The sequence below is a fragment of the Mycoplasma sp. 3398 genome (assembly GCF_053851555.1).
Window position 1 is genome coordinate 1 of record NZ_JBSQAW010000001.1, and the last position, 230686, is coordinate 230686.

Below are 230686 nucleotides of genomic sequence, written 5' to 3' on the forward strand. Positions count from 1 at the left end.
TTTATATCAAGTTAATCGTTCCTCTAATTCGGATTTCCTTTCATTTATATGATCTAAATCTTGCATTAATGATTCATATTCTTTTCGAACTTCTTCCAATTCCTTTTCTTTTTCAGCAAATTGCTCGTGTACTTTTTCATGCTTAGGTCTGAGAACAAATTTTATATAACGACTAAACTCTGCTGCCGTTTCCTTAGCGGCAATGTGCTCATTAACTGCCTTTATAAGTTGTTCATTCATGTTTTTTAATTTTTCGCTAGCTATAACTAATTGTTTATCAGATTCTTGCTTTGCTAGTTCATTTTTTGTTATGGCTTCCTGTTTTAAGAATATATCGTTTTCTTTTTGTTTAATTCTTTTCTTTATTTGTTCTAAATCAGATGCCACATTTAATCTATTTTGAGTATTTTGATCTAATAACTTCTTAGATTTTTCAAGTTGTAGTGAGGTATTTGCAAGTTTTATATCTAAATTACTAATTTCATTCTTAAATTGTTTAATAGTTTGATTAAGACTAAAATCTCTGCTAGATAATTCACCTATTTCTTGATTAGTTAAATCAAGATTTTTAATTAAATCTTTTTGTTTAATTTTAGTGTTATTTAATGTATGCTGTGCTTTTATTAGTATTTTCTTTGCAACTTCAATCTCTTGTTCCTTTTGTTTAATAATCGAAATCCTATTATTTAATAAATTTTGATTTTTATTAACTAGTGAAACATAAGTTAATGTTGCTCCGGCAGTAACTACCAGCCCTGATGCAATCGCAAGGTATATTCCTAATTTATTTTTTTTAGTTCTTCTCATAAAAATAACTCCTCAATGAATAAAAAATGGATTATATTTCACCACATATTAAATTAAACTAGATAAATTTTAGTCAAGATTTTAAACCATAAGTTTATTTACGGGTGGATCTTATATGATAATTATATATAGTACGCAAAAAAATGACTTTTGATATGTACCCTCTTTACTGGACAAATAAAAACCAGTAAGGAGGGTTATTTTTATGCGCTATGATTATGAATTTAAAAGAAAGTGTGTCGAAATGTATCGACAAGGTATATCCCCAGACACGCCTGATGGTGTTTCAAAAAAATTATTTAGAAACACAGTTCGAAAATGGGTCAGAATCGAAGATGCACGTGGACCTGAAGCATTAAAGCACAAATTACAAAATAAAGCTTGGTCTTCAGAAGAAAAGCATGAGTTAGTATCTCGAGTGCTTGCAGGAAATTCGATTAGTTCTGTTGCGATTAATGCAGGAATAACTGAAGGAATTCTATATCAATGGGTTCGCAAATATGAAATTTATGGATATAATGGTCTTATCGATAAAAAGAAAGGGCATAAATCAAGGAATCCAGATATGAAAAAGATTAATTATAACAATCGCATAAAACTTGAAGAATCCGAATACGAAGAATTAATTCGTTTAAGAGCAGAAAATGAATATATCAAGGCAGAAAACGAAGTAATAAAAAAGAGATCGCCTTGAGAGAAGAAATGAAAGCTGCACTACTCAAGGCGAAAAATCAGCACTCATCAAAGAACTCCGTGAAAAAGGATATCAATTAAAACATCTTCTTAAAGCTACCCAAATGGCAAAATCAACTTATTACTTTGAGATAAATAAGGTAGATGTTGTAGAATTAAGAAACGAAGAATTATTAAATGAAATCAAAGATATCTTTAATGAACATAAAGGAAGATATGGGGTAAGGCGTATTCACCAGGAACTTTTAAAAAGAGGTTATCAGGTTAATCATAAAAGAGTTCAACGTCTTATGCATAAAGCATCTCTATTAGGAAAGCGACCAAAAGAGAAGTATCATTCTTACATGGGAGAAGTTGGAAAGATTGTTGATAATGCAATAGACAGAGACTTTCGTACAACTGCGCCTTTGCAGAAATGGACTACAGATGTATCACAATTTAACTTCTCATGGGGTAAATGTTACTTGTCCCCTATATTAGATATGCATACAAATGAAGTTGTGTCATATAACTTAGCATTACATCCAAACTTAGAACAGGTGAAGAGAATGTTGGACAATGCATTTGATAAGTTTTCAAATGTAGAAGGCTTAATATTTCACTCTGATCAAGGGTGACAGTATCAACATGCTTATTATAGAAACAGATTAAAAGAAAAAGAGATTATTCAATCAATGTCTAGAAAGGGAAACTGTTATGACAATTGTATTATGGAGACTTTCTTTGGCAGAATGAAAAATGAGATGTATTATGGTTTTGAAAAAGACTTTGAATCATTCCAATCTTTTTCAAAAGCTGTAGATGAATATATGGATTATTATAACAATAAAAGAATTCAGGCAAAAACAAAATGGATGCCTCCTGTAAAATACAGGAAAACATCCATTTGTGTTGCCTAGTTAATAAATATGTGTCCAGGATTCTGGGTACATATCATTTTTTGATAATTTAAGCTTATTTTTTAGCTTGTTTTCTTTCTTTCGGAGTTAATATCATTTCGAAATTCACAATAGAGTTATTTTTACTTCTTCTTTTTTCAATTAACAATAATATGACCTTATGAACAAAATAAATAGGAATAATAATTAATGGAAGGCCAAGCCCATAAGCAAGCAATGTCGGTGATGATGAAATATCCTCATATCCCTTAAATGCTATTGTTATTTTTTGAACAAGGGCAACAAGCAATAAAAATGACAATGAGAAGATAACAGATGCATAAACCTTTCAATAATATAATGGATTTGAAAGAATTATTGGTTTTTTAGACATTAAATTAACGGAGTTAAAAGCTGACGTAATACCAAGAATTAAAAAGGCAATAGTTGAAGCGGCACTAATTATTTGATCAGGCCCAAGACCTTGATTATAAGCCCATAAAGCACCCAAATAATAGCCAATCATTGATATAATACCTATTAAGATACCCTGCCATAAAATATTTATACCCATTTTATTAGCAAATATTGACTCATATTTTGAAAGAGGACGTCGATTCATATAATCCTCTTTTGTATCTTGTAGTCCTAAAGCGATGGCCGGAAAACCATGGGTAAATAAGTTAATTCATAAAAGTTGTGTTGCTGATAAAATATATATTTCTTTATTCTTCAAAACATCTCAATTATGAAATACAGCCTTAAATATCAACAATCCAAGAAAAACTAATATAATTTCAGCAACAGAAGTAATTAGCAAATTCTGAATTACATTTTTTATTTTTTGATATATTGAACGACCGTTTTTTACTGCTGAAACAATTGTCGTAAAATTATCATCAGCTAGTATCATATTGGCCGCTTGCTTTGAGGCTTCTGTACCAGTAATGCCCATCGCACAGCCAATATCAGATGCCTTTAAGGCAGGAGCATCATTGACTCCATCGCCGGTCATTGCTACAACTTGATTTCTTTTTTGTCAAGCATTTACAATTCTAAGTTTATCTTCTGGCTTAACGCGAGCATAAACTGAGTATTTTTCAATATTTTGGCTTAATTCTTGATCGCTAATTTTATCTAACTCTATGCCAGTTATCGCTAGATCGCCTTCATTAAAAATATTTAATTTTTTAGCAATTGAAATAGCTGTATTTATATTATCACCAGTAATCATTACTGGTTTAATACCGGCTTGTCGACAAATTGAAATTGCGTCTCTTGCTTCTTCTCTAGGAGGATCAATCATAGCAACTAAACCTTCAAAATTTAAATTATTCTCTAGAAAATCAAGTTGATCACTATTATTCTTAGCTAGCAATTCCTCTAAAGTTGATTTAGTTATTTCTTTAGATGCAACCGCCAATACTCGGTATGACTCATTTGACCATTGATTATTAATATGAAAAATGCTATTTTTTTCATAAATAGTTGTTAATGTTCTATTAACTAAAACATCAGGTGCACCTTTAACGATAACTATATATTTATCGCCAATCTTATTGATAGTAGTCATCAATTTACGATCAGAATCAAATGGTCAAACATGAATACGTTTGTATTGTGATTCAAGTTTAGCCTTGGTCATAAATTTTGAATGCTTATATAATTCATATAAAAACGATGACTCTGTAGGATCGCCAACAACCTTAAATTCTCCATTATCTAGTGATAAATTTGCCTCCGAACAAAGTGAACCGTACTCAATAATTTTTAGATATTTTTCATTCATCGATGCATCACTGAGTTTTTTATTATCTGAACTAAAAATGTCAACAATTGTCATTTTATTTTGAGTTAAGGTACCTGTTTTATCAGAACAAATAACTGCACAGCTGCCAAGAGATTCAACTGCCATCAAATCCTTGACAATTGCTTGTTTCTTAGCCATTCTTTGAACTCCTATTGCCAAAATAATTGAAGTAAATGCAATTAAACCTTCAGGAATGGCGGCGACGGCTAGTGAAACTCCGTTAACAATAACTGTACTTCAAAAGGTCATTTCCTTATACAAAGAAGGGCTTGAGACAGCAAACAAAATTTGTGCTAGCATGCTACATAAAAATAATCCAAGTCCTACATATCCAAATATTTTTCCTAATTTGTTAATTTTAATTTGTAGTGGACTCATAGCCTCTTTTTGATTACTTACAAGTGATGAAATTTTACCAAGCTCGGTTTGTTGTCCAATAGCACTAACGACATAATAACCAGTTCCGCTAGCAATAATTGAAGATGAATATAACATAAATTTACGATCAGCTAAAGGTAAATCTAAATTCCTCTTGAAATTATAATCTTTTATTGCCGGTTCACTTTCACCCGTCAGTGAGGATTCAATTGACGATAAATTCGAAGAAAATAATAAATAACCATCAGCAGGCACCACATCGCCAGCTTCTAGCAATATAACATCTCCAATCGTAACATCTTTTGAATCTATTGAAATTAATATACCATCACGGATAACTTTGGCCTGCAAGGGATTTAATTTACTTAATGCATCAACAGCCTTTGCACTTTTTATTTCCTGAATTGCGCCAACAAGAGAATTTGTTAGGACTACAAATAATATAATTGATGGTTCAATAAATTCAACAACTAATTCTGTATTAAAGTTTCATTGCCTATTAGATGCGCTAATAATTGCAAAAATGTATGATAACAATGCAGCAAACAACAAAATAATTACAAGGATATCTTTAAATTGAGTTAAATATGTAAAAAAAGGATTTATTTTCTTTGTTTTTTTTAATTCATTTAAACCAAATGTTTTCTGGCGATGAGCAGCTTCAGCTGAAGTTAACCCTTCTTTTATCCTAGTATCTAACATATCATCATTAATTTCTGGGTATTTTTCGATCTTTTCTTTTTTCATAAGTTACCTTTTTATTTTACAAAACAGTGAAAATAATTTTATTGATATATTTTTAAAATTTTACATTATTTTTATAGTTTTTAGGGGGAGTAAAAAAAATAATGAATCCGTTTTAATAAAATACAAAAATATAAAAACCAGCACTTTAAAATAAGTGCTAGTTTTTATTTTTTTGGAATTAACGAGCTGTTTCAAATGTATTAATAACTAAATTATTTAATTCATTTGCTTCTTTAGCTAATTCTAATCTGCATGGGCAGTAATATTCTGCTTCACATTCACAGTATTGACCAGCAAGAATTTTTGATAATTTTTCTCTTCTTCATAGAGCTAATTGTTTTTCAATAGGTGTTGAAGCAAAGAAAATTACCATATATAGAACAAATAACGCTGATGTTGCACCATATCCAACTAAGTCAGAAACAAAGTTTGCCTTATCAGTTCCTTGAGCTGTGAAGTATTTAGCAAGTGTCAATCCAAGTGAAACAAATGGATCTAACATGTAGAATACTAATGTTGTTATAACCATAACAACAGCAATAATACCTGCTCATACTGTGTGTTTGTTCTTTTGAACAGCAATAAAGTTTTTCTTTCTGTTTTCAAGAGCACCAACAACTGCTAATGCAATAAACATAAATGCAAATACAGCCATTCAGTTAGCCATTAAGTCTGAGAATGACAATAATGTACCAATGTCGTATCCGTATCCTGTTCCATAACCAGTGATGTCGATATATGCATACGATCCAATTGCTGTAAATACAACCATAAATGGTAGAGATAATAATAAACAGAATAGAGTTCCAACGATTGGCATTTTACTGTTTTTCATATATCTGTATACTGAAGCAGGAACATAGATTTCCCCTTCTTTAATTAAGTCTTCTACGAAACGAGTTGCTCATAATGAGAATCCATTTAGAATACCTATAACACCAATAGCAATAAATACATTAATTAGACCAAATGCTCAACCATGACCTTTTCCTGCTAATAAATCACCAAAGTCATAGAAACCACCTGACTTAGCACCAAGTGACATAGCTGCAGCAATAACAATGTAAATACCAGTCATTGATAATAGACCAATAACTAAAGCTGCAGGAGTTTTTTCAGGATTCTTCATTTCTGATTGAATACCAGCAGAAACATAGAAACCATCAAATGCAAAGAAGATACCTGCAATTGATCCAAATATACCTAGAACTGGAGTTAATTTTAAGAAGTTTGTAGAATCTTTGTTAAATAATGTTTCCTTAGTAATAGGGGTTCAGATATCTGCATTTCCTTCTTTTACACGTAATCCTAGGAAGATAAATCCAACAATTACGATAGCTACTAATGGGATAAACTTAACTGATGTTATTATTAAGTTTTGAATGTTTCCAGCACGACCACTTAAACCAGCTGAAAATAGCATTCATATTGTTAATACTAGTCCAATAACGAAGTAAATTCATGGAGCAGCATGTGATCCACCAAAGTTTGGAGTTAATCCAAATCCAGAAGCTGCGTCTTGGAATTGAAGTATTACATAATAAGGCATAAAGAAGTATGTAAATGGTAGATATAAGTAAGTCATAAAGAACTTATTAGCCTTATATATGGCTAGCGTGTTAAACGCCTTAGATCAACCAATCATACCTAAGTTGTCATTACGACCTGACGCTACTTCAACTAGAGCAAGAGCTAAAGTAACAACAGCAAAACCGGCAATTAATCATGTCGCTAATGATAGAGCGATATTTCCGGCAGAGTGTTCTAGAACTGCTTTAGATCTTAAGAAGATACCAACACCAATCGAACCACCAAGTACGACCATGATTGCTGCAAAGAAACTTATTTTTTTCTTTGTGTCAGAAGTAACAACCATTTGTTCTTCGGCCATCATATATTTCCTTTCATATAAATTAAAAAATAAATAAAATTCGAACTTTAGATACACCAACATTTATATGTCTCTATGTCCCACAAAAGATGTATCCAAATTAATATTATATTGTTTTTTAAAAAATGTTAAAATAATTCACGATAGCAAGGTCTTTTTAATAGAAGAGCTTAATACATTGATTCTATAAAATTAATATTAAGAGGGTATAATGAATAAAATAATTTTTGTAATTGATATGCTAAACGGTTTTTGTAACAAAGGAAAAATGGCAAGCATTCATATCAACAATCTAATCCCAAAGATTGAAAAGTATTTATTTAAAAATAAAAATAAAAAAATGTTATTTGTTTGCGACTCACACAAGGAAAATGACGTAGAAATGCAATCATACCCTTTACATTGTTTAGAAGAAACATGAGAAGCTGAAATAGTAGACGAACTAAAACCATATGTAACCAATGTTATTAAAAAAAACTCAACCAACGCTTTTTTTGCCTTTGTTAAATCAGGTTTAATTGACTTAATTTATAAATATGATGTATTTGAAATCCTAGGATGTTGCACTGATATTTGCATATTGCAATTTGCCCTTACCTTGAAAACATATCTTAATTTTAAGGGTTTAGATAAGGAAATTATCATTTATAAAGAACTTGTTGATACATTTGAAAATGAAAATCATAGTAGAAAAACATATCATGATTTTGCACTTGAATTAATGAAAAACAGTGGTATAAAAATTAAATAAAGTAGGCCTTTGAGATGCCTACTTTTTTGGATATTTCATTTTTAAAATAATATGGCGGGCAATAAGGGATTTGAACCCTTGCGAGCTATTAACTCCTAACAATTTTCGAGACTGTCCCCTTCGGCCGCTTGGGTAATTGCCCTTTTTTAACAATATAAATTATAAACAAAAATCTATTTAAGCATTTTATTTTAATTTTATCTTTATATACCTCTTACCAAACATATTACTTTCATAACTTGCTTACCTAAAAAAATTCTAATATTATTATCAAAAGTGCCCGAATTCTTAGCTGCGCAAATAATTTAAATTAGATTAGTATTGATACTAACCGCCAAATATTTTTTTATAGCAATGAAGAATTATATTAATTATGCTAATTTACGAAATTGTTTTTGGTTTCTTATGTTGGTTCTCTTCAGTCACATTTCTTAATCAATTAACCTTAGCTGCTACAATTTCAAATATCCCTCATCTAACGAAATCAATTGAAAAATATAGAAAATATGACAATTCGAGACTCAAGGAGCTTGTATGATTATTTCGTAGCGGTATAATGATTACAAATGTTAGGATTATTAATCACATAAATGATAATCAATGCGCAGATAACATAGTTAATGAACCTACAATATTCCTTCCGCCAGCTCCTGGCAATGCAGCGGCTGTATAGAACCAACACCAAATAGGATTAATAAATAAAAATGTTAATGATGTAAGCAAAAATATTCTAGTAAATGTTGATGCGACCTGAGCTTTCATTAGACTTATTCATTCCAAAACAACGGGCAATCTAAGAAATTCAATAATCTCCCTATTGCCGAAATCTGATTGTCCATTTCTAACATCTTTAAGCATTTGAGTTACCTTATTAATTATTTGCGGATCAATTACTCCAGATTTTAGTTGAACATCAAACACTGATTGTATTAACTTTGGGTCACTTGATCTTAAATAAAACTCAATATTATGAGAAATAGATTCCTGAGTCCCTTTTGATGTAGCAGGTGAATAGGCAATACCAAAAATAACGCCTAACATAATCAATGACATACAAAAACCTGAAATAGTATGAAAACCCCTTAGAGCATAACCGTGTTTTTTTGCTTCTTCAAAATTATTTCTGCCTAGGTTACCAGCGACAAAATATGAAACATTAGATGAACAGGCAGAGGTAATAGCCGATGTTATTGATGAGAGACTCTCAACTAAACCTAAAATTGTAACTGCGTTAATTCCCATTCACTTTTCCCCGATTCCGGAACCGTTTGCCAAATCATCCGGAAAGGCTCTAGCCCAAATGATCACTCTAATAGGTAGAATAACCATTGCAACAATTGTTATTAACATAGCAGGTATGCGTTTTAATATTTGCTTTGCAATCGGCCTAGTTATATAGTGAATTTTGAAAATGTTAATAAATATTGGTCTATCCTTATAGTAAGTTAATAAGGAATCTGACAACAAACATACCAATCCACTAACAATAGAACCAAAAGCCGCATAATAAGCATAACCCTTAAATGCATACAATAAAATAGAATTTATTGTAGCATTTGTAGCAAGAGTTAGACATGCTGAAATAAAAGCTAGATTTGAATGACCAGTTTCATTGAGTTGCATATTCGTGTTAAAGTTAAAGGATGTCAAAACTCACGAAATTGCAATAAGCATTAAATACATTCTTGCTTCATTTAGAGCTGCACCCTTAATCTTGGCACCGCCAATAAGATGTATCAATGCAGTCGGCTGACTTCAAGAAGCCACAGCAAGCAAAATACTTATAAATAAATACATCCATATTCTAAGGTTCATAATTTGTTTAACCTTATCAAAGTCTTTTCTACCATAATATTGGCCAACAAACATACCTGCAATACCTTGTATAGCAAAAAATATTGTATATATAATTCCAGTGTAAGTATTAGCATAAGTTAAGGCATCAATTCCCGAAGGAATGTGACTTACCATAAAGTTATCTAAAAAACCATTTAAGCAAAACAAAATTTCACCAATAATTATTGGCCATGTTTTTGAAAAATAGAGCTTTAAATCATGCTTAGATTGAGGCAGCAATCTTCTCAAATAATGCTTTTTTTCTTTCTTTAAAACATTAGATGACATAATTACTCCTTTCTAAAATATTTAAAATTTAAATTAAAGAATTCAAATCTTCTCCTTAATTTCTTTTAGTGTCAAATTATCATCAAAATCAATATTTTTTATTAACTTTAAAAAATCTTTTTTATATAAATATCTTTTTATTAACAAATCTGTTCTTTCTGGGTCAGAAGCTAAAAATATCATTTTATTAACATCATCACCTGAATAATGTCTAAGTTCCTTAATAACTAAATTTTTATTAAGATTGAGCATATATTTCTTTCTTTTATCATTGGCTCTTAAATGTGAAACTGAATTAACATACAACCAAAAGCCTACAAAAGCAGCAATTGCACCGTTTCGACCTGCGGTTCGTTTTTTTAATGATATAACGTCAGACTGATTAATGGCCTTCTTTATATTAGGGAAATATTCCTTACTAAATTTTGGCCCTGTGAGTTTAGATAAAGATAAAACAGGACACGAGGGATCTAATAATGGATTAACCAAATTTTTTGGAAACAATTTTATTAATATTTGCTTTTCTAATGTTGGATTATGTCCTATAAATGTAATTTCATTAATATCAATTTTTGAATTAATATCGTATATATGTTTTATTATATTTTGCTTCAATGTTGATCAAATGCCTTTTATTGATTTAATTTTTAAAAAATCAATAATAAATGTTCTTGTTTCGAATTTTCCATTTTGATTTAAGCACCCACTGTATAAGCAAAGGGAGTATTAACTGGAATTGCTAATAATCTGGCAAAAGGATTTGATATCGCTTCAAAATCAATATATACATATTTACTATTCATAATTAGAATTATAGCACTTTTATCAGAATCGAAGGTTCTAAGAAACATTTGACAATATTTTTGATTTAAAATTAAGTATATTTTTTAAAAATGTTTTTATAAAAAATACAATTACTTCCAAATTTTAATTTTTGTAACTACTTATTTTATAAGTAAATTTGTAATATAATATTATGGCTATGGAATTAAAAAAATATATTAGAACAGTTGAAAACTTTCCTGAACCAGGTGTTAAATTTAAGGATATATCTCTTCTTTTGGCTAACGGTAATGCCCTAAATTACACAATTAATACTATGTCAGAATTAGCTAAAGATGCAGACATTATCGTCGGACCAGACGCTAGAGGATTCCTTTTTGGCACTCCTGTAGCCGCTAAATTATCTAAACCTTTTATTATGGTAAGAAAAAAGGGGAAACTGCCTGGCGAAGTTATTAGTTGTGCTTATGGTTTAGAGTATGGGCGCTCAATCCTTGAAATTCAAAAGGGATTAGTAAAACCCGGACAAAAAGCAGTTATTATTGACGATGTTCTAGCTACCGGAGGAACCTTAGAAGCAATAACAAAATTGTTAAAAGATCAAGGAGTTGAAATCCTAAAAATTATTGTGCTAATGGAACTTGACGGTTTTAATGCAAGAAAAAGATTAAACTGTGAAATTGATAGCTTAATTTTTATAGATAAAGATAATAATAAGTAAGTTCTGCTAGAACTTATTTTTTGTATAATTTAATTTTATCGAGGAGGTATTAATGAAAAAATATAGTAAATATGAAGAAATTGAGTCAGAATATCGCTTTGACCTGGAAGATATTTTAGGCAATAAAACATATCAGCAACTTTTTGATGAATATTTTGCCTTGTTTGAGAAACAAATAGAAATAAAAGATTCAAAATATGATAATTTTGATAATTTTGTTGCTTCAATAAAACTAAATGAGGAATTCATTTTGTTGAGTAATAAAATTGAAAATTATCTATCGAATAAATTGAATATAAACATTATTGATCCTAAAATCAATGAGATGATAGCAACTTTTGAAGCAACAAATGCCAAATACGCAAAAAGATTGGGCTCAGAAATTAATCGTATTGATCGGCATAAACAAAAAATTAAGGAATGGCTAAATAAACCAGAATTAAAGGAAGTAAAAAAAGATCTTGAGGCAATATTGCTTGAACTAGATCATAAATTGGATGATAAGATTGAAACATATTTAAACGATACAATCTCTGGTCATCCAGATGTAACTGAATTGTTTGGTGTTTTAACCGATAGTGAAATTACATTTGGCTATGCACACGATAGACATGGCAAAAAACATGAAATTACAAGAGCAAGCATGCAATCATTTAGAAAACACGCAGATGAACGAGTAAGAAAAGAAAGCTATTTTAATTATTTGAATGGTTATTTAAAACATAAACAAATTTTAGCTAAAATGTTATATCAATATATCAAGGAGTTATCGGTTAATGCCCTACATCGAAAATATCCTTCAACGCTTGATTCAATTTTAATGAATGACCATGTTGACAAAAAATTGCTTGAAATTATTTATGAAAGCGTAATTTCAAATATAGATATATTTAAAAAATATCATAATGCGCATGCTAAATTCTTTGAAGCTAAATTCAATAAAAAAATGGAATTATGAGATACTTCGCTTGATTTGATAAAAATCAAGAATTCATATTCAATTAAGGATGGCCAAAAAATATTAAAAGACATAACCTCAGTAATGCCATATGAATACCCAAAAATAGTTGATAGAGCCATCAAAGAAAGATGAATAGATTATATAAATGTTCCCTCAAAAAGATCGGGAGCATATTCAATTGGTTCAACGCATGGAATTAATAAGCTTTATATTTTAATGAACTGAGATAATACATTCAACTCTGTGAACACCTTATGCCATGAAATGGGACACTCAATGCATTCATATTTTTCAAATAAAAACCAAAGTGTATATCGAAGTCAATACACTGTATTCATAGCCGAAATAGCTTCAATATTTAATGAGTTATTACTAAATGATTATTTAATTTCAAAAGCAAAAACAGATGAAGAAAAATTCTTTTTACTTAATGAAAGCATTAATGACTTTGTCGTCACAGTATTAAGACAGACACATTGGTCTAATTTTGAATATGAGTTATATAATCGCATTGATAATAATGAACCTCTTAATTCATATGAAGCTATTGAAAAAATTTATGTTGATGTATCAAAAAAATATCAAATAAGTGAAAATGAAGTAAAAATTGGCAATCCAATAAATATTCATAGCGTTATGGTGCCGCATTTCTTTTCATATTTTTATGTTTATAAATATGCACTCGGTTACATTGTGGCAAACTTCTTCTTTCAAAAATATAAAGTCGAAGGAAAAAGCGCATTGGAAAATTATGTTAACAACTTTCTATCAGCAGGCGATAAAGATTGGCCGGTTAATGTCTTAAGGGACGCTGGTGTCGATGTATATTCAAAAGAAATTTATAATATGGCTTTTGAAATTCTTGATGACAAGGTTAATGAGTATATAAAATTAGGAAACAAAATTTTTACAAAAAATAAATAAATAAAAAACTCACAATTAATTTTGTGAGTTTTAGTTTTTAAAATAAATATTTATTTTTATTTTGAATCATCAACATAGACAATTGTGAATCTAAGCGGTTCGCCGCCAAATTCTTCATCGAATAAAGTTTTTATATAAGCCTTATCGGCGCTTGTCTTGTATAATCTCAAGGCTCTTACATATTTTGCAAGATCAAATTTCTTTAAAATAGCTTCATTTTGAAACAAAGCCGGATAAATATGAGAATATGTAAAAATTGAAACTTCTGAATTTCCGTCAGATTTTTTAGTAATCGATAATTCAAGAATAATACCTTGCTTAGTTAATAAATAAACATCATAGGAATCTTTATTATTTTGTGAACTTTCTTCAATAACATATTGAAGCATTTCATTTGTTTTAGGACGATTAAATGACCCTAGATCCAAACTGTTTTTTTGAAGTTCTTTACTTAAAATATCAGTAATACCTTTAAATTGATTAAAAGCTTCATAAAGAGCAAACGTAAATCGATCAAGATTAAACAAAAACCATAATCAATTATCTTTAAAAAGTTTAGCTAATTCAGGGCGATATTTTTCCAAAGCAATGACCTTATTCTTTGAATTAAAATTATCATTTGATTTAAAAAATGCAATAACATTATTGGCATAAAGCAAATAATCTTTAATCTCGGTTAAATAGTTATCATTTATCCTTTTTTGTTTTTGTATATAGGCATTTTTATCAGCGTTGTTTTTAAAGGCTAAATCAAGAAGTGAATTAACATATTCATATTTCAAAAAAACATCTCATTTTTTCTCTTTTTCATCATTAACAGCTATTGAGGATAATTTAGATTTGTTATTTTGCTGACTCGTATTTTGGCATGATATAACAGCAATTGGTGCAAATAATGTAGCAAGGGCTAGACCAGAAAGAATTATTTTTTTTCGCTTCATAATATTATATGTCCTTCAATATTAATAAACCAAGTGCTGGAAAATTATAGTTCTTAACAACAACATTCTCAAAAGCATCAAATCCACGTTTGTTATGATGAATAATCGCATTGTGAACAGCATCTGAAACTAACTTAATTGATATCTTCGAAGATATTGATTTAGGAAAATAAATCATTCTATCAAAAGTCAAAAAACTTTTATCACTTTTATTTTTAGAAATCAAAATTCTTAATAAGAACTTGTTTTTCTTAAGATAAAAAATATCATCTTTGGATTCAGGCGATTCATCTCCTTCTCTCAATTGATCCCAGTTGTTATCAATAAAATTTGCATCATTTGGTTCAAATTTTTCTGCGTGGTTTTTTAAAGCTGCGATAAATTCATCGCTATGCTTAACTTGACCAAAATCCGGAAATTTTCATCAATCCAAAAAAGTTCATGTAAATCTTTTAATGTTTTTTATAACAAATAGTCAATTTTTAGAATAAAAATCCCTTAAATTTTTAATGTTTTCCTCATTATTTTCATCGGTAAACTTTTTGGTTATTTTTTTTGCCTCATCAAAAAGCTTCTTCTCATCTTTTTGAGACTCAAGAAAATTTGTTTTTGCTACTTCATCGCCTTTAAATCTTAGGTCTATTAACTGCTTTATCAATAAGTTGGTTCTCTCTTCATCAGGATTTTCAATATTAGGAATATATTCAAAACCTTTAGGAATATTATTTCTTAATTGAGTGCTTGGCTCATTATTAATACATGAAACTAGCCCATATGATAAAGGTAAGACTGAAATAAATGAAGTAGATAAAATAATCTTATTAATTTTTTTCATCGATAAACCTCATAGTAAATTTAAATATTTTAAGTTCTTCTTTATTTATTTCATTTAAAACATCAGCTAGATCATCATTATATTGATATATAGCGTGAAATTCAATATATTTTTCATCAATGTATGGCTTAATAAAAGTTTTTTCATCAAATGGCTCATTTTCTAGTTCGGCATCTTCTTTTGCTGATTCTAAATTCGATTTGAAAGTTTTAACACGCTTCTCAAAAATTTTTTCTTCTAGTTGTTTTAGTTGATCTTCAATATTCATTTCATTTTTAAAAATAAGAATATCTGGAACTATCAAAAGTGTAGGGATTCCCTTATCTATAAATTTCCAAATCTTAATTACCTTGTTATTATCAAATAAAAGATAAACAATTTCCTTGTCTGTGAAGACATTATATTTTTTAAGTTCAGGTATATCCTTAAAAGGCATTTTAATCAATTTTTTAGGTATATTATCTTGCACGCTAATAGAAAGAGAATTAAATTTTTTTCTAACCTCATTAAAGTATTCTTGTTCTTTGGCAAAAGTTTTATATCTATCGCCATAAGGATTAAAAATGTACTTAAATTTAGATAAATTATTCAACGTTCAATATCAATCATTTGATAATGTATTTTTAATAACCTGCATTGAAGTTAACGCCAAAGGACGATAATCTTGGTTTTTATGAACGCTATTTTGAATAAATACAGGATCATAAACAAAAGCATATTTTAATTCGTTAAATTTAGAATCCGATTTATTTTCTTGTTGAAAAATGTAAATATTTTTTTCATTAAGATTATTTTTAGCAAAGAAATCAAGCAATAAACTAATTGATTCATTTCTATAATATTCTTTTCTTTGTTTTTTAGGAAAATCGATAGAAGTATCTTTAATATTATTTATGTTAGCACAGCTAATAGCACAAAGCGGTAATATCGGCAAAACCAAGCTAGTTAGATATAACTTTTTCATAAAATAGTTTTTCTAATGGTTCTTTTTTAATTCCGGTATATAAGATATTGCCATTATGTATTAGGGTTACAGAGTTAACATATTTATCGATTTCAGCCAAAACATGGGAACTAATTAAAATTGTAATTTTTTCATTTTCATTAATATCTTTTAACAATGAAAAAAGTTCAAATCTAGCTGTCGGGTCCAAATTAGCTGCTGGTTCATCGAGAATTAATAGTTTGGGCTTATGCAATAGTGCTTGAATTAATAAAATCTTCTTTTTTTGTCCAGAAGAAAATGTATAAGGTCTTTCATACAATAACTGTTCTATATTAAAAAATTTAAGGTAGTTTTTAATTTCATTAATAGCATCAGTTTTTTTGATATTCGATAGTATTGAAAGATTGTAAAGATAATCAAAAACGGTTAATTCTTTCGGAAATTCAGCAACTTCTGGAACATATCCAATAATTGAACGTGCTTCTGCTTTTTTAATATTAATATTATTTATTAAAATATCACCCTCATAATTTGCATATGCACCAATAATTGTTTTTATTGTTGTTGTTTTACCGGCACCGTTTTCTCCGATAAAGGCATGAAATGCACCATGCTTTATAGCAAAATTAATTGATTTAATTCCGCGATCAGTTTTTGGAAAGATTTTTTTTAGATTAATGATTTCTAGAATATTTTCCATAATTACTTGTAATCCTTTCTCTTGTATAAAGCAAAAACTGAAGCAAATAATACACCAATCAAAATTGCTCATAAAATAAAGTAAACATTTTTATTAACAATTTGTTTTTCACGATTTATAGCAAACACTTTGTCCGCAGATTGGAAAAGATAGTTTGTAGGACTTGTTGTTAACTCGTATCTAATTAAAACTTTTTCATTCTTAACAAAAAGTCTCTTTTCAAACCCTGCATATCCTCCGATGTAATAATTGAAACCAGCTATTTTTAATTCAATTTGATTATCGCCATATGCACTTGAACTTTTTGGATTTTTTATAACTGCTTCAAAAATTTTATTATTTTGGTAATTAAAATATATATAGTTTAGTAATGCAACGCCTAAATATATTTTTCTCTCTATTTCTGATTGCAATTTCTTTTCTTTAACAGCGTTTTCGTTGAATACTGTAACATTTGAATTCAAATATTGATTAATTGGACTTTCTAAATTATTTATAAAAGTAGAAATACCTTTTGTTAATTCATTATGCAAATCAATAACATTTTCAGATGTTTTATTCTTTATAAAATCATCAACAAATCTTTTAGCTATATTGTTAAAAATTTTATCATTTAATGCTTCATAAACATATTGTCATTTTAATCTCCCTACAATATTGTTTTCGGCAGAAAATTGTGAGTTATCCTCAGGGAATGAAATATTAACGCTAGATGCTCCCTCTCTCGCATAAATAATATCAGTATTAATAGTATTAGGTATAACTGAATTAGATTTTAACAACCCTGGAACAATATACTTTTCAATATTACCTTCTTTGGATGTAACCGTAAATTTAGGCAATTTAGGATTTTCATCTAACTTATATTTATACAAAATGCTATCTAGATTGTTATAATAAATATAATTATCTTGATTTGAGTATTTAGTTTTGCTAATTGACTCAAAAACATTTTGGTTTTTAGTATTAAAAATATCTAGTAATTGATACGGAATAGATAATCATGAATAAAATTGCCACTCACTCGATGAATTATTAGCAAGTTTCATTACCTCTCTAAGATATGAGACTTGCTCGTTTGAAAATTGCTTATTTTGAGATCCGTTGGGAATAATTAACAACTCATCCTTATTATTGTTTATAAAATATGGTTCAACATTTGCTTCATTGCCAGAAAAGTGATATGGATATTTCTTATTAATAAAGTAAGCGGCGTTATTAACATTTGTTGTTGCGTTAGCTGACAATAAAGAACCACCAAGAGCTAATGGAATAAAAAACACCAAAGGCAATGTAATAGCAATTTTTTGGCTTAGCTTATATCCTATTAGCGCTGTAATTAAAGCAATCATTAAGTAAGATGCTAAGGAGATAACAAAAAATAATAGCGAATATAAAAACAGATTTGCTCCTGAATATAATGCGTATGTTGACAATAATGAAGAAATAAAAAGAACTGTTGATCATAATAAACCGAAGTATATTAATGATAATAATTTACCTAAAACCAACCCTTTTCTTGAGATCGGTTTAGCAATGCTAACAAGCTCTAATCCTTCCTGTTCGAAATCTTTAAAAATATTTAGCGCCTTAATAGATGCAAATAATACAGTTACTATAAGAACAGAAAAAATATAAAGATATGAAGCAAGCGTCAAATATTTTTCGCTAATCACAAATTTAAATACAAAACCAACTATAAATGAAAAAATTAAAGTTATAGCAGGAATGATAATCGAACTTTTCTTCTTAAAAACAGTATTAAATGCAAATTTCGAATATTTAAATGCTGAAGTTTTCATTTTTTAGACCTTTCAAATTTATAATATATAATTATATATTAAATTAGTAATAATACATATTTTTTATAATTATAATTATATTTTTAATGCAATTTTTTAAATAAAAATGTAATTAAAAAACCACTGATAAGTGGTTTTTAATATATTATAAATTAGTTCATTTCAGTATTATTCTCATCTGTTTGTGGGGTCGTATTTTGTTGTTGTTGCTGTTGTTGCTTCTTTATGAACTCCATAGCTTGAGACATTTTTTGTTCAAAATCATTTATTTTCTTTTCTAATTCATCATAATTTTTATCATTCAATTCTTTTTGGATATCTTCCTTAACCTTTTTAATTTCAGAAAGTTGTGATTCCTCTATTTTTTTAGCTTCTTCTGATTCAAGAGTTTTGTCAATTTGATGAATTAATTGTTCTGCTCTAACAGTCAATTCAATTTCGCGACGTTTTTTCTGATCAGCTTCTCTATTAAGTTCGGCTTCTTGCACCATTTTTTCAACATCTTCCTTCGATAATGAAGATGTATTTTGAATAGTAATGCTTTGTTCTTGATTTGTCTTTTTATCTTTGGCTGTAACCTTGGTAATACCATTAACATCAATTGAAAAACTTACTTCAATTTGTGGTACTCCTCTTGGTGCAGGGCTTATTCCGTTAAGATCAAATCTTCCCAAAAATTTATTATCTTGTGCCATTTGTCTTTCACCTTGTGTAACAACAATCGATACAGAGGTTTGATTATCTGCGGCAGTTGAAAAGATTTGACTTCTTGTTACAGGAATAGTAGTATTTCTTGGGATTAAGGGTGCGACAATATCTCCCTCAACAACAATACCTAGGGTCAACGGAGTAACATCAAGCAATAGAACATCTTGAATATCGCCAGCAAGAACTGCACCCTGAATAGCGGCGCCAACACTAACTACCTCATCAGGATTAATTGAATTATTTGGTTTTTTGCCAGTAATATCAGAAACTATTTTTTGAACAGCTGGCATTCTTGTTGAACCACCAACCAATAAAACTTCGGTAATATCATTTCAATTTAATTTTGCTTCATTTAATGCATCAAGCAATGGCTTTTTAGTTTTTTCTAATAAGTCCGAAGTCATTGCCTCAAATTCTGATCTTTTTAGCTCTAATTCAACATTAATTGGACCATTTTCATTCATAGCTAAAAATGGAAGTGAAATGTTTGCAACCAATGATTCTGAAAGTGAAATTTTTGCTCTTTCTGCTTCTTCTTTCAATCTAGCCATTGCCATCTTATCATTTCTAGCATCATATTTATACTTATTGCTTATTTCTTTAATTAGTCAATCAACAATTTTGTGGTCTCAATCGTCACCACCTAAATGATTATCGCCAGAGGTTGATAACACTTCAAATGTTCCATTTTCCATTTCAAGAATAGAAACGTCAAAAGTACCGCCCCCAAGGTCAAATACTAATATTTTGTGATTTTCATCTTTTGACTTATCTAACCCAAATGCTAATGCTGCTGCAGTTGGTTCATTGATAATTCTAACAACATCTAGGCCTGCAATAATACCGGCATTTTTAGTTGCTTCACGTTGCGCATTATCAAAATACGCTGGAACTGTAATAACTGCTTTTTTAACTGCGCTCCCAATTTTCTTTTGCGCATACTCTTTCATATATGAAAGAATTAAGGCACTAATTTCCTCAGGTTTATAATCTTTTTGATTTGCTTTAACAGTTTTTGAACCACCCATTAATCTTTTAATTGAGGCAATACTATCTGGATTTGTCTCTAATTGTCTTTTTGCACTCTCACCAATTATTGTTTCGCCGTTTTTAAAGGCAACAACAGATGGGGTAGTTCTCTTACCATTTGGATTTTCTAAAACCTTAGGAGTTCCGTTTTCAACAATCGAAACCACAGAGTTAGTTGTACCAAGGTCAATTCCTAAAATAACTTCTTTTGTCATATTCTTTATCTCCTTTTTTTAAATTTAAGATTAAGATTTTTACATATTTAAATCATCTTTCAATAATTTATAAAATAATTGTACCATATTTTTTAGCACTTTAATAAAATGAGTGCTAATTTTTATTTTTATTATTAAATTTCATTGATTTGCGAATTATTGCTAATTGATTTGTTATCTCTAAAAACCTTGGATATATAAAAAATGAGGTTTTAATTTTCACCTCATTTTTTATATATTTCTTTTTGCTCCTCACTGAAGCAATGGCCTCTAACATCAGATTCATATTTTGCACACCTTGAAACAATATATGAAAATGCTTTATCAAAATTTTGAAAGCTTAGTTGTCTTATTTTTTCTATTCCTTCTCATCTACGACCTTGACTTATCTTATCAGCAACATAAAGAATCTTATCAAGCAACGATAATTCTATATCTAATGAAGTATGCTTTTTAATTGCTGAGAGAACTTCCGAATTATTATATTTATAAACATCTCTTAACCAAAAAAAAGCTGTGGTTTGATGCAATTTATATGGCTCCAAATTTGTTCGACTAAATCCGTATTTTTCCAAAAAATCATATGCATCTTGTTCATTCCAATTCTTGGTTATATCATGAGCATAACCCGCTTGGTAAGCATTTTTTATTTTATAATTATTTAATTTTGCAAGCTTTATAGCAAATTCTGCCGTCCATTTTAAGTGAAAATATCTAAATTGCTTTTCTTTATCTTTAATATCAAAGATTAGATTTTTAGCAATTTCCTCAAAATATAAAAAATTTTCACCGATGTATTTTTGTACTCTGTCTTCTACTTGCGAAAAATCACCTTTTCTATATTTTGTTGAAGAAAAATTATAAATAGTATTGTTCAAAATTCTTACATTAAATTTCTTCGCATTAACTTTTGAAAACTTATTACCGCGGTTAAATGCACAAATTTTTACTTTATTAGCAATCTCATCAATTTTTTTTCATTTATTTAACATGGGTACATTATCAGTGCCAATAAATAAATAAAGTTCATCATTAGGGAATTTGCTTCTAAAATAATTTATTGTATCAATTGTGTATGAATTACCTTTTCTATTGGTTTCAAACTCAGACAAAAACATTTTATCTTCCAAGACCATATTGATCATATTAATGCGATGGTTATTAGCAACATACTCACTACTATTCTTAAAGGGGTTTTTATTAGTGGGCACAAAATATAACCTATCTAATGAAAGCTCATTTATTGCGAATTTTGCTAAGCTAATATGGCCTTTATGAATTGGATTAAAACTACCACCATATATTCCTATTTTCATTTAATCCTCCAAACTAATTCTCTTGTTTTTTGTCTTCGAATTCTTTCTTAGAAATTTTATATTGTCTGTATTGATATTTTTTTCCATGCTATATTGATATAAAGTTTTTAATAAATTATTACCATTTATAAAATTTTGTTCATTAATTATTTTTTCAACCATATTTTTTGAATCGCTAGAAAGTATATCAAATGAAGAATCAGAATTAAAAATTGTCCTTAAATTACCAATACTTACCCCCAAACCACGAAGTGGCTCTTCATCTCACAAAGAATCAAAAATCAATTCAACATTTTTTCATATCAAATCAAAGTTGCTAGTTCAAGTTGAAATGCTTTTGTTTTTTGAAATCCATATCTTATTTTGACGTCTTAGCATAACAGAAACTTGTTTAGCCTCTAAATTTGCGTCACTCGCTCTAAGACATACATTTTGAGTAATTTTCTTTAATTCATTAAGCAAAAAAAGTCTATCACTAGAGTCGTCAGTAATAAATGTTTTGCTATTACTTATACTTTTAGCATCGCTATAAAATATATGATCAATCCCTGTATTAATTCCCTTTAAATTTTCAACAAGTTTAAAATAATTTTTGCCAAAAACGCTTCTTAAAAAAATATCATTATCACAATTTACTAAATCTGCTCAAGTCTTAATGTTATAACTAATTATTTTTTTCGAATTAGCTTTACCAATACCAAAAATTTTTTCAACACCTAAATCATAAAAATGTTTTTTAATATCTTCCTTTTTTGTTTCCAAAATACCAAATGGTTTTGCCTTGTTTGTAGACATTTTTGCTAAAAATTTTGTATAAGAAATACCTATTGAGCAGGGAATGTCAAATACATTAAGGATATCATTTTGTATTTTTCTAGCAAAATCTATCGCATTGCCATTCTTTTTAATATTATTAGTAACATCTAAGTAACATTCATCAATTGAATAAACTTCCAACATATTAGAGTAGTTTGTTTTTATAAAATTAAAAATTTTTTTAGACATTAAAGAATAAAGTTGATAATGAGGTGAAATAACAATTAAATCCTTAATCTTATCTCTTACTTTAAAAAGGGGATCTCCACTTTTAAAGCCTTGTTTTTTTACTTCATAAGACATAGCAGAAATGATTGCTCTCTTTGAATTCAAAGCAATTACCACTGGTTTGTTTTTTAAATTTTCATTCTTTGATCTCTCGCAACTTACAAAGAATGCATCCATATCAATATGAAATATAACCTTAGCCATTTAATCCCTTTTTAAAAGCGCGATAAACTATTGAGGCACATTCTAAGCGATTAAGATGAACCTTAACATTTTCAAATACCAACAATTTACCTAAATCAATATTTATATCTATTTGTTCTTCTCTGTTAATTAATTTAAAGTACTCTTCCAGAATACATAAAATTTCGCTCTTATCTTTATTTAAAACTTGATCAATCATCAATTCCACACTTGAAATAAAGATAGCACATCCGGTTGCATAATACTTTGCATCAATTAATTTATCATTTTCAAATAGTAAATTTAGCTCTATATCATCAACGCAAACTCTTGAATGTTCTTTTATACCATTTCCTCTTGGAATAGATAAACTGTGCTTTGGTTCAGAATAAGAATTAAATATTATTTGTTGTTTTTCTTGGGTACTAAATGATTTCAATAAAATTACCCCCATTTTTTAATTCCTTAATTAATTTATCAATATCCCCTTTATTGTTATACATTGCTAACGATATTCTTACATATGAACTACAATATTTGTTTGTATCTTTAAATTTATAAGCGCAAAAAGCACCAGATCTCACATAAATATTTCTGTTCCCTAGATATGATGCGACATCCTGGGCCGGAACGCCTCTAATATTAAACAAAATTATCGTATCGCCTTTTTTAGAATCAATTAAAACATTAGGCAAAGTTTGCAATTTCTCATAGGCATATATCGCAATTTCTTTCTCATATTTAAATAATTCTGTAACATTAAAACTTTTAAAAAACTCAATTGCCTTTCCTAATTGGATAATGCCAGCAAAATTTGGTGTGCCAGGTTCTCACTTAGAAGATGAATTTCTCATTACTCAATTATTTGATTCTAAAATATTTTGCACCTGACCACCACCCCATTTTGAAGGTCTAAGATTTTTTAAAATATTATTTTTTATAGCTAATATTCCAGTCCCAGTTGGACCATATAATTTATTGCCAGAAAATGCAATAACATCGCAATAGCGAAAATCAACATTACTATGTACAATAGCTTGGGCTGCATCGTTTATTAAAATAATGTTATTTTCTCTACAAAGTGAGTATATTTTCTCAATATCAAGATTTATTTGAAAATTATTTGTTAATTGAGGTAAAACAATAATTCGTGTATTTTTATTAATAGATTTTATAATGTCCTCACCGTCAAAACAATATCTAAATCTTATATTTTTAATACTAAAATTTTCAAGAAAGGGAACAATTGCAGAAGAATGGTTAAAATAAGTAAATAATATTTCACCACTCTCTACAACCTTTGAAAGCATCTGCGCCACCAAATTTAAACTTTCAGTTGTACCCGAAGTAAAAATTATCTCTTCAGGATCAGCATTAATAAACATAGCAACATCACGTCTAATTCTTTGTAGATCACTGTTTAATTTTATTCCTAGTTTCGAATCAGCAGTACGAGTTGAAATTGAATACTTTTCATAAAATTCCATCCCTTTTTTTATCACTACACTAGGCTTAAATGTTAAGGCAGCGTTATCTAAATAGATAATATTAGGATTATTTTTAAACATAGGAAAAATTTTTTCTCTTTGTTCATTAGTCATTTTTTTTCTCCTGTTTAACAAAAAAAGAAAGATATTCAATATTTTTTGACTTCTCCCCACGGATTGGGCTCTCAATAATAGGCTTTAGTAATATAAAATTATTTTCCCTAGCCATATTAATCACTTTATTAATTATATATTCATGATGTTGTTTAGGAACATATCCACCAGGTTCAACATATTTGCTGCTTGCTTCAAATTGAGGTTTAATTAAAGCAACTAATAAAACACCATTACCAAAGGTCCTATTGCAAACCTCAAAAACATATTTTAAACTTATGAAAGAAACATCGCAAGTCACTAAGTTTATATCCTCACCGAATAAATTATTATTTATTACCTTAAGGTTTGTCTTTTCATATACAACGACCTTATCATTTATTCTTAAAGAAAAAGCTAATTGGTTTGTGCCTGAATCAAGAGCATAAACCTTTCTTGCTTTGTTTTCTAATAATACTTGAACAAATCCACCTGTTGAAGAGCCAATATCTAAACAAACTTTATCCTCCACGTTAATACCATATTCCTTAATTGCTTCTTTCAATTTGTATGCCCCACGTGAAACATAATTATCCTTTTTTTGTTTAATGGTAATAACACAATCATCACTAAATCTTAATGTTGGGTAAAAAACTTTTTCATTATTTACAATTATCCTTCCTTGCATTGCTAAAGAATCGATGGTTTTTTCATCCAATAAAAATTTTTCCTTTATTAACTGTTTCAAGGTTTTTTTCATATTATTTATTAATTATTTGTTTAGAAATTTTATCGAGAATTTTATTAACAAATTTATAATCATTGCCAGGTGAAAAAAGCTTAGTAATATTAACCAATTCATATATCACTACGCTACTATCATTGTAAGTTAGTTCATAAACACCAAATATTAATATTGCTCTAATTAATGGGCTAATTCGCTCCCACTCCCATGTTTCTAGTATAAACTTCTCAATAATTTTTTTTAAGGTTTCATATTTTGACTCTATTATTTGCAACGCTTGTATTTCACAAGGATTTATTTCATTTAGAGGATTATTAACAATAACGCTCGTATCTAAATGCACACTAAATAGTTCTGATTGATAAAGATAAAAAATGATGTTTTTCCGATAATTATACTTTTTAACTAGAAAATTGCCTTTCATGCTTATTTGTTTTTTTTCTTTCATTACTTCTCCAAGAAATTTATTAATTTAATCATTTTTTTATCTTTATTTTTAGTTAGCGTAAAAACTACACCATTAAACTGACACTTATTGTTTGATACTTTAAATGGCAATCTTGCGTCATATCTCATTTTTTGATAAACTTCTTCAAAATTAGAACCAATAGCGCAATCCCTTGGGCCACACATTCCGGCGTCAGTTAAATAATATGTTCCATGTGGGAGAATTTTAGCATCATTTGTTTGAATATGTGTATGGGTACCGATAAGTGCATCAGCCTTTCCATCAACATACAAACCAAAAACAGATTTCTCTGATGTTGTTTCAGCATGAAAATCAACTATATAATAATCAGCTTTATATAAGCTGTATACCTCATCAAACTTATCAAAAAAGTTATTTGCAACCTCTTGTTTCCAAGGTTGCAATAGGGGGTTAAAAGTTATCCCCATAAATGATATAACAGCAATTTTATTCCCTTTAACATCAAATAGTCTAACACCTGAACCTGGATAGCCTTGATCTATGTTAACAGGTCTAATTAAGTCATTATTATCAATTATATCCATTATTTCATGTTTAGCTCAAACGTGGTTACCCAATGTAAAGGCATTAACCCCCGCATTTTTTAATTGAAAGTAATGTTCAGGAATAAAGCCCTTTCTACCAGAAACATTTTCAGATTGTGCTATTACAAAGTCTATATTCTCGTCTTTAATAATTTTGTCTAAATTCTTTATAACAAAATCAATACCTGGGTTTCCAAATATATCACCAAGAAATAAAATGTTTATATTCTCTTTTTTCATAGTTTTAAATTATATATAATTTAACGTTTTTTAGGTTAAACAAGTCTTTATAAGTAAACACATTGTTAATAAACATTAGACATTGTTTAATTTTTCAATGACCTGATTATAAATTTCACTATAGAGTTCATTATTTGTTTGTAACAATAGCGATAAATTAATTTGACCTTGGGCAATATTTTGGCCATTATAGTTATATCATGAACCTTTACGAGAAATAATCATAAATTCCTCTGCTAATTGAATAATCTCATTAACCCTTGATACACCTTTTGAAAATACAATTTCAATTTGTGCACTTTTGTATGGTGGGGCTAATTTATTCTTAACAACCTTACATTTAATTTGATTCCCCGTTATATCACCGTTGCTAGTTATATTTTGTGACTTTCTTACCTCAAGCCTAATCGAGGAATAGAACTTAAGCGCCTTACCGCCAGTTGTAGTTTCTGGATTGCCAAACAACACTCCAATTTTTTCCCTTATTTGATTAAGAAATATAATCGTTGTTTTATTTTTAGATAATGTACCGGTAATTTTTCTTAATGCTTTCGACATTAATCGAGCTTGAGCACCAATTGTTTGGTCTCGCATTTCGCCATTTAGTTCAACTTCCGGAACTAATGCAGCCACTGAATCAATAACAATCAAATCGACTGCACCGGTTTTGGCTAATCTGTCAGCTATTTCTAATGCCTCTTCACCAGAATTTGGTTGAGCTAGAATTAAATTTTTAATATCGACGCCAAGGTTTTTAGCATATATTGGGTCAATAGAATGTTCAGCATCAATAAAAGCAGCAATACCGCCATTCTTATGAATTTCGGCAATTGCATGTAATGCTAATGTAGTTTTTCCACTGCTTTCAGGACCAAATATCTCAACAATTCTGCCTCTTGGTCATCCACCAATTCCGAGAATATTATCAATGTTTAAAGAACCGGAACTAAAAGTTTCTGGAATTATGTTAGGTTCTTCTCCTAATAACATAATTGATTCCTTACCAAATTCTTTTTCAATTTCCTTCAAAATTTGATCAATATTAACAACCTTTTTTGTGTTTGTTTCATTCATATTTTTGCCTCCACTAATATTTTGCAATACTCGCTTTTAAAGTAGGGTATTTTAGGAAAAAATAGCGAAAACAGATGAAAAAAATATAAATTTGAATTATTTAGAAACAGCAAAAACTTGCTCAAGTTTTTTAATTGCTCAATCCTCAATTAAAAAGGAAAATGTAACATTTTTAGTATCATTATTTTTATAAAAAGTATCAATAATTTTGTATGAATAAATGCCATTTATTGACTTAATTTTTTCAATGATTTCTTCAACAGTTTCGTGTTTATTTAGTTCAAAAGTAATATCCCTTGTTTTTATAGGTTCATGTCGATAATTAATAAAAGTATTAGAATCATTTAATAATTTATCAAGCATTATTTCTGCAAAAATATAATCTGAGTTAATAATTTGGGGATGAATTTTAGCTATATATCCAATCATTTCTGACCCTAGATAAATAACACATGATGCGTTGGGATGAAAAATTGTGCTATGTGTTTTTTTAAACTCTAATTGTTTATTAGTCAATGACATAACATCTTGTTTAATTTCAGCAAATGATTTAATATTTGAACAAAGACCCAAAATATTCATTTTGCGCCCGATCATTCCGATATCAAAATAAGACCCTTTTTTAAAACCTTGTTTCTCATTATGAATAGCAACCTCATTCAAACTATGAATAAATGATAGACGAACCTGCGAGTGATCATAATTTTTTGCATCCACTGCATTCAAAATTTCTCTGATATTAAAAGGATCGAAAATGTTGTCCTCAGGTTTTATTAGTGTATATGTTCTAACATTTGAATAATTTTTATTTGCTAATGTTCTATAGTATTCATAAACGTTGTTAATATCATAATTTAATCTTGTTATTTTAGGTTGTTTTAGTGGAAAATTATCATAACCATAAAATCTAAAGACCTCCTCAACGAAATCTTGCAAAGTATTTAAATCATAGCGATAAGTTGGAAAAACAACAACTGATTCATCATTTTTAAATTTAAAATCAAGTTTAGATATTTTTTTCATTACATCATTAAACTTTTTAGTTTTATTAATTGAAAACCCTGCGCATTTATTCAAATATGATTTATCTATTAAGATGCTCTTCTTGTGGGTTTTGGAAACATTGATTTGATGCGAGTAATCAGTTAAATATTGAGCTAAAAAATTATAAGCCAAAATCAAAGAGCCATCCGATATCTCACGGCTTGCACGCATTGATGAATTTGTATTTAATTTGATTTGCTTAGCATTTTTTCTAACACTCATAATATTAAACGAAGCAAGTTCAAATATAACCTTTTGAGATTCTTTCTTAAATTGATATTGTTCTAAACCTATAGTAGCAGCAATAGATATAGGCGTTTCATTATTAAATACACAAAGTGCATTTTTTAATTCAACTTCTTTATTACCTAAAATATTTAGCTTACCGCTATAATAATCAACATTAAACACATTTGATTGCAGGTCTTCTTTATTATAAATATGACATGGGACGCCGGCAAATAAAAGCACTAAGTTGGTAAGGTCTACAGCATTATTAAATGTTTTAATGTTATGTCTTCATAATAGCATTTGTTCTTGTAATGAACATCTTAAATTACTATTAGACGCTTCAATCAATGAAAAAGAATGAGTATCATTTAACTTTTTGACCTCAAATGAAGAAATCAAGTTAGGGTTTGCCTTTTTTGGTCATTTTATCTCGGTATCAAAAAATGCCGCTAATTCTCTAGCCATAACAAGATAACATTGCGCATCAGCACGGTTAGAAAGAATTGAAACTTCAATCATATAATCATCTAAATCAAAATAGGTTATTGGGTCGATATTTAAATCTATTTTATCTAATTGAAATATTTGATTGCCAAATTCCTCTGGAATTACATTCGAATTAAAACCTAATTCATCCAAACTCACAAACATACCTTCCGAAGTAATGCCTTTCATTTTTCTTGGAGCAAAGATAATTTCTTTACTTCTCGAACCAGGAACAAAAGAAAGAACATACTGACCTTTTTTCATATTGGTTGCAGTTGTTTGAATAATAGCTTTATGTCCGTCACTATATTCAACCTCGCACACTGTTAAACGGTCGGCTTGAGGATTCTTGTATGTATTTGTAACATGACATATTTTTATACCTTCAACATCACTGAATTTATAATATTGTTCCACTTCAAAACCAATTGAATTTATTGCTTCAACAACATCCTCGATAGTATGAGTTTGTAAATTAGCTAGTCTACATAATGTTTTAAATGAAAAAATCATATTCTTAACTCCTTAAACCTCTATTTAAATTGATTTAAAAATCTTTTATCATTGGTATATAACTCTCGAATGTCTTCAATACCATATTTAATCATTGTAATTCTCTCAATTCCAATGCCAGCTGCAAACCCGTTCATCATATTAGTATAACCAGCAGATTTTAAAACTTTATCATTTAACATGCCTGCCCCCAAAACCTCAATTCATCTATTTTTGAAAAAAATATCAACCTCAACACTAGGTTCTGTAAATGGAAAATATGATGGACGAAGCCTAATTTTTATGTCTTCCTCAAGTACATAAGAAAGCATTTCTTTCAATGTATACATTAATGACGCAAAGGAAACATTACCCACGCTCACTAAATCAAGTTGTGTAAATTGGTGAGTATGTGTTTTATCTTCTTCATCATTTCTATAAACCTTACCAATGGCAAACTGTGAAAATTCCTTATTAGCAAATTTCTCAAGTGCACGAGCGCTTATTCCTGTATTATGTGTTCTTAAAAGCTCATTATTATTTAAATATAAGGAATCCTGCATTTCTCGCGCTGGGTGTGATGCAGGAATGTTTAAATTCTCGAAATTATATCTATCATTTTCAATTTCAGAATAACTTAGCTCAATATAACCATTAAATAAAAGCCACTCTCTAAATTTTTGAGAAACAAGATTAACGGGATGAATTGAACCTTCGTTTTCAACAGGAGTGGCATAATCCACAAAATCTTTTTCTAGTTGTTTTTGGATTTCTAAATTATTAAGTTTATCCTTTGCTATATCAAAAAAGTCTTCTGCTTGTTTTTTTAATTCTTGAATTTTTTTACCTATTTCTGGTTTTAATTCCTTAGAAGCTGTTTTTAATTGCTCCATTAATTGTTTTAATTCAGGAGAATTATTAAATTGATTTTTAATATTTTTTAAGTCTTCTAAATTATTGATTTTATCCAAATTAAACATTATTGTTCTCCTTTTTTTTAACTATTTCTCAGTATTGTTTAACTTTCTTTTCTCAACCTTGGCCTTGATATTCATATGTCTTTAAATTTATCAATTCATTAGGCAGATATTGTTGCTGGACTCAATGATAAGGATAATCATGAGGATACTTATATTTCTCTTTTTTAAAACTTTCAGACAAATTAAATTCCTTAAGATAGTAAGGAGGCTGATAAATTAAATTACGTTCCAATATTTTTTTAGTTTGTTGTATAGCAAGATATCCTGAGTTTGATTTGGGACTCAAAGAAATATTAAGAATCGCAAAACCAATCGGCAAATAACCTTCTGGTAATCCTAATCGCTCGAAACTTTCGATTGCTGCTAGCGTTTGTGGGCCGACCATTGGATTTGCTAACCCAACATCTTCATAAGCAGCGCATAACATTCGACGAAATAAATCGCTAGTGTCTCCAGTTTTTAAAATTAATAGCCCTCAATACAAAGCAGCATCAGGATCGGAACCTCGCAATGACTTATGAAAAGCACTTAGCAAATCATAATGATTATCGGCATTATTATCACTTGCAAAATTTATTGAGGGGACCAACTCTTTAATTTTTCCCAATGTAATATTATCACTTGTGCTAAGTTTACTTATAAGATCAACAATATTTATGGCTCCTCGAAAATCGCCGTTAGCCTGTGTGGCAATAAAATCTTGTATTTCAACATTTTTTAATCAGTCGAATTGCATTTGTATAGATATCTGTTGTAGTCTTTTTTTAATATCTTGTTGCGTTGGAAAATCCATTTCAATAATATGAGTTCTTGAACGCAATGCTGGTTGTATTTTAAAATAAGGATTCTCAGTAGTTGTGGCATAAATGGTAATAAAACCGTCTTCTAAGTAAGGCAACAAAATATCTTGTTTATCTTTATTCAATCTATGCAGCTCATCAATTATTAAAATGTCGTTATTTTTGATTTTTTTAAGTAAATCATCCTTCTTATCAATAGCAGCATTAAAAAAATCATAATTAACATTCATTTGATTAGCAAGAATTGAAGCTATTGTAGTTTTGCCACAACCTGGTTTACCATAAAAAATGAATGAAGAAAGGTCTTTATTTTTGATTATAGAATTGAAAAGGTTTCTTTTAATTTTTGAACAAACAAAATCATCTAAATTATTAGGGCGCAACTGATTAGATAGGTTTAATTTCATATTACTAATTATAATTGAAATTAAAAAACTATAAGAATATTCTATGATGGTGTTTTAAAAGCAACTCTCATTCAATTTAGCCATTAAAAAAGCGCACACTTTCGTGTGCACTTATTTATAAAATAAATTTATTTTGTTTCCTGTGTTGTAGTATCAACCACTGGTTTTGGGGTTGCTTCCTTCTTAACAAATTCTTTTTTAACTGGACCAATATAAGGCAAAATAGCAACTAATCTTGCTCTTTTGATTGCCAATGCTACCGCTCTTTGGTGTTTAGCACATGTTCCAGTTATTCTTGAAGATATAATTCTTCCTTGTAGATTTACTAATTTTGATAATAGTTCTTCATTTTTATAATCAACATAAGCAACAGGTAATTTATTTGAACAAAATTGACATGGACGTTTACGAACGAATAATTTCTTACGAACAATTCTCGCCATTTTTTTCTCCTTTATTTAAAAGTCTCAACTCAAACCATCTATGGCATCATCAACATCACTTGTATGTTCCGTAGATGCTTGTTCACTAGTTGGAACCTTGTTATTTTCTTCATTGGAAATGCTAAACTCTTTAAAATTATTTTTTCTTCTAGCCTCAGTAACTTCTCGCGATTCAAGAGATTGTATTTTATCAGCACTAACAACATAATTATTAATTAATTGACCATTTTGATCAGTTGTTCTTGTTGATTGGAAAGTTCCCTCAACTAGCATCAACGACCCTTTATCTAAAAATTTGTTAATAAATGATGCATTGCTTCTTCACGCTACGCATGGAATAAAATCCGCAACAGGTTCAGAGTTAGGCGTCGAATATGTTCTAGTTACAACGATTGTAAACCTTGAATATTCAACGCTTGAAGCAGTAATCCCCTTATATGGCTTTGAAGCTAGTCTTCCGACTAAAATAACTTTGTTCATAACTTTTGCCTCCAATAAAATAAAATTAACTATTTAGCCACTGGTTGTTGTTTTTTAATGTATGGTCTTCTTTGTTCATTTCTTCTATCATTTGATGTTGCTTCTTTGTTTTCATTTTTATCAAATGATCTTCTATTTTCAAAATTTCTTTTTGTAAATCTTCTTTGTTTTCTTGGCTTCAATCCTTTTTCTGAATTTAAATTAATAATTAATGATCTAATAATTGACTTATCAATATTAAATTTTCTTGTTAATTCTTTTATTAATTCAGGTTGTGCACTTGTTAAAATCAAGAAATATGTTGCACGTGTTAATTTGTTAATTGGATACGCTAATTCAGTTCTCTCTAATCTTTCGAATTTTGTGTTTTTTTCATCTAATACTGAGAATATTAAATCCTTAACACTTTCTTCTGTTGATGTAGGGTTAACTAGAATCATAATTTCATATTTTGACATTATAGTTCTCCTTTTGGACTTTTGGGCCTTTATATTTTGGCCAAGGAGTCTCACCCTTTTGTTAATAATTTTTTAAAATTAAAATATTTTAACCTAATTATTTTACTAGAAAATATAGGGATTTTTTCAATATATAAATTTTATGGTTAAGTTACACAAAACACAGTTATTTTTCTAGTTCTTCAAGAATTTTCTTTGTTGTTTTAAATTGAAACTTTGCGACGTTATATAACTCAGAAATCCCAAATTTCTTCACAAAACTAACTCCTTGTTTAATAACCAAATCGCTTGCTCCAAGTATAAAATCAAAGCCATCATAATTAGCTTTTTGAGCTTCCATCTTTTTAAGAAGAATATATCTTGCTAAAATGGAAGCGCAAGCCACGGATAAAAATTTATCCTCAGCTTTTGTTTCTTGTACCAAACTAATTCTCTCAAAAATATTCTTCTTGATAAGATTCTTATTATAAAGGTTTGCTATATGCTCATTGAACTTATTCAATGTTGTATATTGGTCAATAACAACTTTTTTATTATTTTTTACAATATTCTGCAATCTATCAATTGAATTAATATGAATAAGAGTTTTAACTGCATTATTATTAATTCCAAACTTAATCAAGTTATTATAACCCTTCTGACTCATTGTTGTATCCTTAAACAAAACAACATTATTTTTAATAATGTATTCAGCAATCCCCATTATCTTAGAATCACTAAGTTTTTTACTATCCTTAACGCCAAGATTTTTAATTAATTGAATATTTTCTTCCGGAATAAAACAAGCAACTGAAACAATAGGAGCAAAATAATCGCCTACTCCTGTTTCATCAACGCCAATATAATCAGAATCTTTTGTCATCATATTATTTTTCGTCTTTATTATAAAAATTATCGGCTTTTACAGTTTTTAAATTCTTCTTTGATTCATTTTTTAGGTTCTTAGCCATTTCAATATATTTATCTGGATTATCTAAGAATTCATCAATAAAGTATCCAACAGCTCCTTCTTTATTTGTTTGAGGCATCACAACTGTCGAAACCTTCTTAATTGCTTGCTCAGCGTTCGCAGGGCAAACTCCCACATTACCGATTTCATACATGCTCAGATCGTTATATGAATCTCCCATTACAATGGTATCGTCAATATCAATGTTGTAATATCTCATCATTAAAGAAATAACCTTACCTTTATCAACTCCAATAGATGTAATATCAAAAACAGGGCTTAATCCTTCACCTTTTGATCAAGATGAAAATTCGCCAAGATCTCCATATCTTCTTTTTAAATATGTTAATAAATCAAGAACATCAGTTGTAGGTTGACAATCAAAAACTATTCCTGTTGGTTTTAAGGGTAATTTTTCCAAATTTATTGATTCGCGGAATTTTGTAGCTTGATTAAAACCAAAGACCTTCTCTAGGTTCGGATCTCTATGCATTAATTGAACTCAGTCCGGCCCTTCAATAGCATAATTTGAAATTTCTTTTTTAACTTTTTGATCACCTAAAATGTATAAAACCTCATTCAAATCAAGATATGTTATTGTTGGTATAAAGAATGGATCTGCAGGATTATGTATATGAGCTCCATTATAATTACCCACAATAGCGTTTAATCCAAGTTTTTGATAAACCGGCATTGTGCTTCTTCATGGTCTACCAGTTATGATAGATACAATATGTCCTTCCTTAATAGCTCTCTTGATTGCTTCTTCTGTTTTAGGGTGAATAGTTCCAGCACCAGAATCTGCTAACAATGTACCATCAAGATCAAGAGCAAATAAAAATCTTCTATTATTTGATTCTTTATTAAAAGCCATTTTTTTCCTTTCTTCAAAATTTAAATATTTATTTTCTTTAAAAATAAGGTAGAAAATAGAAAATGAGACACATAGTCTCTCTTTCTATTTCTTTGTTCCAAAAATACGGTCACCAGCATCTCCTAAACCAGGAAGAATATAGTTATTTTCATTTAATTCTTCATCTTTTGAAGCTAAATAAATATCTACATCAGGATGCTCAATATTAACCTTGTTAATCCCTTGTTCAACACCAACCAAACATATAAGTTTAATGTTTATAAAACCTTGTTTTTTTAATCTACTAATAGCATCGCAAGCCGATGAACCTGTTGCCAACATTGGGTCAACAATAATTACATAGCTATCTTTCTCAACATTAGGAATTTTAAAAAAATACTCAACTACTTGTGTGGTTTCCTCGATACGATACATTCCAATATGACCAACTCGAGCTTGTGGTACTAAATCTAATATACCATTAACCATACCAAGACCAGCACGCAATATAGGAATAATAACAATCTCCTTATCCAATTGCTCGCCATGAAAAATTGAACCTGTTGGTGTTTTGACCTCTAACGGCTTAGTTTGATAATCTCTTAACATTTCATAAACCATTAAAGATGCTATTTCATTAAGATTTTGCCTAAACTCATTATGAGTGGTGTTTTCGTCTCTCATCTTTGTCAACTTAGCATTGATAAGAGGGTGTTGAAAAATTTTTACCATATTTTGTCCTTACTTATTTGTTAAATTTTTAACTAGTAATTTGAACTATTATCTACTTTACCTTCGATAATTGTAACTGATTTTGAGGTACCTAGTCTATTAGCGCCTAATTCAACCATTTTTAATGCATCATCCTGTGATTTGATTCCACCAGATGCTTTAATTAATAAATTATCCTTAGCGACTTCCTTCATAATTTTAATATCTTCAAAACTTGCTCCTCTATATGAAAAACCAGTTGACGTTTTAATAAAATCAGCACCTGATTGTAATACTATTTCAGTTGCTTTAGCAATTTCTTCATTTGTTAGTAGTGCTGTTTCAATAATTACTTTTAAAACTTTATTACCACAAACTTCTTTAATTGCTTTAATTTCATTAAGAACATATTCATATTGTTTGTCTTTAAAACGCCCAACATTCATAACCATATCAATTTCATCTGCGCCGTGTTCAAGAGCGATTTTTGTTTCAAAAACTTTAACACTTGCAACGTTATATCCTAATGGGAAACCAATAACTGTGCAAATTAAGACATCAGTATTTTTTAATTGTTCTTTTGCGTATTTAACATAAGAAGGCGCTATACAAACAGATTTAAAGTCATATTTTTTAGCCTCTTCTATTAATTTATCTATATCTTTTGTTGTTCCTGCTTGACCAAGGAAGGTATGATCAATTAACTTATTTAGCATTTTTTTTCTCCTATTTTTTGTTTTTTAATTACATTAATTTAGTTAGAACTTCTTTGGTTTCAAAAGGTTTTGAACCAAACTCAATTTTATCTATTAAATCATTAGATAGCTTTTCATCGATTGGTTTAGATGAATATAAAGTAAATAAAACATCACCTTTTTTAACAAAATCATTTGTTGTTTTATTTAAATAAACACCAGCATCAAAATCAATATTATCCTCTTTTTTGCTTCTTCCAGCGCCAAGTTTCATGGCCACTAATCCAAATTCAATAGCTGAATTAATTTTTAGATATCCTTCATTTTGTGAAATGATTTCAAACTTATATGTTGGATTAAATCAATTAGATTCATAAACTTCATCAACATTTCCGTTTTGCGCTTTAATTCATTCATTGAATTTTTGCAATGCTTTACCATTAGCGATAACTTCTTTAATCATTGCTCTGGCATGTTGCTCATCTTTAGCATTATTTGAAATAGTAAGCAATGTAGCACCCGATGAATATATAATTTCGGTAAAATCTTTAGGACCCATACCTTTTAAAGTATCCACTGCTTCGAGAATTTCAATTTTATTACCAATAGCACGGCCAAGAGGTTTCTCCATATTTGTAATTTCAACTGCAATCTTTTTGTTTAATTTTTTACCTATTTCAATCATTAATTTACCAAGTTTTTCAGCTTGATCAATATTTTTCATAAATGCCCCATTACCACATTTAACATCTAAAAGTATACAATTTGAACCTGTTGCTAGCTTTTTAGACATAATTGATGAAGCAATTAAGGGTATGGATTCCACAGTGCCTGTAACATCGCGTAGTGCATAAATCTTTTTATCTGCTGGAACTAGTTTCTCGTTTTGTCCCACTACTGCAATGTGATGTTTTTCAACAACAGTCTTAAATTGATTGTCCGTTAGAGATATCGTATATCCGGAAATTGATTCAAGTTTATCCAATGTTCCGCCAGTGTGTCCTAGGCCACGGCCAGACATTTTAGCAACTGTAAGACCAAGCGCCGCTAGTATTGGACATAACACAATACTTACCTTATCTCCAACTCCGCCCGTTGAGTGCTTGTCAACAATAGTTGTATTTAAATATGACCAATCAATTGTGTCACCCGAATTTATCATTGCATTAGTTAGATACGATGTTTCTGTTTCATTTAATGAATTTAAACGAATTGCCATAAGAAGGGCTGAAGCTTGGTAGTCAGGAATATTTCCATTAACATAGTTTTCAACAAAGAATTCTAATTCTTCCTTTGTTAATTCTTCTCTATTAGCCTTCTTATTTATGATATCAATTATTCTCATTATTGAAAATCCTTAGCAAGTGCAAGAGCAATTTTCATCATTCCATTAAATGAATTTTGTCTTTCTTCACTAGTTGTAAATTCATTTGTAACTAGATTATCAGAAATTGTTAACAATGTTGCAGCTTTTTTGTTTAATCTTTCAGCAACAGTAAATAAACCATATGCTTCCATTTCTGCACAAACCGCACCACCAGATGTTTCAATTCTTTCGCTAATAGTTTTTTCTGTATAAAATGCATCTTCACTTAAGATTCTTTCAAAATGAACATCCATTCCCAACTTTTTAGCATAATCTAAGATCAATTCATTCAAGTCATGACTTGGTATTGCGATATTATTTTTATCTCCTTTAATAATTGAACTTCTAAAAGCTGTACTTTCGCTATATGCAGATGATGCAAGAACGATTTCATAATTTTTTAATTCTGCTTTAAACGATCCTGCTGAACCAATTCTAACGATTGCTTCAACACCATATTCTTTAAATAGTTCATATGCATAAATTCCGATTGATGGAACACCCATCCCGGAAGCGCACACAGAAACTTTGTTTCCTTGATAAAAACCAGTATACATTAAGACATTTCTTACATTAGAAACTAATTCAACATTTTCTAAGTAATTATCAGCTATATACTTAGCTCTCAAGGGATCACCAGGCATTAAAACTAACTTTGCAAACGCATTTTCTTTAGCATTTATATGAGGTGTCATAAAATCTCCTTTTTTCTTATTTTTTTCTTATATATTTCCATATTTTTAATTACATTAAAAATTTTATTACAAAATTAGTTTTTAATTATCTTTATGATATATAAAAGTCCTAACAAATTTGATTATTATCATTTATAAGTGTAGCCCCCTCATTAATTAAATCAATATTTTGATCTTCACTTAAATGATCTCTAAAGAGTAAGCATTGCACATCTTTACCTTGGTCAAGAAACTCATTAATTGTTCCGTTATATTTTTTTTCCAATGAAGAAAGCAAAATTATCTTTTGACATAAACAAGCGTTAATTCTTTGTCTACTATAAAATGCATTTTTAGTTATGTGATATTCACTAGGATATTCGGATATAATTAAACAGTTATCATTTAAAAATTCTTTTAAATTTAAATTGTTTTTAGCATATTCAATTCCACATGGAAGCAATATAATAACCTTAAAATTACGCTTCAAAAATGTTTTTAGGATTTTTTGCTCTAATCCAGTCCAATATAAATTAATAAACACGCTATCATTGTCATTTTTGTATTTTTCTATATATTCAATTATATTTTTTGTTTCATATGATCCTGTTAAGTAGATGCATTGTTGCCTATTGCTTTGTTTTAAGATATTAAGATTTCCTTCATAAAATAACACAAATGGTGGCTTAGTTATATTTAAAAGTTGTTTAGGGTATTCATCATCTAAAATAGTTATAAATTTTTTATTTTTCTCATGAATTTTAAATTTAAATGTATCAAATTCTTCTTCTTTAATTTCTTCCTTATTTTTTATTGCCTTATAAACATCGTTTCAATCACCTTTGTATTTAAATATAAAATATAATAGTATTTCGTTCATTCGTCCTCCACATATAAACATAATATGCTAAGAAGATGATTTCTTCAATCAAATTGGGAAAAAACAGAGAAAATAAAAAGACACAAAAATGCCTTTTTTATAAAAAGATGAAATTCCATATGCTATATAAAATACATCTCCAATTTTTATCTAAAATTTCGCTAATAACACAACAAAAAGTATACTTAAATGACGTTATAATATTTATCTTTGCCTATTCTAGTGTATTTCAAATCATTTTTGTAGTTTCTATTCTAATGTTGTTTTAATAAATAATTTTTATGAATTACGCTTGCAAAATAGTAAATTTTAAAGAACGATAAAATTACAAATAATGATGATGATAGAAATAGAAATGCTTCTAATACTTCTAGATTTTCATAATAAATTATCGAAATGGCTTTGTGCTTTGGATTTAAGAATTCAGTCGGTTTATTGCTTTTTAGTTTTCATAAAAGAACATCAATTGCATTGAGTAAGGTTGCATCTAGTATAACTGATATCGATAATAAAATTATGTTAATTGCAAATAATATATTAATTATTATAGTGTTCGTTTTAGATATAGTTTTTATTTTTGATTTAAAACATATATATAAGATAACGGAAAATGTGATTAATATTATCCCTAAAACTAAAATTGTGGCTCTAAATCCACTATATCAAAATATTGCTACTGCTTCCTCATGTTTAATGACTTGAGGATAAGATTGCCGGGCTTCATAATCCAAAAAATACTGCGTATATAGAAGTGTTATAATAAAAAATAAAACTACAAATATTGTATAAATGGTTAGTATTGCTATTCATTTTGATTTAGAATTGTTTTTATTTTCCATTATTTATATTCTGTATATCTTCTTTCTAATGATGAAGCAAAACCAAATATTACAAATATAATGTAAGCAATAACCAAAATAGTTACAATAGCAATAATTATTTTCTTCTTTTTACTCATTATTTAATATACCCCTTTTCTTTTAGTAAAAAATTCATTTCATTCCCATCATATTTAACTCCATTATAATTAAACATTTTTTCTAATTTATCTCTTTTCTTATTATTTATTACAAAATTATAATCTCCAGCAACATGATTTTTTGATATTATCATTTGCGAATAATTTTTGTCTCATCCATAGTTACACAAAAATCTTCCATCCTCATATGCACCATACGCAACAATTACATGCCCACTTTTTCATAATTTCTTATCGCCGTCATCTTGAGATACCCCTGTATAAAATCCCGCCAAGGCAGTTGGCCTCTTATAATCTACAATTGTTGACCAGGGTTGGCCAAAGATATAGTCACCTCAATATGAATAATTAATTTTAGAGTTATATCATTTGTTATTTAATATTGATTCTGCAATATATTTTGCCTGTCATCAATAATTAACACCGCCACCAAACCATGTTTTTTGATATAAATATTTCAAAAAATTACTATCTAATTGAGGAATTAGAGCATAATTTAAATTAGTCTTTAAATCATTGTATGAATTAAATGAACCATTCGGAATCCTTAAAAAAGTTTTTCTTTCTCAACTGTTATAATATCCTGAAGATTCAAATAATTCATTATATAAAATTAACATATTAATAGCTACATAACCGCAAATTCCACCATTAGATTTTTTTAAATATTGTTCACTTTTGGTGTAATATGAAGGAAACTTCTTATAATATTGAAATTCATCATTATCGTTTGGAATAAATGAATTTTCTTCACTATTTAAGCCATAATTATTATAATCAGCTACCTTAAATCACCACGAATTAGCAACCTCATGGTCAGCATAAATAAGTCCGTTTTTTTCCTTATTAATTTTATATTTTTTAAATTCTTTTTCCGTTTTAGCATTTTTTACTTCAATATAATTGCTTTTTTTAAAGTGGATATATTCCGAAGAAATAAGATTGTTAGGATCTCTTTCTCTTTCATGAGGTAATATTTTTTCCTTAGGTTCTATAATAATAGTTTCATTAAAACCACCGTTTCCAAGATATTCTAATTGTCTGGCTTCTCTTAGATAAAAATTATCGAATTTCAAATCTGGATTTACTTCATAAATTTTCTTGGTTTTATTGCTAATAACAGAATAACCTTTATCATTAAATCAATACATTTTACCAGTTAAAAAATTGGGGATACGGTTACTCACGACATCAAACTCTCTAACTATTTTAGTATTTTGTCTACCCGTAAGCTTTATGTAATCGTACAAAACATAAAAACGTTGTTTCTCTTCATCACTCTGAAATTGATCATTAGAAATTTTAGCCGATATGACAAATAGAGGCATTATAGTTAGTATAGGTAATAATAATTTCATTCTTTTCATAATTGTTCCTTTTTAACATCCATATATATTTAATTTTATTCCAAAATATAATGTAGATACCCAATTCACCAAATAATGAAAATTAGTGACTTATTTTTTGTTAAAAAAAGATAAAAGGCTTTAGTTTTCGCTTTTTCTCTATAAATTTATTTTTTATATAGTTCTTAAAATTAGACTAAATTTATTAACGCCTAAATGCTGCGCATAAAAAAAATAAAAAGGCACAAAATGCCTTTTTGCACGATAAACCGCTTTTTGTTCTGTAAATTAACAGCGCCAACTATTTATCTAAACATATTAAAATAATATGCTTCCCGATCTTTATTCATTTATATTAATCAGGTTCCCCTACCAAAATTTGGGTTTCTAACTCATGGAGTTTACATCGTTGCACCTTAACTAAATAAGCTCGTCTCTGTTGCACTAGTCGTCAATTATTTAAATAACTGCCTAGGCTTATTTGGCCTAGCATGATCACTACTTGCATCGCAGCAAGTGCTAGAGCGGATTTTCCTCTACATAAAATAATTATGCAGCAGTTGGCTGTGCATAATTATTTTACTCTATTTTTATTTTTTTAGCTAAATCCTAATAGAAATCTTCGGGATTAATTTTATCAAGTCCAGACCATGATGAATTCGAACGCTTATTATTTAATTTCATGAATTTACCATAACCGCCTTCTTTTAAAGTTAGTAAGATATATTCTTTTTTAGAAATCTCATATGCTTGTCCGCCCTCGCTAATCTTATATTTAAATCTAGTTAAATTACCCTTTTCTTTATCATTATAACCAGAACTAGTAATTAAATAAGTAATTGATTCAGGACCATAATTACTATCATCAAAGTAAGTTCATGACTTGACAAATCAAAAACCAGATTCACTTACTGCATAATTAGTAAATTGACGACGATCAATATCTTTTGTAAAATAGCTTTGCATACCTGAAAATTTAGAGCTTAAAAACGGAATGGCCGAAATGTTAGTTCCTTCCTGAATCTCTCATAATAACGAACGAACACCTGTATATAAATTAATTTTTCTTCGACTCACATCACGTTGAGCAATATCTGTTTCACGCCCAAATGTTTCAAAAAGAATATAATCAATCGCTACCTTAAAACGATATAACGCCTGCCATTCAGGTGTCTTAGATCTGACTTTAAAACTACTATCTTGAGTTTTTTGATTCTTATAATATTCAATACTTAACATTTTAAAGATTTCATTAATCAATGACAGTGCATCAAGGTCAGGAGAAATATTATCTGGATCATTATTTTGAATGTTACTCGTTGAAGTCGAATTGCTTAATTGTCCAATACTTACAAAATCAAGTAGAGTATTAATATTGGTACGCTTTGTTGGATCGGGATTCATATTAATGTTTCGCAAACCATTATATAAAACCGAATCCTTTAAATTACTTTTTCCAAATAATAGATTTATAAGCTTAATCAAGCGAGCACCATTAATAGCCTTAGTTTCACCAACAAAAGAAGCAATAATCTTAAGATCATTAAATGAAAATCCGGCCTTAATTTTTTCAATGGCATCAAGAAGTCATTTGACTGGTTCAAATATTGAGAAATTTTTACTATAGCCAACAATGTGATCGATAGTTCTCTTAACAACTTTTCGTTTATAAAAATCAGTTTTGATTAATTCTTTAAAAATAGCGCTAATTAATTCTTTGATAAATGAAATATCTTCGGCTGTAACATTTTCCAATTTTAAATAATTTAATACATGACCAATAACAATCTTCATTAAATCATCGTCTTCAACAACTGCTTCTAGTACTTTTGTTACATTATCTTTTAATTTTTGCGAAACTTTTTCTAATGTTTTAGTTACTATTTCACCAATATTTGCTGCTTGGACTTTTGGTTTTGTTAGAAAATCAGATATAACATCGCTAATTAACGTTTTTAAAATTGGTTTGTCTACAAATTTATCAACTATAGTTTGCAATTCGGACTTAGGTATTAAATCCTGTTTTATTTCTTGCCATTTTATCTTTTTAATTTGGTCTTTAAAGATTGTATGAACAACCTCGATTATTGCTTCCTTGCCAACAGTTTCGCTAGAATCAAGTGAACCATTCAAGCCAGTTAATACATTGAATATTGTGCCTTCAATATTCTTTAAAAACTCTTTTTGTTCATCAGAAATAACTGGATTTAGCACATTTTGAGTGTTATTAGATATTGTATGTTGGTTGTTTATTTGATTAGTCAATTTTGGTATATTTCTTTCCAAATAATGATATAAAGAACTAAATTCTTTAACTAACTGTTCTTTTGATATGTTATTTCCAATAAGTGATTTAAACATATCCTCTATATTTTGGGATGTAAATAAAACCTTTCAATCGATTTTCTTTAACCCTGAAATTATTTTTGATATCAATATATTTTGATCAAAATGGCCCTTTGGGTCAATAATATCAATGTCAACAAGACTCTCAAAAAGCTTACTTATTATGTCTGATACAATATTTTTATTACCTAGATTTTTAATAATTCTGGTACCCAAGTTAGCAATATTTTCAAACTCGTCGCTAGTTGAATCAAATTTTAATTCTAAATGAATTGCATTCAACACAAATTTAACTAAACTATTAATATACGCTTCATCAGAAGTGGCATTAGAAACAATTTTTTTAATAAAGTCACTGATCGAAGACTTATTTAGGTTCAAAAGTTTCTTAATTAATTCATTTATATTATGAATATTCTCTAATGATTTTGGGTCTAAGGAAATTAGTGTATTAATAAAGTTAGTTATAAGGTCCTTAGTATCGTCCTTATCAAAGATAAATTCAATAATCTTTTCTTTTGTTTTGTTAGCAAAATCTCGAGCGTTTGAGTCAACTTTTAAAATAAGATTTGTTAAAAAGTCTAATTTAGTTTTTACATACTCTTTTATTTTTGGAGATTTACGTATCTTTTGAACTAGACTAGGAATTTCTTTTTTGATAGACTCGCGATCAGAGGCATTTAAAATTGAAAATCCAACTTTAATTAATCTAAAAATATCATTTATATTTATCTTAATTCCCTCTTTTTTATTGAACTCAACAATTGTTTTATTCTTTGATTTTTCTTGCAAAGTAACAGATGGAGTAGCAAAAAGTAACTCTAGCTTATCAAAATTATTTATAACTAAAAGAATAATATTAGCTAAGTCATGCGAGTCTAATCCTGATAAGAATTGGTCTAACTTATCTATGTTTATTTTATTAAATATGCTAATAAGGTCGAACGCACTATTAAAGTTATATTTCTCAAAATTGAATTGATATTGGTTAATATTTTTAACTAATAATTTAATGGCAGATTTAGTTATAGCATTGCTTATATTAAGATCTGGGAGGAAATTAATTGCCTTGTTAAATATTGCTTTTAGCGATTCTTTTTGGCCGTTTTTAAATTCAATGCCATTAAGTTTTTCGGCAACAAATTCAACTAAGAAATTAGCAATTGATTGCTTTAATTGTTCGCTTTCTTTTGATAATAAAATATCATTTAGAATTAAGTCTACCTTTTTAATTATCCAATCCTCGTTAACTATGAAGAAATTCTTAAATCAGCCTTCAAAAGAATCTACATTCTTTAGGACATCCTCAAGCAATAATTTTTCAATAATTTCATTGATATTTTGTGAAACAAGATCATTATATTTTAGATTAATAAGATCTTTCGTGTCTTTAATTATTGAAGTGAGAGCTCCTTTTGAATGTTCTCCTAAATTTAAATTAGATAAATTTATATTATCAAACATATTATTAATCAATTGTTTAGGATTAATATTTTTTAAAATAAATTCTAAAAACTCTTTTTTGCCTAACAATACTTTTAAAGTTTCTACAAGTTTTTTTTCACCTAGTGCTTTCTTGTCTTGTTTTATAATTAAAATATCAAAAATTTGTTCTATATTTTCCTTATTAAAACTAAATGTTTGTTTAAGGGCATCACTCAATTTTTTTTGGAAATCAATATAACTTGATGTATCTGTTAATTCGCTGAGTTTTTCTTCCAAATTCTTCTTTAATTTATGGATTAAAGGACTGTTTGGAATAGATTTTAATAATGATTTTAGGTAATTAAGAACTATTAGATCTTCATTGGCGCTAAATTTTATGTTTGCTTGTTGTTTTACTAAACTAATTAGATATCTGGCAATCACATCCAGCAATTCCTCGTCACCCAATATACGGTCTAAATTGGTTTTAATGAAATTTAATAAATTATTTGTTTTAACATTTTTAAATAATTTAATCGCAAGTTTATTTGCATCTAAAACTATTGGTTTGTCATCGGCAAATAAACTATTTAAAATCAAAACTAAACCTTGTTTATTTTCTTCGTTTAATAAAAGGCTATATGACTTGTTAATAATTAGACTAGCTAATAGTGAATAATCTCCTTTATTATTTAATATTTCCTTAATAACTGTCTGATTGCCATTTTTAAGAGTTTTAGATAGTAAATCAGATAAGAATTTCTTAAAACCTTCGTTTTCTTTTAGATCGTAGATAGCATCAACTAAATAAGGTATTAATTCCTTCTTATTTTCAGAAGAAAGTTTGTTCAATATCTTTTGAACTATACCTAAAATTTTTTCAACATTAATGTTTGGAATAGTTTTTTTAGTTGGCTCTTGCAATGAAGATGCTGTAGATTCATCATTTGTTGGCTTCTCGTTCAAAGCAAAAAGATGCACAGCATTCAGAAGAAGAGTTTTTAATAATGTTTTTAGCTCATCTTTTGATATCTTGTTAATAAAGAAATCCTCAGATGCTTCAACAATTTTTATAATATCTAAATCATCAATAAAGTCAACAATTTTTGCTCAGTCATATTTATTAAAATCAATACCAAATTTCTTGATATTTGAAGTCATTGTATTTAATAAGCTTTCGACCAATGGCCCAAATATTTTTTTATCCTTAACAAAGGCAATTGCTTTTTTGACTATCGATTTGATGTTTCCTTGTTCATTAACACTTAATTTTTTGTAATTAATTTGAGTAGAAATTAAATAAACAACTATATCAACAGTTTTTTGCTCGCTTTGTTGATTAACCAAAATAACATTGTTTATTATGTCTAAAATAAATTCCTTCAAAAATTCCTTATTTTCATTAATTAATAAGAAAAATAATTCATTTAAATTTTTTACATTTTTAATTTTTTCATTTGAAACTGAATTTTTAATTAATTCCTTAATTTTTGGATTTATCTTGTCATCTCATCTTTTAATTATTAATGCCAATACATTATTTAATAACCCTTTAACATCATCTCTAACATTTTGGGGCAGCTTTGCAAAATCAATCTTTTTAGGGATATCCGCAACAATTTTTTTAAGATTTAGCTTGTCAAGAATAAAATCAACATTATTTTCATTTTTTAAAAATATTGATAAAACATTAATAAATTTGTTAAATCCATCTTTTTCTTTTGTATTCTTTAGGCTTAAAAAATCAAGAAACATTTGTATTGCACCGGGGTTTGTTGATTCAATCAAAAGATTGCTTAATTCTTCTTTTAGATATAAACCCAGCTTATCAAAAGTATCAACTTTTGATATATCAATTTTTTTAGTTATCTTCTTAAAATTATCAATAAAGTGTTTAAATAAGTTTGAATCCTTAATGTTTCTTAAAATGCTTTGTATATAAGTTTCGATCAGTTCTTTTTCAACATTGGTTAGTTTTACATTTAACGATGAATTAATGTATGAGGTAAGAACATTCACTAATAATTTAGTATTTTCCTTACTCGATATTTGTTGCAATAAAGTCTCTACTAATGTTATCAATCCATTTTCTTGTACTCTTTTTAAGGTTGAAACAACAAAAGCAAATAGTGAACTTTTGTCATATAGCTTACCATTATCAACAATGTCATTTACCAAAAATTTTAGCTTATCAATAATTATCTTATTATTAACTGATTTATATAATGAAGAATAACTAGACTTTACAAACTCTTCTATATTATTAAATTCGGGATTTGCTGATAGTATTTGTTTCTCATAACCTTGTTTTTTAATGAAATTAATTAATGGATGTATAACAACATAGTCCCCAAGTCTATCTAAAATTTGGTTAAATAAGCTACCCTTTGCAGTGATATCGTCAATCAATAATGAAAATAAGTCTTTTATATAGTTCTTACCTGTTATATTCAAAATGTTATCAGAATTATTTGCAATATTTCTAAGCAATGTAAGCATAGCTTCTCTTGTTTGATCATCAAGCAGGTTACTTATATTATTTGAATTTATTATGTTTTCCGCTTGCACTAATCCAACTCCGAGATATTTTATTCCATTATAGTATTTATTAAGATCAATGTTAGGCTTTCTAGGAACATTGCTAATTAAAGCAAAAAAGACACGATTATTTTTATTGGCATCCTTTGTATTAAATAGCAACCCCTTCACAAATGCTTTAATAAATGAATGTGTATCTAACAACTTATTATCTTTGTATGAATCGAGTGTAGTTTCTACAAAAAGATCAAGAAGTTCATATGAATACTTAAAATCCTTTAGATTTTCCACTGTTGTTTGAATGAAATATTTAATGTCATCAAGTCTTTCTTGCGGCACTCTATAAACATTTTTTAAGGAGGTTGCAATCTTATCAATAATCTTTTTTAGAGATCCCTTATCTTTGGTTAATCAATCAACAATTGCTTGAAATAGAGAAATAATTTCTTTCTTAGAGTCCCTCAAAATATCATTTATGAAACCATCAAAATTAGTATTAGCAAAATATAATTCGCTTTTGCTTAATAAATTATCCACTGCCTTATTAACAAGATTATCAAATTTTACAACTATATTTTTATCCATTGTTTTCTTATCTCATAATGGCAATAGCTCTTGTGGAAATAGTTGCTTAATAGATTTGTTTGAAAATAATATTTTAATTAATGACGCTAAATTTTGTCTAATAAAAACCTTATTTTCAATTTTAGATAAATAGTTAGAATTTAATACTGATTTTAAGATTAAGTATATACTGTTTTTATCTTGAAATTCTTGCGTAAGAATTTTCCTAATTTCAGATGTTAAAGTATTTTGAGGAGATTTTTTTGCCAATAATTGTGAAACCTTGATATTTGCCTTATTAAGAAAGTGTTGAACATAAACTGAATCAAACAGCTGTTCAAATAATGAAACTATTAAATTATTTTTACGCTTAGATATCAATGAATTTATTAATTCATTAAATCATGTTTTTGCCTCTTTATCATTAATGCCAATAATTGAAAGAACGTTATCAATAAAAGTTTTAAGTTGTTCATTATTTAGCATTTTTATTTTACTACTAAATTCAGCCAAAACAGTTTGAGCAAAAACATTGCTTGATTCAGAAGCAATAAGACTACTATTTTTTGAATTTTTTTCAAATGGATACGGTTTCTTAAATGTATCTACATTATTTCCAACTACTCCAAAAATTAATGATTTAATTGTTGTTGCTTTTTTTATAAATGAAATTGCTTTATTGTGATTTGAAAATTCATTGTTGTTGAATAATGAATTATATTCTGTAATATTTGTAGACATTTTTGCAAATATGTCCTGGGCAAGTTTTTTATAACCGTTGACACTTGGAAAGATACTTAAATAATCAGTCGAAAATTGTTCAGCATTTTCATAAATGCTATTTTCAGATGAAAAACTATAATAGTTTAAACTCTCACTGTCGGCGATATTGCTAATTGTTTTATTCAATAAATCTGTTGTTGTTTTCAAAACGTTATTTTGAAAATTACCTTGAATATTGATAGTATGAATTAAGGGCGCACTATATCCAATTAGATTGATATTTATATTAGGATTTATTTGTTTTATTTCCCTAACTATCTCTGTATAATTTTTTGACAATTGTGCAATTCTTGCTGAAATAATTTTATTATAGCCTACAATAAATTGATTTTCTTCTTTTTTATCTTTAAATTGTCTTAATACTAATGACAAAATTTCATCTTTCTTAAAGATATCATTAAATCCTAATGAAATGGTTATAAAATTTGATTCTTTAATATTACTAATAACCTTTTTACTATTCAAATTAGCATTATACAAACCTAATTTTTTATTTAGATTTATTACCTCATTAAATTCATTTAAATTACTAGTATTGGTTGGTTTTAATAAATGCAATCAAGCATCAGTAGTAGAATAAGATAAACCCAGATTTTCATATCTATTTAATATTGTTTCATCATCATTAATTAGCGAGATTGAATTAGCTAAATATGAGGCATATGAAATTCCGTATACTTCATTATCTTCTTTGCTAAAAAAGTTATTACTATGAGCATTAAAACTATTATTATTTCCAGCCGCATAATCATCACCGATGGCAACATAATTTATTTTTCCGCTAACTGGTTTTTGAATATTTTTCTTTTGAATTTTAGGTTTTGCTTGATCTGGTGCTTTTTTATTATCACAAGAAATAGAAGTAATTGGGATTACTAATCCAAGTGATAAACCAACAGTTATTTTAGTAACTTTTTTAATCATTTCTTTCGTTTTCATGAGAAACCTCCTAACCAATCGATACATCTTCATAGATATATTGATAGTATTCTGGTGCTTTTCTTCCTCGACCAAATATTTTGATAGTCTGAGGAATACCAAATTGCCCAATTATCATGATAAAAATAAGACTTAATTTGCCAGCAATATGCAAGTTGTGTGAATTTGAAGATAATCCTGTTGTCAAACCAGTATTACCAAAAGCTGAGCATGCTTCAAATGTTGCAAAAATAATTGGATAATTAACATCACCAATTTGTTTAGTTTGAGTCGGAAGAGTTGAATAACTAACAATTGATACAATAAATATCAAGACAATAGATAGAGTAAAAACATTTACTGCTTTAATAAGAGTTTCCTTACCAATTTGTCTCTTAAAGGCGTTAATTCTACTGCGGCCAGTCATCATTGTAACTATGCTTAGAAAAATAACTGCTATTGTTGTATTCCGAATACCACCTGCAGTTGAAACTGGTGAAAAGCCGATAAACATAAGGATGCTATGTAATAAAACGGTTGAGTGTGTAAAATTATAGTAATTTACAGTCGAAAAACCAGCAGATCTAGTTGAACTAACTTGAAAGTATATAGCAAATAGTTTGTCGCCCACAGTTCCATATTCCTTTTGATATCAAAAAGTAGTTTCTGATTTAGAACTATATTCCAATATAACACTTATGCTAAAACCTAATACAGTAGTAATTAGATAAGTTATTATTGTAAATTTAGTGAATAAATTAAATCTATGATGTGGTTGGTCTAACTTGACTGATTGAATTTTTTTTCATATATCATAGATCACCGGGAAGCCTATTCCGCCAATCAAAAAGGTTATTATTGTCACTATTTGAAAAGCATAATCATTATAAAAAGGTTGTAAACTCTTATTTCCAAACAAGTCAAATCCCGCATTATTTATTGAGCTAATCGCATGAAAAATTCCATACTTTAATGATTGAAGAAAGTTATTATATGGTATCTCATTAGCCTTCAAAACGACTTTATTATTAAACAATAAAGGGCTAGTTTCTTTTAACTCTTGTGTTATAAAATTTGAATTTGGTCTCAAATATAAAAGCATTGTAAAGATAAATGAAGCAACAGCAGTTGTAATAATTAAGAACGAAATTGCTATCTTAATCATCTTTCTTGTTTCACTAACAGTTATAGAACCTCTTTCTGTTTGAGAAACCATATTGCTAAAAATGTTAGATCTCAAACCCAATATAGATTGAAAAATGTAAATCTTAAATGTAAATATTCCAATTCCACCAACAACCATACTTAAGGCAATCAAAAACTGGCCAAAGGTATTAAATGTATCGGATGTGACTAATGGCGTTAGCCCGGTGTCGCTAAATGCTGATGAAGATACGAAAAGTGCATCTATATATTTAACCGGTTCCTTTATATCGGCCTTATGGGATATGTTTCAGAATAACAAAAGTGACATAAGAATAGTAAATAAGATATATATTATAAAAATATATCTTACCACCCCAAGCTTACGTAAAAATCTTAGGAAAATATTAGTTTTTTTAGGTATATGATGCTTTTTTATCATTGCTATATTATATAGCAAAAGGTAAAAAAATATATTTTTGGCAAAATTGACTAAAAAAATTTAAATGTTAAAATTTAAAAAGGCAACTTAAATTTAAAAGAAAAATTTAATAATTTATATCTGCAGACAACTAGATTGAATAGTTCAATCATTTGCTAGGGTTATCTTTTTGAAATTACTTTACTTTATTTAAATATAAAAGTCTTAAAATTTATTAGTATATGATTTTGTAATCATCAAAATAGTTTAGGAGAAAATATGAAACTTTTTAAAAAGGCAAGGGAAATTTGTGTAATCGGCATTGGCCGTTTTGGTCAAGCGGTTGTAAGAAAACTTCTTTTAGATAGAACGAACAATATTCGATTAGTACTAATTGACCAAGATGAAAAACACCTTCTACCATTTAAAGATGAAGTTGAAAACATTTACGTCGCTGATTGTGCTGATAAAAAAACTCTTGAATCAATTAATGTTAAGGAATTTGATGTCGTTATCGTTGCGACATCAGACAACATTGAAATTGTTGCAGCGCTAGCAGAAATAGGTGTGCAAACAGTAATTGCAAGAGCATCAAATTCTCGTCATTCACGTGTTTTAAAACAAATTGGTGTCAAGTGAATTGTTTCTCCAGAAGAAGAAGCAGGAACAAAAACAGCTATCCTAGTTTCGGATAATGCTTTGACAAATTTTTCGGAATGTATTACTGAAATTCAAGATGGGTTTGTTAGCTCAAAAGTCGGGATTAAAAATCATGAAATAATTGGCAAGAAAATTAGAGAAACAGAATTTAGAAGCAAATACTCCGTATCAGTTTCATTAATTCAAAGAGGCGAAAGTTGATTTCTTCCTAGCGGCGACTTTGAAATAGAAAATGGTGACCTAATTACGTTTATTGGTAAACTTGAAGATATTATAAGAGTGACGGAATTTTGTACCAAATCAAAATAATCTAAATAAAATAAGGAGAAAATATAAAAATATGTCAGAAATTAATTTTGAATTAATTAACAAGTTTGAAGAAAATTATGAAAATAATATGAATAACAAAATTATTGAATCAGCCATTTTTAAAAATGGATTAAAACAAAGTTCAATAAACAACGAGGCAATAAAAAAACATAATTTTGTTTTTTCTCATGAAACAAAAGTAGGGAATATTACTAATCAAAAAGCATCAGGAAGATGTTGAATTTTTGCTGGCTTAAACTCTATTAGAACTAAACTAATGGAAGAATTTAATGTTGAATCATTAGAACTTTCGCAAAACTATATTCATTTCTTTGATAAATTAGAAAAGGCAAATTTCTACTTAAATTGAATTGAAAATGAAGGACTAAAATTAGAGAATGAAGATCGCCTATTTAGATATTTTAACACTAACCCAGTTTCAGATGGTGGCTATTGAGATTTCTTTACAAATCTTATTAAGAAATATGGAATTGTAACAAAAGATGCAATGAATGAATCATTTAGTTCTGAAGCCACGAGTGAAATGGTAGAACAAATTAATTGAAGATTAAAGGCTTATACTGCTAAGATGAGACAAACATTTTTGCAAACAAATGATTTAAATAAAGTTTCTTTACTAAAAGAAAAAGCACTAGAAGATGTTTATAACATTTTAGTAAAATCATTAGGTAAACCACCGAAGGAATTCAAATTCGAATATATGAATAAGGATAAAAAATATGTGTCATTAGATAAAATGACTCCAGTTGAGTTTTATCAAAAATACCTAAGCAAACATATTGAAACAAAAATCACTCTTGTATCTGATCCGAGAAATAAGTTTCCACATAATTCTGTCATCCAAGCCCCTCTATGCAATAATATGGTTGGCGGTACTCCCTTAACAATGATTAATATTGATATCGAGATAATGAAAAAAATTATGATTAATCAAATTAAGGCAGGGGACCCAGTATGATTTGGATGCGATGTTTCTACATTTGGAAATAGAGAGGGCATCCTAGATTCCGAACTTTACAATTTTGATCTAACACTAACAAAAACGCCAGACTTCTCAAAAGCTGAAAAGTTCGAATCAAGAGCCTCAGTAATTGCTCATGCAATGAATATGGTAGGAGTAAACCTAGATTCCCAAGGAAAAGCAATTAATTGAAAGGTCGAAAATAGTTGAGGAAGCGATCGAGGATCAAAAGGGTTTTGATCAATGAGCGACCAATGATTTACTGATTATAATTACATGGCTATTGTTGATAAAAAATATTTAGATAAAGAAATAATTGAATCATTTAATAAACCTATTTTTACGATTTCTCCATTTGATCCACTATGTGATGAATAATTAATAGCAAAATACCAGTTTAATAGCTTGGTATTTTTTTCCTTTTGTAATCATAATATTTATTAATTAAATTATAATTAATAATTATTTATTAAGGAGTTTTATGATTTCAATTGATATGGCTAAAATTAATAGGTTTATAAATATATCCACCAACGCCATTAAAAAAATTTTACACCCAATTGAAATTGAAGAATATTTAAAAATCAGCGACTCTAAAAAACCAATATTTTTAGCAACCAGATGAGCATTAAAAGAGTGCATATTCAAAATTGACAATTCAATATTTAGTTTTAAAAACATACTAATCAAAAAAACGAATGCTGGAAGATATACATATGCCAATTACCAATTATCTACAACTAGTGAAGATGGTTATGTTGTTGCTGTTGCATTTAAATCCTAAAAAATAAAACAAGGAGAAAAAACTTATGACACTAAAAACAAGAAAATTTCTTAGATTTATTCCTTTACTACACAACTTTGTGAGACTTTTGGCAAAAGCAAAAAGAAATAGAGCAATGCCAGATTATTATAAAGACGTGGAAAAACAACATTTTATCCACAAATATAGTTCAAATATTTTGCGACACCTGAATGTCGAGGTTGAAGTTGAAGGATTTGAAAATATTCCAAGTGGACCTTGTTTCTTAACGCCGAATCATTCAACTTATCTAGATCCTTTAATTATTGCTTCAGCTTTATGAAACCATGGTAATGGCGAAAGAAAATCAAAACCAATGACATTTGTTGCTAGAGAGGAAGCTAAACAAAAGAAATCAATTTACAAAATTAGTCAACTAATTAGCACCTTTTACATAAATACACAAAAGCCAAAGGAAGCGTTAGCAATTCTAAGAGATTTTGGGCAATATGTTAAAAAACACCAAACTTGTGGTGTTATTTTCCCTGAAGGCACTAGAACAAGAGATGGCAAGATAGCTCATTTTAATAGTGGTGTATTTCTAACAGCTCAATCAACCTACATTCCCCTTGTACCAGTAACAATAAATAACGCAGCTAATGCTCTTGATAATAAAAGACAAGGAAAGCTTGTCGTTAAGGTAATTTTTCACCCTTCAATAAAACCTCAGCAATTTCAAACACTAGATAAAAAAGATTTTGCTAACTGAGTTAAAAATATTGTTTCAAGCAAATATCAAGATCAAAATATCTCATCAGATGAAACCATAAAAAATACTTTTACAAAAAGAAAATAGAGAATAATCAATATTATGAACCATACAAACACACCAAAATCAAGTAAATTATCTTCAGAAGATGACAAAAAAATAAACACAAGTACCGAAAGCGATAAACATATTTTTAAACTTTCTAATTTTGATGGTCCACTTGACCTTTTAGTAACACTAATAAGAGAAAAGAATATTAGTATTTTTGAGGTAGATTTAATTGAATTGACTGCTCAATATTTAGAAATTATTAAACACATAGAAAGTTATGAAATTGATCTTGCATCAGAATATTTAGTTATGGCTGCAACACTAGTTCAATTAAAAGCAAGGATGTTATTACAAGACCCGGAAGCAGAAGAGGAAATCAAACAAGAAAAGAAAAGATTGCTTGAACAAATTGCGGAATATGAAAAGTTTAAGGAAATTTCCTCAATATTAAAAAAACAAGAAGAACAAAGACAAAACTTGTTTTCAAAAGAACCAGAAGAAACCGAGGGATTTGTTAAAGAAGTTGATTCAACAATTCTTGATGGACATTCTAATAGCTCGAAGTTAGTTATAACATTAAGAAAAATGTTTGAACGAACATATTCAGAATTAATTAGAAATATTACTATATCAACAGTTGCTGTAAATCCTGAGGATCAAAAAAAGAGAATAATCAGTCTTTTTGTTAATAAAAATGAGGTTATGTTTAATGAGATTTTTAATGTCCCAACAATAGGCCATTTTGTCATAACAATGTTGGCCGTTTTGGATCTTGCAAGACAACAAATTGTTATTTTAGAACAAGATGTTGATGAAGGTATTATCAAATTTAAAAAAGGAATAGAATATGAAGAATAAAATAATTGAAGCACTACTATTCGTTCAAGGAAGTGAAGGATTAAGTTCGGAACAAGTGAAAGATATTTTTAAATTAAACACCATCCAAGAAGGCAGAAAAATATTAAGAGATTTCAAGACTTTTTTTAATAACCAAGATCATGGTATTAAGGTTTATGAATTCAATGATGTTTATAAATTTCTTACAGTTGAGGCTGTAAAGGAATATATATCTGAACTAGTTACAATTGTCAAGAAACAAAGACTTTCAAATGCAGCTATTGAAGTAGCCGGAATTGTTGCATATAAACAACCAGTAACTCGTTCAATGATTTCAAACATTAGAGGTGTTGTTAGTGACGGAATTGTTGCGAGTTTATTAGAAAAAGGAATTATTGAGGAGGTAGGTGTAGCTCAAACCCCAGGTAATCCCATCATTTATGGAATAACTAACAAATTTTATGATTATTTTAAAATTAAAACACTGGCTGAACTTCCTCCTTTTCCTGAATTTAGCCGCTACTCGAATATCGAAGAAGAAATGGCTGATGAAAATTTTGACTTATTTGATTCTCAAAGAGTCGACGCATCCAATAATGAATTATTTGTAGAGGAAACATATAATGAATAAATTTAGAGCAAAAAAAGATGATGTGGATCGTATTCTTTATAAATACATATTAAAAGTATGTGACAATGTCCCGAAATCACGAATTGAAAAAATTTTCCGTGAAAAAGACATAAGAGTAAATGGGGTTAAAACTAACGATAAGCAATATAAATTACAGTTAGACGATGAAATTATTGTTTACGGAATCTCTGAAATTCAAAAACCAAAAAAGAGAAATACTGCAAATATTAATTTTAAAGTTATATATGAGGATAAAAATATTTTAATTGTTGATAAAGCAATAAACATCGCAATGCATTCAGAAGAAAATTGCCTAGATGACCAAGTTCATAAATATCTAAATTTTAAAAAAACTTCTTCTTTTGTACCGGCATCAATCGGCAGAATTGATAAAAAAACTAGTGGTTTAGTGGTATATGCAAAGAACTATAAAACCTTAGTAGTTTTTGATGAGTATCAAAAATATTTTGAAAAAATTTATCAATTTGTTGCAGACTTTAACGAAGAAAAGCTTGACATAACTGTACGCCTTGAAAAAGATATTAAAAATGAAAAAATGCGAGTAAATCCAGATTTTGGAATAAAAGCTAGAACCATCTTCTTCAAGGAAGGAAACCGTAGTTACGCTCAAATTGTTACAGGAAAAAAGCACCAAATCAGGGCTACTCTTGAATATCTAAAATCTCCAATTTTGGGAGATACTAAATATGGTGGAAAAAAAGCAAAAAGATTATATTTGCATTCATATTCAATAAAATTTCAAAATTTACCTGATGAATTTAATGAATATAACAATCAAATTTTTATATCTCAACCGCGTTGATAAAAAGGACCAAAAATGAACGATGAAGAACTAAAAACAATAGCAAATAATTTATTACTAGACCCATCTGATGAAGTTATTAATATGGCCAAAAAATTATTAGACTCAATTAACCAATCGCTAACTGATCTTGATGAAATAAATCTAGTCAATATAAAACCGTTATCGCATATCAACGAATCTAAAATTTCTTTTAATGACTTAAGAGACGACGAAATATGCGATTGCACTAAAATTGACAAAGAAAAACTTCTTAAAAACGCATATAATAGCAATGAAGATCTAGTTATTATGAAAAGAGTTGTTCATGAAGAATAAAAATATTCAAAATATAATTGATAAATTATTACAAGATGATAATAATGCTATATCCTACATTTTCAAAGATGCTAAATTAAATGATAGTAGTCTTCCACTATCCAATACAATATACACAATAAAAGATAACTATGCTGACATAAATGTTGAATGTAAAGCCTCGAGCTTGTTTTTGCGCAATTTCAGACCTGGATATAAAGCTAGTGTTATTAAATTGCTCGAAGAAAATGGGTCAACATGTGTTGCTAGAACAAATCTTGATGAATTCGGTCTCGGGGGATCGGGGGAGTATTCTGCCTTTGGTTTAATAAAAAATCCTTTAAATAAAGAATATCTAGTTGGTGGATCATCGTCAGGAGCTGCTGCCACTTTTAGTAAAGATATTGACTTTGCAATTGGTTCAGATACCGGAGACTCTGTAAGAAAACCTGCTTCAAATATCGGCGAGATTGGATTTAAACCGTCATATGGAGCAATTAGTAGATATGGACTTTTTGCATTTGCTTCTTCATTGGATACTGTGGCTTATTTTACACACAACATTAAGGACCTAATAAAATTATCATCAATATTGTATAAGCAAGATCTGAAAAATGATTTAACTTCAATTGATCTTAGCTTTAAATATGATGAGATTAAAGAAGAAAAGCCAAAATCTATTGCCTATTTAGATTGTTTTAATAAACTTAATCCAGAAATTGCTAAATCATACAAAAACTTTCTTAATGTGATGGAAAAAGATGGAATTAAACTAATTAAAATTAAAGAAAATATAAAGCTTCTTAACTCAATAGATGTAGTTTACAAAATAATCGCCTTTTCAGAAGCATCTTCAAATCTCGCCAATCTTACTGGTGTTTCCTTTGGATTAAGAGAAGAAGGCAAGGATTGGATTGATACATTCAAAAAAACCAGATCAAAATATCTGGGCAAAATGGTTCAATCGCGTCTAATTCTAGGATCTTTTTTTCTCAAAGCCAATAATCAAATTAGATACTTTGTAAAAGCCAAAAAGATGCGAAGAGTCTTGGTTGAATATTTTGAAAATATTCATAACACAGCCGATGTGTTTGTTTATCCTGCCTCTAATGATGTTGCTCCCAATATTAAAAATGGGTCAAAATATAAATCATATTTAGATTTTATTTTAACTTATGCAAATCTAGTTGGGAATCCATCATTAACAATGAAACTTGGTATTGATTTAAAAAACCATTTACCATTCAATATTGCTTTTGATACAAAAAGAAATAATGACAAAAAGTTATTTAGCCAAGCATTATATTTTGAAAAAAAACTAGGAGAAATAAATGGATAAAAATTGAGAATTAGTTATTGGTATTGAAATACATATTGAACTTAATACAAAAACTAAAATGTTTTCATCACAACCTAATCTTTATACATCCAACCCTAATATTTATGTATCGCACATTGATTTAGCATATCCTGGTTCATTACCGATCGTAAATAAACAAGCCATCATTAAGGCAATAAAATTAGCAAAAGCTTTAAATATGGAAATCGACCATAATATTCGTTTTGATAGAAAAAACTATTTTTATCCAGATTTAACAAAAGGCTACCAAATTACACAACAATTTAATCCAATTGGCAAAAATGGAAAAATAAAAATTAAAGTCAATAATGAATGAAAAGATATTGAGATTGAGAGAATTCACCTAGAGGAAGATACAGCTAAATCTCTTCATGAAGGCAATCAAACCTTACTAAACTACAATCGTTCAGGTGTTCCGTTAATCGAGATTGTCTCTAATCCAGTTCTTCATAGTGCTAAAGAAGCGGTTGCATATGTTGATGCAATAAGAAAAATTGTGCTAGCTCTTGACATTTCCGATGCCAAAATGAATGAAGGCAGCTTAAGAGTTGACTTAAATATTTCTGTTAGAAAAAAAGGAACTAATGACCTAAACACAAGAGTTGAAGTAAAAAATTTAAACTCAATTTCTAATATTGAAAAAGCAATAGAATATGAATATAATTGGCAAACATCATGTTATGAAAGCGGCCAAACTTTCTCGCAACAAACAAAAAGATTTGATGAATCTAAACTAAAAACTATAACAATGCGTTCAAAATCTGACTCAATTGATTATAAATATTTTCCAGACCCCAATATCCCTTGTATCGAACTAAAACCAGAATTTGTTGATAGCATTGCCATTGAAGAACTACCATATGAAAGAGAAATGCGTTATCTAAAATATGGGTTAAATAATGTTCAAATTATGCAATTAATTGAAAATATGGAATATGCAAGCTTCATTGATATGCTCAACACAACAGATTTTAAAAAGAGCGTGAATATTTTCTTTGCCGAAATCGTTTCATTTCTAAATCAAAATAATTTGTCATTATCAAAGCTAAAACTAAATATTAATGTTTTGTCAAAAATCATTCAATATACAATAGATGAAAAAATACAAAAGACCAGCATAAAAACCATCCTAAGTATTCTAATTAATCAAAACGAAAACAATGATATTGATGAAATAATTAAACAAAATAACCTTTTCATTGAACACAAGGAAATTTCATTAACAGATATTATTAAAGAAATTTTAAATGAATTCCCAACTTTAAACAAAGAATTTGAAATAAATTTCAACAGAGCTTCAAAATTTATGCTTGGCCAAGTAATGAAAAAAACTGCTGGGAAAGCAAATGCAATTGAGCTAAGCAAAATAATTAAGGATCTTTATGAAAAAAAGGAATAAAAACTTACTCCAGACCGGTTGAAATAATGATAAAAACCAAGAAAAAAAACTAAATAATAATGCTAATTCTATTTCAGCAAAACAAGTAATAAAAAATAAAAATAAACAAAACTTTTTTGAAAAGGCTTTAAAGGCGATTATATACGGGATTCTCTTTGTTGCTATTCCAAATTACTTGCGAAGTTCGAAAGTAAAAGGAAAAGAAATAGTTAGATCGACATATGCTAAAATAAACTCGAATGAATTTGCCTTTGTTCCAACAGGATACGCAATGTACCTTTTTCTTTCATTTATACCGACTCTAGGTTTAGTTATAGGAATTATTGGAGCAATAAATTCTCAGTTAGAGATTGTTATCAAAGTCACAATTCTAGGCCAGCTAATTCCCGGTATTGAAAACATTATTCCGGCATTTTCAGAAATTTGAAGTAGCCCAGGCGGAATTGCTGCATTTATTTTTCTTACCATATCTATATTGTGAATATCATCAAAGGGCTATAGCAAATTTATTTGATCATTTGATGCTCTATACGAACAAAAAACTTCATCCTCAATGTGGAGAACACGAATCAAGGGATTTATAACAAGCATAATTATCACAGTATTACTCGTAGTTTTTTTATTAGTTACATCAGCTTTTCTTAACTTTATATTAAAGAATGTGTTTAGTATTAATGTTGATCACACAACAACACTTAAAATGTTACCCTGAGAATTTCAACTTATTTTTTGAATTCCAACAGTTTTATTTTTACCCATAATAACATATGTAGCATTTTTATTTTTCTTTAAATTTGCACCTAACTTTAAACTAAAATTTTCACATGTAAATCCCGGCGCACTAATAGTAACAGTGCCAACTACCCTATACATTTTAATTTTTGGATCTCTAACCTCAGTATTTGATTATAAGAAATTTGGTGTTGTCGCATCATTTATGTATATCATTTTATTACTAAGTGTTATGTCATATTTTATCTACACTGGCGTAATAGTTAATTCTAGCTTTTATAAAACTTTTATTAATTTACCCATTCTCGAGAAAAATAAGTGATTTTCAAGAAAATATTAGCAAAGCATAACCATACTTTATAAGTAGTTTCAGAATATAATAATATAATTATTATTAAAAAGATAGCGAAGGAAAAGCATGAATTCAAAGTTACCAGGCGGCTTGAGTCATTATATTAGATGGCTAAGATCACAAACAAATATTTCATTCAAAAAATGAAACCCAAAGAGAATTGCCTTTGTGGGTGTTTTAATTGCTATCTCTGTTGTTTTCTTTCTAATTTCAGTAAGAATTTTACCAATTAGCGCCCTACCATCATTTAAATTTGGTTTTATAGGCCTACCAATAAAAATTACAGGTTTTATTTTCGGACCGTTTGTCGGAATGATCACAGGAGTATTGGCAGATTTCATTTCATTTGCCCTAGTTCCTACATATTATAGTTTCTTATATACTATTGCAGTGGCTATTGCTGGATTTATTCCAGGAATAGCATCATATTACTTTTTTAACATAAGTGAACTTTTCTTTTCAAGAAACTACCGAATATATAAATATAAACAAATTGTAGAATTTTTTAAAATTCAGTTTGCTGAAGCACTAGCAAAAGGGAATTCTGAAGATTTACAATATTTTTCAGAAAAAATTGCATTCTATGAAGTTAAAATCATTATTTTAGAGAACAAGCCAAGACCTACGGCAATGATGAATTTCTCATTTATTTCTACTTTAGTGCTATTATCCTTGCAAATTTTAATCATTGTAACTATATTTTCTAAACTTGACAATTCAATATTCGAACACAATCGTTTTGTTAAAAATAAAACATTTTATATTCTACTAACGACATCTGGTTTTATTGGAATGATTTTATTTGTTGTTATATATCGCCTTTTTGTGAGAAAAAAATACCAAACGTTCCTTGAAGTTATGGCTATTATTTCATTTAGCGCTCTACTAGAACTGGCGAACACCGTGTTACTTGCATGAGCCGATACTCAAACATTAAAAACTGATTTTTGAGTTAATTTTACTGGTCAAACATTAACGGGTCCTGTTAAGATTTTCTTTAATCTAGCTGTCATACTTGCAACATATAGAGTTGTTGCATCGCTAGTTAAAACAAAGGAAGGTGACAGATTCTAATGAATAAGAAAAAAATTACTGGTTTTAGAGTTCAAGAACTAAAAAAAATAAATAAGATCAAAAAAAACAATTATTACTCATTCGAATATCTTATTAATGATTTAAATTTTAAGCTTTCTAAAAGCAGTATTTTAGGCATTATTGCCGATAATATTCAATCTAAAAAAAACATTTTCAATCTCTTGATAGATAGAGATAATAAAATCAAAGATTTTCAAGGATTTATCGAATTTAAACAAGATGATGAAAATTTCTATATGATAGATTCAAACCAAAATTTCCGTGATAATCTTGCATATGGCTTTGAAAGCGATGAGCTATTTGAAACAAAATCAGAAGAAACTGTTTTTGCTTATCTGAAAAACTATATAAAAGAAAATAAAGTTACTAGCTCATTTAATAATATCTTTAAAAATAGTTGAAAAGATGTCTACCAAGATTCGAGATACCATTTTAGATTAGAATATTCTAAAACAAATTACCAACTTCAATACTCATTAGAACCATTAGTAAATGAATTAAAATTAATACTCTCAAAAAATAATGCGCAAAATCTTAATAAATTAAATCAAAATGACCAAATTTTACTAATGCAAAATCTCTCAGGCATTATTCATAATATCGCAAAAAATATACAAAATCATGAACAATCCTTCTTTACATATATAGAGCAAACAATAAAGAACTATGTTTCTGGAAAGTCGTTAATGCAATATAATGAATATAAAGAAGCCAAAACTAATTATCTTGAAATATGTTCAAAAAAAGACATAAACTCAAATCATGGTTTTAAAAGTAAATTACTAACTAAGATAAAAAAAATAATAGACAAATTAAAAGAAAAAAAACAAGTTAAAAAGGAAAATAATAAATATTTTTCTAGATTAAGAAAAAGCTTCAGCAGTGAAATTCTTTTAAATAAATTCCATTTAAAAACAAATCTTAAAATTGATTCTTTTAATCACTATTATGGTAGATATTATATTAATAAAATAATACAGCGTTTTTTAACAAAACATTTCTTTCTAATTTCGCTTCTAAATCGCACTTCCCTACTTTCGTTTATTGATGATTTATATGATTTGAGAAAAAATATAATCAATGAAATTAGTTTATTAGGAACTTACTGAACTAGAACGCAATTAAAAAAGCAAATAAAATTAATTGCTAATTCAATGATAACCAACAATTTTAGCTCATTTATCGAAAGATTTAAATCGCTAAAAAATAAAAAAAATCACTCCCCAAGCTTATTACTTGTAGACAAAGAAGACAATAATGAGAAAACTAGTGATTATATTGATATTTCAACAATCAAGGAATACGAGTATAAGTTTGAAGAAAAACAAGCAGAATTTCATTGAAATGTTGAAAATATCGGTAAAAGTATTAGGGATGAAACAAAAAATTACAATTCGAAATTAGCAAATGTTTTTCAAAATAATATAGAAAATGCTAAAAAAATATTTAAAAATATAAAAGAATTATTAACCAACCTCCACTCATTAAATAAAATTGAATTTGAAGAAGATTTTAATCAAGAATTAACCTTTTTGAATCCTTTTTTAAAAGCATTTTTTAATCTAAAAGAATTAAACTTCTTACTTAATAATCTTTTTAATCAGTTTCTAATCTATAAAAGAATTTTTGAAACAAGCGACGCTGAAGAAGCAATGAAAAGAATTATTTTTAAATCCAATATTTATAGAATCCTTTTAAATGCAAACCTTTCGTTGGATAAACTTACTATGAAATTGTCTTATCTTTCTAAGGATGAAAAAATTGCTCTTGAGCTAAGTAAAATTTTAATCAACAATCCAAGCTTAATTGTAATCGGAAACAACATTGATAAAATTGATGCTAAAAACCAAATCGAAGTACTTAATAAAATAAATGAATACATTCTTGAAAATGAAGCCATCGGGATTTACTTATTAAGTGATATAAAAACGGCCAGTAAGTTAACAACAGATTTGCAAATAATGATAAACTCGCGAATTATTGAGAGAGGTAAAACAAACATTGTTGTAGACAACCCGATAAATCCGGTTGTTAAAAAAATGTTAGACAAAAAAGATGATTATCTATTATCTAACTATGAAGAATTTATTGATAATATTAATGAAATTGAAAATATTTTTGAATATGAAATTGAACCAGATCATTATATAAGTTGCAAGTGAAATCAATTATCTAAATGAATAAACAAAGATAACACTCAGAATAAAAAAATAAGAGATATTTTTTCATTTGATCGCTCATTAAATAAGAATGAAAAAGCTATTAAGGATAAAAGAAATTACGATGAGGAGAAAATTATTGATTTCAGTATACAAAACATTGCTACAAATTTAGGAGATAACATGGATAAGAATTTTAATCACAAACTCGTTGAACAAGGACGCCATCAAAAGTGAATAGATATGAAAACCTTTTCAACACATGATATCAAAAAACCTCCTTTTACAATAATTTTACCGCCTCCAAATGTAACTGGAAAGCTTCATATCGGGCACGCCTTAGATACATATATTCAAGATACAATTATTAGATATAAAAAAATAAAGGGATTTGATGTTATGTGAGTGGCCGGTAAAGACCATGCAGGCATCGCAACACAAGCCGTTGTTGAAAAAAGATTATCAGAGAGCGGAAGAAATAAATATCAACTAGGACGAGAAAAATTTATTAAAGAGATTTGAAAATGAAAAGATGAATATTCGCAAAACATTAATGACCAATGAGCAAAACTTGGATTAGCACTTGATTATAATAGCGAACGATTTACTCTTGATAAGGATGCATCAGAAGCGGTTGCAAAAGTCTTTATTGATATGTATAATAAAGGATTGATTTATCGTGATACAAAAGCAATTTTGTGGGATCCAAAGCTAAAAACCGCATTATCTAATATTGAGGTAATACCCACTGAAACTAATCAAAAAATGTATTACATTAAATATCCATTTAAAAATGATAAGAATAATTACTTGCTTGTAGCTACCACCCGTGTTGAAACAATGTTTTCCGATGTTGCAATTGCCTTAAATCCAAATGATGAACGTTTTAATTCACTAAAAAATAAAACAGTAATTCATCCATTAACCAAAAAAGAAATTCCAATTATTAGTTCAGAAAATATTGATCCCAATTTTGGGACAGGGGCGATGAAAGTTTCAGCTCATGCTATTGATGACATTGAAATTATCAAAAACTATGGTCTTAGCATCAACGAGTGTATTAACGATGATGGTTTAATGAACTCATTAGCGAAGGAGTTTCAGGGTTTAGACCGTTTCGAAGCAAGAATAAAAATTGCGCAATATCTTGAAACAAAAGGTTTTATTTACAAGACAGAAAATATTATTTCAAATATTGGTTATAGTGAAAGAACCAAAGAACCAATCGAAATATTAGTAAAACCACAATGATTTGTGAAAATGAATTCACTTTCAGAACAACTTCTAAAAAATCTAGATTCTATGGAAGGTGTAAAAATAATACCTAAACGATTTAAGGATAATCTAGTCAAATGAATGGAAAATGTTCATGATTGAACAATTAGCAGACAAATTTGGTGAGGTCATAGAATTCCGGTATGATACAAAGGTAACGAAATTAAAGTACAAACTGAAAAACCTGGTAATGAATGAATTCAAGATAGCGATGTTTTAGACACTTGATTTAGCTCAGCATTAGCGCCTTTTGTATTTTTGGGCTGACCACAATCATCAGAAAAATTAAAAAGATACTTTCCTACAAGTTTATTAGTAACAGGATATGACATTATCTTCTTTTGAGTATCAAGAATGTATTTTCAAAGCTTAGAATTTATGGACAAGATACCATTTAAAGAGGTTTTATTGCATGGGTTAGTAAGGGATTCACACGGACGCAAAATGTCTAAATCACTTGGCAATGGTATTGACCCTATTAAGGTTATTGGCGAATATGGATCAGATGTTTTAAGAATGTCTTTAATATTTAATTGCACACCTGGATTAGATATTAATTTTGGAGATGAAAAAATTCAAAGCGCAAGGTTATTTATTAATAAAATTTGAAACATTGGTCGCCTAATAAAAAATATTCCTATTAATATTAAAAGCGAGTTGCAATATGAAAAATTAGACAATTTCGATAAATGAATATTACTAGAATTTTTAAAAATGACATCTAAAATTGATGAAGCAATGAAAAACTATGAATTCACCGTTGTTTATAAACATATTCAAGAATTTATGATCAATAAATTTTCATCATGATATTTAGAGTTTTTAAAATTCAAAAAAAATGATTATTTTATTCATTATTTATTTAGAGAAATCTTAATAATGCTTCAACCATATATGCCTTTTGTTACAGATTATTTGTTTCAAGAAATATACAACGAGGAGCTTTGGGATAATGCACTTGCCAACTACACAATTGAAGATACATTTAATTCAAATGAAATAAACAACCTAATCGAACTAATCACTACGTTTAGAAAATATCGTGAAGAAAAACAAATATCTAAAAACATTACATTAAACTACTTTATCGAAAACTTCGATATTTCTGAAAATCAACAACTAATAATCTTTAAATTGTCAAATTTTGTTATCGGCGAAAATAATGACTTGTCTATCCAAACCTCCTTTGCCAAGGTCTTCATTAAACAAAGCAAAGAAGATAAGGAAAATGAAATTATTGAACTTAAAAAGTTAATTGAAAAAACGAAAAAAGAAATAGAATTTAATAAAACCTTTATTAATAACCCAAACTTTATGAAAAATGCTAGTGAGGATAAAATTAAAGAAAAACAAGAAAAACTAGCACTACACCAAAGAAATTTAGAAGTATATGAAGAAGAATTAACCAAGAAGGATAACTCATAATAACATTAAAAAACGCACCTGGTTTGTGCGTTTTTTCTTACTGAAATAGGGCTTTAATTAATAATTTTTATTTTATTAAAAAATGCTCTTCTTATTGAATTAAGTTGAAACTCGTCAATAATTTTTACGGCGTCAAGGGTTAGCTCAACATTCGCTATATCTAATAAATTTAATTCAATACCTTCTAATTCAAAATTAGTAACTAATTTAGCAATATGTTGATCTCTGAATGCAATAGATTTATAATCAATGAATTTTTGCGCAAGCCTAGAAGATGATAAATTTTCTAGATTTTCATAAATATTATCGAGGGTTTGATATTGTTCAAGAAGTTTTATAGCTGTCTTAGACCCGACACCCTTAACACCAAAAAAGTTATCGCTTGAATCACCTACTATGGCCTTATAATCAACTACTTGATTAGGGTTAATGCCATAAATTGATTTAAAATTTTTTGGCGTTAAAATAACAATTCCTTCTTTTGTTTTTTTAATTATTGAAGTATATTCATTAATTAATTGATTAAGATCCTGATCGGCTGAAAAAATTACCTTTTCAATCAAGGGATATTCAAAACATACCTTGGCAATTAAATCGTCTGCTTCAACCCCTGTTTTTTCTATATTTACAATATTTAAAGATGTAAGTAATTTTCTTATTATAGTCATTTGATTATAAAATTCATTCGGCATTTTTGCTCGTCCTTCCTTATAATGCTCATATAAATTATGACGAAAAGTTTTTCCCACTGCATCAAATGCTATAAAAAGGTGTGATGGCGAATATTCTTCAATAAGATTAAACAATGTTCTAAAAAATAATAATATTGTACTTGTTGAAACGCCTTCTGCGTTTGTTAAATAAGTATTATTCTTATTTATTGCAAAATAAGAACGATACGTTAAATAAGTACCATCAATAATTAATATTTTTTGTTTCATTATTTAATTACCTCGTAATTTCTTAAAATAATTTTATTATCTAATTTTCTTATAAATTTAATTTTTACAAGCCTGCGTTTAAGTTTGGATAGCTCAGGATCAACTCTAAACATAAAAGCAACCACTTTAAAACTTGAATCTTGAAAATCAATTCTTTGATATTGTCTACCATTTTTATCATTTCCAACTATTACATTAACACATTGAACAATCATTACATACTCATTATTAGGTCTTGTATCTATTAATCTATTGCCGTCAATCTCGTAGTTTTGTGTTGTTGAATAATTGTATATTTGGCCAAGCAATTCAATTTCATTTTTTTCAACTATTTGAGTTTCATCTTCATAAACATTTTGTGGTTCACAATTAATGATTTTATCAACAATATCAACCGTATTTTTAAATAAATTTTGTTGTACAAAAACACTAGAATTCGAAGATGAATCAATCTCTTCAAGCATTGTTTTTTGACTTAATTTAAAATTTCGCAATGCATTAGCCTTAATCAATGTCTCTAATGTCGATTTCCCAAATGTTTTAATTTTAAACAAGCTAAAATAACAATGTAAGAAATTTTTATATTGGCCATTTACTTTGCGATCATTAATAATTATCCTTATTATCTCGGGACCAATGCCTTTGATTAAACCTAATGGTAAAATTATTTTATTATCAGAAATTATTGCCTTATTTGTTGAAAGATTTATTTCTGGACTAACAATTTGAATGCCCATGGTTTTTGCTTCATTTGCATATTTTGAAATCGTCGCTTGGGCTCCATTTGAACTTGTAATGCATGAACTATAGAACTCTAATGGAAAATTCGCCTTTAAATAAGCCATTTTAAATGTTAGCATTGAATAAGCGACGGCATGCGATTTATTAAATCCATAATCAGCGAACTTTTCAATATTACTAAAAATTTTATTAGCCACTTCTAAACTATATCCATTTTTAGTTGCTTGTCCAATAAATGAATCCTTAATATCATTCATTTCATCAGCTTTCTTTTTTGAAATAATTTTTCTAAACAAATCAGCCTCTTCGAAAGTCATATTTGCTACTTTCTGAACTATTTGCATAATTTGTTCTTGGTAAATTATAATTCCATATGTATCTTTAACAATTTCATCATATTCCAACGAGATGCTTGGTATTGGTTCTATACCTGCTTTTCTCTTTGCATAGCTTGATACATAAGCCATTGGTCCTGGCCTATTCAATGATATAATAGCACTAATATCCTCAAACGTGCTTACCTTAATTTGCTTTAAGGCCTTAATCATTATAGGACTTTCCACTTGAAAAATACCGGAAGTATTTCCTTGTGAAAGAAGATCAAATGTTTTTTGATCATTATAATCAATAATGTCTCAATCGATATCCTTTTTTGTTTTCTTTTTAACTTCATCTTCAATTTGCTTAATTGTCGATAGGGTTCTAAGGCCTAAAATATCCATCTTTATTAAACCAAAATAGTCAAGGTATTCCATGCTAAACTGCGTTTGTTGAAAATTATCAATATTTTTAAAAGTCGGCACAAGCTCCATTATTGGCCTTGATGATATTACAATTCCAGCGGCATGTGTTCCTGTTTGGCGATAGAAACCAGAAATTCGAGACGTTTGGTTGATAACGTTCTTAGCAAAAGAATTATCTGTTGGTTTAATTTGCTGCAAAGCACTAATAAATGCCGTATTTTTATTTGCTTCTTCAAATAAACTTCTGTCATCAGACGAAATTAATTTTGAAACTTGATTTATTTTATCAGAAGATACATCTTTATAAGTTCTCAAAACATCTCTAATCGCAGATTTTTTACCTAGAACAGAAAAAGTTACAATATTAGCAACACATTCATACCCATATTTTTGTACAAGATAATTAATAATTTCATGTCTCTGATCATCCTGAACATCGACATCAATATCAGGCATTGAAATTCTTTTAGGATTAAGAAATCTCTCAAAAATAAGATTGTATTTTATTGGATCAATTTCTGTAATTCCAAGAATATATGAAACCAACGAACCAGCTGCAGAACCTCTTCCAGGGCCAATTGAAATCCCTTTTTTTCTAGCCCAATTAATTCAATCTTGAATAATTAAAAAATAATCCTCAAATCTTAATTGTGAAATAATTTGAAATTCTTTTAATAGTCTATCCTTATAAGCTTGGTTTTCAAAAAGTGCCTTAATTTTAGTATTATTTTTAATTTTTTCTCATATTAAAAATTTTAGATAACCTTTTGAATCAAGGTTTTGTTCGTTTTTGAAAAATGGCAAATTATATTTATTTTTTTGATGCTCAAAATATATTGACTCAACAAATGCATTAGTTCTATTTACTAATTTATTCATCAAGCCATCTTCATCATCAACATCAAAAAACAAAGTACCATCAAACAATATGTTATTTGTCTTATTATTCATTTTATTCAGTAATTCTATAATCATAAAATCCTGAAAATCGACTGTGTTAAAATTATTTACAACCAAAATATTCTGAAAATAAGAACAAAATTCTTTATTTTTTTCAATATCTATGATTGTGAATCCTATATAATAATTCGATTTGTTTATAACATTTTTAGTTAATTTAAAGTAGCTTAAAATAGGGTTTTCTATAATAACAATATCATCTTCAAAATTAAGAATATCATTAAGATAAATTATTTCATTATTTAATAATTGATAAGATAGCTTTTTAAGGATCTCAAAACCTTTTTGATGCTTAGCAAACAAGATAAATTGGTATCATTGGTCATCAATCATTAGTTTTACATCAAGCCCGAAATTAGCCTTAATGTTATTTTCCATGCATTTTTTATTAGCTTCAGCTAAGCTAAAAAAATGATTCTTTTCTGTAAAGGCAAGATAATTTATACCACTATTAAGAGCTTGTTTTATTGCTTCATCAACAGTTATTGTACTTTCTAAAAAAGAAAACGTCGTATTAAGATGTAGGTTATTTAATTTCATAGTTTAATTATAAAATAATATTAAGTTTAATTTTAAATTAGAGACGTTGAAAGGATATAAAAAAATATTAAATAAAAATTCTATAATAATGATTTTTAAATAAAAATAATAGAATTCAACTTAAATCAAAAAGATATTTTTATAAGTAATCAAAACTAGCCATTTTTAACCCAAAAACAGTTATTTTTTTAAACATTTTCATGTAGAAAACTGAATTTTTTTTATAAATTTTTCTTAAATTTAGATGATAAAGGCTATTAACGATGTCTATAAATTACACTAAAAATACTTAGCCTCAAAAAAACTAATAAAAATGAGACAAAACATTCTCTTAGTCCCATAAAATAATTTTGCTATCAAGTAAAAATGCGTTTTAACATAAATTAATTTTATGCAAAAACAAATATATAAACAAGAGGGGGATAAAAATGGATCAAATTAAATTTTTGGTTGATAATTCAGCTGATATTTCTTCAAAAGATTTAATTAATTTAAGAACCTTCTATTCTCCTATTATTGGAAGTCTGGGTGTTGCTTTCTATCAACATTTATATGATTTATATAATATAAATAGACTAAAGAAATATGATTTAGCCAAAACTTCAGAATTTCTAGTTATGTCGATAAACCAAATAAAAGATGCTAAAAATAAATTAGAGGGCTTAGGACTAATTAAAACCCTGCAAGACAAGGATGGCACTTTATTATTTAAATTAATAAAACCACTATGTGCCAATGGAATTGTAAAAAATTCTCTTATCGCTAATTTGTTAAAAAATAAATTAGGTGAAGTTTTATATAATAATTTAATTAAGAATAATGCATTTTATTATTATGATGAAACAGAATTTAATAATGTTTCAAAAAACTTTTTTGAGGTCTTTTCTAGTGAAAAAATTTCTTTGCAGCAGGAAGATTGTTTTGATTTTAAAATTATTAATGAACATGAATTAATTGAAGATCTCACTTCAGAAGAATATATTAGTTACCACACAAGAAAAGAACTCAGTCCATCGCAAATTTTGATGCTAAAAAAAATAAAGTCATTAAATTTTAAGGATAATGCTATTAACAATATAATAAAATATTCAATTTCTATAAATAATGCCATTATATGCAATTACATCCTAAAAATAGCCAATGACTTTGCAAGAAGAAACTTATATGATGCATATTTAATCGATAATGAATTATGTCAAGCTTCTCTAAATAGAAATAATAGCTATTCTTTATTTAGTAAAAAATATAATAATATTAATGATGATTTAAACGATGTACTAACATGAGATGACTAAAAGGAATAAATAATGGAGAAAAAGATTTTTGATTCAATATTATCACCTAATGAAAAAATAAATATTGATGAATTAAGAAATGAAGTTCTTTCAAAGGATTTTATTCAAACAGAAATTAAAAGATTAAACCTTAATGAAAAACAAATAAAAAAGGGTATGGGTATCTTACAAAGATATCATGATTCAGTTATCAAAAATCATAAAAAGCCTGACTATAAGCTGTTTGTTGATATTTATGGTTTTTTGGCTGAAGATTATAGTAATGATAAGGAGATAATAAGAAGCCAACAACTAGAAAAATTCTGATTAACATCAATCACAGAGTTAGATCCAATATTTAAGAAATATTTTCAAAAAAATAACAATTCGTCTGATGTTGTTGCTTTAAAAAAAACAACAAAAATTTTTATCGACTCATTACCTAAAACTATTGCTAGTGAAGATATTAGAGCTAAATTTAGAACAATGATCACCGGAAAAGGCGTTTTTGATTTTAACATTTGATTATGAGGAGCCAATTTTACAATAAGCAATGATATTATTAAATATATAGCTCTAATGAATGTAATTAGTCAAGGCAAGACAGTAGCCTTTTTAAATGCTAATGAACTATATAATTTTCTATCATCAAATAAAGAAGAAAAACAATCAATATGTTATTATTTGAATAATGTTGATGTATTATTCATTGCAAATCTTAGTTTAGGTTTGAAATCCCAATGATTTTTTGACTTGTTAATTAACATATTTGAAACGCGTATACAAAAAAAATCACCAATTATTATTTCTTCAACAAAAGATCTTTTGAATAAAAACACAAAATTACTAACTACATACTATTATTCAAAAGATAATGAAAATGATTTAGAAGAAGTTTTTAAGACAATGGTGGCTAATTTCTTTAAAAAAATTGTAATTTCATAAAAAAGCGTTAAATTGTAGCAAAAATGAGCCACCTAACATATATAGTAAAATGTTATAGGTGGTTTTATTATTCATGAAATAGAAAACAAAAAATTAGATGTTATAACTACATACAAATAAGCAATTATCCTTGAAAGCAAAATGTCAATATCAACCAAAAAAGATTAAACAAAAATTAAGAAATGCTGAATTATGTAAAAAAAGAAGTTAATTTAGCACATAGCAACCAATGAGGCGATAGAAAAAAGATTTACAACAATGATTTAATTATCAACTATGAAAAAATATGAAAGCAAAAAATTAATTACTGGAACAAAAAATAGTTCTTGTAATTCATATATGTCTTAGTGTTTGTTTTATGAGAGAATAGCTAATGCAAAAATATCATATAGCCAATTAACAAAAAGACTTACACAAAGCGGTTTTCTAAGTACTTTTGCTCATAAAAATACAATAAAAAGACAAAGAACTTTTGTAAAAAATATATACCTTATAAGCCAAATATTTTGCCTAAAAAAGATTGCAAAACTAAACATAACCTCAAAAAGAAAATTAGTAAATATAGGCGAATGTGTTGAACTTGATGGATCTATTCATTTTTTGTTGATCAAACCTTATGAATAATTGTTGCATGTAGCGATGTTTCAACTTCAAAAGTTTTATCACTTTATTTTGATAAAAAAGCGTAAATCAGTAAAAGGTTATTAAATTATTATTCAAAATATTATTAATAAATATGAGATACCAAAGATAATGATTAGTGATAATAGAATGAATTTTCATAAATAACCTTGAATCTAGCGCTATTTTGTATAATGCAGTCACAAAATTAGCTGCTGAATTTATAACAACATCAGTATCTAATGAAAAACCACATATAGAAGGTTTTTAGAGAATTCACATAATAGAATTCCAATATTTTTAAAAGATAGAAATATTAAAACAAACCAAGACGCTAATAAATATAGACACGAAATTATTGCAATGCTTAATGATATAAAAACAAGAAAATCAATTACCAATTCTGAAAAAAATGAATTTAGAAAACCAAACAGTGCAACTCTTGAAGCTTATTTTAATTTTCCAATTAAAAGACAAATTTTTAATGGAATTGTAACATTTAAAAATAAAAAATATATTCCTAAAAATGAAAAAAATCAAAAAATAAAAGTTACATCAAAAAAAGATGTAACTTTATGATCGGTGCAGATCAACAATACTATTTTCACATAAACAATAAAAGATATAAAGCTTTTGAATTAAATGAAAATGACATTCAAATGTATGAGAAAATAGCATATAGTAAAAAGCTTCCTCTTGAAATATCGGTGGTTAAAAAAATTGTGAAACATCAAGAAGCCGGATATTACTACAATCAAATGTTATCTAAAAAAACAGAAATTTTAGAATCTTTTGTTAAAACTGGTCTTATTTCACAAAGAGAAATAGATTTAATGCGATCAATTAATGAAGATTTAGAAAAAATAAGAAGAGATATAAATAAAATTGTAATTTTATAATAAATTATTCTATTCCTAAAGTAGAGCTATTTTTTTATTAGAAATTATGCAAAATGTATAATTAAACAAATTCAAAATATCGGTGGCTCATTTTTCACGCTAATTAATGGTTTTAAAATATTTTTTTAACATTTATTAAAAAATCCTTTATAATGATTATGTACAAAAATTTGATCACAATCTGATCTTGCTTAAGAATAGTATGTACTAAAATAAGGCTTTATGCCGAATTTACCGCCACTGGCGGTTTTTATTTTTCATTTATTGATTTTTATATTATTGATAATATAAATGCATAGATCAATTTATAAAATACAGTAAAGTTAAAGAAATATGATTAATATAGTTTTATACGAGCTTGAAATTAGTCCAAATACATTGAATATCATTAGAACATGTTATGCGACTAATAATAAATTACACATTATTAAGCCAATCACTTTGATTTGCATCCCACATTGAATAAAAGGAAGTGGAGGTAACCATTTTTTAAGTGAAATACCTCATAAAATTCACAATAGTTATGATGATTATAAAAAGAAACATGGTAATAAAAATAATTTTTATATTACAAGATACGGGCCTAAAATTATGGTGACATTAAATTAAAAGAATAGTTAAATACACATGGTGATATTTGATTTATGTTTGTAACAGAAATTTTGGAAATATAAAAAAATAGAAATCCATAATTTGACAAATTTTGAGAAAAAAAGAAAAGGTATTTATATCGATATAACTAATGAAAAAATTAAAAATAAACCAAATCGCCATAAACACGATGTTAGCCGTTTTACAGTTTTTAAAATTAAAAAATCTATAAATTTTAGTGGGACATTTAATGCCTCGCACAAAAATAAAGGAAATAAATATAGACAATAGTTTGGTGCTGATCTAGTAGATTCTGAAATTGAAAAAATCAGAGATTTTAGTTCCTTTGTTTTTGATCACCTACAGATAGAACTAGAAATGTTACTATGGCAGTTTATTATAGAACAAAAGGTCAATAATGTCTTTTAAAACTCTTACAGACCCACTTTAAAAAGGGGTATGCAACAGAGCACTCGCACAAAGCAACTAGAAAAGAAACTAAAAGAAACGCAAAAAATATTTTAAATAGCACGGTTTTAGAAACAATATTTTATTATGCAATAAATAGTAGATTAGAGAATCTTAAAACAATAGAAAAAAATGTAGTAATAAAAAATACCTGGAAAAATCTTTCTCCAGGTATGATCGTTGAAATCATTGCTGCGCCAGACACAATGGGGTTGGGTGAAACTTTTCGTACTTACCACGCTATTGATCCTGCCACTGATAGGCTTTTAGCGGTCCATGTGTCTAAAGAGAAAACCGATATTGGTTATATGAATCTGCTCGAAAAACTTTTTAGAACACATGGAATTCCGCAGATTATAAAGACCGATAAGAGAAAAACTTTTTAAAAAAGAGTCTTCATACACGCCTATTACTGAGAATTTGCAATCTTTAAGCATTGAAGTTCAATCCTCTAGTGTTTTGCAATTTAAGTCTTTTGTTGAAAAGTCTTTTAAAACTGCTCAATTAAATTATCCCATATTCTTTAAAATAAAGAATATAAAACATTGAACAGAAATTAGTAAAATTTAAGACCAATTAATAGATTACTTTAATTCTATATCTCCAAAATTAAAAAGAAATAGCAATAAAAACTGTTTTAGAAAGATAACTGAAGGCGATCCTGGTTGGTATGTTGATTATCATTTTAAAAACAAAACTCATTCAGGCACAGACGAATATTATGCCCCAGTTAATACTAACGGCAATAGAGTTAATTTTTCAAAGAAAATAAAGGTTTTATTTTGTATGAACTCAAGCGGTGAATATTGTTTTAAAACTCCAGAAAATCGTTACAAAGCAAGTAGTGATTTATCTAACTTTAACTCACAAGAGATTTTTTTAATAGGTAAAAATCTTGACGTTTGAGACGATTTGGCTTACAAATTGAGTTTGATAGTCGTAACGCATAAGTCGGTCGTTTCAACATTTACGGACAAGTTTAATTACCTGATTAGAAATTTAGAAAAATTTAAATTAAATACATCGGATTTAAAACAAGAAATGAGCAACTTAAAAACAATGTTTAAAAACCTAATTAAACAAGTGGGTAATGACCTATATGAAAACTTTAAGTAGATTTTTAATTTTATTTTAATGTCCGCAAAGTGGGTTTAAAAAATTGGTTTGCCAACCAATCCAAATATAAATAAAGCTTAAAAAAATGGATTCTAATTTTTAAAATAAGACCCGTAAGGTTAATTTAAAAATATATTACTATTTAATTTTTACTTTCGAAATATATAGATTTACAAAAAAATAATAGCAAAGTATGACACTTTGTTAATTTTCCTGATTCCTGTTTTAATTTTTTTAGGTCTTAAAAAACATATTTGATATCTTAAGTTTAAGAAACATTTTTAAACTATAAAAATGTTGCAATTTGATTAAGAATTAACAAGCTAAATAGTTATATTAATTATTAGAAGCCCAATTTAATGAATTTTTTAAATAATATTTAAAATTGCAATGTAATTTTTTTGCTTAGTATATAAGCAGAAAGAAGAATATGAAGAAAATAATCGATGTTACGGAAAGTGAATATTTATCACTTTTTTTAGGAAATTTAATTATTAAAAAAGAACAAGGTAAAATTACAATACCAACTAATGATATTGATAGTATTATTTTCGAAAATAATAAAACAACAATATCAATACCACTAATTAATAAATTTATAAAAGAAAAAGTTAACATAATTATATGCAACGAAAAACATCTGCCTCAGGCGCAAATTATTCCGTTTGATAATTATTATAATAACAAAGTATTTTTATCTCAATTAACTTGAGATGAGAATTACAAAGCCATAACCTGAAAAAATATTATTAAATTAAAGATTTCTAATCAACTTAATTTGTTAGTAAATTTTAATTTAGTTAATGATGAAGATTATCAAAAATTTAAAAATTATATTTTAGATGTCAAAATTGGTGATTTATCTAACCGCGAGGCTCATGCAGCTAAACTTTATTATAAAAATATTTTTGGAGCTGATTTTAAAAGAGAAAGAAATAACTTTGATGATGATATTAATGCGATGCTAAATTATGGGTATACGATTTTACTATCATTTTATAGTCGGGCAATTAATGGGCGTGGCTTTGATAATCGCATTGGCGTTTTTCATAAAAGCTTTAATAACCCTTATAGTTTAGCATGCGATCTAATGGAAATAGCTAGAGTGTTTGTTGACTATGTTGTATATCAGTATTTAATCAAGAAAGCTAATTATCAAGAAGTGAATTGAAAAATTTTTAAGCAAATGCTATATGAATTTTTTGATGAGCACATTAATGTCGACAATAAGCATATAAGAATTCGCGATTATATTGATTATTCAGTTAAAAAAATATTAGAAAATTGTTCATTAGAAGAGTTAATCATTGATTGAAATTCAAAGTAGATTTATGCGAATAATTGTTATGTATGATATTTCGATGGACGATGATAATATCTCTTATTATAATAAATTTAGAAATGAACTAATTAAATTAGGTTATAGCATGATTCAATATTCAATCTATGTTAAATGTATATCAGCTCACACTCAATATCCTTATGAAAAGGATAAACTAATAAAAATCGTTCCAAAAAAATCAAATGTGAGAATTTTATTAGTAACAGAAAGTCAATATCAAAATATTGAAATCATTAATGGCGAAAAATCACTAAATGAATATTACTTAGATAAAAAAATATATTTAGAGGTATAAATTATGTTAGAAATAGTAAAATTTAGTCATCTTTTAGATTATGACTATCAAGGAATTAGAGTTATTGAAAGCAGTAACTCTTTAGCTTTTTTAGCTATGTTAATTAATCATGAAAATCAAAATAATCAACCAAGTCTTTTAATTAATAATAAAGGCTATTTTGTTAATGAAAGTATTATTATTAATCCATTATCAAAAGTTATTGATATCCTTAACTTTAGCAGCAAAAATAGTTTATATAAAATGTTTATAAAAGACAGTAGAATTGATCAAGAAAATTTAATCAAAAATGATTTATTATCTGAAGTATTAAATTTTTATACAAATTTAGTTGCTGAAGATTTTATTTATCTTAATTTAGATAAATCAAAGTTAGTTAAATTTTTATTCCAACTAAATGATCAGAAATTGATTAATAAAGATATTTTATTTAAGTTTTTTGATTTAACAGATCAATTAGATAAGCAACTTGTAATTATCACTAATTTTGATAATATCAATATTAGCGAGTTGGTTACTTTTACTAATAAATTTAACTTTATTATATTAACTAACAATATTTGAAATATTTGTAATAGCTTTGAAGAGTTGGAAGTTTGTTCAATTTTTGATAATAAAACATTTATCAATATTGATAATGTATCTTTAATTAAAGAAATACTTATGCAAAAATTCAATATTGACGATATTAAAAAAATCAAAGAAAGCAAAACATTGCAAAATGCTATAAAATCAATCATTTTAGATTAATTTTTAATCGAATTTAAACGTTTATATACAAAAATGACATTTTAGTACTATACTATTCTTAAGCAAGGTTAGACAGTAAGACATTTAATCCAAACTTATATGACATTTTAGTACTATACTATTCTTAAGCAAGGTTAGACTACTTATAATACAAAAGATGAATTAGGCAAATTTTAGTACTATACTATTCTTAAGCAAGGTTAGACTTAAGGGTTCATTAGTAAGCACTTATATATATTTTAGTACTATACTATTCTTAAGCAAGGTTAGACAAAAATAGATTATTAAAATAGTGTAGTCTGATTTTAGTACTATACTATTCTTAAGCAAGGTTAGACATACTAACAATCCAATAACGACTAATGATAAATTTTAGTACTATACTATTCTTAAGCAAGGTTAGACAAAAAACACTTGAATTAATCGAACAATTGAATTTTAGTACTATACTATTCTTAAGCAAGGTTAGACATAATTATCATATTGATACAAGCGAGTTATATTTTAGTACTATACTATTCTTAAGCAAGGTTAGACATTAACTCTATAATCAGTTGGTTTTCCATAATTTTAGTACTATACTATTCTTAAGCAAGGTTAGACTAAACGATTTAAGTAAGTTGGATGGTGCTAATTTTAGTACTATACTATTCTTAAGCAAGGTTAGACAATTGAAAAATTTGAGTATGGCGATGTTGCATTTTAGTACTATACTATTCTTAAGCAAGGTTAGACACTGATTACAGAGTTAATGATGATGATGTTATTTTAGTACTATACTATTCTTAAGCAAGGTTAGACAAACGTGATGAACAAATATATGAAATATGTATTTTAGTACTATACTATTCTTAAGCAAGGTTAGACATAATCATATTAATAATAATGAACAAGTTAATTTTAGTACTATACTATTCTTAAGCAAGGTTAGACTTTCAAAACTTTGACCAAATTTTCCATAAAATTTTAGTACTATACTATTCTTAAGCAAGGTTAGACATTAATTTTGTATGATGATGGCTTACCATAATTTTAGTACTATACTATTCTTAAGCAAGGTTAGACTTCGATGCCGGTCTAAGAGATAAAAGTAGTATTTTAGTACTATACTATTCTTAAGCAAGGTTAGACTTTTTAAGTATTTAAGTGGTTTATTTTTTTTATTATTAAAAAACACATTCTGTATGGAATGTGTTATAAATTTTCATTAGTAAAATTTAAACTATTTTATTTTTTAATTTAAGATAATTTAAGTTAAATACGTTAATATTAATTAAAATTCTCTTTATTTTTTGTTTATCGCCCTCTACAATAACGTTTCGTTTTGAAATAAATTTTACTTCTATTTGTTGAGTACTATAATTGTTGCCACATAAATAATAGACTTGATTATTGATTGCGTTTTTAAACAACGTATTTTTATATCAGACATCAATTATTTTATTTTCCTCTGGAATGTCTAATGTTTTTTTAATTCTATTTAATTCTTTTTGATTGTAAATTTCTTCTAAAGAAAAATCAGATTTTTTATTGTTATCAAATGTGTAGATTTTTGCATTTACCGGGATATAAGCATATTTATCTTTTCTTGTTTTATAAATCAATAGCGCAACCCAATTAAATGATTCTTTAAATGACTTGCTATCATTTTTATTTAAAGCTACATTGTTAATATCTTTTTTATCACTAACTATTTTTAATTTTTTAACCATTTTGACTTTATTGTTTTCAACGAGTAATAAAATTTGATTATTTTTACAGAAATCTTTATACTCTTCTGAAATTAATTCACTATATGTTTTTTGTAAATCATTCATATAAACTTCAAAAGGACTTTTTTCACCTTTATATTCTAGATATATATTCTTAAGTTTATTAAACTCTTGAGGGTGACTTCTGAACATTAATACATTATCGTGTTTATCTTCTTTTTCGAAGTAATCTTTCATATCATAGACACTTTTACGTTCAACTTTATAAATTATATTTTCATCATCTGGATCTTTGATAGAAGAGTATAAAGTTGCATTAAATAGTTCGATATTATGATCTTTCGTTAATTTTCTTGTAAATCTTACTTTAGATTTAATTTCTTGTTGTCTATTTTCGCCTATCGATTTTTTTACTTTATCTGTTATATCCTCGGTATTGACAGTTAAATCAGAACGCTTACAAATAAATTCACCAGTTTCTTTATCAATAATGTTGTCTTTGTCAATGTAATAGTTTTCCAAAATTGCTCATTTATTATGGTTCATTTTCATATTGTTTGCTGCAATTGCCAATATTGAAGCATCAATAGCATGGTGATCAAATTCATCACGGTTCTTTTTATCCAATTGCGCTAATTTTCTAATTATGCTTGTAAATTTACCTCTAATAGGTTTTATTGTGAATTGATTGTCATGATTTTTAGCATAGTTTGCTAAAATACTTAAAAATTCTTTACATGCATAACGCGTGTCGTTTAAATTTCTAGAAGCAAATTCTATTTCATCGCTTTGAGAAAGTGTGTCATGCAATAAATTGTTGCACTTTGCAATTAATTCATCGTATGTTTTAAATCAAGGTAAATCTTTGATTTTATCTTTTTTAGAAGTATATTTATCGGCTTTTGATCTTCAATGTACATATAACCATTTTTTTAGCTCTTCAAATTTTTCGGTTGATAAAAAGTCTTTAGGAACCTTATTTTTCTTTTGCCTATTTGACTCTTTTAGTACCAAAACCTTGTTTCTGATTGAATCGTCAAAACTTTTGCTTTGAGGAAGAATATGATCAATATCTGTATATCCTGGATCTTTATAAACTTTTCTTAAATCAATATCTTGAAGAGAATATAAATCAATTCCGTCCTGTTGTAATCATAGCAATAACTTTAATTTTGTATGATCTGAGCAATTTGAAATACTGAATGAATTATCCATAGTTCTTTCTTTTACTGCCACTTCAATTAGATCATTAACTTTTTTATTGTGTTTATTTTGAGCACTGATTTTTTTAGCTTCTTCTTCACCGTTTTTATCCCTTGGCATTTCTAGGCCAACTTTTGTGATTAAATATTTTTTTCCAAATTCTTTGATAATTTGGTTAAATACCTTAACGCTTTCTCTAATTGAACTTTTAACTGCTGGAGAAACAATTAAATCGTCTAAAAAATTGGCTTGTAAATATTTGCCAGTTTGTTCTTTTGAAATTAGTTTAATTTCATTTTCTTTATTATATTCACTAACTGCTTTATATAAATCACTCTCTTTATTTCATTTTAATGACTCTAGATTGGTAATTTCGTCAAACAATGCCTGCAACGTATGTTCAAAAACACGGTATGAAAGTGAATGTGTTTTATTTCCTTTTAATTTAGAACTTTGAGCAATATCTTTTATCGTGTTCTGAATATCACTGTCATTTAATAAATATTTATTGAATACTTTAATACATTCTTTATCGTTTAACTTGTTGATACGGTCATCAATACTTCTATTATAAAATATTGGTTGATATAGCTTATCTAAGTCTCTTATTACATTGAATAAATTTTCACTGTTAAACATTGAAGCAATACAATTATTTTTTACAAAGATATTTAAAATTTCATTTGTTATATTTAGATTGTTATAATCGATATCTTCATTGCTAAAACTATTTGTAGTTAAATCATTATTAATTTTTTTCATTTCTTTAATAATTGATTTTTTATCTATGTTTTTAACTTTTTTATCGTTTTTAAATGAATTAAATCAATTTAAAATTAGATCTTTTTTAACTTGATTGTCTAGATTTATTTTATTTTGTGAATTTTCGTCAATATAAAAAGTTGTATTGTTTAAATTGTGTAATAAATTAAACATTTCTGCACTTGGCGTATTAATAGGCGCTCTATTGTCTTTTTTAAACACGCTACATTTTCCAGTGGTTTTTTCTCATATTACAGTATATTTTTGAATAACTTCACCATTTTCATCTCTTTGAAAAATCCCGTATTCACTCGGACTTTTTATATTGCCAGGCCCTTGTTCAAATGAACGTATATATTTAAATAAATTTAGATAATTATCACTAAATTCTTTAAATAATTTTTGGTCATATTTTTTAGACTGAACTTCGAAAAGTTTTTCAAGCTCGGCAACTCATCTCTTATTAGTAAATAAATTGCCTGTGTTTGCCTCAATGTTTTTGACAAATCCGAATCTATCAAAGTATTTTTTTTCAATTTCGCTTGGATATTTTGAATCGTCTTTAAATTCGGCAAATGAACTGTTATTCTTATCGCCGCCTTTATTATCTTTGGTTTCTTCTTCTATTTCATAAAATACACCACGATTTTTTAAATAATCGTGTAGTATTCAGATTAATTCTTCTGATAAAATTTCTTTTGATAATGCTTTGTATTTTAAATCTATAATATGTGGGTGTTTTTGTGAAGATTTTAAATAAATATTTAAAACATCTTCGACAGATTTTAAATCTAAATTAAACATTTTGCTATATTTAATAACTAATTTTGCATAAGCATTTTTCTTTAAAGCTTTTCTTCTTATGCTTCTTCTAAGAGATCTGTGTGCTCTTCTATCTTCAGCTAAATTAGGTTCATCAAACAATCTAGAACCTAGCGCAATAACTTCGTTAGTTTCATTATTAACAAGCGACCAGCCTACTGAACCAATCCCTAAATCTAGGCCTAATGAAACCTCAATTTTTTTATTATCTTCCATGAATTCTCCATTCTAAAAAACATATTTATTATAAATTACAAATATAAATATTTATTTTTATCATTAAAATTTAGAGAAAATTTGAAGATTTTACTATTGCTAATATTGCAATTTTAATACACTAAACTTTTATCTTAAATTTTCGAACCAAATGGGATTACACAAAATTTATAAAATAACTTTTTTAACATTTACGTTAAATTGCAGCAAAATAAAAAAATTGTAATTTCATAAAAAAACTAATTTTATAATATAATTTTTCACCACAAAAAATTTATTTTTTTTCATACTTGTTAATTTTTTTAAAAAAACTCTTCTAATAAGTGTTTTTTTATTGCTCCTTGAGTTTTTAATATAATTTCGTTTGTAAATTTAAATACTTTATATTAAAGAAAATCCACACAAAAAGGAAAACAAATGAAAAAATCAATCAGAAAGTTCTTACTACCTTCAGTTATAACTAGTGCTTCTATACTTCCGATGGCTATATGTCTAATTTCTTCACAATGTACAACAGATTCCAATGTCGAAGCAATAAAAACCCAGGGCTATGCTGATGCTATGCAAAAACTAGCTAACAAATCAATCACTGTTGCCGGGGCATGATCAGACGCTCGTTTTTATGCTAAAGACCATGCTAATGATCTAGCAGTTATTGGAGCTACATCGCACATTTCAAATGATGGTGTTCAGGCGAGATCTGACTTAAAGCTTGGCGATATTAAGGCTCTTCAACAACTTTTAATTGCTGCAATAAAAGAATCAAACAAACAAGTAAAAGATAATAAAGATTCTAACAAAGAAAGCAATCTAACTTACTTAGATAAAAATAACAAGATCCAAAGTATATTCAAAATATACAACCATGATGGCTATGCTCCAGTTGGATTTGATGCAAATATCGTTTACAACATAAATGGAGATTCAAAAAAAGCCTATGAAGTTATTCCTAAGGGCGATAGTGAATATATTTCCTTTGATGAAAAAACAAATAAATTCACAACTGTTGATGAAAAGAAAAACCTTAAAATTCAATTCATTCCTTCTTCTGATGCCGCATTAGTACAAAAAGCAACAGAGAAACTACAATTATGAATAAAGGAAAAAGGAATCAAAAATATTGAAATTAGTGTTTCAAGTGATTACAATAGTGCTGCAACAGCTTTGAAAGCTAAATCGATCGATGTCGCCTTTCTACCTGTCGATACATGAGCTAAGCTATCCGGAGATTCTAGTTTTATTATTCAAGCTGGTAGAAATGTCCAAATTATTGACCCATATATAAGCAAGCAGAATCCATCAACACCTAAATTTAATGATGAAAAACTACTAGTTGAAGCATTTAATAACTACAAAATATTCAATAAAAATAATCTTTATATCAACAAGGAACCATCTAAAAATCCAAATTCAACTACAAACGGATACAACGATGAATTAAAAACACATATTGATTCGTTGGCAACAGGAGAAGAACTTCCAACCGTTGGCTTCTATCGTTCATATATTTATGTTCGCAAAGATTCTGAAATTTACAAAATTGTTATTAAAGCCCTAAAAGAACAAGGTTCTAATTGAAAACTAAAATGATCGGAAGTAAGGGATTATGTAATTTATGGTTATACTTCAACAACATCAGCCGCCTCATATATATACCCTGAACAATGATTTAAAAAACATTTTGAAGGCTTTAAATCTTTCTTAGAATAATACAAAAACTTAATTTAATATAAAACTTAATTATGAATAAAAATTTAAAAATGAAAAGTATTAGCAACATACAACAAAATACTAATAATAATTGAAATATAAACTGAGATAATGTATCAAAAACATATCCTAATGGAACTAAGGGCTTAATTGATGTAAATCTTTCAATTAATCAAGGCGAGTTTGTTGCAATTATTGGTCTATCGGGAGCCGGAAAAACCACGCTAATTAAAACAGTAAACAAAATAAACACCATTACCTCAGGAAAATTAACGGTTGGGCCTTACAATGTTAATGAATTAAAAGGAAAAAAATTAAGACAATTTAGAACAAAAATTGGAATTATCTTTCAAAATTATAATCTAGTTGAAAACATCACTGTACTACAAAATGTTCTCTCGGCAAGATTACCACAAATGAATTTATTTAGAGCGTTTTTTGGAATTTATAGTAAAAGCGATATTGAACTAGCATATCAATGTTTAGCAAAAGTTAATATTCTAGAAAATGCTTATGATTTAGCAAAAGATTTATCAGGCGGTCAGATGCAGCGTGTGGCCTTAGCACGTACTCTAGCCCAAAAACCAAAAATTATTCTTGCAGATGAACCTGTAGGGGCACTTGATCCGATTATGGCTAAAAGTGTTATGGATGGTTTTTTAATAGCTAACAAATCTGAAAAAATTACCATAATTGCAAATCTCCACCATGTTGATCTAGCCCTACAATATGCAGATCGGATAATAGGCGTAAAAAAAGGCAAAATTATTTTTAATGATAGTTGAGATAAAGTTAATTTAGAACAATTAAAAGAAATATATGGAAAAAAATTGGAACAATTTGATGAAGAACAATTCAATGAAAACCGTAGAAAAAGACTAATTATTCAAAATGAAATTAAAGAAAAAATTAAAAAATTGGAAATCTAGAAATGGATAAACAGCAAAGCAAATCTAGCGGTCCTATTGAATATAAAAGCAAAATAAAATTATTTAGTGAATCAGTAACAAATTACTTTAATCCCAAATTCGTTGACATCAATGGCCAAAAGGTAACTAAAAAGTTCCCTTGGTTCAAAATCTTGGGTGGTGCACTAATCTTTATTTTGGTTGTAATAATAATCGCTGCTATTAAACCTGATTTTCAAAACTGAAAAGCTTTTTGAAACCATATTTCACACTTTTTTGAGACTAATAAAAAAGCGCAAATCGGAGCTGCAGAGTTCACGCCTTATGCAACCTTCTTGCGCAGCTTATCCTATTTATGAACTACTATTTCATACTCAATATTAGGCACTATACTTGGTATTTTTATATCAGTACCGCTAGCATTATTAAGCTCTAAAAATATTATTAAAGATAAATTAATTTATCTTCCCTTTAGAATAATAATGTCGATAATTAGAGCAGTCCCCCCAGTTGTATTCGCATTTATCTTTTTCTTCTTATTTTCAAAATCATTAGCGGCAATGTTTTCAATTGCTATATTTGTTAGCTCATTAATGACAAAATGATTATATGAAGACTTAGACACTTATGATACAAGCGCATTTCAGGGAGCGCAAGCGATTGGTAATAATAAAACTCTTGCCTTTAAAAGCGCAATTTTACCTTATTTAATAAAGAGAATTGTATCATATGGATTCTACTCATTCGAAATGGTTGTTAGATTTGCAGCTATTTTATCAATTGTTGGAATATCAACAATTGGACAACTTCTTTCTGACCAATACGCCATAACAGATAACCTATCACATATGTCAATTGTTTTATGAGTGTTAATTGCCTTGATGATAGTAATCGAAGCATTAAACTATATGATTAAAAAATTCATTTTAGAATATTCTCAAAAGCACCCTCAAATTGATGAAAAACTTCCATTTGCAAAACAATTAGAACAGCTTAAAAAGCAAAAGTCAAAAATATATATATTCAAGATTTTTGTCATTATTCTTGTGTTTGCGCTTATCCTTGCTTCGCTAACACAAATTGAATGAAAAATTGGAAATAGTATAAAAATTGGCCAATTCAAAGATGGAATTAATAAGCTTTTCAATCCAGATTGATCATTGTTTGGTGGCAATTGAAAAACATCAAAAACAAGTGTTATACCATTAGGGGCTTCGGCTCTACTAGTGGCAATAGCTTCCTCAGTCATTGGTTTGTTTTTTGCACTAATATTAGGAATTCTCGCCGCAAAAAATATTAATAAGTATTTTTCTTACCCATTTAAATTGATTATTATTGTTATTCGTGCTATACCAGCGTTCACTTTTGCCATTCTTTTTATAATCTTGTCAAAAGACTCAAAACTATTCGCCGGGGTCTTGGCACTGGGGATACATTCAATTGGTATGCTTGGAAAACTAATTATGGAGTCAGTTGAAAAAATTCCACACAAGGTGTTTCAATCCTTAGACTCACTAGGCGCAACATGATTTCAAAAAGTCAAATTTATTGTTATTAAATCAATATTACCGCAATCTCTGTCTAACTTCTTATATAGAGTTGAAATTAACTTCAAAAGTACAGTAGTAATTGGCGCCGTAGGAGCTAGTGATTTTGGTTTCCAAATCAGTACATACTCATCCAAAACTGAAGACTGAGACAAGCTTTCATCATACCTAATTTTTACCATTATTGTATTATTGACAATTGAACAAATTTCAAATATCATTCGCTCAAAACTAACAACTGGATACTTCTTTGGCCAAGATGTTTGGTTTAAAAAACTGATTAAGCAAAATATGATTATTAAGTCGCTTGCCATTGCTCTTGTGAACAATGAGGAATTCAAAAATGAAACAAGATATGCAAAATATATGATTGCAAAACACAAGAAAGATCAATTATTTATATACAATTATTGATTAAAAAATGATTTAATTCCAGATGAAAAAAATTATAAAAGGCTAATGACAAATAAAATAGACTATTTAAATCAATATAAAAAAATATTAGTTAAAATTAAAAATGATGTTAAAAATGTTTATAAAACAACATATATGCGAACAATTCAAAATCTAGCAAATATGAAAAACTGATTCAAGAAATCTAAAATAGCTAAAAAATCCGCCAAAATTGCGGTTGATCATTATTTTGACAATTATTCATTAACGGTGGCCTAAATTATGGAAAATATGAAACAAAAATTTATTAAATTTTGAGAATATCTAGAAAACGCAAATAATATAACATTATGTACTCATGTTGAACCAGATGGTGATACCCTAGGATCTGCAGTCGCTCTCAAGCATCTTATAAAAATAAACCTAAAAAATAAGAATGTAAGAATTTCTGGCGGCGATTATCCAAGAAACCTATTGTTCTTGGAAGATGAAAAAATTTCATTAGTTGATAATGACTTTTTTAATAACTCACTAAAGGTGGTTGTTGATACATCTACAAAGAATAGAATCTTTGATCAAAGAGTCAAAACCGAAGAATCAATTAAAATTGACCATCATCCTTTGGAAGGCGAATGATTATTTGAAATTGGTGGTGATTTTTGACCTGCAACCGGACAAGTAATGACCAAACTTGTTATGGAACTAAATTTAAAAACAGACAAAAAAGTTCTCGAAGGCCTTGCTGTGGCAATCATTACTGATACTGAATTTTTCAAAGAGAGAAATGTTACCCAAGAAACTTTTAAATGTATGGAATTTTTATTAAAGGAAGGTCTAGATTATAATCTTTTACTTAAAAAAATGCAACTTAATGTGGAAGAAAACAGATTCATTTTTAATGCAATAAACAATTCCAAAAAAGAAGGAATAGTTACATATATGATTGTTGATCAAATTGTTTCAAATGATATCGCAAGACCTCTTGTTGCTAAATTTGCAGAAGTATCTAACACCGAAGTTTCACTAGCATTATTAAAACGAAAACAGGGTGATTATCGCTGTGAAATTAGATCAAAAACTACTTATGATGTATCAAAAGTTGCAAACTATTTTCAAGGCGGTGGGCACTTAAACTCATCTGGATTTATTCAACAGGATTTAAATAAATTGCAAGAAATAGTTAACTTTATAAACAAACATTATTTAATGTAAAAAATAAGAGTTAGGGGTGCATTAAACCTCTAACTTTTTAAAATATTAAAATATAATTTTAAGTACTAATATTTTATCTAAAAGGAAATTGTTATGTTTGAACCAATTGAACCATATAAAACTGGTTTTTTAAAAGTAAGCGATATTCACTCTATATATTATGAAGAAGTAGGTAACCCAAATGGTCAACCAATTTTATTTATACATGGTGGTCCAGGAGGGGGGATTTCTGAATCAAATCGCCAATATTTTGACCCAAATCATTACCGAATTATTTTATTCGATCAAAGAGGTTGCGGCAAATCTATGCCATCTGCCGAAATAAAAGAAAATACTACACTAAACTTAATTAGCGATATTGAAGAGTTGCGAAAAAACTTAAATATTGATAAATGGATACTTTTTGGTGGTTCATGAGGATCCTGTTTGTCACTTATTTATGCCATTAATTACCCTCAAAATGTATTGGGCATGATTTTGCGAGGTGTATTCTTAGGGCGCCAAGAAGACGATTATTACCTTTATCAACAGGGTGCTTCTTTCTATTTTCCTGAAGCATATGAAGCATTTTCCAACTTTATTCCAATTGAAGAAAGACATAATTTAATCAAGGCATACCACAAGTATCTAAATAGTCCAAATATTGAATTAGCATACAATGCAGCATACCATTGAGCTAAATGAGAACTCGGGCTTATAACGATGAATCCACTAACAGAAATAGAAGAAATTTTATCTAATCAGAAAAGCAATTTAGAATTAGCTAGACTTGAAAATCATTATTTTATTAATCATATTTTTTTAGAAGATAACTATATATTAAAAAATATTGACAAAATTCAAAATATTCCAACAATAATTATTCATGGTAGATTTGATATGGATTGCAGACCAGAAGGCGCTTACCTTTTACATAAAAATCTAAACAAATCAAAGTTAAATTTTGTTATTGCAGGTCATTCCTCAAAAGAAGAAAAGATTGCCGAAGCACTAGTTAATGCTACAGAAGAATTCAAAAATTTGCAATAAATAATTCATAGACTTTAAAGACAAAAAAACATTCAGAAAATACACCTGAATGTTTTTTTACAAAATCTCATTTAAGTTTTTCATCTAGATTAGATTCAAAAAATATTTTAAATAAATTGAATCAAAATTTTTTAAGCTTTTGAAGCTGAAATAAAAAAGATAATAAAACCTACAAGTGTTAATATTAGCAAGATCAGCCGACAATTATTAACAAAAATAAAGTGTTTATATTCAAACATAAACAATAATGCTTTGCTTCAATGTCTATATTATTGAAATTCAGAAATAGTGACAATTTCATTGTTAATTTCACTAAGAGCATTATCATAAAATATTAATAATATAATAACTGTAGGTCTATATATGCTAGATTATAATTAAAATAATTGACGCAAAACCTGGACCAACATTAGCTATATTGCAACAAATGTATATATCGACATTACAACAACAATAAAAGCAAACACAAACAATGCCGGCGATAGATCAAATGAAACAAAATGACCTTGTTTAGACTTTTTTGTTTCGCACAAATGTTGCTTCATCAAAATAGCCAGTCACTCATAAATAAATCCTTTAAATTTCAAATGTATAACCTATTATATTTTTTTGAATATTTAGCTCAATAAACTAAATTATGATTTATAAAAAATGTGATCTTTATTTCAGTATCTTCTTACCTTCTAAGCGGCTGAAGTGCCTATGATTACCCTGATAAACAATAATAATAAAAAAATAATACCTAGAGGTATTAATAACTTGCTGCATCCAATTTAGAATTAACTTTTTTCCTCAATTGAGCTTTAATTTAAAATTAAAAATATACTAGTTTTTTTTAGCAAATCACTTCTTTAAGACATACAAATAAGTTCGCTTAATACGTGATTTTGTATATCTTTTTGATGTACAAGAATCAATAAATTCATCGTAGGATAAAGCATCAATGTTTTTCTTAAATAAATTTTCCATTCCTTCACTAACAAGTTTAATTTTGGCGATTCTTTGTGGTGACCAATGTCTTATTATTCTTTGGAATTTTTTATATGTATCTTCAATCCTCTTAACTCTTTTAATTTTTAGTGGAGAAAAATTTGAAATATCCTCATTATTTTTTATCATTTCTCTTAATTTTGTTCCTGATGCATAAATTGAACTTGTTTCCCCAGAATGATGTGAAATTGACCTTTTTATACAATCAAGTTTAATATGAGGTTTATTTTTTAATATGTATTTAGTGTATTCAAAGCCCAAAATATCCTGCGGAATTTCTTCTTCTTTTAAGAATAGTTTTAACGATTCATAACAGGATAAAATAAAGGATTTTCCTTGTTTTAAAAGCAACTTAACATTTTTGTTATATAAATCCGCATTTTCATCCAATAACCTGGCAGCACTTATATATTTTTTTATTTCATCGCTATCGGATGTTCCAAAAAAAAGAATATCAATTTTTTGTTTATCTAACATATCAATTGAGCCTTTTGCAAAAAAGTGTGCTGCCTGTGTTGAAGTTTCAAAATCTAGCTTAACAACCTTATCAACACCATATTTCATACATATTTTTTTTCTTTTTGCAAAGGGAGCGCAAGCAATCTCACCACGTTGGGTAAAATTAGAGGACAAGGCAACAATAATTTGCGAATTTGGATATCTTTCTTTAATTTTATTAATTAAGTATATATGACCATTATGAAATGGATTATATTCTGCAATAATGCCAATTTTTAACATAAATTTATTCTTCCTACAATTCAATAATTCTTAAAAATTATAAATTAATTTGCTTTAAAAAAAATCTAAAAAGACCTATTAAAAAAATAATTTCTTTATAATTAATGTACTAAAGATAATAAATAAAAATTGGAGAAATTATGATTGATTTATCAATAAAAAATGTTGCAAAAAGATTGAATATACGTAATGAGCAGGTTAGTGAAACCCTTAAATTATTAAAAGAAGGCGCTACAATTCCCTTTATTTCACGTTATAGAAAAGATGTGACCGGTGGTCTTGATGAAGAACAAGTTGCAAATATTAGCGAATTTTATGAGTATGATGTAGAACTTCAAAAAAGGAAAGAATATGTTAAAAAAATTCTTGAAGAAAAAAAGCTACTTGATGTTGAAATATCGAAAAAAATTGATGATGCAATAACTAAGCAGGAAGTTGAAAATATATATGAACCTTTTAAGGTAGGCAAAAAAACAAAAGCCACCGAAGCTCTTGCATTAGGATTAGGGCCACTTGCTGAGCTTATTATGACAAATAAGGATGAAAAATTTAATGTTTTTAAAGAAGCTTCGAAATATATTAATGGAGATACATTAAAAGATGTTGAACAAGTTTTAGAACAAGCTAAATATATAATTGCTCAAAATATTTCACAAGATATTTCAGTTCGCGAATATGTTAAAAATCAACTTATAAACTACGGTGTTATCGTAACAAAAAAGAAAAGCGTGGATGACGAAAAAGAAACATTCAAACAATATTATGACTATAGTGAGAAGGTTAAAAATATCCCTAACCATCGTGTATTAGCTATTACTCGTGGTGAAGACAAAAAAATCATTTCATATACAATTGAATTCAATGAAAAAGTTATCATTTATTATCTAAACAACAAATTTTTCATCAACAAAAGAACAGCTAAGATTGTTAATGAAGCAATAAAGGATTCACTAGATCGTTTAATATTTCCATCGATAATAAGAGAAATAAAGACAGATTTATTTGAGCGTGCCGAAAAAGAAGCTATTGAAATTTTTGCTCAAAACCTTGAAGATTTATTACTTTCTCCAGCCACAAAAAATAAAAATATTTTATCTATCGATCCTGGATATACTAACGGCTGCAAATGTGCAATGCTAGACGGTAATGGAAAATATTTAGAAGGTTTTGTTATCCATCCACACACTAACTCAAAAGAAGAATTTCTAAATGCAGTCAAAAAGATGCATGAAATACTTAACAAATATGAGATTGATCTAATTGTTATTGGAAATGGAACCGCTAGCCGTGAAACAGAAGAATTTATTGATAAATTATTAAAAATAAGAAGAGAAAAAGAATTAAACAAAAACACTAAATTTGCCATTGTTAGCGAAGTAGGCGCTTCTGTATACTCGGCTTCAAAAATTGCGCAAGAGGAATTTCCTGATTTAGAACTAGAATTTAGATCAGCAATTAATATAGGCAGAAAATTTCAAGATCCTTTGAATGAGCTAATTAAAATTGAACCAAAATCTCTTGGGGTAGGTCAGTATCAACATGATGTTAATCAAAAAGAATTATCTTTAAAATTAGCATTCAAAGTCGGAAAGGCAGTCAATATGGTTGGAATTGATTTAAACACCGCAACCAAATATATATTAGAGTATGTTTCTGGCCTTTCGAAATCATTAGCACAAAATATTGTTGATTATCGTAATGAGAACGGCTTATTTAAATCAAGAACTGATCTTAAAAAAGTTAAAGGTTTAGGCCCTAAAGCTTATGAACAATCAGTTGGTTTTCTACGAATTTATGATTCTAATGTATTTTATGATAAGACAAATATACACCCTGACTTATATGAACTTGCCGATAGAATAATAAAAGAATTAGCTATTGATTTAAAAAATATCGATAAGGAAATATTGCTTTCAACTAATAAGGATGAATTAGCTAAAAACCTAGGCGCAAATCAATATGACATTGACCTAATTATTGATTCTTTATTAGCACCTGGAAAGGATATAAGGGATGATAAACCAGGATATATTGTTAATGACAAAATTTTAAAATTTAGCGATATCCAACTGGGTCAAGAAATTATTGGCCAGGTTCAAAATATTACCAACTTCGGTGTATTTGCCTATATTGGCCTAAAGGAAAATGTTTTGATTCATATTCGTAATATGAAGAAGGAAAATTCCCAATATATCAACCATCCTAATGAACTAGTTTCAATTGGCGATAACATAAATATAAAAATTATTGATATTGATAAAGTAAACTCAAAAATTCAAGGAAAAATTATTTGAAAATAAATTAATGTATTAAAATTTTATTATACTGTTTTTAATTAAGATTAAAAAGGGTTGGCCATAGGCCGATCCTTTTTGTAATTATAAGATATAAAAAAGGAGATAAAAATGAATACTAAAACTTTTGATTCGGAACTAAAAGCAACACAAATTTTTAGTGCTATATATAATGTTTCACAGATCAAAAATATTGATGAAGAAGCAGTAGTTGATTTATTTAAAAAAGCTGTTGAACAAGTGATTTTTAGTCAATATGACCCTGATGCTGAATTAGAATTTATCATTGATAAAGATAAGAAACAGTTTAAAATAATAAACCATACAAAAATCGTTACTAATGACCCTATAACATATGAAGACAAAGATAATTTTTGCCCTTGCATTGAAATCGCTTTAAGCGATGCTAAAAAAATTAATGCAAATATTAAGGAGGGAGATATCATTGCCGAGGAAATAGATTTCGAATTATTCCATAAACGTGATTATCAAAAAATTCTAAGTATCTTCAACCAACAAATTAGAGAGTTGGAAAAACAATTAACCTTTAATAAATATAGTAGCTTAATAGGCACTATAGTTAAAGCTAAAATAACAAATATTACCAAAACTGGTACACTCATGGAATTTCGTGATGGGACTGTTGCTTATATGCCACCATCTACAAGCAATTTAAGATTATTATCCAATCTAAAAGCCGGCGATTTGTTAGATGTTTATATTGAAGAAGTAAAACCTGAATCTAAAAATGCACAAATATTAGTATCCTCAGTTGAATCTAAATTAATAAATAAATTATTCGAACAAGAAATACCAGAAATTGCTGAGGGATTTATTGAAATTATTAAGGTTGTTAGAATACCAGGGGAAAGAGCAAAAGTTGCTATAAGAAAAACAGAAAAAGCGCCTTTTGCTCTCGAAGAATTAGGCACAGTAATCGGAACAGATTCAGCTAGAATTGAAGCTATTTCGAAACAACTAAACCACGAAAAAATTGATGTTGTATTATATGATGAGGACAAAAAGAAATTTGTAATGAATGCTGTTAGTCCTTCAAGAGTTATTGATATTGTCGAAAAAGAAGATTCAACTCCACAGTTCAATAGTTTTATTGTTATTGTTCCTAATGCTCAACATACTTTAGCAATTGGTAAAAAAGGGCAAAATGTTCGACTTGCCTCAGAATTAACAAGAAGCCGCTTGGACATAATTAGCCAAGCGCAAGCCGATCAACTCCAAATAAAATATTCATTTAAAAATGCAAATATTACTGAAGAAGAAGCTAAATTAAAATATGTAGGTCAAAAGTTAAATCTAAAACCAATTAGCAATCATAGAAATTCTAAGAAATCCAATGAATCATTCTTTGATAATACATTCAATATATCAGAATTTGACCAAGACCTAGCTGAGCTTAGACAAAAAGCACAACAAACAGATCATATTTTTGAAAAACAATTATATGAATCTATTTCTGATGAGGAAATAGAAAGAACATGAATTGATATGCAAAATGAATTAGAAAACGAAGAAATGGAAGATTTAGATGTATACTCAGGGAACACTAAACAAAATGAAATTAAAGACAAAGCAAAAATCGAAGCCGACTATGAAAAAATAACTCAAACAAAAATGAAGGACTTCAAAAAAGATGATGACCTAAGTGCTGGTTTAGAGAATTTAGATTTAGGTGATTTAAATGATGAAGATTGATAAAAAATATAGTCGTAAATCTATTGTTGATGGAAAAATTTATCCTATAAAAAACTTAGTTAGATTTGCAAAAATTAATAATGAATTTTATTTTGATCCAAACATTGAACTAGGTGGTCGGGGAACATACTGTTTAGATAATGAGGAACAAATCGAAACCCTTTTTAAAAAGCATTTACTAAATAAAGCATTTAGACAAAATATTGATGATTGTATTTATAAAAAATTATGAAATGAGGTGAATATATGGCTAAGCAAAAATGTAACAAAAGAATTTCAAATGTAGACAATATTAAAGAAAAATTAAACGTTGTAGAAGCAAAAGTCAAAAATGGTGTATTTATTTTTACAGGTCCACTAACAGTTTGCGAATTTAGTCAAAAAATTAACCAAACTGCTGCGCAAATTTTAACCTACTTCTTTAAAAAAGGAATAATGAAAAATATTAACACCTTCTTAAATGAAGAAGAAATTGCGGAAATATGTTTACATTATAATCTTGATTTTCAAAAAGAAGAATCAGTTGATGCTGAAAATTTATTTGATAAACTTGAAGTTATTAATGATCCAAACGACCTTTCAACACGCCCTCCCATTGTGACAATTATGGGCCATGTTGACCACGGTAAAACAACACTAATTGACCAAATTAGAAAAAGTAACATTCTTTCAACAGAATTTGGTGGGATTACCCAACATACTGGTGCATATCAAGTTGAATACAATGGTAGAAAAATTACCTTTCTTGACACCCCTGGACACGAAGCGTTTACTGAAATGCGTTCGAGAGGGGCTAGGGTAACTGATATTGTTATTATTGTTGTAGCTGCAGATGACGGTGTTAAACCGCAAACTATTGAAGCCATCGATCATGCGAAAGCTGCCAATGTGCCAATTATTATCTTTGTTAATAAGATGGATAAGTCAAATGCAGACCCTGAGAAAATTAAAAGCCAACTAAGCGAGCATAATATTATTTGTGAAGAATGAGGAGGCGAAAACCAATTCATTTATGGTTCAGCAATGATGAATAATAATATTGATGCTTTATTAGAATCTATTTTTCTTCAAGCTGATTTACTAGACCTAAAGGCAAATCTGAATCGCGATCCTTTTGGAACTATTATTGAATCAAAGATTGATAAAGGTAGAGGGGTAGTGTCAACGGTTATTGTTGAGAATGGTACTCTTATGCATCGAGATTTTATTGTCGCTGGTGGTCAATATGGAAACATTAGAAGCTTAACCTCAACCGAGGGAAAACCATTGCAAAAAGTCTTACCAGGCACACCTTGCATAATTACAGGTCTCAATAAGAATCCCTCATCAGGTGATAGATTTATTGTAATTAGTGATGAAAAATTCGCTAAGAAGCTAGCAGAAGAAAAATCTTTTATTAATAAACAAAAAGAATTAAGCGAAAGAAATTCCTTCACTATAAAAGATGGACAAAAAACCTTAAACATAATTATTAAAACCGATGTGCAGGGGACTGCTGAAGCAATTAAGCAAACGCTATCTAAACTAAAAAATGATGAAATCTCTGTTAATGTTATTAGAGCAACAGCGGGAGAACTAACTAAAGCAGATTTACTCTTAGCTGAAGCATCTAATTCAAGAATTTATCTATTTAACATTAGCACATCAAGCGAAATTAAAAAACTAGCTGAAACTAAAAAAATAAAAATTGTTTCTCATAACATTATTTATAAAATTGTTGAAGAAATAGAAGCAATTATCAATACCTTAAAAGAACCAGTTTATGAAGAAAAATTAATTGGACAGGCTGTTGTTATAAAACTTTTTTTCTACTCGAAAGTAGGAACAATTGCAGGTTGCATGATGCTTGAAGGACAAGCGAAAGAACTTTGCAAAGTTGAAGTAATTAGAAAAGGCAAAAGTATCTTTAAGGGCTCAATAAGCTCCTTAAAAAGAGAAAAAAATGATGTTAAAGTTGTCGAAAAAGGCTTTGATTTTGGTACCCATATTAAAGATTTTGATAAAATAGATATAGATGATGAATTAAAATTTTATGAGGATGTATTAGTATAATATGAACGCAATTATGCATGAAAGAAAAACTCAATTATTATTAGAATTAATTGGAAATAGTTTTTTTGAATTAAAAGATTTTGATGTAACAAACATCTCAATTAACGACGTAATTTTATCAAACGATGGATCACATGCTAAAGTATATATAACCTTATTTAAAGACAAGGAAAGATACTTTGACAAAGTGACTTCAATGGCGCCATTTATTCGTTCAGTTGTAGCTAAAAGTTGAAAATATAAAAAATTACCAGAACTAGTATTTTTAATTGATAAAGTTGAGCCTGAAGCTGCAAGAATTGAAAAAATACTTAAAGATATTAAGGAATAGTACTTAATAAATGAACAATCAGTATGATGCTATCGTAATAGGTGGTGGTCATGCCGGAATCGAAGCAACTTTTGCACTAGCAAAAAGAAATCTAAAAGTAGCCTTAATAACTCTAAATACTAACCGCTTAGCAATGCTACCTTGTAATCCATCAATCGGTGGATCGGCAAAAGGAATTATTACTCGTGAAATCGATGCCCTAGGAGGAGTTCAGGGCTTTTTTGCCGACCTATCCATGATCCAAATTAAAATGTTAAATACTTCAAAAGGCCCAGCTGTTTGATCGCTTAGGGCCCAAATAGACAAAGATAAATATTCACAAATAATTCTAAATGCTGTAAAAAAAGAAAATAATATTGTTTTAATTGAAGATGAAGTTTCTGATCTAATCATAGTTGACAAAAAATGTGTTGGTGTTAAAACTTTAAAACACGGCGATATACACTCGCAAGTCACAATTATGACAACCGGTGTCTATATGAACTCACGCATCCTGCGAGGCACCGATATTAAAAACGATGGTCCTGACGGTGAAAAAAATAGTTCAACTCTATCCAAAAATTTAGCTAAATATGGTTTTGAAATCCAAAGATTAAAAACCGGAACTCCTTGTCGTATTTATACTGATAGTATTGATTTTACAAAAGTAGAAAGAGAAATTCTAGATAAAACTGAACTTTGTTTTTCCAAGCGAAGTAATATAAAATTAGATGAACAAACTTCTTGTTTTCTAACTCATACAACAGCCAAAACTAAAGAAATAGTACTAAAAAACCTTGATAAAAGCTCATTATATTCTGGAATAATTATTGGTATCGGACCAAGATATTGCCCTAGCATTGAAGACAAAATTGTTAGATTTCAAGACAAGGAAACACACCACATATTTTTTGAACCAGAAACTAAAAAAGGCGACATTATGTACATTAACGGCTTATCCACTTCAATGCCTGTCGATGTCCAAGATGAAATGATTAGATCGGTACCTGGATTAGAAAATTGTAGAATCCAAAAATATGGATACGCCATTGAATATGATGCTATTAATCCACTTAATTTATATAAATCGCTAGAATCTAAAATGTTAGAAAACTTTTTTTCGGCCGGACAACCTAATGGGACAAGTGGTTACGAAGAAGCAGCGGCCCAAGGCTTAATAGCTGGAATTAATGCAGCAAATAAGATTCAAAATATGCCTTCTATGGAAATTAAAAGAAGCGATGCCTATATCGGTGTCTTAATTGATGATATCGTTACCAAAGGCACCACAGAGCCATATCGTATGTTAACAAGTCGTTCAGAATATCGATTATTATTAAGAAATGACAATGTTGATGAAAGATTATGCCAATATGCTTATGACAATAAAATGATAAATGAAGAAGAATATCAAAAAATTGTTAATAAATATAATCTTATTCAAACAACAATTGAAGAACTTAAAAATAAATATGTGTCTTCAAAGAGTGAATTAGGCATTAAATATAACGTTATCAATGGCCAATCTTACCTTAAGTTACTTGCCAATCCTGAGACAGACCCAATAGATATCTTAGGAAATGATTTTCCCTTCATTGAAGAATTAACAATTCAAGTAAGACTATTTGGATATCTTAAAAAACAAGAAACAGCTGCTGAAAAAATGATTCGCCTGGAAAATCTAAAAATCCCTGAAAATATAAATTATTCCTTGGTAGATAATCTCGCTACAGAAGCAAGACAAAAACTTGAAAAAATTAGACCCTCAACTATTGGACAAGCAACAAGAATTAGTGGAATTAACCCTTCCGACATACAAATGCTAATGTTCTATCTAAATAACCGCAAAAAATAAAAAATAAAAATGAAAATAAACTTAATTGCAGTTGGTTCTTTAAATTCAGATATTAAGAAAATTTATGATTCATATTTAAAAAAAATAAACTTTTTAGCAACAATTAATTTAATTGAAATTAAAGAAATTATTAATGATAATATTGATATTAAAATTGCAAAGGAAACTGAAGCAATATTAACAAAAATACCAAAAAATTCAAAAGTTTTTTATCTTTCATTACAAGGAAAACAAATGAGTAGTGAGGAATTTTCTAATATACTTATTGAAGATAATCTAACTTTTATTATTGGCGGGTCAAATGGCGTAGATGAAACAAAATTTAAAAATAAAATTTGTTTTTCCAGAATGACCTTCCCACATCAGTTATTTAGAATCATGTTAATTGAACAAATTTATCGTGGATTAGCCATTAAGAAAAATATTAAATATCATAAATAATTACACCAAATTTTGGTGTAATTTTTTTATTTGATTTTTTTCTCTAGACATTTGGGGATCTATTGACGAAGTTAAAACAAAAAAATCAAAACCTTTACATCTTATAGGTTTTGATTTAAAATTAAGCATTATTTCTTTAAATCTTTAAATTCAAAATTAATAATACCAGAGTTATAAACTACTGCTAGTTTTTCGGTTTCACTATCTTGAATTATTTGCTGGTTGGCATTATTTGTTCATATATAAGTCCCTGATGATCTTGTATTTTTTACTCAAAGGTCGTTGCCTAACATATGATCTCATTCTTTATTTGAACCACCACTATGTCTAAATCCGTTATTAGGGTGATCAAGTGGCGATTTATGGCTACTATCAGCATTATCTGGTGTTTGCCAACTTGTAGGATGAGTAGACAGTCATTTGGCAAAGTCATAATTAGATCAAACATACGCTTTTGATTGAGCGTTGTTGCTATTAGACATAAATACAGAAGTAGGTGTTATTGAATCATCATGTAAACTTTTATTTTTTGCAACATTAAAGCTTTCATAACGATTGACAAACAATGAAACATCTTTTGTATTTGAATCATAATCAACGCCTAATCTCAATGTATATATTGCTGAAACCGGCATAGTTTTAGTTGAATCATAGGTTTGTGAATTTGCATTAGTAATTTCATTACCATTTGTATCAAAAATGGTATTTTTATTGTTTGTGTAATTTTGTGGACCAACTAACAATTTTCCAGGTAATATTGCTTCAACTTGAATTAAACTATCATTAATAACTCTTATTCTTAGTATTTGATTTTCCGACTCTCATGTAACTGATGTGGATTGTTGGTAAACATCGAATTCAGGAAATTGAAACTTAATATTAAAGTTAGCTTTGTCTATTCAATCATTACGTTTTGTAACTGTAGGGTTATTTGCATTGCCGCCATTGTTTTTATAATCAAATATTTCTCTAGTTTTATAATTTATAATTACAGCATCATTAGAGTTTTCAAGACCTAGTGCCTTTTTAAATGTATTAATAGTTTGTCTTTTAATTTCATCAGCATCTGTTTGAGTTCACCCTAATTCATCAGCTTTACCAATGACTTGTTTAGATTGTTTACCTAAATTACCTTTATTATAATCCTTAAAGAATAGGCTAGATGTACCGGCAGGAAGTTCAAGGTCTTGTTTTGTTTTGAATGTTATATCAACATCCTTTTCTATTGAAAATCCTGAGAATTCTTTAAATATCTCCAGGTTAGTTGGTTTAAATTCATAACGAAGTTTAAGGGTATTTGTTTTTTCTGCAATACTTGAACTGCCTGGTTTAACAAATTTAGCAGTGTTAGTATCTTTAATTAATTTAACCTTAAAGTTTAAAGGATTATAAATTGAATCTCCATCAATCTTAGTAAAGGCAAATTTATTAAATAATTCAAGAAAACCATCTAAATTTGTAATATCAAGTTCATTTTCACTATTTTTTGGAACTAATTGTTCTAATCTTCTATCAAACTCCTCTCTTGTGATACCAGACTTAGCAGAAATTTGATAATATGGTTTAGTTTTATTAACACTTGTATCACTACCTGTTTCACCTAATATATTTTCATAAAACAACTTGCTATTTGTATTGGTTCAATCTAGTAATACCTTTAGCTTAGATTCAATATTACTTAGAGCATTATTTGTTTTTTCAGATAAAAATGTATCATTAATAATATCTGAAGATTTTTCCTTAGTGATCTTATCTTTTTCACTAGCCAATGAATCGTAATTTTGAGTATATTGAGTTTCAAGCGCACTAAGTTTATCAGTGTTACTTTTTCATTTAACTGATGATTTAAATAATAATTGATATATATCATTTAAATTTTGTCTTTTATTCAATAATCCAACTAATTCTGACTTAAATTCACTAACTAAATTATCGTATCCATTAATTAATTCTTTTGTTTCAAAAGCATATCTTTGTAAATCAGGAGCAGATTCAGTAGTTTTAATCATTGAATTTTTATTCTTCAATAATTCAAATTTAGTTTTTAACTCATCAAATAACTTCTTAGAATTTTCAAATCCTGCTTTTTCAAATAATTTAGTTGAGACTGAACTTGAAAATGCATTATTATATTTATCAAATGTAGCGGTTATTTTGAAGATAAAACCAGTATTTTCCTCAATCATTTGAGCAATATCTGCTTTTATTTTTTGTATAAGTTGCTCTTTTACTTCTTTAGCTAATTTAATATTTTCAAGATTAGAATTAACAAAATCTGTTATAAAGGAATTTTGTGAGTCAATTGAAATATATTTACTATCAACGGTATTCTTGAAGTTTTTATTTTGGTTAATAAAAGTTTCAATAGTTGTTTTTAAATTTCCTAATGTTGTTAATTTATCTTTAGCGCTTTGTGTTCATAACGTATCATTAATTATATTTGCATTAAAATCAACAAGCTTTTGAAATTCGGTATTTAAAAGTGTTTGTTGTGTATCAAAAGTAGCAATAATTTGCTTCTTGTACTCATCAAGGGCTTTTCTTAAAGAAGTGTTTATTTTATTAATTGTTTCAACAGCCTCAGGATAAGTATTGTCTCTTGTCTTAACATTATCGATATTTAGAGAGTTAACGGCGTTTTCTAAAAATGTAGACAATAATACCCCGGTTTGTACCTCATTTGTTCCTTGTTTTGATAATTTATCATGAAGTTCTCTGGTTTTAGTACGAAGTTGTCTTACTGAGTTCGCTTTTTCATTAACAAGATGATCAATTTTATCCTGAATTTTCTTAATTTGACCAAGTTTTGCTAATTCATCATTATTAATATTTTTATTTAATTCTTTTGATTCAGTAATTAATTTTTGAAGTTGCGTATATGCTTCCTTAACAGCATTAGAATCAAGCAACTCATTTAAACCAGTTTGTTTATAGTCAAGGATATTTTGGGCATCTTGATATTTATAAGCTAGTGTTCTCGAATTTGTTAAAACATATTCAATCGAATCATTTCCTGTACCATTTAATCATTTTTGCGCTAAGTTAGCAAATGTATTTGGATCAGTATTTTCATCTAATTTAATTGCCTTCAATTCGTTCTCAAAATTGGTAACTTTTTTATTAATTACGTCTTTCTCACTTGTTATTATTACAGTATCATTCTTTATTTTAAGTTTAACACTAGCTAGCTGTTGATAAACTTCCAAGCGAGCCTTCAAAAGTTCAAGCTTTTTGATCTTCTTATCTATACTGTTTGACGCTTCTTCTGCTTTGTCAGCAGATGGAATATCAGATGTATAAAATGTTTTAACTGTTATTAGTTCATTTTCAAGTTCCATCTTATTATTGTCAACAGTAACATCTAGTGGTACAAAAGCACTTACAAATTGTTCAATTTCTGTCGCTTTTGAAGCTAATTCAACTAATTTTGATAAAAACGCCTTTAGATTATTAATCTTATTCAAGTTTTGCGCTAATTTTTCAACACTATTTGTTTCTTCTTTATTTGTTGAAGAATCAACAATATCGTCGATTTGCTTATTTAATGAGGTTATTAAAGTTAGATATTGCTTAGCATTTTGATATGAAGTAGAATTTTTAATGTTATTAATACCATCAAATAAGTCCTTACGAGTTTGACGAATCTTAGTTTGTTCAGAAACCTTATTAGTTAATTCATTAATAAATACACTAATTTCAGCCTGAGTTGGATTTTGACCAATATTTGGTAAGGCAGCTCACATATATTGAATTACTTTATTCTCATCAAATTGGGTTGCATCATAATTTGTTGACCCTTGACGTTCAAGTCTTCAAGTAGCAACATTTGAAGACACTTGCTTTAATAATTGAGTTAATTTTAGAGCCTCTTCACCCCTTGCCTTAACATTAGCAATTCTTTGGGCTTTTTGCATATCAGTTGTCTCTGAAAGGTTGTTAGCAGCATCTGCTAATAAAACATTTAATCAACTATCAATTTTATCGTTATTTCTCGTACCGCTTATTGATTCAAGACTATAGAAATCAAGATCACTATTAATTTCTTTAATTTTATCAATGATTTTTTCAGTTATTTCAATCACATCTAGAATACGCTCTTTTGAAACCTGAATTTTTTTAATTAGGCCAATAAATTTCTGTTTATTTAACTCTGCTAATTCATCAGAAGTTTTTGAATTATCTGTTACCACTATCTTAAATAATTCTCTTGCCTGTGATAATAAAGGATTAAGATCTTGTGTTATATACGAGTTTACAGTATCAGTTACTGATGAACCAGCAGCACTAATCACCGTTTCAGCGGACCCGATAATTAAAGCAAGTGCATCATAATATTCCTTGATCTTTTCAATTGCTTCAATTTTGGTTCTTACTTGTACAAGTTGAGCTTTGGTTGTTGATTGAAGATTTGAATTAAGAATTTGATTAATAGCTTCCTTTGTATTTGTAACTAAGAAGTTGTCAGCTAAATCACCAAGCTCAACGCTTTTATTTCCAAAAATTTGTTTAGAAAGTGTATCAACTATCACACGGTTTTGGTTTTGACCATTATTTAGTCCTGGTAATGCTCTAAAGTTTTCAAAGTGTTGCAATAAGCTAAGAGCTTTTTGTTTGTTTCTTGCTCTAAGTCCAGCTTCTTCCTTGATGCGTGTTAGTTCCTTTAAAACATACTCATTTTGTTGTTTTATTTTTAGAGTTTCTAATGGGGTGTGCTCATCACTCAACAATGCCTTAAGCTCAGCAATTGCCCTCTTATTAACATCAGTATTCGAATCTTTTTGATATAGTTCTAATTCAGTAGCTACATCAATTTGAAGCGTATGGAATTTTAACATCTCGTTAATATTAACAATTAGACCTTGTGCTATTGTAAAATCAATATCAACTGATAACTGATTATTAATTCTAGCTAAAAATCTATCTGAATGCGATTTGATAAAGGTTTTTTCTGTTGAATTATTTAGTTTATCAACATCCGTTTTAACAAATTCTTTATATTTTTCAAGAGAAATTAAAACAATATCTTTATGATATCCAGCAACCATTGCTCTTTCATTTTCTTTAATAGATTCAATAGTTGAGTTTATCGGATCATTTATATCCATCGCATATTTTTGGCGAGCTTTTTCATAATTTTCAAAATTCGTTAGTGAGTCTGGTTTAGGCAAATTATGAAATGACTTTTTATCGTATTGAATAACTTCAAGATCAATCCGAGCTTTCTCTTCACGATATTTTTTAATTAGGTCATCACGTTCTTTCGACAAATTTTTAACAAGTTCATTTAATTCACTAACCTTTGAAGCAAGACTTTCAGGTGTGTAAGTTTCACCACCAGATGATGAGTTAACTGAAAGTATTTTTTCATATGTTTCTCTTGCGGCAGCAACCTTATCCTTAACTACTTCAAGGATCTTATATTTTTGTTGTTCCTCTGATAAAACATTGACTAAATCATTAATTACAATTTTACGCAATTCATGTTTTGATTGTGAAATAACAATAGCATCTTCGATTGCTTTCATTTTTTTATTAATAATTTCAATAGTATCAGAGTTATCAGGTAGATTTTTATCAATCTCATCTAATAAAGCATTAGCATCCTTGGCGGATTCGGTTTCTACTAATGAAGGAGAATTTTTAATTTTATCAGATTCAAGAATTGCTCTCTTAACTACGTCAATAAGTTGCGTTTGTCCAGTTAAAATCTTAACAGCATCTTGAGCAGTAACATCAGAGGTTGTAGATTCTTTCCCTTTGGCATATGTGTCTATCTGCTTGATTGCATCATTAACCTTAGCTTCTATAGGTTTTAGATTAGTTAAAGATGGATATGATTTAGATTGAACATCTTCATTTCTTGCTCGAATCTGATCCTTATGAAATGCCAAGTCTAAATCATCATTTATGGCCTTGGATTGTCGTGCAGAATCAGCGACCTTGGCAACATCAGGAAGATTATTAACATTAGCAATCTGTCTTATAACTAAATCAATTTCATTTTTGGTTCTCTCTGATGAGGCAATGGCTTGTGGAACTCTTGAACGTTTGTCAGTATGAGCATTATATTCATCAGAAGTTTTTTCAAATCTAGCAATATTGTTTTCAATATCTTTAACATAAGAGACCATAGCCTTAATCTTATTTACCTTATCAAGAATTTCATCTTTTTCAGCTTTTGATAACCCCGGTTGGCGAGACTGATTTAATAATTCGTTATAAGCATAACGCAACGATGTTTCACCTTCGGAAATCGGCTGTGATGAATCCTCATGTTGATAATTTTTATTAATTAGTTTTTCAATACTCTTTATTTGCGATTCGAGGCTGCTGTCTTTTCTCTTATCTCTTAGATTTTTTAATTTTTCATCTGCAAGATTACTTAATTTATTAACTAATTCAAAATCAACAGGTGTTGCTTGAAGCGCTATTTTAATATCAGATTTTACTTTTTCAATTTCTGCAAAATCTTGTGCAAATTGATGTTTAATTTCATCATCATCTTTAATTTCATCAATTAATTTATCCAACTCATTTAAGGTAGAATTAACTTTTCTGATAATTTTTGCACTTTCTTGGATGCTATTTGTAATGCCAATTACGCTATCAATTGACTTTGTATTGCTGAATTGATTAGCTTTTTGATTATCGAATTCAAAACCTTTCAATAATACATCATTTAATAAATTATTTATTTGCGTAGCACGGTCAGCAAGAATTTTTTTTGTACTATTCAATTTATCCAACTGCGTTTGTTCATAATCAGTATAAGAATGTGGTTTTTCATTTGTTGGATTAAATGTTAAAAGTGCATAGTCCTCAACTTCACTGCGTGTTTTTGCGGCATCATTTTGATAACGAGTAGTTTCTATAATTGCTATTAGTTTATATTTTTGAATTTGGTTAAGAATATCTTTTGAAACAATGGGATTATAATTAATTGATGTTATTTTTTTTGAATCAATATTTAATTTTTCAAAGATTTTAGCTAGTAAATTAATGTCAACACTTTGAGTTTTTATGTTATTTAACTTTTCACTAGTTAATTGACTTATTTTTAATAAATCATATTCTTTTAATTTAGCAATTTCTTGCGACGTTCTTTCTTGTAAATAAGCTAACTGTGCCTTTTGCAAAGTTCTTAGTTGTTCCCTAATACTATATTTTTTACTAATAATTTGCTGTGTAGATAAGTCAGAAAGAATGTTCTCGCTTAAAATTTGGTTTTTTAAATCAGTTGCTTTTTGTAGAACGTCCTTGCTTAAATACTTAGTCTTAGTATTGGCATCAAAACCATTAATATTAATAATAGTATCTTCAATCTCTCTTGCAATATTAGCTAATTCAAGTCTAGTTTCAACCAATGTTGAGGCTAGATTATTGATTTCTACTACTCTTTTTTGGACTTCACTAATGCTAATATTAGGATTATATAAATCACTTAATTGTTTAAGAAGAATATTTAATTCTTGTTCATTTAGTAATTTAGGATTATTTTTATGGACTTGCGTAAATTCTTTAATAACATTTGAAATTTCATTATCAACATATTGCACATAATTGATTCTATTCATAAAATCAATCACTTTATTAATAATTTCTTGTTTATTGTGTTTATCAAAATCGACAATATTAATTAAATTTTTATATGTTTTCTCTTTTAAAATAGATTCAAAATGTTGAGTTAAATTATTAATATTCACATTCTTTACATATTGAACAAATAAACCAAAATCATCAATGATTTGTTTTAAAGAGGTTTCTTTATCATTTAAAGCCTTTTCATAAATATCAAAGTTTGCTTTGGCTAATTTTAGATCAGCTATTGTTAATGAATTATCAATTTTAATAGAAACGATATTCTTGTAATAATCGAATAAAGCTATGTAATTTTTAGTTACTTGATAATTTAAAATTTCATTTAGAGATTCTTGCGTAATCATTTCATTTCTAATTACAAATGTAATCATTTGATCAAACACATTCTTATTTTGATACACAGAATTGGTTAATAAAATTTGATCACCAAGCAACTGAAGTTGTTCAGATAAATTCTTATCAGTTTTTCTATCAATGGACTTCTTAAGAATTTCTGATGTAATAAATAAGATATTAGCATCAACACTTTTTTCAATACTATGAATTGTTTTTTCATAAAAATCATTGAATTCTGCATATTTAGTCATGCTTCTAATATCCATTAATTTATTTTCAACCAATTGCTTATTTATGGATATATCATTAATTCTAAAATCATTAAACAATATATCATCTTCAATTTGTTTAATAATTTGCTCAATATCACCACGTAATGCTTTTGTTGGCAGCATTTTCTTTAATTCAGCAATATTTTCATCAAAACTATTATTTGGAACCAATAAATATTTTTCAATTAATTCCCTTTGCAATTCAGTTTTGGCGCTTAATGACTCACTGTATTTATTAATTCAATTAAATTGTTGTTCTTTACTTAATTGATTAAGATTTGAAAGGCTTATTTTTATATCGGTTAAGTCGACTGAATCAAATTGATTCTTAATATCTATTTCCCTAATTCTTGATGCCTGATCTCTCAATAATTCTTCAATGTTTTTTAAATCATTTTTACTAAGTTCTTCACTATTTATTAATCTTTTAACATATTTAATTATGTAATCTTTCTGAAAATTTTTAATGTTATCTAAGGCAATAAATTTTTCAACAGCAGATGACTCAGGATTTGATAATGTTAATTTAACAAGGTTATTAAGATTATTAAATTGCGATTGTTGTTTTGGACTGAAGGATAATTTCTCAACCACTTTATTAAAAAGTAGATTACTATTTTCAAGTTGTTTTAATAATCTGTCATTAATTTTTGGAGCGGTAGTTTTATGGTTAGAGTTAGTCAAATACATTGCTACAAGAGTTGATGCAGTAGCAATGGTTGCCATAACAACAGCAGCCGTTCTTTTCTTAGTTATTTTGTTCATTATTTATCCCCTTCTTTATCTTCATGAATTTTTACCATGAAATCAAAATGATCATATGCCTTTAAAATTTGTGGTTCATTCCATTCTTTTCCACCACGTTTACCTTTTGGATTATTATTTTGATGGTAGTCAGGATAACCACACCCTTGTTGATTGTTTGCTTGTCTTGTTTTATCAGTTCACTTTGCCGCAAACATTTCGGCAAAAACATATGCCTTAATATTAACATCATTTGGATGAGCTTTAACTAGTGGATTGTTATTTATTTCATTTTCCTCCGTAGTATCTTTTGGAGGATAGAAATATCATTTTGAGTGACCCGATAAAGTCATTTTAAATGATGCATCATTTTTATTTATATTATTTCGAATTAATAATTCATATCATGTGTGTAGCACACCAAAATCCATTCTTCCATCTTCCTCAAAAACAACTGGTATTGTATAGCCAAAAGGAATTCAGTTTCTAAAGGTATTAGATATAAAATCAAGATCGGCGCCCGTTTGTGTTCAATATGAAAACATTTTACCATTCGATAACATTGCATGTTTGAATTGTCTACCACTACCATTTTCAGCGAAGATAAAGCTTTTTGAATTATCTATTTTAATTTTATATTTTAAGTTATTATGCGAATTTGAAAGATCAAAGTTTGTGTATTTACTCTCCATCGCTTCTTCTAATGTTAATTTATACAAATCAACATTTTGCGGCTTCTGAAGCTTACCAAATAATAAATCATCTCATTGCTGACTACTAAACGAAACATCCTCACGAATGAATTTAAGATTGTGGTTTAATAGATGTTTATTTGCACCTTCCGCAATGGCATTCATTAGGTTAACATTCATATTTCTATTGTTTCAACCTGCTTTTTTTGCCTCAAATATTTTGTGATTGTTAACAAAAATTTTATTTGTATTAAGTGTTTGGTTTTCTTGCCCTAAATCAGTTTTTGTAACCCTAAAGAATGGCAAAGTTTTAAATGTAATTCAAACATCATTAAATGTTAAAGTTCTATCAGCTACATCATTGAAAAAGTTTTGATTTGAATGGCTTGAAGGATGCTTATATACAACCTTAAGATTAATTTTTGTCTTCTTGGTTGAAGTATCTGTTTGTAAGAATTCAGGTGCTCATGAATTAGAAGTTGCAGTTCTTGTAATAAACACCCTAACATTAGTGGTATTGTAAGGTAAATTTCCGTTATTTTTTAGAATAGCAAAGACGTCAAATAAGTCAAGCAATCCTTGATTTTGCGTGATATCTAATTCAGTTACATTTGATTGATTATTTATCTTGTTAATTTCTTCAACAAAGTTTTCATACAAAGTACTTGATTTAGGTTTTATTTCCCTTATTTTCTCAGCATTATTTTTATTCAAATAATCAAATAAGAAGATATTATTGCTTGAATCATTAATTCAGCTATTTAAATTATTAAGATTTGAAAAAATAGCTTTTAGTGCTTCTTGCTTAGCAGCTACAGAAGAGTTTTTATTCATCAATGCCTTATCTGTATTTGATTGTTGCGTTACGGCTGAATTATGTATTGCGTTGTATGAGTTAATTATATTAGCAAAGACACTATTTGATGAATTGTTTTGTTTGAAATTATCTCCAGCGACCAAATTAAGCATATGCTCAAGCACACTTTTAGAAACAACCTCAGTATAGAAATTAATTAAATTACCAACTGCTTTTTTAGCGGCATCCAAATTACCAGAACCATATATTAGATTATCGATTGCTTCTAGAGCGGTAATTATTTTTTCAATAGCTTCATAGTATTTCTTAAAATCATCTTTTACTGCGTTCTCAGTCGAGGCATTAATATCTTGATTAAAGTTTATATTTAATTTCTGTACTGCAAGATTGTTAAAATCAGAAGGAAGAGCAGTATTTGCTTGGTTTATCTTTTGAATATTTTGTTTAATCTCATTTATACCATTAATATTATCACTGCTTGTAGTATTTAATTTTTCATCTAATAATTTTATTATTTTAAAGATATTGTTCGTACTTTGATCTTTCATTTCTTCATTAAATGAATTAATTTGGATCTTCAATTGTTCGGCAGCATTCTTTGTTAATGTTTTAATAGCTTGATAGTCATTTTCTAAGGTATTTGAGGTATTTCTTAACTCTTGTGAAATTAACTTATAGTTTGAAGTATCTTTATTTAAAACTTGATCAGCTAAGTTCACATTATTTTCAAAACCATTAATCAACTTATCAATATTAAATAAAACACTTAATTTTTTAGCTCGCTCAGTAGTCAATTGCTTATTACTATTATCTATTGAAACTTGTTGTGATTTAAACAATTTAACATACGAATCCAATCTATTCTTGACAATAGTTAAATGATTTTTTTCGAATTTAATGATTGCAGCTATTTGATTTGTAAGAGCTTCTTTGGCTTTTAATAATTTTTCGTTAGCATCTTTAATGTTTGCTAACGTATCAAGAGATAAATTAGTTGACAACGAAACTGCATCATTAGTAAAACTGTCTTGCAAAGGCGTCTTTGTTTTATCAAATCCAATATTCGTGTATGAAGAAGTTAGAAAATTATTTGCTTCATCAATTTGCACTTTTAACTCACGTAATTCTTCACGTTTTTGATCCTTAAGTTTTTGAATTACACTTTCAGTTGGATTTGTAAGTTTAAAGATAGAAGCTAGTTTATTTTCTTCATTATGTGTCTCATTTTTTAAATTATTTTTAGCTTCATCGACCGCTTTCTGCAACAAAGTATATAAATTCATCATTGTAGCACTTTCCTTGGTCTTGTAAGCATTATCGGCGCTAGTTGGTATAAATGCTTCTGCTTGAGTTATAGCCTTTTTAAGTTCGATGCTGTTTTTTAGACTAATATCAAAGCTATTTTTTCCTACTTCTAAATAAGTTTCTTTTAGGGCTTCCAAGCCACGAACATCAATAGCATCGCGGTTGCCTAATTCAACTAATAAATTATCAAGAATTTTTCTTAATGGTTTTTTAGCTTCTTCATCTAGGTCATTTGAGCTTGTTAATTTACTTAATTTATCTGAATATGAAATTAAAATATCAATCTTCTTAGCATTACTTTCAATTAATTTATGTTTTGCTTCAATTTCAAGAGTAATCAAAACTCCAAAGTAAAAATTATCTTTTGATTGTGCTGCTTGTGTTTTTTCAACATTATTAAATTCTGTTTCAAGAGTTTGAATAGCATTGGTTAAAGCTTCTGATTTGTTTGTTGCAGCCTTACCTTTTGTGACTTGTTCCTTAGCACTTGCAACAACAACAGCCAAATCAGCATACTTTTCAAATAGTGAATGTGAAGATAAAACTTCTGATTTTATATTATCAATCGCATTTATATCAGTAGCATTAATAACCTTTGAAATAGCATCTAATCTCTCTTTGAATCTAGTAGTTCTATCTTTTTTAAGTTCATCAAAAATCGTTTGGGTTTTGTCCTTATATTTATCCAATGTTGTTAGCATATTATTTTCATCACTAAATGCTTTTTGAATTTCAGTGTATGCTGTTTTTCTTGAATTATATAAAGCTTGGTATGCAAGATGTTGGCTTTCCAGCGTTTTAGTTGCTCCATCAATTTTTGAAGTTATAGTAATAGGCGCAAATACATCAGCTGGTAGTTCGGGAATTGAGTCATTTACAAATTGGCCTATGTTTTTCTGATCAATTTCATAACCATATTTTTGGCCTTCAAAACTAAACTCTCCTAACGAATCATAAGTTGATAAGATTGTTCTTTGTTTTTCGATTAATCTCTTGAATTTGGTTACTATTTCATCTAGAATTTGCATTTGATTTAGGTCACTATTTACCTTTGAATCTTTTGCAAATGATTCTAACTTTGCAACATATTTGGTTAGCATCTCTTTAGCAGCGGCTGCACCAGTATTGTTTCTGCCTTCTTTATAGGTCATGCTTGATGATTCATCTTTTAGAGTTTTTATATTATTGTTTAATTCAATTATTTTCTCTAATCTCACAACTAATGAAGATAAATCAGCTTTCTTTTGACTTAAAATTGAAAACTTAGATGGATCATTATATGAAGACTTAGCATCATTTATTTGTGTTTCAAATTGTTTCTTTAAATTATCAAAAACATCCTTGATGGGACCATCAGTAACTGAAAGTTTTGCTACTTTTTCCTCATTTTCCTTAACTGCCTCTGCTAGCGATAAAATAGTTTTAAGATTTGTTTTTACAATTTGAAGTTTTTTATTTACTTCATTAACTTCTTCAACATATTTAGCTTTATCATTGTTATAAACAATATCCTCAAGTTCTTTAGTATATTTTGAAATTAATCCATTAGTTCCAATTAATGATTCCTTAACCATAGAATCATATGTTTGCGCATTAAACTTGCCTTCAACTTCTTTTTTGAATGCCTCAAATCTATCTCTTTGGTTTTGTTTTAATTGCTCAAAAGGTACTGATTCTGCAAATGCATTGCGTAGTTCAGTGATTTTATCTTCAATTAGAGCTGTAGAAGCATTTTGGCCTGGAACTGACTTAACTAAAGCATCTGCTAGACGTTTGTATGCATCGGCACTTCTACTATTATTTTTCTTTAGCTCTAGTAATCTTTTTGAAACAGCTAGTTGTTCTTCGATTAGATTTCCTAGTGTTTCCATTCGTTTAGTTTCGGCTAAAACATCATTTACATCTGTAGAGTTAACCTTAGGCATAACTTCATTGTCTGCGTGTGTGACAGTTTCACTAATGTTTGCAATAAAGCCTTCAATAGTTAAGTTATTTTCAAAATTAATCATTGGAGACTCATTCATTTTATTTTTTAGCTCATTTAGTTTATTATCAACTTGTGATTTAGTATTTTTAAATTCATCTTTTCTAAAACTAATATCAACTTTTGAAGCTAATGCTTGCAATTCTTCGAATTTAGCTTTATCATAATTTGATTTATTAAACTTATCTTGAGGATCTGATTTTTGGCTACTAATTAAATCATCAAATTTTATTTTTAGTTTTTGCAACTCTGACCCATTAGTTAAACTAGGTGTTTGTACTAAAACCGAAAAATTATTATTTTTTTCTTCATTTAGAAATTTATCAATTTGCTTTTCTAAACGATTTTTGGCATCATTAAATAAACTGTGAATTTCCTGTTTTTTAACCATAAATTGATTAATTAAATATTCAATTCTTTGTTTTTGATTAGCAAGGTCAGCCTTTGTTGTACGGTAATTTGAAATATAAGCGCTAAATTTAGCGATTTCATCTTCTATTTCCTTATCAATCTTTTCAAAAATATATCTTTGTGATTTATCATTTTGGTCTGATTTATATTGATTATCTCTTACAACTTGTAAGCGTACAATAGCATCCTTAACTTCTTTCGATATTTCAATCTTTGCATTAATTTCATTTAAGGAAATAATTTTATCATTAATTTCAGCTAAGGAATCATTCAGCGATCCTCTATTAACATTTATAACTTGTGTAAAAGCGGTATATAACTCAAAATATTTAGTCTTATCAACTTTTGATAACTCAATAGCAGACAATTTTGTTTTTTCCAGTAAACTATGTTGTGAACCAATTTTAGCTACTATCTTATTAGTGTCATTAATTATATTTTGATAGTTAAAAGTGATACGTTGTGCTGTGCCATCAATTTGGAAGTTCTTTGATTCAATTTCCCTTTGAATTACCTTAATTTTTTCTTCTTCAGTTTCTTTGATTAATTTATCATATAAACCTTTTAGTTCGCCTTGTAAAGCATCAATGCTTGAAATCATACCATCAATAGTTTTTTGAGCACTATCAATAGCACTAAGACCATCTTCACTAGCTTTTTCGAATATTGATATATCACCATTAATTAAAGCAAACGGATCATTATTAATTTTTAAATTGTTGGATAAATCGGCATCAGCAATTTTATTATTTCCTAATAAAATTTTTTCTTTAGTTAATTTGTCTTTCGCTACTTCAAGTTTAATTTTTTGAGTTTGATTAGCGATATCAACATTTTGTTTTGTAATTCATGTCTTATTATGAATCTCAGGATTATATAATTGTTTTTCAATTATTGTGTGATATTTTTCAATTAAAGCATCTGTTTGGGTATTTAAAACTTCGAGTCTATCAACTGTTGTTCTTATTTGATCTCTTGCTTCCATTGTTTTAAATAAATTATTATTAGTCGAATCAGCTTTTAGCGCATGATACACTTTTTTTGCTTCGTTATTTTCGACTTCAAGTTGCTTAATAGACAATTCGAATGTTGCCGCAACCTCGATAGATTCACGTAAAATATCAAATTTATTGGATATTAATTGGCGCTTGTCGCTCTTTTCTTTTTCTGATAAAGTTTTATCATCTTTAATAGCATCAACTTCCGCTTGAAGACTATTTAATGTTTCTAAAAATTTAGATTCAACAGGAGTAGTTTTACCTTCTTCACGTCGAGACGAAAATGTATCATCAATAAGTTGAGCAATGATTGCTGATTGAGTTGATGATTCGAGTTTTGAACGTTTATTTTCAAAATCATTCAAAGCTGTTGATAATTTAGATTGAATATCATCCAAATCATGTTGTGTTGGATCGGCTAGTGCTTCATCAGCTAATCTCTTCAATTTTTGAATTTCATTTAATTCCTTACCCAAATATGTTTTAACTTTTTCTTTATTTTTAACAATAGCCAAAATTTGAGCAGTTTCATCCTTTGTATTTTCTAATCTTTTAGCACTAACCACTTTCTTAGAATATTCATCCTGTAATTTTTTGAGCTTAGCAATCTCTATTTCTTTTTGTTCGTGGGTAAGCTTATAATCTTCCATAATTAATTTAATATCAGCACTAATACGTGCTGTTTTAAACGATAAATCTTTAGCCACTGGCGAGTCAGGATTATTTTTTCACTCTTTTTTTATAGCTTCCAATAACTTGTTATTGTCTTCAAAAATCGGGCTAGATTGATGCGACAACCTTGCAACATCAAAGAAATCAAGAGCTTCCTTGATTAAACCACCCGATATCGCTTTTTGACCATTAGGTAAAATGGCTTTTTCATCTTCAAAAACGGACATTTCCTTACGTGTTGCAGTTGAATAAATTGAAGCCAATCCTAATAATTTAGTTTTTAAACTATCATATGTTTTTTTGATTGTTGGATAATATTTATTTATATTAACGATTTTTGAAACTTCGCCTTCGATTCCTTCAATAATAGTTTCAATTTCCTTCTTGTTGGCAATTCTTTCATATTCGCTATATTCCTCAAATTTACTACTTAAATCGGCAAGAGAAGTATTCTCAAAGTCAATTTCATTAATAGCTAAAAGTGCTTGTTGCACATTTAAAAGCGTAGAATCATCATTTACAAAAGTTTTGTTGTATCTATTTTTTCCAGATGTAAATTTCAACTGTTTAGATAATATGTTGAATTGTTCTTTATAGAAATTTTTAAGGGTATTATTAGTGTCAATATCACTTAATATCTGATTTATAGTTGAAACATATTCAAAGAAACCAGCACTACTTTTGAATTCTTGATTTTCAATTTTGTCAATAAGCTCTTGTTTAAAATTTGCATCTTGAATTTTATTAATTTCTTCCTTCGCATCATTAAGTAATTTATTCGCAATAGCTATTTCATTTAACGCCCTATACAAATCGGAATGAATTTTATATGCTGGAGTTTTTAATTTGTTGGTTGAAGGGTCTGCATCTTTAACCTTATTATTTGCTTGCATAATAGCAAAATCAATAGCACCAATAAACTTGCTATCAACTTGTTGTTTAATTTTATCTGCTTGTGCAATTAAGTCTTTCACCTTGTTTAAGGTAGTTTCATCACTGCCAAAATAGTCTGATGTTTTGTTGATTATTGTTGATATATAGTCACTTATAACTTGTGAAGCCGTTATTTTTTTTGAATCTTGCAGTCCTATAACTTCAAATGATAGATTTCCTTTATTTTCTATTACAAACTTCTTAATAGCATCTAGTTCATCATAAATGATTTGTTTTATTGTCTGGTCTAAATCCATTGTTGCAACTTGGTTTTTTGCCTCAACAATTTGTGAATAAATTTTTTGAATTTCAGCTTCATTATTAATTGATTCATCTTTAAATAAATCATTACTTTGTGTTGTGAACAATGTATCTAAGACATCAACAACACTATCCCTAGATAAAACATTTTGTTCAAGTTTGCCGTTGATAAAATCAATTAATTTTAGAACCTTAACATTCTTAATACTGATATTAAGTCTATCTGTTTTTTGAATATTCTTTAAGACAAAAACATTCATTTTTAATTCTAGATCAAATGCTATCTTGTCTTGCTTAGCAATTATTTTTTCAACCTCATCAGCAAATTTTTGTTTATCATCATAAGTTTGCTGACTAGCATTATAGATGTCTAGTTGTTTATTAAACTCATTTTTTAAATCTGGTGACTTAACTAAATTGCCTAGTTGTTCTATAGCATCACGCGCTACTTTTGTACTGTTTGAATCAACAAGCATTAAACTACTTACCATTCTTCTTAAAATATTTCTTTGATCAAGCATATTTCTAATAGCCGAGACAGCATCAGCTGTTTGATTGCTAATTTTATTTGCGATTAATTGATTTGCATAGTTAATTGCTGTTTGTAATTTATTTTTTGATTGCTCCGAAAGCATTTCATCATACTTATTTAAAAATATTCTAGCCTTCTTTTGCTCTTGAACCAAGTCATCATGAGCTTTTGTATCTATTGACTTATATTCAGTATTGTGAAGAAAAGGAACAATAGCAGCTAAGGTAATAGCCGGTATTGCAGTTAATAAAGAAGTTACAATAACACCTTTTTTTACTTTTCTATGCTTCTTTTCTAAATCTAAATTTCTTTCATTCATGTTTCCTCCTTTATTATTTAACCAAACAAGTTAAATAAACCTTTACTGCGTTGTGCTACGGTTCATAATAGCCCATCACTATCTGTATTCATGTAAACCAAGTAATCTGCTAAATATGCTATTGCTACACTTAACAAAGCAAGAAATAAAAGAATAAAAATTGTTCCAATGATTATTGATACCTTTATTTTTCGATTTATGGCTTTTTCGCTTGCTAAATGAACAGGCTTTACATTGTCCATAATTTTGCCCTCCTCCATTATTTAAATTAAAAATTTAACTGTTATTGAATACAATAAAATTTTTGTAAATTTATTTAATAGTTTAAACTAAAAAACATATTTTTTAAATAAATACTTATTTAAGTTCGCATTTTTTGCTTATTTTAAGCGCTTTTTTTAAAAAAATAATTAATTTTTGGGTTAAAAAATGTTTTTTTTTTTTTTTTCTTTTAAAATATAGAATTTATAATTTTTAAGACAAAATTGCTAATTTTGTTAAATTTTAATGTTTAAGAATATAACACAATTTAAGGAATTATCTATATTATAAAAATCCCTAATATTTTGTTTTTTTAAGTTATTTTAGAATTATTTAGAATTATAATTATTAATATTAAATTAATTATTTTATTATTTATGGAGTATAAATAAAATGAAGGCAAAAATAGCAATTAACGGCTTTGGTAGAATAGGCCGTTTAATCTTTAGAAAAATATGAAATGATGCAGATGTTGAAATTGTTGGAATCAACGACCTAACTGATGCAAAAACATTAGCGCACTTATTAAAATACGATACAGCTCATGGCGTGTTTCCATTTAGTGTTTCAAACACTGAAAAATCAATAATTGTGGAGGGTAAAGAGTTTCCAATATTTAGTGAAAAAGATCCTGCTCAACTCCCTTGAAAACAATTGGCAGTCGATGTGGTTGTTGAAGGTACAGGTAGATTCTTAACAACTGAACTAGCCCAACTACATATTAATGCTGGAGCAAAAAAAGTTTTAATTACGGCCCCTTCAAAAAGCGCGGATGTAAAAACTATAGTTTATTCAGTTAATGAAAATATTTTAACAAAAGACGATGTTGTTGTTTCTGGGGCCTCATGTACAACAAACTGTCTAGCACCTGTTCTAAATGTTTTAGAAAATGAATTCGGTATTGAAAAAGGCTTCATGACCACTGTACACTCATTCACTGCAGACCAAAGATTACAAGATGCACCTCATTCAGATTTAAGAAGAGCGAGAGCTGCTTCCTCAAATATGATTCCAACCACAACAGGTGCGGCTAAATCGATAGGTAAGGTTATCCCAACGCTAAAGGGTAAAATGAATGGTATTGCTTTAAGAGTTCCAACTATTACAGGGTCAATTATCGATGTTACTGTTGAGCTTAAAAAAGATACAACTGTCGAGGAAATTAATAAGGCAATGAAAAATGCAAGTTCAGAATCTTTTTTCTATACTGAAGATCCTATTGTTTCTAGTGATATTATTGGTTCAACCGCTGGTTCAATATTTGATGCTCAATTAACTCAAGCATTAGAAGTTGATGGCAAAAAATTATACAAAGTTTATGCATGATATGATAACGAATCGTCGTTTGTTAATCAATATATAAGAACATTAAAGCATCTAGTTAACATAAAATAAACAATAAAAAACCTGCTTTAAAGCAGGTTTTTTTCTAATTATTTTGTCTTAAAGATATCATCAAATATTTCTTCATAATACTTCACAGGTACAAAAGTAACTTCTTTTTTAACTTCCTCTGGTACATCAACTAAATTTTTAATATTGTCATATGGAATAAATATTTTTTTAATTCCAAATTGACATGCAGCTAATGATTTTTCTTTCAGTCCACCAATTGGTAATACTTTACCTCTCAACGTTATCTCGCCAGTCATACCAATGTTTGCGGGAACCGGTTTTCTAGTTAGCGCACTAATTATAGAAGTAGTAAATGTAACACCGGCTGATGGTCCGTCTTTTGGAATAGCGCCCGCTGGTACGTGGATGTGAATTGCCTTATTATCAAAATCAAAATTAATTCCGAATTTTTCAGCATTGGCTCTCACATAACCTAAGGCAATTTGTGCAGATTCCTTCATAACTTCCTTTAAATGACCGGTTAATTTTATCCCGTCTTTGCCCGGAAATGTAGTAACCTCAATGGCTAGTGTAGAACCACCAAAGCTTGTGTATGCAAGGCCATTAACAACACCGATTTGATCTCTATTCTCGTTTTCATCATCTTCGAATCTAATTGGGCCTAAGAAATCAACAACAACATCTTTAGAAACTCTAAATTCATCCTTAATTTCATTATCTAATATTTTCACAACTATTTTACGAGCTATATTATCTAATAAACGTTTAAGCTCACGGACACCGCTTTCTCTTGTATATGAAAGAATTATAAATTTTATAACCTCATCATCAATTTGGATTTGCGATTCCTTAAGCGAATTCTGTTCTAAAACTTTGGGCATTAAGTGTGCTTTAGCTATTTCTAATTTTTCGGCAGTGGTATATGTTGACAATTCTAGTAATTCAACACGATCAACTAATGCAGGTGGGATCGAATCAAAATAGTTGGCAGTAGCTATAAATAAAACCTTTGATAAATCATATTCAAGGTCAAGATAATGATCTTGAAAATTAGCATTTTGTTCAGGGTCAAGAACCTCCAACATAGCGCTAGTTGGGTCGCCTCTAAAATCAGAAGACATTTTGTCTATTTCGTCAAGAAGAATAACTGGGTTAGAAACACCTGCCTTTTTAATAGCGGAGATAATTTTCCCAGGCATTGCCCCAACATAGGTTTTTCTATGCCCTCTAATTTCACTTTCATCTTTTACACCACCAAGCGATACCTTGATAAATTTTCTTTTTAAAGCTTCTGCAATGGATTTTGCTAATGTGGTTTTCCCTGTTCCCGGAGGACCGATCAAGGTTAAAATAGGGATATTATTAACTGGATTATTCAAGGTATCACCAGTTTTATGAACGAATAATTTTGTATCAATAAAATGGTCAGAATCATTTTTAATAGGCAAATAATCACCAGTTTCTTTTTGATTTTGTTTGTGAGTAAGAACTGAAATAAATTCTAAAATTCTCTTTTTTGGTTTTTCAAGTCCAAAATGGTGTTTATTTAAAACTTCTCTAACATGATTTATATCAATTAATTCTTTGCTTACTTTTCTTCATGGTAATGCCAAAATTAAATCAATGTATGTTTTAGAGATATTTGCCTCTGGACTCGAAGCCATCATGGCAGCCAAGCGAGCTTGTTCAGTCTTTAATGCTTCGATTACATATTTAGGAAACTTGCGGCTAGTTTCTGGGTCTTTTTCCATATTTTCGGCATTATTTTGTGATTCATCATTAAGCATTTGTCTTAACTGCTTCATCTTTTCGCGAAGAAGAAAATCTCTTTGTGAGCTTTCCATTTCTTCATTTAATTTCTTAGTTATTTCTATGTCAATATTTGTTGACTCTTTTTTTCAAGCTAATCTATCAGCGATATTTTTAATAAGATCGTAAATATCTAAAGACAAAAAACCTAATAGTTCATCTCGAGTAAAGGCTTCTCTAATAATTGCGAAATTTTTTCATATCAATTCATCGATTTTTTCTTCCTTGTTATATTTAACCAGTGAATTCATTTGCATTGCAAAATCTTTGACCTTTTCAAAGTTAAATACCTGTTTAGAAATTGACGAAAAATTTTTATCTGTTTGCGGTTCAAGTTTTAAAACAAAATTATTTAAGTATTCAATAGAATTTTTTATTTTTTCAATATCAACCTTTTGCCCTTTTTCATTTTTGTATTCAAATGAAGCATATATTAGCGGTGCTTCCGGGTTGGTATCAGACGAATGAATTTCATTAATTTTAACAATTTTATCTGCATCAAGACTTATTTTATAAACACCTTTATTTTCCGATGATTCTTTGATAAGAGCTACAATGCCATAATCTTCTAGCATTGACGAAGAGGTAATTACTTCGGCATTTATATATTGCTCCTTAATAAAAGTTATTAATATCTTATTATTAGATTCCTTACTATCCAATGCACTTTGTAAGGCAAGAACCGAATTTTTCTTTCCCACTCTTATTTCATCCATTGATTGTGGCAGTATTATCTGCTTCTTAACTGGTATAAAAGGTAATTGCATTTTTTTCCTCATTTCATTTTATTAAATTCTATTTACGTTATTATTTTTATTTGCTAATTTAGGAAAAAATAGCGAATTATTTTGAAACAATAACTAATGCCGGTTTAATAGTTCTATCATTTAGTTTATAACCAATATTTTTTACTTCTAAAATTGTATCTTTTTCTAAATCTGATGCAGCCAATTCATAAACTTGATGAATATTAGAATCAAACTTATCACCAACACTTGGAATAATTTTATTCAATCCAAAATCAAACAGAATATTTTCAACCTGATTATATAACATATGAAATCCGACGATAAAATTTTTCAATGTATCATTATCAATTTTTTTAGCAGCAAGAATTGCTTTTTCAAAATTATTTATAGGTTGAATTATATTTTCCATAAAAGATTGAAGTGCATATTTCTTTGCTTCAGCAATTTGTTTTTCTTGATGATCATTATTTTTTTGTTTATGATCACTAATTAAGTCTTGGGCCTTCTTTTGAATCGCAATAACCTCATCCTTAAATTTATTAGCTTCGATTATTGATTTAACTCTTAACTCCTCTTTTTCGTTGTTAATTTTTTCGATAGTTTCTTCCAAAGATTTAATTCTATCTTTTTTTTCTGAAAGTTCATTTGTAAGAATGATATTTTTTTCAATTAATTTTTTTGTTCAATAATCTAGACCAACGACTGAAACTAATTTAAGAACATAACTTTTTTTCTTAATCCTATAACTAAGTAAATCATCAGCTTCACTCTTACCTTTGTTTAATATTTCATTAATAATAGGATCAACATCATCATAATCTCAAACGTATGAAAAGTGTGTTATTTTTTCTTTGTGATTTTCTTTCTCACATAGCTCAAAATTTACTTTTTCGTATTTTTTAAAATCTCACATTATTTATCTCCTTTTTGTACTATTTTTGCCAATATGTCTAACGTTTCTAATGATTCATCAATATCAATATTTTTAGGCCCCATAATTGAGATTTCCTTAATATTTTTATCGTTCTCAAAGTCAATTTTTTTACTAATAATATTTAAATTTTCTCTTGAAAAATCAAGCTTAATTTTATTGTCTTCATCCAAATTATTTTCAATCATTGATCATACCGAATGTTTTTCGATGAGATCTAATAAGTCAACCAATTCTTCACGAGATATATCTTTTGATAAAATCATTGCGTTTTTGTTATAGGTTTTATTTTGAATTTTTTCTTCAAAAACGAAAATAGTTTTTACAAACTTTTCTAATATTTTTTCATAATTGCCTATTCTTTCTTTAAATAAAGGTAACAAAGCCTTGGCTCTTTCAGCCAATTCAATTAAAGGCGTATCAATTAGTCTTTCTTTAAATAGTCGCACAGCAATTCTCAAATCATTTAAAGCAATATCGTCGCTAAAATCAAAAATTTTATTTTGCACATTACCACTACTGGTAACAATAACAATAACTGCTGAAGACGTGTCAAGAGGTGTCAATTGAATACTTTTTAATTTTTCATCTTTATTATTAGAAGTTGCAACAACAGTAAAATGTGCCATTTTACTAATCAAATTAGCAGCTTCATCTAATGTAGAATCTACACTCAATCTTTTCTTTACAAGAATATCGCTCAAACTTTTATTAAAAAACTTTTTTGGATTATATGCAATATATTTCGTATAGTATTCAAGGCCCTTAGTTGAAGGTATTCTTCCACCAGATACATGCGGTTTTTCTAGAAAACCAATCTTTTCAAGATCAGACATAATATTTCTAATAGTTGCAGATGAAGAAGTCAAATGTTTTGATTCAACTAATTTTTTAGATCCAACAGGTTCTCCTGTCTCAAAAAATTTTTCAACAATCATCTTAAAAATTTCTATGTGGCGTGCCTTTAATTCCATAAAACAAAAAACACCTCCTTAAAATTTAATAATATATATTTTAGCACTATTTTAGCACTTTATAAAGTTAATTGCTAATTTTACTACTAAATAAGTTAAGTTTCTTTTCTTCTTTATTTGATAATCTAATGTAATTTGGAATGTGTTTCAACAAAATTAATATAGAAGCAAAAACTAAAATGTAACTATGTGATCATAATGGAATATTATGGTTTATAAATGAAAGAATTCAAGATGTATAAAAATAAGGAATAAATGAATAAAAAGCAAAAATAATTGATATAACCACGGATGAAATCGAAATATATCTTATGATTAAAACTAAGGTTATATAAACCAATACAAGCAATAAAAATGTTGGAAAATCAAATGCCAAAATCATTCCAAAAAATGAAGCAACACCTTTGCCGCCCTTAAAATTAAAGTAACAAGGAAAAATATGTCCTATTAATGCTCCCAAACCTGCAAATAAAGGAATTATAAAATTACTATTTACCCCTTTTTTGATAGCAAAAACAATGATTGTTGGAATAAAAGACTTAAAAATATCAAAGCAAAAAACAAGTAATGCAAATTTAAAACCAAAGACTCTTAAAGCATTTGTCGCACCTGCATTTTTTGAACCAAAATTTCTAATATCACGATTTTTTCTTTTTGAAATAATTATGCTAATATTAATCGAGCCAATTAAGTAGCCTAGTATTAAAATTATTAAATTAACTCACACGTATTTTCAATTGAACATAAATAAAATAATACATTATTTTAGTAAATCATTATTCAAAATTAAGACAAGTATACATCAAAAAAATTAAACAAAAAACATTACCTGCTTAATAATTAGGTAATGTTTTTTGAAAACAAGGATTTTTAGCTTATAGCTTAATGTAACTAAAGTTATCGCCATCAATTTTATGTAATGATGTTACTGTTGCCTTTAAAGTTTGAAATACAGTATCTAGTTGTTTATAAAATTTTGGACCAATGTTATCATTAACCCATTTTAGAGTATCTAAATCACTGTGTCAAATATCTCCAAGGATCGCAAAATCTTCTTTCTTTAATCCATCAGGTCAATCATGAACAATTTGGCCATTTTCTAATTTTCTTTCTTTTAATTTTTCTATTGTTTTACCGTCTTTTAATACCCAAGCCTTAGGATTAATAGTTTGAGCATATCCATCATATAAGCCTGATTTTGCCTTAATTGCGAAGTTTGTTGATTCAACATAAGCCACTGGTAACTTAGCGATTTGATAGAATGGAGCATGGTCTGATCAGTCTCCAGTTTCACCTTCTTTATATTCGGTTTTAACAAATTGCGGATGAATTTTTAATTCTTGATCAGCATCCTTTATTTTGTTAGCTCTTTCTTTTGAAAGCATGTTGATGTGGTTACGTAGTAATGGAGATAAATTTCATTCATCCTTTTTAACCTTGCCATCGTCATTCAAATCATCAACAGTATTAGGAGAGTGAATATACATATAATCACCGCCTGCAACTGTATCCATATTAATCATTCCTAAAGAATTATCACGTAATTCATTTTTTTCGCCAGTTAAGAATTGTTTTACGAATGCTTCTGAACCTAGTTTTCCAAGCTCTTCACCATCAACAAAAATTAAATGTAATCTAACACTTAGATTATCTCTATTTTTAGGATCTGAGAAATACTTTAATAAATTTAAATTAACAGTAACACCGGTAGCATTATCAGTTGCACCTCATGAAACACCTTTTGGTCCTACATTATTCATTGAGTCGTAGTGAGAAACAATGTAAAAATCTTTAATGTTTCTTTTACCATTATCAGTTAATTTGGCACTTGGGTTAATTGTTACCACAATATTATTACCCACATTATTGTATCCTCCACCACTAAATGCAAATAAAAAACCTTGTGTAAAGAATCCATCATTCTTTAAATTTTGCTTCATTGAATCAACTATTGCTTTATCTTTGGTTTCATCATATTGCACGGTTTTTTTATGATCATATTCAGGATATGTGATTCCATTTGGAGTGTAATTAGTATAACCCATATCTGCGATTTCTTTAACTAAATATTTATATGCATAATAGCTACCATAATTATTAACTTTTTGATCTACTTTTTCGCCAAATTTGTATAGTAAATTCTTTTCAACTATTTCTGTTGTTAATCTTTTATCTTTTTCTAACTTTATTCCATCATTTAAAAGTTTTTTAGGGGCGTGTTTAAGAGTTGTTGTCGCTAATGACGCTTTTTTAAAGTTATTATCATCTCCTGCTTTTCTACCATGAACAGTAGTCAAGAAATTTGTAAATGTATTTCTTAGCCCTACTTCATCAGTGGATTTTGGATTATTTGGATTTGAACATGAGATTGCCATTATTGGTAGTGCAATGCCAGTTAGCCCCCCCATGGCAATTAGTGCCTTAATTGAACGTTTCATAAACTATTTCCTTTCTTAAATTGTTTTATATTTGTACAAAATAACATTCAGCAATTTGTAAAATATAAATATATTTTAAACTATATTATTTTTTTATACACAAAAATCGACCAGATTAAACAAAAAAATATTTATAATAAATATATTAATAACAACAATTTTTCAATTAAAATTAAGACATCTTTTAAAAAAGCATGATGCAAATTTCTTAATTAAATTAAGCAATATTCGTTTCCCAATATATGATTTACATAATAAAAATATTAACAGTTTGACAAATATAATCTAGTTGCACTTTAATAAATAATGCATATTTTCCAAAATTTCAGTGTTTTATTTTTTTATATATCTTTTCTAAAAAGTTTATAATTATGTTAAAAGAGGTATTAAATTATGAAAACATTTAAAAAGAAGAATACTATATTGAAACTTTTTTTATCTGCAACGCCTGTTATTACAGGAGCTGTTTTGCTAACTAGCTGTAGTCAAACTACAAATAAACAAGAAAAAGATAGCGGCGTTCAACAAAGCAATAGCATTGATGCTTCTATTAATCGCGATGGTTCTTTAATTGGGGAAGAATTGCGAGCTAAAGTAAATGATACAATTGCTAACGCTAACTTCACTATGACTGACAAAGCTAGGGATGAGTATAACAACCTTACTGATGATATTGCAAGAGATGAATATATTAATGGTTTATGAGAAAAAATTATAAAATGATTCTCTAAAAATCAAGATTCAGATGATAAAGATAGATTCTTTTTTACACCTGAAGACTTACGTAACGCAGATTTTAATGAATACATAAAAGTTTATATTCCTAATTTAGAATATTTTGCTGGAAACCATAATGTAAAATGCTACTTCGGTTATAATAGCGAAAAAAGAAATATTTTTTACTTCTTTAAAATTAAATGTTTGGATGGAAAGCAAACTGAAGGGCATGGTTTTGTAGATTTAACACTACCTATTGATAAATAATATGAAAACAAGTAAATTAATACTTGCCGGAATAATTGGAAGTTTAGCGCTTCCAATTATTTCTATATCATGCGCAAGACAACAAAAAATTCTAATTGATGAATCAAAAATTAACACTAAATACTTAACAAAACTAAATGCTCAACAACTAGCATCATTACACAATTTTGAACCCATTTTTATTAATCAAAATCAATCTAGCAAAACTTATTTAAAATATTTGGGTCAAGTTAAAAAGGTTACAAATAACAATGAATTAGAATTTAACCCCACTCTCAAATTTAAACCAGAATTCAAATTGCAAAAATCGTGAAAACAAATAAGAACCAAATATGATAATTACAAAATAGAACGGACAAATAACTCTACTTTTAAAAATTTTGATGACTTATTTACTCAATATGACTTTAAGGAAATAAGAAAAGCAGGAGGATATTCTAACCTTTGATTTTATTATCTTGCTAACAAAAACAAAGATACAGATTATTACCGCGTTTATGATCCATATTTTTTTGATTTTCAAACAGTAATATTTCGTCTTGTTAACGATATAAAAACAAACAGTGGATTAATGAATAAAAATTCCCTTTTAAATAAAGCAGGTGAAGCTTTTATTACGCGTAATATTTTTAACAATGAATTCATTCAAGCTAGTTCTTGATTAAGGCCTGAAAATGAAATTTTTAGAAATACATTTATTAATTTTCTTATTTTATATTTAAATAAATTTGATCTTAATATTAAAAAAATTAACATAGATTGAACAAAGGCAAGAGTTCAGGAAAATGATTTTTCAAACCAAAGTTTTATTAGTTTTCAAATTGAAGACATTATTGATTTTGATGATAAAAGCATTGTAAATAATGCAATTAAAAATAAAACCTTTTATATTAATGGTTTTAGAAATTATGCCACTGAACAAAAGTTCGGTGTTGGCAATAATGGCCTTAGCGAAACACTACCTTTATTTAATGATTATGTAAAAAATCCATTTTTAATCATAAAACAAAATGAAAACATAAACCTAGGAAAGGATATAAATTCATTTATCAAAGGCTATAATAGCATCGATTATTGAAACTCGAGAGGTTTGGTATATTTATTTTCTAATTTTAAAGATTACCTAGAATTCGATATTCCAGACATATATAAGAATATTGATGAAAAATATAAAGTAATAGATATTCAATTTACAAATTACTATGAAACTAGCCAATTAATCAAAATGATTATTAGAGTTTTTAAAAAAGATAAAACAACAAAAGACTACGTACTATTAAGTTCAAACTTTGACGACCATGGACACTTTTTAAAGGCTATATCAACTAAGCTGGCAGCTGTTGATAAATTAGAAAGTAGCGACTATGCAATATATAGAAAAGAAAAAAAACCAACCTTCAACGGCATAAAACTAGATGATTTTGTTAATAACCCCTTATTTAATTCGCTAATAAATTATGCCTTAATAAATTGAAAAAAACACATTGTTAATCCGAATAGCAATACACAGGATCAATTAAAACTCTTAACTGCTTATTTAAACAATTACCTTCTTGCATATGCTCTCGAAATTCAAAATTCAAATCTTAATACCGGAATCAAAAAGATAGAATTAGCCGAAAATGAAACCATTGGAGATGAAACTACTTTAAAATTTTATTTTTACAAATTTAACTCAGAAAAAGATTTTCTTTACAAAAACAAGGGCGAGAAACCTTTTTATTATATAGATATAAAAGTAAAAAATTTATTTGAGTTTAGTAACGAAACACCAGTTTTTACAATTGTTTCTAAAGGACACTATAATGAAAAAATATAATATTTTAGCTTCCCTTTTAATTCCTTCAATCGGGTTACTAACTATCTCATGCAACGCAACAAGCGGCATCGAAATAAAATCGTCAAAAAATGTACAAGGTTTTAAGGCAAATGAAGATCTCAATCCCTTAGAAATACAATTTGATAAAAAAATAACAAAAACCGCTTTAGAAATAAAAAAAACAATGCGGGCTTTTAATTATGCTTACTATACCTTTTTTGAAAACTATGATATAGTCAAAGATAAACTAAAAGAATTAATTGAAGAGCAAAGCATAAGTCAAAATAAAGATGGGCTAACAAAATATTACAATTCTTTTTGACATAACAAAAATCCTAAATTACTCAATGATTTTTCAAGGGTACTTGATGATTTTTACAATCTTTTTAATTCAGCTATTAAATCTCTATCAAATCTTAATTTTTATTTGGAACAATTCAAATTTGATAATGATAACTTAAAAAAACTAACAAAAGACCAATATACTAGCAAACTAGATAATGATTTTAAACAATATATCTATAACAAGGATTTTGCTGATAACATTTACGCAGCTAAAAAAATACCAATTAAAAATTTAATGATTGCCTTAAAAGAAAAACTAGCGCAAATATCAAACATGATAAAGAAACAAGAACTTAAAAACTTCTTAAATGAATATCACAAGGCAAAAATTTTCATTTATGACAATATCAACCATGTAAATCTTGACGTTAATATTGATTTAATAATTTCTAATCTTGAAGAAAACAATCAACAAGAATTCTTTTAACTTTTACTATAGGTCTAAAAAAATTATTAAATATAGCTTGTAGCCCAATTGACTACAAGCTATTAAAATAAATAAAAAACTTAAGAGAAAAAACTTAATCAATTTCCATTGGGATTTTTGCATTAACTTCCTCATTAACACGTAAATCAAAACAAATTACATCATAAAATAAATCGATTTGTCTCGTAATAGTATCAACCTTAAATCTAATATCAATCCGATGAGATTTGCTAACTTTTGTTATATCGGGTTTATGAAGAAAAAAATACTTTTTAAATTCAACATCATTAGCAATCTTATCACCATCATCATGTTTCTTATTATTGTATTTTTTGTTAAGCTTTTCTATTACTTGAATAAATCTCGCCATTGCATTATCTTGCTCGGCATTATATTCCTTTTGTGCTTCATCAGATAACTTAAAAACAAATTCATTTCTAATGCTTGATAGTTGCGAAGCATTAAGTAACATAGGTTTTTGTCGCTGACTATCATCTATTTTACTAGAATTAGCACATGATATCAAAACAGGACTAATTGCTATGCATAACCCGATTGATAAAAAACTTAATTTTTTATTAGATAAAGATTTTCTTATTATTGATTTCATAACACATATTTTAATACAACAAAAAATTATGTTTTATTTTTTTAAAAAAGAGCAACTTATGTTTTATTTAAATAATTTTTAAATACTAAAATATTTTTATCAATTATTGTGTAAAAAAATAAGATTAGCCAAATTAAAAAAACCTAAATTATTTTATTAGAAAAAATAATATAAAATTATTGTAAAAAATAATAAGTAAAAATAGGAGCAATATGAAAAAGAAATTATTATTACTTAGTTGAATTCCTACATTAGCACTGTTAACCACTTCATGTATCGAAACTAAACAACCAAACCATGAACCGAAGTCTGAAGATGATAATAAAAAAGAAAATAATGATAATACAAATACTGATTCTATAAATTCAAACAAAAAATCAGAAAACCAAGAACCAATTCCGTTACCGTTGCCAACACCTAAGCAACCCGAAATTTCTAAAGAGCAATCTTCGCCGGAAAATCCATTAAATCCGCATAGTAAAAAAGACAATAGCACCCCGCAATTACCTCAATTCCCTATAATACCGCCAAACTTCCCAGGATTGCAAAAACCAAAACCAGCAATTAATAAACCGGAGTTAGAGATAAAACAAACTGAAGCATATCAAAAAATATTAGACAGATCTTTTGCTATTTCATTTAATACCATTACACAAAGTCTTGATGATGGAAAAAGAGATAAAGATGAAATTCCTTTCTTATCAACTGGAACTGGTTGAATACTTGATTATGCTTGAAAAAATGGAGTTGAAAATTCTGAAGAACTAATGTTATATATAGCAACAAATGCTCATGTATATCAATATGCATACAATGCATTAGACAATAAATTAAAAGAAACGTTTCCGGAATATTTTACTAGCGAAGAGCAAAAAGATGCTAGAGTTGTTTCATTTGGTATTGGCATACCTCTGGGTGATGCTAATTTAGAACCTATCGAGTCAGGAAAACACGAAGGCAACGAAAATATTGTTAGCTATTTTATAAATTCAAATGATCAAAAATATAAAAATGGTGTAAGAGATGTAAAACTTGTTGGAGATCAAATTTTTTCAAATCCAAAAACTGTTTTTGTCGCAACGGACTTCTTTGATAAGAAAACAAATGAAGAAATATTAAAGAAGCATCCAAACTATCAACCTAATATCAATAAAACTCAAAGAATTGGAAAAGACTTTGCTGTATTTGCTATAAAAATTAAATTCAACGAACTTAAAAAACAAGCCGAAACAAATCAAGATTTAAAGAAATTACTAGAACATATTAATAAAGGCATCAACAGCATTAATAATGATGTAACATTATTTTCATCAAAGCAATATCCTAACCATGATAAATCAAAAGTTCCCTATATTACATATGACTACTACTCAGCCTATCTTCACAAGGAACAATATAAAAACCTTGATAGCGAAAATGAAATTTTAAGTCCAAATGCAAAAAGAATATATATAGCAGGTTTCCCTTCTGATAATGATAGTGGAAATAATCAATACTTCTGAAAAAACTATCCTAAGAACATAAAAATCGAAGATTACACTTTCACAAATAAAAGCTTCTTAAGTAGTGCGCCAGTTGAAAATCTATTATCTGAAAAAACCATATCATATGGCATCGGTGTACAGGCACAAGTTCTAAATAGCAGTTTATATTATGGGGCAAGTGGTTCTCTTGCTGTAAATGAATTTGGAATGCCTGTTGGAATATATTCATCTCTTTCAGCACTAACCCCCAACATTAAAGATACAACAAAATGAGGCGCCTTTACTTTCTTAGTTCAAAATTCCAATGATTTATTCTATGGACCAAAACATAATTTAATAGATGGAAGTAATAAAGAGTTATATCCAAACCAAGAAAAATCTTTCAGACAAAATCTTAAAATTTTATCTGAACAAGATGATTTCTTTAAAGGTTTTAATAAAACGGTTTTATTTGAAAACGGTGTATAGTTTCTTATAAAGACTAAAAAACCAATCATAGCTTTTATGTTTGGTTTTTATTTTAAAAGTTTTTATAATAATTAATCCAATTCAAAAATTTTCTTAATCATATCAATTAAATAGCCCTCACTTGCCATCTTATAATTTATTAGTTTAATATATCTAAAAGCTTTATTTAATTGACTCTTATTTTCATCTTTCCAACAGTTGCCGTCAGTAATTAATATAAAATCAATATTATTAATATTTAAATCTTTTTGCCTATTAATATAGCTATCAATAATTTCCTCGGGTTTTGAACCAGGACCATAAAAATAATTTGTTTCAATATTCAAAGCTTTTTTATCCTTGACTAATATAAAATCAGCCCTTCGATTAGCAATATCATCACCTATATTAAAACCGTATTCTTTTAATACATTAAATTGTTTTTGTAATAAAAGCGTAATACCATAATTCTTGCAAACTGAAGCAACTAACCTCTCACAAATTTTTTCAAAAGAGCTACCACTTCTATTTTTTCTGCCGTTAGAATCTAGACCAACTAAAACGCCCACAATATAATCGTTGCAACTTTTTTCAATAAAATTGTCAAATAGTTTTTTTAAACCAGTATTTACAAAAAAACTATAATATTGTTCTTTTTCCACATCACTTATTTTTTCATTATTTTCTTTAATGCAAAAAGAAAAGCTTTCAATTTTGTTTTTTAAATAATTATTTATTAATAAACTTGTTTTTCCTTTTTTTAACTTTTCCCTTTCTATTTTACTAACTGCAATAAGTAGCGGAAATGTAGTAATTATAGAAGGGACTTTATCTAGTAAATCAAAAAATCTTTCCTTAAAATTATGGCTTTTAATTAATGAATCCATTGCATGCAATTCAACTGCATATTTCTCAATTTCACTAATATTTTCTCAATCCACAAAAAAGTCATATCCTCGATTAGTAACTAGTAATCTATCAATAAAAATTTCTAATAGTTCATTTTTTACGTTCATTATATTTTTCATCCTCTTTCCACAGCAAAGCTCTAAACAAATTTTAATGATTTAATAATTAGTTATAATCACTTCTTTGCCGACTCTTTTATTACCGTTGCTATTTATATTTCGTTTTACATTAACAACCTTAATATTAAATTTAGAATATAAATCTCTAATTAAATCTGTGTCGTGGTTAGTTAACATTAGGAAACATCCTTTTTTATCTAAAATTCTAAACACCTTAGCAAGTCTAATATGACAATCTTCACCAAATTTTTCCTTTGTGTAGGATTCGAAGGAAGTTGGATTTAATGGTACATAAGGACTATCGATAAATACAAAATCCCCTTTGTTAGCTTTTTTTAAACTCTCTTCAAAATCAAGGTTTTCAATTTCCACATTCTTAAGGTATTGTGAAATCTCTAAAATATTATCCCTATTGTAGGAATCACATTTAATTTTATTATTAAATGGAACATTAAAAAAACCATTTGAATTTACTCTATATAGTCCATTGAAACATCTTTTATTTAAAAAAATAAATAATGCAGCTAATTCTAGATCATACTCATTTAATTTTAATTTATTATTAAATTTGGTCCTTAACTCATAATATTCTTCTTTTTTGCATTCCTTTTGATCTAATACATTAAGAATTTCTATCATTTGTTGTGGTTTATTTTTTATCATATTATATGCATTAATAAGAACTCTATTAATATCATTTATGTGGGCTTTTTGCGGTTTAAGATAAAACAAAACCGCGCCACCGCCAACGAAAGGTTCATAATAATCGTTGAAATATTTGGGCATTCGTTTTTTAATTTCATCTATAAGTTGGCCTTTCCCTCCGACTCATTTTACAAATGGTTTAATTTCTTTTTTTTGCATATACTGGGCCTTATATAAAATTCTAAATAATAAATATTATTTTAGCAAGTTTTCAATATTTTAAAAATGTTTTTTCTTTGAAAATTAATTTAGGCAAAAAATTAAAAAAATAAAAATCTAATCGGAATTATCGATTAGATTTTTTGTTTATTCAAAGACTAGTTTAACAGTGTTTCTTACAAGAATTTTTTTTGATTGCAAAATGTCATACATAAATGATATTTCTTTATTAGATATTTTTGTTTCAATTAAATATATATCAATATGAATTTGCTGAATGTTATTTGTATTATTCTTTGGATCAAATGAAACAATAAGTTTATTGGGCACAAATTCATTCTGCTTCATTTCTAAATATTGACCGGCATATGAGATTCTTACTTCATCATTTTTAATATCTAAAATACAGTCCATAACTTTTTCATCAGTAAATTCAATATGTGTAAATTCAGTGCTATTACTTTCTTTAAAATCGACAAAATCAGTCTCTACCTTGCTTAATATTTCGCCTTCTTGTTCTGAAATTAAGATATATTTTAGCTTCATTTTTTTAGTCTTTCAAATACAATGTCTTTGCCAAAAAGATAAATAGCCTTAGCTAATTCTGGTCCATGCTCCTCATATGTTGCAGCAATTCTAATAGGCATAAATAAATCCTTACCTTTTACATTTAATTCCTGCTTTGTGCGTTCAATACACATTTGAATGTTTTGAATATCAAAATCATTTTGATGCAATAATTTACTAAATGTTTTTACAACATCTATATTAGATATCACCAATGTAGTATTATCTTTTGGCTTGGTATATATTTTTAAATTATTTTTGATCTCATCGATTGTTGACGCTGATTGCTTGTAAGTTTCAACAAATAAATTGTTTCATTCTTCAGAAAATGGTGAATTAATTAATTTTATAATTTCTTGGTTTTCCACTTTTTTCATATATTGTTTTGAAAATCAATCCATCTTAACTATATCAAATTTAGAAGGTGATTTAGATAACCTTTCTGGATCAAATTTTTCAATTAATTCCTCATGACTCATTATTTCCTGGCTATCTTTTGAAGTTCAACCTAATAAAGATAAAAAGTTAAAAATTGCATGGCTGTTATATCCCTCATTCTTATAATCTTCAATAAATTGCTTCAAAGTTTTATCTCTTTTTGAAAGTTTTTTACCTTCCATATTAGTAATAATGGTTAAATGTCCGAATACAGGAGGAGTTCAATTTAAAGACTCATATATTGCTAATTGCTTAGGCGTATTTGTTATATGTTCTTCACCTCTTAGAACATGGCTAATTTCCATTTGGTGATCATCGACGACAACAGCAAAGTTGTATGTCGGATAACCATCGCTCTTAATAATAACAAAATCACCAATATCATCGCTATTAACTTCTATTCAACCTCTAACTAAATCGCTTCATCCGTAAATAGTATTTTTTTTCAATCTTAGCCTTATTGAATATTCATTATTCTCATCCCTGCGTTTCTTTTCTTCATCAGAAATTTTCAATCAATTAGGGTCATATCTAAATGAAGCAATTTTAGCTTCCTCTTGTTCTTTATGCTGTTGCGCTAATTCCTGCGAATTATCATATGCCTTATAAGCGAAACCTTTGGCAATTAACTTATTAGCGATGTCTCTATAAATTGCTAATTTTTCAGATTGTCGATAATTGCCGTATTTTTTATTAGGTTTTAGCGGGCTTTCATCTGGTATTATACCCAGTCAAGCAAGGTTTTCAAGCTGACTCTCTTCCCCACCCTCGACATTTCTAGCAACATCAGTATCTTCTAATCTAAAAATAAAAGTTCCATTAAAATGTTTTGCAAATAAATAATTAAATAGAGCGGTTCTAGCACCGCCAATATGTAAATAACCTGTTGGACTTGGGGCGTATCTTGTTCTTATTGTTTTCATAATTATTCCTCTTCAAAAAGTAAAACTAATGGTTCAGTAACATCTTGTCAAAAACCTTTTAACGAAGGTGAAGTATTTCTAACGAAGGCTCATGGTGCTTCTTCAATTTCAGGGCGAGATTCTGGAAATCGAGATTTTGATGGACTAATAACATCATTAATAAAATTAGGTGCTGCTTCAACATTTTTTCTAATTCAATACAACATAATAAAAACTGCCTTAGGGTTATGTTTATATTGAGAATATTTGGGAATAGCAGCGCCAGGAATGTTTGCGACTAATTCATCATATCTAAATGAAAAAAGGCGATAATCATATTGACCGGATAAATTAGCAAATTTTAAAAACTGAAAATCAGGTTTAATCTTATAAACATGGGATGTATCATGTGTATTATTTAATTTCCTATCATTTGTGAATAGCCTATATTTATCATCAAACTGGCTAATTGGATTAAATAAACGTTTTGAATTTAATTCGTAAAATGAACTAGCACTACGTTTTTTAATTATTTTTTCTCCTTTTTCATTTATGCTAACAAAATTTGGATCATCAACAATTGATATAACCGGTAAATCAAACGTGCAAGCCGCTGATAAAACAGAGGGAGCTAAGATCGCGCCCAATGATCCTAATAAAGAAAAAATTAACATTTTTCTTTTAATTTTAGATTTTTTCATAATTATTAATTTTACTAAAATTTAAAATTTTAATGTTGTTAAGTAATTAGAATTTCTCTTTTTTTTCTTTATTTAGACATAGTTAAAATTAAATAATGAAACAATTGAATATATGAAAATTCGGTTCCAAGAAGATATTAAAGATTGTGGACTTTATGTATTACAATCATTACACAAATTTTATTGAAAAAAATGAGTTGATATAAATTTTTTAAAATATGAATCAACCTATTCTGAGGATGGGATTAATATTACTAATCTTTGTTTGTTGGCTAGTAAAATTGGCCTCCATACAGAAGCATTTAAAATTGAATGAGAAGAAATATTAAAACTCAAAACTTCTTTTCCATTAATTGCTATTTCAAAGATAGACAATTTTCTACATTATGTAATTATTGAAAACATAAGTGATAATTTTGTATTTACTTTAGATTCAACAAAAGGAAAAAGAAGAATAGAGATTAAGCAATTTAAAAAACAATTTACTGGCCTAATTATAATAGTTAAAAAACAGCAAGAATGTAATCAAAAAAATATTTATGAAAAGTTTTTTTCTTTTAAATTTAAACTTAATTTAAAGTCATTAGTCATTGGCGTCCTATTTAGTTTCATTACTATCTTTTTAAATTTTTTACTTTCATTTATTAATAAAAATATATTTGCAAGTATTCAACAAATAAAAATATCAGAAGGACAAAAAACAATAATGTTTTTCTTTTGAATTTCAATGGTTTTGCTTGTTGTTTCCTTATTAAATAATTTTTTATTAACAAAATTAAAAAATTTAATATCAGCAACAATAAAAGAACAATTTATAAATAGCATTGAGGGAGCGGAATACAAACAAATTTTAAAAATTAGCAAGAATGAAATTCTCTTAAGATATCTATCGATTGAATCAATAGCCGGTTTTTTATCGTTTATGATTTCTTTTATCTCTTCCTTTTTATTTTCTATTATCTTAGTTATACCTTTATTATTTTTTATAAAAATAAAATTCATATTAATAGTAATACTTGTTAACATAATCAAGACCTTGGTTAGCTATTTTATAAACGATAAAATTAGCTATTTATCAAAAAAGCTAACACAAAAAAGCGTTGAAGAAATAAATAAACTTTCGTTTATAGTAAAAAATGAAGATTCTTATGGACTAATACTGTGAGAAAATCTTGAAAAACAAAGTTTTTTAAACAATATAAAAAGTTATAAAAATGTTGATCTTAATATTAATAAATTAAGTTCAATAAAAAATTTAATTTTAAGGTTTTTAAATTTGATGACAACAATAATAATTTATTGCTTTTTTTTATTACAAAAAACATCTAACCTAAGCCAATTATTTTTCATATTGCAAATACAAACAATTATTTCTGAACCAAGCAATAATCTTCAAGAATTTTTTATAGGATGAAAAATTTTTAAGAACGGTTCAACTAGATTAAATTTTATAATCAATATTCCACAATCAAGATTAAGAAATTCTATTAATAATATAATAGATTTAAAAACAATTAAATTCAAGGGGCTTTGCTTTGGATTTGAACGTCGCAATATAATTAATGATTTAAATTTTATTATTGATAAAGGTGCGAAATTGCAAGGCCCAAACGGTTCCGGAAAAAGTACTTTGTTTAAATTATTAAGTGGTTTTTATTCAAATTACAAAGGGTCAATTATTTTTAATAATATTGAAATCAAAGAGATAAATAAGTCTTGATTTAAGGAAAAAATTTATTTTTCAGGCAATGAATTTAATATGCCAAACATAGATTTATATACATATTTATTTTCAGATGTTAATAATAAGGAAAAAGAAAAAATATTAAAAGATACAGATTTCATCAGTGTTATAAATTCGCTAAATATAAATATATTTTCTAATCTACTTTTAAACTCAAATAAGTTTTCTATGGGACAAAAACAAATTATAAAATTATTGCCTCTATTAATAAAAAAATATCAATTGGTTTTGCTAGATGAAAGTTTTGAATTTTTATCACAGCAAATGTTTGAACTTATATCTAGATTAATATGTAAAAAACAAGAAAATTGCATTATTATTGAAACAAGCCATAATAAAAGATTTTTACTAAAAAATTCCCCAACTATTTTTCTAAAAAAATAAAATTCAATTTTTTTCATTTTTTTTGTGTTAATTTATAATTATTTTTATGAATAAATTAACCATTAAAAATAACAGTTTTAGCACGTTTAAATTTGAGAAAGATTTTTGCAATATACTCAATGAAGCAAAGGCAGAGTTTAATAGTATAAAAGATTTGTCTGTTGACCTTCTTTTTGTTAATAGATTCAAAATGAAAAAACTTAATAATTTGCATAGAAACAAAAACTATACAACTGATATTTTAAGCTTCCCACTAGAAGCAGCTAATGAGTTAGATTTTCTTGAAAATTTAGAGCTTGGTCAAATAATTATTTCGCCATGAAAAATAAAAAAACAAGCAAAAAAATTTAATCATAGTTTAAAAAGAGAATATTGCTATATTTTTGCCCATGGAGTTGCACACCTTTTTGGTTTTGACCACCAAACAGAAGCAGAAACTTTAGTTATGAATACACATGTAGAAAACATTATGAAACGTTTAAACATCACTAGATATTAATAAAATTTTTATGAGGTTTATAAATGAAAAAAATTTGTTATGTTGGTTTAGTAGGAAGACCAAATGTAGGAAAAAGTACGCTAATAAATAACATTTTAGATTTTGAGTTAGCAATAGTTTCCAATGTTGCCCAAACAACAAGAGATAATATTAAAGGTATATACAATGATGATGAAGTCCAAATAATTTTTATTGATACCCCTGGAGTCCACAAGGCAGAATTCTTATTATCGGAAAAACTAAATCAAAAAAGTTATGAAACAATGAAGGCTGCTGATATTGTCTTATTTTTAACACCAGCTAATGAAGAAATAGGAAAAGGCGATAAATTTATTATTAACAAAATTAAGGAAACAACAGATAGCGAAATAATAGCAATAATAACTAAAATTGATTTAATTGATAACAAAATAAAATTAGATAAAAAAGCTCATGAATTAAAAAGTTTGGGAATTAATACCGTTTTGGGTATTGGCAAAGATTATAAACAATCCTATATTGATTTAATTGATGAAATTAAAAAATATTCTTATGAAGATGATTTGCCTTTTGAGGAAGATCAATTAAGCGATGTCTCTCTTAGATTTATAGCTAAAGAAATTATTAGAGAATGTGCAATTAAAAATTTATATCATGAAGTGCCGCATTCAATCGCTGTGCTAATTGATGAATTTAAAGAAAATGATAGCGAAACAATTCCGTATACAATTTCAGCTACTATTTATGTAAAAAGCGAATCACAAAAAGGTATTGTAATTGGTAAAGGGGCACAAAAAATAAAAACAATTTCAATGTCTTCAAGAGAAAAAATCGCCAGTGTTTTAAAACATCCTATTAATTTGTTTTTAAGAGTTAAAGTTGATGAGGATTGAGTGGATAAAGAGGAAAAAATTAAGAAAGCTGGATATTAAAATGAAAATTCAAATAACTCATAAATTAAAGCTTTCACTCCTCTTTATTTTAATCAGCATTATTTTTGTAGTTTTTATTATTATACTTTTTTTAAAAATAAGCAACCCTTATAAAATAAGTATTTATAACTATGAATCATACCTTAATAAAAATACTATTAACAAGATCAAAAAAAACTATTCATATCATACATTTAAGAATCTTGATGAATTTACAAGAGCAATAAAAAATAAAAAAGCTGTAGCAGGGGTAAATTCTGATTATCAAATAGCTCAACTTATCGTTGAAAACAAATTAAAAAAGATTAATTTTAAAAAAGTTTTTGATGTTAATTATGATGCAAAAAATAAAAAAGAGATCATATTAAATCTTTATACTAATGACGTAAAAAAACAATTTGATTTTTTTGATAGTTGAATAATAAAGGAAATAAAGAGAATTAATCCAAATAATAAAATTGACAAGTTAAACTTTAAACCTTTTCTTTATTATAAAGATAAGGAAGTTATTGGCTTTGAAGCAGATAATAAAGAAGGTATGGACCATTTTTACGAATTTTTAATTCCTTATTTTACTCTTGACAAAGGTATAGCCTATAATCCTGAAAATTCAGAAATTTCAAAATCTACAAGAAATAATATTAAGGAAAATGCTGATTTTAGTGATATTAAAGACGGAAAAAATTGATTTGATCTAATAAATTCATTATCAAAAAAATATAAAAATCCAAAATTTTACTGAACCGATTGATTTCTTGACAATGCCATGATTGGTCAATTTTATAAAAATCTAATTGACAATGGAAGCCAAAAAAACTCATTCGGAAAATGAAAAGATTTAAACAAAGAGAACTACAAAAATATTATTGATCACTTTGCGAAATTTGTCAATGTTTCAACTGGTAATAATATAAAAGACACAAAAAGAAATAAACTTATAACTGATGGACAGGAAATTGTATCGGGCATAATTGAGCCATCACGTGGAAAAGCTGATGTTGCAATAATGTATAATGGCGATGCACTTGATGCTTATTATGGAAAGGATAACTTTGCAAATTTAAATCAAAGTAATAATATATCGTTTGTTCGGCCTAAAAATACATATAAAAATATTGATGCATGAATCATTTCACAAGACACAGATGATAAAGAATCAGACGCTCTTCTGGAAACACTAAAAAACCTTGTTTTTGGGGATGTTAGTTTAAGCTACCAACAAATATATAATAAATACATAAATAATGTTTATAAAGAAATTAAAAATAGTGGGATTTCAGAAGAAGAAATAGAAAAAAATCTTTTTAACAAAAAAGATAAAAATAAAATTGCCAAATCATTAAAAGACATTGATTTATCATTTTATAAAAAATACTATAGATTTTTTAGAAATGCCTTTTCAAACGAAAATTTACAAAATGTTGCAAACTTTGATGTAATAAATTACACACCTAGTTTTAAGACTACAAAGTTCTTTTTATTAGAAACTTATTTCATTGATAGCAATAAAAATCAAGATCAAAAAGCAATTTCTATTTTTGATATAAAAGAAAACAAAGACATAAATTTTAGACCATATCAGCCGCTCAATCCTGAATTGAGAACAAAAATGATTGATTACTATTATCAAATAACCAAATCATAATGGTGAAAGGAATAATTATGGAAAAAAAGAAAGTTAAAAAGACAAACTCAGCAATCATTGAACTTGTTGATGTTGTTAAAGAGTTTGAAGACAAACTAGTTTTAGACAATGTCAATCTTAGTATCGAAAAAGGTGAATTTATTACTCTTTTAGGACCTTCTGGATCTGGCAAAACTACTATTTTAAGAATTATTGGTGGTTTTGAATGGGTTACTCGTGGAGAAGTTAAACTTCATGGCAAAGATATTAAGGATCTTTCCCCACATAAAAGGGATGTTTCTACTATATTCCAAGACTATGCTCTATTTCCACACTTAAATGTTGAAAACAATATTAAATATGGTCTAAGACTTAAGAGAATTAACAAAGAAAATCTTCCAAAATCATTTCATAATAAATTAACACTGCAAAGAAGAAAATGAAGAAAATTTGCCGATCAAAAAATGAAAAATCTCGACAAAGAATTCGAATTATATGAAAGAGAATTAAATAATAATTCATCGCTTTCAAAAAGAAAGAAACAAAAATACCAACAATGAATTGATGATATGGACTTTAAATATTCATATTGAGAAAACTATGTTGACTTAAAAACTGAGGCATTTGAAAAAAGATACCTAACTAGAAAAATTACTAATGAAGAAATGGATAAAGAAGTTAAACAAATTATGGATCTCGTTGGCTTAAGCGGCAACGAAAAGAAAAATGTTAACTTTTTATCAGGTGGTATGAAACAAAGAGTAGCGCTCGCAAGATCACTAGTTATTGAACCCGAAATTCTCTTATTAGACGAACCATTAAGTGCTCTTGATGCTAAAATAAGAGAAAAAATGCAAACTCTTTTAAGGGACATTCAACAAAAGCTGAAACTTACTTTTATTTTTGTAACTCATGACCGAAATGAAGCACTGCAACTGAGCGATAGAATTGCTGTTATTCGCGATGGAAAAGTAGAACAATTTACCACTCCGAAGGAACTTTATGATTTTCCAGTTAATAAATGAGTAGCAAACTTTATTGGAGATTCAAACTTTTTTAACGCTACTTTCATAAAAGCAAACAAGGTAAAATTTATGTCAAGGACTTTTGACACTATTCATGATGAATTTGAGCCCGGAGAAAGTTTGGATGCCCTTATAAGACCAGAAGATATTATTATAACAAGAGTAAAATCAAAAGCTAAACTAACGGGAGAAATTATAAAATCAACCTATGGAGGCAGCTACTATAATTATGAGGTTCAATGTAAGGATAAAATTATTTATGTAGAAACTTCTTCAAAATACGCTGTCGGCAAAGAGGTATTTTTAGATTGGGATATTGATGCTATCCACCTAATGAAGAAAGATAGAAAACTTGAATTATTAGAAAATGAATTAGGTCAAACAAATGAAGTCTAGTACAAGAAATGTAAAAAAAATCAAAAAACTTTCTTCACCGATGTCAAAATTGCAATTTACATTTATAGTTCCATATGTTGTTTTTGCAGTTTTATTTATTATCCTACCTATGGTGTTTGTATGCATTTATGCATTTAAACCGTTAGAAGGACAAACAAAACTAGAAAATTGAGAAATTGCTCTAAAACCTTCAACATGGGTAATAATAGGAAGGTCTCTGCTGACTGGATTATTTGCTGCAACTGTATCGCTAATAATCGGTTTCCCGTATGCATATATTGTTTCAAGATCTAAATATAAGATTATTAAAATATTGGGTTTAACTCTAATTCTTAGTCCCTTAGCTATTTTTACAATATCAAAAGCTTTAGCAGTTAGAGGTTTATTCTCGGCAATTTTCGATGAAAATCAGTTAAATAACAATTTCTTTATTGTTTTTGGTATGGTTTATCTTTATCTACCATTCATGGTTCTACCATTGTACCAGGTTATTAAAGATATGCCAAATAACATTTTGGAAGCCTCGGAGGATTTGGGGTATTCAAAATTTAAAACAGTTTTTAAAGTTATAATTCCTTACACATCCAAAGCAATATTAAGTGGTTTCGGAATTGTTTTAATGATATCTGCAACCTCTATTATTATTTCAGACAAACTCTTACCAAATGGCAGTCAAAAACAACTAATTGGTAACCTAATAAACCAGTTTGCCAACACAGCCAACCCGTTTGATTTAGCAAATTCTTCAACATTAGTTATTATCACTCTTGCAGTCCTATTATCAATATATGCAATCATTTATGGAATACCATTCTTAATTAGAAAAAAAAGACAAGGAGGAAATTATGACTAAATTTAAAAACTTTTTAAAATATTCATATGTTTTTGTGATTCTTGCTTTTCTTTATATACCAATAATTTTTGGAACGATTTACAGTTTTAATTCCCCTTCAGATAAAGGAATTTTTTCAGTAACAACTTGAAATAGAACTTCTTTTGATGCATACAAGGAACTGTTTTCTAAATCACATAGTCTAGCATTTGTTAACTCATTTCTTCTTGGGATCGCAACTTCTGTCCTTGTTATTAGTATCTCCTTACTAACTGTTTTCGCTCTATGAAGACACAAGAATAAAGGGGCAAGATCTTTTGTGCAAGCAACCTCAAATGTGCCTATGATAAATCCTGATGTTATTACAGGATTGACACTTGCTATTGTTCTAAACTTCTTATTTTTTGGAACCCTAAAAGCAACGAGTGAAGGTTTTTTTAGATCTATTATTGGACATACTGTTATGTGTCTTCCATACGGAATTTTAATAATGCTACCTAAAAGCGATAAATTTTCCAAAAATATTTTTGAAGCAAGTCAGGATTTAGGATATTCAAAATTCAGAACATGATTTAAAACATATTTTATTTATATGCTAGGATCTATAATCTTTACATTTGTTATGACTATGACCTTGTCATTTGATGATTTTATTATTACAAGAATTGTTTCTAATACAGAAACGTTAGGAACACAATTGTATGAAGGTCAATTTCAGGCATGATCGCTGGCTATTGGTGCAATATCACTTCTAATAGTAATATTTATAAATACACTATATATTATTTTTAAAGGAACACAAAATAAATTAGCTAAAAAATCCCTAGTTTTAAGTAAAAAACAAGCACAAAAGGATTTTTATAAGGAGGTCTTATAAATTGAACAAAAGAATTTTTAAGGTCTTAATATTTATACTTTCCTTTTTTGTTATAACCATAATTTTTATTTTTGCAATCTCAATTAAACTTTCAAATAAGTACCGGCCAAGTATTTATAATTACGAATCTTATTTAGCGCCTTCTATAAAAGAAAAACTAAAAAAAGACTACAACTATAAAGAATTCAAGGAAATCAACGAATTTACCCAAGCATTAACCCAAGACAAAGCGATCGCTGGTGTTGGAAGTGATTTTCAAACAGCACAACTCATTATAGAAAAAAAAGTCAGAAAAGTTGATTTTGCTAGATTATACGGAAAAAGTGATGCCAATGACTGAAATGTTAGAAAGTTTTTTTACACAGAAAATGTTAGAAAACACCTTGAAAACTTTGATAATCTAATATACAATAAGCTAGTAAACCTACCTAAACACGAATTAGATTCAAAAGGTTTTATTTTAGACAAAAATAAAAAACTTTGAAAAAGTAATACTAGCGCCCAATGAGAACATTTTTATGACTTCTTTATACCGTATTATGCGCAAGACAAAGGAGTTGCATATAATGTTAATAAAAATAGTAGACCTAATTTAACACTAAACAATTCCTCAATTCAAGAATTAGAAAACAAATCAATGCAACTCGATTGAAATCAAATTTTTGATACCCTAAAAGAAAATAAATATCAACACATTGGTTGAACTAATGCATTTGTTGATAACTTAATGATTGGGGCCATTAATTATAAATCGCAAGACAACAAAAATTGAAAACAATTATTCACCTTCAATGGAGAAGGAAAGCTCTTTGACTTTAACGAGAATAATTACAAGCTAGCAATTGATTCTTTCGTAGAATTTGTCAAAAATTCTTCTGGTTATGATATTAAAAACACAGCATATAATCACCTAAGTGGCGATGGATTAGAATTGCTTAACTACCTTATTGAACCAAAACAAGGACGTTCAGATTCATCGGTTATTTATAATGGCGATGCCTTAGATGCTTATTATTCAGAAGATAATTTTGCTTCAGTTGAAGAAGGAACAATTAGATTTGTGCGCCCTAAAAACAATTATTACCTTGTTGATGGTTGAATTATATCCCATAAACTAAGTGATGAAGACACTTCCAAATTTTTAGATAGCATTAGCTCTTTGATATATAATAACAACAACGTTATTATCAGATCGGCCGAGAGCATTGAAAAAAGATTGAAATTACTAGAAAAGCGTTTCTTTGAAACATTAAAAAAATTCCTGACCAATGAAGACCTAAATAGTTCCATCGATACTTTAACGTTAATTTTCAACAGTGATAGCAGACAAGAAATTATCAAACTTCTTTCAAAATCTCAAAAATTAAAAAGTATTGATTGAAACAATCTAGAAAATTGAAAAAAATTCTTAAGAAGTTTTAAAAGTGAAATTACTGAGGATAATATTGAATTTTTACGAATTATAAGAAATAATTCTGATAAGGGAACAGATATTTTTTCAGATAGTTTTGAAGAAGTTTTTACTAAAAGCGACTTAGGTGAACTAATAAACTTTGAATATATTTCATATACACCAACAGATCTTTTAACATATAAATTTTTAGATGAATGGTATTTTGGAAATGATGAAATTGCCAAATCTATTTTCAAGCAACCCTCGACAAATGAGAATTATCATTTATTCACATATCCAATTATCGAAAACAACCTGCGAACAAAGATTGCAGCCTACTATTTCGAAGCAACAAAATCATAAATAGGTTAATCCTATTTTTTCTTTTAAATTTAAGAATAAAAACATTTAAACATTTAATAATGTTATCAAAAATTAAATAGTAACAAAATTTAAGTATAATTATAAATTATAAATTAGATTAAAAGAATTGGTTAGGAGCAATGTTATGACAATTAAAAAGTTATTACAAAACATTGAAACAATAAGAGAAAATGAAAAGTTTGAGGTTAAAGGTTGATTAGTTTCTAATAGAGGAAATGAAAAAATTAGATTCTTAACTGTTAATGATGGGAGTACTGTTGCAACATTACAAATAGTAGTTAAAGGAGAAATGATTCAAAAACTCAATGTCGCGCAAATTTCACTAGGAACATCATTAATTGCTAGAGGAATTATTCACCTCACACCAGATGCCCAACAACCGCTTGAACTTATTTTAGAAACATTAATTGTTATCAATCAAGTTGACAACGATTTTCCTATACAAAAAAAAGAAACTTCACTTGATTTTTTAAGAGAAATTCCTCACTTAAGAAATAGAACAAGCTTATTCAAAAGTATAATGTTAATAAGAAATACTCTTTCTTTTGAAATCCACAAATATTTTCAAGAACACGAATTTCTTTACATGGCATCACCGATTATCACTTCAAATGATGGTGAAGGAGCTGGCGAAACTTTGTTGGTTGATGATGAAACAAAAGAGTACTTTTTCAAGCAAAAAGCATTCCTAGGAGTTACGGGACAGCTTCATGCTGAAGCATATGCAGCTAGTTTTAAGAAGGTTTATACCTTTGGGCCTACATTTCGAGCCGAAAATTCGCACACATCACGCCATTTGGCTGAGTTTTGAATGATTGAACCTGAGGTTGCTTTTTATGAATTAAAGGATATTATTAACCTTGCAGATGATTTATTAAAAACTGTCATTAAAAACACCATAAGCAAACATTTAGATGAAATGAAGGTATTGCAATCTTACAATCCTGATCTACTGGAAACATTAAACAGATTTCTTGATAACAAACTAACAGTTATTGATTATAAAGATGTGGTTGAAAAACTTAAACCTTTTAGCGACCAATTTGAAGAAAAAAACATTTTTTTTGGTATGGATCTAGCTTCAGAACATGAAAAATTCCTTTCTGAAAAAATTGTAAATGGGCCAGTCGCTGTTACAAATTATCCAAAAGATATTAAAGCTTTTTATATGTACCAAAATGATGACAACAAAACTGTTGCAGCTTTTGATTTATTAGTTCCAGGGATAGGGGAATTAATTGGTGGTAGTCAAAGAGAATCAAGATATAGCAAACTTGTTCAAAGAATGCATGACTTAAAAATTTCACAAGAACCCTTGCAATGATACATAGACTTGCGTAGATTTGGATATGCACCATCAAGTGGTTTTGGCATTGGTTTTGAAAGACTAGTGATGTATGTGACAGGTATTGCTAACATTAAGGATGTCATCCCCTTCCCAAGAGTTGCTGGACAAATTAAAATGTAACAAGGATATTAATGAAAAAAAATCTAACTATAATTATTCCTATTTACAACGTAAAAATACCTCTAAATGAAATTTTTTACAATATCTATAAACAAAAATCACAAAATTTTAATATCATTTTGACCTTTGATAGACCGAAAGAAAAGGATTATATAGAAATTGATAAACTACAATCAAAGTTAGGCGAAAGATTAAAAATTATCTTTAATTCGGGCCATCAACATTTCGATGTTGTAATAAAACAAGCTTTAGATCTTATTGAAACCCCTTATACGTTCATTCTTTACTCATATGCCAATTTAAAAAATGAGTTTATTCAAAGATTTGATAATTTTATTAAATCTTTGCCCAAAAAAGCAGATTTCATACAAGTTCCCGGATATAACCAAGTAATAAACAAATTATTATTTAAGTCAGCCCACTTATCAATGTTAGGTTTAGTCAATTTAGAAACCAATAAACTACCTTTTATATTAACTAGCCCTTTTATGTTCAATTCAATTGTTAAGACAAATATTTTAAAGAAAGTTTTTTTCTTACCTAAAACAAAGGATCTCAATCTAGAATATTCACCCAATCCTGTTTTTCAAAGCCTTCTTTATTCAAAAACATATGCTTTTTTCGAAGACACATGAATCATTAATAATAATGATAATCCATTAATTTTTAACCCTAAATCCTTGACTCGCAATTGAAATAATATATTCAATTCCTTTAATACAATAGATATTGAAACTAAAAATGCTCTTGAATTGGCTAAATGTCTAAATTATTGCTATTATATTGCTGCAATTGTCGGCTCATTAAAACATAATAAGAATCCATTAGATGAAAAAACACTAATTAGCATTAAAAACTCTCTTATTCAAGAAATTTCAATACTAAGACCTTTTTGAGTAGAGCAACTCCAAATAAATCACTTTTTTAAAGAATTTAATATTCAAAAACTTTATGATTTAACGTCTGGTTTTAGTAAAAAATGAGACCACATTATTAAAAAATTTATATGACCATAAAGCAAAATGTTAAGGCTAATTTTTGAATAAGATTATTAGCTACATTAATTGATCTTCTTATTTTCATAGTTTTAATTGTAGCGACTTCTTTTATAATATTCAATTACAAAAAAGCTGAATTTCGCACACAAAGTACCACACTAAAAGAAATATACTTTCGCCTTTGACTATTATTGATGATTTTTTTATGTATATTTGAATACATTGTTATTCCAACAATACTAAAAGGCCAAACAATTGGAATGTTAATATGTAAAATCAAAATTCTTTCCGATGAAGAAAAAAGAAGAACTTCCAAATTTATTTTTGATCGGCAAAGACTATTTGCATTCTTATGAATTTTTGTTTTTATGAGTTTCATGTTAATGTCTACTGATGCATTTTTAAAAGCTGCTCGCGGTGGAAAATTAAATAATGTTGAAAAGCTTGTTGTTATATTACCAACAGCACTAGCTACGATTTCTATAAATCTTCAAATACTGCTAATTATTTCTGGTATTTCATCAACAAGACTAAGTTGAAATGATAAATTATCGCGAACAAAAACCGTTTGAAAAAATAGATATGAAGATATTATTGAAGATGAAAATTTAACGTTTAAAATTAAACCAAAAAAACGTGAACTTCCTAAAATCAATATCACAAAATAGCCAAAAATTAAGGCTATTTTTTATTACTAAATATTAATAGGTTTAATTAGGTTATAATTATAAAGTATATTTAATTATAAGGGGTGAAGATGATAGAACTAGAAAAACTAAATAAACAACAACGAGAAGCAGTAGAATACAATGACGGACCACTTCGTATAATTGCTGGTGCAGGTTCAGGAAAAACAAGAGTTTTAACATATAAAATATCATATTTAATTGATGAATTGGGAATAAAACCTTCACGCGTTTTAGCTCTAACTTTTTCAAACAAAGCAGCTAATGAAATGAAACAGCGCGTTATCACAATGGTGAATAATCCTGAACAACTTCCTGTCATAAGTACTTTCCATGCTATTTGTGCAAAAATATTAAGATATGAAATTCATTTGCTAGGTTATGAGAACGATTTCCAAATTATTGACGAAATAGACCAAAAAGCAATCCTTAAATCAGTCTATAATGAATTAGAAATATCTAATAATGAATTCAGTTATAGTTCAATCATTTCATTCATTCAAAACAAAAAGAATTCATTATTTGAATTTTTAAATATTGAAAACGAAAATATTGATACATCTTTATCTCTACAAGAAAGAAAAGCTATCGAAACAAAGGAATTGATTTACAAGCATTATCAAGAAAGATTGCAACGATCAAAAGCGCTTGATTTTGATGACTTACTAGTTTTTGTTTACAAACTTTTTTATGACCCAAAATATGAGCATATAGCCAACAAATGGGCTAAACGATATGACTATTTATTAATTGATGAATTTCAAGACACAAGCATTATTCAATACAAAATACTACAAAAACTTTGTTCAACAAATAAATTAACAATTGTAGGAGATCCCGACCAAACAATCTATAGTTGAAGAAATGCTGATATCAATATAATTATTAATTTTCACAAGGATTATCCAGATGCTATCACAATTAAACTTGAAGAAAATTATCGATCAACTAAAAAAATTCTTTATTACGCAAATAAATTAATCATTAAAAATAAATTAAGACTAGAAAAAAACCTATATACAGAAAATGAAGAAGGAGAAGATGTTGAATTTTACTGTGGCCATAGCGAAGAAGCTGAAGCCCGGTGAATAGCACGAAAAATTTCAGAATTAAAACGTTCGAGAGTACAATTAAAAAATATTGCTATTTTATTTAGAACCAATAGCTACTCAAGAGCAATTGAAGAAGCTTTGATTAGAGAAAGTACAATATACAAGCTTTTTGGCTCAATCAAATTTTATCAACGCGAAGAAATTAAAGATGCTTTAGCATACTTAAGAGTTATTCACGATGGTAGTGAAATTATGCTTCTACGTATCATAAATAAACCTTCAAGAAAAATTGGAGAGGTAACCGTTGATAAGTTAATTGAATTTGCAAGAAATAAAGGTACAACATTATTCAATGCAATTGAAGCGCATATTGATGAACTGCAAGAAACTTTAAGTATTTCAACAACTACACTTCAAAAATTAGCTTCACTAATTAATGATATTCGGTGAGCGAGAGCAGCCTTAAAAACTAATTCAATAAGCAGCACGCTCAAAGAGTTTATGTATAAAAAAATAAACTATTTTGATACATTTAAAATTTCCGAAGAAGATTATGAATCAAAACAAGAAAATTTTCAAAGTTTAATAAATGCTATTGAGTTATGGGAAAAAAACAATTCTCACGGTACTATAGATGAATATCTACAAGAAATTACACTAATAACAGATAGAGACGTCGAAAACGATGCAACAAGTTTTGTTTCATTGATGACAGTGCACAATGCTAAGGGATTAGAATTTGATTATGTTTTTATTTGTGGGCTTGCTGAAGGTTTATTCCCTCTAAAAAGAGCAATTTCTATTTCACCAAGTAAAGATTTTACATTTTTAACTAATTCAAATACACATGAAGAAAATATTGAAGGCCTTGAAGAAGAAAGACGGCTTGCATATGTTGCAATTACAAGAGCTAAGAAAAAGCTTTTCCTTTCATTTGCAATTAATAGATCTGGTTTTACTAAACGTAGCAGATTTTTAGGAGAGGCAGGTATAAAAGAACAAAATGGTTCTGTAACACTTGCAAATGATTTTTCTATTGCTGAAGAAAATCACCAAAACAATAGCCATTTAGTTGTCGGAGATTATATAATGCATAAAATCTATGGACGCGGCGAAATTATTGATATGGTTGACTCAATAATTACTGTAACCTTTCCACAACAAAAAACCACAAAACAATTTGAAAAATCGCATCACTCAATTAAAAAATGAGATGGTGACCTTAATGACTAAGGAGTTAATTTAATTTGCTAATCTGAATTATTGCATTCTCTTCCATAATATTCATTTTTTCTTTTTGATTTATTTTATTTTTAATAAGAACACAAAATAATATTAAAAACGAAAGTGGTTTCCTCTGTTTAGAAATTGATTTGAAACAAAATAGAATTAAACATCTGAATGGTATTCCCAACATTTCAAATGAACCCACATTTATAAAAAAATTAAACCTTCTAAATAATAAATGAAGAAAATTAGATGACTTATGTGAGATTTTAGAAAAAAAATATAAACTTCTTTTTTTAAGTGCTTTAAAAAATAAAGAAAATACGATTATTAGTTTTGAAACAACACATAACAAGCATTCAACATTCAAAACAAAGGTTAGTTTTGAAATAAATTTCATAAATGATCAAAAAGCTTTTATGACAGTTAATTGAAACAGAAACGATACTATTAAAAATGAAGTTTTCGAAGCTTTAAACACCAACATTTCTTACCTTTTTTCGCCAAACAGCAAATATATAGCATGTGGTTTTATTTTAAACATAAAAAATATTAATAGTATTAATAACTTTATAAAACTTTTCCAAGATAGTTGCGTTTATAATCAAATAAAAGGCGTCAAAGTTTTTCTTGATTGAAATAAGATCTTTTTCGTCTTTCCCTCTGATAGATTTCAAAGTGGCCATTCTTACTATGCAACTAAAATCTTTGCAAACACTGCTACTCTTTACAAAAATCTTTACTCTACCTTTTTTTCATTTAACAATGAGCTTTTAACCAACAAAAATCAATTGTATTATGAAACGGTCTTTGACTTTGTCAAAACACTTACACCTATGGTTGATTATTGAATTCCAAATAACATAGAAGATAACAAAGATTTTAAAATTTTTAAAGAAAAATATGAATATACACTTGACGAAATAAAACAAAGCAATAATATTGATTTTAAAACTGTGTCTATAAATAATTTTGGCGATGAAAATACTAAACTCAATTTATTATTAATTAAAAGAAAATTTGAAATTTTAAATATAAAAGATGAGAATATCATATCTTCCTTAGACATTTATAAAAATTTTTTTATGCAAATATATGAAAACATCAAATCACAAGATATTCATGGAAAAGTTTTAAATATACAAGATTTTATTTTTAATTATATTGATAATAAAAGTATTGAAAATTCTATTAAAATTGATCGTTCCTTTGTTCAATTAGTTTCACTTAATTCAAAAAAAAGTATGTTAAGAGTTAAGAAAAAAATAGAACAAATTAAAGAAAACTATCCAAAGGCGGCTATAGGAATAAAATTAACCGAAATCAATAATGATATTATTTCACTAATTGGTAAATGAGTGGGAATTATATGATTTGATAAGTCGCTTACTAAAATACTTAATAACCCAGAAACAATGTTATATATTGGTCTTATACTCAAAAAGGCAGAGCATTTAAAAATCTCAATTGTTTTTGAGAATTTAGATTTCAAAAACTATAAAAAAGTTTTATTTAACAAAAAAATTAAAATGTTTTACTCAAGCGAAAGAAAAAAATAACATTAAATTTGAAAGGTAAATTATGAATAAAGCTAAAATTAAAGAAAATTTTTTTGAGGCAATTAATGGAGAATGATTAAATAAGCATAAAATTGCTGATAACAAAACCTCGGTCGGCACGTTTGAAAGATTAGATGAAAGTTTAACAAGATTAAAAACTAAACTTATAACAAAATGATCAATCGACTCATCCGAAATAACTGAAAATAAAATTCTTCTAGAAATGGTTAAATTTTATAATTTAGTTAATAATTGAAACGATAGAAAAAAACACTCAATAAAGCCTATTATTCCAATACTAAAAGAAATAGAGTCATATCAATCATGAAATGATATTGAAAATAACTATACTAGCTTATGCTTAAGAAATTTTGAAGTTCCTATTCCTTTTTTTATACACACAGATTTTAAAAACCATGAAAAACAAACCCTTTTTGTTTCGACCCCTTCTGTTATCCTTCCAGAAAAAAGTTATTATAGTGATGAAGAAAAAAAGAACTCATTTTATAGAATTTGAGTTAATATGGTTAAAAAAATGCTGTTAAAAGTAAATAATGATGAAAAATGAGCAAATGATTTAGTTAACAAAGCTCTCCTATGAGATAACGAGGCATCAAAATATATTCTTTCAGCACAAGAATGAGCAATTATAACTAACATTTATCACCCTAGAAAAGTTGATGATTTCAATAAAAAAATAAAAGAAATAAATTTATCTAATATTTTAAATTCATTAATCAATGATGGCATTAGTGAAGTTATTTGCGTTTCGAAAGATTTAGTTGACAATTATTCGAAATTATTAACAAAAGAAAATTTTGAACTTTATAAAGCTTTTCTATATATTTCATCATTAATTGAATTATCTCGCTTATTAGATTATGAAAGCTTAGTAATTTCCGGGGAATTTTCAAGAGCTTTAAGTGGTCAAAGAAAACCTTTTAGCAAGAAAAAAATAGCCGTAAAATTTGTTGTTGATAATGTTTTTTCTATGCCTTTTGGTAAATATTACGGTGAAACTTATTTTGGCCCCCAAAACAAAAAGAATGTCGAGCAAATGATTCATAAAATGGTCAAAATATACGAGGACCGCTTAAAAGAAAACACCTGACTATCAAAGCAAACAAAAGACAAAGCTATATTAAAACTTTCTAAAATTGGCGTTTATGTAGGCTACCCAGAAATTATTGAAGATTTTTATAAGGAATTTATTGTTCAAAAGTATAATGGCTATGATGATCTAATAACAAATGCCCTTAATTTCACAATGGCTGTTCAAAAAGCGAAATTTGCTGAATATGGTAAAAAGAAAGATATTAATCTTTGGTCAATGTCTCCAGCTATAATTAATGCTTATTATAACCCTTCAAGTAATAAAATAGTTTTCCCAGCAGGCATTTTACAATCTCCATTTTATAGTTCAAAACAATCCTCTTCTTCAAACTACGGTGGTATAGGGGCAGTTATAGCTCATGAAATATCACATGCCTTTGATAATAATGGGGCTAACTTTGATGAAGTGGGTAATATGGTAAATTGGTGAACCGAAGATGATAAAAAAGAATTTAACAAAAGAGCTGAAAAAATGGTTAAATTATTTGATAATAAAAAAACAGAAGTTGGTAAATGTGACGGAAGACTAACAGTATCCGAAAACATCGCAGATGCAGGTGGGTTATCATGTGCCCTTGAAGCAGCAAAAAGCGAAAAAGATTACAACCCAAAACATTTTTACATAAACTATGCTATCACCTGAAGATCTAAACAAAGACCTGAACTTCAAAAATTACTATTAGCTTCTGATGTTCATGCTCCTGCTATATTAAGAACAAACATTCAGGTACAAAACTCTGACGATTTTTATAAGACTTTTAAAATATCAGAGTCTGACCAAATGTTCCTAAACCCGAAAAAAAGAGTAAAAATTTGATAATTAAAACCCCCTTCTTGTATTTTAAAAAAGAAGGAGGTTTTTTTAATGTAACAAAACAGATTGTTTTCTTTTTCGTTTTAAAAATAAAATTAATTGTAAAAAAATAAAAAGAGAAATTCAAAAAATAATTACTGATGCTATAAAAATAGCACTGTTCTTAAAAAAAGTAGAAGGTAAAATTTTAATAATTTCATCTTTTGAAGGTTCGAATATTCAATTTGTTTTACCAGCAAAAAATAATTCATGAAACTTACGGAAAGCAACATCATAATTACTAATTACCAACCCTATAACAATAATCAGTACCCCTAGTAAAATTGTCGAAGCAATAAAACAAGATTTAATAATTTTTATTCTTATTTTTGTAAATTTTGATATTAAAAAAACTAAAAGAATTGTAAATAAAGAAAAACCTAAAATAATAAAATCTATTAAAATCAGTCTTTTCACATCTGTGAAATGCGCCATTCCTAAAGATGAATAATCTAATTTCCCAGTCCCAAATTTCTTAAATAAAACTAAATAACCAAAAAGTTCGTTATATGCTAATTTAAGTTGATCATAATTTAGTTCACCATTATTAAATTTGATATTTTTGTAATCCAGATTAGATAAATGATAATAGTAAAAAGGTTTAATAATTATTGGCAACATAATCGAAAAACTTAAGATAAATAGCATAATACTTATTATCATAAAAACATACAAAAAATATTTACATTTTTTTCACATTGCTTATATTAGTATAGCATTAATTAACAAGATGCTTTTTAAAAAAACGATTCTGTTTTTTAGCAATAAAGTAACAAAGAATAGAAATGTTATTAAATAGCAAATAAAAAACAAAACAATTGACACTAAAAAAACTTTTTTTTCTTTTAAAATTAAGGTTTTTTTATTTTTTTTCGACTTATCGACATTTATTATTTTTATTATTAATTAAACAAAAGAATAAACATATATTTTTCTTTTTTATTTTAAATTATTTTCTAATAATTTTAATATAATTAAAATTCTATGAATATTAATTATTATAATGATACTATAGCAGCTATTTCTTCTGGCAATATTAATCAAGCCATATCGATTATAAGAATATCAGGACCTGAGGCAATAAGTATAATTAAAAAAATTTATACAGGAAAAATCGGGAAAGATAAAACAATAACTTATGGATTTATAATAGATCCAATAACCAATAAAAAAATAGATGAAGTATTAGTTAGTTTTTTTATCGGTAATAAAAACTATGTAGGAGAAGATACGATTGAAATAAATGCTCATGGTGGGATAATTGTTACGAATAAAATTTTAAATTTAATAATTTCGAATGGAGCAAGATTAGCAACTCGCGGTGAGTTTACAAGACGAGCATTCATAAATGGCAAAATTAGTCTTGAAAAAGCAGAAGCTATAAATTCTCTTATACATGCAAAAACTAATATACAAGCAGAAATTGCTATTAATCAATTTGAAGATAAAGATAATGAATTAATTAATAAATTAGAAGAACAACTAATTAATATTATTTCAATTATAGAAATAAATATTGACTACTCAGAATATAATGATATTGAACAAATGGATAAAACAAAACTTTTAAAGTTAATAACAAATTTAAAACAATATATTGAAATAATAATAAAAAAATCAGAATTTGCAACTGATGTATATAACGGAATAAAAGTAGCTATCGTCGGAAGACCTAATACCGGGAAATCTTCAATTTTAAATTTATTATTAAATAAAGAAAAAGCAATTGTTACAGATATCGAAGGAACAACAAGAGATATTATTGAAGGTGATTATGAAATAAATGGAATTCCTTTTAAAATAATAGATACTGCAGGAATTAGAAAAACTCAAGATAAAATAGAATCAATCGGAATAGATCGTTCATTAAATGCAATTAAAGAAGCGAAAATTATTGTTCATTTATTTAACCCAGGTCAAAAAGAAAACAAAGAAGATGAATTAATAAAAGAAATGTCAAAAGGAAAAATATATATTCCAGTATTGAATAAAAGTGATTTATTAAATGATAAAGTTTCATCTGATTATATATTAACATCAGCAAAAAATAAAAATATTTGAGAGTTAAAGAATAGTTTGGTAAAAAACTATTTAAATCTTGATTATAATGACAGGGAATTAATTTATAATACTAGAAGATTAGGTTTGTTAAAGCAGTGCTATATTGAATTAAATAATGCGATTTTAAGTATGAATAAAGGTTTCGGCCCTGAGATTGTAATACTCGATATTAATAAAGCATGGTCACTACTTAGAGAAATTTTAAACAAAGAGCATGATAACGAATCTCTATTGGATAATATGTTTAATAAATTTTGTTTAGGAAAGTAAAAAAAGGTGAAAAATGGGTTATAGTAGAAAAGTCGAACTAAAAGAAGGTCAAATATTGAAATGGGTTAAAAATGAATCAAAACCCTTTTATTTAGGCCTTTCGTATGAAGGTTTAGGGATAATAAGAGATTTTAAAGTTCCTATATTTGTTTATAATTTACTACCTGACGAAGAAGTCGATATTGAAATAACATATTGCTCTAAAAAATGTTGTTTTGCAAAAGTAAAAAAATATAGAACTTGTTCATTATTGAGAGAAAAAATGGAACCTTCGAGAGTTTTGTTGTATGAAACAGGTTCTACTCCACTAGCTGGGATTAATTATGAAAACCAGTTAAAATTTAAGCAATATATTATTAAGAATTTATTTGAAAGAAATTTAAATTACACAAAAGTTTTACCTATACTTGAATCAAATTGCCAATGGTTTTACCGCAATAAAATTTCATTGCAAATAAAATATGATGAAAAAGGTCCAAAAATAGGTTTTTTTAAAAAATATAGCCATGATCTAGTTGAGCAAACAGAAATGGAACTTGCGGTTGTTGCAATTAGGGAATTTTATAAAAAAGTGCTAATTAGTCCAAAAACAGATTTTGAAAAAGATTTTAAAAATCTTATATTTCAGGTTAAACCATTTAAAATTACTTTAAGATCGCCAAAAAGCTCATTTTGTTGCATTGAAATCATTCTTCATATTAAGGAAGATTTAAGTCCTGAGAATATAAAATTATTTGAAGCCTTATTAAAGGACAATCTAAGCTATAAAGTAACTTTCTTTAATACAACTTCTAATAAGTGGATTAATTTGCTAAATCATAATGGTATAAAATATGAACTTGGAAAATTAGTGTTTAATGTTGTTAATGATACTTTTTATCAAATAAACGAAACAGTTATGAATAATATATATAAAAAGATAAGTGATTGAATACCTAGTAATGAATTGAACGTTTTGGATGCTTTTGGTGGAGTTGGTACAATCGCTTGCTTTATTGCGCATAAATGTCGTAAGGTTTATTCGGTTGAGATAAACAAAAAATCATCATTAATGGCTATTGAAAATATTAAAGAAAATAAAATTTCTAATATCGAAGTAATAAATGATGATGCAAATAAGTGGCTTATTTTAAATAAAGAAAAAATTGATCTAGTGATTTTTGATCCGCCTCGAGAAGGTTTAGATTCAGAAACTATTAAATCAATTAATGATTCTGATATTAAGAAAATAATATATTTAAGTTGTGAGCCTAAAACATTAGTTCGTGATCTACAGAATATAACAAGTTTCGGATATGAATTAATAGAAGTACAGCCTTACGATATGTTTCCACAAACTCAACATATTGAAACTCTAGTTTTACTAGAAAAGAAATCTTAATAAAATTTAAATTTAAAAAAGTAAGTCAAAAACTTACTTTTCATCAATTATATATTCAGTAAAGTTTGATAAGTCTTCCATTTTAAAAACATGAAGCGAAACGAGTGATTTTTTAAATCAAGGAATAGTTTTTATATGTTGTAAGGCTTTTGTAATTTGTAATAAATTATTTATTGAACGCGAGAAATAAAAGCTGTTTGACAATCAGTGAAAACCATAGTGTCTTAAAATATCCCTTATTTCTTCATATGCTTGTTTATAATTTTCTTCGCCGACTCCATATTCTCTAATTAATAATTCTTTTTTTAGATAAAAAACAAGACCGTACATATATACCTCTATAATGTAAAAAATATATATTTAATTATACCACCATTACCCTTAAAAATATACCCTTAAAAAAGTAGTTACTTCTTATTAAATTTAAAAATTAATAAGATAATTAAAAAACCTGATGAAACAAAAGACTTGAAAGTTTTATTGAATTCAAGCCTTTTTTATTTTTATTAATTTTTAAAAAAATATTAAAGCAAAGTAAATCATAGAAATAGCTTCAATAAATATGGGTTTTTGTTAAAAAAATATAGATAAGAATATATTTTTAATAATTGATTATTGACTTTAAAATCTTTTTAAAAAATGAATTGTTTTTATTTGTTATGTCTTACGTTTCAAAATTGCATAAAAATGCAACATATATATATATATATAATATAATATTGCAATAAATATTTTTTATATTAAGGAGTAATAAGATGACAAAAAAATCTAAACTTTTTCTTTTAGGAACTTCATCTGCATTATTAGTTCCTATTATAACAATATCTTGCGCCACAAAAAAAGAACCAAATAAACCAAATAACCCATCAAATCCAGTTAATCCGCAAGATTCTCAAAAACCAAAAAAGACACCCCAAACACCTTCATCAATTGAATTGTTAGGTTTTGATAAAGAAGAATTAAATAAGCCTTCTATCGATAAATCGATTACAGAAGAAGATTTTAATAGACAAATAGGAAAACAAAATTCACAAAAACAAACGAATCCTTCAACAGATGATAAAAAACCTCATAAACCATCTATAAAGTTAGACGAGAATGCTTTCAAAAACATTGCTCCAGATATTATTTTTGATTATAATGAGCCTTCAAATGAACAAATTCAAAAGATAGTTAATAATTATTATAATCAATATCTATATCAAAAATACGACCCCTCAAAAGAGGAAAAAGGAATTAGATTTTCTTTTTCATTAGAAGGACAGGAATACATCTTTAATAAAGATATTAATGTCAATAAGATTAAGGTAGATGAAAACAAACAAAAACATTTAAACTCATTAGCAGACGAGATAGTTTTTGCTTTAAAAAATAACAGTAAAACATATTTGAGTGAAAAATATAGTAAGGTTTTAATATCTTCATTTGAAAAACAAAAGCAAAAACAAATTCTAGATACTTTTGAAGAATATATAAATAAAGAATGACAAAAGATAAATAATATTTATGATGAGTCTTTATTTACGTCTAACGGTGTCGCTGCTAATGACATTAAAAATAGCATAAATAACTATTATAAACAAATTGATCCATCAAAAAGAACGATAAGACAATTATTACAAGACAAAAAAGATGTCAATAACTATTTTAGAATGTTAAACATTTTGCTATTTAGTTTTGCAGATCTTAAAGAATTTGGAGAAAAATTTCCACTTTTTCAACAAAATAAGTTTATAACTAAGCAACAAATAGATGAAAGAAAAATCACTCACGGAGATTTTGACAAATTAATTCAATATCGTAAAAACGCTATTAAAAAATTAGGAGAAAAAATCACATATAAAACTTGGTTACAAAACCAAAATGATGCTTACTATACCTTGTCAACAAATTTAGATATTCATAAAATGCACGATTACAATATTGCATTAACACAATTGTGAACATTTATTGATGAATTAAAAAATGGTGCTAATCTAATAAAAATAGATAAAACAAAATTAGAAACAACCATGTACACTGAAGATCAAGTTATTGAAATGCTAAAAAAACCTGAAACAAAAAAACAAACAGAAGCTGCCTTTTATGCTCAATATAAAGATAAACATTTTACAAATATTTTTGATCCAAAAGAAAAAAATACAAGATGAGATAGAAATAAAAATTATATTTTGGAATTTAAGGCTTGAGTTCATAAATACAAAAACCAAACTAAACCAGGAATTTTTCTTTTAACCAAAATAACGTTTGACAATAAAGAAACAGATGAATTTTTAATAAAATATACATTTCTTCATCGAACAGGTGTTGGTCATCTTGGATTTCTAAAAACACCTAAAACGCAAAATAAAAATAAATAAAAATTATCTACGGTACCGAAAAATCAATATAAACTTGTTTTAGTTAAAAAACCACAAAAAGTTTAAGATTTAATTAGAAAACATAGGAAAAAGTAGACACCCTCATAGGAGGAGTGTCTACTTTTTCATCTTGCTATTTTTGTACATAACAAACCTATATTGCATCTTTTTTAATTGCTTAATTTAATTCTTTTCAATTAATCTTGATGCTTCGGCTAAGTTTACGCTAAAGAAAGTTGTAACACCTCTTTTTTGCATTGTTGCACCATAAAGTTTATCAACCCTTTCCATTGTGCCTTGGCGATGAGTGATAACGATAAATTGTGTTTTTTCTTTAAGATTTTGTAAGAATTCTGCAAAACGGATTACATTTGCTTCATCAAGTGCGGCTTCTACTTCATCTAATATACATAATGGCAATGGCTTTGCTTTTAATAGCGAGAACAATAGTGAAATTGCAATAAGTGCTTTCTCACCGCCAGAAAAAAGTTTTAAATTTTTGATAGATTTGCCAGGTGGCTGTGCCACAACATCAATTCCACTATCTAGAAGATTCTCTGGATCTGTGTATCTAATTTCTGCCATTCCACCACCGAACATTTTTGAGAAAACAAACTTTATTTCCTTATTTGCAAGATCAACGGTGTTAGTTATTCTTTCGATTATTATCTTATCCATTTCACTAATAACTTCTTCAATTGTTGTTTTTGCTTCAACAATATCTTTTTCTTGCTTTTTGACTTCATCGTATCTATCCTCTGTTTCTTTAAGTTGTTCGATTGAGTCCAAACTTACATGGCCAAGATCTTTTATATCATTTTTTAAATCAGAAACAATTTTTCTTGCTATTTCAAAATCTAAATCTGCTATATAAAACTCTTTTGCTGTCTCAAAAAGCATATTATATTGTTCTGAAAGTCTTTGTTTTGCATAATTAATAGCTGCTTCTGATTTTGCTTTTTCTGCTATTTGCATAGCATTTTCACTAATGAGTTTATTTAAATCATTATTAGCCGCGCTTTGTTTTGCGTTTGCTTCTGCAAACTCTTTTTTAGCAACTTGTAATAATTCATTTTGAGAAGTTTTGTTTGTTAAAAGATGGCTTCTTTCAAGTACTAGTTTTTGAATTTCATATGCAATGTTAACAGTCTCTAGCTCTTCTATTTTTTCTTTTGATATATTTTCATATTGAATTCTTAATTCATCAAATTTTGCCAAATCATCGTTTTGTATAAGCTCTTGTTTTGATAAATTAAGGCTTAAGTTCGAGAATAAACTAAGTAATTTTTGAATTTCTTGTTCTAGATCATTTAATTTTGTTTGTCGTTCAGAAATTATTTTTAACAGTTCTGGTTTCAGTGATTCAATCTTTTTTATTTGCTCATCAAGGCCAAATGCTGATATGTTGTCGCTTTTTTGCCCCCCACTTAAAACACCACCAACTCTAATTATGTCTCCTTCGAGAGTGACAACCATATAGCGTTTTTCAAGTAGCTGTGATAATCTATTAGCATTTTCAATATTATCCGCAACCAAGATATTGCCTAATAAAAATTTTCTTAAAATATCAAATTCACGTTCAGTATAAACCAACTCTGATGCAATACCTAAAAATCCTTTTTGAGTTTGGGCTACAACAATATGGTGTTCCGAAACGTATTTAGGATTTATGGATGCTAATGGAATAAAAGTTGCTCTACCACCATTATTTTCTTTTAGGAATTCAATAGCCTTAACAGCTGTTTCAGAATTATCAACAACTATATGTTGTAAGGCTCCTGCTAGAATTGTTTCAATAGCAAGGCCAAATTTAGCATCAACGCTTATAATTTCTGAAACTAGAGCCTTATATCCTTTAAATAAATGCGAGTTTTCAACAATATTTTTTGTCCCTTTTTGTAAATTACTTTTGCTTTGCTTTACTTCATGAATATAATCTAATTTTGAATTTATTTTTTGTAGCTTTTCTTTGTCGTTATCCAGTTCTCTTTTAAGGTCATTTTTTTGAGCTGAAATATTTAAGATAGATTGATTAATGGTGTTGATTTTTTCTTTTTGTTGTTTAATAAAATTTTTAGAAAGTGAAATTTTTGTATTTAGGCTACTTAATTCGTCTTTTAGGGCTTCTCTTTTTTGCTCTACGTTTGCTTCAATACTTCCACTAATAAGCATTTCACGTTGTTTTGATTCCCTAGCAGATCTTATTTCTAAATCGTTAATTTCTCTACTTATTTCATCAATGCGAGAAGTTAGATTAATAATCGCAGCATCGAGTTCAACCATGAGATCGTTTTTTTGCTTTGTTATATCATTGTAAAGTTTGATTTTTATTTCAAGATCCTCTTTTTTTTGACTATAAATCATTGAATTAGCGTTTAGCTCATCTAACTTTTCTGAATGAGCCATAAAATCGTGAACTAACAATGAGACTTCAACTTCTTTAAGTTGTTCGCTCATTATTTTATATTTCTTTGCTTTCTCAGCCTGTTTTTGTAATGGTTTTATTTGTTTTTCTAATTCCTGTACAACAATTGCTATTTGATCTAAGGCTTCTTGCGTTCTTTCTAATTTGCGCAATGCTTCTTGTTTTTTTGAGCGATACATCGATGTTCCAGATGCTTCCTCAAAAATTTCTCTTCTTCTTTCAGGTGTTGCCTCAGCGATATCAGAAATAGTTCCTTGCCCTATAATTGCTAATGATGATTTTGAAATGCCACTTTGCATAGCAATTTCTTTAATGTCCTTTTGTCTTGCTACTTCACCATTTATATAGTACTCATTGGCGCCCTTTCCTCTATTTAAGACACGAGAAATTGTAAAAAAATCATGAGGAATATTAGCGGCACGATCACGATTATCAAAAGTAAGTATGACTTCTGCGCGATTCATTTCCTTTTCCGTTTTTGAGCCCGCAAAAATTACGTCCTCCATATTGTCACCACGTAAAACTTTTGAACTAGTTTCACCTAAAACTCATCTGATAGCATCATTAATGTTTGATTTACCTGAGCCATTTGGTCCAATAATTGCAACAACACCGCCGTCGAATTTTAATGTAACCTTATCAGCAAAGGATTTAAAACCATGTGATTCAACTTGAATTAATTTCATTATTTTCCTTTCCGTTTTTCAATGAAGACTTAAAAATAATAATATAAATTATTATAATAACTATTTTTAAAAAGGATTAGCAAAAAACATTTTTTTCAATGTTGTTGTTATAAAAGCCATTTTTGATAATAAATTTATAATGAATTAATAAATTGTTTTCATTTTATTTTAAGCACGATTATTCATTTTACAATACAAGTTTGTTAGTAATTTTTATTAAAGTTTTAAGAGTAAAAATAAGAATAAAAATTAATCCTTAAAACATATAAAATTAGTTTTTAAAAGAAGTGTAAGTTTATTGTAAAAAGCCTTATAGTTAAATATTTTTTTAATTTTGATAAAATTAATAAAAATAAAGCTTTATTAGTATTGAGGTACCAATATGTCCAATAATAAAAAATGAAAAAATAAAAAAATTAACATTAATAACTATAGAACACTTGAGGTTCAAAAGCAAAGAAAAGCATTATCTAGCTCTTGAAAGATAGCTTTAACTGGTTTATTCTTAATAGCAATTCCTTCATTTATTTTATTTATTTTGCTCGGCCGAGACGGATGGGCATTTGAAATAACAAAAAAAATGGAAAGATGGTCTATGCTCTTGCCTATTGCTATTGGTATTGTTATTATTCAAACTGCAGTTGTTTCTTTAATAGTTTTTAAATTTAAGATTTATAGCAGTAGTTCGTTCGTTTTTTTAGTTCCATTTGCAATTGCTATGGCTTCGTTCTTAGTTTCATCAGGCGTTGAAGAGTGGCCTTACAGAGTCATGCCAGCTGTTGGCCTTGCGTTTTTATCGTTACCAATATTGCTTGTGTTTAAACATATTGAAAAAAAGAAAAAAGAAAAACAAAAATTACAGTTTGAACAAGAAGAAAGAGCAAAAAGAACATTACTAGACTAAATAAGTTTAGTTTTTTATTTTATATCTAAATTAGTTTTAAATTAAGCCAAAATAAAATATTTACTTTCCAAGGAGATTATATGTATAAAAAAATTTCGCTAATTGATAAAGAAGTTGCAGAAATAATCAATAATGAGTCAAAGAGACAAACTGACCATATTGAATTAATTGCCTCAGAAAATTACGTTTCTGAGCAAGTACTAAATGCTGTTGGATCGTGTTTGACAAATAAATATGGTGAAGGATACCCTAATAAAAGATACTATGGAGGTTGCGAATTTATTGACCAAATTGAAACATTAGCACAGGAAAGGGCAAAAAAACTCTTTGGTACTAAATTTGCAAATGTTCAACCATATTCAGGATCAGTTGCTAACGCCGCTGTTTATATGGCCTTGTTAAAACCAGGTGATAGAGTATTAGGTCTTTCTCTTGATTCAGGAGGTCATTTGACTCATGGTTACAAAATCTCTTTTAGCGGAATTTTTTATGAATCATATACTTATTCAGTTGACGAAAATGGAGTAATAGACTTTGATGAAGTCTTAAAAATAGCTAAAAAGGTTAAACCTAAGATGATTATATGCGGATACTCAGCCTATTCGCAAATTGTAGAATTTAATAGATTTCGAGATATTGCAGATGAAGTAGGTGCATATTTATTTGCAGACATATCACATATCTCGGGGTTAGTGATAGCAAAATTGCATCCATCACCAGTAGGTTATGCCGATGTGATTATGACAACAACTCATAAAACACTAAGAGGGACAAGAGGTGCAATTATTCTAACAAATGATGAAGAATTGGCTAAAAAGATCGATAAGGCAGTTTTTCCTGGTTGCCAAGGGGGAGCCTTGTTTCATCAAATTGCCGGTAAGGCTGTTTCTTTTTATGAAGCGCTTCAACCTGAATTTATTGATTATCAAAAACAGTTATTGATTAATTCAAAAGTTTTTTGTCAAACTTTTATGAATAAAGGAGCGAAAGTTATTTCTGGTTTAACAGCAAATCATCTTTTTATGATTGATGTTAAAAGTACATATGGTTTAACTGGTAAAGAAGCATCAAGAGTATTACAAGAATGCAATATCACCGTTAATAAGAATTCAATACCGAACGATACAGAAACACCATTAGTATCTAGTGGCATTAGATTAGGATCAGCCGCCATGACTTCTCGTGGTTTTGGCGAAGATGAATTTATTATTTTAGCTAACCTAATGGATAAGTTGTTAAGAGATCCAAATAATGAGAATTTAAAAACAGTTATTAAAAAAGAAGTAGCTAAACTAACTAATATGTTTCCAATAAAAAGAAGTTACATCAAAAATTAATGTTAGAGGTTTCAATGTTAGAAAAATTAGAAACAGATATTAAGAACTGAATCGGTTCAATTGCTGGCGTAGTTGATTTTAAGGCTTTGGATGAAACAAATATGGTTAATTTTGCTAATACGGGAATAGTTGTGGAAAAGATGCCGAAACAAAAAAACGGAATTTCTGTAACTATTGGATTAATAATTTTGGTAAACTTAAATGCAAAAAACCTAGTGGAAGAAATATATCAAATCTTAACCTACAAACTAAAAAGCGAAAATATAAAATTATCAAAACTTTGTGTTTTTATAAAAGGAATAAGTAATGAAAAAAATTAACGGAAAACAATGGCTGGGCGCTATTTTGTCTGGTGCTTATAATTTAAGCAACAAACAAAATCTTATTAATGCATTGAATGTTTTCCCTGTGCCTGATGGTGATACAGGGTCGAATATGACATCAACAATTATTGCAGTTGAAAATATTAAGGCAGATGAATTTAGCAATATTTCTGATATTTCCAGTCAAATAGGTCAATCATTATTATTTTCCGCCAGAGGTAACTCTGGGGTAATTTTAAGCCAAATTTTTAAAGGTTTCGCAGTTGCTTTCAAGGATAAAAAAGAGATAAATTCTTATGATTTGGTAAAAGGGTTTGAGGAAGCTTATAAATACGCTTACAAAGCTGTTTTAAAACCTGTTGAGGGGACAATATTAACTGTTATTAGACAAACATCAGAAGGGTTGAAAGAAAAAATTCTTATTGATAGTGATATTACTGACGTTTCACGTGTCGCCGTGGAACTCGCTAGAATAAGTTGCGATCATACACCTGATCTATTACCGGTTTTAAAAGAAGTTGAGGTTACTGATTCAGGAGGTGAAGGTTTGTATGCTATTCTTGAGGGAATGCATTTATACTTTCAAGGTCAACCTATTACACTTTTGGAAAAACAAACTGAGGTAAATAAATTTATATCTGATAATGAAGTTTTTGATGGTGAGTTTGGTTATTGCACTGAGTTTATTGTCGAATTAAAAAATAAGAAAAAATTCAAAAAAGATTTATTAATTTCGAAATTAGAGAAACATGGTAGTTCAATGGTTCTTGTGCAGGATGACTCATTTTTAAAGGTTCATATTCATGTCACTAGACCTGGTGATGTTTTAAATATTGCCAACAGCTTGGGACAATTTATAAAAATTAAGATTGAAAATATGACCTTACAAGCTAATGATAGTAAAAGAAATAAAAATGATAATAATAGTAATGATCAATGTTGTGACGATAATCAACATGATTGCGGTCCAATAAAAAAGACCGCTGTAATCTCGTGCAATTCTGGAACTGGCATTATTGATCTTTTGAAGGAAAATGGTGTCTCATATATTGTTGAAGGTGGGCAAACTAATAACCCATCAATAAATGACATTGTATCCGCTATTAACGCCGTAAGAGCTGAAACTATTTTTATTCTTCCAAATAATAAAAATATTATCCTCTCAGCCCAACAAGCCTCAACTATCGTGCAAGATAAAGAAATTATAGTAATTCCAACAAAATCGCAGGCCCAAACGCTAAGTATTTTATTTAACTATAGTGAGGAAAATAGTGTTTCTGATAATCAACAGCTAATGAATGATGCTCTTTTAAATATTCATTATGGCGAGGTTTCTCCTTCAATTAAAACTACTAAACTCAACGGTATTAAGGTTAAAGCCGGTGATTTTATGGCTATAAAAGAAGGAAGATTGAAAGATACAGATTCAACATTTAATGGTGCAGCAATAAAATTACTTCATGAATTAATTACTCCCGAAACGCAATTAGTTAACATTTTTTATGGCCAAGATGTTACTGAGTCAGATATAGATGAATTACAAAATTATATTGAAATAAATTTTGATGTAGATATCGAAATACACAATGGTGGTCAAAGTATTTATCCTTATTTAATTTCAGCGGAATAGGAGAATTGAAATGAAAAAAATAGTTTTCGATGTAATGAATAATGATAATGGCTATAAAGAAGCAATCCAAGGCGCATTGGCCTTTATGGGTAAAAATAAGGATTATCAAATTGCCTTAGTTGGTGATAAAAAACTTATTGAAAAAGAAATTAAAAACAATACTTATTTAATAAAAAAAGAAGATTTTATAATTATTGATTCGCCCAATTTAGCAACCATCAATTCTTCGATAAGAGACGTTTTAAAAAAGCCATCATCAATGTTGGATGCTTTTAATTATTTAAATGAGAATGATTTTGATGCAATCTTGAGCAGTGGTGATAGCGGGTCTTTTATTTCATTAGCAACCCTAAAAACAAAAAGATTACCAAACGTTTTTAGACCTGCTTTTATGCCCATATTGCCTACAATGTCTGACCATTTTTCCCTGTTATTAGATGCCGGCGCAAATATTGATACACCAGCTCAATATATTAACAACTGAGCTATTGTAGCTAGTAAATATTTTGAATTAATTTTTAAAAAATTTAACCCAAGTATTGGATTGTTAAATGTTGGCACTGAGGAATATAAGGGTAGCCAAAATATCAAAAACGCTTACACGCTATTAAAGGAAAATAAGAAAATTAATTTTTATGGATTTATTGAGCCTAACGATGCCATTGCCGGAAAGGTTGATATTATTTTAGCTGAAGGACAACAAGGAAATATATTTCTAAAAACTCTTGAATCTTCATTTATTAATTTTGGGAAACTTCTCAAGAAAATAATTTATAAAAATATAAAAACAAAGATAGCGGGTCTTTTTTTAAAAAATGATTTGAAAAAATTTAAAGAAAAATTTGACTATCGAAATATTGGCGGTGCATATATAATTGGTTTAGAAAAAATTGTTGTTAAAGCTCACGGTGGTTCTGATGAATTAGCATTTGAAAACGCATTAAACCAAATTAAGCTTTTGCTAGAAAAGGAAGATTTTATAAAGAACCTTTCAAAGCAATTGGGGGATATTGAAAATAATGAAATTTAATGGTAGTGATTTAAAAATCCTAGATAATGTCTTGCCCTTTTTAAAACAATTGGGAGTAAAAACAAAAGAATTAAGTGATGAACATTTGTTTATTTTAATAACTGCATTTACACATAAATCTTTTACGAATGAACATAAGACAAGACCTCATAATGAATATCTTGAATTCATTGGAGATGGTGTATTACAATTTGTTGTAACAAGTTGAATTGCCAATAAATTTCCGCAATATGAGGCAGGTTTAGCAAGTAAATTAAGAAGTAGTATAGTAGATAAAAATAACCTTGCCAAAATTGTTGAAAAGTACTCATTATTCAAATGATTAAGATATGGTAATTCTGCATTTTCCAATGGAACTAATATCAAAACGAAATCTAATCTTTATGAAGCATTTATAGGTGCTATATATTTGGTTTATGGTATTGAGGGGGTAAAGAAAATTACTGACCTAACATTATGAGAATCATTTAATTTGCAATGTAACAAAACCCATGTGCATCCTAAAAGCGAGTTGCAAGAATTATTACAACAATTTAGTCATTCTAGAATTGAGTATGTTACCGAAATGCTTCCTAACAATGAATTTGGTTCTATTGTATTGCATGAATCTCAAAGATATGGTGAGGGTTATGGTAAATCTAAAAAAGAAGCTGAAACTAATGCTGCAATTAATGCGCTGAAAAAATTAAGAAGAAAATAAATAAAAACGTCTTTTATGTTGAATACATACAAGACGTTTTTTAATTATAAAGGTTATTTTGTTAAAATAATTCAACTTGATTTGTATCATTTAAATTATCTAATATACCTAGTTTTTTTAGTTCGGAACAAATCTTAGAATTTACTTTTCCTCTCTGGCAAAGATCTTCGATAGATAAAAATTCTTGCTGATTTCGAGCATTAACTATTTGTTCTGCAACGGTATCACCTAGTCCATCAACAACAATAAATGGCGGTATTAAGGATTTGGTTTTTTCATCAACAATTCAATCTTTGGAATGAGATATTGATAAAGAAACGTTTTGGATTTTAAACCCTCGAGCATACATTTCCTTTGTTATTTCAAATGTGGTAATTAATGCTGACTCTTTTGTTGAAAGCGCATTACTTATATCGTTCTTTCTCTTTTTTAAATTCATTAACTTTATATCAACGCTAGTATACCCTTTTGACATTGTTTCAATATCAATTGCATCTGGTCTTATTGAAAAATATGAAGCGTAAAATTGTAGAGGATAATAAAGTTTATACCAAGCAATTCTTCAGGCCATAATAACATAAGCCGTTGCATGAGCCTTAGGAAACATATATTCAATTTTTTTCAGTGAATTAATGTATCAGTCTGGAACATTATTTTTTATTAATAGTTCCTCTTGCTCTGCGGATAAGCCCTTACCCTTACGGACTTTTTCCATTATTTCAAAGGCTTTTAATGGCTCGATATTTTTTCTTATTAATTCTTGCATAATATCATCACGACAACATACACAATCTTTTAATTTAAACCCTTTTTTGACTAACTCTTCAGCATTTCCGGCCCACACATTAGTTCCGTGACTTAGACCACTTAATAAGATTAAATCATTAAATGTGCGTGGTTGCGCTTCTCTTAACATGTTTCTAACAAAACCCGTTCCAAACTCTGGCAAACCATAAGCACCTGTAGTTTCACCATCAATCATTTTTGGATCGATTTTTAACGATTCAGTTGTATAGAATAACTTCATAACTTCTGGATCAGATTTTGGTATGTCTTTGGCATTTGTTTTTGTTAAATCTTCAAGCATTTTTATTGTTGTTGGATCATCATGACCTAGTAAATCAAGTTTTAAAACATTATCATGAATGGATTCAAAATTAAGGTGTGTAGTTTTTCATGAACTATTAACATCATTTGCGGGATAATTAACAGGAGTAAAGTCCTCAACATCAAATTCCTTGGGAATAATAATAATTCCTCCCGGGTGTTGTCCTGTTGTTCTTTTAACCCCCGCCGATTTATTTGCTAAGAAATCAAGAAAAGTTCTTGATCACGGCGTTTCACTTAATCGCACTTCTTCCATATATTTTCGGCAAAAACCATATGCGTTTTTTAAGGCAATTTTAGATATAGTTCCGGCCCTGAATGAATGATTTTCACCAAATAATTCCTTAACTAAATTGTGAATTTTTGGTTGATAATCACCACTGAAATTTAAATCAATGTCCGGAACTTTGTTAGCTTCAAAACCTAAAAAGGTTTCGAAAGGTATATTATGCCCATCTTTTGAGAGTTTTTTATTGCAATTTGGACAATTCTTATTAGGGAGATCCCATCCTGAATATATATTAGGATCATTATTTCATTCAAAATATTTGCATTTCAAACATAAATAATGTGGTTCAAGTGGATTAACTTCTGATATTTCTGATAGGTTAGCTACTATCGAGGAACCTACTGAGCCACGACTGCCCACTTGATAACCATCTTCATTTGAACGTTTAACTAATTTATGGCTAATTCAATAAATTACTGAGTAACCATACTTAATAATAGGGTTTAACTCTTTTTCTATTCTTTCAATGATTATTGGATCAGGACTTTTTCCATATTTTTTATAAAGATTTTCATATACTAAATTACGCAATTTAGTTGGTGAATCATCAAAGGTCGGAACATACAATTTATCTTTAATAACTTGTATGTTCTCAATTTGATTAGCAATTTTTTTGGGGTTATAAATAACAATATCTTTAATTAATTTTTCATCGCCTAAAAAAGCGAACTCATCTAACATTTGTCTAGTTGTTAGATATTGCAACTTTGGTTGTGTTTTTCTTTTTAATCAATGCACCCCACCACCAAGCGAAGGAGCGTTAATGTAAATGGCATGAATAGTTTTTTGAAAATCATAAACATATCTTGAATCAGATGTTGCAACGCACATTTTGTTAAGCTTTTTGCATTTTTCGATTAAGTCATGATATGCGAATTTAAGATTTTCTCATGAGATAAGTTCCTCACCCTCTACTAAATACACAAAAGATGAAATCGGTGGCAATTCAATATAATCAAAGTTAATTATTTCTTTTTCTATTGATTCATTTGTACCCAGGATTATTTTGTCCCATAATTTTGAGCGATGTGTCCCTGAACCAAACAAAATATTATTGTATTTTATTTTATCCTCAATGTAAAACTTTGGACCGTCATTATAATTTTTTGTTAGTGATGAAGATAGAATATTGAATAATTCTTTAAGCCCTCTTTGGTTTTTTGCTAATACTCTTATTTCGGAAGACATTATTCTGTTTGATCATTGTGTAGCATCAACATTTAACAGCTCGGATGCACTAATGATGTTTTTTTCAATGGCTAATCTTGTGATCATTTTTAATCAGACTTGAGCCAAAGCATGAGCATCATAATCAGCCCTATGAGCGTCGCTAAATGTATAAATAACATTATGTCTCTTACATACATAATTCATTTTATGTCTTGCTTCACTTTTATCTAAAAAATATGAAACCCACAAGGAGTCAACACAAATTAGATTGCTTGTATCAAGACCTAATTGTCTAAATTTTTCCATACACATATTTATATCAAACGCAGCATTGTGCGCTACACCAATGCGCCCGTTTAAAATAGAATGGATTTTTTTAATTCCCTCTTCAGGGGATAGCCCCCCTTCTAAAAGTTGTTCATTTATTTTGGTTAGTTCTTTGATTTTTTGGCTTAGTGTCTTTTTTGTTTTGATAAAAAACTGAATTTTTTCTACTATTATGCCATTTTTAATTATTGTAGCTCCAAACTCAATAATATCGTCAAAGCGGCATGATAGTCCTGTAGTTTCGAGGTCAAAAACAACGTACTCAGCTTCTTTTAAATCAAAATCCTTAAATTTTTCATATCCCTTAAAAATTAAATTTTTCTTTGAAATTGTAGATAGTGTTGCTCCGTATATAGGTTTAATTCTTTTTTCTTTTTTTAAGGCATTATAGAAAGATGGGAAACTTTGCACATTATCTAAATCCGTAATTGCGATAAATTCATGGCCATATTTTATGGCAGCTTTTATATATTCATTTGGGGAAGAAATTCCGTCTTGAACACTCATGTGTGTTCTTGTGGCTAAATCTATTCTTTTTTCAACCTCATTATCTTCGGCTAATGAAGTTATTGGCTCTGTTTTGGTAAATGCTTGCGCACCGTATGCCATTATAACCTTAGCTTGTGTAAATTTGTCATCAGTTAGCATACCCGTTACATAAATAGTATCGCCTTCATTGATAGAAGGTTTTTCTTCTGATTCGTTTTGAATAAAATTGACAGAAATAGCTTCGTTATAATCTGAAATTTTTAATGTTAAAAGGCGTTTGTTATTTTTTAACGATTTCCATTCTAAAAAATAAATTTCCCCCTTTACAATAACTCTTAGTTCTTCAAATGTTGTTAAGGCGGTAGCAATATCCATTTCAACTAATTTAGCCTTAGGTTTTGCGTAATATTTTTGGCCGCTACTATTTGTTATATTTTTATCTGGATTTTTTTGTGAAAAACTTAATTCCTCTTTTTGTTGAATTGAGTAGGAGTTTATTAAATTGTTTATGGTTTTTTTCTTACTATTATTTGAATTATCAGCTAATTTATAAATAGGTTTAAGAAATTCAAATCCTATTTTTTCTAGTCCTTGAACAATTAGGTTATTATTTTGTTTGAATTTCTCATATGCAGTTTTTAATGGAATAAGAAAATTTATTTCATTGTCAGTCACTTCTATATGAGCCGAATTTATAAAACCAGAAATGTCATTCAATGAAGGAAAACTTTTATCAATAACATATTTTAGATAGTCAGCAATGTTTTTTTTATCTAAAATAACATTTTGAATAATTAAATTAATGCGGCATTTTGGAAATCGAGACTCGACAGCTTTATGAAATTTCTTATATTCATTGATGTTAATATGTTGATCAAATTGTACATCAAAAACTCAGTTTTCAAATCCCTCTTTAATAGCAGGATGTACTAATAAAAGTTTAGCACCATCAAATTCATTAGATGGCTCAAATTTTACCTCTTTACATAGTTGTTTAAAATATTCATCCATCATATGAATTACCTCCAAATCTAATTAATAAATAATATTATTGAAGTCATGATTACAACAAATGAAGTTGAATCAAAACGATCCATAAAACCACCATGCCCTGGTATTAAATTTGAAAAATCCTTTATTCTATATAATCTTTTGATTAGCGAAAAAACAAGATCGCCTAGAATAGATATAAATGGTAAAAGGAATATGCCAGCTATTAATTGTTTTCAATTAGTAAAAATAGAAAATGTTTTGTTTTGTGTTATATGGCCTAAATACATTGTTATAAATACAAAAATCGATCCAAATATAAAACCTACAAGAGCGCCTTCTCATGACTTCTTTGGACTTATTTTAGGAGCCATCCCTCGTTTAATTAATTTTTTTCCAAATAAAGAACCGCCGACATAGGCCATCGTATCAGTGATAACTGGTATTATAATAATGGCGAAGACAAAATATAAATTTGCAGCGTTATATATAAACAAGCTTTTAAAAGCAAGGGGAATAAATCATGTTGAAAAAATAGCAATAAAATAAGAAAAAATAAAGTCTCTTTTTATGGTTTTAGTAATGAAAAGATTTACTAGAAATATGCAAGTTATAAAGAGAATTATTAGCAATAGCTGTAATGCTCTAAATTTAGATAGACTATCATATCCAAAAAAAATTGATTTTTTTATTTGTTTTGTTACTATCAATATATTTGAACCAGTTGTTTTTGCAAGACCTATAAAATTACTATGTTCTGGTTGCGCTGAGAACCAATCCAACGGAAAAGCCCAAACTAATACTGTTAAAATAGCTATAAGAATATTTTCCCATCTTTTTAAAATGTTATGAGAAAGAACCTCATAAGTTGCTCATGCAGAAATGATAGCAAAGAAGGAGAAGCCAATAACTTTTCCTGGTATTTTTCCAAAATATGTTATAAATAAAAAAGGCAATAAAATTAATGCTAAAATCATTGCTGACTTTATTCTTAGCTTAATATTTTTCATATTTAATAATTATAGACACTAACAGTTTATTAATGATGTAAAAAAAGTTTTATATTTATATTTTTTTATAGTAGATTTTGTAATAGATGATATTAAAGTTGTAAATATATTTAATTACAAAATTAAAACACACTTTTTTAGTCCGAGAGATGAAATACAAAAAATCTATAGCAAAATTTAAATAGACTTTCTCTTTAAATACTTTAAGAATTTGGATTATAGTTTTTAAGAAAGATAATTTTTATAAATTATTTTGTAAATATCATAATTTTATTCCAATGTAGCTTATCAATAAAAATTTCAATAATTGTATGCTAATATTAAACCCCCTTCTTTAAAAAAAGATATCGCTACACCGGACGATTATTTGAATTTTTATATGATATAATTTTTCCATGCAACAAAAAACTATCAATAAATTATTTTGTATAGATAATATATATATATATAATTAAGAAGTTTCCATTTTTAAAATATTCTCCTATTATTAATAGCAAACCTTGACATTCTTAAAGAAATTTAAGAATTTTTTTTGTATTTTTGATGAGTAAAACAATAAACATTTTGGAAACTTTTTCAGGTATAGGAGCACAAAATAAAGCAATTACAAACATAAACAAATTAAGAAATAAGGATGTGTTTAAGATAGTGGCCACCGCTGATTGAGATGCACGTGCCAACATATCATATGCCACAATGCATCATAATTTACATGATAATTATCTAAAAATATTGGCAAATAATAATTTAACCGCTGAGTTACAAGTGAACGAATTTTTGAAGCAGTTTTGTTTATCTCTTAACTCAAAAACGCCTGCAAAGATTAAATCTAAAAGCCTTAAATTCAAAAAATATCTTGCTGCATCAATACTATTAAGTAATAATCAAGTAGATATTCGTAAGTTAGATCCAAATATATTAAAAAAACACAACATTGATTTAGTTACTTATTCCTTTCCTTGTCAAGGACTTTCAGTTGCAAATATGGGTAGAGCAAAAGGAATCAACAATGATGAATCTACTTCATCACTTGTTTGACAAATCTATCGAATTTTGTCCAATTCCTATCATAAACCAAAGTACTTAATAATGGAAAATGTTAAGAATTTATTGTCTCAAAAATTTATGACTGAGTATCAAAAATGAGTTGCGTTTCTTGATGAATTGGGTTATAAAACATTCACAACAGTAATTAATGGTTTAGATGCAGGTTCGATACAAAAAAGAGAACGTGTGTTTGCATTAAGTGTGTTAAAAAACATATATACTCCATTTAGTAATGATTTTGAGTTTCGTGATTTTATTAACAAAATAAATCAAGCAAAAAAATTAAGTCTCGAACAACGAAAAGAACGTTTTAAGAATATCTTTGATTTTAGAAGCAACACAAAAGAAAATATCGATATGTTGATTAATAACACACCTTCTCGACTAAGAATGGTTAATACACAAAAAATAATTAATGATTCTAAAAACTACATCATTAATACATTGACTACTAAACAAGATAGGATACCATGCACTGGAATTATTAAGTGCAAAAACAATAATAAAGCAAAACTTCAATATAGGTTTATAAGTCCACGTGAAGCATTTATGTTAATGGGCTTTGGAAAAGAAGATTATGACAAAATAAAACTTTTTTATGATGAAGGAATATTAACAAAAGAGTCATTACTTAAACAAGCAGGAAACTCTATTGTTGTTGAAGCAATTACGTCAGTGTTTAACGCTGTTGAAGAAATAGAAAAAATAAATGGAGATTTAAATGAGTAAAATAAGTAAGAAAGAGTGAAAAAAATTTTTTAGTAATAATGGATATAAAAATTGAAAAATTGACACAAGTATTACAACATATATTGATAATTCTGTTGGTAATTGAATTCCAAATATCAATGATACAAATAAAAAAATATATATTTTTAATAGAAACAACAAAAAATACCAAGCTTTTTTAGGTGAGGAAAGACAAGGCATTTTATTCTATAGATCTAAAGATAATTTATACGCTCATTCAGTATATAGACAAATTATTGATGTTCTTTATAGTACAAGAATAGTTTTCAAAAAGAATGATGATTATTACGTGAGCGATCAATTTATTACATTTTTAAATAGCAAAACTAGTAAAGATAATTCTTGATTAATATATCAATTCATAAGAGAAAATCTTGGTTCACTTTTAGAAGAATATATAATTAAACCTTTAGAATCTTTTGAGAACTATCAGTCCAATAATGATGCAAATTACAAAAAAAATGAGGATTTACAAGTAACTAAATATTGGTTTAACGTTTTGCTAAGAGTTGATAAAAAGTATTTAAGCCGCTATTTTATTAAATGTTGAGACATTGAACCAAAAGGGGCTGATTTTGATAAGTTCGTATCTAATATTGTGGGTGAAGACGGTTCACAAGAAAGCAATCAAGTATTAGAAATGTTTAGAAACATCATTGATAAAATAGCAAATATTACAAATGTTGCAAATATTATGTGGGAGCTTCAAGAGATAAATGATTTAGTTGATTTTAAGATACCAAACCTTAACAGTGAATATAGTAATCCATTTTTAGATAAACTGGACGATGCAACAACAACCATTAAGGAACTTTCGGAAATATTATCTTTTAAAGACATTATTCAATCGCAAATAGCATTAAGATACCAAATACCTATATTTCAAAGATCATACTCATGAGATGAATATATCATTAATGGACTTTTTCAAAATATTTTAATTGATTCCAAAAACGCACGTCAAGGACACGATCAGACAACATTTTTGAATACTATAATTTTAATGAGTATTAATTATAAATACAATATTATTGATGGACAACAAAGAATAGTTTCGCTATTACTAATTTATTTAATGTTATTGAGAAAAGTTATGTCTCTCAATCAGGAAGAAGCTAAGAAAATTTTATTGTCTGATAACGGGCATAACAACATTAAAATTATTAAGAAAATGCTAGAAGATTTTAAGTCTCAATGTCCTGAACACTACACTCAACTATACAATCTATTTTTTAACGCTAAAGAAGTCGACCGTTCAACAAGATTTTATGAAAATTACAATGAAATAGTGCGCAATTTCGATAAAGAAATAACAAAGGATAACATCAAATCAATATGTAAATACTTTTTGAATAATGTAAAAATTAATATTGTTTCTATACAAGAGTACAATAGAGGAGACCTAACTAAAATATTTCAAAATATAAATCAATATAGCAAGCGTCTTGGAGTTTTAGACTTATTAAGAAATTTAATTTTTCAGCACACAACAAACCGCGTAAATATTAATGAGTTTAATAAGACAGTTAATATTTATTTTAGAAAATCAAATAAATTAGATAATGATGAAGACATTAAAAAAATAGTGACATTTATTGATGCTTGACTTGTTAAGGAAGGTGAAGCAGATAAAATAGAAGAAATAAATTCAAACTACTACGATATTACAACTAGAACATTTGAAAAATTTAAAATTTTCACCTCTCATAATTCAAATGCGCGAAACATAATTTATGAATTATGAAAAGAGTTTGTATATTACGAATATGCATTTACTGGGTGCGTTGAAAAAATAGAAAATATTATAGATTCTAATTTAACCGTGTTTAAACATGAATGTGTAGAGTTTAAAAATTTTGTTGATGACTTTATTAAAAAAATTAAATATATTAATTTTATTAATTTGCAAATCAATAATATAACATCGGGTGGTTCTAAATCTATTTATGTTCCTTTAATCATATCAATCCTAAACAAATTAAACTTTTTTCCAAATGTTGATTTAAATGAAGAAAATCTTATTATTTTGTCTAAAGTACTATACAAAATTGAAAAGTTTGACACATTATGGGAACTTGATTTTAAAGGACAATCTCTAGGTACATCAATAATTAATAAAACAAATAAATTGTTATTCAAAGATAATAAACCCGTAGATGTTGAATTTGTTAATCTAATTTATAAAGAATTTATTAAGATGCTATCGTTAAATGATGAAGACGATAAAAATATTAAATTATTGCGCGAACATCTTAATAATAAATTTAATTATGAAATAACTGATGAGAATTCATCATTTAAACCAGTGTCAAATAAACTGTATAAATTAATTATTGCACGTGTATTTAGCGGTTTCAAAAATAAGCGCGAACAGCCTTTTTGATATGAAAAGTTTAGAAGTGAAGATGAACGTCAAAATGATTTAAGCTATTTAAATTTAAGTTATGAACACATATTGCCGCAAAAACCTTCACCAGAAGATCGCAAAGATTTAAAAAATATGAATATTGATTTTAATACAGACTATATGACACTAGTTTACAAGATTGGTAATGGTGATTTAATGTTTAAGCCGGATAACTCAAGATTAAGTAATGAAATGGTTAAAGATCCAAGTAAATATAATATGGTATCAAAAACAAATTTTGCATTAAACACACCAATAATGTCCTTGCTACCAGATAAAGATGGTAATTTTACTGAAATATCTTTTAGCCCAATAGTTGAAGAACCTATTAAATGTCTTGAGGATTTTAAAAATCGAAAAAAATCTATTGATGAACGTACAAATCAAATTATTGAAGCCTATATTTATATTATGTTTAGCGATAAAGCAAATAAATTAAAGTAATATTAATTAGAAAATGCACTATATAAAACATTAATTGTAAACAAAACAAAAATATCTATAGTCCCTAAGATGAAGTATCTAGATTCCTAGATATTTTCAAAGAAAAATGAGATTATTAGTATCACTATGCGCTTAAAAGTTGACAAAAAAAACATCGATGAACTAATTGCTTTTTTTAATTTTCTAACCAAAATTAGAAAGCTTATTTATACAACAAATGTCATCGAAAATTTAAATAGAAATATTAGAAAAATATCAAGAAACAAAACTTCATTTCCTACTGATGACTCTTTAATAAAGATAGTTTATTTTGCAATCCAAAATCAGTTAGAAAAATGAAATAAAGTTGTTCCTAACTGAGGCCCTGTTTTTGTATAATAAATTTACATTTGTGTAATTGCTAATCTCAAATCACTTACTAAAAAGTAAGTCAGGGATTAACTTACACATTTTTTTACACTACCTTTAGAATTTTGCGCAATGTTTTTTATTAAAAGAGACAATTTGTTAAAATCCCGTTTGTGAATTTATTAATAATTTAAGTTTAATTATTTCTTTTTTTATTTTTTATAATTAAAAGACCCTTCCTAATAAAATTTCTTAAGAAAGGTCTAATAGATTTACACAAAACTTTTTTAGTTTTAATGAGATACATTAATCTTTTATTATAGTTTTGCCTTTTTGCACAAGTATACTTCTTATAAATTTACTTATTTTTTTATTCTCAGTAATTCCGATGAACTATTTTGATTTTATTAAATTGTCATTAAATCTTTTTCTTTTATTTTAGTTAGTGAATTTATATTTTCAATTGATTTGTCTATCTCTTTTTGGATTTGGTCCAAATAATTCTTTTGTAGATCTTCTGACAGTTCTTTATCTGCTTTGATGTGTTTATTAATATCCTGGCGGATTTGTCTTATCCCCACCTTTGCTTGTTCAGCGATTTGATTTAATAACTTAGTCATTTCCATACGTTTTTCTGTTGTCATTTGCGGATAAATTAATCTTAATTGATGTCCCATATTAATAATAGTAATATTTAGTTTTTGGTCTATAAGAGTTTTTTCAACTATTTTTAGAATTGCCATATCATAAGGTTTAACTAATAATTCTAATGGGCCATTTGAACTTATTGAAGCTAATTCATCTAAATTCATTCACGATTCATAGTAATTAATTTTAATTTTATTAATCAAAGCGGGGTTTGCTTTTCCGACAGCAACTTTTAATGATTGCACTTCAAAATTGTCGATTGTTTTTTTAATATTCTTTTTTAAATCTTCTATATAAAAACTTAACTCCATAATTCCTCTATTTTTTATTAGCAATGATTGTATTTGGTATCTTATTTTCAATAGCTCTTAATAATGCTTCATTTTCATTAATATCAAAAACTATTATATCAATATTATTTTCTTTTGCCATTGATGCAGCGGTTTGATCAATAACCTTAAGGTCTTTTTCAAGCAATTCATCATAAGTTAATGTATTGAATTTAATTGCATTTTTATTGAATTTAGGGTCACTATCATACACACCATCAATATTGTTTTTACCCATTAATATTGCATCGGCTTCTATTTCGGAAGCATATAATGTTGAAGCGGTGTCTGTTGTAAAAAAAGGTCTACCAGTTCCGCCAGCAAAAATTACTACTTCGCCACTTTTTAGGTATTTTTTAGCCTTTTCATTTATATAAACCTCGCAAACCTTGGGATCTAGTGTTAATGAAGATAATACTCTAGTTTGTAATCCGTTATGTTCGAAACCTGATTGTAAGGCAAGTGCATTCATAGTCGTTGCTAGCATACCAATGTAATCAGCTCTAACTCTTTGAATACCATTTTTCGCAGCGCTTGTTCCTCTTCAAAAATTACCGCCGCCAACAACAATTGCAACCTCGACATTATTGGCAATAATAACTTTAAGTTGTTTAGCAAATTTTTCAACTAGTTCATAGTCAATAGCTAAATGTTTTTCTTTATTTGCTAATCCTTCTCCTGAAAGTTTTATTAAAACCCTTTTATATTTGTAAGACATTAAATAACTCCTCTAAAAAGTTTTACTATTTTTAAAATTATATATTTTTTAAAATTAATATAACTATTTTAACTCAACAAAATAAGTACTTTTAACCCAGTTTCTTATCAAGCAATATAAGTTTTTGCCTTGCTTTTTTAACAGCATCAAATGCGCCTGGTCTTGACATTGCCAACTCATCAGCAATTTCAGCAAAAGATAAATCTTCAATCAAATGGAGATATAGGGCTTGCTTTTGTGATTGTGGTAATAATTGCCCATATTTATCAAACAATTTAATAATTTTTTCTCTTTCTTCAATATCTTCCATTATTCATTTATACCTTTCATTAAACCATAAATATATGAATCAAGATCAAATTCGGCTAAATCGTCTATCCCTTCCCCTAAGCCTATGAATTTTACGGCTAGATCAATTTCATCTTTAATTGTTAATACAATCCCTCCCTTTGAGGTTCCGTCCATTTTTGTCAAAATAATTCCAGTTAGATTTGTCGCTTCGCCAAAAGCTTTTGCTTGTGAAATACCGTTTTGGCCAGTTGTAGCATCTAAAACTAATAAACTTTCATGAGGAGCGCCTGGTATTTTGGATTGCAGTACTTTATTAATTTTAGCTAATTCATGCATAAGGTTAATTTTGTTTTGCAATCTTCCTGCAGTATCAATTATTAGAACATCATAATTATCGTTTTTAACTTTATCAATTGCGCGATAAACAACTGCCGCAGGATCTGTTTCATTGTTAAGCGGTTTTACTATATCTGCCCCAACTTTATTAGCTCATATCTCTAACTGTTCAACGGCTGCAGCTCTAAATGTATCTGCAGCAGCAATTAAAACTTTTTTTTGTTCTTGAATTAACTTGTGAGCGATTTTAGATATTGAAGTAGTTTTACCAGAGCCATTAACACCGACAACCAAAATTACATTAATTCGGTTGTCTTGAACATTAAGACTTGTATCAATAATTGAATTAGAGGCATAGAAAGTAAATAATTTGTCTGCAATAATTTCATTAATCAATTTAGGGTCTTGAATGTTTTCGTTTTTAACTTCTTTTTTACATTCATTAATTATTATTTGAACTAATTTTATTGAAATGTCTGACATAATAAGTAATTCTTCGAGTTCATCAAAGAAATTATCATCAATTTTATTATGCCTATTTTGTATTTGTTTAATGCTTTCAATGAATGAGGAATTTGATTTAGATAAACCTGCTATGTAATTTTCTAATTTATTTTTTTTGTTTAATTCTTTTGCAAGATTTTTCTTTTCCTTACTTTCTATTTTAGCTTGTTTTTTTGCAATCCTTTCCTCTTTTGTTCCAAAAAGTTTATCTTTTAGTTTTGACCAGAAACCCATAATTTCTCCTATATGTTTTGATATGATTTTATCTATATATTTTATTATAAAAATTATAATTATGTTTTTAGTAAAATTAATAGATAAACTATGAATATTAAAGCAATTGAAAACGACAAGTATTTTAAACAAAAATATAACTTCAAATATCTTTTAAGGTTATCTTTTCCCATTTTTATTCAGACATTATTTTTTGCCACAGTCACCATTGCGGGATCATTAGCTGTCAGTTTTTATAATCGTGTTTATCATGCTGATGGGTCTTACAATGGCTATTATTTTTATACTTTTGCAAAGATATTTGTTGTATATAAAATAATAACCTTCTTGCCATTATTATTCCAACTTGGTGTTTTAGTTGTAGCATCCAACCTTTATGGTCAAGGAAAGCAAAAAGAAATTGCAAAGCTTCTTTGATCAGCTTTTTATTTATCACTAATTTTGAATGGCGCAATATATTTAATTGTATTTTTTAGTGCTCCTAAACTTTTATCACTTTCAGGCGCTAAAAATACTTTTATTATTGGTTGAAAAAAAGAAGTTGACTATAACAATTTTATAAGTAATTTAAAGAAATCTAACTTAAAATTAGAGCAGGTTTATCAACTTGATTTAAATCATAAAATATTTGTTGGTGGATTTGCTGATGGGATCAATTATATTCCAACTAATGTTGAAGTAGAAGTTAAAAATGAACATAGTTTTGCTATAAAATTTTTAAGAATTGGTACTATTGATATTTTTATAACTTCCATTGCTTTTATAATGAATTCTTCATTGCAAGCAATAAAGAAAAATAAACTTGCTATAATTGGCGTAATTGTTGGAACAATTGTTAGAACAATTTGAATTTTTATGATTCTATTTGTAATAAAAAATGCATTCCTAGCCTCACTTGAAATTATCATAGGTTCATTAATTAATATTGTGATATCTAGTATCTTAGTGAAAAAATATGTTGTCAAGAATCATAAAATTAAGTTTAAAGAAACATGGAATAATAAATATATTAAGGAAATTCTTAAAATCGGTTTCCCGATCTCACTAGAAACAGGGATTTGATTTGTTTCGCAATATTTATTATCCAAGGCTATTCCGGACGCTAAATTAAATGATAGGTTTATTGGTCTTTGAAGGGCTTTGAATAATATCTATGATTTATTTGCTGCTTATTTGCTAGCGTTAAGTTATGTTACCTCATCTGTTGTGGCAACACAAATCGGAAAAAATAAACTTGATAAGGCTAAAAAAATTGGTAATTTAGCTTATAAAACTGGTTTTATAGTTCAGCTATTATTCGGCATTTTGGGAATTATTTTAACTTACCCTTTGTTTAAAATATATTCAATAGAGACAAAATTAATAAACCAATATTGTTACATTTTAATGAGCGTTTTTGCGATTAAATCATTGATGGATGTGGGGCCATTAACAACATTAAGATCTTTGTGGGGAGCCAATGATGTTTGAATGCCTAATTTAATTTCTATATTCACAATGATTGGATTACAAACTAGTTTTGTATATATTCTAATTCTTTTTGGAAGCAATAATATAAGTCAAGAAATATTTTTAATAAGTTTAAGTTCTATTGCAATAATTGATCCATTATTTAGGACTTTATTATATTTGTTGCGCTGAAATACAGATGCTTGGAAGAAATTTGCAAAAAAACTTTAAAGCAGCAAATATCTAAAATTAAATTATTGATTTTTTAAAAAAAGAATTATTATGTTATGTTCATAGTATAAAATAAGCGTTAATATAATGGCGATGCACTATTTTTTTAAAAATATATAATGTGCAAATGTTATTTTTCGTGGATATTTTTTCACCTTTTTGGGGAGCAGCATAATATAAGCACCTTCTTTGTTATGCAATAGATAATAAAGATTAATGAATAATTTTTAAGAATTAATAGGCAAATAAAACAAGGTTATTTTTATATTGTTTCTTAATATTTAATTACGAAATCATATCGTTTAATAAAACAATCTTTAAGATTAAAATTTTAATGCTTATGATTAAATAAATCAAATATTTAATAAAGTTATGCCTAATTAATTTTAGATAATAGGTTTTAGCTTAAAATCGGAATAATTAAATAGTTTTTAATCCGAAAAACAAAAAAATAAATAAAAAAATCAGCCATTAGCTGATCAAAAATTATTTGATTGAATAGTGAAGATCATTGTTTTCTTTAAGCGCGTTAGTTAGTTGTTTTTTAACAGTATCATTTTCAATGGTTAATTCTACGCTATGAGCATCACTATTTTTTCCAAAGAAGAAAAACATTTTTTCTGAAACACGAGTAACATTTTTTGGTAAGTTAAGCATTCTAAATTCATTTAGCGCCAACGCCGAGTCTTCAATAGTGTTAATGTTCTTTAAATTTATTTGAGTTAATTTATTTTTAGCGAGAACACCAAAACTTAGTTTTTTTAGTCTTGTCGCGGCTTCGATATTGATTGAAGTTATTTGATTGTTATAGAATGCTTTTTCATTTATTTCTGCAATTGATGATGGTAGTTCTACTTTAGTTAATCTATTGTTTGCAAAAGCTTCCTCTTCAATTTTTGTTAGGTTATTTGAAGAAATATCAAATTGAATTTCTTTTAATCCTAAATTGGCAAAAGCACCTTTTTCAATAATTTCTAAACTGCTAGGAAGAATAATTTTTTCTATATTAATCTCATTTTTTTTAATATCAAAGATTCCTGGTGCAGCAAGAAATTCAGGAGCTGCATGCGATTGCTCATTAGTGTTTAAAAACAAACCATGTAATGAATTTCCTGAGAAGGCTCCAGCTGGAATAACCTTTAGATTAGTTTTGCTTAAATCTAGTGTTTTAGTATCTTTTTTATAGTTTTCTCTACCAGCCGTTCCTAAAACGAAGGCTTTCGCAAAATCATTCAATGATTCGCCTCTCGAACACGAAACAACAAGAGCAGTAGAGATGCAAGGAACAGAAATACTTGTTAATGTTAATAATATTTTTTTTGCTATCTTCATAATTAACTAATTGTATCATAATTTTATATAGAAGGGATGTTTCTGATAGATAAATATGCTTAGTATATAATTTAAATTATGAAGAATTTTAAACTTGTTTCTGACTATAAGCCATCTGGCGACCAACCCCAAGCAATTGATAAATTAATTCAGGGGTTAAAAGAGGGCAAAAAACATCAAGTTTTATTAGGCGTTACAGGGTCTGGTAAAACATTCACCTTGGCCAATGTTATTCAAAATAGCAATAGACCCGCTTTAGTGATTAGTCATAATAAAACTTTAGCTAGCCAATTATATAACGAACTTAAAGAACTATTTCCCGAAAATAAAGTTGAGTACTTTGTTTCATATTTTGATTATTATCGTCCTGAATCTTATTTGCCTAAAGATAATTTGTTTATTGAAAAGTCGTCTACAATTAATAAAGAAATTGAATCAATGAGAATTTCAGCTTTTAATTCATTACTCAATAGAAGGGACACTATTGTTGTCGCATCTGTTGCAGCAATTTATGGCGCTTTTAATCCACATGAGTACAAGAAATATTTATTAAATATTTATGTCGGAATGGGCATAAGCATCAAGGAAATAAAATATTCATTAGTACAAATGGGCTATCAAAATAAAAAGATCTATCCTGATATTGATTTTGGTGAATTTTCTGCATATGGTTCTGTCTTAACAATATGCCCTGGTTATAAGCATAATGGCCAAATAAGAATAGAAGTTAATGAAAATAATATAATTGAGAGTATTAAAATAATTAATTCTATAACTAAGGATGTTATTGAAATTATTAGCAGTACTACCATTTTTCCATGTACCACTTATATCATGAATAAAGATTGAATTCAAATGATATCTGCAGAGATTAAAGATGAATTATCTAGCCAGCTAGATTTTTTCAAATCGAATAACAAACTCCTTGAGTATGAAAGGCTAAATGAGCGTATTAATGCTGACATTGCTTCTATTGAAGATTTTGGTTATACAAAAGGCATGGAAAATTATTCAAGATATCTTGATCGTAGACTGCCGGGTCAAAAACCTTATACAATGTTTGATTATTTGCCAAAGGATGCTGTGATTTACATCGATGAAAGTCACTTATTATTACCGCAATTGGAAGGAATGTATCTCGGCGATAAATCAAGAAAAGATACTCTTGTTGAATATGGTTACCGTTTACCATCTGCTCTTGATAATAGGCCATTAAAATATGAAGAATTTTTTGAGTATGATTTTCCTCGCATTTATATGTCTGCAACACCAAGCAAAAAAAGAGAAATTGAATATGCTAATGGTGAGGTTATTACACAGATTATTAGGCCAACTGGGCTGTTGGATCCAGAAATCGAGATTATGCTTAAAGAGAATCAACAAGCCAAAATATATGATTTACTAAAATCGCAGATTCAAAGAAACGAAAGAACATTAATATTAACCTTGACAAAAGAAAGCGCAGAAGAATTTTCGGATTTTTTAAAAGAAAAAAAATTTAAATCAGCTTACATTCATCATGAATTAGAAATTTTTGAAAGAAATGCTATTCTAGCAGGCCTTCGCATGGGAAAGTTCGACGTTGTAATAGGAATTAATTTATTGAAAGAGGGCATTGATTTACCTGAAGTTAGTTTAATTATTGTTTTGGATGCTGATTTAAACGGATTTTCAAGAGATACATCTTCGCTTATTCAAATTGTTGGTAGAGCCGCAAGAAATGACCATGGAAAAGTAGTTTTCTTTGCTGATAAAGTTTCTGAAGCAATGAAAGAAACTATAGATGATAATTTAAAAAAGAGAGAAATTCAAATAAAGTTTAACAAAGAACACAATATTATTCCAAAAACAGTTATTAAACCGATTCCCAAAATTAATGTTGATCTTATTTTGAATTCTAAATTTGGTAATGATTATAAATTAAAGGCTAAAAAGTCATACATTAATGAATTAATTAGAGAGATGCAGCTAGCTTCAAAGAAATGAGATTTTGCAAAAGCTCAGGAAATAAAGGATTTGTTATTTGAATTAGGTTATGATTTTGATAAAAAATAGCTTAAATTAAAAACAAAAATTTATAATTTTATTTTTTTAAAATTTTATAGTAAATATTGCAAATTTAAAAGAGGGCAAACCTAAACTATATATCTCCTAGATGATATTTTTTATAAAGTAGTAAAATTTATATTATGAAAAATAAAAGCAAAAAGATGAAAATATTATTATCACTATGTGCATCACCACTTGTGTTGTTGCCATTGATTGCTGCAAGTTGCGGTAATAAAAATAATAATGATGTTGATCATAGCAAAAAGCCGGAAGAAAAGGAAAGCCAAGAAAAAGATAATGGAAATAATGACCAGGACTTAAAACAAAATCCTGAAAAAGAAAAAAAAGAAGAAGGAAATAAGGATACAAAGGACCCTGGCCAAGATAAGGGCGACGATAATAAAGAACAAAATAATGGATCAAGTGATTCTTCATCTACTCCACTACCAAAGAATCCTGGTGAAACTGAGCATAATAAAGATGATGAAAAGAAAGACAAAGAACCTTTGCAACCTGATCCAAGTGGCGACAATAAGGTTAAATATGGACATTGAAATATTTTAAATTTCACGGGTGATTTAACAAAACAAGAAAAGAAAACCAAAAGAATTGCTTATCTAGCAAAACAAGAAAATTTTGATGTTTTGGGCCTAACTGAGGTTGATAATGCCGATGGTGTTAAAAATATTGTTGATGAAATGAATAAATTATCAAGTTCAAATATGTATGCATACATAGCTTCAGAGAAATTGAAAGGCGATAAATTTGGACCTAATGTTGCAGAGCATGTAGCAGTTATATATAACACAAAAGAGATGGAACCAGAAGCATTTTCAAATGGCAAAATTGGCTATAGTTATACACAAGAATTCACTATTAATTCTAATAGTGAAAAGGCCCAATACGCTAGACCTCCCTATGGTATAAAATTTAAATATAAATTAAAACCAGATGTTAAACTAACTTTTGTATTCGATCATTTTGACGCTCCAGGGGTTTCTAGATCAAATAAAAAAATCGGTGAAAAAATAAAAAAAGGGGTTGGAACATTCGAATATAGAGAGGGCCAACAACTAGTTAATGTATTAGATTATTTTGATTCAATAGATGGACCTCAAAGCAATATTTTCTTTGGTGGAGACACTAATATAAAACACGGAAAACAATCATTTGTTTTTAGTACACTTGAAGGAAAATATAAGTCTGTGTTTGGTGACACCGACAAATTTAGCACATCACTTGGTACAAGCAAAAGATTCTCAGAACCATATGATAAACTTTTTTATAAAACCGATTATAAACTTGAAGAATCTGGCATCTTTGATATTTATAAAACAAAAGAGGATAGCAAACTTGTTGAAGAATTAACAAAATTGGGAATTGAAATTAGTCAAGATGAAAAAATTCGAAACGGTTCTGTGCTTTCGGATCATACTTATGTGTGGGCCGAGTTCCTAATTAAATAAAGCGTAGACCGCTTTATTTTTTTTAATTTCTTATAGAAATAAAAAAAGTTGCTAAAATTATTTTAATTAAATTCTTATAAGATTTCAATGAATAATTTTGATATGGGGGAATATGAACAAAATAAATTTTTTTGCACTAGGTGGATTGGATGAAAATGGTAAAAACTCTTATGTTTTGGAGATTAATGAAAAACTTTTTATTATTAATTCAGGAACTAAGGTGCCAATAAATTCGCATAACGGGATTGATACTTTAATTTGTAATTATGATTACCTTGTGAAAAGAGAGAAAGATATTGTTGGAGTGTTTATAACCGACGTTAAAAATGAATCATTTTCTGCTATTCCTTGATTATTAATGAGAATTCCCAACCTAAAAATTTATACAAGTCCATTTAATCGTATTGTTATTATGGATAGAATTTCAAAATATAATATCAATAATCATAGTTATGACGTAAAAACAATTAGCATGCCTATTGAATTTAATGATGTAGTTGTTACTCCTTTTGATCTAGCTGGTGGATTGATTGGACAAATAGGTTTTAACTTCGAATATAAGGATGGAAATATTCTCTTTATGGCAAATTTTGTTGATGGAGACTTGGGCCCTTATGGAAAAACTGATGTTCCTAAAATTAGACAAATTATCAATAATGGAAAGAAATTGCAGTTATTAATCTTAGATTCCGGGCATTCGAATTACCCTGGAAGAAGTATAGATAAACTTTGAATTTCAAAAAAAATTGAATATAAATTCAAGGAAACTCCCAATAACAAGAGAATAATAGTTGGTTTGTATGATGAAGATATGATAACAGCACACGAAGTTTTAGTTCTAGCCAAAAGATATAATCGTCCTGTTGTTACATATGGAAGAAATTATTCACAATTTATTAATTTAGTATCAAAAATTAATCCAGATCTTCAATTACCAGAATTCATTGATTATCGTGTTGCTAATGAAACAAAGAATGCGGTAATTCTTGTTACTGGCGCTATTGAAAGGCTATATTTAAGATTCATTAGAATCGCATCAAATAATGACGTTTATTTAAAACTTAGATCTGATGATGCAGTAATAATAATTGCGCCTCCTGTAAATGGCCTTGAAGTTAATTACGCATTGACATTAGATGAAATAGCCAGAAACACACCAAATTTAATTGAATTAAGCTCAGATCAGTATTATTCATGTAATCCTGCTAAAGAAGATATATACAATATAATCAAAACATTAAAACCAAAATATTTTATTCCTATACAAGGACTTTATCGTTATTTAGTGGTTGCATCTCATGTAGCGCGTGATGCAGGGATGAATTTTGGCAATTGTATAATTTTGCAAAATGGTAAAGTGGCAGAATTTTTAAACAATGAGCTTATATCTCAAAAACATTCTATTAAATCTGTTGGAGATACAATTATCGACGGTTTTGGCGTTGGCGATATTTCTCAGGAAGTAATTAATGAACGAGAAAATCTTTCGAGAGACGGAGTTATTGCAATAAGCACTTTAGTTGATTATAAAACCAAACAACCAATTGGTCAACTTCATATTTCTTCTTATGGGATAATCACTAAAGACAATAAAGAAACTATTACCTTAATTGTTAATGACATGGTTTCCAAAGAATTTAAGGATAAAAAGGCTAATGATATTGATTTAAAAGAAATACAGGAAAAATTACGGAAAAGTATAAAAAGAAAAATATTTAAGGTGCTATCAAAAGAACCAATGATTGTTATAACTTTATATGAAATTTAGAGGATAATATGGCATCAGAAGCAAATATTGAAAATGATACAAAACAAGAGCAAATTCCTAAAAAAATAAAAAGAAAAAAGACATATTTTTGATCCAAAGACAAACCTTTTATTTGGACTATGATATGTTTTATAGTTGTGTTTTTTACTGTTGTATCTTTTTTAAATGTTAAGGGCTTGACGACAATACATACATACACTTTTGGAATGTTTTTTGGTTTATTTTCTCCTATTTTTTTTCTATATTTGTTTTTTTTAGCAATTAAGAATATCTTTAAAATGAAAAACACATATTCTGTTGGTGTTTTCCATTTTAGCTTATGGCGGCTTTTGTTTATTTTTATTGCGCTAATTTTATTGGGTACATCAATTTACTATGCTAAATTGAAGCCGGCACCATATAATTCTAAAAATGCTTTTTTAGCAATATTTGATAAATGGTATTCTGATTTTAAGAATGAACAAAATTTATGATTGCCAAATAAATGAAATGCAGGTTTGATTAATTCATTTATATATGTGGCGATGGCTTTTCCTGGTAATAAGATTGGAATCGTTTTATCGTTTATCATTCCTATCATTATTTTGGTAATTAGCTTATGTTTCTTTTTTATTAGTGATTCAAAATTGAAGAAAATATCACCAAGAAATAAAAAGCTAAAAAGAGATATGGAAGTAAATAATCTTAATGCTAACTTAGATAAGAAAGATATTTTTTCTGAAGATAATGCCACCAGGGAGACAATACTGATTGATGATACATCAATAGCGCAAAGTCAAGAAGTATACATTCTTGATGATAGTGCCTTAAGTGATTCGAGAGAGGTAACTGCTGATAGTATATGTATAATTCCAGATGAACCTGATTTTAGCACGCAGGAATTTGAAGCTTCAATGTATGATGATCAAAATCGAGAAAATATTACTAATGGCTTAATTGATGAGCAAAACATTAGTACTCTAAATTCTGGTGATTTGGATATTAATCCGGCGGGCCTAAAAAAAATTGATGAGCAACAAAAAATATTGATTGATAAACAAGAAGAATCTGTTGTTTTAAAAAATGAGGAAGTTAATAAAAAAGAAAATATTTTTGATCAGGATGATCTAGGCATTGAAAAAAAGAAAGATTTTAAAATTAATAGTGCTTTTAATAATAAGAAGCAATATGAAAAGCCAAAACAAAACTTTACTTTGATAAAAGATAAAGAAGATCTATTTTAAGGAATAATTAAGATATGAATGCAAGTACTTTGGAACAAAACAAATTCAAGAAAATAGACTGAAATAAAATTTTTTCCAACCAGATTAATACTTTATACGAACCATTAGCATTTAATATTAAGCCAGCTCTTGATAAAATTTTTGAGGAAGAAGTCTATAAGAATAATGAAAACGAAATTAAAATTGTTGATGAAAATATTAATAAAATAAAAGAACTAGAGCAAGAAATTATCAAGAACAAGAAGGAAAACAAAATTAATTCTAGGAAATTTGTTAATGGTTTGATAATTTTTCTTTTCTTTTTAATAATAGGTTTATTTTTTATCCGTATCTTTAATAATAATAAAAAAACTATTAAAGATTTCAAAGAATTTAAAAGTAAAAAGCTATCTATTATTCAAACAAAAATAAATGAAAATAATAGTATACTAGCAACAATTTTTAATAAGTATTCAATGTTGGAATGAAAAAATAAAGTTTTAGCACTAATGGATATTAAAAAAATATATGGAATTTGTGAAAAGGAATTTAGTCCTATTTTTAATAGAGATGACTTTTACGGTTTTAGTGCGATAGAAAAATATAAAGTTAGAAATTCTTATTTTTATGATGTTTTATATAACATTGAAGAATGAAGAGATGTTGTAACACGAGGTGTTGGATATATTACTGTTAGGACTAAGGACTCGTGAGTAGAAGAAGCTGTTTATGCCTATCATACAGAGCCTACACCATTTATAGTGCCCATGCATACCTTAAATATTCCAACAAATTATCGTCCTGATCTAAGCTTTATTGAGACTCGAGAATATTTAAACGAGAAAGAATATAATAAGCTTTTTAGAAAAGGAGAATTTTTACTCGAAAGACCGGAATTTTATCAAAATTACAATTTTAATTATGATAATCAAATTGGTTTTATAGACTATTTTAAGGTTAAAACGCAAGAAAATTTTATTAACTATGCGCAATATTTTGGTTATCCAGGACCGTTATTTAGTAAGTATAAAAATAATATATTGCTTTCAAGAGTTTATAATGAGGAAAAAATCGGTTATTCCTCATTGCATAATTGGATGGGATTTTTATTTGATTTAAATAATCTGATTACTATTGGCGACATATATTCAAGAATGCTTTTAATCATTGCAAATAATTTAATACCTGTATTTAAGGCAATAACTAAGGCATACTTAAATCCAAATATTGCATCAGAAAAATATGAAAAACGGGGCGAGAGATATTTATCCGATTATGTTTATGAAGATGCTAGTGTTAGTGAGGATAAAACAGACTTTTTTAATTATTTTGATGTAATTAATAAAGCAATTACTGGAAATAAGTTTTCAATGAAAACAAAAGATAATGCTCGTGAATTATATGTTAAATATGTAGAACAAATTATTGATAGAGAATATAAGAAAGATACTGGAATAAAGCACTCAAATGCCCTTATTTTAAAGATTAGTATTGATTCATATTGAAAAGAGCAACTTATTGATGAAGTATATAAAAGTGGGATTATTATTAAGGTGCCATTTGAAAGGTTTCATTTATTTACAGAAGAAAAATTTATTATTTGAATTCCTTCTGTTTCCTTAAACGAAGATAATGATTTTGTATCATATGGTGATCTGTTTCGAGAAAATTCAATTTCAAATTCATTTATGGATGCAGCGAAATATACAGATAAATATTTAGCCTTTAATAAGAACTTGCATAATAATAGAAGTGATGAACTAGATGATTGTCTTTTGTTTGTTAACAGAATAAAAAAATCGCTTATTGCTAATAAAGATTATAAAATATCAATTGATAGTAACGGTACATATATTTATATAAACGAAAAAATTAGTGAAGATGAGATAAATAAAATTTTTGCTATGTTTAGATAGTATAATTATTTAATCATAAAGGAGGCCATATGCTATTTGATTCAAGAACACCTCAATCAAATGAAGGGTTTAAGCCTAATGTTGATAATTCAATCAAAATTCCACAACCAACTAAAGGTGAAAGAACGTTATTTATAATTTTATGTATTATAACAATCGGAATAATACTATTAGTTGCCATTCGCAAAAGAAATGAACTACTTGAAAGAATGAATAGAATTCAAGAGGCATCTTCTCTTATTCAAGCGGCTGAAAAGAAAAGAAGAGCAACATTGATTAAACAACTTGATGTTGTTAAAGGATATGCCGAATATGAACAATCAACTCAGAAAGAAATAATTAAACTACGTTCACAATTAGTTGACATAGAGGGAGAAAAAGACGTTGCAAAAGTATCAGATACGTTAAATTCAGTTCAAAGAGCAATTAATATTCAAATTGAACAATATCCAAATCTAAAAGCTGATAGATCATATCTTCAATTTCAAACCGAAATTGCTATTCAAGAAGATGAAATTTATGCAACTATTAGAAACTATAATGCTCAAGCAAGAAGTTTTAATGCTGAAATTTATAAATTTTGAACAAACATTGTTGCTAATAAGAACAATATTTATAACCAACCACTATTTCAAGCCAGTGAAGTAGAAAGACAAGATGTTGATACTAGCAGTTTAACAGGTGCATTTAAATAATAAAAATATCAAAACAAATCAAACACGGTCAAAAAATCCAGACACACTTGTGCCCGGATTTTTTAAAATTAAATTTAATCATGTGCGATAGCCAAATATAAAAGAACAGATTAGATCTTTTTAAACAAATAAGGGATTGCGCCCATGGCATTTAAAAGCGGTATTTAAAAGAAGCTAGCAGCTTTAAAATATAAAAAAATATGTAAAAAATATATATTTTAGCAAAAGGTAATTTAATATAAAAAGTGGCAAAGTCCTAAAAAAGGAACTGGTTTCAAAAAGGCCAAGAACTAAAAAATAATAACAATTTACGAAAAGTAGGAGAAGAAAAGGATTTAAATTTTGCACTTGTTGATTATGTAAAGATAGAGATATGTTAAAAATTGTAGTTACTGATGTTTTTGTATATTAGAATACTAAAAAATATATTAATAAAGTTGTGTTTATTTGCATTTTATTCCTTAAAATGAAAAGAAAAATATCACTTGTTAGGCGGAACAACATATTAATTAGAAAATTTTACATTTATTAATATTAACCATGCTTACATAAAACCATTTTTTCATGACTTTTTGATATAATTTATTTATTATAATTGCAAAGCAATTATATTGTAAGGAGAAAAAATGCCTGAGGAAAAAAAATATGTTGCTAGTGATATTCAAGTTCTTGAAGGGTTAGATCCTGTACGTGTTAGACCAGGAATGTATATTGGCTCAACCGGCTATAGAGGAATTCATCATCTTATTTGAGAAATTTTAGATAACTCGGTTGATGAGGCAATGGCTGGTTATGCTACTGAGATAAGCGTTACTTTGCATAAGGATAATTTTATTGAGATTGAGGATAATGGACGTGGCATGCCTGTCGACATCCATCCTTCAACACAAAAATCTGCTGTTGAAACAATCTTAACAGTTTTGCATGCTGGCGGAAAGTTTGACTCAAGCAACTATAAAGTTAGTGGTGGATTACACGGTGTTGGAGCTTCTGTGGTTAATGCTTTAAGTGATTCTTTTGAAGTTTGAGTAAAAAGAGCAGGTAAATTACATTATCAAAAATACGAAAATGGTGGAAAACCCATTGATGATTTAAGAGTTATTGGTGAAGTACCTATCGGTGAAACTGGCACAAGAATTAAATTCCATCCTGATTATACAGTTATGGATAAAATAGATTTTGATTTTAGTACTATTAGCGATCATATTAAGCAGGTGGCTTATTTGAATAAGAGCCTTATGTTTAACCTAATTGATTTAACAAAAGATACTAAAAAAACTTTTTGTTTTGATGGAGGTATTGTTGACTACGTCAAAGAACTTAATAAAGGTAAAAAGACTATAAACCCAGAAGTTATTTATGCCTTAGGCACATTTAGTGATGTTGACAAACCAACTGAGGAGCAGATTGCTAATAACAAACCGCCAAAGCAAGTTGAAATTTTAGTAGAGGTTGCTTTTCAATATAATGAAGCCTATCAATCAACAGTTATTTCATATGCTAATAATATTCAAACTACTGAGGGCGGGACACATGAAAATGGGTTTTATGATTCTATAGTAAGAATCTTTAATAAATATGCTGAGGAAAATAGATTGTTTAAGGGAAATGAAAAAATAAGCAAAGAGGATTCTAAAGAAGGACTTATTGCAGTTATTTCCATTAAGCATAGTGATCCTGTTTTTGATGGTCAAACAAAATCAAAATTTGGCTCAGCAAATGCACGTTATGCAACGAACAAAGTCGTTTCAGAGTCTTTAGAAAGATATTTAGCTGAAAATCCTAATATTGCTAAAAATATTATTAACAAATGTTTGCAATCACAACGTGCTAGATTAGCTGCTAATGCTGCCAAGGAAGCTTCAAGAAAAAAAGATGGGTTGGAATTTAGCGGTCTTCCTGGGAAACTTGCCGACTGTTCATCTAAGAATGCGGAAATAAGAGAATTATTTATTGTCGAAGGGAATTCTGCTGGTGGCTCAGCGAAAGGCGGAAGGGATAGATCTATTCAAGCTATACTGCCTTTAAGGGGGAAGGTAATAAATGCTGAAAAAAATGATAAGGTTAAATTTTTATCAAATCAAGAAATTCAGACCATTATTCATGCTTTAGGTACTGGTATTGGACATGATTTTAATATTAATAAACTAAAATATCACAAAATTATTATTATGACTGACGCTGACGTTGATGGCGCTCATATTTCAACATTGCTTTTAACCTTCTTTTATCGTTATTTAAAACCGCTGATTGAATATGGTTTTGTATATATAGCCTTACCTCCGCTATATAAAATAGTTGCAGGAAAGAGAGTTGAATACGCCTACAACGATGCTCAAAAAGAAGAAATATTAAGTAAATTTGATGATAGAAAAGCTATCTCTATACAACGCTATAAAGGGCTTGGAGAAATGGACGCTGAACAGTTGTGAGAAACCACTATGAATCCTGATGCTAGAAAAATGCTTCAGGTACAAATTAATGATGTAGCTGTTTGCGACCGCGTATTTACAACACTAATGGGTGAAGAAGTTGAACCAAGACATGACTTTATTGAAGAAAATGCTAAATATGTATCTAATATTGATTTTTAAGGAATAAGAATGAAGTTAGTTAAAAATCAAGGATATACCAACACCACATATTTTGATGAAGAAAATAAACAATTCATTAAAATAAAAAAGTTTGATTCTTTCAACCATAAGACACCTAATAGTATTTTAAATTGTTTTAGTTTTGTTCCTAAAACAATATCCGAAGATGAAACCATGGTTATTAATGAATGAATTCCAGGAGATATCCTAAATCCAAATACATTAACAAATGAACAATTAAAAGAGATAGGTAATAAATTGATTACTCTTCATAATTCGAAATTAAAGTTTTATAAGGAAAATCAAATAGCTAGAAGGTTTAAGGTTTATCGCGAAACAATATCTAAGTTAGGACGTAAAATTCCAATTTTAGACAAACATTACAAAAAAATTAACTTATTTTTAAAAAATATTGATAATTCAGCTCCTGTTCATAATGATTTATGATTATTTAACTTTATCGACAATGAAAAAGGGATATTTATAACAGATTGAGAGTATGCAACAATGGGCGATGTACATTTTGATTTAGCATATTTTATTGAATCATCAAATCTTAGCAAGGAACAGGAAAAAATATTTTTGGATGCTTATGGAGATGATTTTGAACATAAATATTTACTTGCTCATAAAATTATAGTTAATGCATTAATTGTTTTATGAATAAATAAACATGCAATAAAACCATTTGATGACAAACTTTATCTAGATAGGGTTGATAAGTTAATAGTTGAATATGATAAAGAATATAAGGCAAATTTATAAAGAAGATCTATGTATTTAGAAGAAAAAAACAATCATATTATTGATAACTCGCATTTGTTTGAAATTGAAAGAATGTTTGAAATGATTAGAACTACTTTTGATGAAGAAGTTGCAAAGAGAATTTCCCATGTCCGTTTTTATCGTCATGAATTAAATAAGACATATTTTATTGCTAAGTATAATAATCTTTGAGTACAAATAAGAATACCTAAACATAAATTTGATGCTGAATGTGAGAATGAATTTATTGTTATTAAACATTTTAAGGATTATATTTTTGCTAAAGACGGAATATATATAAAAAAATGATTTCCGGGTGAAGATTTATTTCATATAAAATTTAAAAAGGTCACTATTTATTCAATATTTAATTGTGTAAAGAGTTTTCATGAGTGTAATATTGAGGTGCAAAAATTTAATTGAAATAAGTTTATTATTCAAGACAAAAAATATCATGAATTGCTTCATAAGTACAAAAATGAAGAACAGGTTTTGAGCCATAACAATATCCAAAAACATAATATTATAGTTAACAAGTATAACTTTGTTAAGTTGGTGGATATGGATAGTGTATCTCTTAACTCCCCATATTTTGATTTTGTACTACTGCACATTAACATTGGAATTGATAAAAAAATGATTATTGACTATTTTAATTTAGACAAGGATGTTTTTGATGATTACATATATTTGGTTAATACATACCGCGAGGCAGAATATAAGAGTGATTATCGTTATTTAACAATTAATAAGGATATAATTCCTGAGTCCCTAAATGTATATAAAACTAGAACCTCAATAATTAACAACAAATTTATTGTGCATAAGCACCACAATCAATTTGATAACCGTCTTAAAATTAAGACAATTGAAGATTTTTATTTTGTTCCAACTTTTATTTATGAAGATGAGAATAAAATTATTTGAAGATGGCTAACTAGAAAGGATAAATTTCAATTAACTCATAGAACTATTAAGATATTGGCTAAAATTATGAGAACCTATCATGATTCAAATGTTCAATTCCCTAACTACATATTGTATGAAAAAATAAAGTGATATTTGGATAATGTAAATAAAAAAGATTTAGTTATTGAAATTGGTAGTAATGATCTCATCTCTCAGATTGTAAACTGAATAAAAGAAATTGAGATTGATGCAAATTGTCATAATAATCTTAATTTTGAAAATATTTTATGAGACGATAACCAAGGTATTTATGTGATTGACTGATCAATCGCTTATCGCAGTTCTAGATATTTAGATATTGCATTTATGTTTGAAAATTTAAAAGTTAATAAAAATATTGAGGAACAATTTTGACGATCATATAATAAACATAAACCACTAGATTTTTATAGATATCGTATTATGGCATTATTTGTTCATTATTTGCAAAATAAGGTTTTAAATAATGATGATAAATTAGTTAGAAATATAGCTAATAGAATTAAAGAAATTTTAATTGAAGATAAGAGCTAAAACATATATAGGAGTAGTTAATGAGAAAGAATAACAAAAAAATCGAGTCTAAAGGTGATATGAATAATTCTTTATCGGCAAAACCTAAAAAGAATATTAAAAAACTATTGACAACTATTTTTATGTATTGTGGAATAATTGCATCAATTGGTGTAATTTCTGGTGTTTCGATATTTTATTCAACAAATCAGTCGAGAAGCGTAAATTACTTATATGATAGCGAACGTGATGTTAAATTCGAAAAGAGCGAAAAATCTGAAAACAACACAATTTCAACATTTGTGCTTGAAAAGGAAATACCAGCAAGCGAATTGTTTGATTTGGACAAGAAAGTTGAAATATCGAATCAAAATGGAGAATATGGAGTTCATCTTTTGACAAACTACTCGTTTTATAAGACTGGCTATAATTTAGATAGTTATTTTGATAATAAGAAATTTGTGTTTGCTTTAGATAAAAATTCCGATAAGGAAATTGCAGTGGTGAAGCTGCAAGATGAGTTTAAAAAATTTAAAGATAAAAATAAATATGACATTGATTTTAAATATTTTATTCAACAATTAACTAGTTTAAAGCTAGCTATTTCATATTATTTTACTATGAACAATAAAACATTTTTTATTGAAAATAAGAAGAATGTTACTGGTTTTGAAATAAAGACATTATTTTCTAAAATACACGAATACTTTAGAAATGTTGTGGCAAAAAAAGAAATTAAGAATGAAGACTTTATTTTCAAAATAAATGTTATCAATAAAAACGGAATAATAGATAAGGTAAAATTTTTAGTGAAATTTTCATTTGAAACAATAGAATCTAAAAACGATTTGAAGCAAGAAAAAAAGAATTAAAAAGCAAGGCAAATATACCAAAACAATCTTAGCATGTAAACAAAAAACCTCTTAATTAAGATGGTTTTTTGTTTTTCATTTCTAAAATTTTATTTTTTTATAAATGAAAATATAGTGCTTATTTTTTGATGTCTATGCTATATAAATAATAAAATGTTCATAAAAAGAATAAAAACCAAAAAATATGTTTTTTGTTGTTTTTGCTGATTTTTATCATAAAAAAGTTTTTATCTAAGCAATATATATATATATATATATATAATACTTAGTATATTATAGAGGTGATATATGGCTAAAAATTTGAATAAAAAAAGACGTAATGTATTATATGCAATGGCTGGATCGGCAACATTAATGACTGCTGGGACGTGAACATATATTCTTTTGGATTCGCATTTAAAAAATCAATTGGATTTAAAACAAAACTATTTTTACTTAAAGGACATATTAAAAAAACAATCCGATTCTTTATATAATGATAGCTCTCTTAAAATTGAAGTGCAAGCATTTCTAAAAAATGCTTATTTCAATAAGTATACAAAACAAAATCAAGAAAAGATTGCTTTACTGATTAATAAGGTAATAGCAGAAAACAAAAAGGATATAGAAGAAATAAAAAATCTTGCTGATAAGATAGTTTCAAAATCTCTTAAAAATATTGAAAAAAATAAAGCAGATGAAATTAATTCATTAGAACAAAAAATCTACACAAAGAAAGAAGTTGTGGACTTTATAAAATATGAAAATGAAATTATTTTGTTAATTAAGAAGGTTGTTCTAATCGATAAAAATAAAGCTAAAGAATTTTATATAGAACTAGATAAAGTAGCAAATAATGAAGATTTAGCTAGACTAAAATCTAATATTTTGTTATATCTTGCTAAACGTGGTGAGCAGGGAACGTTTGAAAAAATTAAGGAGGATTTAATTGAAGAAATAACGAAAAATTCTAATTTTAGTAGTGAAGAAAAGGCAGACTTAATTAATAAAATCAAGGATACAAAATCATTAAATTACATCGAACTTATTAAACAAAAAATAGCCACACTGGATACTCTTTCAGCCCTATCTTACGGATTAGAAAGAAATAATTTGGTTAAAAAAGCAAAGGATTCAACGACAATTGAACAGCTTAACGATATCAATAAAAAGATTGAAAAAATATTGAATGATAAAAAGAAAAAACTTTTGGACCTTGTATCAAAATTGATTGTTGCAAGAACGAAAAACTATTTTTATAACAAGCAAAATAAGGCAATAAATCAAAATGAAATTGAAGCCTTAATTAAGACAGTAGAAAATGAAATATTTTTTGAAAAAGTGTTTAATACATTTGACAGAGCAAAGAAAATTAATAAAAATGAAGCTCAATTTTTGTTATCAAGAGTATCCGATCAATATATAAAAAAAATGTATGGCGCCTTGTTAAAAAGCGATAATTTTGATCTTAAGCAAATAACTGATATTAAAGATAAATTCTTTCAGGCTTTAGAGTTTGAAAATAAAGCTGATTTTATCAAAATAATTAATAGTTCCTTGATACAGAAAATTAATGATAGTTCAATTTTATCTCCTATGATCGAAGAATTAGTTAATAAGGTAAACAATTTAGATAATAAAAATTTAGATGAAGTTATGGTTGTAGTAAACGATACAATAGCTCTTTCTATTTTGCAAGCAGAAGCTAAGGATTTAATTAAAAGACTAAATATTTCAAATTTCAAGACTGCTATAGAACAAAAATTAAATACCGAAATTCATAATCCTTCACAAATTTTTGATGTTATTAATCAAATAAATACTTATATTAAGGATTTTAAGGATCGTGTTCAACATAAGGCCGATAAAATAGAAAATTCAACAACAAGGGATAAGTTTAATAGTGAATTAATTAAAGCAGAAACAGAGAATGAAATCAAAAAGATAGAAAAAGATATTGATGCATTATTAGCAAATACAGAAGATTTGAAAAAAGTTGCTTCAGAAATAGTTATGCGTCTTGCACAAAGTGACAAAAAGTCTAATTTCGAATCCATAATTGCTAATAAATCAAGCACTGAAAATGACCTACATAACATTATAACCGAGGCCCAATCTATATTAGAAAAGGCAAAGAATGAAGCATTAATGAGTGTTTCAAAATCATATAATTCTTCACAATATCATGTTTTTAAAGAGAAAATTAATGCTGAAAATACTACGCAGGATGAGTATAAAAATATCGAAATTGAAGCATTGAAATTATTTAATGATATGAAAAAGCATCTAATAAATGAACTTGGCTCATTAAGTTTTAGTATGCAATTAAGCGACTCTATAAATGATGAAATAAATGAAGCTGCGAATATTTATCAGCTAAATGTTATACTAGAAAAAATCAAAGCATATTTGATTAACAATAAAATTAAAGATGTTGGCCAACGCGAAAAACAAAATGATTTAGTTAAGAAAATTAATAAAGCCTTAGATATCGCATTGGATGAAATAAAGAAAATTATTGTTGACTCAGAGCTTATTATTGCCTTGGAAGCAGGGGACGAGATTGAAATTATTAAATCTGAGATTAATAGGCTTCCTTATCCTTCTGGTAAAGATGCTCCTGCAATAAAAGAAATGATTAATGAGATAAATAATATTGAAAATGATTCTACATTAGGTCAAAATCAAAAATTAGAAAAAATTAAAAATATAGCTTCAATAATTAATAGTTTAGCTGATAAAATAAATCGCTATAAGGATGATATTAAAAAAGTAAATCCGCAAAAACAGACACGTTTAAACAATAAACTTGATAACTCTAATTTTTTACCTCCAAATAATAATGAATTTGATGAACTTAAAAGAATAATTCAAGATGCTAAAAATGAGGATAAAAATGAGGCAATTGCCGAAATAGAAAAACTTAATTTATTGACATCTGACCAATCTAAAGAGTTTAAAGAAAAAATAAATGATAGTACTTTTAAAACATATGATGAAATTCAAAAAGTAGTAATAAACGCTAAGTTGCAAAATCAAAAAAATAAATTAATTAACGAGGTCAAGAAATTTGAATATCCGCATAAGGATAAAGCCCCAGCAGTTCTTGAAATAATTTCTCAAATTGAAGCCTTACAAGATTTGCAACAAGTAATCAATTACCAATCTATAATCGAAAAAATAAAAAGAAATATTGCTATTGTTAATACAAAACTATCTAATTTGCTAGTAATTTCTAATGAAATAAAAGAAAAATTTGATGAAGCAAATACAGATGAAGAATTTGCCAATTTAAATACTTTGGTTCAAAATGCACTTGATAACCAATCAAATAAATTAGCGCTTGATAATAGGGTAGAATCTCTCCCATATCCAAAAAGCGATGGCGTTTTTAACATCGGAAGCAATGATGCCCCAGCTATTTCCAAGATTAAAAGTTATTATACTGATTCGAATGGTGTTGGAATTTCTGAAAAAATTACTGAAATAGATAACAAAATCATTAATATAACAATTAACATTGAATCAAGCAAACAAGCTATTAATAAAATATCAAAAAAGAATCAATTAGAACTTTGAAACAAATTAAGAGATTCTTACACCGATCAAGAATTTAATGAATTAATTAAAAAGATTGCTAATGCACATGCTAGCGATGTGGTCGAGGCGAAGGCAGAAATAACTAAGTTAACCAATTTAAGCCAAGAATTAGTTAGTGCATTTAATGCTAGAATAGAGGCTAATGATGACTATGAAAATATAAAAAAGATAGTCAATGAGGCAAGGTTAAAAGATAAAAAAGAAGAAATTAAGAAACTAATTTCAATGAGCGACTATGTTAATGATAGTAATTTAGATGTATCGATTAAAAATAATTTTAATACAACAAAAGCTCAATTCGATAATGTTATTGATCAAATAGTTATTGATGATAATTCTTATAATCAAATTAAGGAGCAAACTAAAGATTTTGTTGCCGAACTTCATAAGGCTAGAGACTTAATTGATTCTTTAAGTTTGCAAGATGTTATTGATGTAAATAATGTTAAATTTGAACTTAAAAAGTTAATTACCACAATAATTAATAAAAGTGATCTTGAAAAAGTTGAGGTCGAGATTGCTAAATATAAGTTAAAAAAACAAATTTTAGAACTTGATTATTATAAGGATACTCCTCAGCCAGCCCCTGCAACTATCATATTGAATTCGAAGATTGATTTAGCTAAAAATAGTAATGAAATTGAAGTACTAGAAAATCTAATTAAATCAATTCCAGAAAAAATTAAAAAGGCAAAGGAAGCAATTGATAGTTTAGATAAAAGTCCATTAAAAAATAATATAGCGCAAAGAAAACAAGCTTTAAAGGAGGAATTAAATAGATCTGTTGATGGAAATAACTTTGATAATTTGTTGAAAAACATTAATGCAGCAAAAAATGAAAATGAGTCTCAATATCGTCAATCTCGGAAACAAAATTTAATTGAAAAAGCTAAAGGATTAGAATACCCATCAGTTAAATCAGAACAATCTGAAGCAATTACTTCAATTATTAAAAAGATTGAAGTTGATTTTAGTACTATGTCTAATGATACAAATTTATTAAATAATAAATGAGCACGAGAACTGGAAGATATTGAGAAAAATATTTTTAATTCTAAAGGAATTTTGGAAAAAATAAATCCTAAGCATTTAGATAATTTAAATATAGAATTTAATAAGGCTGATGAATCAAATAAATTTGAAATATTTAACAAAAAAATTAATCAAGCATTACAAGAAGATAAACAAGAAATAATACAAAAAATCAAAGCTTTATCTAATCTTGACAAGACAACAAAATCTTCTGAATTAATCAAAAAATTAGATAACAAATCATACAATGAAATGGTTGCGGTTTTAAATGAAGCCTACATAATTGATCTTGTTGCTAAGATTGACAAATTACCTTATCCTTTAAGTAACGCCAAAGCTAAAATTATTTTAAAATCACAACTAAGCAATATAATAAATGAAAATAGTTATTACTTAAAACTAAAGGAACTTAGCGAACTAGAAGTAGCCATTAATAACGCTAAAAATAGAATAAATTCTCTTTCTTACCCAATGGAACCTAGTTTGGCTAAGAAGAAATTAAATGATAAATTAGATGAGTCAATTAATAAAGACCAAATAAATAAATTAGCTAATAATGATTTAAAAAGCAAGATAGAAAAATATAAGGAATTAATTGAAGGCATTAAGTATCCTATTTCAGTTGAAAATCAGGCAAAATTACTTGATGAATTAAGTTCTCTAACCAATGAGCAAGAAGAAGAGTTTTTAAAACTAAATATATATAATGCAAAACGTGAAACCGCCTATAAATTAATTGATGGATTAACCGATTTAGATAATCTAGTTAAGGAAACTAAAAAACAAGAAATAACCCAAAAAATATCTGGAAATATTTTGGATTTACAACAAGAGTTAACTGATATTAATGCAAAAATATTTGAAGCTCAAAAACAAAATTCCAAGCAAAAGATTCAAAAAATACCGTATCCTATTAATGATGCGACTTCACAGAATTCAAGAAATTTATTTAATGCAAAAATTGATTCTGTTCAGAGCGAAGAGGGCTTGTATCCTATTAACGATATTTTAGATTTATTAAAAAATGAAATAACCACAATAAATAATGAGGTTTCACTGATTGTAGATGCCTTTCGGAAAGATAAAATAAATAAGTTAATTAATAGTGTTACTGACATAAAAAATCTTGAGAATATTAGATTAGAATTACTTAGAGCCAAAGCAGCTGATGTCATTGATAATTTAGTTGATTTATCTGTCAAACAAAAAGAAGACTATAAAAGTGAAATAGATAAAAAAACTAATGATATTGGCATTAATTTAGTAGTTGAATCTGCAAAGTTACAAAATAAAAAAGAAGAAACATTTAAGTTAATTGATCGGGTTTCTTATCCTAAGAAAAATAATGATTTTGTTGCTAAGTCAATTAAAAAAATTAAGGATGAAGTTCAAGCCTTAAATAACAATAGTGAAGTTGCAATAAAGAAGCAAGAGATACAAACATTTGATACTAAGCTCAAAGAATTGATAGAATTAGCAAAAACCATTGAATATAGCGAAAGCAATTCGCATGCACTAGTTAAAATTTTGGAAGGTTTTGATTCTGCAACCTCAGTTGCCGAATTAGAACAAATTCTTCCTAAAAGTTGACATCAGCATATTAAAACACTCAAGAAATTGGCTGAGAAGTACTTTGGTATTAATTCCTATTTTGTAACCAATAAATTAAGTCATACATATCCTCAAAAGAACGCAAGTGATAGCGAAGGTTTGAGTTTGCAAGAATTTTGTCAACTATTAATAACCGAATTTAAAAAACAAGCAAAGATTAAAATTGATAGTTTATTAGTAGCTGATGAAGGTAAAAAACAACAATTGCATAAGCAAATTAATGATATCTTAGTTGATGGTATAATTTTTGCTATAGATCAAGATATTTTTGAAAAACCGCATCAAATTATTAATAAAGCTATTGCTGATGATGCGATTGAATTTATTCAAAATCTTGCTTATCCACAAGATAGTAATTCCGCCCAATCAAAAGCAACAATTAAAACTCAATTAGTTGATTCGTTTAAGATAAATCAAGTTATTTTGGTCAATGAAGAAGTCACAATTTTGCATGATAAATTAAGGAAATATAAAGAGCAGGTTGATGACTTAAATAGCCTGATAAATTTGATAACAGATATTACCAAAAAAATGTTCTACAATGATTTGTTTTCAAGAGCAGATAACTTAGAAAAACTAAAGGAACTTAAAAATAAGATCAAGTGGTATGTTGAGCTACAAAGAGATATTTTATCCATTATTGATCTCGAAAAAAATGAATTTGACATTAGTTACGGTAGCAAGGCGGAAGATGTTTTAGATGTAAATCAAAACATAGTAGGTTTAAGAGAAAAATTATTAAACTACATTTTTAGCGCTAATAATCAATCTGAAATAATGCAGTTAAAATCTATTGTTAGTGAAGTAAAGGCTGCATATGATAAGTTAAAAATGTTATTTGTAAAAAGAGATACATTAATGATGTCAGTATTTTTAAAGCAAATCAAAGAGGCTATTGGCATAGGTTCAATTGAGACCATAATGAATAATGCATCTGAAGTTAAAAATAAAATGGATGTATTTTGAAAAAAGACATCCCCATATATCGGTTTTTATATTTTTGATCATAGAGACAAACTTTTAGAAAACGCTGCCAAGCCCGATAATGAAAGAATAATTGACGGCACAAAATTCAAAACATTTGATGAATTCATTAAACATATAAGAACTCAAACTAATCCAAATGAATTGCAGAGCATAATTGAACAGGTGGTTCCTTTATATCATGGTGTTATTGATTATTTATTGATTGCCAAAGATAATCTAACTCAGGCTGCTCATAAGTATTATAGGGATGAAATTCTTAAAGCAACTACGAAGCAACAAATTGAGCTCCAAGTTAATGATGCTAAAATATTTAATGAAAAAGTACTTGAATCAAGAAATAAACTAGCCCAAATTGGGAAGGTTGGGAATAGAGCTAAATTAATGATGGAAATTGAAAATGCAAATAATGCAAGCAATATTCAAAATGTGTTGAATAAGATAGAACAATTTAGAAATCAATTTAGCAATGCTACTTTAAAACTTAACGAATATAAGTCACTAAATGAGAAAGAAGAAATTAAGCTTAGAGATTTTGAAACGAGATTAGATAAATTGCAAGAAGCAGATACTTCGTCGCAACTGGCAAATGAAATTGAAGTTGAAATTGCAAGAGCAAAAGCAATTGTACAAGTAAAGCAATTGATTTTTCTAAATATCAATCAACAAAATAAATATATAATCTTGCTTAGACAAGCAGGAATAGATTATTTAAATTATCATGGTGAAATAACTAGGATAACAAATGAGGCTAAGCAATTTAATGAAAAAGTGAAAACTGCCAAAGACATTCTTTCTTTATTTGCTAAGGATAGTAACAAAACGACATTTAATAAAACAATTTCAAATGCTTTAGATATCCAAACAATGCAAAACATAATAGTTCAAATTAATGATTTTAAAATTAAGTATAACGAATCTAAGGAGTTAGTTGAAGCCTATAAAAATCTTAATAACAAAGATGCTACAAGGTTTGATCAATATAATAAAAAACTTGACGCTATCCAAGATGGTGATGAAGCTAACTCTTTGATAAATGAAATTAAATCTGAATTTAAGAGTAAATTAAAATTAATTATTAATAATATTCCTTATCCAAATAAGAATAGTAGTGAGGCGCAACATTCAATTAATGTATTAAGTGTAGGTGTTGATAATTTAAATACAATTGATCAATTTATAAATAAAGCAATTGAATTAAGCGAACTTAATGATGAGATTAGCAAAAAGGCTCCGCAAGTTGATTTACTACAATATAGTGAAAATAATGCATTTGCAAAACAAGCAATCAAAACTGAATTAAATAAAGCAACAACTATACTCCAAGTAAAGACTGCTTTTCCAGATGATTGAAGTCAAAAAGTTGCTTATTATAAGCAAGTGTTAGAAAAATATTTTGAAGCACAAAATAAAACGAATCTTGCAGCAAGATTTAATAGAACCCACCCTAAATCTTCTGACCATACGGTTAGTGAATTAGAAAAACAATTATTGCTAACAATGAAAGTATTAGCTAAAAATCATATCAACACTTTCAAACATTTAGGTGATTCTAAAAAAGTGTTTATAGCAAGAATCGATGCTATAAATGGCTTTCCAGACGAAAATAGGATGCAACAAGTTGCTTTAATTTATATTGAAGCAGTTAAGGCGAATTACAATAATTTCATTGATAAATTAGCTTTACCTAATGATAACCATAATCAAGCAAACTCCTTGAATTCAAAGAATAACTTAAAGAATATTTTGGTTAATAGTTTTACAAAAATAAGTACTAAAATTAATAATCATCAAGAAGTGCAAGCATTAGAAAGCGAACTAAATAATCTCAATGAATTGGTTAATAATATTAAGACTAAAATTCAAAATATTGATGTAGCATCCAAAACATCCGTTTGAAATGAAGAATTTTCAAAAGCTGATACATCAGAAAAATTAAGATTATTACTTGCTAAAATAAATAAATTTGACCAGGTTTTAGAAAAGATTAATAGAATTACGGATTTACAATCATCTGATGTTGGAAGCGGTAATGAATTAGTTCATAGTCAACAAGTAAATGAAGAATTGTCTAAGCTTCGTGAATCTTATAAGGATAAGTTGGGTATAACAAAAGAAAATGATATTGATAAATTAAATCAATTTGTAGAAAAGGCAAATGAAGTGGTTAGATTGCTAAAAGATTCATTTAAAACCGATTTATTAGTAGAAAAAGCTTATATTAAAAAGATTGCATCTGCAGGCGATGCAGCACAGCTAGAAGAAATTAGAAATGATCTTCGAGAGTATAAAAGAGAGTTGACGAGATTTTGAAGTAGTTCTGAGAATCTTGAAAAATATATAAGAGACAACAAGGGCTTACTAAGCAAAAATGTTCTTAATGGAATTAAACGATATGAAGAGCTAGTTAATGATGCAAGAACATTTAATAGTGCAGCGGAGTTAAAGAAATTTAATGATTATACAATTCCTTTATATCATGGATATATTGATTATTTAATAATTGATAAAAGCGGAATACCTAAATCAGTATTAAATATCTTTAACCAAAGAGTTCAATTAGCTCCTGATAAAAATACAATTGAAAATGTTATTATTCCTGAGCTAATATCATATCAAAGAAAACTAAGTGATTTAAAAACAATGATTAGTAAACTAAAAAGTAATGATTCAAAATCAAAATATAATGGTATGTTAGATGATGCTGATTCCTTAACTAAATTAGAAAATATTATATCAAATGCTAGAAAAGAATTAATTGTACAAAGGGTTGAAACTAGATTAAAACAGTTAAAAACAAGCAATTCTGATCCAGAAAAAAATAAGAAGCAAATTCTTAATGCTCCTGAAGAACAATATATAAAGGAATTTAAACAAAAGATTGAAAGAGCTTCTAACGTACAACAAGAAGAACAAATTGAACGTGAATTTATTTTTAGCAGATACTATGAATCAAAGCGTCTTTACAGTGTGCTCAATTCACTTGAGTTCATAGGCGAAATTCTTATTAGTAAAGCAAAAAAATCTTTAAATCCTAAATATATTAATTTAATTAATAAATTTAAAGAAAAGGATTTTATTAAAGGATTTAAAAATAACGGCGAAACAAAGTATCAAAATAATTATACATATACAGAATCAAATAGTTCGGATAGAACACTAGCGCAATTTGCACATATGTGAGTGCAAATTAGCAACGATCAAACTGGATATTTTAATCAGCAGGACACTAATGATATATTCAGCGCCGCTACGCAATGAAGGCCAATATATAATGACATTTATGTTAAAAATCATAAATGAAATCAATTTCCGCTAGACAATTACCATAATTTAATTGATCAGGCAATTAGTTTAGCTAAAAAAGATAAAAAACTTACAAGTATAGAGGATTTATATGCAACTGTAGATACTATTGCAGGATTTGGCTTTGCAAAATTTAAGGAAAATCCAAATAAAGATGGAATTTTTTCCGTTGCTGCTTTATTAGATAATGCAAGAACTCATCAAGAAGTTAAAGGAAATGAATACCTTGTAGCCGCTTTTGTAGGTGGAGCAACAACATACGATTATTTCCGTAGGCAAAATAAAAATAGTAATTTATTGACGCATTACGATTTAGGTTGAAAAATATAAAAAAATGATTTATGTTTTTTTAAAAAAGAATAAGAATAATTCAAAATATTAATAAGTTTGTAAGTTATTTTAGTAGTGCAAGCAAATTCAAAAACTAAAAAATCAAGAAGTTTTTAGCCTTATCATTGATTTATCTTTATAGATAATCAATATATTAGTGGGGGTTAATGATAAATATTGAGCAAAATAAAAAGAATTTGTTATTGCTTAAAATAATTTTAAAAAATGGCATAAACAATTGTTTTAATGGAAAAATATTATATTTGGGTTGTGAGCACCTAATGAGACGCTTTTATGCTACCTTTATTTATATTACCACTTTTTGCAATTGCCAGGATTCTTTTATTTGCGATAGAACATTACTATTGGTATAAAAAAATGCTAGTGCAAAAAATGTAGAAGAAAATAATGATGTGTAGTATGAATGTGGATTTTTAAAATAAGACATTATAATTTTTGCTGCTTTAAATAGTTTTTTTAGTAAAAATGTTTTTGCAATAACTTTGATATTAATTTTTTTATAAAAAATAAACCTTTATTGATGTATACAGTTTAAAAATCTAGACAAATTAATGTCTAGATTTTTGTTATTAAAAGGAATTAATTATGAAAAAAATCGAATTTTTTAAAAATTTAAAAGAATTTTACACAAGAGAAAAATTATAAAAATGCCATAAACAAGAATTAAATTTTAAAAAAGAGTTTAAAAGCATAGTTTTAAGGTTTAAAAATTTTATTTTTTATATTTTCGCTATTTTTTTTTTTTTTCAAAAAGCATAAAAAATAATTTAAAATTTTCGCATATCTATCGGTAAAAACTAGATAGAAAAATCCATTAGTAAATAAAAGAATAAGTTTGTAGATTCGTTTAAAAAATAAGCGTTATTTTATTTTCGAATATCAAATATTAATATAAGTTGCTAATAAAATGAAAAGGAGAATATATATGCAAGATGGAAATGTTTCGCAAGAAGAAAGAAAAAATAGAAAAAGGAAAGCATTAGCTATTGCACTTCCGCTTATTTTTGGAACGGGCGTTGTTGTTGGCGCTTTGCTAGGCGGAATTAGGATAGGTCAATCCTATCAAATGAAGAAAGAAACTGTGCTACCAGCGAAAGAAACTAAACCTTCAATGGATAGACAAAATAGTGTGGTTTTAAAAGAAGAAGTTCCATTTCAACCAGAATTATTTAAAGATTTAAATGATAATACTAAGGTTTTAAAAATAACAAATAAGGATGAGTTAGAATATAACGAGATCAAGGTTGTTGATAAAAATTTCATTAAACAATTAAAAGACGAAAAATATATTATTAACGATCCTAGTGCTGAATTATACATTCTACTAAAATATAAGTACAAAGGCGAGGATAAACCAACCTTAAAATTTTTTGCTCTTAATTACGATGTTAAGGAACTTAATGAACAATATAATTACTTTAAAGAAAAATATAAAGATTACTACCAAAGTGACTATAGATTTAGCAAGTTTCTTAATGATAATTCAGAATTTAATGATGAAAAATTCAAAATCTCAGACGGCTATTATAAGGCAGAATACTTAAATAATATTTTTAAGAATAAAATACTGCCAATTTATCTAAAAGATGTTGAAGAAGCTAAAAAAGCGGGATTGAGACATTATTATAATACCGAAGCATTTATAGAAAGATATGAGCAAAGTGTCAGACAACAAATCAGCCAGCATTATTATAATCCATATGACCCATCCCCACTTTATCCTAACGAACTTAAAAACGTTTTTGTTTTTAATGATAAATTAAAAAAAGTTCTAGAAAAGGATTATAACGACAAAGGGCTTTATTGAAATTATGAAAAATTTATTATTAATAGACAATTAGTCAAAAATCTTGATACACCTTTATTAAAAAGATTTTTAACACTTTTATATACCCATTTTAATAGAAGCAATTCTATTAATGACTTTACTGATCCTTTAACTTCCCAAAAAAATATCGAAGAAAAATATCAAAAACCTTATACATCTCAAACAATGTTTTTTTCTGAACTAGAAAAAGCGTTTTCAGATTTACAACTAGAGTTAAGAATACAAAGATATGGTTTATATGATGATAATTTAAATATTGATATGCCTAAATTGCAAAAATTTTATGATTTACATGATTTGTGATGGCAAAAAAGGGAAATATTTAACAAACAATTGATTGACTTTTTATTATCTGCCAATAAATTAATAGACGTTTATAATGACAAGGTTCAAAACGGTAGCCTTGGTAAAGAATATTATGAAAAGTTTTTATTATATCCAATCGAAAAAAATTCACATTATGATGTTGTTAATATTTTATTAGATAAATTCCTTTCGACTGATGCTAATTATCAAACCGTAAAAACTAGAATTGATTTGCTTGGAAAAATTGATGAATTAGTGAATAATTTTAAAAATGATTTGGCTAATGCATTTAAGGATTTAAATATTGAAACTAAAACAAAAGAAATAACAAATTATTATCTTCAAACATTTATAAAAGATATCGATACAGATAAAACCCTTCTTGAATCACAAAACAGCCTTGAAATTTATTTTGAAGATAAAATTCTAGATTTAACAAATCATTACAATTTAGATTTTGAGGATTTTATTAAAAATATTGCTTAAATTTATGGGATTTAATATCACCATTGTATTAGTTTGCTAGAAACAATCAAAAAAATAAGGTACAACCCATTAAAAAAAGTTGTGCCTTATTTTTGATTTTATTAATAAATATAAAATTAGTTATTATTACCTTCGATCTTTTTTACAGCCTTAGCAACCCCAGATTTTTTATAAGAGCCAGCTACTCATTTGGCTTGAATTTTAATGTTTTTTAACGCATTATTCATAGCGATAAATGCCCCTACATAAGGGATTGTTGAAGTGTCATTACCTGAGTCTCCAAAATGTACAGTTTCAATTGGATTAATATCAAGAAGTCTGCAGACATAATCTATTGCTTTTCCTTTTCCTGCGTTTATGTCATTAATTTCAATCGCATAACCCTTTGAAACAATATGAAGTGAAAGGTTTCTGAATTTCTTGGCCAATTCTTCTGCTAACATTCTTATATATTTTCTGCTTCCGCCAAAGGTAATGATTTTTGTGGCATTAGTAATATGAGGAATATCATCATAAGTTTTTTGAATTAAATTTTTAATTCAAGGTCTGAATAACTTTAGTTTAGAGGATGTACCGTAGATTGTGTTACCACTATTGAAAATGAAAAATAATTTTTTTTCTTTTAGAATTTCAACAATAGACATTACAGTGTCTTTTTGAATTTCGTTTTTTAATATGGTTTCACCATTTGAATCAACAATCAAACCACCATTTTGACATATTACATATGGCGAATTTGTTTGTTTAGCTAAATTAAGAACAAAATCTGATGCGTAACGTCCAGTGGCAATGATGAAAGGTATTCCCGAGTCGTTTTTGCTTTTAACTATTTCAAAATTTTCTTTACTTAGTCCTTCTTTTGTTTTAGGTAAATCTAATAATGTACCATCTAAGTCTGTAAAATAGGCTTTTGGTTTAAAATTAATCATATTTTATTTAGTTGTTAAATTTTTTAATTAATTCTTCAGCAGGCATATATCCTTGTGAAGTATTAATTAATTTTCCATCAACATAGAAGAACAATGAAGGTATGCTTGATACGTTCATTTCACGTGCAAAATCACGATTTTGATCAATATCAAAGTCAAAAACATTAATTCCTTCATTTTCTGTGCCTAAACGTTGGATTTCTGGGCCTATCATTTGGCATGGTGGACATCAAACTGCTCTAAAAGCCAAAATCGCTTTGCCTGTCAAGTGATCGTCGTTTAATTCGTTTTGTAGTAATTTCTTGTACATATTTAATCTCCGTTCATTTAGTATGCTCTAGCAAAAATAACAACTTTATCAGTTTTTTTGTTTGTATAGAAACAATTTTCATACTCTGGCAATATATTGACATTAAAAGGTATGCAACGTGTTGAAGCTCCGGTTTCTTCCTTGATTTTATCTTCATCATCGCCGTTGCCATTAAATTTAGTTATAACTCAATACCCATCTTCAATCAGTTTCTTGAATTCTGTATAGTTTGAGGCTACTCTTATATTGTTAGTTAATCTCTTTTTTGCTTCACTTAATAGGTTATTTTGTATATCAACCAATAACATTTGAGTTTTATTTGTTGCCTCATCAATAAAGACACTAATCTTTTCGAGTGTATCTCTTCTGACAAGTGTAACCTTATTTTCGTTTAGATCTCGAGGACCTATTTCAATTCTTAAAGGTGTACCATGAATTTCGGAATTGGCAGCCTTATACCCTGCACTTTTATTAGTTTTATCTATTTTTGATTCTATATTTAATTCATTTAGTTTTTCATGAATTTGTTCAGCAACACGTGCCACTCTTGGATCTTTCGAGGCAAATAATTCAAGAATGTCGACTTTTATTTGAGCAATTTTAGGTGGAATAATAATCCCTCTATCATCGCCATGAGTCATTATTAACGCGCCTAGCAATCTTGTCGAAACACCTCATGATGTTCCATAAGCATTTTCGAGTTTGTTTTCCTTATTTTTGAATGTGATATCAAATGCTTTTGTGAAATTTTGGCCCAAATAATGACTTGTTCCAGCTTGTAATGCTTTACCATCCTTCATCATTGCTTCAACAGTAAAAGTGTAATTGGCGCCGGCAAATTTTTCATGTTCGGTTTTTTGTCCCTTAACAACAGGTATTGCTAGATATTCTTCAATAAAGTTGGTGTATACATCTAACATTTTCTTAGTTAGTTCCTGTGCTTCTTGTGAATTAGAGTGTAGTGTATGACCTTCCTGTCATAAAAATTCTCTTGTTCTCAAAAAAGGATTTGTTGTTTTTTCCCATCTAAGGACATTGACTCATTGATTATAAATTAAAGGTAAATCATTGTATGATTCAACCTCGTTTTTAAAGAAATCGCCGAATAAAACCTCACTTGTTGGTCTTATATAGAATTTTTCATTAAGTTTCTTTCCACCAACTTCAGTGATTGTTGCTAATTCTGGATTGAAACCTGCAATATGATTTTTTTCCTTTGCTAATAAACTTTCTGGAATCAAAAGAGGCAGATTGACATTTTGAACACCCAAGGTCTTAAATTTTTTGTCAAGGATAAGGCGAATATTATCTCAAATTCCAAATGATAATGGTTTGAATATAATCGAACCTTTCGAAGAGCCATAAGCCATTAAGTCGCCATTTTGTATGACATCGGTATACCACTTTGCAAAATTCTCTTTTTGAGTTGTAATTTTTTCTAGTTTTTTCACAATTTATAATTTTATAGTTTTTTTTGTTTTTGTATTTTTATTTATAAATAAAAACAGCCAGATAGGCTGTTATATTAAATCATCAAAAATATCATCGCCGGTTGCTACAGTAGGAATATCAAAGTTTCTAGCAACAATATTACCAGCTGTTCCTAATCCTCTTAGCGACCCCAAAACTTTCGGATGCATGAATGATTTTGAATAAACTGTTAAAGGTAGAGCTTCTCTAGTATGGTCTGGTCCAAAGGTTGGGTCATTACCATGATCAGAAGTCATAATTAATAAGTCATCTTTTTTCATAGCATTAATTAGTTTTGCTAGTTTAATATCTAATCTTGAAACATTTTGACTATATCCAATCGGATCTTCTCGGTGCCCATAGTGGCTATCAAATTGGACTAAGTTCACAAATATAAATTGATTCTTTGATGAAGATGCAGCGATATTGATAGCAATGTCCATATTTTCATCATCAGAAGCAGGGCCGTACACTTTATCAATACCAACACCACTAAAAATGTCGTTAATTTTTCCGATTGCAATAACCTCAATACCTTTTTTTTGTAAGTCCTCAAGAATAATGTGCCCTGTTGGTTTGTTTGCAAAGTCGTGTCTGTTGAATGTTCTTGTAAATTTTCCGTTTTCATAAACGAAGGGTCTCGATATAACTCTTGCTACATTCCATTCTGGTTTTGAGGAACAAATTTTTCTTGCTCTTTTTGCATATTCGGTAAGTTTTTCAACACCTAATGTTTTTTCATCACCAATAATTTGCAAAGTCGAGTCAGGAGAAGTATAAATAATCATATCTCCTTTTTCCATATGTTGATGACCAAGTTCAGCTAAAATAACTGTACCAGAAGCGTTTCTATTACCAATAATTTTTCTTCCATCAAATGCTTTTGATAGTTCAGCTACCAAATCATCAGGGAAGCCTTTTTGAGTAAATTGAGGGTTTGGAACTTCTGTATAAATTCCCATCATTTCTCAGTGCCCGGTTAGAGTATCTTTACCATTTGATATCTCATGTATTTTTGCAACATATGCAAGCGGTTTTTTTACTTTTTGATTATGTCCTGCAATTTTGGCTACTTCGGTAACACCTAATGATTTTCATGTTGGAATTTCTAGTGGTAAGGCTTCAGAGGCATGCAATAAGCTATTTGCACCTTTGTCACCAAATTCTTCTTGACGAGGCTCAGGTCCAATTCCTAAACCATCTGTTACAATAAAAAATATACGATTAAATTTCATAATTTCTCCTTAATGTTTTATTACCTCAACTTGTTCGGTTAAATATATATCCATACTTTTTAAAATTTCTTTATCAGATTCGCTTGATATTGTGGTCCTATGTAAATATAAACCAGCAAGTTTATTAATTTGATCATATGCTTTTTTAGCTATTTTAGATGTTAGCGCACTAATTGAAAGGGCCATAAGCGTTTCTTTAACATCAAGTGATAGATGATTGTAATGTAAGTTTTGTTTTAAATCCTTAACTAATTCTATGACATCAGGATTTAGAACGTCAATTGTTGAATCAATTTTTGCAAAGTACTTTAAGGCATTTAGAACTACAGCACTATTAGAATTTAATAACTTAGATTCTTTCCCTAACAAAACATGACCAGAATTTATTTCAATAGCTGAGCAAACTAAATTATTTTTGTTGGTGTATTCATTTGCAAATTTTATTGATCCTATAATATTAGGGTCAATATTGTTATTTTTAATTATTTTATTTAATCTATTTAGATAGACTTTTGGACATTTATCTTGTTGGTAATTTACTTTGGTTTGATAATACCTACATACTATTTCTTTTTGAGAGGCTATGGTAACTGCTTGATCGTTGGTAATACAAAATCCTGCCATATTAACACCCATATCTGTTGGCGATTTGTACAGTGATGTATTGTATATTTTTGTTAATAAATTATTTAATATTGGAAATGCTTCAAGATCTCGATTGTAATTTGTTGCTTTGATTTTATATGCGTTCCAATGAAATGAGTCGACCATATTTATATCATTTAAATCTACTGTAGCTGCTTCATATGCTAGGTTGGTAGGATGATTTACTTGTAGATTTCAAATGGGAAAAGTTTCAAACTTAGCATAGCCAGATTTTATATTATTCTTATTGTCGTGATATAGTTGTGAAAGTATTGCACTTAATTTTCCAGATCCTGGTCCTGGCGCCGTTACGACAATGATTCTTTTTTTAGTAATAGCGTAATCATTTTTGCCAAAACCGCTTTCAGATACAATATGTTCAATGTCGTGGGGATAGTTTTTTATATGATATTGCTTAACAACATTAATCCTTCGTTTAGTTAGCCTATGAATAAAGGACTTGATTTGAATAGAATCTTCATATTGTGTTATTACAACATTTTTAACATCAAGGTCATATTTTTTAAATTTATTAATAATTCTAAAAATATCCTCTTCATATGTAATATTAATGTCAGACCTTATTTTTCTGTTTTTTATATCCTGGGCAGCAATTACTAACATTATTTCAACTTCGTCTTTAAGTTTTAACAGCATTTGTAATTTTGCATCATGTTTGAATCCTGGCAAAACTCTTGTGGCATGAAAGTCATTGAATAGTTTTCCACCAAATTCAACATATAATTTATTGCCAAACTTATCAATTCTTTTCCTAATTTCATCAGATTGAAGATTAATATATTTGTTATTATCAAAACCAATTTCCATAAATTTTTCCTAAAATATAAATTTATTTTAATTCTTAAATAATTTTATAACAATTTAATATTATGATATTAAGAAATTACAAATAGTCATCTTTTAAAAGGAAAACAACGCAACGCTTCATAAACTATATAATGATAATTAGTTTTTAAAGTTTAGATGAGTTTTTAAAAATTATGATTACAAAAAATTAATAAAGGGGAATTTTGACAATTAAATCGCTTCTTTACATTGAACTATGTCATATAAAAACGATTTTTATTTTGCAATTAACCGTGTTGAATGCTTATTTTTAATTGCATTATCAAAGGCACCAAGACTATAAATCCTCATACATTTTTGATTTTTAGGTAGTAAATAAACTTTTAAAGAATACTACATCATCAATGAAACTACTAAGATCAAATGATAGACGTTATTATTTATAGTGCAAAAAATTTTTTGATTCTTCTTAAAGATAGATTTATTTATTTTAATTTTTAAATAATATAAAGTAAAAAAGAACCTAATATGTTATTACTAATTTTTTAAATTTCGCTTTTTTAAATATTTTTTTAAACTATAGTTGTATTTATAAAATTAAAATATATTGTTTTTTTAGTGCAATTTTTATTGTAAAAATATGTTCTTGGCAAAGAAAGATTCTTTAGATATAGAAACAAAATTGATTTTAGCATATAAGTTTTTGGTGTTTTAAAAAGTTAATAATTGAATCTTATTTGTTTGCCCCTCATCTTTGTGTAGATTTTTATCTACCTTGTATATTTTGTCCCTTAAAATTAGTAGAAAAATAATTTTTTATCTTGCTAATTTATTATTGCAGTCAAATCTTAACTAATGTAAAATTTTAAAATCTTTAAAGGAAAGTAATTTTGGTATTTTTATCATTATTTAAAAAAACAAGTTTTAAATAAAGAGTAAAATTTTATTATATAAAAAATTTCGAAAGGCATAACATGAAATTTAATGAACTAAGAACTAAGATAGTCGCTACAGTCGGACCTTCAAGTGAAAGTTATGAAACAATGAAAGCTTTAATTGAAGCTGGTGTCACAACCATTAGAGCAAATTTTTCACATGGTACAATTGACGATCATAAAAGAAAGTTTGACATTGCTAGACAAATATCAAAAGAAATAGATAGACCAATTTCATTGATGTTGGATACAAAGGGGCCAGAAATCAGAATTGGTAAGATGCAAGATGGCGTTTGCTTAATTCCTGCTAAACATAAATTAACTATTAGAACAGATAAAAAATCATATGAAAATTTAATTGGAGATGAGAATACTATTACCGTTTCGTATCGTATGGACCTAGATGTTAATGAAGGTAATAAGGTATTGATTGATGATGGTAAATTGGTAACTATTGTTAAAGAAGTAAAACCTAATGAAGTTATTGTTGAAACTATAAATTCTCATAAATTAAAAACAAATAAAAGAGTTAATATTCCGGGCGTTAATTTCTCTCTACCATTTTTATCAGAAAAAGATATTAATGATATTATTTGAGGAACTCAATATAAAGTTGACTATATAGCAGCATCATTTGTTAATAATGCAGCGCAGGTTAATCAAATAAGAAAAATTCTTGACGAGCATAACGGACAACATATTCAAATAATTTCAAAAATTGAGTCTCAAATGGCAATTAACAATATTGACGAAATAATTAGGGCATCTGATGGAATTATGATTGCTAGAGGTGATTTAGGTTTAGAAATACCTTATTATGACGTTCCATATTGAGAAAAGAAAATTATTCGTGCAGCAAGAATTCAAGGAAAGAATGTTATCGTTGCAACCCAAATGCTTGACTCAATGGAAAATAATCCTTTGCCAACAAGAGCAGAAGTTACTGATGTTTATTACGCTGTTGAATTAGGTGCTGATGCAACTATGCTTTCTGGTGAATCCGCATCTGGAAAATATCCAGTTGAAGCTGTTAAAACAATGGCCAAAATAGCGAAGAGAGCTGAAAAAGAATATTTTACTGAATTATTCTATGAGAAACAAATTCAAAAGGTTGCTAATGATCAAAATTCAAGAATGCTAATTGCTTATGAAGTAGCATCAATATTGCAACCTGGCGATTATAAGTTTGCTATTGTTTTATCACATAGTGGTAAATTATTAAAAGAGGTAGCTAAGTATCGTCCTAATGCTCATATTATTGGTGTTGTAAGTGACGACAAACTTGTATGGAGTTATGGAGTAACTGCAGGCGTATTTTGTGAAAAACATTCAGAAGCTGTAAGATCTTTAATAAAATATAATCACGATGCCGGGCGTCAAGTTTTAGAGGAATATGGTGCTAAAAAAGGTGATAAATTTATTGTTGTGGATAGTTTAAATATTACTTCACATGAGTTCTAAAAGTTATTTTTATTAATAAAAAAACCGCAACGTTAGGCATGCGGTTTTAATTTAAACAATTTTAATCTATTTATTTAGATCATATTTTTTTGTCGAGTTTATATGTATTTCTCAACTTTTTTAGTTGCTTAGAAATTTCTTGATTTATGATGTATGAAAAAGGGTTAAATGTAATTCTTTCATTTGTTTCAAAATATTTATCTAAAAAACCAAATGTTGTTTCACCATACATTGAGTATAGAATTTCGCCTATTTTGGTGTCTAGTCAAATATATTTATTAGCAAGAATTTTTCTATCCAAAAAAAGAATCATATTTGGCAATTTGTCAAGAATTTCTAAGGTAGTTAAACTATATAATTTTTCTTCTGATTCTGACTTTGTTAGGAAGAAATCTCTTTTTATTGAGTCAATAATTTTATGTTTACTAAGATAGTAGTAATAGCAGAAAAATGTGTGGCCTCATTCTTGGTTATATTCTTCTTCCCCGTCATATAGTTTGCAAAAATCATCATGTTGTTTCTTACTTATTTCCTCAATCGAGAAAATTTTAGTGAAATCTTCATAGGAATTTAACGGCTCATTAAGTTTTTTTAACAAATTTTTTGATTCCTCATATAACACATTTTCATTTTGAATATTTTCGTTTTTCTCTGGTTGCATATTTATTCTTCCCCATTTTTAGGATAATAAAGAATTTATAATTTGATTTCTTAATAACATTTAGTTGTTTAAAATATTAAACGTTATTTATCTTATTATTTCTTTATTCATATATGGAACTAAAACTTTTGGAACAGTTATCGAACCGTCTTCATTTTGATAATTCTCTAGGATAGCAGCAACAACTCTATCAATGGCTAAACCAGAACCGTTTATTGTGTATGCATATTTAGTTTTTCCCTCTTTAGTTCTATATCTAATTTTTGCTCTAATTGCTTGAAAGTCCTTATAAATTGAAATTGAACTAGTTTCGCGATATCTCTGCTCAGAAGGAATTCACAACTCAAGGTCAATTGTTTTAGCTGACCCAAATCCCGTATCACCTGTTGATAATATAAGCTCTCTAAAAGGTATTTCTAGTAATTCTAAAATGCTTTTTGCATCATTGACCGTTTTTTGTCATTCCAATAAACCGTCTTCTTGTTTAACAAATTTAACTAGTTCAACTTTGTGAAATTCGTGTTGTCTAATTAAGCCTTTTGTATCTCTACCACCACTCCCAGCTTCAGATCTAAAGCATTTAGTATATGCGACATATTTGATAGGATTTTCAAGATTTAATATTTCATCGTAATGCAAATTGGTGACTGGAACTTCAGCAGTTGGTATCAGCCATAAGTCACTATTTTCGACCTTAAAAAGATCTTCGCCAAATTTTGGGAGTTGTCCTGTGCCATAAAGCATATTTGAATTAACTAGGTGCATTGGCATAATTTCTTTATATCCATTTTTTATATGTGTATCTAACATGAAATTTTCAAGCGCCCTAATTAATCTAGCCCCATCGTTTTTATAAAGTGCAAAGCGTGATTTTGAAAGTTTAACGGCTCTTTGGAAATCCACAATATCAAGCTTAGTTGCGATTTCATAATGCGGCAAGACATTTTTAACTAATCCACGTCCAAGGTTAGCATATTCACCAATGCAAACATTATCCTCATCGCTTAATCCTATTGGTACGTCATCATACGGGATATTAGGTATTTGTAATAATAACTTATTTACTTCTTTGACAATTTGATTTGTTTCAGATTCGATTGATTCAATTTGTTTTTTGGCTTCATTTACTTCTAGCATTAGCAAGTTATAATCTTGGTTATTTCTTTTTTTGATTCCTATTTCTTCGCTTAGTTTATTTCTTTTGGCCTGAAGACCTTCTAAATTATGAATCAATGAATTTCTTTTGTCACCAAGTTCATAAATTTTATCAAGTGCTAAATGGTCAAAATTTCTGTTAGCAAGTTTTTTAATTACTTCTTCCTTATTTTTTAAAAGATATTTTAGATCAATCATATTTTAAACTCCCTGAATTAAACTATCAATAATTTTATACTTTTTTAATAAAGTATGGTTGTTATTAACTTTAATTTGCATATCCTTAAATAGGTCATAAAAAAGTATGATTGTGCTACAATTAAAAAGATATGCTTAAACAGAATTTTATAGTAACTGGAACATTTGAAAAAGTGTTATGGAGATCAAGAGATCAGCGTACAGCAATTGTGGCTTTTAAAGTTTTAGAAAATGATAAAAAAAATCCCATAATCTTAAATTCCTATAATTCAATAACCATAACTTTTTATGATCATTTATTTGACGAATTGAAAATTGAAATTCACGAAAAAAAATATGAAATAAGCGTAATTAAAAATAACCTTTCAAAATATAATGATAGTTATTTGATCGATTCCCAAATCCCTTTTAAAAAAGTTACATCTGAGCTTCTAATTGAGGAAAAAAATGAATATTTAAGTCAAGTTTTTAAATTAGAGCTATTTAATGAATTAAAAAATGTTAAGTTTAATACATTAATAAGAGATTTAGGAGAAGATGTTTTTCAAAAAATTTATGACGATAAAAAGCTCTATGGCCAAACATTTGGTATTACGGCGGAAGATTGAAAAAGACTTGTGGAAATAATAAAAAATAACTTTCAATATTTAATTGATATATCACACCTTTTTAAGATTAATGTTTCAAAGGCAACAAGCAGGTTAATTTTAAAGAAATTTAGTAGCCTTAAAAGTTTTTTAGATGAGTATTTTGATAATTTATACGATTTTTATTTTGACCTTGAAGAATATGAAAATATTAAGATATCTGATATTGATAAGATTGCAATTGAATTTAATCCTACATCGCTAGTTCAAAAAAACGCAACTTATTTATATGCATTTGTGGAAGAATATTTTTTTAATTCTGGTAATACGCGAATTAAAGTAGATAAATTTTATAAAACCCTATGTAATATTTTTAATAATGAAATTTTTAATAGTATTAAGAAACATTTTGATGAGACAGTTGCCCAATTATTAGAAAAAAGATTGCTTATTTCTTTAAAATACATTGATGGTGAGTACTATACTACTCGCGATACAATCTATAAAGAAGAATATGTTGTAAAGCGCCTTTCATATATATTAAAGAAATCAAATTACGAAGAGCCTAATATTTTAAATATTCCATCGATTTTTGATGCACAACAAGTCACAGCTATTAGATCAGCTTTAACTGAGAATTTAGTATTAATTACTGGCAATCCTGGGACTGGTAAAACATTAATAACTAATGAAATTATTGACCAATTAGCTAAAAAATATGATCATAACGATATAGCAATTTTAACTCCGACTGGTCGAGCAACAATTAATATTAATATAAAGCAAGAAAATATGAAGGCCCAAACTATTCATAGTTTTTTGCGTTGAGATCAAGAAAGTAACAGATTTTTTACTAATGAAGATTCAACCTCTGATATTAGTATTTTAATTATTGATGAGTTTTCAATGGTGTCATTGGATTTATTTTATAATCTTTTAAAAGGTATATCAAAATATACATTAACTAAAATTATCTTAGTTGGTGACAAGGATCAATTGCCGGCCATCGGCAGTGGCTACTTAATTAAAGATTTTATTGAGAATAATATTTTTAAAACTATTATTTTAACTAATATATATCGTCAATCTGGAAACTTTGATATTGTTAAAGATGCTTTAAAAATAAATGAAGGGGTATTTCCGGATTTTGAATCAAAAAATTCTGAATTTTATCCAACAAATCGCCTTGAACTTAAAAATAAATTAATTAAAAAGATTGAAGAATTATTAGCTCAAGGCTATACAAAAAAAGACATAGCTATTCTTAGCCCAATATATCGTTATGAAACTGGTATTGATGAAGTTAATGAGGCTCTTATTAGTTATTTTAGAAATAAAGAAAAACCTGAAGTCGCTAAATATCGCGAAAGGACATTAGCAATTAATGATAAAATTATCAACCTAGTTAATGATTCTAAATTGAAAGTTTTTAACGGTGAAATAGGTTATATTTCGAAATTTATATATGCTAAATCAACAACAAAAAAGGAACCTATTTTATCACACATTTCCATTGAATTTGATAGTGATGACAAAGTGGTTACCTTACCAAGAGCCTATTTCTTTGAAAATACTTATTCAGCCTATTGTACAAGTGTTCACAAATATCAAGGTAGTGAGTGCAAGGCTGTAATTGTAATTTTATTCTCAGAAGCCAAAAAATTATTAAGTAAAAAATTAATATATACAGCAATAACAAGAGCAAAGCAATATAGTGTTATTATAGGCGAAAAAAGTGCGCTAGAATTTGGTATTGCAAATGATGATGATTCCAAAAGAATTACTAATATTCAATATCTATGAATGAAAAATCATAAATAACAAATATTTTGTTTTAATTTTTAATTATTTAAGGAGAAATTATGAAATTAATTGTTGGATTGGGAAACCCAGGTGTTGAGTATGAGAGAACGAGACATAATGTAGGTTTTATGGTTATTGACAAACTTGCCGAGAAATTAGAATGTCCCCTAAAGGAAAAAAAGTTTAATGGAATTTTTTATAAGGATAGTGAAATAATTTTAGCTAAACCCTTGACATATATGAATAATAGTGGCGAATTTATTAAAGCAATTTGCGATTATTTTGAAATAATGATCGACGATATCATTGTCGTTTATGATGATATGGATACCGAACTTGGCA

161 protein-coding genes, 1 tRNA gene, 1 other RNA gene and 1 CRISPR repeat array (1 of these 164 cut by a window edge) are annotated in these 230686 nt (G+C 27.7%); of the genes, 90 read left to right on the plus strand and 73 right to left on the minus strand.

The features are described 5' to 3' along the window. Nucleotides 1–807, minus strand: an 807-nt coding sequence (locus ACWXVK_RS00005) for a hypothetical protein (protein ID WP_456016794.1), incomplete at its 3' end; no start/stop codon positions are given. Between the two features lie 205 nt (nt 808–1012). Between ACWXVK_RS00005 and ACWXVK_RS00010 the strand changes: the two genes are divergently transcribed. Together ACWXVK_RS00010 and ACWXVK_RS00015 are read left to right on the plus strand one after the other, a co-directional pair. Next, on the plus strand, nt 1013–1594 hold the full coding sequence (locus ACWXVK_RS00010; RefSeq protein ID WP_456016795.1) for a transposase: 582 nt from the start codon (nt 1013–1015) through the stop codon (nt 1592–1594). Next, the gene (locus ACWXVK_RS00015) at nt 1578–2399 is read left to right on the plus strand and encodes an IS3 family transposase (RefSeq protein ID WP_456016940.1); all 822 of its coding nucleotides are present in this window, start codon (nt 1578–1580) and stop codon (nt 2397–2399) included. Before ACWXVK_RS00010 ends, ACWXVK_RS00015 begins: the two co-directional genes overlap by 17 nt. Before the next feature lie 55 nt (nt 2400–2454). Here ACWXVK_RS00015 and ACWXVK_RS00020 read toward each other — a convergent pair whose 3' ends face one another. Beyond that, nucleotides 2455–5313 carry a cation-translocating P-type ATPase gene (locus tag ACWXVK_RS00020; protein WP_456016797.1) on the minus strand — a complete coding sequence of 953 codons (2859 nt, stop codon included), beginning with the start codon at nt 5311–5313 and terminating at the stop codon, nt 2455–2457. Between the two features lie 178 nt (nt 5314–5491). Next, complete coding sequence (locus tag ACWXVK_RS00025) at nt 5492–7207, minus strand: APC family permease (protein ID WP_456016798.1); 1716 nt, start codon at nt 7205–7207, stop codon at nt 5492–5494. Between the two features lie 208 nt (nt 7208–7415). On the opposite strand from ACWXVK_RS00025, the gene ACWXVK_RS00030 reads away from it, so the two are divergent. Further along, entirely contained in the window at nt 7416–7955 is a 540-nt protein-coding gene (locus ACWXVK_RS00030; protein ID WP_456016799.1) for an isochorismatase family cysteine hydrolase, read from the plus strand. 52 nt (nt 7956–8007) lie between these two features. Here the strand turns inward: ACWXVK_RS00030 and ACWXVK_RS00035 are convergent. From ACWXVK_RS00035 to ACWXVK_RS00045, 3 genes are all read right to left on the minus strand, one after another. After that, a tRNA-Ser gene (locus ACWXVK_RS00035) sits at nt 8008–8097 on the minus strand. Between the two features lie 239 nt (nt 8098–8336). Further along, nucleotides 8337–10079: an MATE family efflux transporter gene (locus ACWXVK_RS00040; RefSeq protein WP_456016801.1), complete on the minus strand. Its 1743-nt coding sequence runs from the start codon at nt 10077–10079 to the stop codon at nt 8337–8339. A 33-nt stretch (nt 10080–10112) separates the two neighbouring features. Continuing rightward, entirely contained in the window at nt 10113–10694 is a 582-nt protein-coding gene (locus ACWXVK_RS00045; protein WP_456016803.1) for a hypothetical protein, read from the minus strand. Nucleotides 10695–11055: 361 nt separating this feature from the next. Here ACWXVK_RS00045 and ACWXVK_RS00050 point away from each other — a divergent pair, with 361 nt between their 5' ends. Together ACWXVK_RS00050 and pepF are read left to right on the plus strand one after the other, a co-directional pair. Next, the gene (locus ACWXVK_RS00050; RefSeq protein ID WP_444704823.1) at nt 11056–11583 is read left to right on the plus strand and encodes an adenine phosphoribosyltransferase; all 528 of its coding nucleotides are present in this window, start codon (nt 11056–11058) and stop codon (nt 11581–11583) included. A 52-nt stretch (nt 11584–11635) separates the two neighbouring features. Further along, a complete protein-coding gene (gene pepF / locus ACWXVK_RS00055) occupies nt 11636–13468 on the plus strand; it encodes an oligoendopeptidase F (RefSeq protein ID WP_455966151.1) in 1833 nt (610 codons plus the stop codon). 56 nt (nt 13469–13524) lie between these two features. Here pepF and ACWXVK_RS00060 read toward each other — a convergent pair whose 3' ends face one another. From ACWXVK_RS00060 to ACWXVK_RS00190, 27 genes are all read right to left on the minus strand, one after another. Next, nucleotides 13525–14409 (minus strand): aromatic motif membrane protein, encoded by an 885-nt coding sequence (locus ACWXVK_RS00060; protein WP_438340376.1) that lies wholly within the window; start codon nt 14407–14409, stop codon nt 13525–13527. Nucleotides 14410–14413: 4 nt separating this feature from the next. Further along, the gene (locus ACWXVK_RS00065) at nt 14414–15244 is read right to left on the minus strand and encodes an aromatic motif membrane protein (protein ID WP_455993810.1); all 831 of its coding nucleotides are present in this window, start codon (nt 15242–15244) and stop codon (nt 14414–14416) included. Further along, nucleotides 15231–16208, minus strand: a complete 978-nt coding sequence (locus ACWXVK_RS00070; protein ID WP_456016804.1) for an aromatic motif membrane protein — start codon at nt 16206–16208, stop codon at nt 15231–15233. Before ACWXVK_RS00070 ends, ACWXVK_RS00065 begins: the two co-directional genes overlap by 14 nt. Further along, the gene (locus ACWXVK_RS00075) at nt 16186–16890 is read right to left on the minus strand and encodes an ATP-binding cassette domain-containing protein (protein WP_438340379.1); all 705 of its coding nucleotides are present in this window, start codon (nt 16888–16890) and stop codon (nt 16186–16188) included. The genes ACWXVK_RS00070 and ACWXVK_RS00075 overlap by 23 nt, the downstream gene beginning before the upstream one ends. A 2-nt stretch (nt 16891–16892) precedes the next feature. Further along, nucleotides 16893–18692, minus strand: coding sequence for an ABC transporter permease (locus ACWXVK_RS00080; RefSeq protein WP_456012023.1), 1800 nt, complete (start codon nt 18690–18692; stop codon nt 16893–16895). Nucleotides 18693–18844: 152 nt separating this feature from the next. Then, complete coding sequence (gene dnaK, locus ACWXVK_RS00085; protein WP_456016806.1) at nt 18845–20644, minus strand: molecular chaperone DnaK; 1800 nt, start codon at nt 20642–20644, stop codon at nt 18845–18847. Nucleotides 20645–20856: 212 nt separating this feature from the next. Then, nucleotides 20857–21960, minus strand: coding sequence for a nicotinate-nucleotide adenylyltransferase (locus ACWXVK_RS00090; RefSeq protein WP_456016808.1), 1104 nt, complete (start codon nt 21958–21960; stop codon nt 20857–20859). Beyond that, nucleotides 21961–23208, minus strand: coding sequence for a Y-family DNA polymerase (locus tag ACWXVK_RS00095; protein WP_456016810.1), 1248 nt, complete (start codon nt 23206–23208; stop codon nt 21961–21963). After that, nucleotides 23201–23626, minus strand: coding sequence for an iron-sulfur cluster assembly scaffold protein (locus ACWXVK_RS00100; RefSeq protein ID WP_444704830.1), 426 nt, complete (start codon nt 23624–23626; stop codon nt 23201–23203). The genes ACWXVK_RS00095 and ACWXVK_RS00100 overlap by 8 nt, the downstream gene beginning before the upstream one ends. Continuing rightward, nucleotides 23613–24788 carry an aminotransferase class V-fold PLP-dependent enzyme gene (locus ACWXVK_RS00105; protein WP_456016812.1) on the minus strand — a complete coding sequence of 392 codons (1176 nt, stop codon included), beginning with the start codon at nt 24786–24788 and terminating at the stop codon, nt 23613–23615. The genes ACWXVK_RS00100 and ACWXVK_RS00105 overlap by 14 nt, the downstream gene beginning before the upstream one ends. Then, the gene (locus ACWXVK_RS00110; RefSeq protein ID WP_455994818.1) at nt 24781–25527 is read right to left on the minus strand and encodes a TlyA family RNA methyltransferase; all 747 of its coding nucleotides are present in this window, start codon (nt 25525–25527) and stop codon (nt 24781–24783) included. The genes ACWXVK_RS00105 and ACWXVK_RS00110 overlap by 8 nt, the downstream gene beginning before the upstream one ends. A 1-nt stretch (nt 25528) precedes the next feature. Further along, on the minus strand, nt 25529–25960 hold the full coding sequence (locus ACWXVK_RS00115) for a transcription antitermination factor NusB (RefSeq protein ID WP_438340387.1): 432 nt from the start codon (nt 25958–25960) through the stop codon (nt 25529–25531). After that, the gene (locus tag ACWXVK_RS00120; RefSeq protein WP_456012608.1) at nt 25960–26766 is read right to left on the minus strand and encodes a TIGR00282 family metallophosphoesterase; all 807 of its coding nucleotides are present in this window, start codon (nt 26764–26766) and stop codon (nt 25960–25962) included. The genes ACWXVK_RS00115 and ACWXVK_RS00120 overlap by 1 nt, the downstream gene beginning before the upstream one ends. Before the next feature lie 75 nt (nt 26767–26841). Further along, nucleotides 26842–27840 carry a recombinase RecA gene (gene recA / locus ACWXVK_RS00125; RefSeq protein WP_456016814.1) on the minus strand — a complete coding sequence of 333 codons (999 nt, stop codon included), beginning with the start codon at nt 27838–27840 and terminating at the stop codon, nt 26842–26844. A 96-nt stretch (nt 27841–27936) separates the two neighbouring features. Then, nucleotides 27937–30114, minus strand: a complete 2178-nt coding sequence (locus tag ACWXVK_RS00130) for a phenylalanine--tRNA ligase subunit beta (protein WP_456016815.1) — start codon at nt 30112–30114, stop codon at nt 27937–27939. A gap of 20 nt (nt 30115–30134) precedes the next feature. Beyond that, nucleotides 30135–31073 carry a phenylalanine--tRNA ligase subunit alpha gene (gene pheS / locus ACWXVK_RS00135; protein ID WP_438340391.1) on the minus strand — a complete coding sequence of 313 codons (939 nt, stop codon included), beginning with the start codon at nt 31071–31073 and terminating at the stop codon, nt 30135–30137. Continuing rightward, nucleotides 31066–32280, minus strand: a complete 1215-nt coding sequence (locus ACWXVK_RS00140) for an AAA family ATPase (RefSeq protein WP_456016817.1) — start codon at nt 32278–32280, stop codon at nt 31066–31068. The genes pheS and ACWXVK_RS00140 overlap by 8 nt, the downstream gene beginning before the upstream one ends. A gap of 128 nt (nt 32281–32408) precedes the next feature. Beyond that, nucleotides 32409–32723 (minus strand): 30S ribosomal protein S18, encoded by a 315-nt coding sequence (gene rpsR / locus ACWXVK_RS00145; protein ID WP_438340393.1) that lies wholly within the window; start codon nt 32721–32723, stop codon nt 32409–32411. A 15-nt stretch (nt 32724–32738) separates the two neighbouring features. Further along, complete coding sequence (locus ACWXVK_RS00150; RefSeq protein ID WP_438340394.1) at nt 32739–33203, minus strand: single-stranded DNA-binding protein; 465 nt, start codon at nt 33201–33203, stop codon at nt 32739–32741. 29 nt (nt 33204–33232) lie between these two features. Next, nucleotides 33233–33661, minus strand: a complete 429-nt coding sequence (gene rpsF / locus ACWXVK_RS00155; RefSeq protein ID WP_456013488.1) for a 30S ribosomal protein S6 — start codon at nt 33659–33661, stop codon at nt 33233–33235. A 166-nt stretch (nt 33662–33827) separates the two neighbouring features. Next, nucleotides 33828–34526: a ribonuclease HIII gene (locus tag ACWXVK_RS00160; protein ID WP_456016818.1), complete on the minus strand. Its 699-nt coding sequence runs from the start codon at nt 34524–34526 to the stop codon at nt 33828–33830. Between the two features lies 1 nt (nt 34527). Next, nucleotides 34528–35484, minus strand: coding sequence for an HAD-IIB family hydrolase (locus ACWXVK_RS00165; protein ID WP_438340397.1), 957 nt, complete (start codon nt 35482–35484; stop codon nt 34528–34530). 84 nt (nt 35485–35568) lie between these two features. Next, nucleotides 35569–36195 carry a uracil phosphoribosyltransferase gene (gene upp / locus ACWXVK_RS00170; protein WP_438340398.1) on the minus strand — a complete coding sequence of 209 codons (627 nt, stop codon included), beginning with the start codon at nt 36193–36195 and terminating at the stop codon, nt 35569–35571. Nucleotides 36196–36227: 32 nt separating this feature from the next. Further along, entirely contained in the window at nt 36228–36890 is a 663-nt protein-coding gene (gene deoC / locus ACWXVK_RS00175) for a deoxyribose-phosphate aldolase (RefSeq protein WP_438340399.1), read from the minus strand. Between the two features lie 28 nt (nt 36891–36918). Further along, nucleotides 36919–38214 carry a thymidine phosphorylase gene (locus tag ACWXVK_RS00180; RefSeq protein WP_456016819.1) on the minus strand — a complete coding sequence of 432 codons (1296 nt, stop codon included), beginning with the start codon at nt 38212–38214 and terminating at the stop codon, nt 36919–36921. After that, nucleotides 38214–38930, minus strand: coding sequence for a purine-nucleoside phosphorylase (gene deoD, locus ACWXVK_RS00185; RefSeq protein WP_438340401.1), 717 nt, complete (start codon nt 38928–38930; stop codon nt 38214–38216). The genes ACWXVK_RS00180 and deoD overlap by 1 nt, the downstream gene beginning before the upstream one ends. 109 nt (nt 38931–39039) lie before the next feature. Beyond that, on the minus strand, nt 39040–39789 hold the full coding sequence (locus ACWXVK_RS00190; protein WP_438340402.1) for a DNA-processing protein DprA: 750 nt from the start codon (nt 39787–39789) through the stop codon (nt 39040–39042). 396 nt (nt 39790–40185) lie between these two features. Between ACWXVK_RS00190 and ACWXVK_RS00195 the strand changes: the two genes are divergently transcribed. Beyond that, nucleotides 40186–40497, plus strand: coding sequence for a hypothetical protein (locus tag ACWXVK_RS00195; protein WP_438340403.1), 312 nt, complete (start codon nt 40186–40188; stop codon nt 40495–40497). A 249-nt stretch (nt 40498–40746) separates the two neighbouring features. Here the strand turns inward: ACWXVK_RS00195 and ACWXVK_RS00200 are convergent, their stop codons facing one another. The 4 genes from ACWXVK_RS00200 to ACWXVK_RS00215 all read right to left on the minus strand — a co-directional run bounded on the left by ACWXVK_RS00200 (nt 40747) and on the right by ACWXVK_RS00215 (nt 52162). Further along, nucleotides 40747–42135: a putative cysteine peptidase gene (locus ACWXVK_RS00200; RefSeq protein ID WP_456016821.1), complete on the minus strand. Its 1389-nt coding sequence runs from the start codon at nt 42133–42135 to the stop codon at nt 40747–40749. A 239-nt stretch (nt 42136–42374) separates the two neighbouring features. Next, nucleotides 42375–42686: RNase P RNA component class B (rnpB, locus tag ACWXVK_RS00205), an RNA gene on the minus strand. A gap of 37 nt (nt 42687–42723) precedes the next feature. Next, nucleotides 42724–50709 carry a hypothetical protein gene (locus ACWXVK_RS00210; RefSeq protein ID WP_456016822.1) on the minus strand — a complete coding sequence of 2662 codons (7986 nt, stop codon included), beginning with the start codon at nt 50707–50709 and terminating at the stop codon, nt 42724–42726. Nucleotides 50710–50719: 10 nt separating this feature from the next. Then, entirely contained in the window at nt 50720–52162 is a 1443-nt protein-coding gene (locus ACWXVK_RS00215; RefSeq protein WP_438340405.1) for a potassium transporter TrkG, read from the minus strand. 369 nt (nt 52163–52531) lie between these two features. On the opposite strand from ACWXVK_RS00215, the gene ACWXVK_RS00220 reads away from it, so the two are divergent. The 13 genes from ACWXVK_RS00220 to ACWXVK_RS00280 all read left to right on the plus strand — a co-directional run bounded on the left by ACWXVK_RS00220 (nt 52532) and on the right by ACWXVK_RS00280 (nt 68150). Next, nucleotides 52532–53221 carry an NAD-binding protein gene (locus tag ACWXVK_RS00220; RefSeq protein ID WP_438340406.1) on the plus strand — a complete coding sequence of 230 codons (690 nt, stop codon included), beginning with the start codon at nt 52532–52534 and terminating at the stop codon, nt 53219–53221. A 31-nt stretch (nt 53222–53252) separates the two neighbouring features. Continuing rightward, complete coding sequence (locus ACWXVK_RS00225; RefSeq protein ID WP_456016823.1) at nt 53253–54581, plus strand: C1 family peptidase; 1329 nt, start codon at nt 53253–53255, stop codon at nt 54579–54581. A gap of 103 nt (nt 54582–54684) precedes the next feature. Next, entirely contained in the window at nt 54685–54987 is a 303-nt protein-coding gene (locus ACWXVK_RS00230; RefSeq protein WP_438340408.1) for a 4'-phosphopantetheinyl transferase superfamily protein, read from the plus strand. Nucleotides 54988–55012: 25 nt separating this feature from the next. Then, nucleotides 55013–55801, plus strand: coding sequence for a 1-acyl-sn-glycerol-3-phosphate acyltransferase (locus ACWXVK_RS00235; protein WP_438340409.1), 789 nt, complete (start codon nt 55013–55015; stop codon nt 55799–55801). A gap of 15 nt (nt 55802–55816) precedes the next feature. Then, complete coding sequence (locus tag ACWXVK_RS00240) at nt 55817–56623, plus strand: segregation/condensation protein A (RefSeq protein WP_456013481.1); 807 nt, start codon at nt 55817–55819, stop codon at nt 56621–56623. After that, nucleotides 56613–57233 carry an SMC-Scp complex subunit ScpB gene (gene scpB, locus ACWXVK_RS00245; RefSeq protein WP_438340411.1) on the plus strand — a complete coding sequence of 207 codons (621 nt, stop codon included), beginning with the start codon at nt 56613–56615 and terminating at the stop codon, nt 57231–57233. The genes ACWXVK_RS00240 and scpB overlap by 11 nt, the downstream gene beginning before the upstream one ends. After that, the gene (locus tag ACWXVK_RS00250; protein WP_455993846.1) at nt 57226–58059 is read left to right on the plus strand and encodes a pseudouridine synthase family protein; all 834 of its coding nucleotides are present in this window, start codon (nt 57226–57228) and stop codon (nt 58057–58059) included. Before scpB ends, ACWXVK_RS00250 begins: the two co-directional genes overlap by 8 nt. Before the next feature lie 12 nt (nt 58060–58071). Then, complete coding sequence (locus ACWXVK_RS00255; protein WP_438340413.1) at nt 58072–58374, plus strand: Asp-tRNA(Asn)/Glu-tRNA(Gln) amidotransferase subunit GatC; 303 nt, start codon at nt 58072–58074, stop codon at nt 58372–58374. Then, complete coding sequence (locus tag ACWXVK_RS00260) at nt 58364–59692, plus strand: amidase family protein (protein WP_456016824.1); 1329 nt, start codon at nt 58364–58366, stop codon at nt 59690–59692. The genes ACWXVK_RS00255 and ACWXVK_RS00260 overlap by 11 nt, the downstream gene beginning before the upstream one ends. Then, nucleotides 59685–61112 carry an Asp-tRNA(Asn)/Glu-tRNA(Gln) amidotransferase subunit GatB gene (gene gatB, locus ACWXVK_RS00265; protein ID WP_456016825.1) on the plus strand — a complete coding sequence of 476 codons (1428 nt, stop codon included), beginning with the start codon at nt 59685–59687 and terminating at the stop codon, nt 61110–61112. The genes ACWXVK_RS00260 and gatB overlap by 8 nt, the downstream gene beginning before the upstream one ends. Continuing rightward, nucleotides 61096–62184, plus strand: coding sequence for a YihY/virulence factor BrkB family protein (locus ACWXVK_RS00270; protein WP_456016827.1), 1089 nt, complete (start codon nt 61096–61098; stop codon nt 62182–62184). The genes gatB and ACWXVK_RS00270 overlap by 17 nt, the downstream gene beginning before the upstream one ends. Before the next feature lie 78 nt (nt 62185–62262). Beyond that, nucleotides 62263–63270, plus strand: a complete 1008-nt coding sequence (locus tag ACWXVK_RS00275) for a hypothetical protein (RefSeq protein ID WP_456016829.1) — start codon at nt 62263–62265, stop codon at nt 63268–63270. Then, nucleotides 63270–68150 (plus strand): valine--tRNA ligase, encoded by a 4881-nt coding sequence (locus ACWXVK_RS00280; RefSeq protein ID WP_456016831.1) that lies wholly within the window; start codon nt 63270–63272, stop codon nt 68148–68150. The genes ACWXVK_RS00275 and ACWXVK_RS00280 overlap by 1 nt, the downstream gene beginning before the upstream one ends. A gap of 53 nt (nt 68151–68203) precedes the next feature. Here the strand turns inward: ACWXVK_RS00280 and ACWXVK_RS00285 are convergent, their stop codons facing one another. Both ACWXVK_RS00285 and dnaE read right to left on the minus strand, forming a co-directional pair. Beyond that, nucleotides 68204–69091, minus strand: a complete 888-nt coding sequence (locus ACWXVK_RS00285; protein ID WP_455994789.1) for a 5'-3' exonuclease — start codon at nt 69089–69091, stop codon at nt 68204–68206. Continuing rightward, nucleotides 69091–72075, minus strand: a complete 2985-nt coding sequence (gene dnaE, locus ACWXVK_RS00290; protein WP_456016833.1) for a DNA polymerase III subunit alpha — start codon at nt 72073–72075, stop codon at nt 69091–69093. Before dnaE ends, ACWXVK_RS00285 begins: the two co-directional genes overlap by 1 nt. A gap of 428 nt (nt 72076–72503) precedes the next feature. Here dnaE and ACWXVK_RS00295 point away from each other — a divergent pair, with 428 nt between their 5' ends. From ACWXVK_RS00295 to ACWXVK_RS00350, 12 genes are all read left to right on the plus strand, one after another. Next, nucleotides 72504–73370, plus strand: coding sequence for a hypothetical protein (locus tag ACWXVK_RS00295; protein ID WP_438340421.1), 867 nt, complete (start codon nt 72504–72506; stop codon nt 73368–73370). Nucleotides 73371–73382: 12 nt separating this feature from the next. Continuing rightward, complete coding sequence (locus tag ACWXVK_RS00300; protein ID WP_456012005.1) at nt 73383–74294, plus strand: hypothetical protein; 912 nt, start codon at nt 73383–73385, stop codon at nt 74292–74294. Between the two features lie 760 nt (nt 74295–75054). Further along, nucleotides 75055–75186 (plus strand): hypothetical protein, encoded by a 132-nt coding sequence (locus tag ACWXVK_RS00305; protein ID WP_456016836.1) that lies wholly within the window; start codon nt 75055–75057, stop codon nt 75184–75186. A gap of 92 nt (nt 75187–75278) precedes the next feature. Continuing rightward, a complete protein-coding gene (locus ACWXVK_RS00310) occupies nt 75279–75527 on the plus strand; it encodes a hypothetical protein (RefSeq protein ID WP_456016838.1) in 249 nt (82 codons plus the stop codon). Beyond that, nucleotides 75491–75814, plus strand: coding sequence for a hypothetical protein (locus ACWXVK_RS00315; RefSeq protein ID WP_455994767.1), 324 nt, complete (start codon nt 75491–75493; stop codon nt 75812–75814). The genes ACWXVK_RS00310 and ACWXVK_RS00315 overlap by 37 nt, the downstream gene beginning before the upstream one ends. 333 nt (nt 75815–76147) lie before the next feature. After that, nucleotides 76148–76423, plus strand: coding sequence for a hypothetical protein (locus tag ACWXVK_RS00320; protein WP_456016840.1), 276 nt, complete (start codon nt 76148–76150; stop codon nt 76421–76423). Between the two features lie 84 nt (nt 76424–76507). Continuing rightward, nucleotides 76508–76696, plus strand: a complete 189-nt coding sequence (locus ACWXVK_RS00325) for a hypothetical protein (RefSeq protein WP_455966090.1) — start codon at nt 76508–76510, stop codon at nt 76694–76696. Nucleotides 76697–77079: 383 nt separating this feature from the next. Continuing rightward, complete coding sequence (locus tag ACWXVK_RS00330) at nt 77080–77259, plus strand: hypothetical protein (protein WP_456016842.1); 180 nt, start codon at nt 77080–77082, stop codon at nt 77257–77259. Nucleotides 77260–77659: 400 nt separating this feature from the next. Then, nucleotides 77660–77989 (plus strand): hypothetical protein, encoded by a 330-nt coding sequence (locus ACWXVK_RS00335; protein ID WP_456016844.1) that lies wholly within the window; start codon nt 77660–77662, stop codon nt 77987–77989. Between the two features lie 430 nt (nt 77990–78419). Continuing rightward, nucleotides 78420–79316 carry a type II CRISPR-associated endonuclease Cas1 gene (cas1, locus tag ACWXVK_RS00340; RefSeq protein ID WP_456016846.1) on the plus strand — a complete coding sequence of 299 codons (897 nt, stop codon included), beginning with the start codon at nt 78420–78422 and terminating at the stop codon, nt 79314–79316. A gap of 4 nt (nt 79317–79320) precedes the next feature. Then, complete coding sequence (gene cas2 / locus ACWXVK_RS00345; RefSeq protein ID WP_456016848.1) at nt 79321–79626, plus strand: CRISPR-associated endonuclease Cas2; 306 nt, start codon at nt 79321–79323, stop codon at nt 79624–79626. A 3-nt stretch (nt 79627–79629) separates the two neighbouring features. Then, entirely contained in the window at nt 79630–80376 is a 747-nt protein-coding gene (locus tag ACWXVK_RS00350) for a hypothetical protein (RefSeq protein WP_456016850.1), read from the plus strand. Nucleotides 80377–80414: 38 nt separating this feature from the next. Further along, nucleotides 80415–81508: direct repeats of the CRISPR family, unit length 37 nt; unit sequence ATTTTAGTACTATACTATTCTTAAGCAAGGTTAGACA. Between the two features lie 85 nt (nt 81509–81593). On the opposite strand, the gene cas9 is transcribed toward ACWXVK_RS00350, so the two are convergent. Next, a complete protein-coding gene (gene cas9, locus ACWXVK_RS00355) occupies nt 81594–85091 on the minus strand; it encodes a type II CRISPR RNA-guided endonuclease Cas9 (protein WP_456016852.1) in 3498 nt (1165 codons plus the stop codon). Between the two features lie 417 nt (nt 85092–85508). Here cas9 and ACWXVK_RS00360 point away from each other — a divergent pair, with 417 nt between their 5' ends. The 5 genes from ACWXVK_RS00360 to pip all read left to right on the plus strand — a co-directional run bounded on the left by ACWXVK_RS00360 (nt 85509) and on the right by pip (nt 91890). Further along, entirely contained in the window at nt 85509–86801 is a 1293-nt protein-coding gene (locus tag ACWXVK_RS00360) for a hypothetical protein (RefSeq protein ID WP_456016854.1), read from the plus strand. A 50-nt stretch (nt 86802–86851) separates the two neighbouring features. Continuing rightward, nucleotides 86852–87730, plus strand: coding sequence for a phosphonate ABC transporter ATP-binding protein (phnC, locus tag ACWXVK_RS00365; protein WP_444704855.1), 879 nt, complete (start codon nt 86852–86854; stop codon nt 87728–87730). 2 nt (nt 87731–87732) lie between these two features. Then, entirely contained in the window at nt 87733–89928 is a 2196-nt protein-coding gene (locus ACWXVK_RS00370) for a PhnE/PtxC family ABC transporter permease (protein ID WP_456016856.1), read from the plus strand. A 3-nt stretch (nt 89929–89931) separates the two neighbouring features. After that, complete coding sequence (locus tag ACWXVK_RS00375) at nt 89932–90861, plus strand: DHH family phosphoesterase (protein ID WP_456016858.1); 930 nt, start codon at nt 89932–89934, stop codon at nt 90859–90861. A gap of 93 nt (nt 90862–90954) precedes the next feature. Further along, complete coding sequence (gene pip / locus ACWXVK_RS00380; protein ID WP_456016860.1) at nt 90955–91890, plus strand: prolyl aminopeptidase; 936 nt, start codon at nt 90955–90957, stop codon at nt 91888–91890. A 413-nt stretch (nt 91891–92303) separates the two neighbouring features. Here the strand turns inward: pip and ACWXVK_RS00385 are convergent, their stop codons facing one another. Together ACWXVK_RS00385 and ACWXVK_RS00390 are read right to left on the minus strand one after the other, a co-directional pair. Then, nucleotides 92304–92477 (minus strand): hypothetical protein, encoded by a 174-nt coding sequence (locus tag ACWXVK_RS00385; protein WP_456016862.1) that lies wholly within the window; start codon nt 92475–92477, stop codon nt 92304–92306. A gap of 238 nt (nt 92478–92715) precedes the next feature. Beyond that, complete coding sequence (locus tag ACWXVK_RS00390; RefSeq protein WP_456012563.1) at nt 92716–93621, minus strand: nucleotidyltransferase; 906 nt, start codon at nt 93619–93621, stop codon at nt 92716–92718. Between the two features lie 140 nt (nt 93622–93761). Between ACWXVK_RS00390 and ACWXVK_RS00395 the strand changes: the two genes are divergently transcribed. The 7 genes from ACWXVK_RS00395 (at nt 93762) to ACWXVK_RS00425 (ending at nt 102286) form a co-directional block, all read left to right on the plus strand. Then, nucleotides 93762–95921 (plus strand): helix-hairpin-helix domain-containing protein, encoded by a 2160-nt coding sequence (locus tag ACWXVK_RS00395; protein WP_438340438.1) that lies wholly within the window; start codon nt 93762–93764, stop codon nt 95919–95921. A 105-nt stretch (nt 95922–96026) separates the two neighbouring features. Further along, nucleotides 96027–97631, plus strand: a complete 1605-nt coding sequence (nusA, locus tag ACWXVK_RS00400; protein WP_455966395.1) for a transcription termination factor NusA — start codon at nt 96027–96029, stop codon at nt 97629–97631. Further along, nucleotides 97615–97914 carry a DUF448 domain-containing protein gene (locus ACWXVK_RS00405; RefSeq protein ID WP_438340440.1) on the plus strand — a complete coding sequence of 100 codons (300 nt, stop codon included), beginning with the start codon at nt 97615–97617 and terminating at the stop codon, nt 97912–97914. Before nusA ends, ACWXVK_RS00405 begins: the two co-directional genes overlap by 17 nt. After that, entirely contained in the window at nt 97875–99680 is a 1806-nt protein-coding gene (infB, locus tag ACWXVK_RS00410; protein WP_456016863.1) for a translation initiation factor IF-2, read from the plus strand. The genes ACWXVK_RS00405 and infB overlap by 40 nt, the downstream gene beginning before the upstream one ends. 1 nt (nt 99681) lies before the next feature. Continuing rightward, a complete protein-coding gene (rbfA, locus tag ACWXVK_RS00415; RefSeq protein ID WP_438340442.1) occupies nt 99682–100011 on the plus strand; it encodes a 30S ribosome-binding factor RbfA in 330 nt (109 codons plus the stop codon). Between the two features lie 10 nt (nt 100012–100021). Beyond that, nucleotides 100022–101845, plus strand: a complete 1824-nt coding sequence (gene mnmG, locus ACWXVK_RS00420; protein WP_456016864.1) for a tRNA uridine-5-carboxymethylaminomethyl(34) synthesis enzyme MnmG — start codon at nt 100022–100024, stop codon at nt 101843–101845. 9 nt (nt 101846–101854) lie between these two features. Beyond that, nucleotides 101855–102286, plus strand: coding sequence for a 23S rRNA (pseudouridine(1915)-N(3))-methyltransferase RlmH (locus ACWXVK_RS00425; RefSeq protein WP_455993771.1), 432 nt, complete (start codon nt 101855–101857; stop codon nt 102284–102286). 128 nt (nt 102287–102414) lie between these two features. On the opposite strand, the gene ACWXVK_RS00430 is transcribed toward ACWXVK_RS00425, so the two are convergent. The 3 genes from ACWXVK_RS00430 to ACWXVK_RS00440 are packed head-to-tail and all read right to left on the minus strand — an operon-like array spanning nt 102415 to nt 120403. Next, nucleotides 102415–111258, minus strand: a complete 8844-nt coding sequence (locus ACWXVK_RS00430) for a hypothetical protein (RefSeq protein WP_456016865.1) — start codon at nt 111256–111258, stop codon at nt 102415–102417. Continuing rightward, nucleotides 111258–120161: a hypothetical protein gene (locus ACWXVK_RS00435; RefSeq protein ID WP_456016866.1), complete on the minus strand. Its 8904-nt coding sequence runs from the start codon at nt 120159–120161 to the stop codon at nt 111258–111260. Before ACWXVK_RS00435 ends, ACWXVK_RS00430 begins: the two co-directional genes overlap by 1 nt. Before the next feature lie 17 nt (nt 120162–120178). Next, nucleotides 120179–120403, minus strand: a complete 225-nt coding sequence (locus ACWXVK_RS00440) for a hypothetical protein (RefSeq protein ID WP_438340465.1) — start codon at nt 120401–120403, stop codon at nt 120179–120181. 412 nt (nt 120404–120815) lie between these two features. Here ACWXVK_RS00440 and gap point away from each other — a divergent pair, with 412 nt between their 5' ends. Beyond that, the gene (gap, locus tag ACWXVK_RS00445; RefSeq protein ID WP_444704865.1) at nt 120816–121817 is read left to right on the plus strand and encodes a type I glyceraldehyde-3-phosphate dehydrogenase; all 1002 of its coding nucleotides are present in this window, start codon (nt 120816–120818) and stop codon (nt 121815–121817) included. 38 nt (nt 121818–121855) lie between these two features. Here gap and lon read toward each other — a convergent pair whose 3' ends face one another. From lon to ACWXVK_RS00470, 5 genes are all read right to left on the minus strand, one after another. Next, nucleotides 121856–124354 (minus strand): endopeptidase La, encoded by a 2499-nt coding sequence (lon, locus tag ACWXVK_RS00450; protein ID WP_455994487.1) that lies wholly within the window; start codon nt 124352–124354, stop codon nt 121856–121858. A 76-nt stretch (nt 124355–124430) separates the two neighbouring features. Then, nucleotides 124431–125249, minus strand: coding sequence for a nucleotide exchange factor GrpE (locus ACWXVK_RS00455; RefSeq protein WP_456016867.1), 819 nt, complete (start codon nt 125247–125249; stop codon nt 124431–124433). Continuing rightward, nucleotides 125249–126241, minus strand: coding sequence for a heat-inducible transcriptional repressor HrcA (hrcA, locus tag ACWXVK_RS00460; protein ID WP_438340469.1), 993 nt, complete (start codon nt 126239–126241; stop codon nt 125249–125251). The genes ACWXVK_RS00455 and hrcA overlap by 1 nt, the downstream gene beginning before the upstream one ends. A gap of 67 nt (nt 126242–126308) precedes the next feature. Further along, nucleotides 126309–126986, minus strand: coding sequence for a glycerol-3-phosphate 1-O-acyltransferase PlsY (gene plsY / locus ACWXVK_RS00465; RefSeq protein WP_438340470.1), 678 nt, complete (start codon nt 126984–126986; stop codon nt 126309–126311). A gap of 130 nt (nt 126987–127116) precedes the next feature. Continuing rightward, complete coding sequence (locus ACWXVK_RS00470; protein WP_456016868.1) at nt 127117–128679, minus strand: M28 family metallopeptidase; 1563 nt, start codon at nt 128677–128679, stop codon at nt 127117–127119. A gap of 393 nt (nt 128680–129072) precedes the next feature. Here ACWXVK_RS00470 and ACWXVK_RS00475 point away from each other — a divergent pair, with 393 nt between their 5' ends. Genes ACWXVK_RS00475 through ACWXVK_RS00485 form a run of 3 tightly spaced genes read left to right on the plus strand, consistent with a single transcriptional unit; the run spans nt 129073 to nt 132254 of the window. Continuing rightward, entirely contained in the window at nt 129073–129663 is a 591-nt protein-coding gene (locus ACWXVK_RS00475) for a hypothetical protein (protein ID WP_456016870.1), read from the plus strand. Nucleotide 129664: 1 nt separating this feature from the next. Next, nucleotides 129665–131482 (plus strand): MAG3240 family lipoprotein, encoded by a 1818-nt coding sequence (locus ACWXVK_RS00480; protein ID WP_456016871.1) that lies wholly within the window; start codon nt 129665–129667, stop codon nt 131480–131482. Continuing rightward, nucleotides 131469–132254, plus strand: a complete 786-nt coding sequence (locus ACWXVK_RS00485) for a hypothetical protein (protein WP_456016872.1) — start codon at nt 131469–131471, stop codon at nt 132252–132254. Before ACWXVK_RS00480 ends, ACWXVK_RS00485 begins: the two co-directional genes overlap by 14 nt. 94 nt (nt 132255–132348) lie before the next feature. Here ACWXVK_RS00485 and ACWXVK_RS00490 read toward each other — a convergent pair whose 3' ends face one another. After that, a complete protein-coding gene (locus ACWXVK_RS00490) occupies nt 132349–132864 on the minus strand; it encodes a hypothetical protein (RefSeq protein ID WP_456016873.1) in 516 nt (171 codons plus the stop codon). 212 nt (nt 132865–133076) lie between these two features. Here ACWXVK_RS00490 and ACWXVK_RS00495 point away from each other — a divergent pair, with 212 nt between their 5' ends. Then, nucleotides 133077–134816 carry an MIP family Ig-specific serine endopeptidase gene (locus tag ACWXVK_RS00495; RefSeq protein WP_456016875.1) on the plus strand — a complete coding sequence of 580 codons (1740 nt, stop codon included), beginning with the start codon at nt 133077–133079 and terminating at the stop codon, nt 134814–134816. A gap of 71 nt (nt 134817–134887) precedes the next feature. Here ACWXVK_RS00495 and ACWXVK_RS00500 read toward each other — a convergent pair whose 3' ends face one another. The 5 genes from ACWXVK_RS00500 to ACWXVK_RS00520 all read right to left on the minus strand — a co-directional run bounded on the left by ACWXVK_RS00500 (nt 134888) and on the right by ACWXVK_RS00520 (nt 139295). Further along, nucleotides 134888–135811: a DpnII family type II restriction endonuclease gene (locus ACWXVK_RS00500; protein WP_455994471.1), complete on the minus strand. Its 924-nt coding sequence runs from the start codon at nt 135809–135811 to the stop codon at nt 134888–134890. 51 nt (nt 135812–135862) lie between these two features. After that, nucleotides 135863–136687, minus strand: a complete 825-nt coding sequence (locus tag ACWXVK_RS00505) for a DNA adenine methylase (protein WP_444704876.1) — start codon at nt 136685–136687, stop codon at nt 135863–135865. A gap of 147 nt (nt 136688–136834) precedes the next feature. Continuing rightward, nucleotides 136835–137233, minus strand: coding sequence for a hypothetical protein (locus ACWXVK_RS00510; protein WP_456016877.1), 399 nt, complete (start codon nt 137231–137233; stop codon nt 136835–136837). Next, nucleotides 137224–138615, minus strand: coding sequence for a glutamate--tRNA ligase (gene gltX, locus ACWXVK_RS00515; protein WP_456016879.1), 1392 nt, complete (start codon nt 138613–138615; stop codon nt 137224–137226). Before gltX ends, ACWXVK_RS00510 begins: the two co-directional genes overlap by 10 nt. A 2-nt stretch (nt 138616–138617) precedes the next feature. Next, nucleotides 138618–139295, minus strand: a complete 678-nt coding sequence (locus tag ACWXVK_RS00520) for a hypothetical protein (RefSeq protein WP_438340479.1) — start codon at nt 139293–139295, stop codon at nt 138618–138620. A gap of 112 nt (nt 139296–139407) precedes the next feature. On the opposite strand from ACWXVK_RS00520, the gene ACWXVK_RS00525 reads away from it, so the two are divergent. From ACWXVK_RS00525 to ACWXVK_RS00590, 14 genes are all read left to right on the plus strand, one after another. Continuing rightward, nucleotides 139408–141423, plus strand: a complete 2016-nt coding sequence (locus tag ACWXVK_RS00525; protein ID WP_456016880.1) for an Mbov_0121 family peptidase domain-containing ABC transporter — start codon at nt 139408–139410, stop codon at nt 141421–141423. 46 nt (nt 141424–141469) lie between these two features. Continuing rightward, nucleotides 141470–141922 (plus strand): rRNA maturation RNase YbeY, encoded by a 453-nt coding sequence (ybeY, locus tag ACWXVK_RS00530; RefSeq protein WP_456016881.1) that lies wholly within the window; start codon nt 141470–141472, stop codon nt 141920–141922. A 23-nt stretch (nt 141923–141945) separates the two neighbouring features. Next, nucleotides 141946–142833 (plus strand): GTPase Era, encoded by an 888-nt coding sequence (gene era / locus ACWXVK_RS00535; protein ID WP_456016882.1) that lies wholly within the window; start codon nt 141946–141948, stop codon nt 142831–142833. Nucleotide 142834: 1 nt separating this feature from the next. After that, complete coding sequence (locus ACWXVK_RS00540; RefSeq protein WP_456016884.1) at nt 142835–144478, plus strand: hypothetical protein; 1644 nt, start codon at nt 142835–142837, stop codon at nt 144476–144478. Between the two features lie 17 nt (nt 144479–144495). Next, the gene (locus ACWXVK_RS00545) at nt 144496–145878 is read left to right on the plus strand and encodes an ABC transporter ATP-binding protein (protein WP_456016886.1); all 1383 of its coding nucleotides are present in this window, start codon (nt 144496–144498) and stop codon (nt 145876–145878) included. Further along, nucleotides 145868–146731 (plus strand): ABC transporter permease, encoded by an 864-nt coding sequence (locus tag ACWXVK_RS00550; protein WP_444704883.1) that lies wholly within the window; start codon nt 145868–145870, stop codon nt 146729–146731. Before ACWXVK_RS00545 ends, ACWXVK_RS00550 begins: the two co-directional genes overlap by 11 nt. Further along, nucleotides 146724–147587: an ABC transporter permease subunit gene (locus ACWXVK_RS00555; RefSeq protein ID WP_438340486.1), complete on the plus strand. Its 864-nt coding sequence runs from the start codon at nt 146724–146726 to the stop codon at nt 147585–147587. The genes ACWXVK_RS00550 and ACWXVK_RS00555 overlap by 8 nt, the downstream gene beginning before the upstream one ends. A gap of 1 nt (nt 147588) precedes the next feature. Then, nucleotides 147589–149343, plus strand: coding sequence for a hypothetical protein (locus tag ACWXVK_RS00560; protein ID WP_456016887.1), 1755 nt, complete (start codon nt 147589–147591; stop codon nt 149341–149343). A gap of 145 nt (nt 149344–149488) precedes the next feature. Beyond that, a complete protein-coding gene (asnS, locus tag ACWXVK_RS00565) occupies nt 149489–150832 on the plus strand; it encodes an asparagine--tRNA ligase (protein WP_438340488.1) in 1344 nt (447 codons plus the stop codon). Between the two features lie 11 nt (nt 150833–150843). Next, the gene (locus ACWXVK_RS00570) at nt 150844–151848 is read left to right on the plus strand and encodes a hypothetical protein (protein ID WP_456016889.1); all 1005 of its coding nucleotides are present in this window, start codon (nt 150844–150846) and stop codon (nt 151846–151848) included. Next, nucleotides 151839–152498, plus strand: a complete 660-nt coding sequence (locus ACWXVK_RS00575; RefSeq protein WP_438340490.1) for an RDD family protein — start codon at nt 151839–151841, stop codon at nt 152496–152498. The genes ACWXVK_RS00570 and ACWXVK_RS00575 overlap by 10 nt, the downstream gene beginning before the upstream one ends. A gap of 89 nt (nt 152499–152587) precedes the next feature. Then, nucleotides 152588–154801: an ATP-dependent helicase gene (locus tag ACWXVK_RS00580; RefSeq protein WP_455965926.1), complete on the plus strand. Its 2214-nt coding sequence runs from the start codon at nt 152588–152590 to the stop codon at nt 154799–154801. Nucleotides 154802–154815: 14 nt separating this feature from the next. Further along, nucleotides 154816–156354, plus strand: a complete 1539-nt coding sequence (locus ACWXVK_RS00585) for an MHO_4530 family protein (RefSeq protein WP_456016890.1) — start codon at nt 154816–154818, stop codon at nt 156352–156354. 22 nt (nt 156355–156376) lie between these two features. After that, nucleotides 156377–158287 carry a M13 family metallopeptidase gene (locus ACWXVK_RS00590; RefSeq protein ID WP_456016892.1) on the plus strand — a complete coding sequence of 637 codons (1911 nt, stop codon included), beginning with the start codon at nt 156377–156379 and terminating at the stop codon, nt 158285–158287. Between the two features lie 42 nt (nt 158288–158329). Here ACWXVK_RS00590 and ACWXVK_RS00595 read toward each other — a convergent pair whose 3' ends face one another. Further along, nucleotides 158330–159019: a TIGR01906 family membrane protein gene (locus tag ACWXVK_RS00595; protein ID WP_456016893.1), complete on the minus strand. Its 690-nt coding sequence runs from the start codon at nt 159017–159019 to the stop codon at nt 158330–158332. A gap of 285 nt (nt 159020–159304) precedes the next feature. On the opposite strand from ACWXVK_RS00595, the gene mnmE reads away from it, so the two are divergent. Further along, nucleotides 159305–160651 carry a tRNA uridine-5-carboxymethylaminomethyl(34) synthesis GTPase MnmE gene (mnmE, locus tag ACWXVK_RS00600; protein ID WP_456016894.1) on the plus strand — a complete coding sequence of 449 codons (1347 nt, stop codon included), beginning with the start codon at nt 159305–159307 and terminating at the stop codon, nt 160649–160651. A 13-nt stretch (nt 160652–160664) separates the two neighbouring features. Continuing rightward, the gene (gene rlmD, locus ACWXVK_RS00605; protein ID WP_456016895.1) at nt 160665–162032 is read left to right on the plus strand and encodes a 23S rRNA (uracil(1939)-C(5))-methyltransferase RlmD; all 1368 of its coding nucleotides are present in this window, start codon (nt 160665–160667) and stop codon (nt 162030–162032) included. A gap of 33 nt (nt 162033–162065) precedes the next feature. On the opposite strand, the gene ACWXVK_RS00610 is transcribed toward rlmD, so the two are convergent. Beyond that, entirely contained in the window at nt 162066–162362 is a 297-nt protein-coding gene (locus ACWXVK_RS00610; RefSeq protein WP_438340497.1) for a hypothetical protein, read from the minus strand. 425 nt (nt 162363–162787) lie between these two features. Between ACWXVK_RS00610 and ACWXVK_RS00615 the strand changes: the two genes are divergently transcribed. Further along, nucleotides 162788–164392: a hypothetical protein gene (locus tag ACWXVK_RS00615; protein WP_456016897.1), complete on the plus strand. Its 1605-nt coding sequence runs from the start codon at nt 162788–162790 to the stop codon at nt 164390–164392. A 183-nt stretch (nt 164393–164575) separates the two neighbouring features. On the opposite strand, the gene ACWXVK_RS00620 is transcribed toward ACWXVK_RS00615, so the two are convergent. After that, entirely contained in the window at nt 164576–167503 is a 2928-nt protein-coding gene (locus ACWXVK_RS00620) for an AAA family ATPase (protein ID WP_456016899.1), read from the minus strand. 382 nt (nt 167504–167885) lie between these two features. On the opposite strand from ACWXVK_RS00620, the gene ACWXVK_RS00625 reads away from it, so the two are divergent. The 6 genes from ACWXVK_RS00625 (at nt 167886) to rnc (ending at nt 173427) form a co-directional block, all read left to right on the plus strand. Then, entirely contained in the window at nt 167886–168407 is a 522-nt protein-coding gene (locus tag ACWXVK_RS00625; RefSeq protein ID WP_456016901.1) for a hypothetical protein, read from the plus strand. Nucleotides 168408–168487: 80 nt separating this feature from the next. Further along, a complete protein-coding gene (gene glyA / locus ACWXVK_RS00630; protein WP_456016902.1) occupies nt 168488–169744 on the plus strand; it encodes a serine hydroxymethyltransferase in 1257 nt (418 codons plus the stop codon). Nucleotides 169745–169758: 14 nt separating this feature from the next. Further along, the gene (locus ACWXVK_RS00635) at nt 169759–170064 is read left to right on the plus strand and encodes a hypothetical protein (protein ID WP_456001774.1); all 306 of its coding nucleotides are present in this window, start codon (nt 169759–169761) and stop codon (nt 170062–170064) included. Further along, nucleotides 170051–171697 carry a DAK2 domain-containing protein gene (locus ACWXVK_RS00640; protein ID WP_456016904.1) on the plus strand — a complete coding sequence of 549 codons (1647 nt, stop codon included), beginning with the start codon at nt 170051–170053 and terminating at the stop codon, nt 171695–171697. The genes ACWXVK_RS00635 and ACWXVK_RS00640 overlap by 14 nt, the downstream gene beginning before the upstream one ends. A gap of 10 nt (nt 171698–171707) precedes the next feature. After that, the gene (gene plsX, locus ACWXVK_RS00645; protein WP_456016905.1) at nt 171708–172727 is read left to right on the plus strand and encodes a phosphate acyltransferase PlsX; all 1020 of its coding nucleotides are present in this window, start codon (nt 171708–171710) and stop codon (nt 172725–172727) included. Then, nucleotides 172717–173427 (plus strand): ribonuclease III, encoded by a 711-nt coding sequence (rnc, locus tag ACWXVK_RS00650; RefSeq protein ID WP_438340505.1) that lies wholly within the window; start codon nt 172717–172719, stop codon nt 173425–173427. Before plsX ends, rnc begins: the two co-directional genes overlap by 11 nt. A gap of 61 nt (nt 173428–173488) precedes the next feature. Here the strand turns inward: rnc and ACWXVK_RS00655 are convergent, their stop codons facing one another. Both ACWXVK_RS00655 and ACWXVK_RS00660 read right to left on the minus strand, forming a co-directional pair. Beyond that, complete coding sequence (locus tag ACWXVK_RS00655; RefSeq protein ID WP_456016907.1) at nt 173489–177823, minus strand: PolC-type DNA polymerase III; 4335 nt, start codon at nt 177821–177823, stop codon at nt 173489–173491. Between the two features lie 17 nt (nt 177824–177840). Further along, a complete protein-coding gene (locus tag ACWXVK_RS00660) occupies nt 177841–178809 on the minus strand; it encodes a phosphatidate cytidylyltransferase (RefSeq protein WP_456016908.1) in 969 nt (322 codons plus the stop codon). A 543-nt stretch (nt 178810–179352) separates the two neighbouring features. Here ACWXVK_RS00660 and dcm point away from each other — a divergent pair. The 3 genes from dcm (at nt 179353) to ACWXVK_RS00675 (ending at nt 183835) form a co-directional block, all read left to right on the plus strand. Next, the gene (gene dcm / locus ACWXVK_RS00665) at nt 179353–180585 is read left to right on the plus strand and encodes a DNA (cytosine-5-)-methyltransferase (RefSeq protein WP_456016909.1); all 1233 of its coding nucleotides are present in this window, start codon (nt 179353–179355) and stop codon (nt 180583–180585) included. After that, on the plus strand, nt 180578–183457 hold the full coding sequence (locus ACWXVK_RS00670; protein ID WP_456016910.1) for a DUF262 domain-containing protein: 2880 nt from the start codon (nt 180578–180580) through the stop codon (nt 183455–183457). The genes dcm and ACWXVK_RS00670 overlap by 8 nt, the downstream gene beginning before the upstream one ends. A gap of 126 nt (nt 183458–183583) precedes the next feature. Continuing rightward, complete coding sequence (locus ACWXVK_RS00675; RefSeq protein ID WP_456016912.1) at nt 183584–183835, plus strand: transposase; 252 nt, start codon at nt 183584–183586, stop codon at nt 183833–183835. A gap of 377 nt (nt 183836–184212) precedes the next feature. On the opposite strand, the gene ACWXVK_RS00680 is transcribed toward ACWXVK_RS00675, so the two are convergent. The 4 genes from ACWXVK_RS00680 to ftsY form a co-directional block, all read right to left on the minus strand. Continuing rightward, nucleotides 184213–184764 (minus strand): ribosome recycling factor, encoded by a 552-nt coding sequence (locus tag ACWXVK_RS00680; protein ID WP_438340511.1) that lies wholly within the window; start codon nt 184762–184764, stop codon nt 184213–184215. A gap of 7 nt (nt 184765–184771) precedes the next feature. Then, the gene (gene pyrH, locus ACWXVK_RS00685; RefSeq protein ID WP_438340512.1) at nt 184772–185500 is read right to left on the minus strand and encodes a UMP kinase; all 729 of its coding nucleotides are present in this window, start codon (nt 185498–185500) and stop codon (nt 184772–184774) included. Nucleotides 185501–185591: 91 nt separating this feature from the next. Continuing rightward, a complete protein-coding gene (locus ACWXVK_RS00690; RefSeq protein WP_438340513.1) occupies nt 185592–185810 on the minus strand; it encodes a sigma factor-like helix-turn-helix DNA-binding protein in 219 nt (72 codons plus the stop codon). Continuing rightward, nucleotides 185810–186865 (minus strand): signal recognition particle-docking protein FtsY, encoded by a 1056-nt coding sequence (gene ftsY / locus ACWXVK_RS00695; RefSeq protein WP_455994436.1) that lies wholly within the window; start codon nt 186863–186865, stop codon nt 185810–185812. Before ftsY ends, ACWXVK_RS00690 begins: the two co-directional genes overlap by 1 nt. Nucleotides 186866–186955: 90 nt before the next feature. Here ftsY and ACWXVK_RS00700 point away from each other — a divergent pair, with 90 nt between their 5' ends. Next, a complete protein-coding gene (locus ACWXVK_RS00700; RefSeq protein WP_456016913.1) occupies nt 186956–188545 on the plus strand; it encodes an MATE family efflux transporter in 1590 nt (529 codons plus the stop codon). Nucleotides 188546–189031: 486 nt separating this feature from the next. On the opposite strand, the gene ACWXVK_RS00705 is transcribed toward ACWXVK_RS00700, so the two are convergent. Further along, the gene (locus tag ACWXVK_RS00705) at nt 189032–189877 is read right to left on the minus strand and encodes a leucine-rich repeat protein (protein ID WP_456016915.1); all 846 of its coding nucleotides are present in this window, start codon (nt 189875–189877) and stop codon (nt 189032–189034) included. Between the two features lie 78 nt (nt 189878–189955). On the opposite strand from ACWXVK_RS00705, the gene uvrB reads away from it, so the two are divergent. From uvrB to ACWXVK_RS00765, 12 genes are all read left to right on the plus strand, one after another. Continuing rightward, nucleotides 189956–191932, plus strand: coding sequence for an excinuclease ABC subunit UvrB (uvrB, locus tag ACWXVK_RS00710; protein ID WP_438340517.1), 1977 nt, complete (start codon nt 189956–189958; stop codon nt 191930–191932). Nucleotides 191933–192066: 134 nt separating this feature from the next. Next, nucleotides 192067–193392 (plus strand): MnuA family membrane nuclease, encoded by a 1326-nt coding sequence (locus tag ACWXVK_RS00715; protein ID WP_456016916.1) that lies wholly within the window; start codon nt 192067–192069, stop codon nt 193390–193392. Between the two features lie 112 nt (nt 193393–193504). Continuing rightward, nucleotides 193505–195160 (plus strand): ribonuclease J, encoded by a 1656-nt coding sequence (locus ACWXVK_RS00720; RefSeq protein WP_438340519.1) that lies wholly within the window; start codon nt 193505–193507, stop codon nt 195158–195160. 278 nt (nt 195161–195438) lie between these two features. Continuing rightward, the gene (locus ACWXVK_RS00725) at nt 195439–196383 is read left to right on the plus strand and encodes a hypothetical protein (RefSeq protein ID WP_456016917.1); all 945 of its coding nucleotides are present in this window, start codon (nt 195439–195441) and stop codon (nt 196381–196383) included. 14 nt (nt 196384–196397) lie between these two features. After that, nucleotides 196398–198278, plus strand: coding sequence for a hypothetical protein (locus ACWXVK_RS00730; protein WP_456016919.1), 1881 nt, complete (start codon nt 196398–196400; stop codon nt 198276–198278). 29 nt (nt 198279–198307) lie between these two features. After that, nucleotides 198308–198973, plus strand: coding sequence for a LemA family protein (locus ACWXVK_RS00735; RefSeq protein WP_444704914.1), 666 nt, complete (start codon nt 198308–198310; stop codon nt 198971–198973). A gap of 626 nt (nt 198974–199599) precedes the next feature. Then, complete coding sequence (gyrB, locus tag ACWXVK_RS00740; RefSeq protein ID WP_438340523.1) at nt 199600–201567, plus strand: DNA topoisomerase (ATP-hydrolyzing) subunit B; 1968 nt, start codon at nt 199600–199602, stop codon at nt 201565–201567. Nucleotides 201568–201576: 9 nt separating this feature from the next. Beyond that, a complete protein-coding gene (locus tag ACWXVK_RS00745; RefSeq protein ID WP_444704915.1) occupies nt 201577–202332 on the plus strand; it encodes a phosphotransferase family protein in 756 nt (251 codons plus the stop codon). A 9-nt stretch (nt 202333–202341) separates the two neighbouring features. Continuing rightward, on the plus strand, nt 202342–203814 hold the full coding sequence (locus ACWXVK_RS00750; protein ID WP_456012043.1) for a hypothetical protein: 1473 nt from the start codon (nt 202342–202344) through the stop codon (nt 203812–203814). Between the two features lie 20 nt (nt 203815–203834). Then, the gene (locus ACWXVK_RS00755; RefSeq protein ID WP_456016921.1) at nt 203835–204665 is read left to right on the plus strand and encodes a hypothetical protein; all 831 of its coding nucleotides are present in this window, start codon (nt 203835–203837) and stop codon (nt 204663–204665) included. 288 nt (nt 204666–204953) lie between these two features. Next, nucleotides 204954–215507 (plus strand): hypothetical protein, encoded by a 10554-nt coding sequence (locus tag ACWXVK_RS00760; RefSeq protein ID WP_456016922.1) that lies wholly within the window; start codon nt 204954–204956, stop codon nt 215505–215507. A 946-nt stretch (nt 215508–216453) separates the two neighbouring features. After that, nucleotides 216454–218148, plus strand: a complete 1695-nt coding sequence (locus ACWXVK_RS00765) for a hypothetical protein (RefSeq protein WP_456016924.1) — start codon at nt 216454–216456, stop codon at nt 218146–218148. Between the two features lie 116 nt (nt 218149–218264). Here the strand turns inward: ACWXVK_RS00765 and ACWXVK_RS00770 are convergent, their stop codons facing one another. The 5 genes from ACWXVK_RS00770 to ACWXVK_RS00790 form a co-directional block, all read right to left on the minus strand. Further along, nucleotides 218265–219077, minus strand: coding sequence for an HAD family hydrolase (locus tag ACWXVK_RS00770; RefSeq protein ID WP_444704933.1), 813 nt, complete (start codon nt 219075–219077; stop codon nt 218265–218267). A 7-nt stretch (nt 219078–219084) separates the two neighbouring features. Beyond that, nucleotides 219085–219387 carry a thioredoxin domain-containing protein gene (locus tag ACWXVK_RS00775; RefSeq protein ID WP_438340530.1) on the minus strand — a complete coding sequence of 101 codons (303 nt, stop codon included), beginning with the start codon at nt 219385–219387 and terminating at the stop codon, nt 219085–219087. A gap of 17 nt (nt 219388–219404) precedes the next feature. Next, a complete protein-coding gene (gene proS, locus ACWXVK_RS00780; protein ID WP_456016925.1) occupies nt 219405–220838 on the minus strand; it encodes a proline--tRNA ligase in 1434 nt (477 codons plus the stop codon). Nucleotides 220839–220907: 69 nt separating this feature from the next. Next, nucleotides 220908–222092 carry a phosphopentomutase gene (locus ACWXVK_RS00785; RefSeq protein ID WP_444704936.1) on the minus strand — a complete coding sequence of 395 codons (1185 nt, stop codon included), beginning with the start codon at nt 222090–222092 and terminating at the stop codon, nt 220908–220910. 9 nt (nt 222093–222101) lie between these two features. Continuing rightward, nucleotides 222102–223565 carry a DUF1846 domain-containing protein gene (locus ACWXVK_RS00790; RefSeq protein WP_456016926.1) on the minus strand — a complete coding sequence of 488 codons (1464 nt, stop codon included), beginning with the start codon at nt 223563–223565 and terminating at the stop codon, nt 222102–222104. A 953-nt stretch (nt 223566–224518) separates the two neighbouring features. On the opposite strand from ACWXVK_RS00790, the gene pyk reads away from it, so the two are divergent. Further along, nucleotides 224519–225940, plus strand: coding sequence for a pyruvate kinase (gene pyk, locus ACWXVK_RS00795; protein ID WP_438340534.1), 1422 nt, complete (start codon nt 224519–224521; stop codon nt 225938–225940). Between the two features lie 70 nt (nt 225941–226010). Here the strand turns inward: pyk and ACWXVK_RS00800 are convergent, their stop codons facing one another. Together ACWXVK_RS00800 and serS are read right to left on the minus strand one after the other, a co-directional pair. After that, nucleotides 226011–226601, minus strand: coding sequence for a hypothetical protein (locus tag ACWXVK_RS00800; protein WP_438340535.1), 591 nt, complete (start codon nt 226599–226601; stop codon nt 226011–226013). A gap of 87 nt (nt 226602–226688) precedes the next feature. After that, nucleotides 226689–227954: a serine--tRNA ligase gene (serS, locus tag ACWXVK_RS00805; protein WP_456016927.1), complete on the minus strand. Its 1266-nt coding sequence runs from the start codon at nt 227952–227954 to the stop codon at nt 226689–226691. A 131-nt stretch (nt 227955–228085) separates the two neighbouring features. Here serS and ACWXVK_RS00810 point away from each other — a divergent pair, with 131 nt between their 5' ends. Further along, nucleotides 228086–230362, plus strand: coding sequence for an ATP-dependent DNA helicase (locus tag ACWXVK_RS00810; RefSeq protein WP_456012511.1), 2277 nt, complete (start codon nt 228086–228088; stop codon nt 230360–230362). 41 nt (nt 230363–230403) lie between these two features. After that, nucleotides 230404–230686 carry the 5' portion of an aminoacyl-tRNA hydrolase gene (pth, locus tag ACWXVK_RS00815; RefSeq protein ID WP_444704941.1) on the plus strand. It continues 272 nt past the right edge of the window, so only the first 283 of its 555 coding nucleotides appear in the window; its start codon is at nt 230404–230406; its stop codon lies off the right edge, out of view.